Source organism: Rhodococcus sp. ACPA1, from assembly GCF_002300195.1.
Classification (GTDB): Bacteria; Actinomycetota; Actinomycetes; order Mycobacteriales; family Mycobacteriaceae; genus Rhodococcus_F; species Rhodococcus_F opacus.
Genome location: NZ_NSDX01000002.1, coordinates 341,475 through 572,160 on the forward strand (window position 1 = coordinate 341,475; position 230,686 = coordinate 572,160).

198 protein-coding genes and 8 pseudogenes (2 of these 206 only partly in view) are annotated in these 230,686 nt (G+C 64.5%); 120 read left to right on the forward strand and 86 right to left on the reverse strand.

The features are described 5' to 3' along the window. The 5 genes from CJ177_RS08120 to CJ177_RS08140 form a co-directional block, all read left to right on the forward strand. On the forward strand, positions 1-449 hold the 3' portion of the coding sequence (locus CJ177_RS08120) for an SRPBCC family protein (RefSeq protein ID WP_061701416.1). 79 nt of this gene lie to the left of the window's left edge; 449 of the gene's 528 nt are visible here — the last part of the coding sequence; the start codon falls outside the window, past its left edge; its stop codon occupies positions 447-449. Then, a complete protein-coding gene (locus CJ177_RS08125; RefSeq protein ID WP_095867542.1) occupies positions 446-1,930 on the forward strand; it encodes an aldehyde dehydrogenase family protein in 1,485 nt (494 codons plus the stop codon). The genes CJ177_RS08120 and CJ177_RS08125 overlap by 4 nt, the downstream gene beginning before the upstream one ends. After that, positions 1,930-2,901: an SDR family oxidoreductase gene (locus tag CJ177_RS08130; RefSeq protein ID WP_025432469.1), complete on the forward strand. Its 972-nt coding sequence runs from the start codon at positions 1,930-1,932 to the stop codon at positions 2,899-2,901. The genes CJ177_RS08125 and CJ177_RS08130 overlap by 1 nt, the downstream gene beginning before the upstream one ends. Further along, positions 2,898-4,742: a fatty acid--CoA ligase FadD11 gene (gene fadD11 / locus CJ177_RS08135; protein ID WP_095867543.1), complete on the forward strand. Its 1,845-nt coding sequence runs from the start codon at positions 2,898-2,900 to the stop codon at positions 4,740-4,742. The genes CJ177_RS08130 and fadD11 overlap by 4 nt, the downstream gene beginning before the upstream one ends. Before the next feature lie 90 nt (positions 4,743-4,832). Further along, a complete protein-coding gene (locus tag CJ177_RS08140) occupies positions 4,833-5,960 on the forward strand; it encodes an acyl-CoA dehydrogenase family protein (RefSeq protein ID WP_095867544.1) in 1,128 nt (375 codons plus the stop codon). A 79-nt stretch (positions 5,961-6,039) separates the two neighbouring features. On the opposite strand, the gene CJ177_RS08145 is transcribed toward CJ177_RS08140, so the two are convergent. The 5 genes from CJ177_RS08145 to CJ177_RS08165 all read right to left on the reverse strand — a co-directional run bounded on the left by CJ177_RS08145 (position 6,040) and on the right by CJ177_RS08165 (position 10,941). Further along, the gene (locus CJ177_RS08145; protein ID WP_306453382.1) at positions 6,040-6,597 is read right to left on the reverse strand and encodes a MaoC/PaaZ C-terminal domain-containing protein; all 558 of its coding nucleotides are present in this window, start codon (positions 6,595-6,597) and stop codon (positions 6,040-6,042) included. Then, positions 6,482-7,714 (reverse strand): ATP-grasp domain-containing protein, encoded by a 1,233-nt coding sequence (locus tag CJ177_RS08150; RefSeq protein WP_231914452.1) that lies wholly within the window; start codon positions 7,712-7,714, stop codon positions 6,482-6,484. Before CJ177_RS08150 ends, CJ177_RS08145 begins: the two co-directional genes overlap by 116 nt. A 41-nt stretch (positions 7,715-7,755) precedes the next feature. Further along, positions 7,756-8,925: an MFS transporter gene (locus CJ177_RS08155; protein WP_257014428.1), complete on the reverse strand. Its 1,170-nt coding sequence runs from the start codon at positions 8,923-8,925 to the stop codon at positions 7,756-7,758. Positions 8,926-9,008: 83 nt separating this feature from the next. Beyond that, positions 9,009-10,190 (reverse strand): AMP-binding protein, encoded by a 1,182-nt coding sequence (locus CJ177_RS08160; protein ID WP_226955749.1) that lies wholly within the window; start codon positions 10,188-10,190, stop codon positions 9,009-9,011. A gap of 220 nt (positions 10,191-10,410) precedes the next feature. Further along, positions 10,411-10,941, reverse strand: a complete 531-nt coding sequence (locus tag CJ177_RS08165; RefSeq protein WP_005241350.1) for a phosphopantetheine-binding protein — start codon at positions 10,939-10,941, stop codon at positions 10,411-10,413. A gap of 515 nt (positions 10,942-11,456) precedes the next feature. Between CJ177_RS08165 and CJ177_RS08170 the strand changes: the two genes are divergently transcribed. From CJ177_RS08170 to CJ177_RS08195, 6 genes are read left to right on the forward strand one after another with little or no spacing between them, the layout of a single operon-like run. After that, positions 11,457-12,773, forward strand: coding sequence for a KamA family radical SAM protein (locus CJ177_RS08170; protein ID WP_257014429.1), 1,317 nt, complete (start codon positions 11,457-11,459; stop codon positions 12,771-12,773). After that, positions 12,770-13,138: a cupin domain-containing protein gene (locus CJ177_RS08175; RefSeq protein WP_095867546.1), complete on the forward strand. Its 369-nt coding sequence runs from the start codon at positions 12,770-12,772 to the stop codon at positions 13,136-13,138. Before CJ177_RS08170 ends, CJ177_RS08175 begins: the two co-directional genes overlap by 4 nt. Then, positions 13,135-14,235 (forward strand): MupA/Atu3671 family FMN-dependent luciferase-like monooxygenase, encoded by a 1,101-nt coding sequence (locus tag CJ177_RS08180; protein WP_257014430.1) that lies wholly within the window; start codon positions 13,135-13,137, stop codon positions 14,233-14,235. Before CJ177_RS08175 ends, CJ177_RS08180 begins: the two co-directional genes overlap by 4 nt. After that, positions 14,219-15,562 carry a lysine N(6)-hydroxylase/L-ornithine N(5)-oxygenase family protein gene (locus CJ177_RS08185; RefSeq protein ID WP_082833658.1) on the forward strand — a complete coding sequence of 448 codons (1,344 nt, stop codon included), beginning with the start codon at positions 14,219-14,221 and terminating at the stop codon, positions 15,560-15,562. The genes CJ177_RS08180 and CJ177_RS08185 overlap by 17 nt, the downstream gene beginning before the upstream one ends. After that, a complete protein-coding gene (locus CJ177_RS08190; RefSeq protein ID WP_095867547.1) occupies positions 15,559-17,034 on the forward strand; it encodes a class I tRNA ligase family protein in 1,476 nt (491 codons plus the stop codon). The genes CJ177_RS08185 and CJ177_RS08190 overlap by 4 nt, the downstream gene beginning before the upstream one ends. Then, positions 17,031-18,251, forward strand: a complete 1,221-nt coding sequence (locus CJ177_RS08195) for a saccharopine dehydrogenase family protein (protein WP_095867548.1) — start codon at positions 17,031-17,033, stop codon at positions 18,249-18,251. Before CJ177_RS08190 ends, CJ177_RS08195 begins: the two co-directional genes overlap by 4 nt. Here the strand turns inward: CJ177_RS08195 and CJ177_RS08200 are convergent. Then, positions 18,189-18,941, reverse strand: coding sequence for a thioesterase II family protein (locus CJ177_RS08200; RefSeq protein ID WP_306453383.1), 753 nt, complete (start codon positions 18,939-18,941; stop codon positions 18,189-18,191). The genes CJ177_RS08195 and CJ177_RS08200 overlap by 63 nt on opposite strands. Here CJ177_RS08200 and CJ177_RS08205 point away from each other — a divergent pair. Together CJ177_RS08205 and CJ177_RS08210 are read left to right on the forward strand one after the other, a co-directional pair. Continuing rightward, positions 18,940-20,163 (forward strand): ATP-grasp domain-containing protein, encoded by a 1,224-nt coding sequence (locus CJ177_RS08205; protein WP_257014431.1) that lies wholly within the window; start codon positions 18,940-18,942, stop codon positions 20,161-20,163. The genes CJ177_RS08200 and CJ177_RS08205 overlap by 2 nt on opposite strands. 108 nt (positions 20,164-20,271) lie before the next feature. Continuing rightward, positions 20,272-21,444 (forward strand): GNAT family N-acetyltransferase, encoded by a 1,173-nt coding sequence (locus CJ177_RS08210; protein WP_257014432.1) that lies wholly within the window; start codon positions 20,272-20,274, stop codon positions 21,442-21,444. A 262-nt stretch (positions 21,445-21,706) separates the two neighbouring features. On the opposite strand, the gene CJ177_RS08215 is transcribed toward CJ177_RS08210, so the two are convergent. From CJ177_RS08215 to CJ177_RS08230, 4 genes and pseudogenes are all read right to left on the reverse strand, one after another. After that, positions 21,707-25,210, reverse strand: a complete 3,504-nt coding sequence (locus CJ177_RS08215; protein ID WP_095867550.1) for a serine/threonine-protein kinase — start codon at positions 25,208-25,210, stop codon at positions 21,707-21,709. Between the two features lie 609 nt (positions 25,211-25,819). Continuing rightward, a pseudogene (locus CJ177_RS08220) lies at positions 25,820-26,957 on the reverse strand (IS30 family transposase). Between the two features lie 252 nt (positions 26,958-27,209). Then, entirely contained in the window at positions 27,210-27,773 is a 564-nt protein-coding gene (locus CJ177_RS08225; protein WP_061043437.1) for a dihydrofolate reductase family protein, read from the reverse strand. A gap of 345 nt (positions 27,774-28,118) precedes the next feature. Beyond that, positions 28,119-29,072 carry a LysR family transcriptional regulator gene (locus tag CJ177_RS08230; protein WP_082833199.1) on the reverse strand — a complete coding sequence of 318 codons (954 nt, stop codon included), beginning with the start codon at positions 29,070-29,072 and terminating at the stop codon, positions 28,119-28,121. Between the two features lie 134 nt (positions 29,073-29,206). Between CJ177_RS08230 and CJ177_RS48130 the strand changes: the two are divergent. Next, positions 29,207-29,368 (forward strand): annotated as a pseudogene (locus CJ177_RS48130) (IS110 family transposase); the annotation flags it as partial. A gap of 404 nt (positions 29,369-29,772) precedes the next feature. Here CJ177_RS48130 and CJ177_RS08240 read toward each other — a convergent pair. Continuing rightward, entirely contained in the window at positions 29,773-30,468 is a 696-nt protein-coding gene (locus CJ177_RS08240; RefSeq protein ID WP_061043436.1) for a type 1 glutamine amidotransferase domain-containing protein, read from the reverse strand. Positions 30,469-30,631: 163 nt separating this feature from the next. Here CJ177_RS08240 and CJ177_RS49320 point away from each other — a divergent pair, with 163 nt between their 5' ends. Next, entirely contained in the window at positions 30,632-31,405 is a 774-nt protein-coding gene (locus CJ177_RS49320; protein WP_156517408.1) for an enoyl-CoA hydratase-related protein, read from the forward strand. Positions 31,406-31,443: 38 nt separating this feature from the next. Here CJ177_RS49320 and CJ177_RS08250 read toward each other — a convergent pair whose 3' ends face one another. After that, positions 31,444-31,674 (reverse strand): hypothetical protein, encoded by a 231-nt coding sequence (locus CJ177_RS08250; protein ID WP_061696887.1) that lies wholly within the window; start codon positions 31,672-31,674, stop codon positions 31,444-31,446. A gap of 507 nt (positions 31,675-32,181) precedes the next feature. Here CJ177_RS08250 and hadA point away from each other — a divergent pair. After that, entirely contained in the window at positions 32,182-32,658 is a 477-nt protein-coding gene (hadA, locus tag CJ177_RS08255; RefSeq protein WP_061696886.1) for a (3R)-hydroxyacyl-ACP dehydratase subunit HadA, read from the forward strand. Between the two features lie 42 nt (positions 32,659-32,700). Here hadA and CJ177_RS48135 read toward each other — a convergent pair whose 3' ends face one another. The 7 genes from CJ177_RS48135 to CJ177_RS08290 all read right to left on the reverse strand — a co-directional run bounded on the left by CJ177_RS48135 (position 32,701) and on the right by CJ177_RS08290 (position 38,997). Next, complete coding sequence (locus CJ177_RS48135) at positions 32,701-32,868, reverse strand: hypothetical protein (RefSeq protein WP_179443164.1); 168 nt, start codon at positions 32,866-32,868, stop codon at positions 32,701-32,703. 224 nt (positions 32,869-33,092) lie between these two features. Then, a complete protein-coding gene (locus tag CJ177_RS49165; protein ID WP_306453386.1) occupies positions 33,093-33,539 on the reverse strand; it encodes an ATP-binding protein in 447 nt (148 codons plus the stop codon). A gap of 63 nt (positions 33,540-33,602) precedes the next feature. After that, positions 33,603-34,016, reverse strand: coding sequence for a hypothetical protein (locus CJ177_RS08265; RefSeq protein ID WP_095867551.1), 414 nt, complete (start codon positions 34,014-34,016; stop codon positions 33,603-33,605). A 410-nt stretch (positions 34,017-34,426) separates the two neighbouring features. After that, positions 34,427-35,836: an amino acid permease gene (locus CJ177_RS08270; protein ID WP_095867552.1), complete on the reverse strand. Its 1,410-nt coding sequence runs from the start codon at positions 35,834-35,836 to the stop codon at positions 34,427-34,429. Positions 35,837-36,235: 399 nt separating this feature from the next. Next, complete coding sequence (locus CJ177_RS08275) at positions 36,236-37,036, reverse strand: ABC transporter permease (RefSeq protein ID WP_257014433.1); 801 nt, start codon at positions 37,034-37,036, stop codon at positions 36,236-36,238. Next, positions 37,033-37,971: an ABC transporter ATP-binding protein gene (locus CJ177_RS08280; RefSeq protein ID WP_231913777.1), complete on the reverse strand. Its 939-nt coding sequence runs from the start codon at positions 37,969-37,971 to the stop codon at positions 37,033-37,035. Before CJ177_RS08280 ends, CJ177_RS08275 begins: the two co-directional genes overlap by 4 nt. Before the next feature lie 591 nt (positions 37,972-38,562). After that, positions 38,563-38,997 carry a pyridoxamine 5'-phosphate oxidase family protein gene (locus tag CJ177_RS08290; RefSeq protein ID WP_061043997.1) on the reverse strand — a complete coding sequence of 145 codons (435 nt, stop codon included), beginning with the start codon at positions 38,995-38,997 and terminating at the stop codon, positions 38,563-38,565. A gap of 1,828 nt (positions 38,998-40,825) precedes the next feature. Here CJ177_RS08290 and CJ177_RS08295 point away from each other — a divergent pair. Next, positions 40,826-41,290, forward strand: coding sequence for a pyridoxamine 5'-phosphate oxidase family protein (locus tag CJ177_RS08295; protein WP_061043996.1), 465 nt, complete (start codon positions 40,826-40,828; stop codon positions 41,288-41,290). A gap of 471 nt (positions 41,291-41,761) precedes the next feature. On the opposite strand, the gene CJ177_RS08300 is transcribed toward CJ177_RS08295, so the two are convergent. Beyond that, positions 41,762-42,817, reverse strand: coding sequence for an alcohol dehydrogenase catalytic domain-containing protein (locus CJ177_RS08300; protein ID WP_095867554.1), 1,056 nt, complete (start codon positions 42,815-42,817; stop codon positions 41,762-41,764). 416 nt (positions 42,818-43,233) lie between these two features. On the opposite strand from CJ177_RS08300, the gene CJ177_RS08305 reads away from it, so the two are divergent. Together CJ177_RS08305 and CJ177_RS48145 are read left to right on the forward strand one after the other, a co-directional pair. Further along, entirely contained in the window at positions 43,234-43,398 is a 165-nt protein-coding gene (locus CJ177_RS08305) for a hypothetical protein (RefSeq protein WP_373560039.1), read from the forward strand. 448 nt (positions 43,399-43,846) lie between these two features. Further along, on the forward strand, positions 43,847-44,227 hold the full coding sequence (locus tag CJ177_RS48145) for a hypothetical protein (RefSeq protein ID WP_231913782.1): 381 nt from the start codon (positions 43,847-43,849) through the stop codon (positions 44,225-44,227). 120 nt (positions 44,228-44,347) lie between these two features. Here CJ177_RS48145 and CJ177_RS08315 read toward each other — a convergent pair whose 3' ends face one another. After that, positions 44,348-44,809, reverse strand: coding sequence for a ubiquinol-cytochrome c reductase iron-sulfur subunit (locus tag CJ177_RS08315; RefSeq protein WP_061696881.1), 462 nt, complete (start codon positions 44,807-44,809; stop codon positions 44,348-44,350). A gap of 960 nt (positions 44,810-45,769) precedes the next feature. Here CJ177_RS08315 and CJ177_RS08325 point away from each other — a divergent pair. Then, positions 45,770-46,126, forward strand: a complete 357-nt coding sequence (locus CJ177_RS08325) for a response regulator transcription factor (RefSeq protein WP_197487761.1) — start codon at positions 45,770-45,772, stop codon at positions 46,124-46,126. A gap of 506 nt (positions 46,127-46,632) precedes the next feature. Continuing rightward, positions 46,633-47,136, forward strand: coding sequence for a DinB family protein (locus tag CJ177_RS08330; RefSeq protein WP_061696879.1), 504 nt, complete (start codon positions 46,633-46,635; stop codon positions 47,134-47,136). A 496-nt stretch (positions 47,137-47,632) separates the two neighbouring features. Here CJ177_RS08330 and CJ177_RS46680 read toward each other — a convergent pair whose 3' ends face one another. Continuing rightward, the gene (locus CJ177_RS46680; RefSeq protein ID WP_143548650.1) at positions 47,633-47,824 is read right to left on the reverse strand and encodes a hypothetical protein; all 192 of its coding nucleotides are present in this window, start codon (positions 47,822-47,824) and stop codon (positions 47,633-47,635) included. A 106-nt stretch (positions 47,825-47,930) separates the two neighbouring features. Here CJ177_RS46680 and CJ177_RS08335 point away from each other — a divergent pair, with 106 nt between their 5' ends. Beyond that, the gene (locus CJ177_RS08335) at positions 47,931-49,301 is read left to right on the forward strand and encodes an MFS transporter (RefSeq protein ID WP_061696878.1); all 1,371 of its coding nucleotides are present in this window, start codon (positions 47,931-47,933) and stop codon (positions 49,299-49,301) included. A gap of 487 nt (positions 49,302-49,788) precedes the next feature. Beyond that, positions 49,789-50,451, forward strand: coding sequence for a transcriptional repressor LexA (lexA, locus tag CJ177_RS08340; protein WP_037179205.1), 663 nt, complete (start codon positions 49,789-49,791; stop codon positions 50,449-50,451). Positions 50,452-50,543: 92 nt separating this feature from the next. Here lexA and CJ177_RS48150 read toward each other — a convergent pair whose 3' ends face one another. Further along, complete coding sequence (locus CJ177_RS48150) at positions 50,544-50,672, reverse strand: hypothetical protein (protein ID WP_257014434.1); 129 nt, start codon at positions 50,670-50,672, stop codon at positions 50,544-50,546. Positions 50,673-51,119: 447 nt separating this feature from the next. Between CJ177_RS48150 and CJ177_RS08345 the strand changes: the two genes are divergently transcribed. Continuing rightward, positions 51,120-52,007, forward strand: coding sequence for a diiron oxygenase (locus tag CJ177_RS08345; RefSeq protein ID WP_005241415.1), 888 nt, complete (start codon positions 51,120-51,122; stop codon positions 52,005-52,007). A gap of 16 nt (positions 52,008-52,023) precedes the next feature. Further along, positions 52,024-53,427, forward strand: coding sequence for a 4Fe-4S binding protein (locus CJ177_RS08350; RefSeq protein WP_095867555.1), 1,404 nt, complete (start codon positions 52,024-52,026; stop codon positions 53,425-53,427). A 325-nt stretch (positions 53,428-53,752) separates the two neighbouring features. On the opposite strand, the gene CJ177_RS08360 is transcribed toward CJ177_RS08350, so the two are convergent. Continuing rightward, entirely contained in the window at positions 53,753-54,163 is a 411-nt protein-coding gene (locus tag CJ177_RS08360; protein WP_231913776.1) for a hypothetical protein, read from the reverse strand. A 441-nt stretch (positions 54,164-54,604) separates the two neighbouring features. Beyond that, positions 54,605-55,528, reverse strand: coding sequence for a LysR family transcriptional regulator (locus CJ177_RS08365; protein ID WP_005241421.1), 924 nt, complete (start codon positions 55,526-55,528; stop codon positions 54,605-54,607). Positions 55,529-55,714: 186 nt separating this feature from the next. Between CJ177_RS08365 and CJ177_RS08370 the strand changes: the two genes are divergently transcribed. Then, positions 55,715-57,004 carry a glutamate dehydrogenase gene (locus CJ177_RS08370; protein ID WP_095867556.1) on the forward strand — a complete coding sequence of 430 codons (1,290 nt, stop codon included), beginning with the start codon at positions 55,715-55,717 and terminating at the stop codon, positions 57,002-57,004. Positions 57,005-57,128: 124 nt separating this feature from the next. On the opposite strand, the gene CJ177_RS08375 is transcribed toward CJ177_RS08370, so the two are convergent. Genes CJ177_RS08375 through CJ177_RS08385 form a run of 3 tightly spaced genes read right to left on the reverse strand, consistent with a single transcriptional unit; the run spans position 57,129 to position 60,476 of the window. After that, positions 57,129-58,355: an NAD(P)/FAD-dependent oxidoreductase gene (locus CJ177_RS08375; RefSeq protein WP_061044028.1), complete on the reverse strand. Its 1,227-nt coding sequence runs from the start codon at positions 58,353-58,355 to the stop codon at positions 57,129-57,131. A gap of 58 nt (positions 58,356-58,413) precedes the next feature. Beyond that, positions 58,414-59,205: a CoA ester lyase gene (locus CJ177_RS08380; RefSeq protein WP_061043985.1), complete on the reverse strand. Its 792-nt coding sequence runs from the start codon at positions 59,203-59,205 to the stop codon at positions 58,414-58,416. Further along, the gene (locus tag CJ177_RS08385; protein ID WP_095867557.1) at positions 59,205-60,476 is read right to left on the reverse strand and encodes a CaiB/BaiF CoA-transferase family protein; all 1,272 of its coding nucleotides are present in this window, start codon (positions 60,474-60,476) and stop codon (positions 59,205-59,207) included. Before CJ177_RS08385 ends, CJ177_RS08380 begins: the two co-directional genes overlap by 1 nt. Before the next feature lie 223 nt (positions 60,477-60,699). Between CJ177_RS08385 and CJ177_RS08390 the strand changes: the two genes are divergently transcribed. Then, on the forward strand, positions 60,700-61,620 hold the full coding sequence (locus tag CJ177_RS08390; RefSeq protein ID WP_005241429.1) for a LysR family transcriptional regulator: 921 nt from the start codon (positions 60,700-60,702) through the stop codon (positions 61,618-61,620). Between the two features lie 6 nt (positions 61,621-61,626). Here CJ177_RS08390 and CJ177_RS08395 read toward each other — a convergent pair whose 3' ends face one another. The 3 genes from CJ177_RS08395 to CJ177_RS08405 form a co-directional block, all read right to left on the reverse strand. Then, the gene (locus CJ177_RS08395) at positions 61,627-62,472 is read right to left on the reverse strand and encodes a CoA ester lyase (RefSeq protein ID WP_061696877.1); all 846 of its coding nucleotides are present in this window, start codon (positions 62,470-62,472) and stop codon (positions 61,627-61,629) included. 43 nt (positions 62,473-62,515) lie between these two features. Next, on the reverse strand, positions 62,516-63,634 hold the full coding sequence (locus CJ177_RS08400) for a PrpF domain-containing protein (protein ID WP_005241431.1): 1,119 nt from the start codon (positions 63,632-63,634) through the stop codon (positions 62,516-62,518). A gap of 208 nt (positions 63,635-63,842) precedes the next feature. Continuing rightward, the gene (locus tag CJ177_RS08405; protein ID WP_095867558.1) at positions 63,843-65,237 is read right to left on the reverse strand and encodes an SLC13 family permease; all 1,395 of its coding nucleotides are present in this window, start codon (positions 65,235-65,237) and stop codon (positions 63,843-63,845) included. A gap of 351 nt (positions 65,238-65,588) precedes the next feature. Between CJ177_RS08405 and CJ177_RS08415 the strand changes: the two genes are divergently transcribed. The 5 genes from CJ177_RS08415 to CJ177_RS08435 all read left to right on the forward strand — a co-directional run bounded on the left by CJ177_RS08415 (position 65,589) and on the right by CJ177_RS08435 (position 72,986). Beyond that, positions 65,589-66,509, forward strand: coding sequence for a LysR family transcriptional regulator (locus CJ177_RS08415; protein ID WP_005241437.1), 921 nt, complete (start codon positions 65,589-65,591; stop codon positions 66,507-66,509). Positions 66,510-66,788: 279 nt separating this feature from the next. Continuing rightward, complete coding sequence (locus tag CJ177_RS08420) at positions 66,789-68,393, forward strand: NAD(P)/FAD-dependent oxidoreductase (protein ID WP_095867559.1); 1,605 nt, start codon at positions 66,789-66,791, stop codon at positions 68,391-68,393. Then, the gene (locus CJ177_RS08425; protein ID WP_061043979.1) at positions 68,384-69,157 is read left to right on the forward strand and encodes a cyclase family protein; all 774 of its coding nucleotides are present in this window, start codon (positions 68,384-68,386) and stop codon (positions 69,155-69,157) included. The genes CJ177_RS08420 and CJ177_RS08425 overlap by 10 nt, the downstream gene beginning before the upstream one ends. A gap of 11 nt (positions 69,158-69,168) precedes the next feature. Further along, on the forward strand, positions 69,169-71,331 hold the full coding sequence (locus CJ177_RS08430) for an indolepyruvate ferredoxin oxidoreductase subunit alpha (protein ID WP_095867560.1): 2,163 nt from the start codon (positions 69,169-69,171) through the stop codon (positions 71,329-71,331). Beyond that, positions 71,328-72,986, forward strand: coding sequence for an indolepyruvate oxidoreductase subunit beta family protein (locus tag CJ177_RS08435; RefSeq protein ID WP_037179210.1), 1,659 nt, complete (start codon positions 71,328-71,330; stop codon positions 72,984-72,986). The genes CJ177_RS08430 and CJ177_RS08435 overlap by 4 nt, the downstream gene beginning before the upstream one ends. A 704-nt stretch (positions 72,987-73,690) precedes the next feature. On the opposite strand, the gene CJ177_RS08440 is transcribed toward CJ177_RS08435, so the two are convergent. Continuing rightward, positions 73,691-74,029: a WhiB family transcriptional regulator gene (locus CJ177_RS08440; RefSeq protein WP_257014468.1), complete on the reverse strand. Its 339-nt coding sequence runs from the start codon at positions 74,027-74,029 to the stop codon at positions 73,691-73,693. A gap of 184 nt (positions 74,030-74,213) precedes the next feature. On the opposite strand from CJ177_RS08440, the gene CJ177_RS08445 reads away from it, so the two are divergent. From CJ177_RS08445 to CJ177_RS08460, 4 genes are read left to right on the forward strand one after another with little or no spacing between them, the layout of a single operon-like run. Further along, the gene (locus CJ177_RS08445) at positions 74,214-75,008 is read left to right on the forward strand and encodes an SDR family oxidoreductase (RefSeq protein ID WP_061043976.1); all 795 of its coding nucleotides are present in this window, start codon (positions 74,214-74,216) and stop codon (positions 75,006-75,008) included. A 25-nt stretch (positions 75,009-75,033) separates the two neighbouring features. Further along, positions 75,034-76,254: a styrene monooxygenase/indole monooxygenase family protein gene (locus tag CJ177_RS08450; RefSeq protein ID WP_061043975.1), complete on the forward strand. Its 1,221-nt coding sequence runs from the start codon at positions 75,034-75,036 to the stop codon at positions 76,252-76,254. A 34-nt stretch (positions 76,255-76,288) separates the two neighbouring features. Then, positions 76,289-78,010 (forward strand): styrene monooxygenase/indole monooxygenase family protein, encoded by a 1,722-nt coding sequence (locus tag CJ177_RS08455; RefSeq protein WP_061043974.1) that lies wholly within the window; start codon positions 76,289-76,291, stop codon positions 78,008-78,010. Positions 78,011-78,055: 45 nt separating this feature from the next. Next, on the forward strand, positions 78,056-79,324 hold the full coding sequence (locus tag CJ177_RS08460) for a dienelactone hydrolase family protein (protein ID WP_095867561.1): 1,269 nt from the start codon (positions 78,056-78,058) through the stop codon (positions 79,322-79,324). A 128-nt stretch (positions 79,325-79,452) separates the two neighbouring features. Here CJ177_RS08460 and CJ177_RS08465 read toward each other — a convergent pair whose 3' ends face one another. The 4 genes from CJ177_RS08465 to CJ177_RS08480 form a co-directional block, all read right to left on the reverse strand. Continuing rightward, positions 79,453-82,968, reverse strand: a complete 3,516-nt coding sequence (locus CJ177_RS08465; RefSeq protein ID WP_095867562.1) for a serine/threonine-protein kinase — start codon at positions 82,966-82,968, stop codon at positions 79,453-79,455. Positions 82,969-83,377: 409 nt separating this feature from the next. Beyond that, positions 83,378-84,175 carry an Asp/Glu racemase gene (locus CJ177_RS08470; protein ID WP_025432490.1) on the reverse strand — a complete coding sequence of 266 codons (798 nt, stop codon included), beginning with the start codon at positions 84,173-84,175 and terminating at the stop codon, positions 83,378-83,380. A gap of 27 nt (positions 84,176-84,202) precedes the next feature. Beyond that, positions 84,203-85,099, reverse strand: a complete 897-nt coding sequence (locus tag CJ177_RS08475) for a fumarylacetoacetate hydrolase family protein (RefSeq protein WP_005241487.1) — start codon at positions 85,097-85,099, stop codon at positions 84,203-84,205. 48 nt (positions 85,100-85,147) lie between these two features. Continuing rightward, positions 85,148-86,260: a cupin domain-containing protein gene (locus CJ177_RS08480; protein ID WP_025432491.1), complete on the reverse strand. Its 1,113-nt coding sequence runs from the start codon at positions 86,258-86,260 to the stop codon at positions 85,148-85,150. A gap of 199 nt (positions 86,261-86,459) precedes the next feature. Here CJ177_RS08480 and CJ177_RS08485 point away from each other — a divergent pair, with 199 nt between their 5' ends. From CJ177_RS08485 to CJ177_RS08500, 4 genes are all read left to right on the forward strand, one after another. Further along, positions 86,460-86,870 carry a thioesterase family protein gene (locus CJ177_RS08485; RefSeq protein WP_095867563.1) on the forward strand — a complete coding sequence of 137 codons (411 nt, stop codon included), beginning with the start codon at positions 86,460-86,462 and terminating at the stop codon, positions 86,868-86,870. Beyond that, the gene (locus CJ177_RS08490; RefSeq protein ID WP_257014435.1) at positions 86,867-89,299 is read left to right on the forward strand and encodes an FAD-dependent monooxygenase; all 2,433 of its coding nucleotides are present in this window, start codon (positions 86,867-86,869) and stop codon (positions 89,297-89,299) included. The genes CJ177_RS08485 and CJ177_RS08490 overlap by 4 nt, the downstream gene beginning before the upstream one ends. Beyond that, entirely contained in the window at positions 89,299-90,333 is a 1,035-nt protein-coding gene (locus CJ177_RS08495) for a carbon-nitrogen hydrolase family protein (protein ID WP_095867564.1), read from the forward strand. The genes CJ177_RS08490 and CJ177_RS08495 overlap by 1 nt, the downstream gene beginning before the upstream one ends. Before the next feature lie 292 nt (positions 90,334-90,625). Continuing rightward, positions 90,626-91,624: an AraC family transcriptional regulator gene (locus CJ177_RS08500; RefSeq protein ID WP_257014436.1), complete on the forward strand. Its 999-nt coding sequence runs from the start codon at positions 90,626-90,628 to the stop codon at positions 91,622-91,624. A gap of 505 nt (positions 91,625-92,129) precedes the next feature. On the opposite strand, the gene CJ177_RS08505 is transcribed toward CJ177_RS08500, so the two are convergent. Further along, positions 92,130-92,390: an acyl-CoA-binding protein gene (locus CJ177_RS08505; RefSeq protein ID WP_061696868.1), complete on the reverse strand. Its 261-nt coding sequence runs from the start codon at positions 92,388-92,390 to the stop codon at positions 92,130-92,132. Positions 92,391-92,666: 276 nt separating this feature from the next. Here CJ177_RS08505 and CJ177_RS08510 point away from each other — a divergent pair, with 276 nt between their 5' ends. Together CJ177_RS08510 and CJ177_RS08515 are read left to right on the forward strand one after the other, a co-directional pair. Next, a complete protein-coding gene (locus CJ177_RS08510) occupies positions 92,667-93,989 on the forward strand; it encodes a cyclopropane-fatty-acyl-phospholipid synthase family protein (protein WP_025432493.1) in 1,323 nt (440 codons plus the stop codon). A 340-nt stretch (positions 93,990-94,329) separates the two neighbouring features. Then, positions 94,330-95,247: an alpha/beta hydrolase gene (locus tag CJ177_RS08515; RefSeq protein ID WP_095867566.1), complete on the forward strand. Its 918-nt coding sequence runs from the start codon at positions 94,330-94,332 to the stop codon at positions 95,245-95,247. A 60-nt stretch (positions 95,248-95,307) separates the two neighbouring features. Here the strand turns inward: CJ177_RS08515 and CJ177_RS08520 are convergent, their stop codons facing one another. Beyond that, positions 95,308-95,808, reverse strand: a complete 501-nt coding sequence (locus tag CJ177_RS08520; protein ID WP_197436269.1) for a polyketide cyclase — start codon at positions 95,806-95,808, stop codon at positions 95,308-95,310. 352 nt (positions 95,809-96,160) lie between these two features. On the opposite strand from CJ177_RS08520, the gene CJ177_RS48155 reads away from it, so the two are divergent. The 3 genes and pseudogenes from CJ177_RS48155 (at position 96,161) to CJ177_RS08540 (ending at position 97,783) form a co-directional block, all read left to right on the forward strand. After that, positions 96,161-96,283, forward strand: a complete 123-nt coding sequence (locus tag CJ177_RS48155) for a hypothetical protein (RefSeq protein WP_257014437.1) — start codon at positions 96,161-96,163, stop codon at positions 96,281-96,283. 449 nt (positions 96,284-96,732) lie between these two features. Next, a pseudogene (locus CJ177_RS49170) lies at positions 96,733-96,843 on the forward strand (LuxR family transcriptional regulator); the annotation flags it as partial. A gap of 85 nt (positions 96,844-96,928) precedes the next feature. Next, positions 96,929-97,783, forward strand: coding sequence for a barstar family protein (locus tag CJ177_RS08540; protein WP_257014438.1), 855 nt, complete (start codon positions 96,929-96,931; stop codon positions 97,781-97,783). Between the two features lie 196 nt (positions 97,784-97,979). Here CJ177_RS08540 and CJ177_RS08545 read toward each other — a convergent pair. After that, positions 97,980-98,651, reverse strand: a pseudogene (locus CJ177_RS08545) (RNB domain-containing ribonuclease); the annotation flags it as partial. Between the two features lie 261 nt (positions 98,652-98,912). Between CJ177_RS08545 and CJ177_RS08550 the strand changes: the two are divergent. After that, on the forward strand, positions 98,913-99,188 hold the full coding sequence (locus CJ177_RS08550; RefSeq protein ID WP_025432496.1) for a response regulator transcription factor: 276 nt from the start codon (positions 98,913-98,915) through the stop codon (positions 99,186-99,188). 176 nt (positions 99,189-99,364) lie between these two features. Here CJ177_RS08550 and CJ177_RS08555 read toward each other — a convergent pair whose 3' ends face one another. Continuing rightward, positions 99,365-99,643, reverse strand: a complete 279-nt coding sequence (locus CJ177_RS08555; protein ID WP_005241514.1) for a hypothetical protein — start codon at positions 99,641-99,643, stop codon at positions 99,365-99,367. A 345-nt stretch (positions 99,644-99,988) separates the two neighbouring features. Here CJ177_RS08555 and CJ177_RS08560 point away from each other — a divergent pair, with 345 nt between their 5' ends. The 3 genes and pseudogenes from CJ177_RS08560 to CJ177_RS08570 all read left to right on the forward strand — a co-directional run. Next, positions 99,989-100,276 carry a hypothetical protein gene (locus CJ177_RS08560; protein WP_095867567.1) on the forward strand — a complete coding sequence of 96 codons (288 nt, stop codon included), beginning with the start codon at positions 99,989-99,991 and terminating at the stop codon, positions 100,274-100,276. Between the two features lie 185 nt (positions 100,277-100,461). Further along, positions 100,462-100,899 (forward strand): hypothetical protein, encoded by a 438-nt coding sequence (locus tag CJ177_RS08565; protein WP_179443171.1) that lies wholly within the window; start codon positions 100,462-100,464, stop codon positions 100,897-100,899. Next, positions 100,833-101,511: pseudogene (locus tag CJ177_RS08570) on the forward strand (site-specific integrase); the annotation flags it as partial. The gene CJ177_RS08565 and the pseudogene CJ177_RS08570, both read left to right, overlap by 67 nt. Before the next feature lie 253 nt (positions 101,512-101,764). Here CJ177_RS08570 and CJ177_RS08575 read toward each other — a convergent pair. Beyond that, a protein-coding gene (locus CJ177_RS08575) for an IS3 family transposase (RefSeq protein WP_257014439.1) occupies positions 101,765-102,999 on the reverse strand; the annotation gives its coding sequence in 2 pieces (ribosomal slippage) (positions 101,765-102,678 and positions 102,678-102,999; 1,236 coding nt in all). Between the two features lie 54 nt (positions 103,000-103,053). Continuing rightward, positions 103,054-103,206 carry a hypothetical protein gene (locus CJ177_RS48160; RefSeq protein ID WP_257014440.1) on the reverse strand — a complete coding sequence of 51 codons (153 nt, stop codon included), beginning with the start codon at positions 103,204-103,206 and terminating at the stop codon, positions 103,054-103,056. Between the two features lie 88 nt (positions 103,207-103,294). On the opposite strand from CJ177_RS48160, the gene CJ177_RS08580 reads away from it, so the two are divergent. From CJ177_RS08580 to CJ177_RS08600, 5 genes are all read left to right on the forward strand, one after another. Continuing rightward, positions 103,295-103,873, forward strand: a complete 579-nt coding sequence (locus CJ177_RS08580) for a hypothetical protein (protein ID WP_257014441.1) — start codon at positions 103,295-103,297, stop codon at positions 103,871-103,873. A 219-nt stretch (positions 103,874-104,092) separates the two neighbouring features. Next, on the forward strand, positions 104,093-105,475 hold the full coding sequence (locus CJ177_RS08585; protein WP_257014442.1) for an MFS transporter: 1,383 nt from the start codon (positions 104,093-104,095) through the stop codon (positions 105,473-105,475). 567 nt (positions 105,476-106,042) lie between these two features. Next, complete coding sequence (locus CJ177_RS08590) at positions 106,043-107,668, forward strand: NAD(P)/FAD-dependent oxidoreductase (RefSeq protein WP_095867568.1); 1,626 nt, start codon at positions 106,043-106,045, stop codon at positions 107,666-107,668. Between the two features lie 83 nt (positions 107,669-107,751). Then, a complete protein-coding gene (locus CJ177_RS08595; protein WP_061699808.1) occupies positions 107,752-109,134 on the forward strand; it encodes an NAD-dependent succinate-semialdehyde dehydrogenase in 1,383 nt (460 codons plus the stop codon). Further along, positions 109,131-109,886 (forward strand): glucose 1-dehydrogenase, encoded by a 756-nt coding sequence (locus tag CJ177_RS08600; protein ID WP_061043210.1) that lies wholly within the window; start codon positions 109,131-109,133, stop codon positions 109,884-109,886. The genes CJ177_RS08595 and CJ177_RS08600 overlap by 4 nt, the downstream gene beginning before the upstream one ends. Before the next feature lie 86 nt (positions 109,887-109,972). Here CJ177_RS08600 and CJ177_RS08605 read toward each other — a convergent pair whose 3' ends face one another. Continuing rightward, on the reverse strand, positions 109,973-110,590 hold the full coding sequence (locus tag CJ177_RS08605) for a TetR/AcrR family transcriptional regulator (RefSeq protein ID WP_061043211.1): 618 nt from the start codon (positions 110,588-110,590) through the stop codon (positions 109,973-109,975). Between the two features lie 110 nt (positions 110,591-110,700). Here CJ177_RS08605 and CJ177_RS08610 point away from each other — a divergent pair, with 110 nt between their 5' ends. From CJ177_RS08610 to CJ177_RS08620, 3 genes are all read left to right on the forward strand, one after another. Further along, positions 110,701-111,114, forward strand: a complete 414-nt coding sequence (locus CJ177_RS08610; protein ID WP_061043212.1) for a carboxymuconolactone decarboxylase family protein — start codon at positions 110,701-110,703, stop codon at positions 111,112-111,114. A 123-nt stretch (positions 111,115-111,237) separates the two neighbouring features. Then, positions 111,238-112,026 (forward strand): NAD(P)-dependent oxidoreductase, encoded by a 789-nt coding sequence (locus CJ177_RS08615; protein WP_095867569.1) that lies wholly within the window; start codon positions 111,238-111,240, stop codon positions 112,024-112,026. 243 nt (positions 112,027-112,269) lie between these two features. Then, complete coding sequence (locus CJ177_RS08620) at positions 112,270-113,817, forward strand: FUSC family protein (protein WP_218835081.1); 1,548 nt, start codon at positions 112,270-112,272, stop codon at positions 113,815-113,817. Between the two features lie 152 nt (positions 113,818-113,969). On the opposite strand, the gene CJ177_RS08625 is transcribed toward CJ177_RS08620, so the two are convergent. Then, complete coding sequence (locus CJ177_RS08625) at positions 113,970-115,103, reverse strand: acyl-CoA dehydrogenase family protein (protein WP_231914234.1); 1,134 nt, start codon at positions 115,101-115,103, stop codon at positions 113,970-113,972. A gap of 48 nt (positions 115,104-115,151) precedes the next feature. After that, on the reverse strand, positions 115,152-116,396 hold the full coding sequence (locus CJ177_RS08630; protein ID WP_095867571.1) for a CaiB/BaiF CoA-transferase family protein: 1,245 nt from the start codon (positions 116,394-116,396) through the stop codon (positions 115,152-115,154). Positions 116,397-116,502: 106 nt separating this feature from the next. Here CJ177_RS08630 and CJ177_RS08635 point away from each other — a divergent pair, with 106 nt between their 5' ends. Continuing rightward, positions 116,503-117,441 (forward strand): LysR substrate-binding domain-containing protein, encoded by a 939-nt coding sequence (locus CJ177_RS08635; protein ID WP_095867572.1) that lies wholly within the window; start codon positions 116,503-116,505, stop codon positions 117,439-117,441. Positions 117,442-117,693: 252 nt separating this feature from the next. Here the strand turns inward: CJ177_RS08635 and CJ177_RS08640 are convergent, their stop codons facing one another. Then, positions 117,694-119,049 (reverse strand): recombinase XerD, encoded by a 1,356-nt coding sequence (locus CJ177_RS08640; protein ID WP_095867690.1) that lies wholly within the window; start codon positions 119,047-119,049, stop codon positions 117,694-117,696. A gap of 143 nt (positions 119,050-119,192) precedes the next feature. Then, positions 119,193-119,654 carry an alpha/beta fold hydrolase gene (locus CJ177_RS08645; RefSeq protein WP_218835083.1) on the reverse strand — a complete coding sequence of 154 codons (462 nt, stop codon included), beginning with the start codon at positions 119,652-119,654 and terminating at the stop codon, positions 119,193-119,195. Positions 119,655-120,213: 559 nt separating this feature from the next. Here CJ177_RS08645 and CJ177_RS08650 point away from each other — a divergent pair. Further along, positions 120,214-123,507, forward strand: a complete 3,294-nt coding sequence (locus CJ177_RS08650) for a protein kinase (protein WP_061698479.1) — start codon at positions 120,214-120,216, stop codon at positions 123,505-123,507. An 850-nt stretch (positions 123,508-124,357) separates the two neighbouring features. Here CJ177_RS08650 and CJ177_RS08655 read toward each other — a convergent pair. The 5 genes from CJ177_RS08655 to CJ177_RS08670 all read right to left on the reverse strand — a co-directional run bounded on the left by CJ177_RS08655 (position 124,358) and on the right by CJ177_RS08670 (position 128,131). Then, positions 124,358-125,782, reverse strand: coding sequence for an NAD(P)(+) transhydrogenase (Re/Si-specific) subunit beta (locus CJ177_RS08655; RefSeq protein ID WP_095867573.1), 1,425 nt, complete (start codon positions 125,780-125,782; stop codon positions 124,358-124,360). Then, positions 125,782-126,108, reverse strand: coding sequence for an NAD(P) transhydrogenase subunit alpha (locus tag CJ177_RS08660; RefSeq protein ID WP_095867574.1), 327 nt, complete (start codon positions 126,106-126,108; stop codon positions 125,782-125,784). The genes CJ177_RS08655 and CJ177_RS08660 overlap by 1 nt, the downstream gene beginning before the upstream one ends. After that, positions 126,108-126,260 (reverse strand): hypothetical protein, encoded by a 153-nt coding sequence (locus CJ177_RS47310; RefSeq protein WP_179443173.1) that lies wholly within the window; start codon positions 126,258-126,260, stop codon positions 126,108-126,110. Before CJ177_RS47310 ends, CJ177_RS08660 begins: the two co-directional genes overlap by 1 nt. Further along, a complete protein-coding gene (locus CJ177_RS08665) occupies positions 126,257-127,378 on the reverse strand; it encodes an NAD(P) transhydrogenase subunit alpha (RefSeq protein WP_257014443.1) in 1,122 nt (373 codons plus the stop codon). The genes CJ177_RS47310 and CJ177_RS08665 overlap by 4 nt, the downstream gene beginning before the upstream one ends. Before the next feature lie 255 nt (positions 127,379-127,633). Next, the gene (locus CJ177_RS08670; RefSeq protein ID WP_061042609.1) at positions 127,634-128,131 is read right to left on the reverse strand and encodes a flavin reductase family protein; all 498 of its coding nucleotides are present in this window, start codon (positions 128,129-128,131) and stop codon (positions 127,634-127,636) included. Between the two features lie 792 nt (positions 128,132-128,923). Between CJ177_RS08670 and CJ177_RS08675 the strand changes: the two genes are divergently transcribed. The 5 genes from CJ177_RS08675 (at position 128,924) to CJ177_RS08695 (ending at position 133,734) form a co-directional block, all read left to right on the forward strand. After that, positions 128,924-129,535 (forward strand): hypothetical protein, encoded by a 612-nt coding sequence (locus tag CJ177_RS08675; RefSeq protein WP_218835084.1) that lies wholly within the window; start codon positions 128,924-128,926, stop codon positions 129,533-129,535. A 424-nt stretch (positions 129,536-129,959) separates the two neighbouring features. Beyond that, positions 129,960-130,331, forward strand: coding sequence for a hypothetical protein (locus CJ177_RS08680; protein WP_061042607.1), 372 nt, complete (start codon positions 129,960-129,962; stop codon positions 130,329-130,331). 299 nt (positions 130,332-130,630) lie between these two features. Further along, the gene (locus CJ177_RS08685; protein WP_143548653.1) at positions 130,631-131,755 is read left to right on the forward strand and encodes an LLM class flavin-dependent oxidoreductase; all 1,125 of its coding nucleotides are present in this window, start codon (positions 130,631-130,633) and stop codon (positions 131,753-131,755) included. Between the two features lie 24 nt (positions 131,756-131,779). Then, the gene (locus CJ177_RS08690) at positions 131,780-132,946 is read left to right on the forward strand and encodes a thiolase family protein (RefSeq protein WP_061042605.1); all 1,167 of its coding nucleotides are present in this window, start codon (positions 131,780-131,782) and stop codon (positions 132,944-132,946) included. Continuing rightward, positions 132,943-133,734 carry an SDR family NAD(P)-dependent oxidoreductase gene (locus tag CJ177_RS08695; protein WP_061700124.1) on the forward strand — a complete coding sequence of 264 codons (792 nt, stop codon included), beginning with the start codon at positions 132,943-132,945 and terminating at the stop codon, positions 133,732-133,734. Before CJ177_RS08690 ends, CJ177_RS08695 begins: the two co-directional genes overlap by 4 nt. Before the next feature lie 137 nt (positions 133,735-133,871). On the opposite strand, the gene CJ177_RS47940 is transcribed toward CJ177_RS08695, so the two are convergent. Beyond that, positions 133,872-134,183, reverse strand: a complete 312-nt coding sequence (locus CJ177_RS47940; protein ID WP_218835085.1) for a hypothetical protein — start codon at positions 134,181-134,183, stop codon at positions 133,872-133,874. Between CJ177_RS47940 and CJ177_RS08700 the strand changes: the two genes are divergently transcribed. Continuing rightward, positions 134,167-134,853: an IclR family transcriptional regulator C-terminal domain-containing protein gene (locus CJ177_RS08700; RefSeq protein WP_061700122.1), complete on the forward strand. Its 687-nt coding sequence runs from the start codon at positions 134,167-134,169 to the stop codon at positions 134,851-134,853. The genes CJ177_RS47940 and CJ177_RS08700 overlap by 17 nt on opposite strands. 431 nt (positions 134,854-135,284) lie before the next feature. Here the strand turns inward: CJ177_RS08700 and CJ177_RS08705 are convergent, their stop codons facing one another. Next, complete coding sequence (locus tag CJ177_RS08705; RefSeq protein WP_061700121.1) at positions 135,285-136,175, reverse strand: MaoC/PaaZ C-terminal domain-containing protein; 891 nt, start codon at positions 136,173-136,175, stop codon at positions 135,285-135,287. Positions 136,176-136,194: 19 nt separating this feature from the next. Then, complete coding sequence (locus CJ177_RS08710) at positions 136,195-136,998, reverse strand: SDR family NAD(P)-dependent oxidoreductase (protein ID WP_061700120.1); 804 nt, start codon at positions 136,996-136,998, stop codon at positions 136,195-136,197. Positions 136,999-137,126: 128 nt separating this feature from the next. On the opposite strand from CJ177_RS08710, the gene CJ177_RS08715 reads away from it, so the two are divergent. From CJ177_RS08715 to CJ177_RS49325, 7 genes are read left to right on the forward strand one after another with little or no spacing between them, the layout of a single operon-like run. Then, positions 137,127-138,779, forward strand: a complete 1,653-nt coding sequence (locus CJ177_RS08715; protein ID WP_179443174.1) for an AMP-binding protein — start codon at positions 137,127-137,129, stop codon at positions 138,777-138,779. Next, positions 138,776-139,999, forward strand: coding sequence for an acyl-CoA dehydrogenase family protein (locus CJ177_RS08720; protein ID WP_082833530.1), 1,224 nt, complete (start codon positions 138,776-138,778; stop codon positions 139,997-139,999). Before CJ177_RS08715 ends, CJ177_RS08720 begins: the two co-directional genes overlap by 4 nt. Beyond that, complete coding sequence (locus tag CJ177_RS08725; protein WP_061700118.1) at positions 139,999-140,859, forward strand: enoyl-CoA hydratase/isomerase family protein; 861 nt, start codon at positions 139,999-140,001, stop codon at positions 140,857-140,859. Before CJ177_RS08720 ends, CJ177_RS08725 begins: the two co-directional genes overlap by 1 nt. A gap of 3 nt (positions 140,860-140,862) precedes the next feature. Beyond that, positions 140,863-141,600, forward strand: coding sequence for a 3-oxoacyl-ACP reductase FabG (gene fabG / locus CJ177_RS08730; protein ID WP_061700129.1), 738 nt, complete (start codon positions 140,863-140,865; stop codon positions 141,598-141,600). Continuing rightward, positions 141,597-142,784, forward strand: coding sequence for an acetyl-CoA acetyltransferase (locus CJ177_RS08735; RefSeq protein ID WP_061700117.1), 1,188 nt, complete (start codon positions 141,597-141,599; stop codon positions 142,782-142,784). Before fabG ends, CJ177_RS08735 begins: the two co-directional genes overlap by 4 nt. A gap of 52 nt (positions 142,785-142,836) precedes the next feature. Next, on the forward strand, positions 142,837-143,235 hold the full coding sequence (locus CJ177_RS08740; RefSeq protein ID WP_197487972.1) for a TetR/AcrR family transcriptional regulator: 399 nt from the start codon (positions 142,837-142,839) through the stop codon (positions 143,233-143,235). Further along, complete coding sequence (locus tag CJ177_RS49325) at positions 143,175-143,399, forward strand: TetR family transcriptional regulator C-terminal domain-containing protein (protein WP_373560040.1); 225 nt, start codon at positions 143,175-143,177, stop codon at positions 143,397-143,399. The genes CJ177_RS08740 and CJ177_RS49325 overlap by 61 nt, the downstream gene beginning before the upstream one ends. 55 nt (positions 143,400-143,454) lie before the next feature. On the opposite strand, the gene CJ177_RS08745 is transcribed toward CJ177_RS49325, so the two are convergent. Then, entirely contained in the window at positions 143,455-143,874 is a 420-nt protein-coding gene (locus tag CJ177_RS08745; RefSeq protein WP_082833529.1) for a nuclear transport factor 2 family protein, read from the reverse strand. Between the two features lie 59 nt (positions 143,875-143,933). Continuing rightward, positions 143,934-145,391: an MFS transporter gene (locus CJ177_RS08750; RefSeq protein ID WP_061700115.1), complete on the reverse strand. Its 1,458-nt coding sequence runs from the start codon at positions 145,389-145,391 to the stop codon at positions 143,934-143,936. A 282-nt stretch (positions 145,392-145,673) separates the two neighbouring features. Here CJ177_RS08750 and CJ177_RS08755 point away from each other — a divergent pair, with 282 nt between their 5' ends. Next, complete coding sequence (locus CJ177_RS08755) at positions 145,674-146,048, forward strand: DUF427 domain-containing protein (protein ID WP_061700114.1); 375 nt, start codon at positions 145,674-145,676, stop codon at positions 146,046-146,048. Positions 146,049-146,078: 30 nt separating this feature from the next. Here the strand turns inward: CJ177_RS08755 and CJ177_RS08760 are convergent, their stop codons facing one another. Both CJ177_RS08760 and CJ177_RS08765 read right to left on the reverse strand, forming a co-directional pair. Then, positions 146,079-146,843 (reverse strand): SDR family NAD(P)-dependent oxidoreductase, encoded by a 765-nt coding sequence (locus CJ177_RS08760; RefSeq protein WP_061700113.1) that lies wholly within the window; start codon positions 146,841-146,843, stop codon positions 146,079-146,081. A gap of 56 nt (positions 146,844-146,899) precedes the next feature. After that, positions 146,900-148,030 carry an epoxide hydrolase family protein gene (locus CJ177_RS08765; protein ID WP_061700112.1) on the reverse strand — a complete coding sequence of 377 codons (1,131 nt, stop codon included), beginning with the start codon at positions 148,028-148,030 and terminating at the stop codon, positions 146,900-146,902. A 607-nt stretch (positions 148,031-148,637) separates the two neighbouring features. Here CJ177_RS08765 and CJ177_RS08770 point away from each other — a divergent pair. From CJ177_RS08770 to CJ177_RS08780, 3 genes are all read left to right on the forward strand, one after another. Next, complete coding sequence (locus tag CJ177_RS08770; protein ID WP_082764555.1) at positions 148,638-150,404, forward strand: FAD-dependent oxidoreductase; 1,767 nt, start codon at positions 148,638-148,640, stop codon at positions 150,402-150,404. Between the two features lie 380 nt (positions 150,405-150,784). Continuing rightward, positions 150,785-151,183, forward strand: coding sequence for a nuclear transport factor 2 family protein (locus tag CJ177_RS08775; protein ID WP_061700110.1), 399 nt, complete (start codon positions 150,785-150,787; stop codon positions 151,181-151,183). A gap of 283 nt (positions 151,184-151,466) precedes the next feature. Beyond that, positions 151,467-153,092, forward strand: a complete 1,626-nt coding sequence (locus tag CJ177_RS08780) for an NAD(P)/FAD-dependent oxidoreductase (RefSeq protein ID WP_061042589.1) — start codon at positions 151,467-151,469, stop codon at positions 153,090-153,092. Between the two features lie 209 nt (positions 153,093-153,301). Here CJ177_RS08780 and CJ177_RS08785 read toward each other — a convergent pair whose 3' ends face one another. Further along, positions 153,302-154,507 (reverse strand): IS4 family transposase, encoded by a 1,206-nt coding sequence (locus CJ177_RS08785; protein ID WP_061042523.1) that lies wholly within the window; start codon positions 154,505-154,507, stop codon positions 153,302-153,304. Between the two features lie 316 nt (positions 154,508-154,823). Here CJ177_RS08785 and CJ177_RS08790 point away from each other — a divergent pair, with 316 nt between their 5' ends. Beyond that, the gene (locus CJ177_RS08790) at positions 154,824-155,309 is read left to right on the forward strand and encodes a VOC family protein (RefSeq protein ID WP_061700109.1); all 486 of its coding nucleotides are present in this window, start codon (positions 154,824-154,826) and stop codon (positions 155,307-155,309) included. 1,383 nt (positions 155,310-156,692) lie between these two features. Here CJ177_RS08790 and CJ177_RS08800 read toward each other — a convergent pair. Then, complete coding sequence (locus CJ177_RS08800; protein ID WP_061042586.1) at positions 156,693-157,466, reverse strand: enoyl-CoA hydratase-related protein; 774 nt, start codon at positions 157,464-157,466, stop codon at positions 156,693-156,695. Between the two features lie 564 nt (positions 157,467-158,030). Between CJ177_RS08800 and CJ177_RS47315 the strand changes: the two genes are divergently transcribed. The 15 genes from CJ177_RS47315 (at position 158,031) to CJ177_RS08870 (ending at position 171,339) form a co-directional block, all read left to right on the forward strand. Beyond that, complete coding sequence (locus CJ177_RS47315; RefSeq protein WP_156517667.1) at positions 158,031-158,204, forward strand: hypothetical protein; 174 nt, start codon at positions 158,031-158,033, stop codon at positions 158,202-158,204. Continuing rightward, positions 158,201-159,073, forward strand: a complete 873-nt coding sequence (locus CJ177_RS08805; protein ID WP_095867577.1) for a sugar phosphate isomerase/epimerase — start codon at positions 158,201-158,203, stop codon at positions 159,071-159,073. The genes CJ177_RS47315 and CJ177_RS08805 overlap by 4 nt, the downstream gene beginning before the upstream one ends. An 11-nt stretch (positions 159,074-159,084) precedes the next feature. Next, on the forward strand, positions 159,085-160,083 hold the full coding sequence (locus CJ177_RS08810) for a fumarylacetoacetate hydrolase family protein (protein WP_179443175.1): 999 nt from the start codon (positions 159,085-159,087) through the stop codon (positions 160,081-160,083). Further along, positions 160,073-160,888, forward strand: a complete 816-nt coding sequence (locus tag CJ177_RS08815) for an SDR family NAD(P)-dependent oxidoreductase (protein WP_063886915.1) — start codon at positions 160,073-160,075, stop codon at positions 160,886-160,888. Before CJ177_RS08810 ends, CJ177_RS08815 begins: the two co-directional genes overlap by 11 nt. Before the next feature lie 266 nt (positions 160,889-161,154). Continuing rightward, positions 161,155-162,339, forward strand: coding sequence for a hypothetical protein (locus CJ177_RS08820; RefSeq protein ID WP_061042582.1), 1,185 nt, complete (start codon positions 161,155-161,157; stop codon positions 162,337-162,339). A gap of 109 nt (positions 162,340-162,448) precedes the next feature. Next, positions 162,449-163,027 carry a TRAP transporter small permease subunit gene (locus tag CJ177_RS08825; protein ID WP_061042581.1) on the forward strand — a complete coding sequence of 193 codons (579 nt, stop codon included), beginning with the start codon at positions 162,449-162,451 and terminating at the stop codon, positions 163,025-163,027. A 2-nt stretch (positions 163,028-163,029) separates the two neighbouring features. Beyond that, the gene (locus CJ177_RS08830) at positions 163,030-164,544 is read left to right on the forward strand and encodes a TRAP transporter large permease (protein ID WP_061042580.1); all 1,515 of its coding nucleotides are present in this window, start codon (positions 163,030-163,032) and stop codon (positions 164,542-164,544) included. A 77-nt stretch (positions 164,545-164,621) separates the two neighbouring features. Continuing rightward, the gene (locus tag CJ177_RS08835) at positions 164,622-165,821 is read left to right on the forward strand and encodes a cytochrome P450 (RefSeq protein ID WP_061700107.1); all 1,200 of its coding nucleotides are present in this window, start codon (positions 164,622-164,624) and stop codon (positions 165,819-165,821) included. 39 nt (positions 165,822-165,860) lie between these two features. Further along, positions 165,861-166,067, forward strand: coding sequence for a ferredoxin (locus tag CJ177_RS08840; protein WP_061042617.1), 207 nt, complete (start codon positions 165,861-165,863; stop codon positions 166,065-166,067). Next, the gene (locus CJ177_RS08845) at positions 166,064-167,257 is read left to right on the forward strand and encodes an NAD(P)/FAD-dependent oxidoreductase (RefSeq protein WP_061700106.1); all 1,194 of its coding nucleotides are present in this window, start codon (positions 166,064-166,066) and stop codon (positions 167,255-167,257) included. Before CJ177_RS08840 ends, CJ177_RS08845 begins: the two co-directional genes overlap by 4 nt. Continuing rightward, a complete protein-coding gene (locus CJ177_RS08850) occupies positions 167,254-167,760 on the forward strand; it encodes an HtaA domain-containing protein (RefSeq protein WP_061042577.1) in 507 nt (168 codons plus the stop codon). Before CJ177_RS08845 ends, CJ177_RS08850 begins: the two co-directional genes overlap by 4 nt. A gap of 219 nt (positions 167,761-167,979) precedes the next feature. Then, positions 167,980-169,242: an FAD-dependent oxidoreductase gene (locus CJ177_RS08855; protein ID WP_061700105.1), complete on the forward strand. Its 1,263-nt coding sequence runs from the start codon at positions 167,980-167,982 to the stop codon at positions 169,240-169,242. 90 nt (positions 169,243-169,332) lie between these two features. After that, positions 169,333-169,845, forward strand: a complete 513-nt coding sequence (locus CJ177_RS08860; protein ID WP_061700104.1) for a carboxymuconolactone decarboxylase family protein — start codon at positions 169,333-169,335, stop codon at positions 169,843-169,845. Further along, complete coding sequence (locus tag CJ177_RS08865) at positions 169,838-170,389, forward strand: nuclear transport factor 2 family protein (protein WP_061042574.1); 552 nt, start codon at positions 169,838-169,840, stop codon at positions 170,387-170,389. Before CJ177_RS08860 ends, CJ177_RS08865 begins: the two co-directional genes overlap by 8 nt. Before the next feature lie 68 nt (positions 170,390-170,457). Continuing rightward, positions 170,458-171,339, forward strand: coding sequence for a TIGR03619 family F420-dependent LLM class oxidoreductase (locus tag CJ177_RS08870; protein WP_061042573.1), 882 nt, complete (start codon positions 170,458-170,460; stop codon positions 171,337-171,339). 59 nt (positions 171,340-171,398) lie between these two features. Here the strand turns inward: CJ177_RS08870 and CJ177_RS08875 are convergent, their stop codons facing one another. The 3 genes from CJ177_RS08875 to CJ177_RS08885 all read right to left on the reverse strand — a co-directional run bounded on the left by CJ177_RS08875 (position 171,399) and on the right by CJ177_RS08885 (position 174,953). Continuing rightward, positions 171,399-172,232 (reverse strand): mycofactocin-coupled SDR family oxidoreductase, encoded by an 834-nt coding sequence (locus CJ177_RS08875; RefSeq protein ID WP_061042572.1) that lies wholly within the window; start codon positions 172,230-172,232, stop codon positions 171,399-171,401. Between the two features lie 194 nt (positions 172,233-172,426). After that, positions 172,427-173,236: a mycofactocin-coupled SDR family oxidoreductase gene (locus CJ177_RS08880; protein ID WP_061042571.1), complete on the reverse strand. Its 810-nt coding sequence runs from the start codon at positions 173,234-173,236 to the stop codon at positions 172,427-172,429. A gap of 226 nt (positions 173,237-173,462) precedes the next feature. Continuing rightward, positions 173,463-174,953 carry an aldehyde dehydrogenase gene (locus CJ177_RS08885; protein WP_061042570.1) on the reverse strand — a complete coding sequence of 497 codons (1,491 nt, stop codon included), beginning with the start codon at positions 174,951-174,953 and terminating at the stop codon, positions 173,463-173,465. A 385-nt stretch (positions 174,954-175,338) separates the two neighbouring features. Here CJ177_RS08885 and CJ177_RS08890 point away from each other — a divergent pair, with 385 nt between their 5' ends. Then, a complete protein-coding gene (locus CJ177_RS08890; RefSeq protein WP_061042569.1) occupies positions 175,339-176,163 on the forward strand; it encodes a nitroreductase family protein in 825 nt (274 codons plus the stop codon). A 35-nt stretch (positions 176,164-176,198) separates the two neighbouring features. On the opposite strand, the gene CJ177_RS08895 is transcribed toward CJ177_RS08890, so the two are convergent. From CJ177_RS08895 to CJ177_RS08915, 5 genes are read right to left on the reverse strand one after another with little or no spacing between them, the layout of a single operon-like run. Next, on the reverse strand, positions 176,199-177,305 hold the full coding sequence (locus tag CJ177_RS08895) for an acyl-CoA dehydrogenase family protein (RefSeq protein ID WP_061042568.1): 1,107 nt from the start codon (positions 177,303-177,305) through the stop codon (positions 176,199-176,201). A 12-nt stretch (positions 177,306-177,317) separates the two neighbouring features. Continuing rightward, positions 177,318-178,496 (reverse strand): acyl-CoA dehydrogenase family protein, encoded by a 1,179-nt coding sequence (locus tag CJ177_RS08900; RefSeq protein ID WP_061042567.1) that lies wholly within the window; start codon positions 178,494-178,496, stop codon positions 177,318-177,320. After that, positions 178,493-178,915 (reverse strand): Zn-ribbon domain-containing OB-fold protein, encoded by a 423-nt coding sequence (locus CJ177_RS08905; protein WP_061042566.1) that lies wholly within the window; start codon positions 178,913-178,915, stop codon positions 178,493-178,495. Before CJ177_RS08905 ends, CJ177_RS08900 begins: the two co-directional genes overlap by 4 nt. Continuing rightward, positions 178,915-180,105 (reverse strand): hypothetical protein, encoded by a 1,191-nt coding sequence (locus tag CJ177_RS08910; protein ID WP_061042565.1) that lies wholly within the window; start codon positions 180,103-180,105, stop codon positions 178,915-178,917. Before CJ177_RS08910 ends, CJ177_RS08905 begins: the two co-directional genes overlap by 1 nt. A 38-nt stretch (positions 180,106-180,143) precedes the next feature. Beyond that, the gene (locus CJ177_RS08915) at positions 180,144-181,223 is read right to left on the reverse strand and encodes a phosphotransferase family protein (RefSeq protein ID WP_061042564.1); all 1,080 of its coding nucleotides are present in this window, start codon (positions 181,221-181,223) and stop codon (positions 180,144-180,146) included. 168 nt (positions 181,224-181,391) lie between these two features. On the opposite strand from CJ177_RS08915, the pseudogene CJ177_RS08920 reads away from it, so the two are divergent. The 5 genes and pseudogenes from CJ177_RS08920 (at position 181,392) to CJ177_RS08940 (ending at position 186,485) form a co-directional block, all read left to right on the forward strand. Next, a pseudogene (locus tag CJ177_RS08920) lies at positions 181,392-182,226 on the forward strand (mycofactocin-coupled SDR family oxidoreductase). A gap of 210 nt (positions 182,227-182,436) precedes the next feature. Beyond that, positions 182,437-184,080 (forward strand): NAD(P)/FAD-dependent oxidoreductase, encoded by a 1,644-nt coding sequence (locus CJ177_RS08925; RefSeq protein ID WP_061042563.1) that lies wholly within the window; start codon positions 182,437-182,439, stop codon positions 184,078-184,080. Continuing rightward, positions 184,077-185,000, forward strand: coding sequence for an alpha/beta hydrolase (locus tag CJ177_RS08930; protein ID WP_061042562.1), 924 nt, complete (start codon positions 184,077-184,079; stop codon positions 184,998-185,000). Before CJ177_RS08925 ends, CJ177_RS08930 begins: the two co-directional genes overlap by 4 nt. Positions 185,001-185,221: 221 nt before the next feature. After that, entirely contained in the window at positions 185,222-185,431 is a 210-nt protein-coding gene (locus tag CJ177_RS08935; RefSeq protein WP_197487970.1) for a hypothetical protein, read from the forward strand. A gap of 232 nt (positions 185,432-185,663) precedes the next feature. Continuing rightward, on the forward strand, positions 185,664-186,485 hold the full coding sequence (locus CJ177_RS08940; RefSeq protein WP_061042560.1) for an SDR family NAD(P)-dependent oxidoreductase: 822 nt from the start codon (positions 185,664-185,666) through the stop codon (positions 186,483-186,485). Positions 186,486-187,876: 1,391 nt separating this feature from the next. Here the strand turns inward: CJ177_RS08940 and CJ177_RS08950 are convergent. Both CJ177_RS08950 and CJ177_RS08955 read right to left on the reverse strand, forming a co-directional pair. After that, the gene (locus CJ177_RS08950) at positions 187,877-188,626 is read right to left on the reverse strand and encodes an ABC transporter ATP-binding protein (protein WP_095867578.1); all 750 of its coding nucleotides are present in this window, start codon (positions 188,624-188,626) and stop codon (positions 187,877-187,879) included. After that, positions 188,623-191,343: a branched-chain amino acid ABC transporter permease/ATP-binding protein gene (locus CJ177_RS08955; RefSeq protein WP_061042556.1), complete on the reverse strand. Its 2,721-nt coding sequence runs from the start codon at positions 191,341-191,343 to the stop codon at positions 188,623-188,625. The genes CJ177_RS08950 and CJ177_RS08955 overlap by 4 nt, the downstream gene beginning before the upstream one ends. 355 nt (positions 191,344-191,698) lie before the next feature. On the opposite strand from CJ177_RS08955, the gene CJ177_RS08960 reads away from it, so the two are divergent. From CJ177_RS08960 to CJ177_RS08975, 4 genes are all read left to right on the forward strand, one after another. Continuing rightward, positions 191,699-192,964 carry an ABC transporter substrate-binding protein gene (locus CJ177_RS08960; RefSeq protein WP_179443176.1) on the forward strand — a complete coding sequence of 422 codons (1,266 nt, stop codon included), beginning with the start codon at positions 191,699-191,701 and terminating at the stop codon, positions 192,962-192,964. A gap of 297 nt (positions 192,965-193,261) precedes the next feature. Then, on the forward strand, positions 193,262-194,401 hold the full coding sequence (locus tag CJ177_RS08965; protein WP_095867579.1) for an NDMA-dependent alcohol dehydrogenase: 1,140 nt from the start codon (positions 193,262-193,264) through the stop codon (positions 194,399-194,401). After that, positions 194,398-195,900, forward strand: a complete 1,503-nt coding sequence (locus tag CJ177_RS08970) for an aldehyde dehydrogenase family protein (RefSeq protein ID WP_231914271.1) — start codon at positions 194,398-194,400, stop codon at positions 195,898-195,900. Before CJ177_RS08965 ends, CJ177_RS08970 begins: the two co-directional genes overlap by 4 nt. Positions 195,901-196,919: 1,019 nt before the next feature. Next, on the forward strand, positions 196,920-198,107 hold the full coding sequence (locus CJ177_RS08975) for an epoxide hydrolase family protein (RefSeq protein ID WP_179443177.1): 1,188 nt from the start codon (positions 196,920-196,922) through the stop codon (positions 198,105-198,107). Between the two features lie 93 nt (positions 198,108-198,200). Here the strand turns inward: CJ177_RS08975 and CJ177_RS08980 are convergent, their stop codons facing one another. Continuing rightward, a complete protein-coding gene (locus CJ177_RS08980) occupies positions 198,201-198,590 on the reverse strand; it encodes a hypothetical protein (RefSeq protein ID WP_095867581.1) in 390 nt (129 codons plus the stop codon). Positions 198,591-199,461: 871 nt separating this feature from the next. On the opposite strand from CJ177_RS08980, the gene CJ177_RS49330 reads away from it, so the two are divergent. The 5 genes from CJ177_RS49330 to CJ177_RS09005 all read left to right on the forward strand — a co-directional run bounded on the left by CJ177_RS49330 (position 199,462) and on the right by CJ177_RS09005 (position 201,780). Further along, positions 199,462-199,611, forward strand: coding sequence for a hypothetical protein (locus CJ177_RS49330; protein ID WP_257014444.1), 150 nt, complete (start codon positions 199,462-199,464; stop codon positions 199,609-199,611). Then, complete coding sequence (locus CJ177_RS08990; RefSeq protein WP_095867582.1) at positions 199,608-199,919, forward strand: helix-turn-helix transcriptional regulator; 312 nt, start codon at positions 199,608-199,610, stop codon at positions 199,917-199,919. Before CJ177_RS49330 ends, CJ177_RS08990 begins: the two co-directional genes overlap by 4 nt. Positions 199,920-200,018: 99 nt before the next feature. Further along, positions 200,019-200,540: a hypothetical protein gene (locus CJ177_RS08995; protein WP_095867583.1), complete on the forward strand. Its 522-nt coding sequence runs from the start codon at positions 200,019-200,021 to the stop codon at positions 200,538-200,540. Then, the gene (locus tag CJ177_RS09000; protein WP_095867584.1) at positions 200,462-201,205 is read left to right on the forward strand and encodes a hypothetical protein; all 744 of its coding nucleotides are present in this window, start codon (positions 200,462-200,464) and stop codon (positions 201,203-201,205) included. The genes CJ177_RS08995 and CJ177_RS09000 overlap by 79 nt, the downstream gene beginning before the upstream one ends. Positions 201,206-201,249: 44 nt before the next feature. Then, positions 201,250-201,780 carry a hypothetical protein gene (locus CJ177_RS09005; protein WP_179443178.1) on the forward strand — a complete coding sequence of 177 codons (531 nt, stop codon included), beginning with the start codon at positions 201,250-201,252 and terminating at the stop codon, positions 201,778-201,780. 532 nt (positions 201,781-202,312) lie between these two features. On the opposite strand, the gene CJ177_RS09010 is transcribed toward CJ177_RS09005, so the two are convergent. Together CJ177_RS09010 and CJ177_RS09015 are read right to left on the reverse strand one after the other, a co-directional pair. After that, positions 202,313-203,365 carry an MsnO8 family LLM class oxidoreductase gene (locus tag CJ177_RS09010; protein ID WP_061700096.1) on the reverse strand — a complete coding sequence of 351 codons (1,053 nt, stop codon included), beginning with the start codon at positions 203,363-203,365 and terminating at the stop codon, positions 202,313-202,315. Between the two features lie 73 nt (positions 203,366-203,438). After that, a complete protein-coding gene (locus CJ177_RS09015; RefSeq protein ID WP_179443179.1) occupies positions 203,439-204,080 on the reverse strand; it encodes a TetR/AcrR family transcriptional regulator in 642 nt (213 codons plus the stop codon). Positions 204,081-204,733: 653 nt separating this feature from the next. Between CJ177_RS09015 and CJ177_RS49335 the strand changes: the two are divergent. After that, positions 204,734-205,276, forward strand: a pseudogene (locus CJ177_RS49335) (L-histidine N(alpha)-methyltransferase); the annotation flags it as partial. Here the strand turns inward: CJ177_RS49335 and CJ177_RS09025 are convergent. Continuing rightward, a complete protein-coding gene (locus CJ177_RS09025; RefSeq protein ID WP_257014445.1) occupies positions 205,158-205,613 on the reverse strand; it encodes a helix-turn-helix domain-containing protein in 456 nt (151 codons plus the stop codon). The pseudogene CJ177_RS49335 and the gene CJ177_RS09025 overlap by 119 nt on opposite strands. A gap of 90 nt (positions 205,614-205,703) precedes the next feature. On the opposite strand from CJ177_RS09025, the gene CJ177_RS09030 reads away from it, so the two are divergent. Beyond that, on the forward strand, positions 205,704-206,666 hold the full coding sequence (locus CJ177_RS09030; RefSeq protein WP_095867587.1) for an NADP-dependent oxidoreductase: 963 nt from the start codon (positions 205,704-205,706) through the stop codon (positions 206,664-206,666). A 370-nt stretch (positions 206,667-207,036) separates the two neighbouring features. Then, entirely contained in the window at positions 207,037-207,351 is a 315-nt protein-coding gene (locus CJ177_RS09035; RefSeq protein WP_095867588.1) for a WhiB family transcriptional regulator, read from the forward strand. A 67-nt stretch (positions 207,352-207,418) separates the two neighbouring features. On the opposite strand, the gene CJ177_RS47320 is transcribed toward CJ177_RS09035, so the two are convergent. Continuing rightward, positions 207,419-207,598: a hypothetical protein gene (locus CJ177_RS47320; RefSeq protein WP_179443180.1), complete on the reverse strand. Its 180-nt coding sequence runs from the start codon at positions 207,596-207,598 to the stop codon at positions 207,419-207,421. Between the two features lie 433 nt (positions 207,599-208,031). On the opposite strand from CJ177_RS47320, the gene CJ177_RS09045 reads away from it, so the two are divergent. Both CJ177_RS09045 and CJ177_RS09050 read left to right on the forward strand, forming a co-directional pair. Continuing rightward, a complete protein-coding gene (locus CJ177_RS09045) occupies positions 208,032-209,393 on the forward strand; it encodes an SLC13 family permease (protein WP_095867590.1) in 1,362 nt (453 codons plus the stop codon). Positions 209,394-210,130: 737 nt separating this feature from the next. Then, positions 210,131-210,773 (forward strand): annotated as a pseudogene (locus CJ177_RS09050) (GntR family transcriptional regulator). A 510-nt stretch (positions 210,774-211,283) separates the two neighbouring features. On the opposite strand, the gene CJ177_RS09055 reads toward CJ177_RS09050, so the two are convergent. Both CJ177_RS09055 and CJ177_RS09060 read right to left on the reverse strand, forming a co-directional pair. Further along, positions 211,284-212,081, reverse strand: coding sequence for a class I SAM-dependent methyltransferase (locus CJ177_RS09055; protein WP_095867591.1), 798 nt, complete (start codon positions 212,079-212,081; stop codon positions 211,284-211,286). Positions 212,082-212,164: 83 nt separating this feature from the next. Next, a complete protein-coding gene (locus CJ177_RS09060; protein WP_095867592.1) occupies positions 212,165-212,860 on the reverse strand; it encodes a FadR/GntR family transcriptional regulator in 696 nt (231 codons plus the stop codon). A 197-nt stretch (positions 212,861-213,057) separates the two neighbouring features. Here CJ177_RS09060 and CJ177_RS09065 point away from each other — a divergent pair, with 197 nt between their 5' ends. The 6 genes from CJ177_RS09065 to CJ177_RS47945 all read left to right on the forward strand — a co-directional run bounded on the left by CJ177_RS09065 (position 213,058) and on the right by CJ177_RS47945 (position 219,620). Next, positions 213,058-214,269, forward strand: coding sequence for a CaiB/BaiF CoA-transferase family protein (locus tag CJ177_RS09065; RefSeq protein WP_095867593.1), 1,212 nt, complete (start codon positions 213,058-213,060; stop codon positions 214,267-214,269). Continuing rightward, complete coding sequence (locus tag CJ177_RS09070) at positions 214,266-215,771, forward strand: carboxyl transferase domain-containing protein (protein ID WP_095867594.1); 1,506 nt, start codon at positions 214,266-214,268, stop codon at positions 215,769-215,771. The genes CJ177_RS09065 and CJ177_RS09070 overlap by 4 nt, the downstream gene beginning before the upstream one ends. Before the next feature lie 130 nt (positions 215,772-215,901). Further along, positions 215,902-217,041 (forward strand): DUF475 domain-containing protein, encoded by a 1,140-nt coding sequence (locus CJ177_RS09075; protein WP_095867595.1) that lies wholly within the window; start codon positions 215,902-215,904, stop codon positions 217,039-217,041. A 459-nt stretch (positions 217,042-217,500) separates the two neighbouring features. Beyond that, a complete protein-coding gene (locus tag CJ177_RS09080) occupies positions 217,501-218,655 on the forward strand; it encodes a citrate synthase 2 (RefSeq protein ID WP_095867596.1) in 1,155 nt (384 codons plus the stop codon). Positions 218,656-218,852: 197 nt separating this feature from the next. After that, complete coding sequence (locus CJ177_RS09085) at positions 218,853-219,176, forward strand: hypothetical protein (protein WP_257014446.1); 324 nt, start codon at positions 218,853-218,855, stop codon at positions 219,174-219,176. Positions 219,177-219,482: 306 nt separating this feature from the next. Further along, positions 219,483-219,620 (forward strand): hypothetical protein, encoded by a 138-nt coding sequence (locus CJ177_RS47945; RefSeq protein ID WP_218835086.1) that lies wholly within the window; start codon positions 219,483-219,485, stop codon positions 219,618-219,620. Between the two features lie 1,124 nt (positions 219,621-220,744). Here CJ177_RS47945 and CJ177_RS09095 read toward each other — a convergent pair. Next, a complete protein-coding gene (locus tag CJ177_RS09095) occupies positions 220,745-222,922 on the reverse strand; it encodes a glutamine synthetase III (protein ID WP_095867693.1) in 2,178 nt (725 codons plus the stop codon). Between the two features lie 557 nt (positions 222,923-223,479). Here CJ177_RS09095 and CJ177_RS47950 point away from each other — a divergent pair. Next, positions 223,480-223,878 (forward strand): hypothetical protein, encoded by a 399-nt coding sequence (locus CJ177_RS47950; protein WP_218835087.1) that lies wholly within the window; start codon positions 223,480-223,482, stop codon positions 223,876-223,878. Between the two features lie 368 nt (positions 223,879-224,246). Here the strand turns inward: CJ177_RS47950 and CJ177_RS09100 are convergent, their stop codons facing one another. The 7 genes from CJ177_RS09100 to CJ177_RS09130 all read right to left on the reverse strand — a co-directional run bounded on the left by CJ177_RS09100 (position 224,247) and on the right by CJ177_RS09130 (position 229,133). Next, complete coding sequence (locus tag CJ177_RS09100; protein ID WP_095867598.1) at positions 224,247-224,444, reverse strand: 4-oxalocrotonate tautomerase family protein; 198 nt, start codon at positions 224,442-224,444, stop codon at positions 224,247-224,249. Between the two features lie 147 nt (positions 224,445-224,591). Next, positions 224,592-225,290 carry an alpha/beta fold hydrolase gene (locus CJ177_RS09105; protein ID WP_218835088.1) on the reverse strand — a complete coding sequence of 233 codons (699 nt, stop codon included), beginning with the start codon at positions 225,288-225,290 and terminating at the stop codon, positions 224,592-224,594. A 35-nt stretch (positions 225,291-225,325) separates the two neighbouring features. Continuing rightward, positions 225,326-226,324, reverse strand: a complete 999-nt coding sequence (locus tag CJ177_RS09110) for a fumarylacetoacetate hydrolase family protein (protein WP_218835089.1) — start codon at positions 226,322-226,324, stop codon at positions 225,326-225,328. A 30-nt stretch (positions 226,325-226,354) separates the two neighbouring features. Beyond that, a complete protein-coding gene (locus CJ177_RS09115; protein WP_257014447.1) occupies positions 226,355-227,104 on the reverse strand; it encodes an SDR family oxidoreductase in 750 nt (249 codons plus the stop codon). Between the two features lie 61 nt (positions 227,105-227,165). After that, positions 227,166-227,843 carry a GntR family transcriptional regulator gene (locus CJ177_RS09120; protein ID WP_095867602.1) on the reverse strand — a complete coding sequence of 226 codons (678 nt, stop codon included), beginning with the start codon at positions 227,841-227,843 and terminating at the stop codon, positions 227,166-227,168. Continuing rightward, entirely contained in the window at positions 227,843-228,517 is a 675-nt protein-coding gene (locus CJ177_RS09125) for a polysaccharide deacetylase family protein (protein WP_095867603.1), read from the reverse strand. Before CJ177_RS09125 ends, CJ177_RS09120 begins: the two co-directional genes overlap by 1 nt. Next, positions 228,510-229,133, reverse strand: coding sequence for a VOC family protein (locus CJ177_RS09130; RefSeq protein ID WP_143548657.1), 624 nt, complete (start codon positions 229,131-229,133; stop codon positions 228,510-228,512). Before CJ177_RS09130 ends, CJ177_RS09125 begins: the two co-directional genes overlap by 8 nt. Before the next feature lie 286 nt (positions 229,134-229,419). Between CJ177_RS09130 and CJ177_RS09135 the strand changes: the two genes are divergently transcribed. Continuing rightward, positions 229,420-230,686 carry the 5' portion of an aldehyde dehydrogenase gene (locus CJ177_RS09135; RefSeq protein WP_095867605.1) on the forward strand. It continues 281 nt past the right edge of the window, so only the first 1,267 of its 1,548 coding nucleotides appear in the window; the start codon lies at positions 229,420-229,422; the stop codon falls past the right edge of the window.

Consider the following 230,686-nt stretch of genomic DNA (forward strand, 5'->3'; position numbering starts at 1 on the left):
ACGCGCCGACGGACACCGACCACGTGTGGAGTGTGTTGACCGCAGACGACGCACTGGTGTCGTGGGCGCGGCTGATCACGGCAAGCGAGTGGACATCGTCCCGGCCCTTCGGCGTCGGTACCACCAGAACCGTGACGCTCGGTCACGGCGCCGCGGCTCTGAGGGAACGCTTCTACCGCTGGGACGAGGGCAGACGGATGACCTTCACCGCCGAGTCCGCCCGCAGACCGGGATTCCGCCGGTTCGCCGAGGACATCACCCTGGAACCGTCGCTTGACGGAACCCGGCTCACCTGGACCTTTGCGATGGACACCACGCCCGGGTTTGCCCCATTCCTCGCACTGACCCTGCCAATCCTCCGTCGGGTGACACGGGGATGGGCGAATGCGCTCGCCGACAAGGCGCTCAACGACACGGCGCTCGACGAACCGAGGGGCACCACCCGATGATCACCACCTCGGCTGCGGCCGACATGTTCGATGTGATCAGTCCGGCGACCGGGCAAGTGGTCGGTACTCACCCACGCGGGTCGGCCGACGACATCGACGACGCGGTGCGCCGCGCGCGTGAGATCGCCGGATGGTGGGCGGCAATGGGATTCGAGGCACGGGCCCGGCGACTCGATGCGTGGCGGGGCATCATCGCCCGCCGGGCACCCGAACTCGCGGAGCTCACCCACCTCGAGATGGGCAAGCCGCAAGCGGACGCGATGCTCGAAATTGCGATGGCCTTGGAACACCTCGCGTGGGCGGCGAAGAACGCCGCCCGCGTACTGGGTCGGCGCACGGTCCGCCCCAGCCTCCTCACCGTCAACCAATCGGCCGGCGTCGAATATCTCCCCGTCGGAGTCGTCGGGGTGATCGGACCGTGGAACTACCCGATTTTCACCCCGCTCGGTTCTCTGTCCTTCGCGCTCGCAGCCGGGAACACCGTCGTCTACAAGCCCAGCGAGTACACCCCGGGCGTCGGTGTGTGGTTGGCCCAGACATTGTCCGAAGTCGTGCCGGAACACCCGGTTCTGCAGGTGGTCACGGGTGACGGCTCCACGGGAGCCGCGCTGTGCCGATCGGGCGTGGACAAGATCGGGTTCACCGGTTCCACCGCCACGGGTAAGAAAGTGATGTCCGCGTGCGCGGAGACACTCACTCCGGTCCTGATGGAGTGCGGCGGAAAGGACGCCTTGATCGTCGATGCTGACGGCGACCTCGACGCGGCGGCCGACGCTGCCGTGTGGGGTGGGCTCTCCAACGCCGGTCAGACCTGCCTCGGGGTGGAGCGGGTGTACGTGCACGAAGAGGTATTCGACGCGTTCGTCGATCGGGTGGTCACTCTTGCAAGCACGATCCGGGCCGGTTCCGGCGGGAACGCCCAGATCGGTCCCATCACGATGCCCACGCAGATCGACGTCATCCGTCGCCACATCGACGACGCGATCGGAAAGGGTGGCCGCGCCGTACTCGGAGGGCCGGACGCCATCGAGGGCAACCTCGTGCAGCCGACCATTCTGGTGGACGTGCCGGAGGACAGTGCCGCGGTCACCGAGGAGACATTCGGGCCGACACTGACCGTCACCAGGGTGCGGGATATGGACGACGCGGTCGAACGGACCAACGCGAGCCGATACGGATTGGGGCTGAGCGTCTTTTCCCGCCGACGCGGCGAGGAGATCGCGAGGAGAATCCGCACCGGCGCAGTGTCGGTCAATTCGTACGTCATGTACGCCGCCGTCCCCAGCCTGCCGCTGGGTGGTGTCGGTGATTCCGGATTCGGCCGGGTCCACGGTGCTGACGGGTTGAGGGAGTTCACCTTTCCCCGTGCGATGACGAGGCAGCGATTCCCGTCGATTCTGCCGCTCACCACGTTTCGGCGCACACCACGGACCGACGCTCTGGTCCGAGTTCTCGTCAGACTGCTCCACGGAAGGCATTGATGATGGCCACGTTCAGGACCCGATCGACAATCGCTCGCACCCTGAGAGACCTGGGACTCCCACTTCCCGGTCGAGGCGCAGAGTACAACGTTGCCGGCAAGGTGGTCCTGATTACCGGCGGAGGCGACGGGATCGGACTGGCAGCGGCACGAGCGCTGCATGCCCGCGGCGCCACCGTCGCGCTGATCGATGTCAATCAATCCGCGCTGACGGCAGCCGAATTCGCGCTCGGCAGACGGCGCGTCCTCGCCCTGGTCGCCGATGTCCGCGACCGTCCCGGCATGGATGCGGCCGTACACGGGGTGATCGAGCGGTATGGGCGGCTCGATGTGGTGATCGCGAACGCCGGAGTGACCCCGCCCCCGTCCACCCTCCGCCAGATCGATCCGGCGGGCTTCGACCGCGTGATCGACATCAACCTCACGGGCGTCTTCAATACCGTCCATCCTGCGATCGACGAAGTGATTACGCGACGCGGCCACATCGTGGTGGTGTCGTCTGCGGCGGCGTTCGCACCCGGTCTCGGTGGCGCGTCCTACATGATCAGCAAGGCCGCCGTCGAACAACTCGGCCGGGCACTCCGTCTCGAACTCGCCGGCTACGGCGCCTCCGCGGGTGTGGCGTACTTCGGGATGGTCGACACCCAACTGGCGCGGGCAACGCTCGACGACGACGAGATCGGCAGAAGGCTCGATGCGCGTCTTCCTCGTCCGCTGCGCCGCCGCATAAGTCCGGAGGATGCCGCGACTGTGATCGCGGACGCCATCGCTCGCCGCGCCGGACGCACCCTCGCTCCAGCGGCATGGCAACCGTGGGCACTGGGACGAGGACTGGTGAACGTGCTCGCCGACGGCTACCTGGCGGCCGACGCCGAATGCCACCAACTGATCCGCGAGCTCGAAGAACGCCCCGTCACCGCATATCCGAGTGGATCCACAACAGCCGGTCCTGAACCGAGGAGAACGCCATGACCATCGACGAAGCGCCCCACACCCTGTGCGCAGCATTTCAACGCACCGCCGCCATCGACCCGGACGCCATCGCAATACGGACGGTCGGCAACTCACAGACGTTGACCTGGCGGCACTACTCGAGTCAGGTCCGCGAAGTGGCGGCCGGATTCGCCGCACTCGGAGTCCGCCGCGGCGACACCGTCGCCTTGATGATGGCCAATCGTGTGGACTTCTACCCCGTCGATGTCGGAGCGCTACATGTCGGGGCGACGTCGTTCTCGATCTACAACACGCTTCCCCCATCTGCCATCGCATTCGTTCTCGGCAACGCCGAAGCCAAGGTCGTGGTGTGCGAGGCCCAGTACGTGGAGCGAATCAGGGAATCGGGCGCACTGCTGGAGCAGATCGTCGTCATCGATGCGGAGGCAGGAATTGCCCCGGCCGGGACGCTCACCTTGGACCAGATGAAGGCTCTCGGCTCACCGGAGTTCGACTTCGACGCCGCGTGGCGCTCGGTGCGGCCTGACGATGTTGCAACCCTGATCTACACCTCGGGCACTACCGGCAACCCGAAAGGGGTGGAGTCGACTCATGCCGCATTGCTGTTCGAGGCGGGCGCGGTGTGCTGGATCCTCCCGATCGAGTTCGGAGACCGCATCACCTCCTTCATGCCGTCGGCACACATCGCCGATCGGATGACGGCTCTGTACTTCCAGATGGTGTTCGGAACGCAAGTCACCGTGGTCGCGGACGTACGGCAGATCGCTGCCGCACTTCCCGACTGCCGGCCGACCATCTGGGGCGCGGTACCGCGGGTCTGGGAGAAGCTGAAAATCGCGGTCGAACGGGCAGTGGCGAACGAGCCGGACGATGCACGACGGCACGCGTTGCAGTGGGGCCTCGACGTCGGCGCGCGCCGGATCGAGATGCTCCGCGCAGGGCTCCCCGTACCGAAAGAACTGGAACACGAGTTCGTCGACGCAGAATCGATGGTGTTGGCGCCGATGCGCGCCGAACTCGGATTCGACGAGCTCAGATGGGCCGTGTCAGGGGCGGCACCGATACCCGCCGACACGTTGGCGTTCTTCGCGGGGCTCGGGCTGCAGATCTCCGAGATCTGGGGGATGTCGGAACTGACCTGCATCGCCAGCGCGGCCCCGGCCGATCCCACCAAACTCGGAACCGTCGGCAAGATCGTGCCCGGCATGGAGATGCGGGTCGCGAACGACGGTGAGCTCTTCGTTCGTGGCCCCCTCGTCATGAAGGGTTACCGGGGAGAGCCCGCCAAGACTGGGGACGCCGTCGACGCCGACGGATGGCTGGCCACCGGTGACGTGGTGTCGATCGACCCGGACGGATACCTCACGGTCATCGACCGGAAGAAAGAACTGATCATCAACTCCTCGGGGAAGAATATGTCCCCCGCCACCATCGAGAACGCAATCAAGGCCAGCTCCTCGCTCATCGGCGGCGTGGCCACCATCGGAGATGCGCGGCCATACAACACGGCCCTGATCTCACTCGACCCCGAGGCCGCAGCTAATTTCGCTGCGACGAAGGGCATCCGGGTCGATGCCGCTTCTCTGGCAGCTGACCGCGACATGATCGCGACGATCGCCGCCGCGGTCGGGATGGCCAACACCGGCCTCTCTCGCGTGGAGCAGATCAAACGCTTCCTGATCCTCCCCACCTTCTGGGAGCCGGGCGGCGACGAACTCACCTTGACGATGAAGCTGCGCCGCAAGCCGATCGCCGAGAAGTACACATCCCAGATCGAGCTGCTCTACCGCGACCCCATCGCACTGGGTGTGTATGAGCCTGCCGCCGCCCGGACGGCAGAGGTCCCCGTGGGGAACTGAGACAGCTAACCCATCGTGACTGATTCGCAATAACTTTGGAGACGACCCTTGACTGCTCACACTGCCACCACGAAAAGCGCATCCCCATCGATGGACGACGAACTCGGCGCAGTTGCCGAACTCGCACGCAACTTCTTCGCCAAGGAGGTCACCCCCCACCAACGCCGGTTCGCCGAACAGGGCTTTCCGGACAAGGAGGTCTACGGCACCCTGGGCAGGCTGGGCTTGTCGGGTATGTCGATTCCCACGGAGTTCGGCGGAGGGGGAGGAACTTTCGCTCACGATGCCGTGCTGTTTCACGAACAGGTGATGGCAGGTGACCACTCGCTGCAACTCGGTGTGCACTCGGGAATCGTCCCGCACTACCTGAACGCGTACGGAAGCTACGAGCAGAAATCGCGATGGCTTCCCAAGCTCACAAGCGGTGAATGGGTCGGTGCCATCGCCATGACCGAACCGGGAACCGGCTCAGATCTGCAAAACATCACTACCAAGGCCGTGCGCGACGGGGGTGACTATGTCATCACCGGCGCCAAGACCTTCATCTCCAACGGTCGCAACTGTGACCTCGTCATCATCGCGGCCAAGACCGATGCCACGCTCGGGGCGAAGGGAGTGTCTCTCGTTGTCGCCGAGGTAAACGACGACACTCCCGGATTCTCGCGCGGACAGATCTTCGACAAGCTGGGCCAGAAGGGGCAGGACACCACTGAATTGTTCTTCGACCGTCTTCGCGTCCCCGTGGACAACCTCCTCGGAGAACGCGAGGGTGCCGGCTTCGTCCAGCTGATGCAGCAACTTCCACAGGAAAGATTGATCTGCGGCGTCGCCGCCGTCGCCGCGATCGAACGCGCAGTAGCCCTCACCATCGCGTACACCAAATCGCGGACAATGTTCGGGAATACACTTTTCGATCTCCAGAACACGCGCTTCGAACTTGCCGAATGTGCCTCCCTCGCAAGGGTGTCGCGCACCTTCATCGACGATTGCATCGACAAACACCTTCGCGGCGAACTCGACGTCACCACCGCCGCGATGGCGAAGTACTGGTTGACCGACCAACAGTGCGCCGTGATCGACCGCTGTCTACAACTATTCGGAGGGTACGGCTACATCCTCGAATACCCGATAGCCCAGATGTACGCCGACGCCCGCATCCAGCGCATCTACGCCGGATCCAACGAGGTCATGAAGGAATTGATCTCGAGAGCGCTATAGAAGGCAGACAGTTCAGCATCGGTGCCTCCGTCGGCATCCGGAATCCGGACACCCTCCCGAGGGTGCCCGGTGACGACGACTACCTTGTCGTCGAAGCGGGATTGCTCCAAGATCGACATTGACGAATTCCATTTGTAGCGGTTGCGGGTGGAAGCGCGTCCAATATCGAAAGCTCGCGTTCAGCTGGCCTTCGACAGGCAGCCGATACCGGTGACCACCGCCCCTCTGTGCGAGCGCCGGCACGAGAAATGGCCGGGACCGCCCGCGCGAGTGTCTCGGCACCGTGCAGAACGGTGCCAGGGAGTCCCGCGGCGTGCGCCACGCGGATGTCGACGTGGATGGGATTCCAAATCCTCGCACACTCGGTGTAGAAGACCGCGTTCGCCGCGTCGACTGTGACTTCGTGATGGGCGAGGTTGGTGCCGGATCGTCGGGTGACTTCACCAGCCGCGAACTGCAGCCGAGGAGTGGCGCGACCTCCATGTCTCGCGCGACATCCGCTCTCACCAAACCGCTCCCAGTCAAATAGGCGATGTTGAGCGGAGGGGAGGGAGGAGCACCCGGATCTCGGTCGCGTCCAAGGCTCCTCGGGCTCGCGAAACCGCCGCTCGGGGGTTATCCGCATATGCACGAGCATGTCCGAACCGTGAATCAGAAGTGCGCAGTGGCTCCAACCTGGCACCAGCAGCGCGGTACAGCTCCACTTCGCGCACACCCTCGCCGAGTCGAGCCGACTCGAGGCCGCTTATCGACTGGAGCGTGCAGTCCATCTCGCTTGACGCGAACCAGATTGCCTCGTACCGGGGTGGTCGCGTCGCCGCGTGGGCGAGCTCGGCGCGGAGCCCGTTGAGGAGGTTCCGTTCGCCGAGGGCCTGGCGGACGGTGTACTCGGTCAGGTTCACCGCAAGAGCGTCCTGGACCAGCTGGGGGATGCAATCGCCGGCGAGCCGGGTGTGTGTCTCGATGATCCGAGGCCCGCCCTCGGTCAGCACCAACTCGGTGTGGGTCGGGCCGAAGCCGATCTCCAAAGCCGACAGCACCGAGCGGACGTAGGCGCCGATCGCTGCCAGTTGGTCGGCGCTCACCTGGGCCGGCAGCACGTGGCCTACCTCGACGTGGGCAAACGGGTCGGAGTACTTCTGGGTGACGCAGACGATTTCGTGAACGCCTCCCTCGGAAAATGCCTCCACGCTGACTTGCGACCCGATGTGCAGCCGTTCGACCAGCACGCCTCCGCTGGTCCACTCGCCGGTGACGCCGGCTGCATCGAAGGCCGTCGCCAGATCGGCCTCGGTTTCGATCCGGCGGATTCCTATGCTCCCTGCACCGACGGCGGGCTTGGCGATGCACGGGAATCCGTGGATCCGTGCAAATTCGCGCAGCTCGGCGACGGACCGGACGATGGCGTGGGGTGTGTCGTCTATGCCGAGCGCGGACAGCCGCTCCCGCATGCTCGGCTTGTGGTGCACCCAGTGAATGGTTTGCCTGGTGTGCATAGGAAGGCCGAGTTCCTCTGCGATCACGGCTGCCCGATCCTGATCCCGTTCGGCGAACGACGCGATCTTGGTGAAGGGATCGAGGCGATGGACCGCTGACGCAATCGCCAGCCACTCCTGGTCGCTCGCCTCCGCCCGCAGACCCAATATGCGCTGATGCAAATGTTGCTCACGCAGTTTCGGCACGATGGCGAGCTGGCAGACGACCGACGTCCGCACATCGGTGCCCAGGGACCGCAACAACCCCGGCATGGTCATGCCTCCTCCGACGACAAGCACGTGATCTGACATCGTTCGCCTCATTTCGAAGCCGTTAGGTGAATGTCGTTGCCCCGAGAGGCAGTTGATATCGTCGTGAAGCCAACGGTGGCCGCGCCAAAGACGATGGCCAGAACAAGCCAACCGGTTGTGGGCAGCGCGAGTACCACACCGGTCATGAGCACCGGCCCGACGATCCGCTGGAGGCCGGAACCGCTGTTGAATGCGCTGAGGTACTCGCTACGGCGGCCATCCGGAGCCAATTCGAAAGATACCTGCCACGCCGCGATGCTATGGAGGTTCTCACCCAGAGTGAGTAACGCAACTGCCACCGCGCAGAGGGCAATTGCCGTTGATCCGGTGATTCGTTCGGCGGTGAGACAGCAGAGACAGGCGGCGACGAGGGCGCCGGCGGCGACGAACAATGTCGAGTTCGTCGCGGTCGTCAACCGCCGAATGCGGCCGAACCCCAGTTGCATCGCCACCGTGAGCCCGGTGTTCAACGCGAGCATCAGTGAGACCCACAGTGGCGAGGCCCCCAGTCGCAACACCATCCACAGTGGCAGCAGGACAAACAAGACGGAGTCGTGTAGAAGCAACAGACCGTTGAGCCCGGCCAGGCCGAGAAACGCCGGGTTGCGCAATGCCGGTCTCGAACTTCCGCAATTCTTCTCCTGCTGTTGGGCCGGTGGTGTTGCACTGCGACGAAGCGAGTACACGACCCACGCAAGTATGAGAAACGAGGTCCCGTTTATCGCGAGGAGGCCCGCCACCAGCGGCTGCGAGTGCGTCGTCAATGCGGCGCCCGCGACAAGGGTTCCGGCGCCGAGTGCGACGTTGCGCGCGGCCCTGATCGAGGACATCACCCGGATTCGGGCATCACCGGCGAACAACTGCGCTACCAGCGACTGTTGTAGTGGCGGCGTCGCCGCCTCCAATGCCATCAACGGAAGCGTCAACAACAGGAAGGTGACGTACTGGGTGGCCAGGGCATAGGCGACGAATCCGACTCCGCGCAACGCGAGGGCTGTGCAGTAAATCCTGATCAGCCCGAATCGGTCCGCCAGTCGTCCCACGAGGATGGGACTGAGGACACCGAAGATCGCGCCGGCCGACATTGCGGCGACGACCGAGTTGGCGGTGAAACCGACGATCGTGACGAAGTAGAGGATCGTGGCAGCCGCGCTGATTCCGGTGCCGAATGAGTCCACGGCAGCGCCTGCGACCAAGCGCTGCATGCTTCTCGGCTGTGAACGCGCCGGCGTTATCGGCTCACTTGCGACGTCAGGAACGCTCATGAGTTGCCCGTTGTGCCGTTGCGAAGCGCCGCACGATCGACCTTGGCCCGCCTGTCCAACGGGAGTCGCGTGACTACGAGGATCTTGTCCGGCAACTGGGCTGGGGCGAGCGTGTCGAGCAGCGCCATCCGAATAGCGCGAAGTGACAGCGCGTCCGAACCTGCGGATACACCGCAGTACAACACGATCCGGTCGCCCTGCTGCACCACCGCGGCTGCGGCGTCGACGGCCGGGACAGCGACCGCCGCTGCCTCGATGGCCGGCAACGAGACCTTGACGCCGCGGCGCTTGACGACGTGGTCCAGTCGGCCTTCCACAACGACGCTGCCATCGGGCGCGAGTGAGGCGAGATCTCCGGTGCGCAGTCGACGTCGGCCCGCCGCATCACGCTCGAATCGGGTCGACCCGGTGACGGGCGTGAGGTAACCCAGCGCGAGGTCCTCACTGACTATACAAAGCTCCTGGGCATCGTCGAGGTCATCGACCGGCACGAATTCGATTGCGGTACCCGGTATCGGTGTGCCGACCGGCACGATCGCGGTGTGCACCTCGGCGCCCACCGGCAGCACATGGCGAAGTTTGATCACGGTGGACTCGGTGGGCCCATACAGGTTGATGACGACGGGGTAAGGGGCGTGTGTTCGCCAACGTCTCAGCAGCGGTTGCGGAAAAGGTTCGCCGGACACCAGGATTCGCCGCAGACGCTCGGTCGCCGAGCGGACCGTTGTCGGGTCGGCTCGGTCCATCGCCGTAACCAACCGGGCCAGCATCGACGGAAGGAGGCACACCATTGTGGGCTGATGCTCGGCGAGCCACGTCAGCAATGTCGTCCCGCCTGCGAGCGCAGCAGGGGGTGTCACTGTGATCGTCGCACCGGCGACCAGAGCGCCGAGCGTTTCCTTGAACGAGAAATCGAACCACGGATCCGCAGTGTTGGACACCACATCGCTCGGGTCGAGAGCCAGCTCTGCCTGCTGCCACTGTAGGTAGCGAGCCAGCCCGCTACGCGAGCCGACGACGACTTTCGGTTCACCCGACGTGCCCGAGGTGGTCAGCAGGTATCCGCAGCCTTCGGGCGTGACCGGGAGGGTGGCCGGATCGATCGTGGAATCTGGAGTGACCGGTAGGAACGGGCGTTCGGCCAGAATGCATCCCACCATCTCGGTGAGAGACTCCACGCCCCGTGGTTTTCTGATCAGAACTGGGCCCGTGCCAGAGGTGAGTTTCCCGGCGAGTTCCCGAGATTTCGTGAGCAACTCACCATAGGTCAGCACGGCATCGCCTTGCACGACTGCTGGGTGCATTGGGTTGGTCCCGCACAATCCGGACTCGATCACCCGACGTAGTGGGACGTCGATCGAGCCGGTGGCGGCGTATGTGACCTTTGATCGCATCGCTCTACCCGGTGGGATGGTCGGTGACGAGGATGCGCACACCGGCAGAATCAGGGTCGCAATCAAACCGCAGCAACGTCCCTCCTCGTCGTATCAGCACGTCGCCTCCCTGCATCGGAAGGCGTGTGCAGGCACCGTTTCCGCGAGCCTGACGCAACAATGCAACCCGGGATCCGTCGCCATCGCGGTAAGCGAGCGTCACCTCGTCGGGCAGCAGGGCGTCCGCCGCGGAGGCACCGAGTTCGGCCAGGGCGTCTGCGATGACGCCGAGGTCCAATCCGGCGGCCAAGGTTGTGCGGTATTCGCCGAGGCGTCGATTCAGTTGGTCGAGATAGCTGGCGAACTCACGCGGAGTTGGGGCGAGATAGAGATCTCTGAGTTCGACCGGCAATCCCGTGGATACCGAGAGTTCCGAAACGATCGAGGCGGCGAGCAACGAGTTCCCGTCGAGGTCGAAGAAGAAATCGTCATCGGGTCGGACAGGAGCCCCGTCGAGTAGCCGACTCCATAATGCTGCGATTGAAACGGCTTCCATAAGTATTTCCCTTCCAGCGGAACGCCCAGGATGAATTGCTCGATGAGGCAATCGTTTCGGAGGGGTGATCACCCCCGATGGACAGGAACATCATGGGGGCCGGACACACTTGGAGTAAATCCACCCTTGGTGTGGAGTATCGGACCCCTTGCCCGGCTGTGGCTTCGCGTCGCACACCTCGCACGTCAGTCGCGTTCGGGAAGTGCGCTCGGTACCCCGGTGCACGCGTCGATCGGCCGCGGTGGGGCATGAAGCTTCCGCGCTCGAACGGGACGCCTGTGGATGGGTCACTTTGCACCCAAGGGTGTCTATCGGTGACGGGGAGAGCCACCCATGATTCATCCCAGGCCGCCGAGGAGTCGGTCTCGAGATGAGGACGAACGACCTGCCACAATCGAACTCGCCGACGGTGTTTCCGTCGAAGCCGGGCTCGAGCTGTTGGTCGGTCGATCTTTGTCGGCAATATTTCCAGCAGGCGCGTCGAATGGATCGGGGCAAGCTACATGAAGAACCCAATGCGAACCTTCCGCGGCGTGCAGCTGGCCGACCTTCCGCAGCTTGAACAGTTCACGGAGCAAGAACGGCACGAAATGCGCGTCGTCGCAAACCTATTGCCGTTCAGAGTCAACAACTATGTTCTCGATGAGTTGATCGATTGGTCGTCGGCTCCCGACGACCCAATCTTTCGGATGACCTTTCCGGCCCGCGAGATGGTGCCACCACGTATATACGACCTGGTGTCGGACGCGCTCTCGAACGGCGTCGACCGCAAGCAGCTGCACGCAATCGCCCAGAAGTGCCGCCAAGACCTCAACCCGCATCCCTCCGGTCAGCGTGAGCACAATGTGCCACTGCTCGACGGCGAGCCGGTTGCTGGGCTCCAGCACAAGTACCGACACACGCTTCTGGTATTTCCATCCCAGGGTCAGACGTGTCACTCATACTGCTCGTACTGCTTTCGTTGGGCGCAATTCGTCGGTGATGCGGACCTGAAGTTCGCCGCACCCGGTCCAGGTCGGAGTATCGATTACCTCCGTGGCCACCGGGAGGTCACGGACGTGCTGCTCACCGGCGGCGATCCACTGATCATGTCCACTCCGGTCCTGACCCGGTGGGTCACGCCGCTTCTCGCGCCCGATCTGGAGCACGTGACGAACATCCGCATCGGCACCAAGGCGGTGGTGCAGTGGCCGTACCGCGTCACGTCCGGGCCTGACGCCGACGAGCTGCTGCGGCTGATCGAGGCGTGCGCTGCCGCGGGAAAGAGCGTCGCGATCATGCTGCACGTCTCGCACCCCCGCGAGCTCGAGAACGAGGCGGCAGCGGCCGCCGTGGCGAGGTTGCGTTCCGCGGGGGCCGCAGTCCGAGCGCAGGCGCCGATTATTCGCCACGTGAACGACTCACCTCAGGCGTGGGCAACCATGTGGCGGCACATGGTGCGGCTCGGTATCCAGCCCTACTACACCTTCGTCGAGCGCGACACCGGTGCGAGCTCGTTCTTCGAGGTTCCGCTGGCCCGTGCGCTGACCATTTACCAGCAGGCGCAGCGTGCGGTATCCGGGCTGGCGCGCACTGCTCGCGGCCCCGTCATGTCGGCGACCCCCGGCAAAATTGCTATCGATGGCGAAACGGTCGTGAACGGCGAACGGTTGTTCGTGCTGCGCCTGCTGCAGGCCCGTGACGACGCTCTTGCCGGCACGCTGTTCTTCGCCAGGCACAGCGAGAGCGCAGTCTGGATCGACCATTTGACCCCTGCTCTGTCCACGTCATGGCCGTGGGAATCATCTCGCGATCGCATCCAATTCGAACCCATTGAAGGAGTTAGCCGATGACCACAGACTCGGTCACCCAAGGCGTCGCCCACAGTGCCAACGGAAAACTGCCGGAACTGGACTTCGAGAACAGGCCCTCGGGCGCGAAACTCGGAATCGTCGATCTGCCGAACGTCGAGGTTTCCGTGGCGCCATTCACGCTGGCACACATCCGTGTGCCCGCGGGCGTCACCACCGCCGAGGATCACCATGAGGTGCGCGAGATCTGGTTCGTCCAGTCCGGATCGGGGGTTCTGACCCTGGACGGCCTCCAGTCGAGGGTGCGGGCCGGTGACACGCTGTACTACGAGAGCTATCGACGCCACCAACTGCACAACGACGGCGACACTCCGGTCGAGATCGTGTCGATCTGGTGGCGTCCGTGAACGCCAGGCCGAGCTTGAGCGTGATGTTCTTCTCCGGTTCGGTGCCGGCGGACCGCACAGACCGCTACCGCCTGGTTCACGACGCGGCGGCGGCCGCCGACCGTCTCGGCTACGAGGCGATCTGGTTGCCCGAACGTCATTTCGACATCTTCGGTGGGCTGTTCCCGAATCCGTCCGTTCTGGCCGCCGCACTTGCTGGCACAACGAAGCGGTGTCACCTGCGCGCCGGGAGCGTCGTTGCGCCGTTGCATGATCCGATAAGGATCGCCGAGGAATGGTCGGTGGTGGACAATCTGTCCGGTGGTGGCCGCATCGGGCTGTCGATCGGTTCCGGATGGAATACGAACGACTTCGTGTTGGCGCCCGACCGGTACGAGACCCGGGTGGCCGATTCGCGGGACTCGGTAGCAGAGCTTCGCGCGCTGTGGGCCGGAAGGCGGGTCACACGACGCAACGGCTCGGGCCGAACGGTCGAGGTGGCTATCCAACCGGCACCTCTTTCCGGCGAGTTGCCCCTGTGGATGACCGCGTCCGGAAATCCCGACACATTCACTGCGGCAGGACGATTGGGAACCAATCTACTGACGCACCTTTTGGGCCAGGACCTGGGCGAGCTGGCGGGCAAGATCAAACTCTACCGTGACGCGCGAGCGACCGCGGGCCACGACCCCGACTCCGGCCGGGTCACCCTGATGCTGCATACGCTGGCAACGGCCGACGACGCGCAGGCGTGGACGGCAGCTCGCGCACCGTTGCGGTCGTACTTGCGATCGGCGTTGGAGCTGGAGCTGCGGGCGTCGGCTGGTGGTGGCCGGGTGAGCGGCGGCAGACGAATTGCGGTGCCCGCGTTGTCCGATGCGGTTGTGGAGGAATTGCTCGACGAACGCACGCGCCGCTTCTTCGACGACGCCAGCTTGCTCGGCGCCGTGCCCAAGTGCCTGGCAATGCTCGAGGCGGTCGCCGCCGCCGGAGTGGACGAGGTCGCCTGCCTGATCGACTTCGGTCCTTCGAGGCAGCTCGTACTGGACAGCCTGAATCGTCTCGCACCGCTTGCCCGTCCCGACGTCGAGGGAGCAGTCAATGTTGGAACACCTTGATCTGGTTGGTATCGGTGCAGGTCCGTCCAATCTCAGCGTCGCAGCACTTTCCAAGCCGATCGGTCGGCTGCGGTGCAAGTTCTTGGACCGGCAACCGACACAACGTTGGTACCCCGGGCTGATGCTGTCCGCCGCGGTGCTGCAGGTTTCGCACCTGAAAGACCTCGTAACCTTGGTCGATCCGACGAGCCGCTACACCTTCCTGAACTTCCTCGCGCGCACGGGTCGGCTCCACCGCTTCGCCAGTTTGCATACCCCGCTGATCGCTCGCCGAGAGTACGAGAGCTATCTGCGCTGGGTCAGCGACCAATTGGATGAGGTGCAGTTCGGGTGTGCGGTCGAGGAAGTGACATTCGACGGGCAGGCTTTCAGGGTGGAATCCACCCGAGGCGCGTATGCGGCACAACACCTGTCGATCGGGGTCGGCCCGCGGCCGTACGTGCCGGAGGTCGCCACAGGCAAGCTCGGTGAGGATGTGTTCCACTCATCTGACTTCGGCTACCACACCGATTCGCTCGCTGGCCGCGATGTCGTGGTAGTCGGTGGTGGGCAGAGCGGTGCCGAGGTGGTGGACCACCTTCTGCAGCTCTCTGGCCGGGATGCAGTCGGCTCGCTCACCTGGGCGAGCAGGCGGATCGGGTTCCAGCCGCTCGACGAGTCGCCGTTCACCAACGAGTGGTTCCACCCGGACTATGTTCGGTATTTCCACGGCCTATCGCAGAGCCGGCGTAGCCAGTTGCTCGACGCCCAGCAGCTCGCCAGCGACGGCATTTCGAAGGGGCTGCTGGAATCGATCTACCGCAGGCTGTATCACAACGATTTCGTCGATTCGGACCGCATTCGGACCACCCTGCTGCCTGGCCGTGAAGTGACCGGACTCTGCCGTGGGCCGGGTGGCAGGGGCTGGCGGATGAGCCTGACGCACATCGATACCGGCGAAATCGATTCGGTCGGTGCCGACATCGTGGTCCTCGCCACCGGGTACCACTTCCCCCTTCCCGAGTTCCTCCATCCCCTCGGGGGTCGTATCGCGCGTACCACCTGCGGCCTGCCACAGCTTGCAGCCGACTACTCGGTTTCATGGGCAGGCCCAGCCGGAAACAAGATGTTCTTCCTCAACGCAGGAAAGCTCAGTCACGGTATCGCGGATCCCAATCTCAGCCTCGCCTCGTGGCGTGCGGCCACTGTCTTGAACACGATCACCGAGATCCCGTTATATCCCGACCTGCGTAGCTCGACGTGTTCGTGGGACGTCGCGGATCGGCCTACCGCCCATCCGCCGGTGGATGCCGGCGTCGACCTGCTCACGGAAAGTAGCCGACAATGACCCAGCACCTCATCGTGCCGAGCAATCCCACGCCGAACGGTGACCTGCACATCGGGCACATCGCTGGGCCGTACATCGGTGCGGACGCACTACGGCGTGCTGCCATCGCGCGAGGTGAAGACGCCGCTGTCCTGCTCGGCACCGCCTGGCAGCAAACGCACGTGCTGTTGGCCGCCCGCCGGCAGGGCCGTGACGTCCTTGCCGTCGCGAGCGAGTTCGCCGCCCAAATCGAGGAGTCTTTCGCCGCAGCCGATATCGGGTACGACGTGATGCTTCGACATGAGGACATGCCGTCGATCGAGCAGATGACCCGGCGAGCATGGTCGACGCTGCGTGAGCTCGGCATGATCGTAGTGCGGGATTCCGTCGCACATTACTGCTCGCCATGCCGAGCGTGGCGCTTCCAGGGACTCGTTGCCGGTCGCTGCCCGCGTTGCGGGTCGCCTGACGCGTACGGCATCGACTGTGAACAGTGCGGTCTGTACCACGACGACGCCGAACTGCTCGACGCCGTGTGCACCGTGTGCGACGAGCCGACAGAACTTCGGCCCCTCCGCCGTGCGTTCCTCGAGCTGGAACCACAGCGTGCCTGGTTCGAGCAATACCTGGGCAGCATCACACTCGGCGACCCGGTCCGCGAATACGCGGAGTCCGTGCTGTCGGAGGCGCTGCCGTCCGTTGCCGTCACGGTCCTCGGCGGACCGGGCATCCCGGCATTGGACGAGGAGTTGCCAGGTCAGACCATCTACCCGGCATTCGAGTTGGCACCCCGCTATGTCGTCATGACTGCGCGACACCGCGCTGATAGTGCCTACGAACCCGCACGCACCAGGACCAGCATGGTGTTCGGAGTCGACAACGCGTTCGAGCGAGTATTCCTTTTCCCCGCAGTGCTGCGCGGGCTGACCGAAACGCACGCTCCCTTTCCGGACGTCATGCACTTGACCTACTTCTACATGCTCGACGGGGCCAAATTCTCCACGTCCCGCCGCCACATCGTCGGCGTCGCAGAATTTGTCGGAGTGGCGGGCGCCGATGCGGCCCGCCTGTACCTCGCTGCGAACCGGCCCGAGCGTTCGCCGACCAACTTCACCCGATCGGCATTCGAGGAGTCGGCAGAGGTCTCCGCGGTACGTCGGCTGCGAGCGTGGGCGGATACCGGCGAGGTTCCACCCCGTGACGAGGACTCTTCCAGAGATCCCTGCAGCGAGCTCGAGCATGCCGCCTCCGACATGGCCGATGCGCTGCGGCCCGAGCGCTTGTCCTGCCAGAACGCGGCGCGGGCGGTGCTCACCCTGACCGGGTTGGCCGGAGCATCCCACGGTGACAGGTTTCGGGACGCGGTCCTGTACGTGCTGGTCAATGGGGCAGTGCTTGTCCCGGACACCGCGGCCCGGTTGGCCAGCGCCTTCGCGGTGCCGCGAAGGCGCTTCGATGGTGCCGCACAGCGCACGAGTGGAGGCCGAGGATGAGCGATCCCGTCAGGTTCGCGCTGATCGGCTGTGGTCCGATGGGCGCCGCCACTGCCCGCGAGTTGGTGCTTTCCTGGCCCCGCCATGCGGCGCCGCTGCAGCTGACTCTGGTCGACCGCGACGCGAGACGGCTGCATGCGCTCGCAGCGGGCCTACCGGCATCCGCCGACGTTGCGGTAGAAGCGCACCACGGCGACGCGGCACACCATCGCACCCGGCAACTACTCGCGGAGCAAACGGTATTGGCCACTGCCCTGTCGTGGGTCGATGCCGCACCGGCGCTCGATCTCACGCTGGAGCACGGCCTCCGGCTGGTCGGTATCGGTCGCCCACCAGCAGATCCCCGAACAGAACTGGATGGACGCGCTTCGGCATCCGGTGCTTCGATCGTTGTCGGCGCCGGTCTCGAGCCCGGTTTGACCGAAATCCTCGCGCGGCGATTGGCACAAGACCTCGATGTGGGCGGAACCGTTCACTCATACTGTGGCGGGGTCCCACGGTCACCGCGACCGCCGTTGCATCACGTCTCCTGGTATGGCACGCGAATGACGATCGACGCACGACCGACCTACCAGTTTCGCGGCGGCGTGCTTCGCCAGGTCGAGCGATTCAGTGGGGTCGAATTGGTCGACGTCCCCGGCCTCGGCTCGCTGGAAGCTTTCCACGATGGTCTGTCGCCGTACGTCGGCGCCGATGCCGTGCTCGGCTCGCTGGCCGATTACACGGCCAAAACGCTGCGGTGGCGGGGCTATGCGGATCGTGTCCGGTTACTCGCAGAGATTGGCCTGCTAGGGGAGCTGCCGGTCCAGACCATCGACGGCCCGGTCCGCCCCCGCGCCCTGCTCGACGCCATACTCGCTCCGCACATTTCCGCTCGGTACGGGGACACCGACGTCACCGTGTTGGCCGTCCAGTCGAGCGGTAGTTCGGGTGGAACGCCCACGAACAGGTCGACCGTGATTGTCGCCGAGACCGACCCCGTCACCGGTGTCACCGGTATGGGACGACTGACCGGGGCGGTGCACGCGGCTGCGATTCGGGCAGCATGCGGCCGGGGAGCCGGTGTTCACTACGCCCACGAAGTCCTGGTCGACGGGAAGGTGGATGCACTTCTCGAGCGATTCCTCGCGACGGGGATATCGGTGACAGAACACTCAGACGCGTGGCTGACCCGATCGCAGGCGGGACACGGCGTCACGGAGTACAGCGATGAGTGAATCCGTCGGATCGCTTGCCGCGAAGTGGCCGCCCGGCAGCATGAGATGGGTATGAGAGGCCGAGGTGGCCGCCGACCACCGACGGACTTCGGCGGCGTCGACCACCACATCGTCGATGTAGCTCAGTGCTGTGACCGGCACAGACACACGAACACCATCCCACGAATAGCTTGCGCTGAGCTCGAAATCGGCGCGCAGCAACGGAATCAGCATGTCCTGAACCGATTGGTCGAGCGCATGCGCGCCCCACGACTGGACCGTGGCCAGCAATTCGGCATCGGTCTGGTGGGCGAGTTCTCCTGCAATTCCAGCGCACTGCGGAGCCTGCCGCGCGGACACCACCAACTCGACGTCGGCCGCGTCGTCGGCGAGCAGTCGGGCGGCCTCGAACGCCACCGTCGCCCCGATGCTGTGACCGAAAAGGACAACCTGGGGTTGTTCGAGGGTGAGAACCCTGCCTGCCACGTCCGCCGCGGCCGCGGTGAGCGACGTCGCAAGCGGTTCGTTCATGCGCTCCTCATGACCAGGCCGCGACAACGGCACCACGCGAGCCCCGTCCACAGTGCGCGGCCACCGGCGAAAGAACGACCGGCCGGCACCGGACGGCGGCACGCACACCACCACTGCCATGCACACTCCGAACAACGACAAGGGGACTAGCAATATGGTACGTCGAACAATCGTCTTCATGGGCACTCGGCGAGTCCCTCTGGAAGTGCAGGCAGCATTGCTCTCCGCACACGCTGCCGGGTATCGAGTTGCCCTGGTCACGGGGTCGGTTCCGCCGATATCTGAGAACCTGGTCGACGATGTCGAAATCGTCGACATCTTCGACCGCCCAGCAGCCCTGCAGGCAGCCATGGCACTCGCGACCCGCAGCGGGGCAGAGGGCGTCGTGTCCTGGACGGACATCGGTGTCGAGTTGGCCGCCGCGTTGGCAGAGCGATGCGGCTGGCCGGGGCCTGGCACCGAGGCAGCGCACCGGGCTCGCAACAAACACTCGATGAGGGCCGCGATGGCCGATCAGCCGCAGTTCATTCCACGGTTTCGACATGTTCGTTCCCTGTCGGACCTGCAGTCGGCCTACGAGGAGATCGGCACACCTGCGGTGCTCAAGCCCGCGGGTGGCAGTGGCAGCAGGTCCATACTGCAGGTCGAGGACGGCGCCGATCTCGCTGCGTTGTACGCGCACGCGTCCCGGCTGACCGCCACGGGCATTTCTCGGTTGTTTGCCGACTACGACGGCGAATTCGTATACGAGGAGCGTTTGGGGGGCACCGAGCACAGTGTCGAGGGCCTGGTCAGTGACGGGAAAGTGCACATCGCGGGGATCACGGACAAATGGGTGACCGAGCCGTACTACGTCGAGTACGAACAGGTGCACCCCACCGCTCTGCCGGCAGCCGCGCAGCGTAGCGTGTACGACCTCACCGAAGCCGTGGTCAAGGCGATCGGCCTGAACTGGTGTGCGTTCCATCTCGAATGTCGCGTCCTTCCCGACGGGAGTGCCAAGCTGCTCGAGATCGCCGCCCGGCCGGCCGGTGGTTACATCACCTCCCACCTGATTCCGTTCGCCACCGGAATTCCCTTCCACGAAAACCTCGTTCGAGTGGCAACCGGGCAGCAGCCCGACATGATTCCGACGCGGAATCGGTACGCGGGCAGCCGCGGCGTACTCAGCCCGGCACGGGGCCGATTCGCGGGCTTCGACGGTCTGGCCGAGGTTCTCGACATCTTTGGAATCGAGCACTTCGTCTTCGAGCGTGAAATCGGTGGGAACATCATGCTCCCGCCCGGTGACACATTGAGCGCCGTGCTCGGTTACGCGATCGCCCGATCGGTCAGCTACGACGATGTCCGCGCCGTTCTGCGGCGCGCGGTGGCGCTGTCCCGGCCGCGAGTGGAGACCTAGATGCGCGCCAACGGATTACCACGGGTCGAGCGGATCGAACTCGGTGCCGGCTTGACCGGGCGGGTAGTCGCCACCATCGACCTACTCGTGCAGGAGGGTTTGGCAGCGTTGAACGGGGAGGCGGCGTGGACCTCGACCGAATGGTGGCGCTTTGTGGAGGCCGATCCCGACCACGAATCGCTGTACCTGGTCATCGACGGCGCGGACAGCCGACCGGTCGCCGTAGCACCGGCGTTGATCATTCGGGACACCCGAGGCCTGCTGTTCTACAACGGTCCGCGGATCATCGGTGATCTGTCCGCGATCGGCTCGGTCTCCCATCTCGCGCCGGACGAACAGGCAGCGCTGCCCTCGTTGACTGCGGGGGTCGAGGCGGCGCGGCCGGCGCTTTACCCGTCGCTGACGGTTGGCACATTCGGATCGAACCTCGGACTGCGGGCCTTTGCACACGGTCGCACGACGCTCCCCGTTTCAACTGTCGTCCCGGCGCTGGCCAGACTGGCAGAGGTGGTCGCCGATCTCCTAGGCTGCCGAAGCCATGCACTGCTGTACCTCGATCCGGAGGAGGACGCCGTTCTGGAGTCGGACGCCGTCGCCGCCGGACTCTGTCGTTCGGTGTTCGGCGGTGAAGGCGTCCTCGACGTGCCAGACGGCGACTTCGACGACTACCTTTCGATATTGCCCAGTTCGCGGCGGAGGACCATCCGACGCGAAATCCGAGCATACGCCGAGTTCGGTGCTCGAACCGAAGTTGACTACGGCCCAGGGGCGCTCAGCGACGACCATGTCCGATTGCGGTCGGCATTGCGGGAAAAATATGGTCACACGGCCGGACAAACATGGGCGCGTAGGGAGTTCGACACCCTCCGCGAGACTGTAGGCGAGCGGCTCGTCGTGTTCAGCGCACGCGGGACCGAACAGATCCTCGGATACTTGATGGCCTTCCGGTTCGGCGATGTGCTGTATACGCGTGCTGCCGGCTTCGATTACGAGGCATCTTCAGGTGCATACTGTTACTTCAACGTCGTCTACTACGACGTCATCAAATGGGCCCAGCGCAACGGCGTGCGTCGAATCCACTACGGACTCGGAACCACGGCTGCGAAGGTCTGGCGAGGATGTACGCTGCGGCCGCGCTGGGCTTACTTCGGCCTCGGGCCCGGCGCTACGCCAGACACGGGCGAAATGATCGCAATCCAGAACGCAACAGCATCACGGTTGCTTGCCGGTCTCGGGGCCGAGTTGGAGTACGGGAGCAGGGCAGGGGCGAAGGCGGAATGAGACTCTCCCCGCCGATGCCGCAAGTTCCGCGACGATGTCGTCAACCGTGTGCCTTTCCGCGGAAGCCACCAGGCGTGGATCAGCAGCACGATCGCGGCCGGCACGCCGAGCAGCACGAAGAACCGGAATCGCCCGGCCGTGCCGGAAAGGAGGACCGACAGCCCGCAAATCACCGCGATCTCAAACCAGTAGTTGCCCTTCCCATGCTTCTGCCGATGCCGCGCTGTCCGCCGATCGCCACTTCGGCGATCCCCTCGACCATTTAGAGTGTGTGCGGCACCGCGGCAGCCGTTGCCGCCTGCAGGAAGGCCGCCGGTACCGCCGCCCATTCCGGCCGCCAGTGCCCCTCGCGCTGATCGGCGTGTAATGCCGCCAACAGCGTGGCGAGGCGCGGACCTCCGTCTGGCAGGAAACGCGGGAGCCGCAGCGCGGCGCAGCGCGCGGCGATCTCGGCGAGCAGCGCCTTCGCGTCGTCGACGTGCTCCGCCGCGGCCAGACACCCCACCGACAATCGCTGGGCCAGCAGCAGTGAATACCTCCGTTCGGTGCCAGCGTGGCGATCCACCCATTCCTGGGCCCAGAGGCAGGCGAGCTCGGGATCGCGCCCGTGCAGCAGCCGGATCCCGGTGTCCTCCTCGATCTGCGCGATGATCGCATCGATGCCGGCGACCGGCCGTCGGCGCTGCGCATACTGCACCGGCGGCGGCCCCGTCAGATCCGCCTCGAGGTCGAGCCCTAACCGAATTCGCTCGTTTTCGACCGTAGCCCGCAGCCGTGACAGCGACATGGCCTCGGCAACCCGCATGCCCTCGTTGAGCCGGATCGACGCCTCGGCCGGGTCGCCTCGCAGCACCTTGATGCGGGCGCCGAGCGCATAGCGCGCGAGTTTGAAATCGACCGGCCCGGGCCCGCCGCCGAGCGTGTAGCCCTCGTCGAGAAGCCGCTCGGCCTCGTCGAGTTCGCCTCGTTGGTAGGATAATTCGCCGAGTACTGACCCGGTCAGCCGGGCCGCGAGCGAGTGCCGACCGGCGGTCCGACGCGCCGTGCGGACCGCCTTGCGCACTCGATCCTCGGCCGCGTCGAGTTCGAGCTGTTCCATCTCGGCGAGACCCAACCAGCACTGCCCGTGGACGAGGATGTACGGCCCGGTGTTGCGCTCATGGTAAGGCAACGCCCACTCCTGAAGGCGGTGGGCCTCGGCGAAGTCGCCGCGGGTGCTCGCGGTGAAGGTCGCAATGTTCGCGGCGGTCGAAACCACCCACGGCGGCAATGCATCAGGTCGCGCCAGGGCGGGCGTGACCAACTCGTCGATCAGGTCGGTGTGATCCGCGCGCGACTCGACCACCGCCTCCACCACGGCGGCATCGACCCGAAGTTCGGCGATCTCCGATTCTCCGAGCTCGCTGCGTTCGAGCGCTGCGTCCAGCAGGGTGAGGGCCTGCCGCGCGGCGTCGGTGTGGTGCAGCAGAATGTTTGCCCAGGCGAGGGACAACTGCAACCGCGGTCGCCCCACAACCAACCTCGGCGGCAGTTTCCCGACCAGCCCGATCAGGGTAGTGACCTGCGAGTGGTCGATCAGGTAGATGCCGCCGTCCTCGACCAGTTCGACGGCGCGCCGTTGATCGTCGGCGGCCAGTGCGTGATCTACCGCGTCGCTGAGCATGTGATGCGCGGCGAACCATTCGCACGCAGTGCGGTGTAGCTCCGGAATCTCCTCCGGTCGATCGCGCTGCAGCCGTTGCCGGAGGAAGTCTGCGAACAGCGGTTGGTAGGCGAACCACTGGCCCTCGTCGTCGACGCGGCGCAGAAACAGATCACGCTCCTCGACCTCGGCCAGCATCTCCTGACCGCGCGATACGCCGGAAAGTGCGGAGGCCAGCTCGCCGCAGATCCGCTGGGTGACTGACGTCGCCAGCAGGAAGTCGAGCATTGCGGAATCGAGGGAGGCGAGCACATTCTCGGTCAGGAATTCACCGATGGCATGGTGTCGGCCGGACAGATGCGCGATCAACAGGGTGGGATCGTCGCAGTCACGCAGCGACAGCGACGCCAGCTGCAGCGCCGCTGCCCACCCGCCGGTCGATTCGGTGAGCTCGTCCACGTCGCTGCGATCAAGGTCCAGCCCCGCCAGGTCGACGAGGAAGCGTCTGGACTCGCCTCGGTCGAATCGCAATGCGGTGGAGTCGATCTCGACCAGCTCGTCGTGCACCCGCATCCGGCTCAGAGGAAGACCGGACTGGGTTCGGCTGGCGACCACGATGTGCACATGGTGGCAGCCATTTTCGAGTAGGAACGCCAACGCCGATCGGGTGTCGGCGCTGCTGACCTTGTTCCAGTCGTCGATGACCACGGCGACCTGCTCGCCTCGCTCGTGGATCTCGTTGATCAGCGACGTGAGCACGTAGCGCTCCGCATCGTCGCCGTGCTCCTCCAGTGCCGCACCGAGCTCACGGGCCAGATCGGGACGCACCACCCGGATCGCCTCGATCAGGTGCGCCAGAAACCACACGACGGTGTTGTCGTCGTGATCGACGGTGAGCCACGCGACCGCAACGCCCTCGGCGGCGAGGGCGTCCGCCCACTGGGCGGCCAGCGCACTCTTGCCGAATCCGGTCGGCGCGTGGATCACGACGAGCCGCCGCCGCTGCCCGGCTCGCAACTGGTCCAGCAGGCGTAGGCGCGGTACCAGCTGCCCGGACCGCTCAGGTGGACTGAATCTGGTCGCTGCGGCGGGCGGAGTGATCGCCGCCGTGGACGACCGCCACGCGGCGGTCCGTACATAGGTTGGGGTGAGGCGTGGTCGCGGCACACCCTGCTGGGGTCCGCTGTGCTGTGCGGTTCCCGGTACCGGCGGCATCGTCCCTGCCGAGATCGGGACCGGCATCTCGTCGACCGCCAACCCGTGGTCGCCCTGCAGGTCGCGGAGCAGTTCGCCCAGGTCGGCCGCGGTCGGCGGCCGGTTGGCCGGATCCCGAGACATTGCGTGCTCGAGCACCTCGCACACATCCGCCGGGATGCCCTCGGCACGAAGATCGGGGATGGGATGCCGCGCGATTCGCAGGAACTGTGCGACCACCTCCTCCCCGCTGTGACGCTCGAAGACTGCGTGACCGGTGATGGCACAGAACAGGGTGGCGCCGAGGCCGTAGACGTCCGCGGCTGGGTTCGGCGCGTCACCCTGCAGCACCTCCGGCGCGGTGAAGGCCGGCGAGCCGGTCACTGCGCCGGTGGTCGTTTCGAATCCGCCGGCGATGCGTGCAATGCCGAAGTCGGTCAGCTGCGGTTCGCCGTAGTCGGTGAGCAGAATGTTTCCTGGCTTCACGTCGCGGTGCAGCATGCCGTGACGGTGCGCGGTCTCGAGCGCGCCGGCGACCATGACGCCGACGTGCGTCGCGGACTCCCAGTCGACAGGGCCGGACTGGTGGATGTGCGCGTCGAGCGATCCACGGGGGTGGTATTGCATCACCAGGTATGGTCGGCCGGAGTCGGTGGCGCCGACGTCGAAGATGCTGACGATGTGCGGGTGTCCGGACAGCTTGCCCATCGCGCGTTGCTCCCGCAGGAACCGTTCGAGGTTGTCCGTCTCCAGGTCCGCGGTGAGCACCTTGATCGCGACCATCCGATCGAGGGAAGGCTGTCGGCAGCGGTAGACGACGCCGAAGCCGCCATGCCCGATTTCGTGCATTGCTTCGAATCCGGCGTCGGCGAGCTCCGCTGCTATCCGCGTTGTCAGGTCACGTTGCGTGGCCAGTGGATCAACGGCCATGGTTGGCCCCTGCATCGCCCCTCGGTGCCCGTCATCGGGCAGGTCGTGGGTGTTCCCGAACCAACCTCGAGCATAGCCCGATCGGCGGTCCTGGTTCGCTGGGCGCGCGAAGCTCGGTGTCCTTGCCGCCGGGTGAGGTTCGACATGGAGAAGAGTCCACGAAGATCATCGAACAGTTCGGTAGTGAAACCAGCCGGCTCGGCGACGTCGTCCGGTCCAAGACCGGGGCTTTCCGGTCGGGATCTGACGACGGTCCCGAGGCGGGGAACCCGGCAACAACACTCACCCGTGCGCTGATTGCCGTCGATGGCCGTGTCCGTTGGCAGCCCGGGGGACCGGCGCGAGGGGAGGGGGCGACGTCGAGCTGCAGCATTGGTCGCCGGGGTGCTCCTTGTGGTGCTGTTCATCAGCGCACTCGGTGGAGGGAACCTCGGTTTCTGTCAAGAGCTCGGGCGTTCGAACACATCGACTTGGTGCGGGTTGGCGAGGGAAGCGCCGGCACGCACCTTTTGTCCGGGTAACTGCGCAACTTTCGGCATGAAATCACGCGGCATCTGGGACGATGACGTCGTCCGGCCGTCCCGCTGGGCGATCGGCGGATTCTGGCGGTCATCGCAACAGCAGTCGTTCCATTTCTTCGATGGGTGTGCGAAATTCTAGCCGTTTCCGGGGGCGCTCATTGAGTTGCCGTGAGACCCACTCCAGGTCTGCTTTCGAGTGCACACTCAGGTCCGAACCTTTGGGGAAGTTCTGACGGAGAATGCCGTTCGAATTCTCGTTGGTCCCGCGCTGCCAGGGTGCGTGTGGATCACAGAAGTAGATGTCGATGCCGGTGGCCGCGCTGACGCTCTTCCAGTCCCGCATCTCCGAACCCTGGTCCCACGTCAGGGTCCGGCGCAGGATCGCGGGCAGCGTCTCGAGCTGTTCGGTCAACGCGGGCGCGGTCTCCTCGGGCTTGTATCCGTCGGGCAGATGAACGAGCATGACGGTGCCGGTCGAACGTTCGACGAGCGTGCCGATCGCGCTCAGATTCCGTTTGCCGACAATGAGGTCACCCTCCCAATGCCCCGCTACTGCACGGTCTTTCACGTCTTTGGGGCGGTCGGCGATGTTGGCCATGTCGGGGATCCGATTCTTGCGCTGGCCGGCCTTGCGGCTGGGTCGGCGCAGCCCACGTCCGGTCCGCAGCGATCGGGTGAGGGTGTGTTCGAGTCCGCCGCGGGAGGGTTGGTAGAGCGATTGGTAGATGGTCTCGGTGCTCACCCGCATCCGTGGATCGTCGGGGAAATCGAGCCGGAGGCGGCCCGCGATCTGCTCGGGTGAATGGCGCTCCGGTCAGGGATTTCTCCACCGTCTCGCGCAGCGACGGATTGGTGGCGAGCTTGGACGGCTTGGGCCGGGACGCCCGGTGGTAGGCCGCTGCGTGCGCCGATCTGGCTCGGTACCGCCCGGACGGCTCACGGTTCCGGGCGATCTCGCGTGAGATCGTCGACGGACTCCGGTTCAGGGCTTTCGCGATGTCACGAAGCGTGTGACCTGCGGCGATGCCGATGGCGATCTCTTCCCGTTCCGCGAACGTCAAACAACGGCCCTTGAGGTTGCGGCCACGCCGGGGACGCACCCCACCGCATGCCGCAAGCCACCGAGCGCCCTGTTTGCGATATGAGCCGGCCGCCTCGGCCGCGTCCGTGATGAACTCACCCGCAGCCATCCCCGCCCAGAACGTTTGAAAGATCTCCGGAACCATCCGATGAGAATATTTCGCCATGTGCAACACCCTTTGATCAGTGGTGTTGCGATCACCGCACGAACCCAAGGAACCTACACCGGGACGAGATCGGCGCCCAGCGCACACCCGGGAGGGTCGGCGCTCGTCCCGAAAGCGGATCCTCTACATACACGGTCTGTGATCCGGGACGGGTATCACGATCGCCTCGAAACACAGCGCCACGAGATCCTCGGATCGGCCCGAAGCCCGGGCCGATCCGAGGTTGGGTACTCAGCGCCTGGTCTCGTACCTGGTCAGGACCACGCCGTCAGGGAACGTCCCGGTCTCCACCAGGGTCAGGTTCACCCAGTTGTCCAGGGCCGCAAAGAACGGCGTGCCGCCCCCTACCAGGACCGGATGGGTGACGATCGCGTACTCGTCGATCAGCCCATCCCGCATGACCACTGCGGCGAGTGTGGCGCCGCCGATATCCATGGGGCCGCCGTCCTCGGCCTTGAGCCGGGTGATCTCGGTGACCGCGTCGCCGGTGACCAGGCGGGTGTTCCAGTCGACCGTGCTGGTCGTCGAGGAGAAGACCACTTTCGGCATGTCCCGCCAGCGACGGGCGAACTCGATCTCCGCCGGTGTGGCACCCGGCTGCTGGTCGGCGGTCGGCCAGTGGGAGCTCATCGTCTCCCACAGTTTGCGCCCGTACAGCGCCGTGCCTGTCGCCCTCACCCGGTCGGACCACCACTGGAACAGTTCGTCGCTCGGCACACTCCAGCCGAGGTCGTCGCCGGGCGCGGCGATGTAACCGTCCAGGCTCACGTTCATGGCGAAGGTCAGTTTCCGCATGGTGTCAGCCTCCCGCGAGTCGGTACTCGGTGTACAGACCGGCACGGCGCGGAAAAATCATCGGTCACGCCACCGAGGGTCGGTCCACCACGCCAAGCGGATGTGCGTACGGAAGGGAAACCTTACCGGCACGTCCCGAAAGCCGGCCGTTGACCGGAACTCACTGACCAGCGCAGTCCCGGCAGCCCCGTCCGGTGACGAATCGTCATCGCGGGGAGCTAATCGGGACACCCGCAGGGGAGCTACCACACCAGCAGGGAGAGAGAGTCGTTCGCGAGCCATGGCGCTGATTTCGCCGGAGTGTGTCGCCGCTCCCGGCCCCGGCGTCGCGAGGCCTCGGTAGTATCACCACGTAGGTCCCAGCCGGAGCAGGTGATCGCGTATGAGGGCGACGTTGGGGTTGTCCGACGTTCCCGGCCGCTGAACGAGGTAGGCGGTATTGATAGGTGGATCGTCGGTCTCGTGGAGGGTGACGAGCGCGCCAGAGGCGAGTTCAGTGTGGCAGAGGTAGCGGGGCAGCACGGCGAATCCTGCACCGGCGGTGACCGCTGCGAGTACGCCGCGGAGGTCGGGCACTGTGATCGCGGGCGGGCAATTCAGGCGGGTGCTGAAAACATGGCGCCAATAGCGGCGAGCGATCGGCAGATCTTCCGCGTAGGTGACCAGGGGGACAGTGTGCAGCGCGGCGGGGCCGTCGGTGGCAAGTCGGTCCCGGATTCGGTAATCCCATTCCGGAGCTGCGACGAGGATGAATTCCTCGTCCAGCAGAGGTACGGCGGCAAGGGTACGGCCTCGCGGGCGGGTGGTAGCGATAACCAGGTCGTGGTGGCCCGACCGTAGTTCGTTGAGCAGGGTGTCCGTCAAGCCCATGGTCGCCCGGAGTTGGATACCGTCGGCGACCAGTGGAGCCAGGGCTGGTAGGACACGGACACACAGAAGTTCCGCGGGGCCCGCGAGGTGCACAGGTGGGCCGTGCCCAGCGTCTGGCCGCTCCTGGCTAGCGGCGGCAGCGAGTGCATCCAGGGGCGTGGCGATGCGGGAGGCGAGGTCGTGAGCCGCCGGTGTCGGCGCCACACCACGTGCCAACCGGTCAAACAGCGAGCGCCCCATCTGGCGTTCCAACCCGCGGATCTGGGTAGTCACTGTGGGCTGCGACAACCCGAGCAGGTGTGCTGCCGCCGTGAAGGAACCGGTCCGAAATACGGCGAGGAAGGTGCGCAGCAGGTTGAGGTCCGGTCGTGGGCTCGTCGCCGGCGCAGCTGGACGCCCGTCCGGGTCATTGGAATCTGCATGTCCCATGAGGAAAATCTATCTGTATTGACATGACTCAGGGCCGACGTGAACAGGAGAGACCCGTCCTTTCGAACCGGATTAGACGATATGAGGGCTGGGCTGGGCCCCAGTAATGTCAGCGTACGAGCGTCGGATTGGATGTGCATGCACGATCGGTCGTCGCATGCGGCCTCGACGGGCGGACCGGTGAGCTGTTCGATCGAAGACTGACGCCCGATCATGGTGAGATCTTCGAGTGGATCCGGTCCTTGCCGGCTCCGGTGAGGGTGACGTGCGAGGCCGGGCTGACTGGCTTCGGGCTGACTTAGATCACTGACGACGACCGGTGAGGCAAGGGCGGGGAACGGGAACCCCGCACCGTCCGGACGAATCATGCGGGTGGTGACGGCAGCGCCTGGGAGTGACCCGCGAGCGACATATTGAGCAATCCTCTACTGTACGTTCGGATCACGCTCGACATTAGATGAGCGATCCACTCCAGCCGAATAACCGTCCTGCGGTACCCAACCCACAAATATCGGAGTTGACCGCGCTTCGAAAACAGACACGCTCGCCACCACCCAGATCGACCGGGCCCAAAGAGGCGGCGCCCACGACGACGGTCCTGGACGCCGCCTCGCCTTGGCGTGAATATGCTGGTGCGCGGACCGGCCACGCCCGTGGGTGGCGGCGAGGCACCCCCTGAACCGCCGGTCGGTTCTCATGATCAGGCCAGTTTCTCGAGGACCTCGACCGCGAGGGGAGCGGACGACGCCGGGTTCTGGCCTGTGATTAGATTTCGGTCGGTGACCACGTTCGGGGCCCACGGCTCTCCTTCCTGGACATTCACCCCCGCCTCGAGTAGTCGGTCCTGGAGCAGCCATTTCGCCTTTTCGGCCAAGCCTGCTTGGCTCTCCTCGGCGTTGGTGAATGCGGCGACTGTATAGCCGGCGAAAGCGTTGCTGTCGTCCGGCTGAGTGGCAGCGAGCATGGCGGCTGGGGCGTGGCAGACGATTGCGAGCGGTTTGCCGGAGTCCAGCGCGTTGATCAGGAGCTTGCCGGAGGTCTCGTCGACTGCGAGATCCTCCATGGGTCCGTGGCCGCCAGGGTAGAAGACAGCGGCGTAGTCGCCGAGATTGACGTCCTCCAAGGTGATCGGGTGTTCGAGCTCGGTGATCGAGGCGAGAGCTGCGCTGATCTTGTCGGCCCCTTGTTGGCCGCCGTTGACCTCGGGGGCCAGGCTGCCCTTGTCGACCGTGGGCACGACGCCGCCGGGGGTAGCCACGACGATTTCGTGCCCGGCGGCTGTGAAGGCCTCGTACGGGGCGACGGCTTCCTCGGCCCAGAATCCGGTTGGGTGCTTGGTGCCGTCGGCGAGCGTCCAGTAGTCGACGCCGGTCATCACGAAAAGGATCTTCGACATGGTGAGTCACTCCAAAAGGTCTGGGCCATGGGCCAGTGTGGTGCATTGACGTTCAAGTAGCGCTGACATTTTGCCTGTAGACCGTCAGCATCCCGATGTCCAAGGTAGAACCGCCAGTAATAGTTTTCCAATTAGGATTTGAATGTGAGGTATCAACCTTCCGATGGGAGGGTCGATTTGGCGTCGAGACCGCTCTCGGCGTGCGCGCGAGGGTCAGCAAGGTGAAGGAGGACTGCGGGACACGCCAGACGCTGCTGACCTCGCGCAGCAAATTATCGATCAAAAGAGCACAGTGTTGCCCATTGCGAATATTCCGAAGCCAACAATCGCCGCCCTCTCTGGGGCAGTGGCTGGGGCTGGACCGGGGGTTGATCTCGCTGCAGATATTCGTGTCGCAAGCGAGAATCTTGTGATGAGGATTGCGTTCACCGCGATCAGGCTATCCGGCGACCGCCAGGACTCCACCGTCGACGAGGAACTGGACCACGGAAAAGACGAGGACGGACAATTCGACGCCCCGACGAGCGTCGAACCCGCCCACCGAGGCGGCGGGCGACCCGGGGACGCTCGAGCACGGGAACAACTCCGTCTCACTCGGTCCAAGAAGAACAACAGCCGAAGCCGCGCAGACGGCGCAAACCACGGATCACGACGCCCATCGACTCGGCGGGGGAGTCCCCGGACGAGCCCGCGCCGGAAGCACGACCGGACACAGCCGCACGCAGGTAGGGAACGGTCAAGGCGCACAAGCCTCCAACGGACGTACGAGGAGAAACCGCACAACGCGACCAAGGGCAATGACGAAAATCAACCACAGCCGTCCAGGGGCCGGGCACATCTGCGGCGGATCACGCCCACCCGCTCGACGATTCGTAAGCAGTCGCCGCCGACCGCAACCACGCAGAAGGTGATCGGTAGCGAAAACGGGTTGGCGTAGCTCTGCGGAAACAACCTCCTAGGGCGGCCCGTCAACGCTCACTTCCGCCCGTCGTCTGCGACGGTCGAGCTGGCGCTGCGTACCTCGGCGAGGTCGGCGCGCAGTTCGTCGGCTGGTTCCCGGGCCGCCTTTGCCTGCGTTTGGGCGATAGCGAGATCCGTCTCGGTAGTGGCGAGTTCGTCGCGGGCTGCGTCCGCACGGGTGCGTTCGGACTGAACTGAGGTCCGGGCCTCGATGAGATCGGCTTCAAGACGGGCAATGGTGGCCATCGACGCTGCCAGTGCGCGTTCGGATGCAGTGACCTGTCGATCTCGCTGCCGAACTCGGTGTTGCGGGCATGGAGCGACTCGACGATTGCCTCCGCGGTATCTATCTGCTGCTGCCACCGGTTGAGGACTGCGGCGTGCTCACGTCGGGCTTCGGCCAGCGCAGCCGCCGATTCCGCGGCTTGGGCGGCAGCATTGGCATCGGCCCGATCGTCGAGCGCGGCTTCGAGCCGGTCGCGGAGTTGGTCGATATCCGCCGCGGCATCGCCTGCACCTTGTCAGCGGACACCTGCCAGATCGCTCGAGAACCGACAGCCGGTGCTGGATCGACGGGTCCAGGGGCGAGGCGCCGGGTGGATCGGCCTGGCCGGGCGCCATTACCTGCTGTTCGACGAGTGTGCGCCGAGCACGACATCCGTTGTCGCCCCGCCCCGTCGAACACGCGCGCCGTGCCGGGGACCGGTCCCCGGTGCCGAGCGGTGCGGCGTCGGGTCGGGTAGATTTTCCTTCGTGACCACGACCCGCGCCGCCAGGACTGTTCGGGCGCAGCGGACGGCGGGTCTGGTCGGTCACCATTACCGGGTCACCGACTTCTACGGGGTCGGCCGCGAGAAGATCCGAGAATTCGCCAAATCCCTGCAGGACCCGCACCCCGCGCACCGCAGCGAGGATGCCGCCCGGGGCCTCGGCTACGACGGGCTGATCGCCCCGCTCACCTTCGGGTCTGTCGTCGCGATGATTGCCCAGCAGCACCTGTTCGACGAGATCGTCACCGGCTACGACCCCAGCGAGGTCCTGCACACCGATCAACGCCTGCAATTCCACCGGCCCATCGCAGTCGGCGACCGCCTGATCTGCGACGTCGTCCTGGACTCCTTCCGCCAGGCCGCCGGCAGCGACATCCTGGTGACGAAGACGATCATGCTCGACAAGCATGAGACTCCGGTGCAGACGATGTGGACCACCCTGGTGGCCTACGGCCGGTGACCCCGGGACCCCCGGTCCGGGTGACACCGCAGGCTGCGCCCGCTATTCGAGCCTGATGATGACCCGGGAGCCGGCGGCCAGCTCCGTGGCGTACATCGTCAACTCGGGATCGGTGATCGCCGCATCCGTGGCATCCTCCCACGCCTGGGCCACACGACGTTTCGTCTCCTCGACCGACATGCCCTTGCATTCGCGCTGTAACCGATCCATCACTCGTTGCAGCGATTGTTCCACTGTGGCTTTCGCGACCCGCACTCGCGCTCGTCGAAGTCTGACACCTGCGGTCTCCTTGGATCGAGGCCGAGTGCGCACTCCCGTCTCGGTACCTCGCGGCCATGATCGCAGACCCCGCACGGGTGGCTATAGAGGCGATTGTCCTCACGATGCGATAGAACGCCTCGGCGGCGTCCTGGCCGGCGGGCAGAACGCCGATGTCATCGACCACCACGAGATCGCAGGAGCAGACCTTCGCCACCGTCCGGGCAACCGACCCGTCGGCCTTCGCATTGTTCACTGTCTGGGTGAGGGTTTCCAGGGTGAACCACCACCCGCAGGTCGGCCTCGATCGCCGCGTGCGCGAGCGCTTCGACGAAATGACTCTTACCCGTCCCGGACGCTCCGGACACGGCCAGATTCTCCCGGCGATGCACCCATTCGAGCGTGGTGAGCGCGTTCTGGATGGCCTCGGGAATCGAGGACTCCTCCGGGCGCCACGACGAGAACGTCTTGCCGGTTGAGATTCGCGTTCTTGCGGCGCATCCGCGAAGGTGGCGGCGTCCCGGCCGACGACTTCCTCCTGCAGCAGCACCCGCACCACCTCGGCCGGGTCCCAGCGTTGGGCCCTGGCGGTCGCGAGCGATGTCGAAGGCGGCCTTGCGCAGTTACGGCAGCCGCATACGGGTGCAGATCTTGGCCAGCTCGTCGGGGGGGCGCCGAATTGCTGTTCATGCGCCCATCCGGCCCCATCCGGCGGTGCCGGGCTCGAGAGGAGTGGGTTCGTCGACCACCACCACAGGTCCGGGCTGTGCGGCGGCGGCCAGGTGGTCGAGGATCGAGGCGAGATCCCCGTCGCCGAACCGGCCCGCCGCGGCCACGGCCAATGCCTGATCGACCGGTCCGGCGCCTGGGAACGTGGGCGAATTCGACTGCCCTGGCCATCTTGCGGCGGATTCTGGGACTCCTCCGGCGGCGGCGTCGGTCAGCCAGCGGTGTGCGCCCTCACCGAGGGCGAGGAAGTGCGGGCGGGGTTTGGGCAGGCGCAGTACCGATCCGTCGCTTCCGGTGATGCGGGTAGTGTGCGGCGACGATTCTTGGGTTCCCCAGGGCGGACAGTCGGTGGCGGGCGATCTGCGCGACACCGCTTTCGGTGCGGGCGACGATCACCAATTCCCCAGGTCGTGGCTCGTCATCGGGATGGGTCTGTTCTCTGCGGACTGAGTGGGCTGCCCCGTCCGGACTGTAGTCAGAGTCATTGTTGGCGCCGTCGGTAGTCCTTCTCCGTGGACGGTGAGGTTTGGGCTGGATCTGCTCGATGATCTTCCCGGCGGGAGCTATGTCGAGGGCCATGACTATCGGCCCTGGTTGACCTCGTACCGACGGACTGCTGGTAACCCTGCATATTCGATTCGGCACTATTGGTCGGCGTGCACTGTGGTGGCGTATCGGGCGTAGGGAGTTGCCCTTGCGGTGGCCTGTCACGTGGGTGGCGGAGTGGCTGTAGCCGAGTAGTTCGGCGACGAGTGGGGGTGGTGCGTCGGTGGCCCGCGTCCTATGAAGCTGGGGGTGGGGTGAGGGTGAGGGCGGCGTGGATGCCACGGGGACGGCCGGCGCGGACCCACAGACGGTGAAGCACGCCGGCGATGAGTACGGCGGCGAGGAGACTGAACACCGGTTCCCCGCGAGCGAGATTGATCAGCAACGTGAAGCCGACCACGACGGCGCCGGCGACATTGAGGAGCAGACGGCCGGGTCTGCGCTCACGGTGGGAAAACACGGCCATGGCCACCAGGCCGGCGAGGAAGCTCAAGAATACCGACACGGCGTAGAAGAGGACCAGCGTTTGATCTTCGCCGCGAGCGGCGGCGGTGACGGCCGCGGCGACGACGGTGAACAGTGCGACTCCGGTGTACGGGGTGTATCGGAGGTTGGTTCGCCCGAGCAGTGGTGGCAGGATGCCGGTGCTGCGGCCCTCGGGGTCGGTATGGCGGGCAAGGGCTTTGAGTAGTCCCGGGCCCGCCTGGAAGGAGGAGCTGGCCGCCGAGAGCAGCAGTAACGCCGTCACGAGCTGAAACGCTGCGAATACCGGGGCAGGTGCGGCTATCCGGGCGAGTTCTGCGATCTGGGTGGTGTCGGTTGTGGGGATCCCGATCTGTAGATGGTGCGCCTCGAGAGTCAGTCCCATCGTGATGGTTCCGACGATGCCGAGCATCATCCACAATGTGATCTTCCCGAACCTGCGGCGGCCGGCGTCATCGAGTTGGCCGAGTTGCGCGATTGCGGACGAGGGTGCCTCCACGCCGGTTGCCAGGGCCATCGCTACGGGGAACGCCAATGCCATTGCGAGGAGGGGCTGGTTGCTCGGGGTGGCAGCGATTGTGCCCACCGGCTGCGGCGGCGCACCCCACCCGTACAGCAACACGGTGATCGTCACGGCGATGAAGGCGATGGTCATCACCGCGAATACCAGCCGGCCCAGGTGTCCGAACCAGGTCATTGCTGCGACGACCAGGATCAAAGCCAGGGCCAGGATCAGCCGCTCGGCTCTGAGCGACGGGAAGTATGCAATCATCGCGGAGGCCCCGGCCGACACACTGATGGCAATCGTCAGGACGAAATCGACGACGAGGGCTGCGATAGGGACGAACGCCCAGCCTTCGCCGAAGGCCTCGCCGATGGCCGCCGCCGCGCCGCCTCCCTGCGGGTAACGGGCAATCAGCTGCTGGTAGTTCACGCTCACCACCGCGATGATGGCAACGACTGCTCCCATGGTCGGGATCAGCAGAGCGAGATCACCGCCCAGGGCTCGCAGGGCAGCCTCGATGGCGTAGGCCACGGAGGAGACGGGGTCCGCCATGACCGCGAACGCGAACGCGAGGAGCAGCAACGGGCGGGCGCTGAGCATGTGGGTGATCCGACCACGCGGGGCGGGAGTGAGTTCCGGATCTGTGTCACCGGACACGGGACTCCTTCAGCGGTCGACGACGGCACCGCCGACCATTTCCCGGCGGCCTCAATTCAGGGTAGGACGGGAGCATCGACGACGCTCATGGTAACCACCACCGGAGGGGTGGCTGGATTCGTGGCTGGAGGGAATCCGCCGCCAGACCACGGCCAGCGTCCTCGCTGCCGCCACCGCCGTCCTCGCCACTGCACGGCTGCGCCCAGATATCGCGAATGGACTTCGGCAAGTAGATGATCGCGTTGTGCACATGACTATTGCCGCCTCCCATTCGGATGAAGTCTGCACCAACGACTGCTCCTCTGGAGTCCGTGCAGGGAACTGCTGAAACTGCCACGCTGCTCGCCGGTACGAAATGAATCCGGTACACCGGTTCGACGTCACCCCACGTGCGGGCGGTCAATGCAGGTCCCGCCGTCGAAAGCTCCACAGGGCCACCGCCGCGCAGACCACGAAAACGGCAATCGGAGCGAGGAACGGCTCGAGCGCGATTCCCTGCGAGAGCATGTTGCGGCCCCCGTACCAGTGCCAGGGCGAGGCGAAGCGCAAGATGTGCAAGCTCTCGCTCGATGCCGCGACGGCGTTGAGGAGATTTCCCATCACCGCCACGGTTGCGGCCGTGGCGATCGCCACCGACCGTCGGCCCGTCCAGGCGCCCGCAGCAAACGCGATCGCACCGTGCATCAGCCCGAATACGGTCGCCGCGAACACCGCCGCGACGAGCCCGGGGATCGATACGCCCTCGAGCAAGCCGAACGGCGGGGAGAACGCGAGGAGGCTCGCGGTGGTGACGATCCCAAGGCCGAGCGACAGAGCGACCACTGCGACGAATCGCTCGATCAGGACACGTCCGCGGGTCACCGGGTTGGACAAGAGCAGTTCGAGGGTGCCGTCCTCCTCACTGCCGCCGATTGCGTACGCGCCCGCTCCCACGGCGAAGATCAACAGCAGGATGGGCAGGATGAGGCCGAACAAACGTCCCTGCAGGTACCCCGCGGGCGAGGTGATGAGGATCTGGTCGCTCGAGCCGATCAGGGTCTTGAACGTATCCGGAAGGTCCTTGACGAGGTTCTCGATGCCCGTCACGTTCTTGATCGTCGGGTAGAACGCGTTGTTGACCGCCACGTAGGCAGCCACGCCGCCCGACCACCACACCATTGAGCGGCGCCGGTCCTCGAGGTAACGCCCAAGGACCCTCACGGGCTCGGCTCGTCCCGGTACAAGCTGAGGAAGGCGTCCTCGAGATCGGTCTCGTGGGTGACGATCCGCCGCACCGGCAGTGTCGCGGCCTGCTTGAGGACGGCGTCGACGTTCCCCTCGATGACGAGCCTGATCAACGCACCGGACGATGTAGCGCTGAGGACGCCCGGAAGGCTCTCGAACGGCTCGGCGCTTGCTTCGCGGGCAACGTACAGGTCGACGTGCTGGCGGGCTTGGCGCTGGAGCTGGTCGATGGCCGCCACCGTGACGAGCTGGCCCTTCCTCAAGATCCCGACGCGGTCGGCGAGCGCTTCCACCTCGGGCAGGACGTGGGAGGACAGGAACACCGTCGCGCCGTCGCGTTTGACGTCGCCGATCAGCTGGTGGAACTCGTGTTGCAGCAATGGGTCGAGACCCGCCGTGGGTTCGTCCAGGATCAACAGCTCCGGACGATGCATGAACGCCTGCACGATTGCGGTCTTGCGGCGGTTGCCCGTGGAGAGTTGTCCGATCGGGCGCACTGGATCGAGGTCGAAGCGTTCGAGAAGCTCGTCGACGTAGGTCGTGTCGACTCCACCGCGTAGGCGGCCGTAGAACGCGATCAGGTCTGCCGTCGTGTATCTGGGGTCGAACTGGAGCTCGCCGGGGATGTAGCCGAGCCGGCGGCGGATCGCCGGGTCGGCGCCGCTGCCACCGAGGACGGTGTAAGTTCCGGCGGACGGTCGGATGAAGTCGAACAGCATGCGGATCGTCGTGCTTTTCCCCGACCCGTTGGGGCCGAGATACCCGAAGACCTCACCCCGATGGACGTCGAGGTCGAGCGCGTCGACGGCGATGAGACCACCGAAGCGTTTCGACAATCCGCGCATTTCGATGACGCTGTCGACCGCGGCCTGCTGATGAGGGTGCCGAACGTGCGGCTTCGCAGTTTTCACGGTCTGGGCGCCATCACCAGACACCGACAATCGGCATCGAGCGTGGTAGGGAGCCCGTTCACGAGAAAATACGTTACCGGCCCGAGCTTGCACTCGTACAACAGCGAATACATCGGCCCGTCAGAGAACCCGAGCAAACTGTTCACCACCGGGTGCCGGAGTTTCCGCAACCGTGCCTCAGTTTGGCGGCAGGGGGTGGGGCTGGGTGCGGTGCCGTCTGGGCGGTGGCCGAATGGGTGCCGCCAGTCACGTCTGTCGATGGGGTTGGGATCGGCGTTGAGGTTGCCGCGTTGTTGTCCGGCGCGATGGTCGCGGTCCTGGCTTACGACGTCGGTTTCGTGGCGGGCGAGGCGGCCGCGTCGGGAGGTGCGGCGGCGATGTGGTCCATGGCGTCTTGCCTCACCGAGTACGTACTTCTCCAACAGGGAACGCGGTCCGATCCCATCCAACTCTCCGGCGCCTCATACAGAAGTGCCTGGCGCCCTATCCCATCCCTCTTCGCGCTCGCGGCCGCGTACTTGGCACCGTGGTCGTCACTGCAGGGTTGTTTGGGGGGGGCGGCCCGGAGGAGAGCAGAGGCAGCTTGGGGGTTCAGCGTTCCGGTTCGTCGCTGAAGATGAGGCGGCGACCGGTGATTTCGGTGGGTGTGATCTCGACGTAATTGAACTTGGGGGTGGCCAGCCATGACCGCAAAGGCAACTCGTCGGCTGCGGCGACCTCGCTGAGCTTTTGCAGGCGCCGCGCGGTGCCGTGGACGATAACGCTCCAGCCCGATTTCTCGGCTATTTCGTCCACCTCGAAGGCGACGTCCCGGTGGATGGTGAGCTCGACGAGCTTGGATCCCTCCGCAGTTCGGAAGTACACCTTGCCTTCGTGGACGACGTAGTTGACGGGAAAGATGTCGACCCGCCCGGACACGCTCGAGGCGAGCCGCCCCAAGGCGCCCGAGCTGAGCAACTGCCAGCTCGTCTCCGAGTCCAGTTCGGTGATCGGTTGCTCGGCTGCTTCATCCGTGCCGTATCCCATGTCTGATTATGGCACCTGGTGACCGTCGTTGTCTGAACGTTGGGCAGTGATGCCTCTCCCTGCGGCCGGGACAGGGCGCTCAGTGTCGCTCCACGCGTGCGGAGGCCCTATATCGGTTGCCGGGGCCCTGGAGCAGCAAGTAATTACGGTCATCGGCGGCGACTGCTTCACTGCGACCGACCACGAAGGAATACCTCGGCATTCGAGTTGGGCCCCGGCTCGACGAACGCGAAGGTGTGCGAGGCGCAGATGCGTGACGTGTGCATCCGACGACGAGGAACTGATGCGCATGCTCGCTGGCGCGCTCGGTTCGTTGTTCGCAAGGGCATGAGTCGGCATGCTTCCGTGCGATGGAGCCAGAACGGGAACAACCCGCCCACAATGCGTTGACCGACGTCCACTTCGGCCGGATCGGATTGGTCAAGTAATACGGAGATGGACGTGGCCGCGCGGGGGTCGCAGCCAGAGAAGTGAGTTCAGTCGCTCTCGTCTTCCGTGTGGCGCTGCGCACCCGTACTGCAGGTCTTCGACGATCCGATCGGCGAGTATCACCCGCGTGGAGCACATCCAGGACGGGGTGGCGACCATGCCGATGAGGTTGTTCCGCGAGCATGCCGCGCCGGATCTGCTCTTCGGTGAGTAGCGTCCGCTGCCCGGCCAGTCTGAGAGCGTGATCGAACAGCCCCGTGAATCGGTCCGGCGGTTGATCCGTCGCGGCGTCCGACTTCATCTGTGGAACAAGTGATTCGAGATCTTCTTCACGCTCGGTGATCATTCGGGCGAGGGCATCGGACCGGAGATCTTCGACCCAGTCGAACGACCAGGGAGGAGCGGAGTCGCGCCTGCTGAGGCGTGTTATCTGTCGTAGTTCCGCAAACGTGCACATATCGTGCGTCCTTTCACGAGACCGACGAAACCGACCACGCAGCATTCGTCCTGCGGCCAGGCTCCTACCTCACGTCCTGGAAGGGCTAACCGCCTTCGAGGGTGGCACATGCGACAGCGTGACTGGCTTCATGATGCGCCGGTGATGGAGGCGCATTGCTGCCGCGGATCGCGGACTCGGGGTGCGGTTGGTTCAGGTCGTCCGGGCCAGGCGGTATATCACCGAGGCTGGGGACGGGCGGTGGTTCTCGATGACTTCCGTACGCCGAGCCGCCAGTACCTCGAGGGTGCGATCCGCGCTCTGAAGAATGATCGAAGCGGGAGTGATCTTCCAATTGGATTGCGCCAGAAAGTATTCTGTTCATTCGAAAGGGGGGATTTCCTGGGCGCGGGCATTGCGGTGTCTCGCGCGGGGCAGCCGTACCAGCATGTGATGGGATTGGGACCCGAGGATCGTCGGCATGCGGAGAAGGACGCCGGTACAACACACCGACCTGCGCACGGGGTATCGCTGATCGAGCGGGGTTGGTACCGCGACGACGCGGTGCCCACCTCGAGTCCGCGATCGGTCGAGGTGGGCAAATTCGCGTGGACGTCGTGCTTTGTGTGCAATGTGAGCTTGCAGGGTGGCCCGCCCGTGATCACTGCGTTGGCGCCATTGGCAATAGCGCGGCGCTACCGATCAGACTCGGCCGCGTTCGATTCTGGGAGGCACACGTCGGGCGCCGCCGAGTTGCACGAGTTGGGCGCCGAATCGGGTTTCGGTCCGGTCGGGCACGCACCACGCGCTGGTCGAGGCCACGACACCCGCTATTTGTCCGACAGTGGATTGGGGCAGATACGTCGCGTAGAGCCGAGACAACGACGATGATCCGTGGAGGTGGATCGTTGCGCGGAACGTGAACGAGCACCGGACCTGATGCGACGACAGGAGGCAAAGACAATGGGAAGCAATGAGCCAAGTCTCAGGGAACTCGCTGTCAACGAATGTTGGGCGCTGCTTCGTACCGAGAGTGTTGGCCGTCTCGCTGTGTGGGTGGACGACCACCCGGATATCTTTCCCCTCAATTATGCGGTCGATCATGGAACCCTCGTGTTTCGATCCGGAAGAGGCACCAAGGTGTCCGCTGCGCTGTCAGATGCGCCGGTTGCGCTGGAAGTCGACGGCTACGAGGCTCCGTCGCGCGAAGCGTGGAGCGTGGTGATCAAGGGCCGTGCGGAGGGGATCCGTGAAGTCGACGAGTTGATGGACACCGTGGATTTGCCGCTCTTTCCGTGGCAGGCCGGGGCGAAGAACCTTTTCATCCGACTCGTTCCCACCCACGTGACCGGCCGCCGGTTTCCGGTTGTCGACCCGGCCATGTGGCAAACTCCCTTCTCGAACGTGCGGCGTTCGCCTTCGGAGTAGCTGTGTGGACGGCACACCTACCCCGCGCCGGCCTCGACGTGAACGTGGTGATGGACTACGGCTCCACGAACAAGACGCCGGTGGTCGAGCGGTTGGATGAGGTTGCCGCTGAAGTGTGGATGCCGGCGATGTCGCTAACGCATTGTCATGTTCCGGCGGTTCCGCGCGAACGGAGCGCACCCAACTCCCGGTACACGTGGGCGGACTCCTTCGACGCGTACGGTGTCCCGTTGTCGCTGGGAAAGATTGGGCCTTCCTGCCCGGCGACGGCGCTCTCTGCGCTCGTCGCGCGCGGGGGGGTGCGCGCCACCACCTGTCCAACTGAGCCAGCGTCTCGTCGCTCAACGGGGTCACATCGGCGGAACGCCAGGTGGTCTTCGCGGCGGTCGTCGTCACTGCAGTCACCCAGTCCTATCGGGATACTCCGAGTGTCGGACTGCGGCGGATCTGGCGTGTGGCGCCGACTCGGTGTCAGGCGTTGAGCACGACCTTGAGCGCCTGCGTTTCGGCGGCCCGGCCGAACACGTCGTAGGCCTTCTGGATGTCGCCGAGGTCGAAGGTGTGGCTCACGAACAGGTCGGCGGGCAGGGTGTGTTCGGCGACCATCTTCAGCAGCGTCGCGGTGGTGTCGGTGTTCACCAGGCCCATCGCGATGTTGATGTTCGAGATCCACAGCGTGTCGAGCGGCAGTTGCACGCCGGTGCCGTGCACGCCGATGTTGGCGACGTGCCCGGCGGGGCGGACGACATCCAGACACATCTGGAAGGTCGCCGGTATCCCCACCGCCTCGATGGCGACGTCGACGCCGAGCCCGTCGGTCAACGCCATCACCTGGTCCTTCCAGTCCTCGTCACTGGACAGCACACCGTGTGTGGCGCCGAATCGCTTCGCCTGTTCCACCCGGTTCGCGTCGAGGTCGACGGCGATCACCTTCGACGGGCCGTAGAGGCGCGAGGTCATGATCGCGGCCAGCCTCACCGGCCCCGCGCCGACGACCACCACGACGTCACCGACCTTGACGTGCCCGTACTGCACGCCGATCTCGTGACCGGTCGGCAGAATGTCGGACAGCATCGCACCCTCCTGCGGTGTCACCCCGGCAGGCAGCGGATACACCGACGTCTCGGCGAAGGGCACTCGGACGTATTCGGCCTGCGTGCCGTTGATCAGGTGCCCGAAGATCCAGCCGATGCCGGACGCGCCCTCGTCGGCCAGGCAGTGCGAGAACACCCGCTGCTTGCACATGTCGCAGTGCCCGCACGCGGAAATGCAGGAGATAATGACCCGGTCGCCTACCTGTAACGAGGTGACCGCCGAGCCGACCTCGGTGATCGTCCCGACGCCCTCGTGGCCGAGGATGCGCCCGTCCTGCACCGCGGGCACGTCGCCGTTGAGGATGTGCAGGTCGGTGCCGCAGATGGTGGTGGTCTCGATCTTGACCACCACGTCCGTCGGCTTCTCAATGGTGGCGTCGGGGACATCCTCCCACGCCTTCCGGCCGGGACCGTGGTAGATCAGTGCCTTCATCAGCTGGCCTTTCGACTGTGGCCATCATCGGCGGGCCCTCGACGGTGACCGCCTCTACCGCCTCCCATCAGCGAACGAGGCGGGGGGCTCGGCCGGGTCGCCGGAACGGCCCACTCGCGCTCGCCGCTGCGGGAATTGGCGCGACGGCGCCGAAATCGCCCGGCTTGCGCCTTAATCTTATTCCGACGTACTCGCGCCGCACACGGGATCCAACCTGAACGAAGAGTGCATGCTGGATGGTTGACACACCAACTTCGGATCGCCTTTTCGATTGTCTACGGGGCTCTGCTAACGCCCGAGGTCGAAAAGGGCTACAGGATCGTTGGATGTCGAGGCCGTCGAGTGGGAGCAGATCGTCAAGCACGTGCCCGTTGACGAGTCGTATACGGACAGCGTTTCACGAACGGCTCGATACCTTGACCGACCGGTTGGCGTTGATGTGTCACCACGCGGGTGAGGTCATCGACGTGGCTACCGGCGCCCTGGTTCATGCGGACCTGGCCCAGGCCGAGAGGGTCTTCGACCTCAACGAGCAGGCCCGGCATCATCCGGATGTCACCCACGGTGGGTGTGGGGGATAGTGCAATGGTCGTCACGCTCGCGAGTTTCATCTGCCTGGTCCCGTAGCCGGGCGCTGCGCCGAGAACGACGGATCGGCTTCAGGTGGTGCCCCAACGTGTGCTCCGATGAAGAGTCCTTTGGCCAAGATCACCATCAAGCAATGCTCGGTGACCTCGTCGGAACACCGGCATACGCACGCCGCACGCTGCACGGCTCTGGGGGTGGTCGACTGGTCGAACCTCTTCGGTGTTCACTCGAATCATTACAAGCACTGCGAAGGCTCGACCTGAGCTGGTCGACACCATGGCGGCGCCCTTCATCGACGCAGGGGAAGGATGACCGGGAGGAAACCGGATGCAACGGAAGCCCGCATGCTGCTGTCGGTGATCGAGTACGCCCAGAACCCGGTCGCAATCGCCGACTACGACACCGGTCGCCTGCTCTCTCAACCCCGCCGGAATGCACCTGATGGGACTGACCGACGAGGCCTCCGTCGCGGCTCGCTGGGCGCCGGAATTCTTCACCGACGTCGGATTCGTGCAGGCCCCCGACATGGAATCGACCCTGCTCGATCAGGGCAAGGGGGAGGGTCGGTCGGAATTTTGGCACTTCCTCACCGGTGAACCGATCCCGGTGACCCTGCCCGGGCCCCCTCGTCGTCCCCTCCACAGTGGCGAGGTCGGCAGGCGACGGCCCCCCGGTGAGCCACCAGGAGCTGACACCCCACGGGTCGTGCTTCGCATCGTGGAGGTGGTTGATTTCCGCGACGAGCGGTCGGACCTTCGCGGTCGCCGCGTCGAATTGGAAACTTGGGTAGAGGTGGCGCGTAGCTCCGCGCCGAGATACTGATCGCCGCTCATGACAGCTCCTCCGTGGCGACAGCAATGACAGGTACGCGCTCGTCGTTTCTGTCGCACGACGAGTCAGTCGCCCGCATCAGCGTGGCCACCGACGGCGCTGTCACATACCTCAGCCGACCACGACCGAGTCACCCTGAACGGAGACGTTTCGTGGTGCGAGCGGAGCGGACGCCGGACCGGTGCGCACAGTCCCGTCGAGATTGAACTTGCTGCCATGGCACGGGCAATTGATGGTGCCGCCGGAGACGTCGGAGACGGTGCATCCCGCGTGTGTGCATGTCGACGAGAACCCGCGGAAGTCACCACCGGTGGGCTGTGTGACGACAACATCGCCGAGCACCGCGCCGCCACCGACGGGAACCTCGCCGGTCGGCACGGCTGCACTCGCGGGATTCGTGGCTGGCCTGGCGCTGGCGCCGGGCGCAGCCGAGGCGCGGGTTCTGCGGAACAGCGCGCTGCCGGCGGCCAAGGCGGCTGCCGCAGCCCCGATACCGACGAGAACTGTACGGCGCGGAAGTGTTGGCTGGGCGCTCCGCAGGCTCTGCTGCTGGTTACGGTCGTCGGACGGCATGTCAGGTCGCTCCCTTGTCTGGGGGTGGGGTCGATGCGGACCCCTCATTGGTTATAACGAGGGACGGGGACGACTGGTTCACAATCGCCACACCGGGCAGTCTGTGCCCGACTCGGCGGATGGCTGAGAACCGTTCACCGTGGCGGTCGGTTCGCTCTATGGGTCCGTGACGGGTTGGCGGCGCTCGCTGTCCGGTACGGGGTTGCCGACGTGCAGGTGACGAGTGTGGATGTGGCGCCGGGCGAGATGCTGGATGTGGCGGTTCGGAATCCGGCCAAGCCCGATCAGGTTGACAGGTGCACGTGTGACGGCGAGTGGCTGAGCGAGCCGAGTCCGGTGATGGTCTCTGCCCTGGAGGATCTGGATGCGCGGGCGTTCACGATCAGCGACGTTCCCGCCCTGAGTCGTGTCGAGTCCCGGATAGACGATGGCTTCGCGCAGAACTGTTTCGAGGAGGGCCGAGTGGCTGGGATATCGGTGAACAGGGTCTGGCCGACGGTGTTTGTCGTGTGCCGGGGCTCTCGACGCGCCATTGGTCCTCGACAATCGCTTGCGTCGAGTGCCTGCGTCGTGGCGGCGAGAACAGCGTCGCGGGCAGCTTGGTCGTGTGAGGGGCGGTTGGGTTGTTTTTGAATAGTATCGCGGTGCAGTGGATTTGGGTGTTCACGCCCATCGTGAACCACTGAAGAGGCCGAAGCGGAAGAGTTTGCGCGGCTGCGGGCGGAGAACACCCGATTGCGGCGAGATACCGCAGTCTGACGCACTTCGCAGAGCCGTGCATTCCTGCTGCTTGAAATGTTTGGGGCGCAGGGGAACGCTTCTCCCGTCTGGCCGCGGTCCGGCCCTCGATCCACGTGCGATGGCAGCGCGCGGTGAGGGCGGCGGTGGCGCTTGAGATGTGGTAACTCGTTTCATCCGGTAGGCAGTTCCTGGTCGCGTGAGTGCTCCGCGACCGCGCGCTTGCGCTTTCCTCGCGAAGAGCGCGGCGCCGGATCTGCTGCTGGAGTCGATTCGCCGCGCCGCGACGGCGACAGCCCGTTCAGCCCCCATCTTCTCCTCCGCGTCGTAACTGCTGCCGTCACCGCGCGTCGTGTGGCCGACCCTGCGTCCGAACCAGATTCGCTGGTCGGACTGACTCCGTGTGAGCGCGAAACCGCGATCTTGGTCGGGGAAGGCCTGTCCAACGCGGAAATCTCCGGCCGCCTGCGGATGGGTATCACCACCGTGAAGACGCACGTGGCCAGCGCGATGGCCAAGACCGGAAGCGACAACCGCGTCCAACTTGCGGTCACGGTCGTGCGGGCCCGTCTGAGGTAACCCGAGCCCGCTCGCCCATGGCGGCCGACCTGCGATGAGGGTGTCGTCCGTGATGTGGCGCGGCGGTGAATCTTCGCTGCGATGGGAGGTTGTGGACGCGGGATACCGAGATCCTGGTTGTCCTCGTACCGGACCTGAAACCGGTGCTGTGGATCCGATGCCGAGGATGCCCAGGACTTCTGATCACGGGCATCGGAAACCCGTGCACCCGACTTCTGAATCCGACAGTTTCCATCAGTTTCAGAAGACGACTGCTTCAACTGTGCGATAGTCTGTGCAGGGCAGTCCCCCGAACGCCCGGGCTGCGGTGTTGACGCCGGCCCGTTCTTGCGGCACTCCGGAGGCCGCAGTCCCTGACGGCAAGCGCATCAAATGCTCGTTCCCCTTCTCGGCGCCGGACGTTTCGCTCCTCTCCCGAAATGGATCGCCGTCTTGCGTAACCCGGCCCGACCGTTACATTGCGGACGGTCCTTGACCAACTACACGACAGGATGGTGTGAAAGCGTATGGCCACCAATGCAATTGCTACCGGCACGGAGCGATCGATCATCGAGGACATGCTCGACCGTAACCGTGAGGCATTGATCGAGACTGCCCGCGGCCTCTCTGATACCGACGCTCGCCGGCGACTCGTCGCATCGCTGACGACACCGATCTCGTTGATCAAGCATGCCGCTGCCGCGGAACGGATCTGGTTCCAACGGTTCTGGGCAGGACTCGACGAATCCGAATGCGATGGATACTCGCGCCGCGACGAGGGCACCTTCGCCGTCGCCGACGACGAGTCGCTGGCAGATGTGATCGCTGAGTTCGAGCGAGCAAGCCAACGATCACGTGCGATCGCGTCCCGCTTCGATCTCGATGATCACAAGGACAATCCCCGCGAGGGAAACGTCAGCATGCGATGGACACTGCTTCTGATGATCCAAGAGTTCGCCAGGCACGCAGGTCATGGCGACATCCTTCGCGAACAGATCGACAAGCCTGTACTGCGACAGCCGAACTCGTGAAAATTCTGGTGACCTGACGCATGTCACCCGCAATGGTGTGTTCTACCGATCGGTCGCGTGCGAGGAGCTACCGTCGCCGATTGCCGCAGCAACCACGACTGGTGCGGCACGCCACGTGCACCGGAGGTCGCTCCCCGCGGATACCCCTCACCTGGACGATGGACTGCAGGATCCGCGTCGAAAAACCATCTGAACTGGTCTGGTGACACGCGTCCCGCGGGCCTCGGGAACGGTCCATCAGCCCGACACGGACAGGCGTCTGGGTGTGCCCGCAACAGCGAGTGCATGTGCGAGGACCTGGGGGCCCGTGCGACGGGGTGCGGGATCGCAATAGGGCCGGTTCGGGTGTGATGGTGCTGTGACCTGGTGTGATGGCATGTCCCCGGTTTGTGATGTGGGGTGTCGGCGCCGTGGCGCGGTATCACCTTGTTCTGTAGGTAGTTTCAGCATTTGGGCACAATAAAGCTCATCTATGTTCGAATAGTGCTTGCGGTTATCACATTTCGTGTTTTGGTGTTTGATTTCGCGTGGAGGGGCGCAGTTCTTCGGCGACCGGTGTCCCGGCGGGTATGCGGGCGCGGACGCCGTCGTCTCGGGCTTGGCGATGTCGAGGTGAAATCGTCGAGCCGACCTCGGCCGATTCTGCGGCGCGCGGGTTCTGGTCGAAGACTTTCCAGTTGGAAGCCATGATCCTTCCGGTGTGCTGATTGCGTGGTGACGACCCGGGCAGCGAATTGACACCGCCCCTGGGTGACTCGCCCAGGTGTGGGAGGGCGATCCGCTATCGTCGACGGATGAGCGATGACGCGACTCCGTCCGGTCCAACCCGCGCTCCGACGAGCACCCGGCGGGCGGTGCTCAACACGATGAAGGGTTCGGCAGGAAACCTCGTCGAGTGGTATGACGTGTACATCTACACGGTCTTCGCCACGTATTTCGAGGCGCAATTCTTCGACGAGAACGACGCCAACTCCACGCTGTACATCTATGCGATCTTCGCGGTCACTTTCGTCATGCGACCGGTGGGGTCCTGGTTCTTCGGCCGGTTCGCCGACCGTCGTGGCCGCAAGGCGGCCCTGATGCTCAGCATCACCATCATGTCATCGTGCTCCTTCGTGGTGGCGGTCATGCCGACACGCGAAGTCATCGGGTATTGGGCGGCGGTGATTTTGGTCCTCGCTCGGCTTGTCCAGGGATTCGCCACGGGTGGGGAGTACGGCACCTCGGCGACGTACATGTCCGAAGCGGCGACCGCGAATCGGCGCGGCTTCTTGTCGTCTTTCCAGTACGTCACCCTCGTGGGCGGTCACGTACTCGCGCAGTTCACGCTCCTGATCGCGCTCAGCGTTCTCGATGTCGAGGCGTTGAACGATTGGGGATGGCGGATCGGCTTCTTCATCGGCGGCATCGCCGCCCTGGTCGTGCTGTGGATTCGGCGTTCGATGGACGAGTCGCTCAGCGAGTCGCATCTGAAGGCCATCCGTGCGGGTGAGGACCGAACGGCGGGGTCCTTGACGGCGTTGTTCACCAAACACTGGCGTCCGCTGCTGCTGGTGTTCCTCATTACCGCGGGTGGCACGGTCGCGTTCTACACCTACAGTGTCAACGCGCCGGCGATTGTGAAGTCCACCTTCGGGGCCGACCGGGCGCTGACGGCGACGTGGATCAACCTGCTGTCACTGATCTTCCTGCTGCTGCTCCAGCCGGTCGGCGGCATCATCAGCGACCGCGTCGGTCGCAAGCCCCTCCTGATCTTCTTCGGCGTTGGTGGCGTTGTCTACACCTACGTCCTGCTCACCTACCTCCCGCAAACCACCTCGCCGCTGATGGCGTTCGCGTTGCTCGCCGTCGGCTACGTCATCCTCACCGGGTACACCTCGATCAACGCGATCGTGAAGGCGGAGCTGTTCCCGGCCGACATCCGCGCCTTGGGCGTGGGTCTGGGCTATGCGCTCGCGAACTCCGTCTTCGGCGGTACGGCGCCGGTGCTTTTCCAGGCGTCCAAGTCGGCCGGTCACGTGGGCTGGTTCATCTTCTACGTGACGGTCGTGATCGGGGTCAGCTTGCTGGTCTACATCTTCGGGCTGAAGAACAAGGCGGTCACGGTACTCGATCGCGAGCAGGGGAGCGCCTGGGACGTGCGGGTGTCTTCGGGGCTCCGCTGAGTTGATCCCCGCGGTCCGGGTTCCGGGGATCGGTGCCGGCAGCGTTTGGCCCGTGAGAGCAAGGTGACTGCCTGGACGGACCACCCGGCAAAGCGGATCCCGGCGGACCCATACCCGCAGAAGCTCGAGGTACGCGCCAGCCGCCGCAAGCGTTGAGCAGGACGACGCGAACTCGCGGCACGCGAGTGCCGTCACGCGGCGTGTTCTGGTCAACCCGTGAATGGCTGCGGATACCGCGTTGATACCTTCCGCCGCGATCTGCGACACGACTGCGCGACCGTCGCCTGCGGGAGGTCGAAATCGGCAAGTCCGCCGTCCCCGTCTGAGATGTCGAGCCACTAACGGCCTGGAGTGCCTCGACCGAGTCCGCATTTCAGCGAGGTGGGACGGGCGGGGCCATCTTGCGCCACAGCCGGGAGACCCCGCTCCTGGTCCGCACGCCTACACCGTGCTCGAGGGGGCTGTCGTCACCCCCTACCATTCTTCGGTGACCGATTACGACGATCTCGACATGTTCGGTGGCCTCGACGCCTCCACTCTGCCATCGCGCCAGCAGCGGATTCTGGCAACGATCCGGGACTGGGTGGCTGCACACGGATGCACGCCGAGCACCCGACAGATCGGGGACGCGGTGGGCCTGCGGTCGACGTCGTCGGTGTCCAAGCATCTGAAGAGCCTCGAGGAAAAGGGCTTTCTCCGAAGGGGCACGGCAATGGCTCGGCAATTGGACGTGCGCCCGTTCCTCTCCGAGGCGAAGCAAGGCCGCTCGTCCGAAAACAATGTGACGGTCCCGGTAGTCGGCGACATCGCAGCCGGCGCACCGATCCTGGCGGAGGAGCACGCCGATGAGATGCTGACGCTCCCTCGCGAGCTCGTCGGCTCCGGCACCGTCTTCGGGCTGCGGGTGCGCGGCGAGTCGATGATTGACGCCGCGATCTGCGATGGCGATGTCGTCGTGGTGCGCCGCCAGGACGAAGCCCATTCCGGCGAGATCGTCGCCGCGATGATTGATGGCGAGGCCACGGTGAAGGTGCTCCGGCGCCGCGATGGCCACGTCTTCCTCGAGCCCCGTAATTCTGCCTACGCCGTGATTGACGGTGACGACGCAGTCGTGCTGGGCAAGGTGGTATCGGTGATGCGCCGGATCTGAGGATTGGGCAACCTGAACGGTGCAACGCGCCTCGAGGCTGTTGCCCGGCTCCACGAGGATGGCCGGGCAGCGAGATCACCGGCTGACCGCAGTCACCACGCGTCGTCGTCCCACTCGTCCTGATCGGCCGCCAGCGCAGCGCCAACCGAGGCGGGCGCGGGGGCAACCGGAGCCTCCTCCGCCGGCTTGTCCACCATCACCGACTTTGCCTGCGCCTCCATCGGGGCTCGCGGGCTCGTCGTCAGGACCCCCCGCGGCTCCCGCCCACCATCGGAGTTCGGGACCTGCTGGTAGCCCTGCGCAGCGAGTTGCGGCGGAGACGGTCGTCAGACCCGGGTTCTGCGTGACGCCGAGTGGCTCGAGGAAATCCTTGCGCAGGGTTTCGCCTCGTGATCGGCCACGGTTCCCCACAACAACTGCGTGTTACTTGAATTCTCATGAAAACGCCGAGACATTCAAGATCAATTCAGTGGATGCGGCGACCTGATCGTCGAGTCGTTGACGAGGTACGCTGCAAGTTCTGCGATTGCTTCCGTAACCGACTAATGTGCCGGGCGGAACACAGGTGAGGCAGAGCGCAAGGGTGAGTTTTGGCACCCGGGATAAACACAATTGCTCTCTAATCGATTCGAGATTCGAGTGAAACAGGATATAGGAGTAGAGAAAGGATGACGACATCCGGAAGCGATGCGATATTCGATACTCTCTTGGAATCGGCTAAGCGCCTCTCATTCGATCCCCGGGACCCCCTGGTTTGCCAACCCGATTCAGATGGCGCCGAATTTCACGGGATGACACCCGAGTGGTCGCCTCTCTTCGGCACCGCTACGTGGGACTCCATGACCGAGTCGGAGCGCGTCCGGCTCACCAGAAGCGAGGTCGCGCAGTTCCTGGGTGTCGGAATCTGGCTGGAGGTGGGATTGCAGGTGGCATTGCTGCGGGCCAGCCACAGTGCGGACCCCGCTCGCTCGGACGTCAAGTTTCTGTTCAACGAATGCGCCGACGAGAACCTGCACTCGTTGATGTTCGTCAACGTCATCGACAGCATCGGATCGCACTTCTATCGACGTGACCGCTCACTGGACTTTTTCGGATGGCTGTTCAGGACCATCGCGTGGGACGAGGTGGCGTACGGAATCGTACTGGCCGGCGAAGAGATCTTCGATGTCATGCAACGTGACTGGATGGCGAGCGAAGACGTCGCCGCGCCCGTCCGCAGGGCTTGCTATATCCATGTTGTCGAGGAATCCCGGCACATGGCGTACGCGCGTCAGAAAATCCGGACTCGGTTGACCACGATTTCGCGCGTCCGACGGTTTATCAGCACCCTGATCATTGCGATGGGAACGCACCTCGTCGCGAAGAGCCTGATCAATCGTCGAATGTACGAGGATCTCGGCCTGGATTGGAAGGTCGTAGGGCCGGAAATAGATGAAAACGAACACCACCGGATAATGTTCCGCAGGGCCGCAGAACCGTTTATCGAATTCCTGAGCAGAGAAGGGCTGCTGAATTTCGGCGCGCGATGGATCTACCGAAAATCGAATCTTCTCTGAGCGAGCAGGAGTCGTTGTGACCCACGTTGTCCTGGGGCATTGTTGTAAGGATGCCTCGTGCGTGCGGGTGTGCCCGCAGAATTGCATTCACCCTGCCCCCGGCGAAGCGGGTTTCGAGTCGGCCGAGACGCTGTACATCGACCCGCGCTCGTGTATCGATTGCACCGCCTGCGTCGAGGCCTGCCCGGCGTCTGCCATCAAACCCGAGTGGATGTTGACCGTCACCGAACGGCCCTACGCGGCCCGCAATGCGGAGTTCTTCGAGCAGGCTCCCGCCAAGTCCCGGCCCCGGTCGCGACGGATCCGCTTCGAGCAACCGCTGGGCAAACCCAGCGACAGGCTGAAGATTGCCGTCGTTGGATCCGGGCCGGCGGCGATGTACACCATTCGTGAACTCCTTCGACGATCGACCTCGGTACGCGTCACCGTCTTCGAGCAACACGGCGAGATCGGGGGCCTACTGCGCCGGGGCGTCTCCCGGGACCACGTCGGCGTTCGCGACATGATGCGGCTCTTCGACGTGCCCTTCAACGACGATCGCGTCACAATCATCCACAACACGGAAGTCGGTGTGGATGTCTCGGTCGAAGACCTCCGGACCAGATTCGACGCCATAGTGCTCGCGTGTGGCGCTTCGCAGCCGACGCGACTCGGACCCGCGACTGCGGATCGCGGCGAGTGTGTCTATGAGGCCATCGACCTTCTGGTGGCCGAGAACTCTGGGGCGTCCGGCTTTCGCCCGCGCGGGCCGCTGGGACCGCGATCCCTCGTGATCGGGGCGGGAAACGTCGCCTTCGATGTCATCCGATGGATGGCCAGGACACGCGACCGAGGTGCCGCCGCTCGAGCGGTGACGGAGGTGGTGGTGTTGTCGCGATCGGCCCCGGATCGCGCCTCCTTCACACCGTCGGCGTTCTACGAGCTTCTGGACCTCGAGAACGCCGAGGTGCTGATCGACCGTTCCGGCCGTCCCCCGAGCGCCGGTGCCGATGCCCCGCTTCTACGTGACATTTCCGCCCTGCCCGCTGCCGACATTTGCGCGGGAGACGGCCCGACCCCCACCGACGCTGGCAGGCTGCGCGTTGTGTTGTCCTTCGGACAGGAAGTGACCGGTCTCGGAAAGGCAGTGGCCGGCGGCGTCGCCGTCAGCACGACGACCGGTCGGACCTTTCTCGCGGACTCCGCGATATGCGCCACCGGATTCACGACGAAGCAGATCGACGGCATCCCCGTGGACGAGCGGGGGGTCGTGCCTAACCGCCGAGGACGAGTGATCTCTCTCGAGACGGGCGAGCCGCTCGACGGACTGTATGTCGTCGGATGGGCGAAACGAGGCGCCGTCGGCGGCGTCGGCGACAACCGCAGTTGCGCCACGGGAACCGTGACGCAACTCGCCGCAGACCTGCACTCGCGGGTGTAACCGGCCGCCCGATTCGACTTCGATGGCGCAGCCGCCGCAATGAGTCTGCTGGTCGAGGACGGCCGGATCACCCGCACTACGCGATCAGCAACCCCGCACAAACTGGGGCGGCTGGGAAGGGTGGCGGAACTGCGGCGGTGACGGTCCTTCGGTGGGTGTTCGACGGGGAGTGCACGGCTCGTCTACGGCAACGAGCTGGACTGCGCGGGTCGGGTCACGTCACGGTCGCGCTCCCGGTGACGAAGAACGGTGCCGTGTTGCCGAAGCAGAAGGACGGTCACGTTGGACCTCTTCGTGGGGCCGCCCGGTGCGCCGACGCCGGCGGTCACGGAGTGTCCGTGTGTGGCGTCCGAAGGGCACCGAGATGTCGGATTGTCTTGTTCCTGAGCTGTCGGTTGTTCTTTGGTTCCCGTGCCGACTTCTGGTCTTCGATCTGCCGGATCAGCTCATGCTTCGCTGCGCCGAGAGCCTGAACCAGGTGGGGATCGGTGGCGGCCGCCACTAGCGGCGGAAGGCCGGGGAGCGTCGTGCGTAACGTGACTCGCTGTTCTTTGCCGCCCCGGTCTTTCACCGAGATTTCCACGTCCACATCGCTGGGGTCCCAACGCCCGAGGTGCGGTGCGAGCGCCGACAACACCTCTCGCACGTGCGCGCGGTCCTTCTCTTTGAAGCCCGCGCCCATGCGTAGCGTGTGCTCGTCGAGGACGTCTCGTCTCTTGTCATCGGTTGTACTCACCGTGGCCTCATCTCTGGACTCTCACCTCGACGGTATACCCTTTCCGCGGATAGTCGTTCGAGGTCGTGCGAGGTGTGAGTGCGACGTGCGACCGGAGCAACCGCAAATCGGTTTCGCCAGTGGCTGCTCCGAGCGATCCGGGCACATCCTCACCCACGCACTTCCCCACAAAGTCAGCCACCGCATGGTTATGCACTGATTCGGCTCATCTCTCGTTCGGTCGATTCCGGGACACTTATCCGCGAGAGGCCTCGTGCAGGAGTTGACTTGCACTGCATCGCAATCCGGCGGCGGTGCGAGTGCGGATAGGGATCATTCATCCGACGGTTGTCCCCGGCGCTGTCCGGGGGGACCTGGACGTCTCCAGTTCAGTGTGATCCTGCCGGAAGTGCCTCTACTGGTGTAACCGTTCATGTCCGGTAAAACGTGTGTCGCCTACGGCTACGGGTACGGCGACCGCGCGGCGAGCCCCTGTGCGGCCGCCGCGGCGCGCACGGCGTCGATCACCAGTTGCAGCGGCGGTCGGTGCGCTGCTGTCCCCCGATGGGCGATGGAGATCGTCCGAGTGAGCGGTTCGGTCAGCGCGACGACGTCCATTCCTGGCGGGCGCAGCGTCAGTCCGAGATCGGAGACAAGGGTGACTCCCAGGCCCGCGGCAACCATCGCGAGTGCCGTCGCCTGCTCGCCGACCTCATGGTTGATCCTGGGTTCGAAGCCGCAACGCTGACAGGCCATGCGTACCGCGCGGCCGAAATGCGACTTGGGTCCCGCAAGGATCCAGGGATGCTCAGCGAGATCCGCCAGCGCTATGGTTCTGGCGGAAACCGTTCCCGGAGGCAGTGCTGCGTGCAGTCGTTCCACCGCGATCACCACTCTGGTCAACTCCGGGTCCCACTGCATCGGGTAGTCGGAATAGTCGATCACGAACGAGAAGTCCAGCGAGCCGTCCTGCACTGCGACTGCGGTATCTTCCGGCGCAAGCTCCCTCGTTCGCACCTCGATGCCGGGATGCTCGGCGGCCAGCAACGTCAGCGCACTCGGCACCAGGCTCGACGCGACGGACGCCCACACTCCAACGGTCAATCGGGCGGTGACCCCTTCCTGCGTTTGCTCGAGGGCAGTCGTCGCGCGGTCCACCGATCGCATGATCTCCTCAGCGTGCTCGGCGAGGAGCAGGCCGATCTCGGTGAGCTGTACCCGCCGACCGCGCCGCTCGAATAGCTTTGCGCCGACGTCGCGTTCGAGCTGGGTGAGCTGTTGCGATACCGCGGATGTGGTGTAGTGCAAGGCCAGTGCCGCGGCTGTCACGGTGCCTCGGCGGTGCAACTCCCGAAGCATCCGCAACCGGCGCAATGACAGCTCCATGCCGCCAGCCTAGGCATCCATTCCGAACCGTCCAACCGGACCACGCGTTGCGCTGTGTAGAAAGCGTGAACGCAATCATCCAAGATTCGTAACTGGACGCCTGGTCACCAGCGCGCGCACTCTGGCGTCATCGGCTGAGTGGTCGTGGCGACGAGGATTTTCTGAGGACGATTGGGGTAAATCGAGGTGACTACGACGACGGAATGCGGGTTCGGGCGCACCACCGAGCACCGAGAGTATGACCACCGTGCGAACACTGCGACGCAGCGCCACGTCGATGTGGCGACCGTGCACAGCGATGAGCCCCTGTTACGTGTGACGTGGTCTGATCCGGTCACCGGAGCTCATGGTTACCTCGTCGTACACACGTTGGTGTCCGACCTGGCAACCGGGGGCACTCGGATGCGGGCAGGCTGCACGATGTCGGAGGTCGAGGATCTGGCCAGAGGCATGGCTGCCAAGACCGCGGTTTTCGACTTGCCTGTCGGCGGCGCGAAGGGTGGCATCGACTTCGACCGGAAGGACCCCCGCGCCGTCGGTGTTCTGGAGCGGTTCTGTCAGGCGATGCGCCCGTGGCTGGCCGCGCACTGGGTGACCGCGGAGGATCTGGGGGTGCCGCAGCATCTGCTCGACGACGTCTTCGCGCGACTCGGCCTTCAACAGTCCTACCATGCGGCGATCAGCCGTGCGGAGGATCCGCAGGGGACTCTGCGCCGGGTACGGGCCGCGTTGAACGCCCCGGTGCCCAGTGGTTTTCTGCTGGGCGATGTGATCGGCGGTTACGGAGTCGCGCAGGCCTGCATCGGCACCGTGCAAGCGTGTGGATGGACTCAGGCCGAAACGACGGTGGCCATCCAGGGCATCGGAACCATGGGGGGCGGCGCGGCCTGGTATCTGTACGAGGCCGGTATGCGCGTGATTGCTGTCGCCGACGCCCTCGGCACGCTGTACTGCCCCGACGGCCTGGACGTTCCCGCGCTGCTCGACCTGCGGGACGGCTACGGCGAGATTGACCGCTCCCGCGTCCCCTCGTATGTTCAGAGGCTGCCGAGCGCGGCTGTGATCGCCACTGAGGCAGACATCCTCGTCCCGGCCGCGATCTCCTATGCGATCACGACGGATAACGTCGACCAGGTCGCTGCGAAAGTCGTGATCGAAGCTGCGAATGCCGCGACGACCCCGCGCGCCGAGGCGGTGCTCACCGGCCGGGGCATTCCGGTGGTCCCCGACTTCGTTGCCAATGCCGGAGCAGTCGCCTGGGCCTGGTGGGTACTACTCAGTCAGGTCGGCACCGACCCCGAGGACTCGTTCCTGCGGTTGCGTACCGAGATGCTGTCCAAGGTCGCGTTGCTGCTCGGGAAATGGATCCTGGACGGCGTGGCGCCACGGCAGACTGCATGGGACCTCATCGCGGCCAACCGCAGTGCGCCGGCTCCCGCCGATCCTCCGGCAGTGCCGGCGCTCACCATCCCGTGAACGGTGGACGGTGCGGTCCCGTTGGCTTCCCGGACCATCCTCCCGGTGGGCTCGCCGCGTGTGACGAATTGCTTCCTGCGGCGGTGGCGCAGTAGGCCGCGACGAGTCCTCGATTTCCCGAAAGTCATTGTCCAGGATCGGGTCGTGCCTGCAGCGCCGGCGCGGCGGCGGCCAGCAGCGCGCCGCGGTCTCGGTTCAACGGGGGATAGATGCGCTGGGTGTTGATGGTGACCTTGGTGGCTTTGGCTTGCGCGCCGCGCGACACCACCTGGCGGTCCCACCCCTCGGTGTACACCGCGCCGGCCGGTCCCAGGTCGAGAATGGTGGCGTACCAGGGGATCCGGAGCGGGAGCATCGGCTCCCCGAGCAGGTCGCCGATGACGTTGTAGCCCGCGTAACGGCCCATCGGGCGCCCGTGCTGGCACGACATCACCGACAGGTGGTCGACGTCCACCTGCGCCGCGGCGACGTCACCGGCGGCGAATACTCCGGGGGAACCGATCACCCGCAGGTAGTCGTCGACCGGCACGCGACCGAGCCGGTCGCGCTCGCCACCGAGCTGTGCGGTCAGCGGATTCGCCCGCATGCCCGCACACCAGACGACGGTGCCTGCGGCCAGCACCTCTCCGGAGGAGAGCGTCACGCCGTGCTCGTCGACAGATGCGACGCCGACACCGGTCAACGTCTCGACGCCGTTGTCGGACAGCGCCGCTTGGATCACCGGTCGCGCGGATGAGCCCATGTCGGAACCGACGTAGGGGTTGTGGTCGATCAGCACCACCCGCGGCTCGACGTTGCGTCCCGCGCACACCTTTGCCAGCCTTCCGGGCAACTCGGACGCAGTTTCGATGCCCGTGAGGCCGGCGCCGACCACCACCGCGGTCGCCGCGTTCACGTCCGCTCGGCGGTCGGACAGCGCGGCCAGGTGGCGCTGTAGCTTCATCGCGCCGTCGTACGTGTCCACGTCGAAGCCGAATTCCCGCAGACCGGGGATATCGGGCGTCGACACCCGACTGCCCAGAGCCATGACCAGACGGTCGTACCTCTGCGTGCGCTGTGCCCCGCGGCCCGAGACGGTGACGGTGCGCGCGGCGGTGTCGATCGCAGTCACCTCGGCGGCGATGTGCCCGACGTCGACCGGGTCCAGCACATCGCTCAGCGGGATACGGCACGCGCTCAGGTCTGCCTCGTAGTTGCGGACCCGGATGTCGTGGAACGGCTGCGCACTGATCACCGTGACATCGACGGTGCCCGCCGCGTGGAGTTCGTCGAGTCGCCGCGCCGCCCCCAGCGCGGCCCATAATCCGGCGAATCCCGAGCCGAGGACGAGGACGCGGTTGGGTTCAGTCACCCTGCCATCGTGCCAGGTCCAGGGCGGGTGGAGGGTCGGCTCGAATCGGTGGGGTTTGTCAGGCGTGCGCACAGTCCAGGATCTTCCTTGCCCGTTCCGCGACGGGGAGATCGACGAACTCGCCACTGGGCAGTCGCACCGCGGCTCCGCCGGCGTTCTCGAATGCCTCGATGACTTGTCGAGCCCAGTCGATGTCGTGCTGTCGCGGACTGAAGGTGGTGTGGATGGCCGGAAGCTGAGCGGGGTGGATGGCGGACTTGCCGAACAGGCCGAGGTCACGGCTGTGGGTGGCCTGGCGGACGAGTCCGTCGGTGTCGTCGATGTGCGGGTAGACGCTGTCGATCGGTGGGGCGATGCCGGCGGCGCGTGCGGCGACGACGAGGTGGGAGCGCACGTACTGCATAGGTGCGTCCCCTTTCCCGGTGCCGAGGTCTTTCTGCAGGTCGATACCGCCGAGCGCGATATGCGTGACCGCGGGGTGCTCGGCGATCGCAAAGGCGTTGGCGACGCCTTTCGCGGTTTCGATAGCGCAGATCAGGGGTCTTCCGGGGGCGCGGTCCGCGACCCAGTGGATGTCGTCGAGTGTTTCGACCTTGGGGATGCGGATGCCGTGAGCCGATGAAGCGACAGCATCGAGGTCGGCTCCGGCGAGTTCGGTGCCGGGCGCGTTGATCCGCACCCATGCGGTGTGGGTGGTGAGGACGAATGCGACATTGTCCCGCGCCGTCGACTTCTCGGCGGGCGGCACCGCGTCTTCGAGGTCGAGGATGACGGCGTCTGCGCCGGCGTCGAACACCTTGCCGAGGAGTTTTCGGTTGTGGCCCGGGGCGAACAGGTAGCTGCGGTCCATCAGAGGACCCCCTTCTCGGCGAGTTCGGTCAGTCGGTACGGGTCGATGTCGAGGGATTCCTTGTAGAACTGTTGGTTGTCCTGGCCGAGTCGGCGGCCGGCGAAGTTGATCGCACCGGGTGTTCCGAGCATGCGGACCATGAGGTTCTGCATCTTGATCGGGCCGAGGTCGTCGTCGTCGACGGTGGTGATGCAGTCGCGGTCGAGGACGTGCGGATCGTGCATCAATTGCGCGACGTCGTAGATCGGTGCCAGTGCGGCGCCCACGCGTTCGAATTCGGCCGTGACTTCGTCCAGCGGCCTGTCTGCGATCCATTTCGCGACGGCCTCGTCGAGAAGGTCGCCGTTTCGGCTGCGTTCGCCGGCGGAGCCGAACCAGGGTAGTTCGACGACGTCAGGGCGGCCGACCAGGCGCATGACGCGCGCGGCGACGGAGGTGGCGCTCGCGGAGATGGCGACCCACCGCCCATCCTTGGTGAGATAGGTGTTGCGCGGGGCGTTGTTGGGGGAGCGGTTGCCATTACGACCGGCGATGGTGCCGAGCTGGTCGTACGCGGTGGGGCCGGGGCCAAGGATCCCCAGCAGCGGTTCGAGCAGAGACAGGTCGATGACCTGCCCCCTTCCGTCGCTGTCCGGGCCGTTGCGGTGCAGCAGCGCGGTCACCACACCGAATGCGCCGGCGAGTCCGGCGACACCGTCGGCGAGACCGAAGGGCGGCAACGTCGGCGGACCGTCCTCGCCACCCGTTTGGTGCGCGAATCCACTCATCGCCTCGGCGAGGGTCCCGAACGCGCGGCGCTCGGCGTAGGGACCGGATTGGCCGAAGCCGGTGACCCGCAGCATGATCAACCCGGGGTTGAGGTCGTGGAGCCGGTCCGGTCCCAACCCCCACTTCTCGAGGACCCCGGGGCGGAAGTTTTCCACCAGAACATCGGCATCGACGACGAGGTCGCGGAGCATCTGCTGACCCTCGGCGGTGCCGAGATTGAGGGTGATGCATCTCTTGTTGCGCGAGATCACCTTCCACCACAGACCGTGGCCGTCCTTGCGTGCTCCGTGTGAGCGGGCGGGATCGCCTGCGGGGTGCTCGATCTTGATGACGTCGGCGCCGTAGTCGCCGAGCATCATGGCAGTGATCGGTGCGGCGTAGACGGTACTGATGTCGAGGACGCGAATGCCGTGCAGGGGGCAGCGCGTCGGAGAAGGGCGGTTGCCTGTGCTCGCGTCCGCCTGGTCATCAGGCGAATGGACGTCACTCGGGTATGCAGTCATAGGGGTGTCCTCACGCGTGGGGGAGTAGATACGGTGGCGGCACTCGACATCCGTCGCCGTGGACGAGCGCCGTCCGACGGGGCGGGTGCGAGCCGCTGTCACGGTGCGGCCGAGAGTGTTGAGCTGTCACTGCCGCCATCTCAGACTGACACTCGCACGGTTCAACTACAATCACGGGTGTATCGACAGGTGTTAACTTTCTCTAAAGTCAGGAGGTGGGTGGGTGCTGGACACGACCAGGATGTTCACGCTGCGCGAGGTCGCCGAGCACGGGTCGATCACCGCGGCAGCGTCGGCGCTCGGGTACACCACTTCGGCTGTCTCCCAACAAATCGCCAAGCTGGAGAAGGAGGCCGGGCAACCGCTCCTCGAGCGGCACGCGCGCGGCATCGTGTTGACCGACGCCGGGCGGTCAGTGGTCAAGCACACCGAACGCATCCTGATCGAACTCGAGGCCGCCGATGCCGAACTCGCGGAGATCAAAGGGCTGCGTGCAGGTGTGCTGGCGCTCGGCACCTTCCCCACGGCCGGGTCGTCGCTGCTGCCACTGGTGGTCAAGGAGTTCAAGACCCGGCACCCGGGGGTCGAGCTGAAGGTGCTCAGTGGCCGGTTTGCGTATTTGGTCGATGCGCTTCGCCGCCGGGAGACCGAACTGTCGCTGCTGTGGGACTACGAGTGGAACCGGGTGGATGACCCCACGTTGACGTACCACCACGTGATGAATGATCCGACCGTGCTACTGGTGTCGGAACGGCACCGCCTGGCCGACCGCGACTCGATCCGGATCGCCGAATTGCGCGACGAGTCGTGGGTGGTCCGCGCCGACGATCATCCGGTCGCACAGACCCTCGAAAAACTCTGTCAGCAAGGTGGTTTCACGCCACGCACGAGTGTCTTCGCGCACGACTACGGTGAGGTGCAGGCGATGGTGGCTGTCGAGCTCGGCGTGGCTATTGCTCCGCGACTGGCCGTACTCAACCTTCGGCCCGACGTCCGGTCGATTCCCCTCGCGACCCGTCCGCCGCAGCGCCGGATCCTGGTCGCGCATCTGACCGAGCGGCGGCTGAGCCCGGCCGCGCAGGAAGGGATCGCGGTGTGCACCGCCGCCGCCCACCAGTTGCAAGAGGGATTCGAAACCGGATAGGACCGGTCAGCTCCGGCAGATTCCGAAACAGTCGGCGAGGCGGGTGATCTTCTCGGCCCGCCCGAGCCGGGGCGGGTCGCTGCCGTCGCGGACAACGCGGCCGCGGGCTTCGAAATCGGCGAGAAACTCCCGCGCCCAGGTCACGTCCGAGGGCGTGGGGCTGATCGACTCGTTGATTACCGGCAGTTGTTCGGTGTCCAGGCACAGCTTCCCGGTCAACCCGAGGGACACGGACACGGCCGACTGCTCGCGCAGCACGGTGTGACCGTTGCTGACGGTGGGACCGTCGATCGGTCCGGGCAGGTCGCCGATTCTGCTCGCGACCACCAGCCTGGAGCGGGGGTAGGCCATGGCGAGGTCGTCCGCGCTGGTGCCGGTGTCGCGGCGATAGTCGCCGCTGCCGAAGGCGAGTCGGAAGACGCCGCGGGCGCGGGCGATATCACCGGCCTGCTCGATTCCGAGCGCGGATTCGACCAATGCGAGCACTGGGGTGGCTCCGCCGAGTCGGTCGAAGGTTTCGGTGATATGTTCTGCAGCTTCGGTTTTCGCAAGCATCACGCCCGCCAGTCCGGGAAGTCCGGCGAGGCGATCGACGTCATCGCTCCAGTACGACGAGGACCGGTCGTTGATCCGCACCCAGGCCGAGGTGTTCTCGAGCCAGGCGGCGACCTCCTCCCGCGCGGCAGATTTGAGTTGGGGGTCGACGGCGTCCTCGATGTCGAGGACGATCTGATCCGCGCAGGAGCGGTCGGCCTGGTCGAACAGGTCGGTTCGGGTGCCGTTGACCAGAAGCCAGGATCGGGCGATCCGCGTGTCGATCGGTCTGGGCGCGATCGCGATCTTCTCGGGCATCAGGATTCCTGTCGCATCGCGGGGGCGGGGCTGTGCGGAGTCCTCACCGCGCGGAGCCGACCAGTGCCGGAGCCGGCGCCGGGGCAGTGACGAACAGTTCCGCTGATGCGATCCGGCGGGCCGCCCGGTGCAGGGTGACCGATTCGAGTACCCCGTCGAGGGAAACGGAGAGGTCGACATCGAGTACCCCGGCGGGTGTTCCCACCCGAAGCGATCCCGGCCACCGGACCTGCGTGTTGTCGGTGACGACACCTCCGGTCACGGTGGAAGCCGCGGCGACGGCGACCGCGGATGTGAGCCCGATCGCCGGGTGCGGGGCGAGCATCGACAGCATCCGGACCGAGATGTCGTAATCGTCAGCGCTGATGTCGACGCCGGCGCTGGTGCGGTAGTCCGCCGGCGGACCCACGACACCGATTTTCGGAATCGCATGGGAGACGGGATCTCCCGGCTTGCTCAGTCCCATCCGCAACGACGACTCCTGTCGCAGCCGGAGAAGCAACGGCAGGAGTTCGGCGATCGTCTGGTTGTCCTCCGCACCGGTCAGCCCGAGGTCGGCAGCGTTGAACAACGCAGCCGGGGCTCCGGCGACGACCATCGTCGCGCGGTACGTGTGGTCGGCAATCGAGATCTGATCGGCGGCGACGCCGGTGGGCAGCAGTGTGGCCGCACCGGCGGCGAGACCGGTGAAGGTGAGCCCCACCGGGACACCCAACGCGCTGGTACCGGGCACGGCTGCGTCGCCTTCGGTGGGGATCATCCCGCCCGGGGTGGCGATCTGGGCGTCCAGGATCGCGCCGGTGTTCTGGTTCCGCATCCGTACGGTCGTCGTCGTGGAGTCCACCGGAACGAACCCGGACTGCAGCGCGTACAACCCGATCGCCGTGGCGCAGTTTCCGCAGTTGCTGCCCCATTCGACCTGGCGGTCACCAATCGCGACCTGCGCGAACAGGTAGTCGACATCGATTCCGGGCTCGCTGGAGCGGCGCACGATCGCCGCCTTCGATGTGGTCGAGCTGCCGCCGCCGACACCGTCGAGCTGACGCGGATCACCCGAGCCGAATGCCGACGTCAAGATGGCATCCAGGCCGCCGGCCTGAGCAATGAGCGGATCGACGTCGAATGCGTTGAACAGCCAGCACTTGCTGGTTCCTCCCCGCATCCAGGTTCCATGAAGTGTGAACACGGTCCGGCCCACCTTTCGGGTTCGAAGAGTTTGTGAGGCACCGCTGGAGGCTCTGATCGGATGGGGAGCGTGCTTCCCAGCGGTGTCCCACTGCCCACCCTGACCTACATCAGGGTGGAGAACAATGGCGAATAAATCGATGAGGGTTAACTTCAGTTAAACCCTCGCGGGTGCTGTCTGCGCGTCAGACCAGAGTCGGGACGGCCACCAGCACCAGCCAGCACAGGGCCGGCGCGATCGCGACCACGATGCCCGCGTTGAGGAGCAGTTGTCGGTAGAACCGGGGACGCTCGATGTTCTGGGCGTTGGCGAGGACGAGTGCGCCGTTGGTCGAGAACGGGGAGACGTCGACCACGGTGGCGGAGATGGCGAGTGCTGCCACGACTCCGACGACCGGCAGCGCCCCGGTCTGCAGCAGAGGAAGCGCGAGCGGGATGACGGCGGTGAGAAGCGCCGTCGACGATGCGAACGCCGAGGTGACGCCGATGACGTAGCAGAGGACGACGGCGACCAGCAGCGGTGCGCCGATGGTGATCGCCATCTCGGCGAGATGGTCGATCGTGCCGATCTCTTGCATGAGCGAGATGTAGGTGACCATGCCGGCGACGAGCAGGACCGTGGACCAGCTGATACCGGCGATGGCCTCACTCTGCTTGGACAGGTCGGTGAAGGCGAGGATCGCACCGGCCGCGATGGCGACGAAGCTGATCGGCATATGCAGGACCAGGACCAGCACCAACACCGCGGCGATCAGGACGAGGGTGAGCTTCTGGACCCCGGTGACCGGCTGCACGTCGTGGTCGGTGCCGACCTCGGTGCGCGGCGTCCGGATGAGTACCTGGGTACCGCCCCCACCGGACGATCCGCCGGCCGGGCTTCCACCGGGTCCCGCAGTGGGGGTGCGCAGTGCGCTCCCGACGCCGTCGGAGTCGATGCCGGCGCTGGAGCCGGTAGCGGTGAACTCGAGGTTCCGTACCCGGGCGAGGACGGCGTAGCCGACCACGGTCAGGACCGAGAGCAGCAGATTGATGCCGTAGCTGGCGAAGAACAGGGTCCAGGGGGCGATCGTCAGGCCGCTCGACTCGACGATGTCACGGACCAGCACACCCGAGACCGAGATGGGCGAGAACGCGCCGGCGTGCGCACCGTTGATCGTCATGATGCCCATCACCAGCGGACTCATCCGAGTCCGAGCGGCGAAGGACATCGCCGCCGGCGAGATCAGGGCAACGGCAGCCGGGCTGAACGTGCCCAGGGCTGTGAGCACCGAGGCGCAGAAGAAGAACACCCACGGGACGATCGTCACTCGTCCACGAACACCACGTATACAGGCATTGACGAGGAGGTCGATTGTCCCGTTCTTCTTCGCCATACCGAAGAAGTAGGTGACGCCGATGATCGTCAGCACGATCGAACTGGGGAACTCGGCGAGGATTTCCTTGTCGTCGTAGCCGAGGATGAAGGCGCCCACGACGAATGCGCCGATGAACCCCAAGATGCCGATGTTGATGGGAAAGAAGGTGGCTATCACGAACATTGCCACCAACGCGATCAGTGGCAGTATCTCGATGGAAGTCATGGGCGTACTTTCGGTTCGCTGCGGGGCGGATCGAACGGCTCCTGGGCGGCAGCCGGTCGCGACGGACAGACGTGAATAGTGTTGGGAAGCAATAGGTGTGGAGTGCGAGTTGTCACTTCCGCCACCTCGCCGATGCCGACTGGCGCGACGAGCAGTGAGCGCACTGGGTGATCGACCGGGTCGTCGGGGCGATTCCGTGCCGTGATCCCGCGCGGGGGAGTAGTGATCGTCTGCATGTCACATCCTTCGCTTGATCATTACCCAGATCACACTATGAGGGGGTTATGTTTATGACAATGTCGTATTTCTACGGTGGGGTTTAGCAGGATTAAAGGCTTGTCGGAGGTATCGATGCGCAACTCGTTCGATGTGGTGACCCTGTTCCTGCTCCTCGACATCGCCGAGGCCGGATCGCTCACCGGCGGCGCCGAACGCGCCAACGTCACGCCATCCGCCGCGTCACAGCGCATCGCCAAACTGGAACAGGAGATCCGGCAGCCGGTACTGACCCGCCTGCCTCGTGGCGTCCGGTTGACGGAAGCCGGCGAAATTCTCGTCACGCGTGCGCGGCTGTTCCGTCAGGAAATGCGTGGCGCCCACGGTGACCTGGAAGCTCTGCTGGGACTCGAGCGCGGCACCGTCCGACTCGGCTCCTTCCCCACCGTCAGCGCCTCACTGCTCTCGGACGCGCTGAAGAACTATCACGCCCACTGGCCGGGCATCGACGTGCGCGTCCAATCCGCGGTCCGCCCGCGACTGCTGGAAATGCTCCATTCGAGCGAGGTCGAAATGGCGTTGCTCTGGAGTTACGCCTGGACCGAGGAGACCGAGAAATCCCTGGCCCTCGTGCCGCTGATGGAGGACGAAACGGTCCTGCTCGTCCCGCTCGACGCGCCGCACGCCGACGATGTCACGGTGGCATCGCTGCGATCGGCGAAGTGGATCATCCGCAACGCCGACCACCCGGCGGCCGAAGTGCTGTACCGCAGCTGCGACACGGCCGGATTCACCCCGAACGTCGTCTACGAGGCCCATGACTACCAAGAGATCGAAGCGATGGTCGCAGCGGGAGTCGGCATCGCCATGGTCCCGCGTCTGGCCGTCGCACATCATCGCCCCGACGTCTACGCGGTCCGATTTCGTCCCACTGACCGGGTCCCGACACGCTCGATCTACATCGCCTCGCTCGCCCGCCGGCAGTACACCCCCGGCATGCACGCCGTCTCCCGGGCGCTACACGACGCCGCGGACGCCATCGCCACACAGGCGTAGAACCGGCCTACAGCTGATCGACAGGCGTTCGCACATCTTCTCGCAGCCGTCCTCGCGAGTCCGGTCGAGAAGGGCTCTGTCGATACTTGCCGCTCTTCGCGCGGGGACGATGCGATCGCGCGGGCAGGGTTCGAGGAACGCCCTGTCGGGGGCGGCGTCACGCCGGTCAGCGGCGGGTCCCTCGCAACTGAGCGGCATACGGATAAGGCGCGCGCAATCAGGATAGCCGCCGCCTCCTTGGGTCACTAATGTCGTCGCTCACACTCGAAGGGAGATGTGATGCACAACGAAGTCGATGCCGTCATCGTCGGGTCCGGAATCAACGGACTCGTCGCCGCAGCCACGCTGGCTCGATCAGGCTGGAAAGTGTTGCTGCTGGAGAGCAATCCGGAGATCGGCGGCTTTGTCGGGAGCGGTGAGCGTACGGTGCCCGGCTACGTGCACGACACGTTTTCATCGTGGTATCCGCTGTTCGTGTCGGGCCCGGCGCACACGGCGCTCGGCGACGACCTGGCCCGTCACGGGCTGCGGTTCTGCAACACCGACGAGGCCGTGACCGCGAGCGTTGCCGACAACGGCCGTGTCACCCTGGCGTACCGCGATCCGGAGCTGACGGCAGCGGGCTTCGGCAACGAAGAAGACGGGAATACGTATCTGGAGGCGTTGGAACGGTTCGGCCGGAACGCACCGGTGATCGGCGGAATGATGGGCAGCGAAATCCGCAGCGCCGGAGTCGTTCCATTGCTGGCGCGTTTCTTCAAAACCAACGGGCGGCGCGGCTCCGAGCAGTGGCTCCGAGACCTCGCTGCGTCGGGCCGCGCCTACTGTTCTCGGGAGTATGTCGGTCCCGAAGTGGATCACCTGTGGGTGCCGTGGCTGCTGCACGCAGGTCTGTCGCCGGACAATGCCTCCGGCGGCTTCATGATTCCGGTGCTGGCGGCAACGGTCCACGGTTTCGGTCTGCCTGTGGTTGAGGGAGGCTCTGCACGACTGCTCGAGGCCTTTCGAGGACTACTCGACGAATTGGGTGTCGAGGTGCATACCGGATCCCGCGTCGACCGCATCATTGTCGAGCGGGGCCGTGCGATCGGTGTGGAGGCAGCAGGGCGGCGTTACCGAGCCCGGCGCGCCGTGCTGGCGTCGGTGACACCGACTGCCTTGTACGGGTCGCTGCTGCCTCCGGACGCAAGTCCTGCCCCGCTGCGTGCCCAGGCACGGCGGTACCGGTACGGGCGCGGTGAGATGCAGATCCACATCGCCTTGTCCGAACGGCCCCAGTGGCGCGACGCCCGCCTCAACGAGGTTCCGCTGGTGCATATCTCGGATGGATCGGCGAGCACCGGCATTGCCCGTGCGGAAGCGGAAGCCGGCCTACTCCCCAGGAAGCCGACAGTAGTGGTCGGGCAACAGTCCCTCCTGGATCCCTCGCGCGTTCCGGCCGGTGCCGCTTCGCTCTGGTTGCAACTGCAGGAAGTTCCGTACGAACCGCTCGGCGATGCCGCCGGCGAGCTGAACACCGCGGACGGTTGGACCCCGGAACTGGCCAAGGCCTACGCCCAGCGTGTCATCGATCGCTTGGACGCGCACACCCATGGTTTGAAGATCCTCGGAACGGATATGATCTCGCCCGCCGATCTCGCGGCATACAACGAGAATGCCGTCGGCGGCGACCCGTACGGCGGCAGTTCGGAGCTGGATCAGAGCTTTCTGTGGCGCCCACTGCCCGAGGCGGGGCGGCATCGCACCTGTGTGGACGGTCTCTGGCATATCGGTGCATCCACTCATCCCGGGGCTGGACTCGGCGCCGGTTCCGGCCACCTCGTTGCCACCGAACTTGCCGCGAAGCGGCACCGTAAATCCAATGAGGAGTTGACATGTCAGTAATCACCGACCTGCTCGCGTCCATCGCCGGCGAACGCATCGAGTTGATCGACCTCACCGCACCACTGACCGACAAGACCCCGGTGCTGGCGTTGCCGGAACCGTTCAAGAACACCCTGCCCTTCCAGCTCGAGTTGATCAGCCGATTCGACGAGGACGGGCCGGGCTGGTACTGGAACAACATTCATACCGGCGAACACACCGGCACCCACCTCGATGCACCGAACCACTGGATCACCGGCAAGGACGGACTCGACGTGTCACAGGTGCCGTTGCGTTCACTGCTCGCCCCCGCGGTCGTCCTCGATGTCACCGACCGGGTGGCCGACAACCCGGACTACCTCCTCGATGTCGCCGACATCGAAGAATGGCAACGCACGCACGGTGCACTCCCTGCCGGTGGGTGGCTCCTCTACCGCACCGGGTGGTCGAGCCGGTCTGAGAACAGCGACGACTTCCTCAACGCCGACGAGTCCGGACCGCACACGCCAGGATTCACCGCCGAGTGCGCACGCTGGCTCGCCGAAGAGACCGAGCTGGTCGGTGTGGGAGTGGAAACGGTCGGCACCGACGCCGGCCAGGCCACGGCACTGGACCCGGCGTTCCCGTGCCATCACCACCTGCTCGGCGCGGGCAAGTTGGGACTGACGCAGCTGCAGAACCTGGATCAGTTGCCGGCGACCGGGTTCGCGATCACGGTCCTGCCGCTGCCCATTGTCGGGGGATCGGGTAGTCCGGCCCGCGTGGTCGCCCTGGTCGAGAAGTAAGGAAAGAGAAAATGGCTGAACGTTCGTTCGCCGCCGAGGTCGAACAACTCCGCAACGGCGCCGGCACCACGTTGCACGTCGAGGGCATCCTCGCCGTCACCAAGGCGCTGCTGCAATCCGGTGTCGCCTATGTCGGCGGCTACCAGGGCGCACCGATCTCGCATCTGATGGATGTCCTCGGTGACGCGCACGAGATCCTCGATGAACTCGGCGTCTATTTCGAAAACAGCGCGTCGGAGGCCACCGCGGCCGCGATGCTCGCAGCCTCGGTGCACTATCCGCTGCGCGGCGCGGTGACTTTCAAGTCCACCGTCGGCTTGAATGTCGCCTCGGACGCCCTGGCGAACCTGGCCAGTGGCGGCGTCACCGGCGGCGCGCTCGTCATCCTCGGCGAGGATTACGGTGAAGGCTCGAGCATCATGCAGGAGCGCTCCCACGCGTTCGCGATGAAGTCGCAGATGTGGCTGCTCGATCCCCGGCCCAACGTCTCGGCGATCGTCGACGCGGTCGAGGTCGGCTTCGAGCTGTCCGAGGCGAGCAACACCCCGGTGATGCTCGATCTGCGGCTCCGCTCCTGCCACCTGCACGGCGCATTCGACGCCAAGGACAACAAGCGCCCGCCCATGACGGTCACCGACGCCCTCGAGAATCCGCTGCGGGATGTCGACAGGATCGTGCTCCCGCCGGCCAGCTTCCTGCACGAGAAGGAGAAGATCCACGACCGGTGGCCGGCGGCGGTCAAGTTCATCAAGGACCGCGGCCTCAACGAGGTCTTCGGCAACGACAAAGCCGACATCGGCATCATCGTGCAGGGCGGTCTGTACAACACGCTGAACCGGTCGCTGGAGCTGCTCGGCTGCTCCGACGCATTTGGACGCACCCAGATACCGACCTACGTCATGAACGTCACCTACCCGGTCATCGACGACGAGATCATCCAGTTCTGCCAGGGCAAACGCGCCGTCCTCCTTCTGGAGGAGGGCCAGCCCGACTACATCGAGCAGAACCTCAACGCGATCCTGCGCCGAGCGGACATCCCCGCCGCCCTACACGGCAAGGACATGCTGACACTCGCCGGCGAGTACACCTCGACGGTCGTCACCCGCGGCGTCAACGAGTTCCTCAAGCAGTACCTACCCGATGCCGTCCAGCACCGGCCGGCACTGCTGCGCGATCCTGATGACCCGACGAGCCCCACAGCCCCCAGGGTTTCATCCGAGGTCATCTCGCCGCGGCCGCCGGGCCTGTGCACCGGCTGCCCTGAGCGCCCCATCTTCAGCGGCCTGAAGCTCGCCGAACGGGAGACCGGCAAACACCACGTCAGCGCCGATATCGGCTGCCACCTCTTCGCAGTGAACGCACCGTTCGACCTCGGTGCTACGACGATGGGATACGGCCTCGGATCGGCCGGCGCCTCCGCACTGAACTCCAAGGACACCGACCGGCGCAGCATCGCGGTGATGGGTGACGGCGGATTCTGGCACAACGGCCTGACCAGCGGCGTCGGCAATGCAGTGTTCAACAAGAGCGACCAGGTCCACCTGATCGTCGACAACGCTTACGCCGCCGCGACCGGCGGCCAGGACGTGCTCTCCTCCCAAGCCGACCTCCCCACCCGGTCAACCCAGCACCCGATCGAAAAGGCTGTCCGCGGTATCGGCGTCAAATGGGCGCGCACAATCAAGAACACCTACGACGTCGGCAAGGTACGCGACACGTTCGTCGAGGCCCTCACTACCGACGAGGCCGGGCCCAAGGTGCTCGTCATGCAAAGCGAGTGCCAGCTCAATGCCCAGCGTCGCGTCAAACGCGACCGGACCAAAGCGCTCGCGGCCGGCAAGCGGGTAGTGCGCGAGCGGTTCGGGGTGGATCCCGAAACCTGCACCGGCGACCACGCCTGCATCCGGATCTCCGGCTGCCCGTCCTTGACGATCGCACCCAACCCGGATCCGATGCGAACCGACCCGATCGCCGAGGTCCTCGACAGCTGCGTCGGCTGCGGAGTGTGCGGGGCGAACGCACACGCCGCGGTTCTCTGCCCGTCGTTCTATCGCACCGACGTCGTCGACAACCCCACTCGTCGCGAACAGCTCCTCGCCGGCGTCCGCTCGTGGTGGATCAAGATCGCATCCCGCGGCCTCGAGCGCCGCGCCGCACAATTCGAGGCTGCATGATGTCCAACTGGTACAACGGTCAACGTCCGATCACTCTGGCGATTGTCGCCCTCGGCGGCGAAGGCGGCGGAGTGCTTGCCGACTGGATCGTCGCTGTCGCCGAGAACGCCGGCCACTACGCGCAGAACACCTCCGTCGCCGGTGTCGCTCAGCGCACCGGGGCGACGGTCTACTACGTCGAGATCTTCCCACCCGGCGACGAGCCGGATCCGTCATCGGCAGCCGAGGCCCGAATCGAACCGGTGCTCAGCGTGTTCCCGAGCCCCGGCGAGGTCGACGTCCTCATCGCCTCGGAACTGATGGAATGCGGCCGAGCCGTCCAGCGAGGGTTCGTCACACCCGACCGGACGACCTTGATCACCTCCACCAATCGCGTGTACTCCATCGACGAGAAGATGGCCCTCGGCGACGGCCGCGCCGACAGCTCCGAACTCGTCGCGGGAGCGCAACGCGCCTCGAAGCGGTTGATCGCCGCAGACTTCATGGAAATGGCCGAACAGAGTCGCAGCGTCATCAGTGCCGCGTTGTTCGGTGCCCTTGCCGGATCCGGGACCCTTCCGTTCAGCAGGGAACAGTTCGAGGCCCCGATTCACGCGTTCGGAAAGGGTGTCGAATCCTCACTGAAGGCCTTCTCCGCGGGTTTTGACGCTGCCGCACAGCAGAAACCACGCCCCGCGCGGAAGTCGAATCCGATTCCGATCTCCATCGGACCGCGCCCGGTGACGCCGGAGGACCGAAAAGCCGAGGAAGAAGCTCGACGCACGACGGTCGCAGCGACCGACCCCTCCACCCTGGTCGGGCCAGCTCTGCGGGCGCTCGCCGACCGCGTCCTCGACCTCCCGCCAGCGGCGCGGTCGATGATCCTCCACGGTCTCGTGCGCACCGCGGTGTACCAGAACCTGGACTACGCCGAACGGTACCTGTCCCGGGTCATCCGCTTCGCCGAGCTGGATCCGGACGCCACGGGAGCGGCCCGGTTGACCATCGAGGCGGCCCGCCACATCGGGCTGTGGATGTGCTACCAGGACACAATCCAGGTGGCAATGCAGAAGACCCGTCAGGCGCGAATGGACCGAATCCGCAAGGAAGCGCGCGCGGAACGGCACCAACTGATGCAGGTTCGTGAGTATCTCCATCCACAGATCGACGAGATCACCGACACGATGCCCTCCCGACTGGGGGCCCGCATGCACCGTTCGAAGTGGTTCCAGCGTCTGGTCGGCGCGATCACCCACAAGGGGATGATACTGAACACGAGTTCGGTGACCGGTTACACGATGTTGAGCACGATGGCGCGAATGCGTCCCCTCCGCCCGCGTTCACTGCGGTTCGTCCGGGAGCAGGCGGCGATCGAGGAATGGATCGACCAAGCTCTCCAGGCTGCAGCAATCGATGCCGACCTCGGACGTGAGATCGTCGAGTGCCAGCGTGTCCTCAAGGGCTACGGTGCCACCTACGAGCACGGAGGCGACAGTTTCACCAAGTTGATGTCCGCGGCCCATGCATTGGTGGGCTCACCCGACGCGGTCACTTCGCTGGCAGGGCTCCGTGATGCCGCGCTCGCCGACGAAGATGGAGCCCGACTGGACGCCAAGCTAGCCACAATGAAGCTGGGAGACAGTCTTGTCGAGGCTCTGGAGGCTACCTCGAACTGATAAGCGGGTCGCATGGCCAGCCGTTGCTTCGAAGACGCTGATCGGCGGGCACCCCAGCGGCGGCCTGGAATATTCCAGGTGTGACGGCACTCGTGCCATTCGCACAGGTTGGTGAAAAGGTCGATCACGCATCGTGCGGGGCCGGTACGGCGCACGCGCATGCTGTGGGCAAATACCCGATACCTGATATGTCGACTCGAAGCGGACTGCGGTTCAATCGCGAGCGCGGTTGTTCAGCAGTCTGAGTCGTCGATGATGCCGACCGGCGTATCGGCAGGGTATTCCGGGCGGGCGTTGCCCAGCCGCATCACTGCATCCAGGATCGAAAAGCGTAGAGACCCATTCGAGGCGTTTCGCTATGCAAGTCAACCCGGTCGATCTAGCGATAACGGACTGACCTTCGGAATCGACGCATGCTCGTCTCGAAGAATCGCCGGTTCGGCCGTCGATCGCTGTGAAAGATCGCGACAGCAACTTCAGCACATGGCGTGCCTGGCTCTTCGGCTTGGGATCCGATTCCCAGCCGGGCACCTCTTCCAGCTCTCCTCCCAGGGAACCTGGGTCAGTGCAATAAGCTCAGCCGCCGACGCCGCCGACGCCGCCGACGCCGCCGTGCAGCGTTGGCGTACGTGCTTCGTGCAGTAGCTGTTCGTCCGTGTCTGCCGGCCACTCGGTGGTGCCGCCGACGCGGGACCATTGCGCGATCAGGCATGAGAAGGTGCTCTGCCGCAGGCAGTTTGGCGATTCTCACTCGAAGGTTCGATGCCCAGGAGGGCGATGCCACGGCAGTATTCGAAGCGGAGTTCGCTCCCGGCGCGTCGCGGGCGGCGCGAGTTGAACGTATCGCCGTTCGGACTCGGACGTGCCGCCCCACACCCCGTACGCCTCGCGGTTGGAGGTGCATAACGTCTGCATTCGACCTGGTCGGGGCAGTGCAGGCACAGCCGCTTGGCGGCGTGTTCACGATCTCGGCGGATAGGTCTGTTCTCGTCCTCGCAGGCGAAAAAGACTCGAGGATTCGCAGTTCGGCAGCTGGCGTCAATCTGCCAGTTCCAGTCGCCTGCAAGTCGCCGAGGGGGTAGTTGCGGGGGGTCGGGGGTTCACCAGACCCCACGCGATCAAAGTGAGCGCAATCTGCACAGTCGACGCGTCCAGCGGATAGATCATCACCCGGAATGTTCCTAGTGTTGCGGATCACATCGTGATCGAAGTCAGGAGATCTAGACCATGAGCGACTATCTCGGCATCGGTGGCAAGACCGCCATCATCACCGGCGGTGCGACCAAGATCGGGCACGGCGTCGTCGACCGCCTCCACGAGAACGGGGTCAATGTCGTCGTCGCCGACATCGACCGGGACGGGGGCAAGACGGCAGTCGACGGCAAAGCCAACGCGCTGTTCAGCGAGACCGACATCACCGACGACCGCGCGATCGACGCCTGCGTGGCTACCACCCTCGACACCTTCGGCTCCATCGACTTCCTCGTGAACCTCGCGTGCACCTACATCGACGACGGCGCCGAGTCCAGCCGGGCACAATGGGCCACCGCTCTCGATGTGAATGTCGTGAGCGCAGCCATGTTCGCCAAGGCGGTGCGCCCGCACATGGTCGCGCAGGGCGGCGGAGCCATCGTGAACTTCGGTTCGATCTCCTCGAAGGTCGCCCAGACCGGGCGATGGCTGTACCCCGTCTCCAAGGCCGCAGTCGTGCAGATGACACGAAACATGGCGATGGACCTCGCCGGGGACAACATCCGCGTCAACTCGGTGAGCCCGGGCTGGATCTGGTCGAAGGTGATGGATGAGCTTTCGGGATCGGACCGAGCAAAAACAGACCGGGTAGCCGGGAAATTCCACCTCGCTGGCCGAGTCGGCGACCCCACCGAGGTCGGCGACGTGATCGCTTACCTGTGTTCGCCCCGCGCCGCATTCGTCACCGGAGCCGACTGGGCCATCGACGGAGGCTACTCCGCAATGGGTCCTGAACAGTCGTCCCCGGCAATCCCGCTTCTCGCCCGATAACATTCGACCGAAGGAATCCCCTCCCATGCGCAAAATCACCATCGTCGGAGCCGGACAAGCCGGACTCCAGCTCGCCATAGGCCTGGTCGACGCCGGATACGACGTGACCGTTGTATCCAATCGAACCCCGGAACAGATCCGTGAGGGCAAGGTCATGTCCAGTCAGTGTATGTTCGGCGGGGCCCTCGCCCGCGAACGCGCCGTCGGACTGGACCTCTGGAGCGAGGAATGCCCCTCCGTCGAGGGCATCTCATTCACTGTCGCCGACAACGGAAACCAGGCCTTCTCCTGGGCATCGCGCCTCGACATCCCCGCCCAATCGGTCGATCAGCGCGTGAAAATGCCCGCGTGGCTGAAGGAATTCGAATCACGGGGCGGCAAGCTGATCCACCTCGATGCCGGGATCGACGACCTCGAAGAGTTCGCTGCCGACTCCGATCTGGTCATCCTCGCCGCCGGCAAGGGCGAGATCGCGAAGATGTTCGAGCGCGACGCCACGCGGTCGGTCTTCGACCGCCCACAGCGTGCCCTCGCGCTGACCTACGTCAACGGCATGGTGCCGCGCGAGGAACACTCCGCCGTCGCGTTCAACATGATCCCCGGCGTCGGCGAGTACTTCGCGTTCCCCGCCCTCACCACCAGCGGGCCCTGCGAGATCATGGTGATGGAGGGCATCCCCGGCGGACCGATGGACTGCTGGGCGGACGTGACGACTCCCGAAGAGCACCTGGAGAAGTCCAAGTGGATCGTCGAGACGTTCGTCCCCTGGGAGGCCGAGCGCTGCGCCGACATCACCCTCACCGACGACAACGGACTCCTCGCGGGACGGTTCCCGCCCACGGTCCGCAAGCCGATCGGAGTACTGCCCTCCGGTGCGAACATTCTCGGACTCGCCGACGTGGTCGTCCTCAACGATCCGATCACCGGCCAGGGCTCGAACAATGCCAGCAAGTGCGCTGCTTCATACCTCGCCAGCATCCTCGAACACGGCGACCGGCCCTTCGACGCCGAATTCATGACCAACACCTTCGAACGGTACTGGGACTACGCACAATACGTCGCGGCGTGGACGAACGCGCTGCTCAGCCCGCCGCCGGAGCATGTGCTGAACCTCCTCCGCGCAGCCGCCACCGAACCACGCATTGCACGCCGGTTCGCCAACGGGTTCGACGATCCGCGTGACTTCTTCCACTGGTTCATGACGCCGGAAGCCGCCGCCGAGTACCTCACCGACGTCGCGAACTGATATTCGCCCGAACCATCGATTGGAAACCGTCGCCATGCGCAGCATCGCTATCGTGGGAGCAGGACAATCGGGGGCACTTCTTGCCCTTGCCTTACTCAAACGTGACTATCAGGTCACCCTGGTAACCGACCGAACGCCCGACCAGGTCCGGATCGGACCCGTCATGTCGAGCCAGTGCATGTTCGACTCGGCACTGCAGATCGAACGGGATCTCGGGCTCGACCACTGGGAAGAGCGGTGCCCACGCATCGACACGATGGCGGTCAATGTGGCGAAAACGCACGGCAGCAACGAAATTGCCGTGACCACCCCGCTGGTCGGCTTCGCCCAGTCGGTCGATCAGCGCGTCAAGTGCGCGGACTGGGTCGACGAGTTTGCAGAACTTGGTGGCAATCTGGTCATCAAGTCGGCAAGCCCCGCGGACATCGAAATCCTCGCCCAGAGCCACGACCTGGTCATCATCTCCAGCGGCAAGGGCGACCTCGGACGGCTCTTCCCTCCGGATCCGGTGAAATCGCCCTACAACCGGCCGCAGCGAGCCTTGGCTCTGGCCTACGTGAACGGCCTCACCGAGCACTCCGACGGCGCGGACCTCGCGCTGAATATCGTCCCCGGGGTCGGCGAGTACTTCGTCCTCCCGGCGCTGACCACCACCGGACCCTGCCATGTGATGGTGTTCGAAGGCGTCCCCGGTGGACCGATGGACTGCTGGGACGATGTCCACACTCCCCAAGCGCACCTCGAGCGTGCCAAAGAGATTCTGGCCGAACACTTCCCGTCGGAGTTCGCCAGGACCGGCGACATCTCCCTGACCGACGAAGCCGGGGTACTGCGCGGCCGCCTGACGCCAACGGTCCGCCGCCCGGTGGCCGAACTCGCATCGGGCAGCGTCGTGCTGGGCATGGCTGACGCGGTGGTCCTCAACGATCCGCTCACCGGTCAGGGCAGCAACAACGCTGCTCAAGCCGTCGCCGTCTACCTCGATGCGATCGTGGGCCGGGGAGAACAGCCCTTCGACACACAGTGGATGCAACGCACCTTCGACAAGTTCTGGCGCGGATGGGCTCAGTGGGCCGTGTCGTGGACCAACGACCTACTCCGTGGACCTTCAGACCCGGTCCTCGGACTGTTCGCCGCCGCGCAGGACTCGCCGACCCTGGCGTCGGCAATTGCCACCGGGTTCGATGATCCCCGCACCGTGCACAACTGGTGGTTCGACGACACCGAAGCGAGGCGCTTGATCGAGACCGCGAAGGCCGCCGAGCAGGCCCAGTTCGATCCCCGCGATCTACGGCGAGCCCTAGGCCAGTACGCCACGGGCGTCACGGTGATCACTACGAGGGGCCCGGACGGACGGAAAATCGGTGTCACGGCGAACTCGTTCACCTCCGTTTCCATGGATCCACCTCTGGTCTCCTGGTGCCCCGCGAGTAAGGCACCCAGCCTCCCCGACCTCACCGGTGCGACACATTTCGCCGTCAATGTCCTGGCAGCCAACCAGCATGATCTGTCCCGGCAATTCTCGACACCGGCCGAGGACAAGTTCGCCGGCGTGGCGACCACCGAAGGAATTGCGGGCGTTCCCTTGATCGATGACGCCATCGCGCACTTCCAATGCCGGACAGTGCAGCGAATCGTGGCCGGTGATCACATCATCTTCCTCGGTGAGATTGAACAATACGATGCCGACCCCGGCGAACCGCTGGTCTTCCACTCGGGGTCCTACCGCCTGGTGACCAAGCATCCCGACTTCTGAAAAGCAGCCGCGCAGCTGCATCCCCACCGAAAGCGACACGAACCAATGGGTAGATACATCGATATCAGCACGAGCTCCGGTGAGACTTTCGCCGCGTATCTTGCCGAGCCCGCGCAGGGCTCCGGCCCCGGCCTGGTACTTCTGCAGGAAATCTTCGGGATCAACGACTACATGCGGGACATGGCCGACCGGTATGCGGAGGAAGGCTACGTAGTCCTGGTCCCCGACCTGTTCTGGCGTTCGGGAGCTCGGCAGGAACTCGGCTACGACCAAGCCGGATTCACTCGCGGACTCGAACTGCGGGACGAACTCGACGAGGACCTGTCCATCACGGACATCGGCGACACCGTCACAGCCCTTCGTGGTCTGACCAATCACGTCGGGGGTGTCGGACTCATCGGATACTGCCTCGGCGGACTGCTGGCGTACCTGTCCGCGGTCCGGCTCGACGTCGACTGCGCCATCAGCTACTACGGTGTCGGTGTCCACGATCACCTCGATGAAGCGACTCAGCTGGCAGTTCCTGTGGTCTTCCACCTGGCCGAACTCGACTCCTACTGCCCCGAGGATGCCCGAAACTCCATCCGCAAGGCGTTCGACGGCAACGATGGGGTCCGGATCTACGACTACGCCGGCGTCGATCATGCCTTCGCCACCCACGGCAGGGATGTCTACGAGCCGCTTTCCGCAGGTCTGGCCTACTCGCGCACCCTCGAGGTGCTGCGCGCCACCATCGGCCCCCGATACGACCTGTCTGCACTCTGGGACCGGCATATCTTCTACGAGTTCGAGGCCCGGGACGTACCCGCCACCATGGCCACTATGGTCGACGAACCTTACGTCAACCACATCCCGACGCTGACCGGCGGCGTCGGGCAGAAGGACCTCTCACGGTTCTACGCCCACCACTTCGTGCACAACAATCCTGAAGATACGAAGACGATCCCGATTTCTCGGACCGTCGGAGCCGATCGGATCGTGGAAGAACAGCTGTTTTGCTTTACGCACGACCGCGAGATCGACTGGATGCTTCCCGGTGTGGAGCCGACCGGACGATACGTCGAGATCCCGCTCGTTGCTGTTGTCACTCTGCGCGGCGACAAGCTGTACAACGAGCACATCTACTGGGATCAGGCCGGGGTGCTGGTGCAGATCGGGCTGCTCGATCCGGACGGGCTCCCCGTTGCCGGCGTCGCACAGGGCAGAAAACTTCTCGACAAGACGCTTCCCTCGAACGAACTCATGCCCAGCTGGGCGAGCAGCGAGGGCAAGCCGATCGATCAGCGACCTGCCGACGGTAGGTTCGCGCAGTAGGTCGATGCAGCCGGCGTCCGGCGCCCGCCGAGCGAGGGCGCGACCGTACGCCGGTTGCTGCCTGCACCTGACGTCCTATGGTGCAGTCACACCCAACCACGGCGAACCGATGCGGCCCGTGCCGCGACCTATCGTGTGGACACCGGCGGATGACCAGCGTCGCTGGACCCGGAGTCGTCCACCAATTGCGTGAGAAATGAACTCGGCACACGTTCCCATCCTCGTTGCCATCTGCCGAGCCGCAGATCGGTCTCGAGCGAGTCGACCACCTCGGCCACCGCCGACCCTGCGTCGAGCACGACGCGGGGGAGTTCGCGGTCGGCGCAGAGCGCCAAAGCCGGTACCACGAACTCTTTCGCCTCCGACGTACGGCCGGCTGCGAACAAACACGTGGTGTGCAGAAGCCTCGCCCGGAGCAGCGCTTTCGGCCGCGCCTGCCGGGAGATTCGCTCCACCAGCGCCTGCGATCGACGACACGCCGCCTCCGACGATTCCCGATCCGTCGGCGAGGCGGTGTGGAGCAGGAGTCGAATGTCGGAGTCTTCGTGCAGCTCCCACGTGAGCAGGTCGATCCCGCTCATGCGGGATGCCGGGGCGGCGCTGTCCCGTGGGACTGTCTGTGCCCACCGCGGATGCTCATCGAGAACCGCAGGAATGGCGAGCGCCAACTGTATCCTCTCGTTCCGGATTCGGGCGGACAGGCGCGGCAGCGTCAACATGTCGGCGATCTCAGCCCCTTCGTCGAGGAGTCGGTACGCGGCTCCGAGATCTCCGCGCAGCGCCTTGATACGAGATCCGGTGCCGTAGGTCGCGAGCATGAAATCGACGATGCCGCCCTCGGATCGAAGGGTATGACTGGCGTCGAGAAGTTCTTCCGCGTCGGGCACATGACCTTGCTCGTACAGCAAGTCTCCCAAGATCGCGCCGGCCACGCGGGTTGCATACGATTGCCCGCCGCCGGATTGTTTCGCCAGCCGTAGCGCCATCCGGAAGTATCTCTCGGCCGCGGTGATGTCGAGCTGCTCGTGTGCGGCGATCCCGGCGAAACAGTATCCGTACAGGACGCTGAACGGTCCCGAAGTCTGCTGGTTGTAGGGCGTCGCCCACTCCTGCCATCGGCGGGCCGCGGCGAAGTCGAACCGGTAGATCGCCTCGAAGGACGCGACGTTCGCCGCCCCCGACACGACGAACGGCCGCACGGTCTCGGGGCGCTCGAGGCAGTCCGAGATCCGCTCGCTGAGGGTGTCGGAACGATCGGCGAAGAGCTCGACAACGCCCCTGATCAACGAGGCCTCGATCAACAGGGCGGTCGTGGATTCGTCTGCGCGGGCGGGCTGGGTCAGCGACGCTTCGGCGCGGTCCAGTGCTCGAAGCGCCGAGGGCGCCGGGTGATGCAGCAGTACATGCGACCAGGCCAATGCGATCTGTAACACCGGGTGTGCGATCAGCTGTTGGGGTGGGAGCTTGTCGATCAGTCCGATCAGCGTCGCCATCTGGGACTGTTCGATCAAGCGCATTCCTTCGCGTTCGACCCACTTCACCGCCAGGTCGGGATCACCCGATGTCAGGGCGTGATCGACGGCCTCACTGAGCAGGTGGTGTTCACCGAACCAGTGGGAGGCACGGCGGTGGAGTTCGCCGACCATGTCCGGTTGGTCTCGTTCGAGCCGGCGGCGCAAGAACTCTGCGAACAAGTGGTGATAGCGGAACCACTCGCCGTCCTCGTCGAGTCGTCGCAGGAACAGGTCCCGATTCTCGATCTCCTCGAGTCGGGCCTGACCGTGACTGCTACCCGTCAGCGCCGACGCGAGTCCGCCACTGAGGCGTTCAGTCACCGATGTCGTGAGCAGAAAGTTGAGAAGCTCGGGTTCGAGTGAGGCCAGGACGTTCTCGGCGAGATACTCGCCGATCGCGTGGTGGCGGCCGGAGAGTTGACCGATCAGCGTGCTCGGGTCGGTGTGTCCCCGTAGTGAGAGTGAGACCAGTTGCAGCGCGGCCACCCATCCGTCCGTGGATTCGCGAAGATCGGCTATGTCGGCGGCGGTGAGAGTTAGCCCACGTTGGTCGGCTAGGAACGATTTTGCCTCGGGAAGGTCGAAACGTAGCGCAGTGGAGTCGATTTCGACCAACTCGTCGCGTACCCGCAGCCGGCTGAGCGGAAGCCCGGCCTGGGTTCTGCTGGTGACGGTAAATCGCAGGTGGTGACAGTCGCTGTCGAGTAGTGCCGCCATCGCGGAGATCGTCGCCGTATCGGAAACTCGGTGCCAGTCGTCGATGACGACCGTGATCACCTCTCCCGTGTCGTGGATCTCGTCGATCAGTGTGGAAAGGACGTACCGTGTGGCTTGCTCACCCTGCTCTTGCAGCACCTGTGGAAGGTCGCGTGCGAGTGACGGTCGTATCCGCGCGATCGCTTCGAGGAGGTGAGCCAGAAACCAGGTGACATTGTTGTCGTCGTTGTCGACACTGAGCCAGGCGACGGGCGCCCCCGAGTTGGTCAACAGGTCGCGCCATTGGGCGGCGAGGGTGCTCTTGCCGAATCCTGCCGGTGCATGAATCAGCGCGAGACGCCGATCCCCGCCGGCGTGCAGGGCCTCGATCAGGCGGCGACGCTGCACCGGGGTGCGGGGTTGGGTACGTGGCCGGTACTTCGTCGAGATACTGGGTGGGGACACCGAGGGCGGCCCCGCGTGTTCGTCGGAACCCGGTGTCAGGTCTGTGTGCTCGCGTTGCGTGATGTCCGCGTCTGTCGGGGGTACCAGATCCGGGGATCCGGCGCTGGTGCGTCGTAGGGCTGTGCGGAGGTCCTGCTCGAATACCTCTGCGGTCTCTTGGCGGCGCGCGGGGTCGTCCGACATTGCGCGCTCGATGACGCTGCACACCTGCGCGGGGATGCCGCTCTGGCGGAGATCGGGCACCGGTTCCGAGGTTATTCGAAGAAATTGCGCGACCAGTTGTTCACCGTCGCGGCGCTGGAAGGCGGCGTGGCCGGTGATGAGACAGAAGAGAGTCGCGGCCAAGCTGTAAAGATCGGATTGTACGGTCGGTGCCCGTCCGGTGAACACTTCCGGTGCGGTGAAGGCAGGCGAACCCAGCACCACGCCGGTGCCGGTCTGGTAACCACCGTGGATGCGGGCGATGCCGAAGTCGGTGAGCTGGGGTTCGCCGTATTCGGTGAGCAAGATGTTGGAGGGTTTGACATCTCGATGAAGGATCCCGGCCTGGTGCGCTCTGCCCAGGGCTCGGGCGATGTTGATGCCGACACCGAGTGCCTTCTCCCAGCCGAGCGGTCCGTCGCGGCGGATGATCGCTTCCAGAGATCCGAGGTGGTGGTACTCCATCACGATGTACGGCTGACCATGGGGCGTGCTACTGGCGTGGTAGATGGTCACGATGTTCGGATGTCCGGAGAGCCGGCCCATGGCCTGTTGTTCGCGGAGGAAGCGATTCCGGTTTTCTTCGTCCACCCCGGAGAGCACCTTGATCGCGACCGTCCGATCGAGTGCAGTTTCCATGCACCGGTAGACGACTCCGAATCCGCCTCGTCCGATCTCTACGGGGTCGTCGAAGCCGTCCAGGATCAGGTCGCCGACGACAGTGGGGTGGACGTCGGCTTGTGTTGCAAAGGGATCGAGGTCATCCACCAGTTCGCGCCTTCAACGAACTCGGTCGGGGCAATCCAACTCAGACCATGACGTCCGCCACCGGTGCGGCCCGGTGCCGTCAGGTCTCGAACGCCGATCTATCGTGGGCTCGCACATGTCACCACCTCTGCCTCAGTATCACACCAGCGTGGCGGCGGTGGCACCCCGTTGATCGCGGCGACTCGAGCCTGGTGTCAGCGGAGACCGGAGCGACCTACAGCGACAGGTCCGATGACAGGTGTGATCGGGCCTGGTCGACTCGGTTCGCACCCGTCAGGGCGCCGCTTCGAAAAGTCTGGGCGAGCGGTGGGGGTCGGCATGCGACCAATGAGCGGTCCACGGTTCCGTGTGGGCCCCGGCGGATTGCGCCGAGGCCCACACGGTCACTCTGTGCCCGAGGCCGGAAGGATCACTTCGCGGCGATCGGCAGGCTCGGGATGTAGGGAGCGTCGGCGTATTTTCCGGACAGCAGAGCTCCGGCGCCGGGGGCGATCGCGGGCAGATCCAGTGCCCGCATCATCTGATGCGCGGTGGAGATCGCCGCCGAGACCACCGGCTTGCCGAGTTCGTTTTCCACGATCTCGATCGATTGCAGCGAGGGCATCTGAACGCAGGCCGAGAGCACAATGACGTCGGCGTCCTGGTGGTCGAGTTGTCTGGCGATACCCACCAGGTTGCGCGGATCGTGCGCGGCTACGTCGAGATTGTTGGGAATCTCGAGCGCTCGGTAGTCGCCGACGTCGATACCCTGATCCTTGATGTACTCGACCACGAGTGTGGTGAGTGGCTTCATGTAGGGCGCCACCAGGGCGATCTTCTTCGCTCCCAGCACCTCGAGCGCGGAGACCAGCGCGCCGGCGCTGGTGACCACGGGAGCCGGGGCAGCGTTGTCGAGGGTGATCTGCGCCAGTTTCTGTTCGGAGACGCAGTGGTACCCCTTGCCCATGCTCATGATGGCCACCAAGCACGCGTATCCGAGGACATCGACTCGCGCGTCGGAGAGTTCGGCGGCGCATCGGGTCGAGTCGGCGTCCATCGCCTCGAGTTCCTCCTTGGTCACCTCCTTCATCCGCATGCGGCTGGAGTGGAAGGTGAATCGCTCGGGGGCGACGGTTTCCCGCGCGCGAAAAAGGGCGGGGATCTCCGTTTCCATCGTCACGTTGGAGCTCGGCACGATCTGGCCGATGCGGTAAGGGCGGTTGTTCACCGGGTTTCCTTTCTGATCGAGCAGGTGTCAGCGAGCATCGATGACTGGATTGCTCAGCGTCCCGATGGATTCCACGGTGCATTCGACGATGTCACCGGGGGAGAGGAACTGCTGGGGAACGAAGCTGGCGCCGACGCCGGCGGGGGATCCGGTGGCGATCACGTCTCCGGGCTCGAGGGTCATTCCGGAGGTGATGTCCTCGATCAGTTCGGGGATCTTGAACAGCATGTAGCGGCTGTTCGACTTCTGCTTGACTTCGCCGTTGACGCGCAGGGACAGGTCCAGGTCGTGCGGGTCGGTGAGGTCGTCCGCGGTGCGGACGACCGGCCCGAAGGGTGCGTAGGAGTCCTGGCCCTTGGAGAAGAACCACTGGCCGCCGCGGCGCTGGTCGCGGGCGCTGATGTCGTTGATGATGCTGTATCCGAAGACGTAGTCGAGGGCGTCGGCCGCCGAGACGTTCTTTGCGGTGCGACCAATGACCACGGCCACCTCGCATTCCCAGTCGAGCTGATTGGTGAGGTTCGCGTTGTGGCGGATCGGCTCGCCGGGGCCGACGACGGCCGTCGCCGGCTTGCTGAACAGCACCGGGCGCTGGGGCAGTTCCTTGTCGGTGTCGAGGGTCCGCGCCGACTCGGCCACGTGTTCGGTGTAGTTGAGGCCGACCCCGATGATCTTGCCCGGGCGCAGCGGGGCGTGCACGGTGACCTCCGAGATCGGGAGGCTGAACTGCTGCGCCTCGTCCCCGCCGACCAGCGTGGTCAGCGTGGCAAGTCCTGCACTGCCCTGGCTGATCAGGGTCGCCAGGTCGGCCGGCGCCTCGGCGCCGGTGCTCCGTGCCAGGGCGGAGACGTCGATGACCGTGTCGTCGCGCTGGACGCCGAGCCGGGGGGTGTTGTCACGAGTGGAGAAGGTCAGGAGAATCATGAACGGTCCCTATTCTGGGGGTTGGTGAGACTTGGTGTACGGGGCGGGTTACCGGATCGGCTGGTGACCGTCGTTCTCCAGGTATGCCTCCTCGCGCCAGAAGGCCAGCGAGCGCATCACTGGGAAGTCGTTGAACGAGAACAGGACCGCGTCGTCGCTGGTGCCGAGGTTGGCGTGTTCGTGCCACGCCCAGGAGGGCACGACGAAGATGTCACCCTGCTTCCAGTCGAATCGCCGGCCCGCGATGACCGAATAGCCCTCTCCCTTGGCCACGTTGTAGACGACCGATCCGGTATGCCGGTGGGCGCGGGTGTGCTGGTCGGCCCGGAGCAACTGGATATGAGCGCTCAACGTCGGCATCACCGACCCGCCGGTACGCGGGTTCGAGTATTCGAGCAGGATGCCGTCGAAGGGGGATCCTTCCGACGCTTTCGCCGCGTTCTGCAGGGCCGCGTAGGTGGGTTCCCAGGGGTAGGCGAAGAGCGGGGAGTACGGTTTGGTCCAGCCGTCCTCGAAGCCCACGGGACGCAGTTGGCCCGCGCCGTAGGTGAGCAGCGAGGAGTTGATCACCGCCCCCTGCTCTTGACAGTGATTGGGGTGAACCTCGTAGAACCCGGCGTCGAGGGCATTGACCAGGGGGATGTCGAGTCCGTCCTGCCAGACGACCGGTTCGTCGGAGCCCTCGTTGCCGTGTTCGTGCCAGGTGAAGCTGGGGGTGATGGCGAAGTCGCGGGGGCCGACCTTCAGTTTCTGTCCGTCCACCACCGTCCAGGCGCCCTGGCCTTCTACGACGAAGCGCAGGGCGGCCGCCATGTGGCGATGTGCGGTCATCGACTCTCCGGGTCCCATTCCCTGTAGGCCGGTGTACAGCAGGCCGACAGCCGCGGTGACGTCCTTGCGCTCGGGGTTGACCAGGGCCACCACCCGTCGCCCGGCGTCTTCCGGTTTGACCAGGTCGAGCGAGTCGATGACGAACGGGCGGATGTCCTCATAGCGCCAGAGGATGGGCACGGACGCCGGTTGCGGGAACCACGGCTCGATCTTGTTGGCCACGGTCCATAGCGCCACCGTGTCGCGCTTGCCGAGTTCGTCATAGAACGCTTCCAAGGCTTCGGTGTCCTTGACCCGAGCCCGACCGAGAACGTCGTCACTGAGTGACATGTGGGTTCCTCCCTTTCGTCGGCGACGCATGTGTATGGCAATGGGCGCGTGCGGCCGACCTGAACCTGCGTGGATTTCGATCGAACTGTGCAAGCTGTCACCGCCCGCCGCAAAACCGAATATACACCGCGCTTGACGATAGTCACAAGAGCGCTATAAAGTTCGGTCATCGGCTTCGATGAAAGGTGGTTAGTGACAGATGGCGAAAGTGACGATCGAGCGGACGGTGGAGTGGTATGACACCGATGCTGCTGGCCACCAACATCATTCGTGCATCGTGCGATTCGTGGAAGCCGCCGAGGCGGCACTGCTCCGCGAGCGCGATCTGGCGTGGCTGTTCGGGGAGACTCCCCGGGTCCGCCACGAGATCAACTACCGATCACGGCTGTGGTTCGGCGAAACGGTGACAGTGACCCTCGAGGTTGTTCGCCTGGGTAACACCTCACTCCAGTACGCCTTCGAGGTGCGCGGCATGGAGGGCGTGGCGGCGGACGGAACCCTCGTCGTCGCCCACGCCACCCCGCAGTCGCCGACATCGACGCCCTGGCCGCAACCCGTAATTGACGCATTCGGCACGATTCGTGCCCAGGAAGCAGTGGTGACCCAGTGACCAGTCGAGAAGCAACAGCGCGTTCTGCGCGAGTCGACGCCGGCCTGCCGTCGTTGAAGATCGCCGTCATCGGGGGCGGCCCGGGCGGCCTGTACTTCGCCGCTTTGGCCAAGCAACTCGACCCGCGACGGGAGATCACGGTATTCGAGCGTAACGCCGCCGACACCACTTTCGGCTTCGGCGTCGTCTTCTCGGATGAGACCCTCGACGGAATCACTGCGGCGGATCCGGCGATCTTCGCGGAGATGGAAGCGCAGTTCGCGCGGTGGTCCGATATCGACATCCACTACCGTGGTGAGGTGCTGACCTCGGGAGGACACGGGTTCGCGGCCATCGAGCGACGGACCCTGCTCAACATCCTGCAGACGCGGTGCGCACAACGCGGTGTCGACGTGCGATACGAAACCATCGCCCCCTCCGCGGAAGATCTCGCCCGTACGCACGACCTGGTGGTGGCGGCCGACGGGGTAAATTCGGTCACTCGCAAGGCGCGTCCCGAAGCATATGGACCCGACCTCGACGTTCGGAACTGCCGCTACATGTGGCTGGCGACCGACAAGATCTTCGACGCGTTCACCTTTATCGTCGCGGAGACAGAATTCGGGCCGATCCAGGTGCATGCCTATCCGTTCAGCAGTGAACGCAGCACCTTCATCGTAGAAATGAGCGAGAAGACCTGGCGTAACGCGGGATTCGACACCCTCGCCGCCGAAGATCTCGCCGTCGGGCAGAGCGATACGAAAAGCGTCGAGTTGTGCGCCGGCCTGCTCGGCGAGCATCTCGATGGGCACCAGCTACTGACCAACAATTCCCGCTGGATCCAGTTCTCGACGGTCCGCAACACGTCGTGGCGCGACGGCAACATCGTCCTCCTCGGCGATGCCGCGCACACCGCGCACTTCTCCATCGGCTCGGGGACCAAGCTCGCCATGGAGGACTCCCTCGCTCTCGCAGCGAGCCTGACAGTCGACGACCGGGACGTCGCACAGGCCCTGCTCCGCTACGAGCAGGAACGGCGACCCGTCGTCGAATCCACGCAACGTGCGGCACAGGCGAGCCTGGAGTGGTTCGAGTCGATCGAGCACTCCGTCGGGCAGGAACCGCCACAGTTCGGCTTCAACCTGCTCACCCGCAGCCGCCGCGTCACCTACAACAACCTGCGCGACCGCGATCCGGAATACATCGACACCCTCAACGACTGGTACCACCGTGCCCAGCCGGCGGACTCCACCGAACAGCCGCCCCGTCCGATGTTCGAGCCCTATCGGATCGCGAACACGCGGCTGAAGAACCGCATCGTCGCCGCACCCGTGGCCACCTACTCCGCCACGGACGGGATAGTCGGCGACGCGGAACTCGCACGCCTGGCCGGCGCGGCACTCGGCGGCGCCGGCCTGGTGATGACCGGCATGACCGCCGTCAGCGCTGCCGGACGCGTGACACCCGCGTGCGCCGGCCTGTACGCCCCCGAACAAATCTTCGCCTACCGTCGGATCACCAATCTGGTCCACAACAACACCACCGCGGCCATCGGCGTCCAGCTCAACCATTCCGGACGCAAGGGTGCGACCACCGTTCCCGCCGCCGGAACCCTCGGTACGTCCCTCGGTGACAAGGGCTGGGAGACCGTCGGCCCGTCCACGATCGCGTTCGGTGACCTCCCCGCGCCCCGCGAACTCGACGCTTCCGAGCTGGAGGGCATCGCCGAGGATTTCGCCCGGGCCGCCCGGGCTGCCGACACCGCCGGATTCGATGTCCTCGAAATCCAGGCCGGTCACGGATTCTTGCTCTCGACCTTCCTGTCGCCGCTGACGAACCAGCGCACCGACGACTTCGGCGGAAGCCTGCGGAACCGCCTCCGATTCCCGCTGCAGGTCATTGATGCGGTCCGGGCGGCCTGGCCGAAAGGCAAGGCCCTGCTGGTGCGTATCTCGGCCGTCGACTGGCACCCAGGCGGCACCACCATCGACGACGCCGTCGCCATCGCGCGGGCGTTCGCCGAACACGGAGTCGACGCCATCGACGTCTCCAGTGGTGAGGTCGTGGCCGAGGAGCGCCCCGAGTACGGCCGTGGCTTCCAGACCCCCTTCGCCGAGCGAATCCGCGCCGACGTGGGCATCACCACCATCGCCGTCGGTGCCATTTCCTCCGACGACGACGCCAACTCGATCCTGCTGGCCGGGCGCGCCGACCTCATCGCGATCGGCCGCGCGCACCTGCACAACCCCTCCTGGACCCTGCACGCCGCCGCCGAGATCGGATACCGCGGAGCTGGTGGCCAATGGCCGACTCTCTACGCTGCCGGATCGGCGAAGCCGCCCACAGCCGGACGGGCGCGGCCCCAGCTGGCCCTGTTCGGGGCGACCGAGCACAACATCCACCAACGCTGGCGCCCAGGCGCCGGCGCCATAACCGAGGCGGCACACTGATGGACACCTTCCCGCGTTTCACCGCGGCGGCCGTGCAGGCCTCCCCGGTGTATCTCGACCCCGACGCCACCGTGGAGAAAGCGGTCGGACTCATCCACGAGGCCGCCGCCGCCGGCGCCACGCTGATCGCCTTCCCCGAGGTGTTCGTCCCCGGCTATCCGTATTGGAACTGGACGATGAACCCGGTCAAGGGAGGGGAGTGGTTCGAACGGCTGTACCGCGCCGCCATCGACATTCCCGGCCCCCATCTGGACACCCTCCGTGCCGCTGCGGCAGCCACCAAGACCACGGTCGTGATCGGCGTCAACGAACGCGGCCGACACAGCCTCGGAGTGCTGTACAACAGCGTCCTCACGATCGGACCGGACGGCTCCCTGATCGCTGTTCACCGGAAACTGGTACCGACCTGGGCTGAGAAGCTGACCTGGACGAACGGCGACGGGTCGACGCTCCGGGTGCATCAAACCGACGTCGGTCCGCTCGGTGTCCTCGCCTGCGGGGAGAACACCAACACCCTCGCCCGCTTCGCGCTGCTGGCGCAGGGAGAGCTCGTGCACGTCGCCAACTACATCTCCCTCCCGGTGGCGCCCAAGGACTACGACATGGCCGACGCCATCGCCATCCGCACCGCGGCGCACGCCTTCGAAGGCAAACTGTTCTCCGTCGTCTCATGCTCGACTGTGTCCGAGGAAATTATCGACATCGTCGCCGGGGACGATGAGGAAGCGGCGCATATGCTACGGCGCGAACGCAGCGCCCTGTCAGGGATTTTCGGACCCGACGGGCGCCCAGTGTCCGAACCTCTGGTCGACAAGGAAGGGATCGTCTACGGCGAGATCGACCTGGCACGATGCATCGCACCGAAACAGATGCACGACATCATCGGCCACTACAACCGCTTCGACATCTTCTCTCTCAACGTCAACACCGCCCCGATGCAGCCACTCACCTTCAACGGGGCGGGAGGACCACCGCCGGAGCCGGAAGGCGTACTGATCGGCCCCTGGGGTGAGGACGAGATCCCGGCGAGATAGACACCCGGCGGCACCCGCCCGGATGGCTCGGATCTGCGGAAGCCGTGTTTCCCAGGGCAGGGCTATCCCAAGAAATCACGTCAGGCCGACGGGTGCCGCACTGGGGAGGTACCCCACCACCACCTGCTTCCCTCCCTGCCCTGCCGTGAGCCGGGTCGGCTGTCGTCGGAGTAGTGCAGCTGGGGAAATCGCGCTTCGTGAGAAATCCCAGGCAGGTACGATGGCGTACGTAGAGATTGTGACGGTCGTTCTGATGTCGCTATTTCACGCGCGCTGGAAGGCTAGGATGGCGATGGAGCCGAGATCAACTGCGGACGGGGCGACTGCGTTGCCCATTGCGCGGTTCGAACAGGTTCACACAATCGATCTGGACCAGGTCAGGTCGGCGGTGGGGTCCGCCTTCTGCCCACATACGCTCGAACCCATCGGGACCGATGGCGCCTCGCCCGTCAGGTTTCACTCGGCCACCGCCGGAACTGTCGGCCTGCACTACCTGGATTACGGCACCGGGATGTGCATTCGCCCGAGTGATCTCGACGATTTCTATCTCATACAGATTCCCCTCTCCGGAGTGGCGGAAATAACCTGGGGTTCAGAAACGTTCGAGTCGACGCCCGCCGTCGCATCGATCCTGCAACCGGGCGGGTCGGTGACCATGCAGTGGCACCCAGGGAACCGGCAGCTGATCGTTCGCCTCGATCGCCAGAGCATGGAGAGGCAGTTGCAAGAGGCACTCGGAGCGCCGCTCCGCAAGCCCCTGCGGTTCGACCCCCACATGGAGCTGGACCGACCGGGTATCCAATCGTGGCGCGGCATGCTCACGCTCTTGCGTGCCGAGATGGAGAACGGTGGATCTCTCCCCACCGAGCCGATCGTCATGAAAGAGTTCGAACGACTGCTGCTGAGTCAGCTCATCGTGGCCCAACCCCACAACTACACCGAAGTGTTGCAGCGGCCAGTGCCGGTGGCGCCTCGAACTATTCGCCGCGCAGTCGAAATCCTCGAGCACCACGCTGACGAACTGCTTACCGTCGAGGATGTCGCATCGGCCACGGGAATCAGTGTGCGGGCACTTCAAGACGGTTTCAAGAAGTATTACGGCACCACCCCGATGGGATACCTGCGCGAGGTCCGAATGAAGGCGGTCCGCACGTGGCTCCTCGACGCCGATCCGTCGACGACGACGGTGTCCGATGCGGCTACCAGGTGTGGATTCCTCCATCTCGGACGATTCTCGGTGCAGTACCGCGAAAAGTTCGGCGAGTCGCCCTCGGAAACCCTCCGCCGATGACGGTCGGCCTGTCCTGGACCGCCGACCCGTCTTCGCCCACTGTGCCTCGAGGTCCCGCCTTGCCACAGTGGAGTTCCGAACCCATCACAACCGACCGGCGCGGGCGTACAAATGCCGGCGACAGTGCACAGCACTTGATCGCAGGTATCGGAAGACCCTTTGCGCCCGCTCAAAACACCACAGGACGCCGTGCAGGCGACTAGTGAAACTGACAGGTTCGCCGTGGAGCGCCGTTCTCCGCGTGTGCCGGTTTTGTCCAAGGCCAAAGGGAGCTGATTTCGAGGAACGATGTACTTCTCCGGCTTCGACCCGCACAGAGCCAGCGGCCTGCCCGCTGTGAAAGCCGGGTTCGCTGCCCGAACACTCCCATCTCGATGCGCGCGCCGCACATCCCGCCGACGACGTCCTGCACACCGGGCACGCCTGCGCGTGCGGGCGCACGTCGGCTTGCGGCGACACAATTCGGCTCTCGATGGGCGATCGGGCAGGGACGGAATCTCCGAACTCAGCCCTGCGTCAGCTTGGCTACCAGGTCGACGTAGCCTTGCTTGGCATCGGCGCTGCTCGTACCCGCCAACTTAGCCCAGGCGTCGTATTTGGCGCGGTTGACCATGTCCAACCTACCGGGCCGCTTGCCCTCGACATCACCCTTCGACCCCTGCTTGAACAGCGCGTACAGCCGTAGTAGCTCATCGTTGGCCGGCCGCGAGGTGAGCTTCTTGACGTTCTCCTGTGCATCGGTAAACGCCTGATCCAGATCCGACATCGGCACCCCTGGCTCTCGGACGGACTCGTCGACGCAATCATAACGCCGGAGCCGATGGCGCCTGATCCGTTCGCTCGGAGTTGCAGTGCGCCATCGCGGTCGGCGCGTGAAGCCGAGCGGCGTTCAGGGGCAGGGTTGTGCCGAGCGGGAATTGGTGTGAAGGTGTGCGGCGACGGGGGTTCCATCGATATGGTCGACGAGGTGGGTTTGCGGGACGGTGATGCGGATTGACACGCCTGTGGGCTGGTCGGACCCCAAACTTCGACGGAGGTAGGTATGACGGTCGCTGACACGGTGGCGCCGCTGGTCCGAGCGGTGGTGGGTGCACAGGTCCCGGTGGGGATCAGGTGTTGGGACGGTAGTCGCAGCGGGCCTTCGGACGCGCCGTGGCAGGTGCACATCGTCAATCGGCGTGGTCTGCGGCGGTTGCTGTGGGCGCCCAACGATCTCGGTTTCGCCCGGGCCTACGTGTCCGGCGACATCGACATCGAGGGAGACCTGCTCGCCGGGCTGGACGTGTTGGAGCAGGTGTCGGACCCGAGCAGGGGCCCCGGTGTGCGGATCGACAAGCAAACGAAGAAGGCACTGGCGACAGCGGCGCTGCGTCTCGGGATCATCGGCCTGCCACCGAAGCCGCCGGCGGAGGAGATGAAGCCGGCGCGCGGGCACCGGCACGACAAGGATCGTGACGCCGCCGCGATCAGCCACCACTACGACGTCGGCAACGACTTCTATCGACTCGTGCTCGGTGAGTCGATGACCTACTCGTGCGCGTACTGGTCGCAGCCGAGCGAGGATCTTGACGCGGCCCAGTACGCCAAATGCGATCTGGTGGCCCGCAAGCTCGGCCTGACCGCGGGGATGCGGGTCCTCGACGTCGGCTGCGGGTGGGGGACCTTCGCACTGCACGCGGCACGTCACTACGGCGTGCACGTCGTCGGTGTCACCCTGTCCCACGAGCAGGCGGACTACGCCGGCAAACGGATGGTCGACGCGGGCGTGGGGGAGTTGGTGCAGATCCGAGTCCAGGACTACCGCGACGTCACAGACGGTCCCTACGACGCGATCTCGAGCATCGGCATGGCCGAGCACGTCGGCGCCGCGATGCTGGCGACCTACGCCGCGGACCTGTTCGCGCTGCTGCGCCCGCGGGGGCGGTTGCTCAACCACGCGATTTCGCGACGACCAGGCAAACCCGCTGCCAAGTTCTCCAAAACGTCCTTCATCGATCGCTATGTGTTCCCCGACGGAGAAATCGAACCGATCGCGCCGATGATCGAGGCACTCGAAGGGGCCGGGTTCGAGGTGCGCGACGTCGAGTCGCTGCGCGAGCACTACGCGCTGACCCTGCGGGCCTGGGTGGGGAACCTGGAGGCGAACTGGGACGAAGCGGTGGCGTGCAGCAGCGCCGGGCGGGCTCGGGTATGGCGGCTCTACATGGCCGGCGCCGCGTTGGCGTTTTCGGCGAATAGGCTCGGGATCAACCAGGTTCTGGCAGTCAAATCCTCCGAACGCGGTGACAGCGGCATGCCCGGCACCCGTGCCGAACTCTTGCAGCCATCCGCACCGATAGCATCTCGGCCGGGTCGCGAACAGTGAAAACTGTTGGGAAGTATATAATTCGACCGACGCTGGCCGACATTCGGATTGTTCGGTATCAGACGCGCCTCACCGGATCCTTCGACTTCTCGATACACGGCCTGCCACGCGATCGAGTGAACGATTCGCGGCCGAGGTCGACGATCAACAACGACAGACGGATCACGGACACCAGACGCCGGCGCGGCAAGGCGGTCTGTCCGCAAGCCGAACGCCTATCGGCATACCGATTGCCGATTGCTGACCGGCGACCTGTTGCGAGCAAGTAGGACATGATGTGTCCGCGTCGCTCGGTGCGGTACCAGCGTCGTGATGAGACCCCCGAGTGTGAGGAGGGCGCGTGCGGTTCGCGCTGGGCGATTTGTCGGCTGAGGTGCCGGAGGAGCAGGTCGAAGAAGCTCGGAGCTTCTACAACTCGCGGCCAGCTGGACGTGGCCCCAGCACTCTCGAGGAGTTGAGGGAAATGCGGGCGAGGCGGTCCGCTCCTTCTCCCGTCGATCCACCGGCGATCGAAGAGACGGTCGAAGCCGCGGGAGCACGTGTCCCGGTGAGGATCTTCACTCCCACCGACGGCCGAGCGCGGGGCGTCTATCTGGACATACACGGTGGCGGCTTCTACATGGATTCCGCAGCGCGAGATGACGCGCGTAACCGTGAGCTCGCAGACGCTCTCCACATCGCCGTCGTCAGCGTCGACTACCGGCTGGCACCCGAGCACCCGTGGCCGGCCGCACCCGATGACTGTGAAGCGGCGGCGCTCTGGCTCGTCGGCCACGCTGATGCCCGCTTCGGATCATCTCGACTGGCGATCGGGGGGCGGTCGGCGGGAGCAACACTCGCTCTGGCAACCCTGCTCCGACTGAGGGACAGAGGGGCCGTCGGTGGGTTCACCGGCGCCGCACTCCAATTCGGCACATATGACTCGAGCGCGCAGACTCCGGCCGGACGTCGGATCGCAGACGAGTATTTCATCCAGGCCTACGTCGGCCACGTGGAAGATCGCACCACTCCGGACATCTCTCCCGTCTACGGCGACCTCCGCGGCCTTCCCCCGGCGCTGCTGGTCGTCGGGTGCAATGACGTGCTGTTGGAAGACAACCTCGCGATGGCAGGTCGGCTCTCCGCCGCCGGCAATGACGTCGAGCTCCGGATCTATCCCGAGTCGCCCCACGGGTTCACCGCCCACCCCACGGCAATGGCCAGGACGGCGCTCACCGGCATCGATTCATGGCTCCTCGAGCGGCTCGCCCAACCGTAGGACTACTCGACGGCCTTCTGTGCACGGACGGACCGTGACGGCGGGCCGACAGGCAGATGTCTAGCGGTCGGGCGTCCGAGCCCGGGACGTCGGTGCGGCAAGCTCGGCCAGGTGGTGCAGCGAGTTGGTGAGATGCTCAGGACCGAACGGCGGGAACTGAAGGTACTCCCGGATGGACTGCGGCACCGCCGACCAGTCGTAGGTGAGCGTGACCGCAGTCTCGGACGGACCAAGTCGCACCAGGTCGTAACGCCAGAACCAGCCGCCGAACTCCAGGTGACCGTCGTCCTTCTCCTGCCCCGTCAGCCAGGCAATGGCGCGCGGCGGGTCGAGCACCCGGACCTGGTTGGCCACCTGGTAGTCACCGTTTGGGTGGTTGGGGTGATACATGTCCATCCGGAAGATCTGCCCCACCTCGGTCAGCGGCGCCTGATCGGCGGCTTCCTGCACCCAGCCGGTGCCGTCGATCGCAGAATGGGTCGTCGGGTCGGCGAGCAGTGCGAACACCCTGGCGGCGGGCACGGCGACAGTCAGCGTGGCGCTCACGTTCTCTCGGTCCACGGTGTGCACGCTCCTTGTCACCTCATCTCGGGCCTCCCGCTGGAGCGGAAGGAGCATTCATTACATACAGACTGCGTGGCGACGCGGAACTCATCGGCCGCGGGGATAGCAGAGTTTCCCGTGCCACCAGCTCAGAGAGTTCAGCTCGAGGCCGGCTGTCGGGACGTGCGGGTCAGCGTTCGGCATATGGGGGTGTTCACCTATGGCGAGCGACGATGTGGGCCTTGGTAGCTCCGTGAACTGACTCGCCGGTAATCACGCGTATGAGGGTCTCCGATCACACCTGATTCCGCGTGCTGCGGGCACGTCCGCGCACTACCGCGAACGGTGGTGATCGCTGCAGATCATTCTGGTGGGCTCGACCGACCCCGACGAGGCCTTCCCGATCCTGGCCACGCGGTCCCAGCTTGTCAATATTCCGGTCAACGAGGTCGCCGTGAATGTGATCGAGCACAGACCCGACCATCCGGATTGACCTCTGCGTCCTGAACTCGACCGCGCCAGGCATCGCCGGGCCGATCGTATTGACCCATCCGGCCGGTGTGCTGCCTCGAAACACACATTGTCCTGCAGCAACCCTTGCGGCTGGAGAAGGTGAGCCCGCTATGACTTCTGTCCCTGGCCTCACGCCCGGCTATGTCGGGGAATCACAACGGCGGCCTCGCTGACACCGCGCGAGCTGGAGATCCTTCGCTTGTGGCAGCGCAGTGAATCGAAGACTGTTGCCGCATCGACCTGGGAATTAGCCTGAGCACGAGTACCTCCCACGCACCAGCTCGCGAGCGACCGAGGGCAGAAGAATCGCACGCTGCGGAATCCCACCATGGGCGGACTCAACGTCGTGCGGCGTCAGTGTGGGCACCGACATCACCGAAGTCCGTCGTCATCGCCGCGCAGCTGGCGGCGAATAAGCTTCAACACCTACTGATCTGGGTCCGAGCGAAGTACGCTGCCGCAGGGCGCCCCGTTGCCGATAAGTCTGGATCATTGAGCCGGGCGCTGCAGGACCGGCTGGTGTCTCTCGCTGAGTTTTGACGCGCCTGGCCCACCTACATGCCCCAACGGGGCAGAGCCTCGCAGAGTGCCGACATGTCGACCTTGCTCAGTGTGGAGTGGGGCGGTGACCGGGACTCTCCGCAGGGCCCGCGGAGCTTGCGCCCGCCTCACCGATCTCGGCTACATCGTGCACCGCATCGACGCCCATCCATGGACCACCGTCGCGAACATGCACACCGCATTCGCGAAGGCGATGTCCTTTCCCTCCTACTTCGGCCGCAACCTCGACGCGTTCAACGACGTGCACTCCGACGTCGCCAGGTTCGACTACGGCAGCGATCCCGCCAGCTCTGGGACCGTCCTCGCCATCGCCGGATACGACACTCTCGCCCGAATGGACCGGCGCACCGCCGGCATAGTTCTCGACATCTTCGCGGTCCATGCGCGTTTAGCCGCTCTCTACGCGCACCGGATGCTATGTCTGGTCGAATCCACGGTCACCGACTATCCCGCGGTCGGTGGCCGCCCGGTCTACTTCGGCAGCGTCTGGGATCTCGGGCCGGATCCGCCGGCACCCTTCCACGACGAAGATGGTGTCGAAAACGTGTTGCAGATCTACGCGGACGAAGCCACCGCCTCCAAGTACGTCGCCGCACTGCACCCAGTCCTTCCCGACACCCTCGCAGCCTTCGGACGCTGGCAGATCCTCAATCTTGTGCTGGCCTCCGAGTGCACCGCAGCGTTGTACGCCAAGCATCGACCGAAATCACCTCCACCGGGAACTCGACTGTGGGAGATCTTCATTGGCCTCCAAGGCTCCGGGGACCGCACCGTCCTCGGCGACCAACTCGTGCACGTCCTCTCAGACGCCGCAATGCATTTCGATCAACTAATAACCAGGTTCTACACGGCCGGAACCGAGGAACGAACGCAAGCTTTGAGTCACTATCCCAACCTCCGCAATCCAGACGACCGATAGATGAACCTGCACCGGGACGAAGTGGTGTCCCAGCGCATGCCGGCGGCAGTCGGCCTTCGTTCCGTAAGCGGATCCACTACCGGTGACCCCAGCTCGCAGGATTCGACTGCGTGATTCCCAGTGCAATGGAGCAATGACCAGTGAAGAAGCGGCGGGTCACCTCCACCCGTCCTCACCCGCAGTGGTCACCCAATTTTCGTAAGAGGATCGGCAGTCCGTGCTCGACGCACCAGAGCGCGACCGCCTCGTTGGTGGCGATCATCAGCTCCTGCACGATGACGTAGGCGACGGTCCGCAGTTCGGCGGCGATCGCCACGATGGCACCGTCCTCATTGGCTGCCCATCCTCGGGTGAGGTCGTAGAACGCGAGGGCACCGCCGTCACGGCGGGCGGTCAGCAGGACATGTGCGGCCGCATCCGCCGCGGCGAGCTGGGGGTGCAGCGGATGTGTTGGGTCGGTGAGAATTCCGGGCACTTCGGCGTGATCGACCGCCGCGCACCGGCCCGACGGAATCTCTCCGCGGCCGACGGTGACATCGACCAGCCGGCCGTCGGTGGTGAGGGTGCCGGTGACCCGCAGACTGGTGCGCCGGGCATCAGCGGTCAGGGTGGCAGCCTGCTCGGCTGTCTCACCGAGCATCCGAATGGTGCGGTTGCGCAGATACTTGGTCTCCGCCCGCAGGAACGCCTGCTCGTCGGCGACCGACCCCAGTTCCACGACGTCGGCCACGCCGGCGATATGAACTTCGATCGCCCATCCGCGGCCACCGGCCAGCGGGATGACGGAGAAGGCGTCGTCTCGGTCCCGCGCAGACGCGGAGTCGATCATCAGCAGCGTCGACACGTCGGTGACTGTCGAAGATCTCATGGTCGCCGGACCCCCTTGGTTCTACAGGCCTCCGACGATAACCAATCTTCACCGGGCACCGTCAGCGACGCGCCCCTGGAACATCGCTCATGCATCCTCGAAACCGGCTTCGGGTACGGTTTGTTCACCGCGGTGAACAACGGACAAAACGGACATACCTTGGTGGCGCGGGCCTGCTTATCGACCCATCCGGCTGGTGTGCCGCCTCGAATCACCCAGTGTCCTGTGGCAAGCGCTGCGGCTCGAGAAGGTGAGATCGCTATGACTTCTGTTCCTGACCCCACGCCCGACGCTGTCGGGGAACCGCAGCGACGGCCCGTTCTGACGCCACGCGAGCTGGAGATCCTCCGCCTGTGGCTGCGTAGTGAATCGAAGAATGTTGCCGCAGCCGACCTGGGAATCAGCCTGGGCACGATCAACACCCACCTGATCCGGATCCGGGCGAAGTACGCTGCCGCAGGCCGCCCCGTTGCCGACAAGTCCGGCCTGTTGATCCGGGCGCTACAGGATGGGCTGGTGTCTCTCACTGAGCTCTGACGCGACGATCCACTGCATGCCCTAGCGGGTCAGAGCGTTGCGGAGGGGTTGGCCCGTCGGCCTTGTTCGGTGCGGAGGATCCGGCGGCCGTGGCCGGTAATTCTCGGCGGGCTCTGGGGCCCTGCGACGACGGTGGCGGACGGCGACGGGCCGTATCCGTGGCTAGTTTCCAAATGTTAGTCGCGCGGCAGGCGTGCGGTCTCGGGTGTCTCGGATCGCCGGGGCAGGGCTTGGTCTTTGAGCCGTGCTGCCCGGGCATTCTCATGGGCAACTATCGCTTCTTGCCAGTCATGATCGGTCAGAGCGGCATGGTCGCGGGCGACTGGAGATGGGACGCCGAGCTGCGAGGCGATCTGAGCCCACGACATGCCCGCCGTAAGGGCCTCGGACACCGCCCTGGCGAGGAGATCGTCGGTCCGATCGCCGCTGGCGGCAGCCTGGCTGTCAAAGTCCATCGGAAGGTCCAGCCTGGGCCGCTGGATGGGCGCGCATTGTTTGATCCATCCCTGTGACTGTATCGGGCGCTTCGGGGGCGCCGACCGGTCAACGTCGATGACCGGCTATCGCTTCCCGGGCCTTTCCGACCGGTGATAGCAACTCTCTGTGGAGGCAGAAGCAGATCAGATCGGCACAATCGCTTGGTCGAGGACTTGAGGCGGTGGGATCTCCAAGACGACGCATTTTCGGTCGAGGCCGGCCGTCGACCATGTGAGATCGTTGATCGTCGATCACCCGCGAATCGCAGGCCGAGAGCGCGGACACTGAAGGAGTTGCTCGATGACGTCCGATGACCGACCCTCATGACCAGCGGATACCCGCCGCAGTGCCCGACCGTCCGCCGCGGCGACCAGGCAATAGGGTTCTGCCCATCGCCCAACGGCTGCTACGTCCGCGCATGGTGGGCGCACAATGGCAACCCGCTCGGCGCCTATCCCACCGTCGAACTGGCCGTCGCCGCCGCGCTCGCCGCCCTCGGGAGCGACGATCCCACCCGGGATGACGGCGACGACCCCGCCGAGATCGCTCGGGAAGCCACCCGCATCGAGACAGCCCTGCGCGAAGTCGACTGGTTCGCACTCGGCTGGTAGTACCGCCGGTTCCGCGACAGAAACCAGAAGCCCGATACGCTCACGCCCCGAAAGGTCGGCGGCGCTCGTGTGGATCCTCTCCCCAGAGGCCGCACACGACGCCGAGACCCAGGAGCGCGCAGGGGCACAGCACTGCCCGCACCCGACCTTTCCAGTGGTTGTGCCAAGAGAGGACCACCCTTCGCATGGAGGAAAACACGAGCCGCAAACCTGACCAATCTGTCGACCTCACGAAAGCGGTGATCGAATCACTCAAAGCCCAGGGCTTCAACCAGTCCGAGATCGCTGAGCTGTACAACGTCTCGCGCCAGGCCGTGTCCTGGCACATGCGCACCTACGGTGGCGAGAAAAGTCCTCGGCAGATCGTCAACGAGGCGTGGCCGTGGAAGACCGTTGCAGGTCATGACAAAGCCACCGCCTACCGCCGCCTGCGCGATCACGGGGAGTTCATGCAGACAGGTGGCGGCGGGATGAGTGAGGACAAGCTCGACCGCCTCAAGAAGTGGTGGAAGAAGCTCCGCAAGGAGAATCTCGTCGTCGAGTTCGACCCCAGCCCGCCCGGCAGGCTGTTACCGGCTGGGCCACCGAGGTCCACGAACGCCGCGACAGCGCGCTGCTATTGATGGGATTCGCCGGGGCGTTCCGGCGCAGCGACCTCGTCGCCCTGCACTGCGGGGACGTGACCGTGCACCGCCTGGACGGGGTACATGTGCGGTTGCGGCGGTCGAAGACCGACCAAGAGGGCACCGGCACGGTGCGGGCGTTGCCGTTCACCACCAACCACCACACATGCCCACCGTGCGCGTATGTTCGGTGGGCGCAGGTCGTCGCCGCATTCGACCTGGCCGGCCGACCAGGGCTGATCCGGTTGCTGCGCACCGCCCAGCCGTTCGAGCACCATGTCTGCCGATCGGCGTTGCCGCGCATGCGAGCTCGGGCCCCGTTGTTCCGGGCGATCGCCAAGAACGGCAACCTCTCCGACACCGCGTTATCGGGTGCGGCGGTGCATGCGTCGATCCGACGCCGCGCCCAGGCCGCCGGCTACGACGGCAGCATTGTTGCCCAACTCGGCGGACACTCGCTGCGGGCCGGGTTCGTCACCCAGGCCTTCCGCAACGGCGCCGACGCGCACGCGATCATGCGCCAGACCGGCCACACCAACCCCGCGACCGTGGAGCTTTACGCCCGCGAACACGCCCCACTGGTGGAACGCCGTCACCGAGATCGGGCTCTGAGCGTGTACGTCGACCTCGGCAGCACCCCACCAGGACTGAGTGAGTGCCCACCGCCGGTGGTGCCCAGGCGTTACAGGCACGACTGGGCGTTGTTCGTCGACTGGTGCCAGGCCTGCGATCACCGAGTACTGCCGACACAGCCGAGTGTGCTGGCGGAGTTCCTCGCCGACCATCCGGCGGCCGACGGAACGCAGCGTCGCCGGGTCACCGCGATCAACACCGGGCGTTCCCCCCGAGATGTGGACACCTATTCCTATGCGGCGGTGGCCAGCGTAGCCGATCGCTGCTCGAACTCGACCGGACAGATTTGGCCGAGAGTGGAATGCCTCCTTCTGGTGTTGTATCGCGTGATCCAGCGGAACACGGCAGCGCGCGCCTCGCCCGCACTGTTCCAGCGTTTCCGCCCCTTCAGCGTCTCCCGTTTCAACGTCGCATTCAGCGACTCGGCGGCCGCGTTGTCCGCCGACGTTCCGACCGCACCCCGCGATCTGGTCACCCCCAACTCGCAGCAGAGTTCGGCGAATTCCGCCGATGCATATTGAGCTCCGTTGTCGGAGTGGAATATTGATCCATCGAGCCCGGCGGCGCCACGACAGGCGGCCGCCGCCCGCAGCGCATCGGTGACCAACTCGGTGCGCATATGGTCGGCGATCGACCACCCCGCCAACCGTCTCGAACCCAGGTCCAACACCGTCGCCAGATACATAAATTCACCGTCACCCACCGGCAGGTAGGTGATGTCCCCGACGTACCTGGTGTTCGGTGCGCTCGCCGTGAAATCCCGCCGGACCAGGTCCGGCACCGGGGCCGCGTCCGGGGCGGGAATCGTGGTGCGCACCGGTTTGCGCAGATGCAGCCCGACGATCCCCTTCACGCGCATGACCCGTTCGACCCGCTTGTGATTGACCTCGATCCCGGCATCGCGCAGTTCGGCGGTCACCCGTGGGGCCCCGTAGGTGCCGTCGGAGTCGTCGTGGATGGCGCGGATCCGGGCGGCCAACTCCTCGTCGGCGGAGGTGCGGGCGTCCCGGGCCGGCGCGGCGGCCCGCCACCGGTAGAACCCCGAGCGGGAGACCTCGAGGATCTGGCACAGCCACTTCACCGGAAAGGTGTCGCAGTGGTCGTCAACGAATTGGAAGTGGCTGCTCACCAATTCGTCTCCCCGGCGAAATATTTCGCGGCCCTCCGCAGGATCTCCCGTTCGGTTTCGAGCTTGCGGATCTGGGCCTTGAGCTGCCTGTTCTCTTCCTCCAACACGGACTCGGACGATACCCCGCCGGCCCGCGATGCCGGCCGCGCCGCCCCACTGGCCCGGAGCTCGGCCGCGGGAGCGCCGGTGCGTTTGCGTTCGGCCCGCACCCAGGTGCGCAGCGTCTCGCGGCTGACTCCCAGATCCTTGCCGATGCCCTCGAACGTGTGGCTCGGATCGGACAGGTACAGCGCGACTGCATCGGCCTTGAACTCCGCCGAGTACGCCTTCATCGCCATCAGTGACATCTCTTCCTCTGGGTCTTCACGACCCAGTGTTCATGATGTCCTCACTCAGGGGGGAAGCCCCACCGTCCACACCACCGCCGGCTTGCCGGCGCCGGGCCGCGCGGAGACGATCCGGCAGCTGGTCAACAACGCGCGCGCCGACCGGCTGGCCCAGGTCGGGAAGCGGGTGGCGCAGGTGCTGCCACGAATTCCGGTCACCGGGTGGCCTGGCGGGTTGTTCGGCCGACGCGACGCTCTCCTGCTATCCCTGGCGGCAGCGGGGTTGAGTTTCTAGGAGATCGCCCGAATGCGGCGCAGCGACATCACCGCCGAGCGCGACACGCTCGTTCTCAGGGCAGGGGAGGAGGGCTGGGTTCGCGTCACCACAGAATCCGGCGTCGACCCCACCGCCGTGTATTGGAATTGGGTGGAGGTGCTCGGCTTTCTGGACCGGTACCCGAGCACCCAACTCCTCGCTGGCCGCCTCGACAAAGGTGCGGAGCTAGCGGCGTTCGCAGCCAACGCGCGTCGCGACGAACGGCCGCTGCTCACACCCATCGACAGGTGGGGCCACACCCCCTTCGCCCCGACTCCGCTGACCGGACACTCCGTCGCCGGCCTGGTTCGGGCGCACCTGACTGGGCAAGCACCCGTACACAAGCGGCCTCCGGCCAGGACGCCCACGCTGTTACACGAGAACGCGGTGGCCCCGGTCGCGGTCGATGTCGACCTCGACCAGGACTACTACGACCGCGGCATCGTCGCCCGCCGCAACGCCCACACCCGCCTCGAGACCGTCACCGACATCCTCGACGGCATCGACGACGAAGCCGACAAACTTCTCGCCGACCTGCTCGCCATCCTCGACCGCACCGAAATCGACTGACGGAGTACTGGTCCCGACGCAGGGGATCTTCGTGAGGCGGGGCGGACGCCGATCGATGAACTGCAGGGTTGTTCCACATTGGAACACAGGCGGGCTGGAACCTGCCTCTACCTTTGATTCACGCACCGTGGCGGCCATCACATTGGCGCTCCACCGCTGCCGAGGGTCACAACGCCCGCGGACCCTTTGCTCTGCTACCACCCTTTCCAGGAGAATCAAATGACAAGTACAGCATCGTCGCCGCCTGCGATGACTCCCCGCCGTGCGGCAACAGCGGCGCTCCTCGGCAGTGCGCTGGAGTACTACGACTTCTTCGTGTACGGCGCCGCGGCCGCTCTGGTCTTCAACGTGCTGTTCTTTCCGGCTGGCAACCCTACGGTTGCGCTCATCGCATCATTCGCCACCTTCGCCGTGGGGTACGTGGCACGTCCTGTCGGCGCGGTGGTGATGGGCCACTTCGGCGACCGGCTCGGCCGTAAACGCGTCATGCTGGCCACGGTCGTGATGATGGGCGTCGCGTCCTTTGCCATCGGGTGCCTTCCGACATATGAGCAGGTGGGCCTTCTCGCACCGGTACTCCTCGTCGCTCTCCGCGTCGTTCAAGGGTTCTCCGCCGGAGCTGAATCGGCGGGAGCGTCGACGTTGACCGTGGAGCATTCCCCGGTCGGACGCCGGGGATTCTTCACCAGTTTCGTGATGGTCGGCTACGCGGTCGGCTGCTCACTGGCCACCGTCGTGTTTCTCCCGGTCGCGATGCTGCCCCACGACCTGCTGTACACCTGGGGCTGGCGAATTCCCTTCTGGCTCAGCGCCGTAGTCGTCGTCATCACCTATTACGTGCGGAGCCATTTGGACGAAACTCCGGCGTTCACCGAAGCGAAAGAGGGAAGCGAAGTCCGGAAGCGGCCGCTGAACGACGTGATCAAGTATCACTGGCGCGACGTGATCCGTGTCGCCGGAGCATCGCTGATGGCGTCGATGCAAACCTTGTTCGCAGTGTTCAGCCTGTCGTATGCCACCTCGGTCGGGGTGGATCGTGGCGCGATGCTCGCCATCATCTCCGGGGCAATAGCGTTGTCGATTATCACCATCCCTGCAGCCGGCTACCTCTCCGACGTGATCGGCCGGAAGCGAACGATGCTGATCGGTGCCGTCGGCGGTGCGCTCAGTATCTTCGCGTACCTGTGGGCGATCTCTACAACGAATATCCTGCTGATCGCGATCTTCGCGTTCGTCAACATGTCAGTGTTCTTCAGCTGCTACAACGGCGTGTGGACGTCGTTCTTCGCCGAGCAATTCCCCGCACCCGTCCGATTCACGGGAATGGCCGTCAGCAACCAGCTCGGTAACCTCCTTGCAGGATTCGCTCCGCTGATCGCCGCCCTGCTCCTGAGCACGGGCCCGTCGGGCTGGCTTCCGGTGGCGTTCTTCGGTGCGATTGCCACCGGAATCGGTGCGATCGCGGTTGTCGGTATGCGCGAGACGTCGAAGACTCCCGCAGAATTGCTCGGCGGTCCGAGAACTGCAGAGCTGACCGGTCAATTGAGCTCGCCTGAACATTCTGACCTTTCCAAACGGCCTGCAGACGCAACGATGAGTTAGTCCGTCACGGCTCCCTGATGAACAGCCCCCGCGGTGGACCGCGGGGGCTGTTCGCGGATCGAGGCTCGGACGGCGGGGCCGTCTCACACAGGGATGGCCGGATTGCCCGAGGTCACGGACCGGCAGCGATCATTCGTTCCGCGGCATCAATTTTCAGGACCGGCAGTCTCGCGGACAGGGTGGTGCGGCCGATACCAGGATTGAGGTCTCGCGCTCGGTTGCTTGGTGCGGGTCAGCGAGGACCAGGAAATAGACCGGGGAGGCCTTGGTCAACGCCAGGCCAACAGGCCTTGGAGCGCCCTTCTCGGTCCCAAAGTTGGCGAAAGGTGTTTCACATTGGAACGCAGGGGTGTTGGAACCTTCTTCTATCTTTGATCTAGACGCCGTGGCGGCCATCACATCGAGGCGGCCGCGGAAGATAGGACACAGGACACGGATGAGGCATCAACCGACCTGGTCCGAAACCACCAAGTAAGACCCGTGGTGGTGCCGCTCGCGTGGTGCCGCCACATCCCTCTCTTTCCCCGCATCTTCTTCCTCTGCATCTGAACGACACAGGAGTTCGCCATGTCTGCCCAGACCTCTTTGCGCACCGTTGACGCCGTTGTCATCGGCGCCGGCTTCGGCGGCATCTACGCCGTCCACAAGCTGCACCACGAACTCGGCCTCACCACGGTCGGTTTCGACAAGGCGGACGGTCCCGGCGGCACCTGGTACTGGAACCGCTACCCGGGCGCCCTCTCCGACACCGAGAGCCACGTCTACCGCTTCTCCTTTGACCGCGACCTGCTGCAGGACGGCACCTGGAAGAGCACCTACATCACCCAGCCCGAGATCCTCGAATACCTCGAAGACGTCGTCGACCGTTTCGACCTGCGCCGCCACTTCCGGTTCGGCACCGAGGTCACCTCTGCGATCTACCTGGACGACGAGGGAGTGTGGGAGGTCACCACCGGCGCCGGTGACGTGTACCGGGCCACCTATGTGATCAACGCCGTCGGACTGCTCTCCGCCATCAACTTCCCCAACCTGCCCGGCCTGGACACCTTCGAGGGCGAGACCATCCACACCGCCGCCTGGCCGGAGGGCAAGAGCCTCGCGGGCCGACGCGTCGGGGTGATCGGCACCGGTTCCACCGGCCAGCAGGTCATCACCGCCCTGGCACCGGAGGTCGAACACCTCACCGTATTCGTCCGCACCCCGCAGTACTCCGTCCCGGTCGGCAAGCGTCCCGTGACCGCGGAGCAGATCGATGCGGTCAAGGCGGAGTACGAGGGGATCTGGACGCAGGTCAAGGGTTCGTCGGTGGCCTTCGGCTTCGAGGAGAGCACCGTGCCGGCGATGAGTGTTTCGGAGGAGGAGCGCCGCCGCGTCTACGAGGAGGCCTGGCAGCACGGCGGCGGTTTCCGGTTCATGTTCGCCACCTTCGGTGACATTGCCACGGACGAGGAGGCCAACGAGACCGCCGCGTCCTTCATCCGTTCCAAGATCGCCGAGACGATCGAGGACCCGGAGACGGCCCGCAAGCTGATGCCGACGGGCCTGTTCGCCCGGCGCCCACTGTGCGACGACGGCTATTACCAGGTCTTCAACCAGCCGAACGTCGAGGCCGTTGCCATCAAGGAGAATCCGATCCGCGAGGTCACCGCCAAGGGTGTGGTGACCGAGGACGGGGTCCTGCACGAGGTGGACGTGCTCGTCTTCGCGACCGGCTTCGATGCCGTGGATGGCAACTACCGGCGGATGGAGATCCGCGGCCGCGACGGCCTGCACATCAACGACCACTGGAACGGACAGCCGACCAGCTACCTGGGCATCTCCACCGCGAACTTCCCCAACTGGTTCATGGTCCTTGGCCCCAACGGCCCGTTCACGAACCTGCCACCGAGCATCGAGACCCAGGTCGAGTGGATCAGCGACACCATCGACTACGCCGAACGCACCGGACTGCGTGCGATCGAGCCCACGCCGGAGGCCGAGGCCGCATGGACCGCGACTTGCACGGACATCGCGAACGCCACCCTGTTCACGAAGGGGAATTCGTGGATCTTCGGCGCGAACGTCCCGGGCAAGGAGCCCAGCGTCCTGTTCTACCTGGGCGGGCTCGGCAACTACCGCGGCGTCCTGACCGACGTCACCGCCAACGACTACCGCGGCTTCGAGCTGACATCGGCCGACACCGTCCCGGCCTGAGTCCGCATCCGTAGCCCAGAACTGCCTGGTGCCATCGAACCCGATGGCACCCGGCCCCGTCTCAACCACGCAGGAGAACACCCATGGGTGTCTACACCACCATCGACCCGGCAACCGGAGACCAGATCGCCCAGTACCCGGAGATCTCGGATGCGGAGCTGGACGCTCTCATCGGCCGCAGCACGGCGGCCTACCGCTCCTGGCGCACCACGCCGCTGGAGCAGCGCCGCGCCGTCCTCACCCGGGCCGCCGAGATCCACCGCGAGCAGGCCGAAGAGCTGGCCAAGCTCCTGACCTCGGAAATGGGCAAGCCCCTCGCGCAGGCCAAGGGCGAGGTGGAGCTGGTCGCGTCGATCTACCAGTTCTACGCCGACCATGTCGAGGAGTACACGGCGGACGAACCCCTCGACATCACGGGGCCCGGCACGGCCGTCGTCCGCACCGAGCCGATCGGCCCGCTCGTCGGGGTCATGCCGTGGAACTACCCCTACTACCAGGTGGCACGTTTCGCCGCCCCGAACATCGCCCTGGGCAACACGATCATCCTCAAGCACGCGCGGAACTGCCCGCAGTCCGCCCTCGCCATCGAACGGGTACTCGCCGAGGCCGGGTTGCCCGCGGGCGTGTACCTCAACGCCTTCATCTCCTCCGCGCAAGTCGCGAATACCGTTGCGGATCCCCGTGTCCAGGGTGTGTCGCTGACCGGATCCGAGAAGGCCGGGTCCGCCGTCGGCGAGGTCGCCGGACGGCACATGAAGAAATGCGTGCTCGAACTCGGCGGCTCCGACCCGTTCATCGTCCTCGACGACGCCGACGTCGAGGCGGCGGCGAGCGCCGCGGTCGTCGGGCGGCTCGGTAACGGCGGGCAGGCGTGCACCGCGTCGAAGCGGTTCCTCGTCGAGGAACGTGTGTACGAGGAGTTCGTGCAGAAATTCGTCGACGGGATGGCCGGCTGGCAGCCCGGCGACCCGACCAGCCCCGACACGAAGCTCGGACCGATGGCGTCGAACGCGGGGGTCGAGGAACTGGACGAGCTTGTCCAGGACGCGATCTCACACGGTGCCGACGTCCTGCTGGGCGGTAGCCGGCCGGCCGGACCCGGGGCCTACTACCCGCCTACCGTCCTGGCGGGCGTCACGCGTGAGATGCGTGCGTTCCGTGAGGAGTTGTTCGGTCCGGTGGCGGTCGTGTACCGCGTCGGGTCGATGGACGAGGCGATCGACCTGGCCAACGACTCCCCGTTCGGCCTCTCGTCCAGCGTGTTCACGTCGGACCCGGACAAGGCCGACCGCGTGGCCGCGGTGCTCGAGACCGGCATGGTCTGGATCAACGGCACCAGCAAGAGTTCGCCCGATCTGCCGTTCGGCGGTGTCAAGGGATCGGGGTTCGGCCGCGAACTCGCCAAGTTCGGCTTCAACGAATTCGCCAACAAGAAGCTGGTTCGAAATCCGAAGGGAACGAAATGACCAAGCGTGTTGAAGGCAAAATCGCCGTCGTGACCGGTGGCGCCACGGGTATGGGGCGCACGCACGCCCAGCTGTTGGCGGAAGAGGGTGCGGCCGTCGTAGTCACCGACATCGACGTCGAGGGTGGCAGGGAGACCGTCAAGCTGATCGAGAAGGACGGCGGGACTGCGTCTTTCGTGCAGCATGACGTCTCGAGTTCGGCCGACTGGAAGGTTGTCGTCGACCATGCCGTCGAGTCCCACGGACGCGTCGACATCCTGGTGAACAATGCGGGCATCCTCGCCTTCAAGTCACTGCAGGACACCGAGGAAGACGTGTGGGACCGCATCTTCGCGGTCAACGCCAAGGGCACGTACCTGGGTTGCAAGACGATCATCCCGGCGATGAAAGAGTCGAAGGCGCCGTCGATCGTCAACATCTCGTCGATGTACGGGATCATCGGCGCGCCCAATGCGGCCGCCTACGAGGCATCGAAGGGTGCCGTGCGGACTCTGACGAAGGCCGCTGCGGTGGACCTGCAAGAGTTCGGGATTCGCGTGAACTCTGTGCACCCGGGGGTGATTGCGACGGCGATGACAAACGACATCCTGGCCGACCCCGAAGGGGAGAAGGCTCTCCTGGGCACCACTATCCTGGGCCGCGCGGCCCAGCCGGGGGAGGTGTCCACCGTGGTGCTGTTCCTGGCCTCGGAGGAATCGTCGTTCATGACCGGGTCCGAAGTCGTCGTCGACGGCGGCTACATCGCTCAATAGGAGCGGCTTTGCTTGATCAGTGCACCGCTCCTCGGGTGGCATCAGCCGAGGAGCGGTGCACTGCGGTCGTTCTGGGCTGCTCCAGATCAGGCCGCGAAAGAAGGGAGCAGTGTGGTGACCAGCCGCCTTCCGAACCCGTCGTCCATGGGCGCGCCACTGAGGAAGAACCGGTAATAGATGGGGCCGAGCAACAGATCGGTGACCATTTCGGGGTCGAGGTCAGCCCTCAGCTCTCCTCTGGAGATGCCGCGTTCCACCAGTGCGCTCACGTCCGCCAACCGGTGGCTCACCACCTGGTCCCGGTAGACATGTGCGAGTTCGGGATCCGCAGCGACCTCCGACACCAGGCCCTTCATGACCAGGCCCATCAGAGAAGTGCACATGAGCTCCACGGTCCGGTCGACCAGGATCACCAGTTCGGACCACGTGTCCGCACGATACGGCTGGGTGCTCACCTCATCGACCATGTCCAGCAGGACAGCCAGTGCCAGATCGTTCTTGGACCGGTACCGCCGGTAGATCGTGGTCTTCGCTACTCCCGACCGGGCCGCCACGCCTTCGACTGTCAGGTTGCCGAATCCGTTCTCCGCGAGCAATTCCCGTGTGGCGTCGAGGACCGCTCGTTGCGTCCGGGCGCGCCGCTTGTCGTGCCCGGATCCTGCACTCCGGGGTGTTCCGTCGTCGCCCGCCTTCGAGATGTTCACTTCGGCCGCCCTTTCAATTGTCCGCCGGCAAATGCTACCATCGATACGCAACGTAGCGTTTTATAGGCTACCGCTCGTCGCCTACCGGCAAATCGAAGAGGAATATCCCCATGACCACAGATCGCTACCAGCGCGGCCTCGACCGCATGATGGAGCTCGTCTCCCCCGAGCACACCAACACCTTTGACCACGTCAAGCTCGTGGAGTCCTACAAGAGCCTGGACGCCGACCTGTCCGACTACATCGTCTCCTTCGCCTTCGGGGACATCTACTCCCGAACCAGCCTGACCCAGCAGGAGCAGACGATGGTGACCATCTCCACGCTGGTCGCCCTGGGCACCGAACCCCAGTTGAAGTTGCACATCAACACCGGGTTCAACGTGGGCCTGACCAAAGAGAAGATCGTCGGTGCCCTGATCCAGTGCATCCCCTACGTCGGGTTCCCGCGCGTGCTCAACGGCCTGACCCTCGTCAAGCAGGTCATGGCAGAGCGGGGTCTCGACGCGGAGTCCCCCACGGACTGAGCCGATTTCGTCTCGTCCCGGCGTCCTCGTGACGCCCGCCGAACCCGCCGACAGCTCGATGACTCGCCATGCCGGTCCGGCATCTTCTCTCACAACCTTCTCTCTCACACTCGAGGAACGCTCATGCACTTGGTAATCGGACTCGGACCCATCGGCGGAAACATCGGCGCACATCTCGCCCAGCTGGGGCAGGAGGTGTACGGCTACGACTTCAACACCGAACGCGTGCGCGAGTGGTCGGAAGAGGCCGCGTCGCCGGCCGGCAGCGACCTGGCGGCACTCGACTGGCCGTCCATTGACAGCGTCCACGTCGCGGTGCGGCTGGCGGACCAAGTCTCGTCCGTGTTCACCGCGCTCCAGGAACACACTGCGCGGCCGCTGACCGTCTTCGTCCACACCACGCTCGCGCCCGCGGACGCCCGGAGGATCATGTCTTCGGCCCCGGACAACTGGCGCGTCTTCGAGGCCCCCGTCTCGGGTGGCCCCCAGGGTGCCCGCCAAGGCTCGATGACCATCTTCCTCGCCGGACCTGACACCGTCCCAGCGGAGGACCGGCTGTTGGCCGACATCTCCGGCCGCGTCTTTTCGATGGAGTCCTACGGGCAACCGGCCCTGGTGAAACTCCTCAACAATGCGCTGGCCACCTACAACCTGGCCGCCACCGCACGGATGCTCAACCTCGCAGCCGAACACGGGGTGCCGGCCAAGGGCCTTTTCGAGGTGATCGGCGTGTCGACCGGCCAGAGCTGGATGAGTGACAACCTCGTCGACGTCCAGTACGACCTGCTACTCAAGGACGTCGGACTGCTCCGCGGCGAACTCGGGTCACTGCCCTCCGCAGATCTCGACGACGACGTCGAACAGGCGATCCTTCAGGCGAGAGCGCTGCTCGGCGCCGATCCCCAGGTATGAGCCGTGTGCGGGGCGGTGGAACTGTACCCGCGTCACCACTGCTCGGCCCGGCGTCGATGACATTCCTCTAAAGGCCCAACGTCCTCGCCTTGCGAGCACGCACCAGGCGACGGGCCGGGTCGCCGTGGGTGCGCGAGGCCGGGCCGGACTGCTCGCGGAGGACGTCGGCTCGTCCAACTCGAAAGGATTCCCGGGTGCTCTTGCCCCTGCGCGCAACCCGTCACCGCATGCGCCCCTGGTTCGTTGATTTCTTCGCCTTGCGCGGCGCGCGGGGAACCATCGCCGTCCCTGCAAGCGGGCATCATCTCCTCCGTGACGGTGGTGGTCTCCTGCCTGCTGTTCGGACCACAGCTGGGTGCGATCTCCCTGTTCGGCTCGATGCTCGCTCTGTGGGAGGCCGAGCGGCCGCTGTGGGCGCGGGTGCGCAATGGGCTGCTGATCGCCTCGACGATGAGCGTCGCGATGGGCCTCGGCGTCATCGTCGCCCCCTATCGGTGGGCGACCATCCCGGCGATCGTGCTGCTCATCCTGACCGCCGCCGTTGCCTACCACGCATTCCTGCTGACCCGGGGGCCCGGTCCCCTTCTTCTGTTCTACGGTGCCGTCCTCGGCACCTATTTCGGCATGGACCCGCATCTCGGATGGAAAATCGTCGGAATCACGGCCTTTGCCGCCCTGTTCGCCGGCTGCCTGACGCTGCTCGCCCTGGTCACCGACCCGCACCGCCCGGAGCGCCGTGCGATTGCCGACGCCCGGCGCGCCGTCGAGCGCTACCGCGCCACCGCCTCGAGCGCATCCGAAATCGCTCCTGCTGCCGAGCGGTCACGCAGACTCCTAGCAGATGCATATGCCGCCGTGAACCGTGCCTGGCTGACACTGAACTCCGCCCACCCAGCCACCGCTGGCCGCGGCCATCACCACCGCGAAGGCGAACTCCTCACCGTCAACCGGGACCTGGCTGCCGGCGTCCTGGACAGTTCCCACGTTTCCGGCCAGGTGCGCACGCTCTCTCCCGACACCCCGCTGCTGCTCGGCCGACCCAGCCTCTCCTTCCTGCTGGCCCATGCCCTGCGCCGGGACTCGGTCGCCTGGTTCACGGCGTGGAGAATCGGCCTTGCCGCAGGGGTCGCCGGCGTCGCCAGCGAACTGGCGGGCATCGGACACCCCTACTGGGCGATCCTCACGGCCGCACTCGTGCTGCATCAATGGACCGGTCGCCGTGCCACCACGCGGCGGGCTGCCCACCGCGCGGTCGGCACGATCGTCGGACTCTTCGTCGTCGCGCTCGTCGTGGTCCTCGACCCCGGCCCCTGGTGGGTCGTGGCGATCATCGTCGTCTGCTTGATCGGACAAGACCTTCTCGTCCCGTTCAACTACTTCCTCGCCCTCATCCTCGTGACCCCTATGTCGCTGCTCGCCATCGAAGCCACCGGCCAGGGCGGTACCCCCTCGGGGCTGCTCATGGATCGGCTGCTCGGCACCCTCCTCGGAGTTGCCATCGCCGTGGCCATCACCTGGGCCACCAGCTACCGGTTCCCCGAACGTCTCCTCCGCGCCCAAAACGTCCGGGTGGGAACCGCTATCGCCGCCGTCGAGGGCCACAATGCGGACGGCACAGCATTCACTCCGGCCGGACGCAGGGCGCGCGTCGAACTCAGCTACGAACTCACCCACCACCTCAGCGTCCTCGACCGCGCTGCCGCCGAGGACCCGCGACCGACGTCCCTGAAGGACACCGACGACGTACTGATTGTCGACGGCTACACGGCGCTGGCGAAAGCCTGGGTTTGATGGAGGTTTGCTGCTGTCCTGGAGAAGGCAGTGCCGTCACTTGTCATCCGGCCGAGCTCACCCAGGGGCGGGCGCGGAGACGATCAGTGGAAGGCTGAGATGCCGGTGATGTCGCGACCCACGAGAAGTGCCTGAATCGAGTCCGTCCCCTCCTAGGTGGACACGACCTCCATATCGGTCAGGTGCCGCGCGACGTGGTTCTCGAGCAGCAGGCCGTTGCCGGCGAGTAGGTCACGCGCCTCGCTACAAATCCACTTGCCCTTCTGCGCGGTGGCCATTTTGACCATGGATGCCATGGCGTTGGTCAGCGCACCCTTGTCGGCCAGTTCCGCCATGCGGTTACACATCAGCTGCATCGCGGTCAGCTCGCTGAGCATGTTGGCGAGACGGGACTGGACCAGCTGGTAGCCGGCGATCGGATTGCCGAACTGCACCCGCTCGGCGGCGTAGTCGGCGGCGATCTCGAAGCAGGCCATGGCGTGGCCGACGGCCTCCCACGCAGCGCCGCCGCGGGTGGCCTGCAGGACACGGGAAACGTCCGCGAAGGACCTGCAGTTCTCCAGCCGGTCGGCCTCGGGAATACGCATGTTCTCGATAACGATGTCAGCCTGCAGAATTGCGCGTTTGCCGATCTTGCCGGTGATGACGGTCGGGTTGTAGCCGGCCGGGTGGTTGCCGTTCCCGTCCTTCTCGACGACGAACGCGCTGACCTCGCCGTCCTCGGTGTTGCGGGCGAACAATACGACCACATCCGCCGCGTGTCCGTTGCCGATCCAGCGCTTGTGGCCGTCGATCACCCACGTGTCACCGTCGCGGCGGGCGCTGGTTTCCAGTGCGACCGAATCGGATCCGTGGTCCGGTTCAGTCAACGCGAACGCACCCGTCGTTTCGAGCCCGGCCAGGGCAGGCAGCCAGCGCTGCCGCTGTTCGGCGCTGCCGAGCAGGTTCAACGCTCCCATGCACAGGTTGGAGTGCACACCAAGGAAGGTGTTGATGCTCCCGTCGGCCCTGGCCATCTCCCGGGCGACCATGCCCGCGGCCTTCCGGCTCATCCCCGGGCACCTGTAGCCCTGGATGGTCGTTCCGATGATGCCGAGCTCGGCCAGCGGAGGCAGCAATTCGTAGGGGAACTCGGCCTTCTCCCAATAGCCATTGATGATGGGAAGGACCCGCTGTTCGGCGAACTCGCGAACCTTGTCGCGGATCGCCAGCTCCTGCTGTGTCAGCTCGTCGTCGAGATGGAAGTAGTCGGAGATCGCGGCGGCGCGGTTCGGTGTGGTGGTCACGGATGAGTCCTCTCTCGCCGCTCCCATGGATGGGGTTGCTGTTCGGGGCTAGCTTCGTGAAGCGGCCGCGTGCAGCCACTCGAGGATGTCACCCCGGTCGGCGTCGATGCCGGGCGGCACGAGGTCGTAGCTGGCCGGCGTCGCCGAGAATGTGATCGGGTTGCGCACCCCGGGAAGTGATCCTTCGCCGTTGCCCACCGCCACGACGGGTTCCAGCCCGAGGCGCTGCGCGAATTCGATTCCGCCGCGGACATCGTTGATCGGGGCACACGGCAACCGTGCCTCGGTGAAGATGTCGAACCATTCGGACGCGGGCTTGGCGGCCAACAGTTCCTGCAGGATGGGGCGCAGCGCCGAACGGTTGTGGCTGCGGTCTGGTGGTGTCGCAAACCTGGGGTCCGTTGCCAGCTCGGGCACACCGATGACGTCGCACAGAGTCCGGAATTGCCGGTCGTTGCCGATGGCCAGGACGATGTCGCCGTCCGCGGTGGGCAGCGGCTCGTAAGGATAGATGCTGGGATGCTCGTTACCCATTCGGGTGGGCACATTCCCGCTGAGCAGGAACCCGGCGGTCTGATTGACCATGCCTGACAGTGCCGAGGACATGAGGTTCACTTCGATGCGCTGGCCCCGGCCACTGCGGCCGCGTTCGTGCAGCGCGGAGAGGACTCCGATGGCGGCATGGAGTCCGGTGATGACGTCGAAGACCGCGACGCCGGAGCGGTAGGCGGGGAGATCCGGATCCCCGGTGAGGCTCATCATCCCGGACATCGCCTGGACGAGCAGGTCGTATCCGGGCAGGGCGGCCCCTCCGGCCGAGCCGAATCCGGTAATCGACGCATACACGACAGCGGGATTGCGTTCCGCAATGGACGCGTAGTCCAGACCGAAGCGGTCCAGTCCGCCAGGCTTGAAGTTCTCGACGACGACGTCGGCACTCTCGGCAATGCCACGGGCCGTCGCGAGATCGTCAGGGTCGCCGAAGTCCAACGCGATCGACCTCTTGTTCCGGTTGATCGACAGGTAGTACGTGGACTGACCGTCGAAGACCGGCGGCTTCCACGCACGGGTTTCATCACCGGACGGGCCCTCCACCTTGATGACGGTCGCGCCCATGTCCGCCAGAAGCATGGTGCAGTAGGGCCCGGCCAGGACCCGGCTGAAGTCGGCGACAACGATTCCGGCCAACGGACCGCTTGCGGTGCGGCCGAAAGCATCCTGGTGCGGTCGTCCCGGTTGCCGATCGTCGGCCGCCTCCGGGGCGAAGGCGGTGGGAGTGCTCTGCAGTGTCATGAGTCTTCTTCCGTGGGGGAAATCCCCTCAACCATCCCACCGCCATTACGCCGCGTCCAATACTTACTGATGGCACTACTATTTCATTTCATGAAATAATAGCGGCGTGGATTTCCAACAACTTCGGGTGTTCCTCGCAGTGGCGGAGGAACTACATTTCGGGCGGGCGGCCGAGCGACTACACCTGGCGCAGCCACCGGTCAGCCGGATAGTGCGACAACTCGAGCGCGACCTCGGAACCGACCTGTTCATCCGGAGCACACGCAGTGTCCGGTTGACCGTGGCCGGAGCGGCGCTGGTGGCACCCGCCCAGGAGATGCTCGCCGCCGAGCAGCGGGCCCGCGCCACCGTGCTGGCCGCCGATCGCGGGGAGGCAGGCACTGTCACGTTCGCCTACGCCGGTGCATCGACCCATGTACTCGTGGGAGTGCTGGCCCGGGAGGTCAGGAAGGCCCACCCCGGCATCGAATTTCGGCTCTACAGCCAGGATTTCGCGCTCCCCGCGCTCGCCCGGGTTCTCCGGGGCGAGGTCGACGTCAGCCTCGGCCGGTGGGATTTCGTGCCCGCCGGTGTCCGGTCCCGCATCATCGTCGACGAACACCTCGTCGTGGCCGTCCCGGCATCCCACCCGCTCGCCTCGAAAAAGGAAGTGCACATGGCGGAGCTTGCCGGAGAGCCGTTCGTGGCCCTGCCTCCGCACGAAGGCTCGGTACTGGGCGACCGGTTGCGCAGGCTGAGCCTGGGGGCGGGGTTCGATCCCGACATCGTGCAAAGGGCACCCGATTCGTGGACCGCCATGGCGCTGGTGGGCGCCGAAGTCGGATGCTCCCTGACGGTGTCGTCAGTCGCGGAGAACGTGACGGACCCGCATGTGCACTTCCTGCGGGTGCTCGACGAGACCCTGCCGATCCATCTGCGCATGGCGTGGCGCCCGACCTCGGACAACCCGGCCCTGCCTCCGGTCCTCTCCCTTGCGGAACGCGTCTGGCCCGGCCGTCCCGACGACGCAGACTCGCCAACAGCTCTCGGTGCACAGCACTCCTGACCAGAAGAATCAGAGTACTCACGCCAGTCACGCACGGTGGGGCCATTCGCCATAGAGGACGTCGCGGTCCCGGTCTAAAAGGGGTAGTCGTGGCCGCAATCTACAAGGCGGTGTTCGGATGACCGGATCCGTCATCTGATGCGATACCGGGTATCCCTACTGGTAACCCTGCATATTCGGTCGGTGCGTATGTGGACTCCGACTGATGACGGAGTCAGCTCCAGCCGTTCCAGGTGCCCTGGTGTGCGTCAGTCATTGTGTTCCTTTTGTCTGTGGTCCTGCGGCGTATCCGGCCCAAGGTTGCGCCACTTCGGCGGCGTGGCGATGTGCGTTCTGCTGGCTGTAGCCGAGCATGTCCGCCACGATCGGAGCTGGCACCTCAGTGACCAATGTTCGGATTGCGGTGGTGCGAGCACCGAGGAGGTCGATACCGAGGGTGCGAAGTCGGTTCATGATCGTGTTGGGGTGTAGGTGACTGCCGGGTGTGCGGCCGGGAAAGAGCCACTCCGAGTCACCATCTCGGACGGCATGCAGGTTGGGTCGTTGTGCGAGGTGTTCGGTGAGCATGTCCGCGAACGGCGTCGGAATGGGGGCAGGGTGGGTACCGAGGGCAAGATATGGACCGTCTGGCGCCAGGAGGATGTCGGTGGTGCGATGGGATGCGATCCTCGCGATGGGTTGAGCGTAGAGGAGCAGCAGCGTGCCGGCGATCCGATATGGCAGGGATTCGCTGTTACCGGTCAGCAGTTCACGCAGCCAGGCGATCCGTTGGTCCTGGGTGATGGTGGGGGAGGAGCGGGCGCTGCGGGTATTGATCAGGATGGTGGTGTTGACCCGCGCCCGAAGAGCCCAGACGAAGAACGTCCGGATGCTATGGCGGGTGGTTGGTCCACCGATCAGCCATTCATCGACGTCGTGTTGGTTGCATGTCGAGGCGACGCGGCCGTGTGCTTGGAGGAGCCAGTCCAAGAACTTGATTGTCTCGGTAATCTCCTGTTTCGCCGCGTGGACCGGACCGCGCGTCGAGGATCCGGTGGCCGAGATGGCGCGGATCCGCCGAAGGTGGTGCCACGTCGCGAACTGCTCGACGGGTTGCCGCACGGCGGCCGCGCCGATGGCATCGAACTTGACCCGCAGCCAGTGCTCGAAGCGGGCGAGATAGGCGTCGCGTTCGGGTAGGAGACCATGATGCTCGAGCAAACCCCGGAGATGGGTAACTCGATGGCCGTGCCCGAGCCCGTCGATCCCTTCATGACTCATCGAGATCTCACCAACCGCTAACCTGCGCAGAATCTCTCGCATCTGCGCCGGCCGCATCCAGGTGATAACGCTCTCGGGTCGCTCGTCACGGCACAGCCCCTCCACAAGAGCGGTCATGGTGCCGGGATCCGCCGCATCGATGATCAGCAGTTCTGTGAGGTCGTCCCGAAGAGCGCAGCGAGCGCAGATGCTCCGGCGGTAGTGCTCGGCCTCGACACCACATCGGGAACAGGCGAGGTCGTCGGTGATGCCGGCGCACGGTCCGCAGATCGGGCCGTCGTGGGAATCGAGGCGGCCGGGTAGCAGCCGCTCCAACCCGCAGATCGTGCAGGAGCCGTGGGTGCGCATCGCAGCGTAGAAGCAGATGCCGCAGATTGCACCGTCGGGCCAGCGGGCGCGGATCCGGCCCACCTGTCGACCGCATCGATCACAATTGGCATCTCCGGTGGTGCGAGGGCGGCCTCGGCGTGTTGACTGGGGCGTCACCTCAATCATCGGAAATCACGCGGGCTCGTCTCGGGCGGGCACCACGTGGGGCGCCGGCCAGGAGTCGTAGGTGACCGAGTTGACCAACGCCAGCCGGGCACTTCCAGCCCATCGTGAATGAGGAGATGCTGGGCGACGGCGCCGCCGATGTCATGACCCGCCACGGCGATCGGCCCGGAGATATTCAGTGCCGACGCGAATCGCACCACCCAATCCGCAAGGGCCGGGACCGTGGCTGTTTCCAGGGTGAGCTCGCCTTCCGAACGTCCCAGTCCGGGGAGATCGACCGCGATCGGCCGCAGTCCCGCCTCGGCGAGGCCGCCCAGGACCGGAAGCCAGACCCGGCTCCAATACGTTCCGTGCAGCAGCAACACCGCCGGACCGTCCCGCTCGACGGTCAGGTAGCCGGCCGTTTCGCCGTCACCTGAACTGCGGTCCTCAACAGCCCCTTCCGTGATTTCGCTCATGGGACCACTGTGACCGAGGACGGCCTCCCGACCCAGTATCGGAAACGACATTCATGAGCACATTCCTGCCACGAGGTTCATCATCATCGGGTGGTGGCCCCTGTCCGACCCGCCCGAGCCGCCCTTCGAACACGACTGTGCCGCCGAGGTCTTCGCACGTCCTGCAGTACGTCCCAGCCCGCTCTCGGACCTTCACCGAGCACCTCAGCCCTCTGCAGATCAGCGTCGGATCCGCAATGCTCTTCGGCACCGGGCAGGCAATTCGTCGATCATTTTGATGGCCATTCCCACTTCGGACAGTGGCGCCCGGAGGCTGGAACCGCGGACCGCTAAATGGCCTGCGGGCGCTCGCCGCCGTGATGTCGGGGTTGTCATCGGTCGCTTCTGGACTGATCGTCCCAGTTCTCTGGGTACAGCCGAGCGCGTCGGTCGCCTGTTATGCCTCGCTGGTGCCCGCGCCGCGAACTGGATAAGCGGTGAGGGGTTGGTGATAACTTCGCCACAGCTTCCTCCGCGATATCCTGAGGACACATCATCGAAAGGTAAGTGTGCATCGCCGATGGCCGATAGCGATCCTCCCGACACTCAGCGTGGCGTGGCGACGAATGTCATAGCGGAGCTGGCTGCGGCCGGATTCGAGGACGCGCACGAGATCGGGTGCGGCGGCTTCGGCGTTGTCTACCGGTGCACGCAGACCGAGTTGGAGCGCACCGTGGCGGTGAAGGTCCTCACCGCCGAACTCGACGAGGAGAACAGGGCGCGTTTCTTCCGTGAACAGCGCGCCATGGGCAGGCTCACCGGGCATCCGAACGTCGTCAACGTTCTTCAGGTCGGGGCCACGGGCAGCGGTTGCCCCTTCATTGTGATGCCGTACTACCCGCTCGGCTCGCTGGAAGCTCGCGTTTCTCGGGCAGGCCCGCTCGCACTGGACGAGACCCTTCGACTGGGCGTTAAGATCGCAGGTGCTCTGGAGACCGCGCACCGCCTCGGCATCCTGCATCGTGACGTGAAGCCGGCCAACATCCTCCTCACGGCCTATGGCGAACCGGAGTTGACCGACTTCGGTATCGCGCACATCTCCGGAGGGTTCGAGACGGCTACCGGCACGGTCACCGGATCGCCGGCATTCACTGCTCCCGAGATTCTGCGGGGCGATCCGCCGAGTTCGGCCTCCGACATCTACAGTCTCGGAGCGACCTTGTTCTGCGCGGTCACCGGTCACGCGGCGTTCGAACGTCACAGGGGGGAGCAGGTGGTCGCACAGTTCCTGCGGATTGCCTCGGAACCTGTTCCCGACTTGCGCGAACACGGTATTCCCGAGGACGTCTGCGCGGTCGTCGAACATGCGATGGCGGCGAACCCGGATGACCGCCCCGCGTCGGTCGCTGCACTCGGCGATGCACTACGTCAGGTTCAGGCAGGTAAGGGACTGCCAGTCGACGAAATGGCCCTGCACGACGAACCCGCCGAAGACCGGCGGACTTCGGAATGGCTACTCCTCGCTCCCGCACCGCGGGCGCGGCCCCCTCTGCCGGAGCAGCCGGTGGCACATTCCCTTCGCGGCGCCGAGGGTAATCTTCCGCTGGAACTGACCAGTTTCGTGGGACGCAGACGCCAACTGACGGAGGCAAAGTCGAAGCTGGCGGACGCGCGACTGGTCACGCTGACGGGTCTAGGTGGCGTGGGGAAAACCCGTCTCGCTCTCCGTGTCGCCGCCGATGTCCGTCGAGGATTCACCGACGGTGCGTGGATGGTGGAGCTAGGCGAATTGCGCGACGAGTCGCTTCTCGTCGACGTGGTCGCGGCCGCACTGGGGTTGCGGAATCAATCGGCGAAACCGTTGAAAGACATTGTGGTCGACTTCCTGGCCGCACGGCAGATCCTGCTCGTACTGGACAACTGTGAGCAGATGATCGACTCCGTCGCAGAACTGTCCGAGTCGCTGCTCCGCAGCTGCCCGAAGCTACAAATCCTGGCCACGAGTCGGGAGCGGCTCGGAATCGGGGGAGAAGTCGTGCTGCGGGTTCCTCCGCTGATGGTCCCCGACCCCAAACGGAACCTCTCGCTGCGGGGAATGCCGCGCTACGACGCCGTGACGTTGTTCGTCGAGCGCGCTGCTGCGGCGGTGCCGGGCTTCAAGCTCTCCGAGGAGAACGCAAGCACGGTGGCGCAGATTTGTCACCGACTGGACGGGTTACCCCTTCCCATCGAGTTGGCGGCGGCTCGGTTGCGGGCCATGTCGGCCGAGCAGATTCTGCGTCGCCTGACAGACCGTTTCGCACTGCTGACCCTCGGAAGCAGGGGCGCGCCGACGCGCCAGCAGACGTTGCGGCTGTCCATCGACTGGAGTTATGAGCTCTGTACCGCACAGGAACAGCAGCTGTGGTCCCGCTTGTCGGTGTTCGCAGGCAGCTTCGAACTCGACGCGGTCGAGGCCGTGTGCGCCTGGAATTCGGACGGCAACGTCCTATTAGACGCGGTAGCGTCGCTGGTGGACAAGTCGATCCTCATCCGGGAGGAGTTCGGGGCGGTGGTGCGCTTCCGGATGCTCGAGACTCTCCGCGACTACGGTAGCGAGAAGCTGACCGAAGCAGGCGAATTCGAGACTCTGCGTCGACGACACCGTGACTGGTACCTGCAGTTGGTCGCGGACGCGAAGGCCGAGTGGATCAGCCGCGAGCAGGTCAGGTGGATGAGGCGGATCGCCCGTGAGCAGTCAAATTTGCGAGAGGCGCTGGAATTCTGTGTGAGCGAGGCGAACTGGGTGGCGGGACTCGGGATCGCGAACGCTCTTTTTCCATTCTGGCTCGCCCGGGCCATGTTCAGTGAGGGACGGTACTGGCTCGACCGCCTGCTGAAGGATGCGCCGGTCGACGTGAGCGAAGAACGTGTCATAGCCCTGTGCGTAAACAGTGTACTGGCCGATATCCAGGGAGACGCGGCGGCTGCGACCTCCCTGGTGGCCGAAGAGACAACGCTCGCGGCACAGACAGACAACGCGGTGATCCGCGCGCACATGGCCTTTGCCGAAGGTCTGCTGGCGCTGTTCGCGAGTGATCTTCCCCGAGCGAGGTCATGCTTCGAGACCGCCCTCGAGGTGTCCGGATCCTGCGGTCAGCCCACCCTGCACATCGAGGTCCTGAACTCGCTCGGGACGGTGAACGAACTACTCGGAGACCCAGCCCGAGCACTCGGCTACTACGAGCAGGTCCTCGAGATCACCGAATCAACCGGCGAGTCAATGTACCGGGCACATACGCTATGGGCCATGGGTGTTGCGGTGTGGCGTAGAGGTGAAGTCGAGAGGGCGTCCCGGCACCTCAAGGACGGGCTGGCATTGGCTCGGCTGGTGGACAATTCGCTCACCGCTGCCACCTGCCTGGAATCGTTGGCATGGATCGCCAGCGATAACAGTCCGCACCGCGCGGGCGTACTGATGGGTGCGGCGGAGGCAATGGTGAAGTCTGCGGGAAGCTCCACCGCGCTGTTCCCTGGCCTGCTTGTCGATCACGAGGAGAGCGAACAGCGCGTGCAGGCTGCTCTCGGCGGAAAAGGCTTCGACGCGGCGCGCGACGAGGGCAGGATGCTCGCCACCGAGGACGCGGTCGCTTTCGCCCTCGGCAATCAGTCTCCACAGTCTTCGCCCCCCGCGCGTGCGGCCACCGACCTGACGAAACGGGAGAGGGAGGTCGCCGCGTTGGTCGCCAGGGGGCTGACCAACAAGGCGATCGCCGCCGAACTCGTGATCGCCCAACGGACGGCGCAGGGGCACGTGGAGCACGTTCTCGCCAAGCTCGGGTTCACGTCCCGCGCGCAGATCGCGGCCTGGGTCGTGGATCAGGCCCGAGACTGAAGCGGCTGACGTTCGACCTACCCAATCGGACGTCAGAACGCAATCACACCGAATGGGAAGTGGCAGGGTGCAACCACAATCCTGCGTGATGTGGACCAAGGAAATAGCTCGTCGAATCGACGCAAGCAACCGCCACCGCGATCCTCTTGCCGAGGTCGGATCGGATTTCCAGCCCCCGAACTGCAGCTGGGTCATCGTACCCACTGTCGGACTGCATGATTCGCGCATGTATCTGTCACATGGAATCACGTCGGGGGCGGGTTGTTCGTCCTTCGGTGTCACCACGAGCTGACGGGGCCTGTCGATTGTGTCGGTGATCTTGGCGGTGAAGTCGCCGGTCCTGGGCCGGCGAGCGGTCGGCGGAGTGTTGTGGATCTGGGTGGCGCCTCGCACGATCGAAGCGTGTGCGCGGCCCGGGCGAGTATTCTGCTGGTCTGCGAGCGCGACGGTATCGATCCGGTTTCCGCCATCCGGACCCAAATTGCCTTTATTGTAAGCGAGTTGGGACTCGGCGCGACACTTCGGTGGGCAGTCCCGGGCCGCTGGTTCATGCACTGGAATCACAGCGCTCTGCCTGCCGGTTCAGCAACTGGAGCCGTGTGAAGGGGACACTCGCGCACCGTTCCGAGGGCGGCGGCGGGCGCAATTCCTGCTGCCGACTCACCTCAAACCGATCGCCGACGCTACCTATCGAAGCTACAATCCCCTTTCTGCACCCATGATATTTGCAAATGCCACAGCGCTCCCTCGATCCAATACGAAAACTGCTGGAGCCGAACTGTCTGCTCTTCGTGGGAGCGACCCAAGCTAATACTTGATGTCCACCAGGACGACCCGGACTGCGGGCGAGCTACAGTGCCTTGAGTTCCTCGGTGACCTCGGCGACCGACTTCTTCGCGTCCCCGAACAGCATCGAGGTGGTGTCGGCGAAGAACAACGGGTTGTCGATGCCGGCGAACCCGGAGTTCATCGACCGCTTGAGCACGATCACCGACTTCGACTGATCCACATTCAGGATGGGCATCCCGTGGATCGGCGACGACGGATCGTTGCGGGCCGCCGGGTTGGTGACATCGTTCGCCCCGATCACCAGGGTGACATCGGTGCGCGCGAACTCGTCGTTGATGTCGTCCATTTCCTTCATCGCGTCGTACTCGACATCGGCCTCCGCGAGGAGCACGTTCATGTGCCCGGGCATCCGGCCCGCGACCGGGTGGATGGCGTACTTGACCTCCACCCCCTTCGACTCGAGCATCTTCGCCATGTCCTTGACCGCATGCTGGGCCTGCGCCACCGCCAACCCGTACCCGGGCACCACGATCACCTGATTCGCGTACGCCATCTGGATCGCCGCATCCGCCGCCGAGGTGGACTTCGCCGTCTTCACGGCCGTGTCCCCGACCGCCGCCGCGACACCGCCGCCACCGAACCCGCCGGCCACGATCGCCGGGATGGACCGGTTCATCGCCTTCGCCATCAGGTTGGTCAGGATCGAACCCGACGCCCCGACGATCATCCCGGCCACGATCATCGCCTGATTATTGAGTGCCAGACCCGCGGCCGCCGCGGACAACCCGGTCAGCGCGTTCAGCAGCGAAATCACCACGGGCATGTCGGCGCCGCCGATCGGCAGCACCACCATCAACCCGAGCACCGCCGCCAGCACCAGCACACCCACGATCCACCACTGGCTGGTGGGTCCGGCCGGGTCGATGGCCTTGACCCCGATGGCCACCGCCAATGCGACGGCCCCGATCAGCAGCACCGCATTGAGCGGCTGCTGCAGTTTCCCGATGCCGATCGGGCGGCCGGGCAGGGTTTCCTGCAGCTTCAGGAACGCGATCACCGAACCCCAGAACGAGATCGACCCGATGATCGCCGCGAACAGCGACGCGATGACGATGTGCACCGTCGGCGACTCACCATGCGCGAAGGCGGTGAACCCGTCCGAGTCCAGGAACTCCGCGTACGCGATCAACGCGACCGTGCCGCCACCGACACCGTTGAACAACGCCACCAGCTGCGGCATCGCGGTCATCTTCGTCCGCAACGCCGGCGGCACCCCCAACACCACACCGATCACCAGACCGGCGACGATCAGCACCCAGTTGGAGGTGCCCCTGATCGCGATCAAAGTGGCGACGACGGCGACGACCATGCCGGCGGCGGCGATCTGGTTACCGCGGACCGCGGTCTTCGGGCCGGTCAGACCCATCAGACCGTAGATGAACATCGAGAACGCCACGATGTACAGCACGTTGACGAGGTATTCCATTACCGGTCCCCACCCTTCTCAGCAGCAACAGGGGCGGCGGGCTTGGACTTGAACATCGCCAGCATCCGGTCGGTGACCACGAAACCACCGACCACGTTGATCGTTCCGAACACCAGGGCCACGAACAGGATCACCTGCAGCCCCCACGGCGGGTTCTCGACCTTGCCCAACACCACCAGCGCACCCAACACGACGATGCCGTGGATGGCGTTCGTGCCCGACATCAACGGGGTGTGCAACGTGTTCGGGACCTTCGAGATCACCGCGAACCCCACGAACCCCGACAACACCAGGATCGCGATGTTCGCCAACGATTCGGTATACATCAGATGGCCACCTCGATCCCATGATCGGAGTTCAAATCGCAGCTGAGTTCCTCGGACAGGTCGAAGAACTCGAAGGTGCGGCGGGGCACCATCACGTGGTCGAGGAACACCGCCAGCGGTGTCGCGGCGGTTCTGAAAAGTGTTGTGATCATGAGGGTTCCTTGGTGTCGCGGGTGACGCAGGACGCGGCGAGGACCTCGTCCGAGAAATCGGGGGCCAGCTTCCCGTCGACGAGCATCAACTCGAGCAGCGCGGAGATGTTCTTCGAGTACAGCTCCGAGGCGTGCTCGGGCATGCTGGCGGGCAGGTTCAGCGGCGAGCAGATCGTCACCCCGTGCTTGACCACGGTCTGACCGGGCTCGGTGAGCTCGCAGTTACCGCCGGTCTCCCCGGCCAGGTCGACCACCACGGATCCGGGCTTCATGCCCTCCACCGCGGCCGCGGTCACCAGGCGGGGCGCCTGACGGCCCGGCACCAGCGCGGTGGTAATGACCACGTCGAAGCCCTTGATCGCGTCCTCGAGCGCCTGCTGCTGCTGCGCCCGCTCCGCCTCGGTCAGCTCGCGGGCGTAGCCGCCCTCACCGGCGGCGTCGATCCCCAGATCGAGCCACTGCGCACCGACCGAGCGGACCTGGTCGGCGACCTCGGGGCGTACGTCGTAACCGGTGGCCCGGCCACCGAGCCGCTTCGCCGTGGCCAACGCCTGCAGGCCGGCGACACCGACACCGAGCACCAGCACCGTCGCGGGCTTGACGGTGCCGGCGGCGGTGGTGAGCATCGGGAAGAACCGGGTCGACTCCGACGCCGCGAGCAGCACCGACTTGTATCCGGACACGTTTGCCTGCGACGACAGCGCGTCCATCACCTGGGCGCGGGAGATCCGCGGGATCGCCTCGACCGCGAACGCCTGCACCCCGGCGGTCTTCAACGCCCCGATGCTGTTCTCGGCGTTGCGCGGTGCGAGGAACCCGATCAGCGTCGAACCCGACGACAGCTTCGAAATCTCTGCCTCGGTGGGAGGTGCGACCTTCACTATGACGTCCGCCGCCCACGGGTCACCGATCGATGCGCCGGCAGCGACGTACAGCTCGTCCGGGATCAACGCGCCCAATCCGGCGCCTGACTCCACCACGACCTCGACGCCCTTGGCGATCAACGACGACACGATCGTCGGAACCAGTGCGACGCGACGTTCGTCCTCCCCGGACTCACGTGTAACTCCGACTCGCGTCGATCCCCCACTGCTCGTGGAGCTATCAGACCTGTTCACAGGTTTCATCGATGGTGCTCATTTCTGAATCGTGTACATGTGTGCGATCAGTCTTCTCAGCGGGGGCAGGTTCAGCGCCTCGGCGCGGACAGGAGTTACGGCGGAGGCAGCAGGCTTTAGGTGTTCCGCATCGTCGGTGCCGCCCATTCGGGCGTCACCCGGTCGACGGTGAAAATCATGTTCCCTCGGTTGCGCGTCGGGCATTGTCGGAGACCGGGACCGGATTGCCATGGCGCAGCGCCTCGAGCGCGATCACTACCCGACCTCGATAGCGAGTCTGCGGAACTTACTGCCGTGGAACACGATCGGTGCGACATGCTTAATCTCTAGTTCGTTGATGCGCATCAGTACGATGGCGTGATCGCCGGCCGGAACTTCTTCGGTGACGGTGGCGTCGAGCCACATGCTCGCGCCTCCGATGAAGACCGCCCCGTCCTCGGTTGTCGTCATGTCGAGACCCTCGAATCGGTTACCGGTTTTGGCTGCCAAGGTTCGTGCTGCGACGTCGTGTTCTTCGCCGAGGACGCTGATTCCGATTCGTCCTGCTGCGGCGACTTTCGGCCACGTCGTCGACGTGTTCTGGACGCAGAATGCGACAAGCGGAGGATCAATCGACACTGCGACGAAGGTGCTGGCTGCCATACCGACCGGGATCCCGTCGATCTCGGCGCACAGTGCGACGACGCCACTCGGGAACTGTCCAAATGCAGAGCGCAGGATTCCGGAATCGAGTTCGGCATTCGCGAGCGTCATGAGATGTCCCTTCTGGTGGTTGCCGCCACAGTCAGGAAACTGCTCCAGGCTGCGAAATGGCCGGCTACTGCGAGTGTCGGCGGTGGAGGTGCTGAGATGCGGACCCCGTCACACGGTGTGACGGCCGAGAGCGACAAGTATGCGCGAGAGGTAGAGGCCTCAAGCGCGCGGCGAATGCAGGTCGGCATCGAGTATCCAGGGGACCGCAGCGAGGTGTTCATCCTGTCACCGCCAGCGAACTGGTCGAGAAGGAGCTCAGGATGCCGGTTCGTCGACCACAGTGAGCACACTTGCACATAGGTCGCAATGTTAACCCAATTCGATTATTTAGGGTAGAGCATCGAAAAAACGATGAACTGTTTCCGTAAAACCTAATCCTGGTCTATGCTTCAAGGACAAGCGCCCCACTGTGACGCGCGAGCTGCTCCTTGCCAACTGGTGCGAAGTAGCACATACGCCCACTACGCACGAGTGTCGACAAACTGAAATGGAACCGCACACATGCCGAACCACTATTCGACTGGCGCCGACAGAGGTGTCGCGCCGTATCCGAACCTGGACCTTTCGTCGAACGACTGGACCTTCGAGGAGAGGGCTGAGGCCGTTCGCTGGTACGAGCTTTCGCACGGCACAGGCGACACCCGGTTCGCCCAGTTCGCGCCGTGGATGATCGACAACAATCCCGGTGGATTCAAGAGGTACCGTGGTCTCGTCCCGGCGCTGACGAGCGAAGTACCGCGCGGCATCTTCTTCGTCCACTCCTACGCTGTCACCGCGAACGCAGACGGCTGCATGTACGAGATGATCGTCGCCCGACAGCATGGATTCTCCAAGCGACAGATCCTCGATACGCTGAACTTTGCCTTTCTGTCAGGTGGGCCGCGAGCGATCAACGCGGTCTCTGACGTCGCAGGGCCGTGGCTGGACTCTTGGGAGGACAAGGACGACGCCGGCCGCATTGTCTTTCCCGCAGACTGGAGCATCGATCCGTCCGAGTTCGTCAGCGGGCTCGATACGACTCAAATCCCCGTCTCCGACGCCGACGAAGCAGCGCTGCGTGCGTGGCATGAGCGTGTGAACTCGGAGGTTCCGCGATTCGTGGACCTCTGGCTGAAACTTCGTGGGCCTGGGTACAAAGCCAACCGGCTTCGGTACGAGCAGGCGACCTCGAGTGCCGTGTTGCCCAAGCAGATCTATCCGCTGCTGACGATGCATCTAGGCGCCTTCGAGGCCAACCCCGCTGTCGTCCGGTATGCGCTCCGGCAGGCGAAGTCGATCGGAGGGATTTCGCGCAATCACATCGTGGAGATCATCGACACGGCGTTTGTACAGGGTAACGAGTGGAAGATGGCCGTGATCCTCGACGGCGACATAGCGGACACAATCGAGCACTGGGACGACTGACTTTCCGCCGGCGGTTCGCCTCCGGAATGGATAGCGCAGCAGAGCGATTGGACTGCGGGCAACGATCGATCCAAGCGGTACTGCGAGGGTGGTTCTCCATCCTGCATCCGATGCCGCGGTACGTGACCCGGCCCAGCCGCTGAAATTCGATGCATGTGCGGCTTTCAGCAAACCACCTCGGGCGCCCCGCTGGCTTGATCGGCGGTCACCGAAAACTGTCGCAGAAGGCGATCGACGTCGAATTCGGAAATGGGTAGGAGAAGTCATGACAGCCGGTGTCACCCCACGGCCGGTTAGGCCGGAACTGCGCGTCGCCATGGCGGACGGAGTCGACACTGTCGCGTGGAGGGATCTCCGCCCTACGGGGAATGGCTCATTTTTCAGTCCGCAGGCTCCGCGCTCGGCCGCCACGATGGTGCACAGAATGCGGCAAGCCGAGTTGCGCGGCGCCATCAGGGAACGGGCGGCAGTGCGCGAACAGTGGATCGGCGCGGGCGAAGATCCCGCAGATCTCATCGTGGCACTCGAAATCGACGTGTTGATCGCCGCCGATGCCCGAACCGCGCGCAGGGAATTACTGCAGTATGGGGAAGCGCAGTTCGGAGACACAGTTCGCTATGTCGGCACTCCTCAGGGATTGGCGACTCTGATTCTCGATGTGTACGTGGCAGACGTGGCCGACGCAGCGATCCTGTGTCCGATCATCTCCAGCGCCGGGAGTAAGCAAGGGACTGCGGCACTGATTATCGACGACGTGTTGCCGCTACTCGGTGACAAGTACCCCTGGCGCTCGTGACAAGCCGGGGAGAGACATCGCAGTCGGCAGACGGAGGAGCAATGTCAGGCCAAGTTCATCGTGGCATCGCCGGCCTGCAAGCGGCACGTGGTTGTGACACGCGGCCAACCGCGTGGGTCACGCTGCCGCTAAGCCGGATCCCCGCCTCACACGCGGAGGTTTGCACGCTCCGTGCAAGCGCAAGAGTGAGCGCACTGCAACGCCAGCCGGCAGCGGACTCCCGCGGGCTATCGCTTCAGCGCAGACAAGGTTGTGCGTATCCGCCGCGACCGATCTTCATATTCAGTTAGGAGAACTCCGTGACCACCTACACCCCGCCCCTCGAGCATTCCCGTCCGCGAACATTGCCCCGCGTGAATAACGGGGTCCGCCTCGGACTCTTCCTCGCGAACATGCGCAACGCGCACTACATCACAAGCGCCGAGGGATCCACCGAGCCGATCTACGACAACGTCCGCGAAATAGCGATCGCGGGTGACGAGATGGGGCTCTCGTTCTTGCTGCCGGTGGCGCGGTGGAGGGGGCTGAAGGGAGACCAGGCCGACTTCTGTCCCTACGGCCTGGAGACCATCACGCTCACCTCGGCGCTGCTTGCGGTGACCACGCGCACAACAATCCTTACGACGATCCACACTGAAGTATTCGGTCCCGCTGTCGTTGCCAAGATGGGGGCCACCATGGACCACATCGGAGACGGTCGCTGGGGCCTCAACGTCGTAGCAGGCTGGTCCCAGGCCGACTTCGAGTCGATCGGCCTCGAGCTGCGCGGGCATCACGACCGGTACGACCACGCGGAGCACTGGCTGAAGGCCATCCGCGAATTGTGGCGCGACGGGCACTCCTCGTACTCGTGCGAGCACTTCCAACTCAAGGATGCCGAGTGCCTGCCACGCCCACGACAAAAGGGGGGGCCCCTCGTGGTGAACGCGGGACAATCCGAACGGGGAATGCGGTTCGCGCTCGACAACGCCGATTATCTGTTCAGCACCGCGGCCGACGCCAGCCAGTTCCAAAAAGCCAAGGAGGTCAGCGGCGGCACTGACGCCGGGATGATCGGGCGCAAGCATGTGATTATCCGCAAGACGCGCGCGGAGGCGGAAGAGGTCGCCCACCGCATCGTCGCAGGCGGCGACAAGAAAGCTATCGCCCAGCTGGTGGCACATGGACGCGGACCCGTCGAGGAGGCGGAGCGACGGCTCGGCGAGCCCGGCGCGATGGGCAGGTTCCTCCTGCAGGATCCGATCCTCGGCAGCCCTGATGAGGTCGCGGTCGGCCTCGCCAAGTGGGCGTCGGAAGCCTCGGTAGACGGGGTTTGTCTCAGTCTGTTCGAACAGCGCCAGAGCCTGGAGCTGATGGACGACACGTTCATGGAGCGGCTCGGCAATGAGCTGGCAGATCACGGAAAGACTCTCGTCCTTTCCTGACAAGTACGAGCACCAAGGAGAATCATGCGTGATGCAGTAGTGGTGGCCGCAGTCCGGAGCCCTGTGGGGAAGCGGAACGGCTCTCTGTCAACAGTTCACCCGGCGGACCTGTCGGCACACGTGCTACAGGAGCTTGCCCGGCGCAGCGACCTCGACCCCTCCGTCGTAGACGACGTCGTGTGGGGATGTGTGAGCCAGGCCGGCGAGCAGACCTTCGACATCGCACGCACGGCGGTGCTCTCGGCGGGATGGCCGGAATCGGTTCCCGGCACGACCATTGACCGCCAGTGCGGCTCCTCGCAACAGGCGATCCACTTCGCTGCCGCCGGCATCGTCTCGGGACAATATGACGTCGCGGTGGCGGGCGGCGTCGAGTCGATGTCACGTGTGCCGATGGGATCTGCGGCCGGGACACAATCACCGTTAGGTGAGCTGTACGCCAAGCGATACAGCCCGGAGTTCCCCAGCCAGGGCCTCGGCGCCGAGACGATCGCGCGCAGGTGGTCCCTATCCCGCACCCAGCTGGACGACTATGCCCTCCAATCGCACGCCCGCGCCGACAACGCATCACGCGGGGGAGCGTTCAGCGGGCAGATGGTGCCGATCGAAACGGCCGCAGGCGCATTCGTGGTGGACGAGGGAATCCGACCCGGATCGACTCTCGACATCCTCGGCACACTGAAGACCCCATTCCTCCCGGATGGGCGAATCTCGGCGGGCAACAGTTCGCAGATCAGCGACGGCTCCGCGGCACTCCTGCTCACCACCTCCGAGTACGCCGCCTCCCACGGGTGGAAGCCCCTGGTGAGGGTGCACACGGCAGTCGTTGCGGGGAGCGAGCCAAATGTCATGCTGACTGGGCCGATCCCAGCGACCGAGAAGCTCCTGGCCAAGTCGGGCATCTCACTGTCGGACATTGGCGCCTTCGAAGTCAACGAGGCATTCGCCTCCGTCGTCCTCGCCTGGCAATCCGAGTTCAAGGTCGCCGACGAGCTGCTGAATCCCCTCGGCGGTGCCATTGCCCTCGGACACCCGCTAGGCGGCTCGGGTGCGCGGATCGCCACGACGCTCATCTCGCATATGGTGGACAACGACATTCGTTACGGCATGCAGACCATGTGCGAAGGTGGCGGACAGGCGAACGCGACGCTGTTCGAACTTGTTGGAGCGGGCACTCGGGGTCGTGGATGACCGAAAGGCGCTTATCGAGCGACACGCGACGTTGTGCGCTCAGCGGCCAGGTCGCCATGGTTACAGGAGGAAGCCAGGGGATCGGTCGGGTCATCTCGGAGGCGTTGGCAGAGGCCGGCGCCACCGTGGTGGCAGCCTCCCGGCGCGCCGAGGATTTCCTCTCGCCGGCAGGCCAGCGGATCCACGGTCGGCGTCTTGACGTCGAGAACGCGGACGCCTGCCACACGGTCGTTGCCTCGGTTCAGGAGGAGTTCGGGTCTCTCGACGTCCTCGTCAACAATGCGGGCATCGCCGAATCGGTCAAGTTTCTAGAAATGGATATGGAGCACTGGCGACGACACCATTGCATCGACGTCGAAGCCCCGCTGCGGCTCGTCCGGGCCGCATTGCCGATGATGCTGGAACGCAATCAGGGGCGGGTGATCTCGATCGCCTCAATCGCCGCCGAGGTGGGCTTCTCGTATGTCACAGCCTATGTCGCCGCCAAACATGCGCTCCTGGGCATGACACGCTCGCTGGCAGCTGAGTTTGCCGGGACCAGCCTCACGTTCAACTGCGTGAGCCCGTACTACACCAACACGCCGATGGCAGCAGCAGCGATTCGGAAGATCGTAGCCAAAACGGGCAAAAGCGTTGACCAGGCCAGTGCTCACCTGCTGAGCCCGCAGGGGCGCATGATCGAGCCCGATGAGGTTGCGGCAATGTGTGTTTACCTCGCGTCGCCGTCCGCGCGGTCGATCACCGGACAATCGATCGCCATCGATGGGGGTCTCTCCGCGACACGGTGAGTAACGACCTATTGGCGGCAGACTCAGTGACGTCTGGCTACTTCCTCGCGTGACCTTTCCTGAGAATTCGACGGGATAAGTTCATAGATCGAAACTTTACGCTGTGTAGCCCACATTTTACGGGCACGACATGCCAGTTATATGAAGTGTCTTCGGCTATGATGAAATAGCTGCTCGATAGTTTCGAGCCACAGAGTCAAGACAGGGGAGGCAGCGGTGCCAAAGTCCTCAGCGGCGTCAAAGCCCGCGGCGGCGTCGAAGCCCGCGGCGGCGTCGAAGCCCGCGGCGGCGTCGAAGCCCGCGGCGGCGTCGAAGCCCGTAGCGGCGTCGAAGCCCGCGGCGGCGTCGAAGCCCGTAGCGGCGGCGAAGTCCTCATCTGCGATCGAGAAGGCATTCGGCGTCTTGTCGTTGCTCCGTGACTCGCCGGTACCGTTGACGCTGTCGGCCATCGCCGAGGCAACAGGAGTCGCCGCGAGTTCAGCACATGCCACTCTCAACCATCTTCTCAGCCTCGACGCGGTGGTCCTGACCGAGCACAAGCGGTACGCGTTGGGGCCCGTCTTGCACTATCTCGGGGCTGCCTACGCGCGCGGCACTCCGATGTACCGCGCTGCCTGGATCGAGGCGGTCAACGTCGCGAACGAGCTCGGCGTGACCGCGGTCTCGGCGACCGCCTGGGACGGACGCCACCTCATTCTCAACGCGCATCGCGGCCCTGGCTCTGATGTCGCGGTTCCGTTTGGCGGCGGCGTTCCATTAGCAGCTGCGTCATGGGGGAAGACGTACTATGCAACGACGGGGGAACCGCTGCCTGAGAAGCTGGAGGCGTATACGGCACACAGCATCGTTGACCTCGGAGAGTTCCGCGATGCGGTCGAGACGACCAGAACTCGTGGGTATGCGGTCGACGACGAGGAGTACTACCCCGGGGTAAAGGGCGTCAGCGCGTCGGTCACCAGTTCGCACGGCTACGAGGGCCTCATCGCGTTCTTGGGGGCAAAGGTTGTGTTCGAGGAGCTCGGTTTCTCGAGGATCGGCGAACGACTCGCGCGCATCGCCGACCGAGCATCGCACACGCTCGGCGACACAGAGCGCTTGCGATTGTTCGGCCAGGTTTGAGTGCTCGCCTCGTCGTCGGGGCCAGCACCTTCGCCGGCGTGCGCTTGATCTCGTCGGCGAGCACGAAGACTGGCCGAACGACTTCTACGTAAGGCGGATCCGCGTCCGTCGGCTCGCCGACGTCGAACCGCCCGGTCCTTGCGACAGCGCGGTCGGGCAGCGTCATCGGCTCGGACAGGATTCGAACCTCGTTGTCCACCAATCGGTGTCGCCGGCCCGCGTCCTTCCTGCCGCGGCGGCGTCACCGTCACCGACGTTTCGATGCCCTCGCTGCCGGTCAGGTCCTCGCCGCTGCCAAGGGCATCTTCCGGTAGGCGCGAGATGATGTCGCGGAGTCCGAAAACACTCACGGGCCGACGAAGGATGCACTTCGCCCACGTTTGCGGCAGCCACACCTTCCTCGATTCGGCGACACCGACATGCAGTGGTGGTCAGGTCAGCGGGCCGAACGTTGCTGCACCTCGGGACAGGACGGCAACGCCACCGGGACCGAGGGTGTCGAAGGCCACGCTGCGGGAGCCGGCGGTGCCGGGCGGAGCCGCCTCCGGCGCGGCCGTGGACCCGTTTGGGGACCACGTTCGCGTGGTCAGGGCATCGCCGGGATAGCACGAGTTGGCAAACCGTGCCGAAAACCGCTGCAGTTGCATACCGGGAATGTGATTAATGCGGGCGACCGAGAGGACCGCGATCCCGAGGGTGCAGAGGCCATGCAGGATCGGGCGGTCGAAGTTGGCCCTGCGTGCGAAAGCTGGATCGGAGTGCAGTGGATTCCGGTCCGCATTCAAGCGGTAGAGCAGCGCCTGCGTGGGGGCGGTCACGACGGTGGCCTCCCGATCCGCTGGGCCCTCCGGGGGCGGTGGGGTCACAGTTGAGCCACGACCTCCGCCCCATCCCCCCGCCCCGCGGATGAACACGGTCGAGTCGCCCGTCGCGAGCGACGTCCCGTCAGTATCGCGGAGTTCGGTACGGGCGGTGACCACAGCAGCCGTGCCTTTGTCGCTCATCTCTGTGATCGTGGTCGTGATCGATCCTGCCCCGACGGGGGGCATCGGCGCGTGTAGTTCGAGTGACTGAGCCGCGTGAACGAGGCACGACCAGTCGAACTCGCCGAGCCGGTCCCATACATCGGATGACGGCTGGCAGTACACCACGGGCATGGACGGCGTCGCGGTCAGCCGAACGCCGGCGGTGTTCTCGGTCGTGTACTCGAGATCGTCGGTGCCCGCCCCGATGCTCAATGCGTAGAGCATCGTGTCGCGCTCGTCCCAGGAGACGGGGATCGTGGGTGAGATATAGCCGAGGGCTGTCGGATCCAGCGGCACGTTTTCTCCTCTTTAGTGGCTAGAAGCGGGTGTAGGCGCCGTCCACGACGAGCCGGTCGCCCGTGTGGAACCGCAGCGTCGGGTCGGCCAGGAAGACCGCGATCCGGGCGAAGTCGGCAGGCTGACCCCAACGACGCACCGGCGTGCGGCCGATGGTTTGCTTACGAATCAGGGCGTGGTGCTCATCGGCGATGAAGCCGGCACCAGGCTCGAGCAGTGCGGTGTCCGTCCAGCCCGGCAGTAGCGCGTTTGCTCGTATCTGATTCGGGGCGAGTTCCACGGCGAGGGAACGCATGAGCGCCTCGATCCCCGCCTTGCTGACCGCGTACGGCTGTTTTTGAGCGCCGCCATAGAAGGACATGATCGATGACACGCCGACGAGCGATCCGCCCTCGCCGCGTTCGACCATGTGGCGGGCCGCCGCCCGTAGGGAAAGGAATGCGCCTTCCAGGTTGATCGCAAGCGTGCGTCGCCAGTCGTCTAATGAGAGGTCGACGAACGGGGTCATGTCACCGGGTACGCCCGCATTCGCAAAGAGCGAGTCGACACGCCCGAACGCCGCAAGCGTTTCAGCCATGGCGCGGTCGACGTCTGCCTCGTCGCTGACATCGCAGGAGATCGCGTGCGCCTTGCCGGCGGCGTCGTGCAGTTGCTCCAACGCCGAGCCGTTCTTCTCCTCGCTCCGGCCCCAGATGCAGACGTTTGCGCCGGCGTGCGCGAGTCCGCTCGCCAGTCCGAGCCCGATTCCGCCGTTTCCGCCGGTGACAACAGCTGTGAGACCAGTCAGGTCGGTGGTGGGATCTGTAGGAAAGGGTGGTTCCACGGTGAGCTCCTTCGGTGAATTTCAAGTCACGGTACGCGATGTTTGGAGTTCTTTCCATATTTTGACTTGCGAAATGCAAGATATCGAATACGCTTTCAGTCATGGAAGTCGACTTAGTGAGGACGAGGGTGGGTTCAGAGAAGCAAACGGGGCGAGCACTCCTGACGGATGTGGTTACGGCCGCGGACCGGAGAAACTCCTATCTGTCGAGCGGAGCGTGGGATGAACAGACGCTCGTTGGGGCGTTGAGCCGCTGGGCGTTCGAGCGGGGCGACAGAGTCGCCGTCGTCGACGATGTGGAGTCGGAGGGTCACACCTATGCGCAGCTTGCGGCGCACTCGAATTCCGTCGCCGCGCGGCTGCAGTCGATGGGCATCGGTCGTGGTGACGTGGTGACTGTGCAGATGCCGAATTGGTACGAGACGGTGGTCCTGGACTTGGCCGTGCATCTGCTCGGCGCCGTGCTCAACCCCGTGCTGCCCATCTATCGTGCGCACGAGCTGTCAAACATCGTTCGCACAGCGGGGAGCCGCTTGATCGTCTCTCCCGCGGAGTACCGAAACTTCGACCACCGCGCGATGGTTGCGGAAGTCTGCGCGGCCAATCCCGGCACCGCGCAGTTCGTCGTCGAGCGCGGCGACGCGGACACCGTGTTCGTGCACTGGCCGGCGCTCGACAACCTGCCAGACCCCGATGCCTCCGCCGTGTGCGAGCTGATCTTCTCCTCCGGCACCGAGTCCGCGCCGAAAGCGATCATGCATACGGAGCAGACCCTCTGCGCGGGCACCCGCATGCTGACGTCCGGTATCGGTCTGAGCGAGACCGACGGGGTGTGGATGCCGTCGCCGATCGGGCATTCCACGGGCCTGAACTACGGGGTGCGCGTCGCGCTCCTCAACGGACTCACTCTCACGCTGCAGGATCGATGGGATCCGGCCGACGCGGTCCGGCTGATCGAGCGTGCAAAGCCCTCCTACACAGTGGCGGCGACCACCTTTCTTACGGACCTGTTGGACGCAGGGGAGTCGATGGGTGCAGATCTGACCTCATTGCGAATGTTCTCGTGCGGTGGTGCGCCCGTGCCGAGCGTCGTAGTGGGGCGAGCCGCCGATGCGGGGATCACGGTGCTCCGGATCTACGGATCGACGGAGGTGCTGAGCGCGACGTGGAACCGCCCGGACAGCCCGCTGGAGAAGAGGCTCGAGACCGAGGGACCGCCGCTCGACGGAGTGGAGCTCGAGGTGCGGGACGACGACGGCGCGATTCTCGTCGGAGAGCCGGGTGAGCTCTTCGTGCGTAGCCCGTCGTGCTGTGTCGGCTTCTTCTCTGACGAGGAGAGGACCCGGGCGACGTTCTCGGTCGACGGCTGGGTGAGGTCGGGAGACCTCGGGGTGGTCGATTCGGATGGCTACTTCACGATGGTCGGACGCAAGAAGGAAATCATCATCCGGGGCGGGTTGAACATCACACCGAGGGAGGTCGAGGACCTCATCGTTGGTATGGCGCACGTTCGCGAGGCCGTCGTTGTGGGCATTCCCGATGAGCGGTTGGGCGAGATCGGGTGCGCGTGCGTCGTCGCCGAAGAGGGCCATGAGGTCACGCTCGCCGACGTTGTGTCGTACCTGCGTGAGCTGGGGCTCGCGCCCTTCAAGCTGCCTGAGCGAGTGCTCCTGGTGGACGCCTTGCCGCGGACGGCGACGGGCAAGGTTCAGAAATTTCAGTTGGTCGAACGAGTGCTCGCGAAGGGTCGCGGGCACATGCAGACAGGAGGGCGAGCGTGAGCGCATTCAATCTCGCGATCAGTCCAGAGGCGGACCAGCTTCGCAAGAAGTTGACCCAGTTCATGGACGACCGGATATTGCCTGCCGAGGCGGTGTATCGGCAGCAAATGGCCGACCTGGGCGAGCCGCACGGGCATCCCCAGATCCTGCTGGACCTGAAGCGCGAGGCGCGTGAGCTGGGCCTGTGGAACCTGTTTCTTCCCCACAAGACCAGGTGGACGGAGGGAATGACCAACCTGGACTACGCGTACATCGCCGAGATTCTCGGCCGTTCGCCTATCGCATCCGAGGTCTGTAACTGTTCCGCGCCCGATACCGGAAACATGGAGATCCTCACCATGTTCGGCACGCCGGAACAGCAAGAGCAGTGGTTGGCACCGCTGCTGGAGGGGGAGATCCGGTCCGCGTTCGCGATGACCGAACCGGCGGTGGCGTCGTCTGATGCATCCAACGTCGAGTGCAGCATCGTCGAGGACGGCGACGACTACGTCATCAACGGGCGTAAGTGGTGGATCTCAGGTTCAGCTGACCCGCGCTGCAAGATCCTCATCGTCATGGGTAAGACCGACCCCCGCGCGGCGCGACACCAGCAGCAATCCATGGTGCTGGTGCCGGTTGATACGCCCGGCGTGACCATCGTCCGGAACCTCCGCGTCTACGGCTACGTGGACCGGGAAGGGCACTGCGAGATCACCTTCGAGGACGTGAGAGTGCCCAAAGCCAACATCCTGGGCGGCCCGGGGCAGGGCTTCGCGATCGCCCAGGCACGCCTGGGACCGGGCAGGATCCACCACTGCATGCGCACGATCGGCGTCGCCGAGCGCGCACTGGAGATGATGTGCCGGCGCGCCGAGGAGCGCGTGACTTTTGGTGAGTCCCTCGCGTCACGCAGCTCCGTCCAAGACTGGATCGCCGACGCCAGGATCCGCATCGACCAAGCCCGGCTCTACACCCTCTTCACCGCCTCTTTGATGGATAAGGAGGGCAACCGCGCAGCGGCTGTGCAGATCGCCGGGATCAAGGTGGGCATCCCGGAAATGGCGCTCGAGATCCTGGACAACGCCGTGCAGCTGCACGGCGGTGGCGGCGTCGGAGACGACTTCGGCCTCGCCGAAATGTGGGCGCACACACGCATACTCAGCATCGCCGACGGCCCCGACGCGGTCCACCGGCGCACGATCGCCCGGCACGAGCTCAAACGCCACCGGAAGGAGCACTGATGACCATTCACACTTCCACACTGGGTGCGGTCGCCGGGAGGCCGACGGCGTACCCCGACGAGCACAGCAGCCTGCTCACGCTGGAATGGCTCGATGAGGACGGCGCAGACGTGGTGATCATCACGTTCAACCGTCCTGAGCAGCGTAACCCGATCGACAAGCACACGATCCGCGCGCTGCGAGAGCTACTCGGAGACTTCGCAGCGAACGGCTCCCCACGCGCGATCGTCCTTACCGGCGCCGGGCAAGCATTCTCGGCGGGAGGAGACCTGAGAGGCTACCAGCAGCTGTACCGGGACCCCGTGGAATTCCGGCAGTTCATGGACGACTTCGACGCCGTGTGCGACGCGCTCGAGGCCTCGTCGTCGGTAGTCATCGCAATGATAAACGGAGTCTGCGTGGCAGGTGGACTGGAGATCGCACTCGCCTGTGACATCATCACCATCGCGGATGAGGCGCGGATCGGTGACGGCCACCTAGGGTTCGCCCAGCTACCGGGCGCGGGCGGGAGCCAACGCCTGATCCGCGCCATCGGCGTGCAGCATGCGCGGCGCTGGCTCCTCACCGGTGACCTCTTCGAGGCGTCGGTTGCTGTGAAGGTCGGTCTCGCCGCCTTCCAGGCGCCTCTGGTGAGCTTGCGCGAGGAGACGGTTGCGCTGGCACGCAGGATGGCCACCCGGACGCCGCTGGGGCAGCGGAAGATGAAGGAACTCATCCGAATCGGCCAGCGGACGCACCTGGACGAGGGGCTCCGGCAGGAGACCGACCTCGTGCACGAATATGCGACGCAGTCATATGACGCAACGGAGGGACTGCTCGCTTTCGCGGATCGACGCCCACCGGCCTACGAAGGCAGGTAAATGATGGGAAATCTGAGTTTCGACTACACCGGCAGGGTCGTCGCAGTAACGGGCGCGGCCGCCGGAATCGGACGTGAACTGGCGCAGGCGTTCCATGCCGCCGGGGCGAGGGTGGCGGTAATCGACCGTGACCAGACCGCACTCGAGGCCGCATGGACCGGGCAGGAGCGCACCCGCACCTTCGCAGGTGATGTGGCGGATGAGGCGCTCTCCGAATCGGTGTTGGCCGGTGTTGCGGAGTGGGGCGGCCTCGATATCCTCGTGAACAACGCGGGAATCACGCGTGACAGCGTGATCTGGAAGATGTCGACAGAGAACTGGCGTCAAGTTCTCGACGTGCACCTCACGGGAGCATTTCTGCTCACCCGGGCGGCGATCCCGGGTATGCGCGAGCGGGGCTTCGGCCGGATCGTCAACGTGACGTCGTACAGCGGTCTACACGGAAACGTGGGGCAGGCGAATTACGCCGCAGCCAAGGCAGGGATAGTCGGGTTTACGAAGACGGTCGCCAAAGAGGTTGCCCGCTTCGGCATCACAGTCAACGCGATCTCGCCGAACGCAGCGACTGCGATGGTGGCGGCGATACCCGAGGACAAGTTGCGCGCCCTGACCGATATGGTCCCGCAGGGGCGCTTCGCGGAACCGTCCGAGATGGCCGCCGCTGTGTGCTTCCTCGCCTCCGACGAGGCGGCCTACATCACGGGGACCGTGCTCGCGGTTGACGGCGGTGTTTCGATGTGACCGTGCTCTCCCAGTTTGGTCAGGACGTGCGCATCACGGGGTGGGGCCACACGGTCTTCGGCAAGCTCACCGACCGCGACTTGGAATCACTCATAGTCGAGGCGGCCACGGAGGCCATCCTCAGCGCGGGAATCGAGCCTGGTGACGTAGACGAGATCTATCTCGGCCAGTTCAACTCGAGCCTGTTGCCCTTGGCGTTCTCTTCTTCGTTGGTCCTACAGGTTGACGAGGCGCTGCGGAACGTGCCGGCCACACGCGTCGAAAATGCGTGCGCATCGGGATCCGGCGCGGTCCACGCCGGCATCCGCTCCCTGCTCGCCGGTACTGCGCGGAACGTGCTTGTGATTGGTGCGGAAAAGATGACGCACGCGACGCCCGAGCATGTGGGCTCGGCGTTGCTCGGAGCCGACTATGAGTCAGCAGGGAACCCCTCGTCCGTTGGATTCACCGGGTTGTTCGCGACGGTGGCGCAGCGGTATGCCGAGAGATACGGCGACATCGGAGATCTGCTCGGCGCGATCGCAGCGAAGAACCACCGCAACGGCGTCGCCAACCCGTACGCACACTTGCGGAAGGATCTCGGCGAGGAGTTCTGCCGTACGGTCTCGGATCGCAATCCGATCGTCGCCGCACCGCTGCGCCGCACCGACTGCTCGCCGGTTTCGGACGGAGCCGCGGCTCTGGTGCTGTCCATATCGCCGAGCGCGGCCGCGAAGAATCAGCCGGTTCGGGTGACCGGATTCGGCCAGGCGAACGACTTCCACCCGGCCGCCCGCCGCGACCCCACCGCCTTCGAGGCCACGCGCGCATCGGTGGAACGCGCATATGCGATGGCCGGCATCGGTGTCAACGAGTTGTCGCTCGCCGAGGTGCATGATTGCTTCACGATCGCGGAGCTGATCATGTACGAGGTCATCGGCCTGGCCGAGCCGGGCAAGGGCGGTGAAGCCCTGACCTCCGGTGCGGTCCATCGAGACGGGCGCCTCCCGGTGAATCTGTCCGGCGGCTTGAAGGCCAAGGGGCATCCGGTGGGGGCCACCGGAGTGTCCCAACATGTGGTTTCGGCTATGCAGCTCTCTGGTGCTGCAGGGGCGATGCAGTTCGACGGCGCCGATCGCGTGCTGGTGCAAAATATGGGTGGGGTTGGTGTGGCGAATTACGCTACGATCCTCGAAGCCGTCTAACGCCGAGCGGCGGTTCGGGAACTCAGACATCGAGAACTGTAGGGGTGTGTCGATGGGAAGGTCCAAGCAGTTCGATCCAGTTGTCGCCGTCGAGCAGGCCATGCAGGTGTTCTGGCAGCAGGGATTCCGCGCCACCAGCCCGCAGAATCTGGTCGATGCGCTCGGCATCGGCAGGGGCAGTCTTTACAACACCTTCGGGAGCAAACACGGTCTCTTCGAGCTGGCGCTGAGTCGCTATGTCGACGCCCGGCTTCGTTTGCTGACGGCGCTGACGGAGCACCCCGACTCGGTCAAAGAGCGCCTCTGCGGGACGTTGAAGTTCATGGCCGACGAGGGCACCCGCGGTTGCATGATTGCCAACGCGGAGGCAGATCTCGCGGGAACCGACGGGTGGCGGTTTTCGAGGCCCGTCGATACTTCGAGTTCGCCGCGGGCGTCTTCCGGGCGCTGATCGAGGAAGGGCAGCGGTCGGGAGAGATAGCTCCCGACCGCGATCCGGCCGCGATGGGGAGCCTGCTCCTGAACACAATGATGGGGATGCAGCTCCTGGCACGGGTGGAAGAAGGCCCGGACCGCCTTCACCGCGTGATCGACGCAGCGATTGATTCTCTCTGACCAATCCTTGACAGTGGCAAGATCCGCACGCCGTCACCGGGGTTGGTCAGGTACTTCAGAGCACCAATTTTTCAGGGTCACGACCAACACCTAAATCGCCTGTGTCATAAAGATAAACGCGGAAGTTAATGACCTTGCCATTCTCGAAAATGCTGCGTTCGGCGAACGAAACTAGGTCGTCGCCTCCCAATATCGGAACCCGACCGAACGCGCAGACGTAATCCCCGTCCACTACAAGACGGTCCACCGTCATGCCGGCGAGGTCGAATTTGGACGCGAGTGTTGCGAACAACTCCTGAAATCCAGCGAAGCCCTGATACTTGCCCCCATAGCTCAAGAACTCCGGTTCCTCCACCACTACCTCGGGTGAAACGAAGGCGAGAAACCGTTCTGTATCGCCTCCTAAGACTGCCTGGTACATGCCTTGTGCGAGGGCGCGATTGGTTTCAGTCTCCGTGGGGCCATTACTTGTCATTTCGAACTTCTTTCCGCTCGTCTTTGTGGGCTGTCTTTGTGCCTTGGCCTCAGTGGGATCTACCGCCCGCCCGCAGTTCTTCCGGCAGCCGGTGCGAGCGGCAGGTCTTCCGACTTCTCGCGATCGATCGTTCTATCTCGTCTGATTGCAGGTATGAACAATGCCGCGACGGCGCCGAGGCCGACTGCGACCGCCAGCATGACGAAGCCATGGGTGTAGCCGGCTTCCGTGGGCAACCCCGACGCGGACTCGCTGGCTGTGACAGTGCTTGCCATGAAGGCGGCGCCGAGCGACCCGCCGATCGTGCGAATGTTTGTGTTCATACCGTTGGCAGCACCGGTCTGCTCCGCGGCAACTGCGGCCACAACAACGTTCGACACGGCAGAGAACGCCATGCCGAAACCGATTCCCACCACGGCCATCGCCAGGTAGATGACGGCCTCGGCCGAGTGGAGGAAGGCCACCATGAAGTAACCGATCGCGGTCAAGACAGATCCGACCACAAGCAGATTCTTCGACTCGAAACGAAGTGAGAGTCGGCCCGCCGCAAGTCCCGCGAGGAACATCCCGATCGTGTTCGGCAACATCATCAAACCCGATTGGGTGACCGAGGCGCCGAAACCGTAGCCGGCCTCGGGCGGTGTCTGCAGGAACTGCGGTATGAATCCGAGTGCGGCGTACATACCGATTCCCATAAGCAGCGCCACCAAATTTGCCGCCCAAATCGTGCGGACCCGCATCATCTTCATGTCAATGAGCGGGTTCGACGAACGTGACTCGGCAAGGATCCACGCTGCTGCAACAACCGCCGCCAGGACGAGCATGCTGATTACCTTGAACGAACCCCAGCCCCACGTCGGACTTTGGCTGACGGCGAGCAGGAGCGCCACGAGCCAGCCGGACAGCAGAAACGCCGTGAACCAGTTGATTTTTCCTGCGGTGCGTACTGGTGATTCGGGAATCAGGAGATGTGCGGCCAGACCTGCGACGCTAATCATCATCAGCGGAATCCAGAACAACCAGTGGTAACTAAATGCGTCGACGATGGGGCCCGCGAGAACGATACCGAGGCCGGCGCCCACAGAGGCGAGTGCCGCGACCATGCCTACCGCCCCGGGCACCTTCTCCTTCGGGAACTCGTCCCGGATGATTCCGAATGTGAGGGGCAATACTCCGCCACCCACGCCCTGGATCACCCTAGCGATCACCATAACCACCAATGAACTGGCGAGGGCGGCGAGCAGCGAGCCGATCGCGAGCGCGGCCAGTGCAACGACGAACAAGCGCTTCTTGCCGTAGATGTCACCGAGGCGACCGACGACCGGAGTAAATACCGATGCCGATAACAGGTAGGCCGTCAGCACCCAGGTGACATTGGTCTGAGACGTGCCGAGAGCCTTCTCGATTGTCGGCAGAACGGGAGTGACCAAAGACTGCAGCAAGGCATAGGCTGCTACGCCGACGGTAAGGACAGCGAACGTGAGTCGGTAGTCCCCTCTCTGGGCCGTGAGGTTCAATGAGTGCCGTCCTGCGCTGCGATCGGATGGAACTGGGAATTATTGGAATTGAGATTCCGAATTATGCCATCATGTTTCTAGGAACTTACCACCGGAATTGGGACTTGTGATCCAGATGGAGGCTGGGATCACACTGAACCTGCCGAGCAGACCCTTCACGTGCGGGCTCCGGCCCGGATCTGTTGCTCAATCGGTATTGAGTGCGTATGCGTATGCGTATGCGGATCGGCGCGGCTTCGCTCGGGTTGGAATGTGCAGTCGCACAAAGAAGTTGAGAGAACCATGACGGACAAACCGGTTCTCGTTCCGGGACTCGACCACCCGATTGCGATCGCGAAGGCCAGGGGCCGCGTCGTGGCCACCGTGGGTGGCCGCACGATTGCTGACTCCGCTCACGCGCTCACAATGGAGGAGAAGGACTATCCGGTTGTTCACTACATCCCACGCGCAGACGTGAACCTGTCCGCCCTCGAGGGCACCGACCACGAGACGTACTGTCCTTACGAGGGGGTGGCCCGGTACTTCAGCATCCGCACCGACGGCATTGTTCTCGACAACGTTGTGTGGACCTACGAGGATCCCCACCCGGCCGTCGCCCAAATCAAGGACCACGTCGCCTTCTACACCACTGTATCGGCTGTATCGGCCGCTGACTGATCACTTGGGGGCTGATCACTTGGGGGCTGATCACTTGGGGGCCATCCTGATGGCACCGTCCAGGCGGATCGTTTCGCCATTGATGTAGTCATTGTCGATGATGTGGCCGACGAGCGACGCGTACTCGTCGGCCCTGCCCAGACGGGCGGGATATGGCACCTGCTCGGCGAGCGATTTCTGCGCTGCCAGTGGCAGACCGGCCACCATCGGTGTCTCCATCAGTCCAGGCGCGATCGTCAGCATTCGGATCGAGTGCCTGGCCAACTCTCGCGCGATGGGAATGGTCATCGCGTGCACTCCGCCCTTGGAAGCCGAGTAAGCGGGCTGGCCGATCTGCCCCTCGAACGCTGCCACGGACGCGGTGTTCACGATCACCCCGCGTGCTCCCGAGGAGGGATCCGGGTCGTTTCGAGCCATTCTCGCTGCAGCTTGGCTCAGTACGTTGTACGTGCCGACCAGATTTACGCGCACCACCTGCTCGAACTGCGCCAGTGGTACGGGGTTTGCCGATCTGTCGAGCACCTTGTTCGGCGTGGCGATCCCAGCGCAGTTCACCACCACACGGAGTGGCGCCATGCGCTCGGCGAGAGTGATCGCCGCCCGAACTTCCTCGACGTTGATTACGTCCGCTGGAGCGAAGGTCCAGTCGGCCTCATCGGCGATTGCGCGTCCGGCCGAACCCGCCAAGTCGGCGATGACGACGCGCGCCCCCTTGCGGGCAAGCATTTTCGCGGTCGCCAATCCCAGGCCGCTTGCGCCCCCAGTGATCAGCGCACTCGCACCCGTCACGTCCATTACCACTCCTAACGATTGATCGAATGTGCAGGCCCGGCAGCTACGAGTCCACGCAGTCAGCGAAGTGATCGGAAGAACGTCCGCACGTCGTCGAGCAGCAGCTGGGGCTCTTCGAGTGCTGCGAAATGCCCGCCGCTGGGCATCGTGGTCCAGCGGGCGATGTCGTATTGAGTGTCGACCCAGGTCCGCGGCGGGACGAAGTTCTCGTGAGGGAATTCTGCGTAGGCGACCGGAAGCTCGACACGAGCCTTGAGGTACCAGTCCTCGGCTCGGCTGGTCTCGTAGTAAAGCCGAGCCGCGCTCGCGGCACTGTTCGAGGCCCAGTAGAACATCAGGTTGGTGAGCAGCAGGTCCTTGTCGAACGAGCTCTCGATGTCTCCGCCACAGTCGCTCCAACTGCGGAACTTCTCGATGATCCATGAGGCGAGTCCCGCTGGCGAGTCACTCTGCGCGATCATCAAGGAGTCAGGAGTGGTGTTCTGCACCTGCAAGTAACCCAGGGCCCTTTCGCTGAACCGGCTGTAGCGCTCGAGATGTTCGAGATCCTCCGGTCCAGGCTCCGCGGGGGGCGTCCCCATGATCAAGTTCAGGTGGATGCCGAGCACCGACTCGGAGTGGTAGGCGCCCATCCGCGAGGCGATCAGACCTCCGAAGTCGCCGCCCTGGACCGCATAGCGGTCGTATCCCAGCTGGTCGACCATCAGCGAATTGAACACGGAAGCGATGTGCGACAAGCTCCATCCCGCGGTGCGCGGAGCGCCGCTGAAGCCGAAGCCCGGCAGTTCGGGCACGACGACATCGAACGAGTCAGCGGGATCCCCACCGTGTGCCGCGGGATCAGTCAACGGGCCGATCAGCTCCAGGAACTCGACGATCGAGCCGGGCCAGCCGTGCAAGAGCAGTAGCGGCGTCGGGTTCGGTCCGGTACCGCGCACATGCCAGAAGTGCAGGTCGACGCCGTCGACCTCGCAAACGTAGCCCGGGATGCTGTTCAGGCGTCGTTCCCAGTCCCGCCAGTCGTAGCGGTGCGCCCAGTGGTCGCATAGCTCGCGAAGGTACGCAACGTCGGTGCCGTAATCCCAGCCAGCGCCTTCGATCTTTTCCGGCCAGCGCGTGCGTGCGAGCCGCTCTTTGAGATCGACGAGGACCTCTTCGGGGACGGCGATTGTGTATGGGCGTACAGCCACAGTGAACTCCTTAAGGGCCTGAGCTATCACGAGTCTTGCGAGGGCTCATCGCCGTGCCGGGCTTCGGGAAAGCTGTAGAAAAGTGGGGGTGATGTTCTGCGGAAAGAGTAGTCGACATGGTCAAATTTCGAAACAGCTTCCCGATTTTTATGGTTCTGCCCATCAAAACTAGAGACTTCGGCTGTGTATAGCGGCGCGCATCGACTGGCTGACCGAGGTTTCGAGCTCCAGTGGCGAGGTTGGGGTCGAGCTATTTGCGCACCAGTGTGACCCTGCCGCTCCTTGCGTCCGCACGAGTCGGAGCTCCTTGTCGAGGGTCGACGTACCCATGCTGACTCTCACACGCCTTGTCACGTTCGCTCTGCTTGGGCGCTACGTGATCACCGCAGCTTTTCCAGGCTCTCGCCGCCTCGCGCGTAGTCGGTGGCCGGGCGGGGGTTCAGTCGTCGCACGGGAGTGGCCGAGAGTGTGTGGTGCGCGATGGCAATTCAGCAACTTTCGAATGGTTGTTCGAATGGATTGGGTCTAGATAATCGGGATCTACTTCGATATGTTCGATTTTAATTTCGAATACTGTCAGCAGCGTCGCGACTTGATCGGAGTCAGTATGTCTAAAACGGTAGATGCATCCCGTAATAGTGGAACGCCAATCTCGGATGGTGGTGGGACCACGGGCTTCGCAGCGGGCGACTTCTACACGCCACCGCCCGACGACTTCGCGAGGAGGGAAAGCGCTCGGCCGGTACAGGCTGCAGATTTGGGCTCGTTTGCGGCTGAGGTGGATGTGATCGTGGTCGGCGGGGGTGGTAGTGGCTTTGCGACCGCGCTGTTCTCGGCCTGGCGAGGAAACGAGGTGCTCCTGCTGGAGAAGGCTGCGGATGTCGGCGGTACGACGCGCAAGTCCGCGTTTGGATTCTGGGTGGCCAACAACAAGGCGTTGCAGCGCGCGGGGCTCGAGGATCGACGCGACGAATGCTTGCAGTTCATGGCAAAGATGTCGCGTCCCCAGCGGTTCGACCCCAACAGTCCCACCTATGGGCTGAGCGAGTGGGACTTCGATCTAATTCAGGCGATCTATGACAGCGGTGCCGAAGCAGTCGAATTGCTTCATGAAAAGGGAGCGTTGCGACATCGCCCTGCGGAGGGCATGGTCGAGTACTTCACAGAGGTCCCGGAGAACAAACTGCCCGCGGGCCGGGTTCTGTTTCCCGACGTCGATGATTTCGCGCAGGGTGGGGAGGCGGGATTTTCGATGCTGGTGCCCGCGGCCGACGAGGCGGGCGTACAAATCGTTCGCGGCTGTCGCGTGCAGCGGCTCGTGCTCGATGGCGAAGAGGTAGTCGGAGTGCAGGGCACGGGGTCGGATGGATCGGCGCCGACCTACTTCGCGCGTCGTGGTGTCGTGTTTGCCAGCGGCGGCTTCGTGCACGACGACGAGCTGCGCGAGAACAGCCTGCACGTTCCGGCGTTCGCAGGTTGCGGAGTTCACTCGAACGAGGGTGATCTCGTCCGCATCGCTGGTGCCCTCGGAGTGCCGATGCGCAACATGAGCAACGCGTGGATGGCACCGATACCGTTTGAGCCCGTTGCCAAGCGCGATCCGCGGGTGATGGCGATGGCCGGGATCCAGGGCGATTCGATGGTGCTCGTCAATCGCGAGGGTCAGCGAGTGGTCAACGAAAAGTTGCCGTACAACGAGCTCTCGCGGGCATTCTTCTACCGAGATCCAATCACGGCAGAGTACCCGAACCTGGTGATGTTCCAGATCTGGGACTCGCGCGCGCAGGAGCACAGCGCGGGCAACTATCTCACCACGATCGTGTCGAACGATGACGGTGTCATCAGGGGTCAGACGCTCGCGGAATTGGGCGGCGCGATCGACGCGCGGCTGGCCCAATACGAGAGCGTTACCGGTTGCCTGCGGTTGGCCGATGGTTTCACCGCAGGGCTGCGCGAAACAATCGAGCGATTCAACCGCGGTGCTTCCGAAGGGGTGGATCCCGATTTCCATCGCGGCGAGACGCCGATCCAGCTGGTGTTCAACGGCAATGTAAAGGACGAGGGCGAGCGGCGTAACCCGACGGTATGGCCGATCTCGGAGACCGGCCCCTATTACGCGGTGATGATCTGCGCCTGCGCGATGGACACCAAGGGTGGTCCGAAGGTCAACGCCGACTCGCAGATGGTCGACGATCTCGATCAGCCGATTCCAGGCTTATACGGCGTCGGCAACTGCGTAGCCTCGGTCTCCGGGAACACGTACTGGGGGCCGGGAGCGACGATTGGGCCGATGATGGCCTTTGCTTATCGCGCGGCCGCAGCGATCGATCGAGAGCCGCGCCGCAGCGGCGCACGGGCCGCGGTCGCCACCTGACATGAAGTGGCGCTTGTGTCTGGACTTCTCGCGGGTGTGTCGGTGTCGTCGTCGCGGACGGGACCGGCCGCCGAGCGAAGCGCAGCTCGCCTCGACCATGCTGCCGCCGGCGACAGACTCACTCCCGCGTCGGAGCCCCTCGGCGACGAGCGGCAGCGTCGCTCGCAGTTTGGCGAACGGGAAGGCCAGGGGTCGGCGCGATCACCTCGACATCCAGCTCCTCGAAAACGAGTTGTTCGAGGCGCTTGCAGATACGACTCGAGTCGACGAATTGCGTTCAGAGAAGGCCGCTATCGCGAACAACCGTCGCCTGGTCCGGATAGTCGTGCGAATCGACGACCTCGTCAAACCCAGGAAAATGAATCGAAGGAGAGCCTTGAATGTCCGTAACCGAGACCAACCGCAGAATCGTCACTGAGATGTACGAGGCCGGACAGCGTGGTGAACTCGAGACGTTCTTCGGCCACGTTGCCGATGACGTGGTGCTCACCGAGCCTGCCTATCTGCCTTACGGCGGGACATACCGGGGCGCCGGGGCCGTGAGAGAGGTCTTCGGGGTCATAGCCGGTTACCTCGACATGAACTCCCTGACGATCGATCGCCTCGTCGCCGACGAGGACCACGTCTTTGCAATTCTGAGCTCGAATCAGATCGCGACCGGGGAGCGGATCATGCTGACCGAGCTCTCGATTCTTCGTGAGGGCAAAGTCGCCGAGTTCCGGGTCTTCTTCCACGAGGCCGGCTCGTTGCTCGAACTCGCGTCAACAGATTCGCGATAGGACCCGGCCCAGCCGGCGAATTTCGATCGTTTACGCAGTGTGACCCTGTGGCGCTGTGCCGGAGCGAGTCGGGGCTCCTTGTCGAGCGTGCCATCTGGGATGAGCAGACCATAAATCAGCATTGACATTCGGAATATCAAGCCTATGCTTCGAAGAAGCCGTGATGCGGTTCACTTAATCTGGACCTGTGTGGTCCCAGCCACAGGGCACGAGCACGTCTACCTGAAGTAGCGATCGTCCGATCAGAGAACCGGGCGATACCGAACACGAGGAGCAATAAGAGATGGCCGATGATTTTGATGCGATTGTCGTTGGGGCTGGTATCGCTGGCTTGTACTCGTTACACACACTGCGTGAGCGCGGGTTCTCGGCACAGGTGTTCGAAGCGGGTGAAGGAGTCGGGGGCACCTGGTACTGGAACACGTATCCGGGTTGTCGCGTCGACGTCGAGAGCCTCGAGTACTCGTATGGCTTCTCCGACGAGCTGCAACAGGAGTGGGAATGGACCGAGCGGTGGCCGGGCCAGCCGGAGGTCGAGCGGTACCTCAACCACGTCGCCGACCGGTTTGACATGCGCCGGGATATCAAGTTCTCGACCCGCGTTGTGGCAGCGCACTTCGATGAAGAGCGGGCACGCTGGAACGTAACGACGGACGACGGGCAGGTACACACCGCCCAGCATCTTGTGATGGCGTCGGGCACGATTTCGGCGACGAAGGATCCGCGCCAGGACTTCAAGGGCTTGGACGAGTTCAAAGGCGAGTGGTACATGACCTCCGGTTTCCCGACCGAAGGCGTCGATTTCTCCGGCAAGCGGGTTGCGGTAGTCGGCACCGGCTCGACGGGTGTGCAGCTGATCCCAATCGCGGCCGAGCAGGCCGGGCATCTGACGGTCCTTCAGCGGACGCCGGCGTTTACGCTCCCGGCCAAGAACCGACCGATGGACCCCGAATTCCAGACAGCAATGAAGGCGCGTTATCCGGAGCATCGCGCGTTAGCGAAGACTATGCCGTTCGGCGTACCCATCGAGTTGCCGACCATAAGCCTGCTTGCTGACGAGCCGGAGAACGTCCAGCGTCGGCTGGAAGCGTGCTGGCAGGAAGGCGGGGTCGCACCTCTCATGAACCTGTACACCGACGTCCTCGTCGATGAGAAGGCGAACGAGGTCGTGGCGGAATTCGTGCGCGAGAAGATCCGCTCTATCGTGGACGACCCGCAAGTGGCGGACCTGCTGTGCCCCACCACTTATCCGTTCGGTGCCAAGCGTCCGTGCCTCGGCACGGACTACTACGAGACGTTCAACCGGGACAACGTCTCGCTGGTATCGGTCCGCGAGAATCCGATCGATACTTTCACCGAGAAGGGTGTCCGGCTCCGTGACGGGCAGGAACTCGAGTTCGACATGATCGTCTTCGCCATCGGTTTCGATGCGATCACTGGTGCGCTGAACAACATCGACTTGCGCGGGCGCGCAGGCGTGACGATCAAGGAAGCATGGGCCAATGGCCCGAATGCGTACCTGGGCTTACTCGCGGCCGACTTCCCGAATATGTACATCCTCACTGGTCCCGGCTCCGTTTCGGTGCTTGCGAACATGTACACCTCGATCGAGCAGCACGTCGACTGGGTCGCAGACCTGCTCGTCGACATGCGTGAGCGTGGTCGCGCGACGGTGGAGGCCAGCCACGAAGCGCAGGAGAAGTGGATGGCGCATGTGGCCGAGGTCGGTGACGCGACACTCTTTCCGCGTGCCGACTCATGGTACGTCGGCGCGAATGTCGAAGGTAAACCACGCGGCCTGATGCTGTACGTCGCCGGGCTCGGTGTGTACCGAGGCATCTGCGACGAGGTCGCTGCCAAGGGCTACGAGGGCATCGAGTTCCAAAGCGACCCTGTGGGCGCGGTCTAGGACCAATACCGTTCAGTTAGTGAACAAGGACGGTGCATTTCGGCGGTTGGGTGGGTTGTGGATGGTGTTGGTGGTGTGCGCGTTTGGCGGCCCATTTGAGGACTTTGCGTTTGACGACGCGGGGGTTTGATCGGGGTCGGCGTGCCGGGTTGATGCGGCGCAGGAGTTTGGCGATGCCCTGATTCCACAATCGGGTGGCGGCGTGGTGGTTATGAGGGGGAAAAAGAGCTGTGGGACAGGGATCGTCGGGTGATCCGCAGGGCGGCGACGAAGGAGATCCGGTCCGGGTCGTGACTGCCGGCGGTCGCGGCATCGCGCATCAGGGTGCGGATGGCGTAGTGGCAGCACAGGTGCCCCCAGATTTCCTGCTCGACCAGCGGTGGGGATTTCGACCGCAGGACCGCTCGCGGCCCGCGTTGGTGGGTTTTGAGTTCGTCGAAGGTGTTCTCGATCTCCCAGCGTTGGGCGTAGGCGAGGGCGAGTTCTTCCGCGGATGCGTCGGCGGGGTCGACGATGGTGGTCAGCAGCCGGTACTGCTCGGGGTTTCCCCGCCCGTCGTCGAGGGTGTAGTCGATCACGCGCACCGTCAGTGGTGTGCGCTGCTGCCGATTCTTCCCGGAGGTGGGGACGATCTGCGCCAGCCAGGATCCGTCGTCGAGGGTCTCGAGGTGGCGAGGTGAGAGCGTCGAGCTCACCCGCCACAGCAGGTCGGCGCCGGTGGCGGCGGCCCGGGTCCACATGTCGAATCCGTACAGGCCGCGGTCGGCGAGCAGCAGCATTCCCGGTTCGAGGGTGTCGAACAGATCGTGCGCCAGCTCCCGCTCGGAGGTGCGGCACGGTCCGATCGCGGCGTCGAAGACCGCGTGGGTGCCGCATTCGGCGAGGGCCACCAACCGTGCCTGCGGGAACGCGGACTTCTCGCCGCGACTCGATCCGGGCCGCCCGAAATGCTCGGCGTTGGCCGGGGTGTCGGGCAGGTCGAGGCAGGTCCCGTCGAGGGCCACCAACCGGCGCCCGGCGAGCCAGGATCCGGGTGTATCCGCGTCGGCGAGCGGTCGTGCGACACGGCGGAACAGCTCCCGCACCGGTTCGTGCCCCAGCCGGGACCGGGCCTGGAAGATCGCCGATTTCGTCGGCGGCGACCAGGACTGCGACCATCCCGACGACCACGACAAACCGTCGGTGAGCTGCTCGAAGACCTCCTCGTAGGAGCCTTGCGAATTCAATGCCATCCCGATCGAGAAATACGCCGTCACGCGAGCGGTCAACGACCTACTGCGCTGCTCGGTCCGCCCGCATTCCGCGATCACCTCATCGACCAGGGACGCGGGAAACACCCTGGTCAACAACCCCACCGACACCACATCCGACAACCGCCGATCCGAGACCGGCTTCACCCATCCACTCCGAGGCACACCTCATCGTAACGCAACCCGCACTAACTGAACGGTATTGGGTCTAGGACGGATTCAAGAAATACTTGTTCACTAGAACCGATGCCGATGAATCTCGTTCTCGGCTGGTCGTTAACGAAATGCGGCAGGGTGTGCGCCGACGGCCACGACTTCTCCGGTGTCTGGGACATTAGGTTCATCGAATGAAGTGTCCGACACCCGCTGCCACGCGGCCCCGATCGCCGATCGCCGACGCGCGCGTCGGAGGTCTGGGGCCGCACCCCGGACAAACCGCGGGGGACCAACGACCGCGAACCAACCTCCAGAAGGGGACACCATGGGAAAGCGCACGAACGTTATCGATCACGTCACGTTCATCTACCGGAAAGAGAATCTCGACGCCGCACAGGCGGAGCTCAGCGCGGCGTTGGGGATCACTGATTGGGACGGTCCGACGGAATTCGAGCGCTTCGGCATCATCCAGGTACAGTCTGTCTCGGCTGGTGTCGAATTGCTGGCTCCTACGGGCGACCATGGATTTATCGCTGACTATCTGAAGGAGCACGGTGAAGGATTCTTCGCGCTGATCTACGGCGTCGAGAATCTTGACAAGGCGGTCCGGGAGACGCGAGCCAGAGGGATCGAGCCGGTGCTGGACGGTGACGGGAGCCCCCTCGTCATCGACTCCATGGTCGGCGGTGCGGATGGCGGTCTCGCACACCCGACGTGGGCAGGAAAGGTAACGGTCTACAAAGAGGTCCCGTTGCAACCGGTCGCGGGTCTCAACCTCTACCTGGGCGAGATCGAGGCGGTCGGGAACTGACAGTAAGGCCGGTGCGTCGCTCCGTACGACGGTGCCGTTGATCGCGGCGCCGTCGGTAGATACTCGACCCGCTCCGGGAGCTCACTACTTTCGGCCACCACTTTGATGCCGGCAAGCAGGCGCCGAGCGAAGGTCGCGGCTCGGGACCTTGCCGACGGAACGACGACGGTACTCCGTGATCAAAATGACCGTCGAGCTCTCGAGCTGCTCCACGATCTCTTCCACCGCGGCGACCTCCTCGGGTTTTGCCTGATTCGCCTCCATATCTGGATGGTCGGCGCATAAGCGAACTACCGATAGGGGTAGGCAAAAGCTAACGCCCAGGACACCCGTCGCCGTGCCGCCCGCGGTCACCTGACGTCAGCGCACTTCAGCGCGGTCCTGCCCGCGATCAGCAAGGACGTTGTGCCGAAGATCGGTGCGGCGGTGCGGTCCTGGCGACGGCACACCCGTACCGGTCGCGCCTTCGCACGCGCTACCGTGAACAGCCTCACCGTCGCCTCGGTCCCCGAGGCGGCCTGAACGAAGTCTCCACCTCGTCCAGGATGCTTCTCCATCCGTCAAGTCATGCCGGGGTCCGGGCGTGCAGCGGTCAGTGGTCGGAACATCTGCCGGGTGATACCTCGTCAGGCAACGCACTCCTTGGTCTTCGACCCTCGCAGCGGCGGGCAACATACCCGCGGGTGTCGCGGTGGGGGCGGATCCGGGCGAGGACGAGAGTGGTCAGCGCCGGTTCAACCTTAGACAGTTCCGGTTCGATCGCGTTTACGGCAGAATCGAGTGCCTTCTGTTGTCGATCAACTCGGTATCGAGGGCGCGGACTCGTCTTTGTCCAGTCGTACCGCCACCCGTCGACACATCAATCTGTCTGCGCGTCAGCGCTTTGCGCGCATCGATTCCAAGGTCGGTGATCCGGAGCAGGGCGGCGAGCGCATTACTGCTCGGGTCCGCTCGCCGGCCATTTGTTCTCTGGCCACGACGAGGACGCGAAGCGCGGCGCGGGGTTCCTCGGCGCGCTTCGCCTACCTCAGAACTGGCTGTGGAAAGGTGTGGCACAACCAGTTCGACAGAACCTTCGGCCGCACTCAGCCGATCATCGCGTAACGCCCGCGCCACCTGCCCGGCTCGACGGGGAAAAGCTAGTGGAACCAACCGTCTCGAGAGGTCGGACGATCACCCACGCCCGTCACCTAATCGCTACCGCACAACGAAACTCAGCACACGCACATCAGTTGATCGGTGAAGGACGGCGCCCTGGTGGACGTGGGGCCGGTGCCGCCGGACCGAGCCGCAGCGGGGCCATTCTTTCGGCGAGGGCGATCGCCAGGCCGAACGTCCCGCCATCACTACCATCACCTCGGCCGGACGGCGCCGGTTGTCGGGTCAGGTGAGGTGGGCATACCTTGGTTCCCGCCTCTCGACGACTGCGTTGATCGCTTCTCTCGAATCGGCATGCGCGCAGAACTCCACGGTCAGCCCCTGCTCGTACACGTAGCCCTCCTCGAGAGTCATCGGCTCAATCATGTTGAGCGCCTGCTTGGCGTACCGCAGACTCGAGGCGCTATGGCGTGCCACATGGGTGGCGAGTTTCAACACTTCCTCGAGCAGTCGACTCCGATCGACAACTGTGATGAGGGCCCCGTATGACACCAGACGAGTGACCGGTACCGGGTCGCTCGTGAAGTACATCCACCGCAGCACCGGCTCGGGCACGAGGCGGGACAGATGGCGGGCGCCTCCTAGTACACCTACGTTCAATTCTGGCACGCCGAAGCGCGCATCGTCGGAGGCAATCACAAAGTCGCAGGAGGCTGCAAGCGCGAGTCCGGAGCCGAGCGCGGCACCCTGCACAGCGCCGATGACGGGTAGCGGACAACGCGAGATCGCAAAGAAGGCCTCGCGCACCTCGAGCATCCGCTCAGCGGCGTTGTCCGGTGCAAGCTCTGTGAACTCTTGCAGGTCGTTTCCGGCGCAGAAGTGATCGCCCTGGCTTGACAAGACGACGACGCGGGCACCGGGGGCGACATCATCGATGTGCTGGAACACATGCGCGAGTTCGCGGTACGCGGCTTGGCCAAGTGCGTTGACCGGGGAGCGGCGCAGTTCGACACGAGCGACCGCGCCCGTGACCTCGCAGCTGATGTTGGTGTACTCCATCGTCGATATCTCCTTGCACTCGGCGGACTTGTTCAATCAGGCAGCCGGAATCATCCGGGAAGCATGGGAACATGCTTCGAATGGGTTTCAGTTTTTACGTACGCAGATTCAATGTAGGGCATGGGATCCAGATCCGGCTACGCTGAGTCTCCTAAGGTGACGCGGCCCAGCGGCCCAGTCGTAGACTGCCTCCGGCACGTCCGCCCGGGAAGGTGAGGACTGTCATCGGCCTCGAGGGCTGTCATATCCGTATTTGAGCGCCGACCTGGGCTTGCCCAGCATCGCGATGACATTACCGGCGAAGTCTCAAGTTTGGGCTCGGACGCGACGCGCCGAGATCTACCTGCAGTGCGCGCACAGGCCGATCTGCACCTCGATGCCGGCCTATGAAACGGATGTCATAGGGCAGGCGAGGGAAGTGCGGTATCCAGAGCAATGCGAGTGTCGTCAGGCGCTGCGTGGCGGTCCTTGTCCTTGCTGTAGAAATGCGAAAACCTATTCGTATTTACAGAATCTATATTTCGTAATAGCCTGGCTTCATACGACATGGCGAAGGAGTTTGCGTTGTCCACAACCTTTGTGTTCGTCCGGATCGCCGACCCCGATCTGGAGCATTCACTTGCCTCCTCGACCGAGGCCGTGGTGTCCGAATCGACGAGCGTGTCATTCCCCGACGAGCTGACCGTCGCCGCGAAGCTGCCGAATGCAGATCTGCAGACCGGGGTGCGCCGCCGATGAGCTGCGGTTCCGGAACGTCCGTCCTGTCCTATCTGACGGTTGCTGGCGCATCCCCTTCGGAGTCGATTGCGGCGGCGGCGGAGGCGGGCTTTGAGGCCGTGACGCTGCGAGCGGTGCCGGTGGGGACCCGCCCCGACGCCGTCGGTCGGATCCCGTTGGACATGGGCGGTGCTATCAACTCAGCACGCGTAGGGGTGGCGGACATCGAGTTCGTGGATATCCATTCAGATCTCGAGGTGGCCCGCTTGGAGCCCGTCCTGGAGTTCGGCGCGCGGGTCGGCGCGAGATTCGTCAATACAATGTGCAGCGACCGGGACGAAGAGCGCGCCACCGATCATCTGGCCGCACTCTGTCGGCTGGCTGCACCCCACGGTCTCACCGTCGCCCTGGAGTTCACTTCGTACACTGCCGTGAACTCGCTGCACAAAGCTCACCGAATGGTGGAGCGGCTCCAGGACCCGGCGGCAGTCGTTGTGGTCGACGCGTTGCATCTCGCGCGCACGGGCGGCACGCCGAACGACGTCGCAGAGTTAGTGCGACTGCGCCCCGATCTCTATCCGATCGTGCATCTCTGTGATGCGCCGCGGACTCTCGCCGAACCGACGGCGGAGGCACTGGCATACGAGGCCCGGAGCGCTCGGCTCCTCCCGGGGGAGGGCGGGCTGCCGTTGGTCGATCTGGTGCGAGCCATGCCTGCTGCGACGCAGTACGTCGAAGTGCCCTCACCAGCGTTCGCCGGGATGTCGTACGTCGATCGTGCTCGGGCGGCCGCCGACGCGCTTGCCCGGATCAGGGATCAAGCGGGGCGATCATCGTCTCATGTTGTCGGCCAGAAACAGTCAGCACGATCAGGAGAGGTGAAGGGTTGAGGTTCGCACGATTGCAATCCGGCAAAACCGCCGTAGCGCAGGAGGATCGGTTCATCGACCTCCATGGTGCGGTGACCGCGTTCAGTGCGCACGATCCAAGCGCGTCGAGCATCCTCACAGGGCTGTTGCCTACGGCGGACGCTGACTGGACGTCACTCATCGACGGATGGGACAAGGCGAGGGCGGCAGTCGAGTCTCTGCTCGTGTGGGCGGCGAAGGAAGGTGGCTATGACGTCGTTCTGGACGGTGCGCCCCCGCTCGCCGCGCCATCGATTGCGGTGCTCGCCATCGGCGCGAACTTCGCCACGCATGCGGCGCGATCCGAATTCGCAATCGAGGGAGGCGGCGCGGCGACCGCGGATCGTGTTGCGAAGCTCCTCGAGGCCAGGCGCTCGGGCGTTCCTCCGTGGGGGTTCCAGATTCTGCCGCGCACGGTCGTCGGCGACGGCGGACGGCTCGGTCGGCCATCCGGTTTCTCGTACCTCGACTACGAGGGAGAGGTCGGGGTCGTGCTTCGCGGCGGCGAGACGCCGCGCGTCTGGGGTGTCGTCGCTGTCGACGACGTCAGTGTGCGTGACCCGTACTTCTCATCGGGCGCACCGAGGATCGACGAGGGTCCCCTCACCTGGGTGTTGCAGAAGAACTTCCGAGGCGGAACCGCGTGCGGACCGTGGGTCGTGGTGGACGAGGACCTCGACGAGAACGACCTCGACATCCAGACGCGCGTCAACGGAAAGCTCCGCCAGAGTGGCAGCACGAGCGAAATGGTCTACTCCTTCGCTGATGTCGTCGACCACCTGCACGGGTTCATCCCGTTGCGCGCCGGCGACATCATCGCGTCCGGCACACCAGCGGGCACGGCGTTCGAGGAAGGCGCGGACGGACCATTCCTCGTCGACGGGGACGAAGTCGTCGTCGAGGTCGAGGGTGTCGGAAGCCTACGCAATGTAGTCGGCAAGACGCCGACCGGATCGGGAACAGCAGAGAAGGGAACTGCAGATGATAAATGAGGAATTGACCGAGGGTCGTCGCTTTTCGGGCAAGACCGTCATTGTGACCGGCGGTGCTTCCGGCATCGGTCTCGCCATGACCGAGAGGTTCGCTCGCGAGGGTGCCGCAGTGTTCGTTGCAGACGTCGGCAAGTCCGATGAGTGGTCGGACATGCTCGAGCGTGGCGGTGACATCACGTTCGTCGACACCGATGTGACCAAGCCTGCCGACTGGGCGTCGCTCGTCGGGGCAGCGTCTGAGCGAAACGGCGGAGTCGATGTGTTGCTCAACAACGCCGGCCTCACCCGAGCTGGGCTGCTCCACGAGATGAGCCGGGAAAACTGGGACCTCGTGCTCAACGTCGACCTGAACGCGGTGTTTCACGGGGCGCAGGCGGTGCTTCCCGGGATGGTCGAGCGTGGGAGCGGTACGGTCGTCAACACGGCATCGACGCTGGGCTTCATGGCCAATCACCACCTCGGTGCTTACACCGCTGCGAAGCATGGTGTGGTGGGCCTCACGAAGCAGATAGCCCTCGACTACGGGCCGCTGGGGGTTCGGTGCAACGCAATCGCACCTGGTCCCACCGAGACGCCGAATGTTGTCCGTAGCTACGGCAGCGCCGACGCGATGGCTCCTCGCGGCAAGTACCTGCTCGACAGTGTCCCGATAGGCCGGCTCGGACGACCATCCGAGATCGCCTCAGTAGCGGCATTCCTGGCGTCGGAAGAGGCATCGTTCGTCAATGGTGCGATCCTGCCGGTGGACGGAGGACACTCGGTGCACACGGGGCCGATCTGGAGCGACCGTGAGTATCAGAACTGAGCCGTCTTTACCACTGCGGCGCAGGCAGGACCAGGCGACGTAAAAAACAGAAATTGAATACGAAATACCACCCACCAGAAGCGGCTTAATGCTAAGCTGATTCAGCATTCGCGAATCCATCTCGATGAAAGCCGATTCGGCGACGCTAAGCGAAATCGCGTCCAGTGCTGGCCGGCACCGACTGTTGGGCTGTGGCGCAGTGAGCAGTCGCCCGCCAACGCCCCGCCACGAGGCATACCCTTTCCGCTTCTACGAAGAAGTGAGTTATGAATCGAATTCACACCGGACTTACGGCCTTCACGGCGACGGTCGTCGCGTCGCTCCTCCTCACGGGATGCAGTTCCGGCACTGACACTGGAGGTGCCGATGCCGGGGGGACACTCGAAAGTTTTGACCCGACTGTCATCAGGGCTGCGTTGATCACCCCGCAGGCGGGCACGAACGGGGTGGTCGCGGATTCGCTGTTCGAATACGTGACGGAAGCGACAGCAGGGAAGATCACCTTCGAGCCCTACTGGTCGAACTCCCTTGTCCCCGCTAACGAGGTACTGCCCTCGGTGCAAGCCGACACCGTGGGATTCGGGGGCTTCTCGACCAGCCTCAACCCTGACGAGCTTCCCGTGTCGCAGTGGCTGCGGGACCTCGGTTCCGAGACGTCGTACGACATCGCGACTCCCGAGGGGCACCTGCAGCAGCTCCTGGCGACCTGGGACCTGTTCCAAAGCAGTGACATACTCGACGCCGAGTTCGCAGCTCAGAATGCGAAGGTGCTCACCGGCTTCGCGAGCGCGCCGTACAACCTCGCTTGCGTGGACCCGGTCGAGACCCTGGACGAGGCAGACGGCAAACGGGTGCATGTCGGCGGAGGATCATGGATCCCGGAAGCGGAATCGCTTGGGATGTCGACGCAGTTCATCAACGGACCTGAAATGTATGAGGCGCTTCAACGCGGCGTGATCGACTGCGTGGTGTGGCCGGCAACGATCCAGAACGACTTCTCGATCCAAGACGTCGCGCCGAACTTCACTCCGGCGCAGTTCAGTACCTTCCTCGGGTACGTGCAGGTCCTGAACCTGGACACGTGGGAGTCGTTTCCTCAGGAGGTGAAGCAGATCTTCGAAGAAGCGGCGATTCGATCGACCATCCGGTCGGCAGAGGTCAACCTCGAAGACACGGCCGAATACCTCGCCGACGACCGGGTCACCACGCACGACGCGTCCGAGCTGGACGAAGCGCTCGCAGCGACTCAGAAGGAGGCACTGTCGACGCTCGCGGACCGAGCCCCGTCAGCGGTGACCGACCCGGAAGCGTTCATCGAGGGCTACATGCAGAATCTCGAGTTCTGGAAGGGCGTGATCGACGAGATCAAGGCTCAATCGCCCGATCTCGACGGCTGGCAGGAACGTGTGAGCGAGGTCATGCACGAACGCAGCCGAGCACTCAACCCCTGACCGCCGCTGCCTCGCAGACGCTGGTCGGGCGACTCCGAGGACGCAGGTTCCAGATGTCACGTACCAGATCCGTGCGTTACGGGTCAGACATACCGGATTGGACCTCACCATGACCGAAGCCGAAACCTCAACGGTCCTCGTTTCACCGTCACGTCGCGCCCCGAAGCTCGTGGCAGGGATCGAGTGGGCGGGTAAAACAGCAGCGTGTGTCGGCGGCATCGCGCTCCTCATGCTCATTCTGCAGCTCGCCGTGGACGTACTGGCGCGCAACTTCTTCAACCAGTCGGTGCCGGGCACGACGGATTTTGTGACGTATTGGTGGATGCCCCTCGTGGCGATCCTCCCGTTGGCTTTCGCCGAGATACGGCGTGGACATATCGACGTGACACTGATTACAGATGCACTCTCACCCAAGATGAAGTGGGTGGCCGACCTCGTCGCCATTGTCCTTGCGCTCATCACCTTCTCGGGCCTCGCCTGGTACACGTTCGTGAGCGCGGTGATGAAGATGGAACTGAACGAGGCCGCCCTGAGCGCCCGGTGGCTGGTGATCTGGCCGATTCGCTTCGTCATCGCGGCGGGCCTGATCTTGGCAGTGCTTCAGCTCGGCGTCGAGCTGTACAGGCAACTCTCGGGGCGTCAGGCCCCCGGGTCCGCGGAACCGGTCCTACTCACAGAAGGCGTCTGAGGATGTCGTCACCCACGCGTACTGTCAATGCACCCCGGCACGAGGAGGCACCTCAGAGCCGGCTGCCGCACCGCCGTCTCGTGTTGCGACCCGGCAACATCTCGTATGTCGTCACCGCTGGGCTACTCGGCGTCGGCCTCGTCTCGCTCCTGATGTTCGACCTTCCGCGGGAAGCGGTGGGCTACCTCGTTATCGGTCTCGTGCTCTGCGCATTACTGCTCGGCGTCCATATCGGCGTCTCGATGATACTGATCCCCACATTCGGGCTGTTCGTGCTGGGCAAGCTACCGACGGTGGTCGGCACCTTCGAGGGTGTTGTGTTCAACACGGTCGCGAGCTGGCAACTCAGCGTCATCCCGATGTTTGTGTTGATGGGCATCGCCATGTGGAAGGGGGGCCTCACCAGTAGGGCCTTCGACGTGGCTCTCCTCTGGCTGGGTCGGTCCCCTGGCGGAGTTGCCGTCGGCACCAACCTTGCCGGCGCAGGTTTGTCGGCCGCGAGCGGCAGCTCAATAGCTATCACCGTCGCCCTGGGCCGCATCGCCATCCCGGAGATGCTCAAGTTGAAGTACAGTCCGGCACTCGCGACGGGTACGGTCGCGATGGCGGGCACGTTGGGCCAGGTGATCCCGCCCAGCGTGATGCTCGTCATCTACTCCGGCCTCGTGCAGACGGCGACAGGTCCACAGCTCATCGCGGGCGTTGTTCCGGGAATCATCCTTGCTGTCGCGTTCGGCGGGGTCATCGTCGTCTGGACTCTCATCAAGCCGTCGTCCGCACCGCGCGTCGTCACGCGGGCACCGCTCGGGCAGAAGCTGCGCTCCCTCGTCGGGATCGTCCCGATCGCGGTCGTCGTGCTCGTAGTGATCGGCGGAATGCTTGCGGGCCTTTACACCCCGACCGAGGCCGGCGCCTTCGGCGCGCTCGCTTCCATCGTCGTCAGCGTCCTGTCGTTTCCACGAAAAGAGCGCACGTTCAGGCGGATCCGCTCATTCGTCGGCGAGAGCCTGATGGAGACCGTAGTATCGTCGGCCGCCCTGTTCCTGCTCGTCATCGGGGTCACGGTCATGACCCGGCTGATGGCCCTGAGCGGCGTCGCCCAGTCTGCCACCAACTTCCTGGTCGGGCTGGGTATGCCGACAGTGGTGTTCCTGCTCGTCCTGATCGTGCTGTTCGTCCTGCTGGGGATGTTCCTCGATGAGTTGTCGATGATCCTCCTCACCCTGCCTGTGCTCATCGGGCCGCTCACTGCGCTCGGCGTAGACATGATTTGGTTCGGGATCTTCCTCATGATGCTCGTCCAGATCGGCATGGTCGCGCCGCCGATCGGCATTCTGTCGTTCATCGTGCACGGTCTGACGAAGGATCCTGCGGTGAATCAGGGGTACAGCATCAAGCTCACCGACGTGTTCAAGGGTGTGGCCCCGTTCGTCGTCGTCACGCTCGTGATCCTGGTCGTCTTCGTGTTCTTCCCGAATATCGTGACCTGGCTGCCGTCGATCATGGCGCCGGAATGAGCCGACATGATGCCCTGCCGGACAACACTATTGCGGACGCGCACCGCAGCGCGGAACCGAAGAAACGGAGAACCCTTATGTCCACTGAATTGAGTCCCCTTCTGACCGTGCGGCGGGAGATCGGCCACGGCTTCGCGCCCGATAGCGAACTCGTCAGGGTGCGTGATGCGGGAGAGCTACCGCAGCTAGGCCTCGACCTCCCTCAATACGGACACTTCGACGTGACGGCAATCACACGCTACGACGACGTCCGCGAGCTCCTGGGCAGCGGCGACGTCGTGATGGGACCAAGTTCGGAGGCGCAGACCTCTGGAACGTTGGCGAACATTCCGGGGTACTTCATCTACTACGACGGTCCTGAACACGCGCGGATCCGCCGCATGGTGAGTCGGTGGTTCACCGTGAAGAACATCCAGCGCCTGCGGCCCCGCATCGAAGAGATCGTCAATGAGAGCCTGGACAGCTTCGAGGCGCTCGGGGGGGCGGGAGACTTCTTCTCGCAGTTCGCCTTGCACGTGCCCACTCGGGTCATCTGCGAAATCCTTGGTATCCCCTTCGAAGACAGCGGCGATTTCCAGCAGTGGACTCTCGACATCCTGAGCCTCTCGTCCGCCACCGAGACCGCGATCTCAGCTGTCGCGGCGCTGCGTGCATACCTGCGCGAACGGGTTGTCGTGGCGAAGGCAACAGCCGCTGCCCGCGACGACCTCATCAGTGCCCTGATCACCGAGAACGAGGGCGAGATCACCGACGAGGAGATTGTCGGCATAGCGATGTTTGTGCTCATCGCGGGTCACGAGACGACGGCGAATGCGATCACGGTAGGGACGCTCGCTCTGCTGGAGCACCCAGATCAGGCCGCGGCTGTCAGGGATGACGACTCTGTGGTCCGCACTGCGATCGAGGAGCTGCTCCGCTATCTGTCCTTGGCAGTAGGAGTACATCGCCTCGTTGCTCGCGATACGACGATCGCGGGGCGCGATTTCTCGGTAGGCGAGCGGATCACATTCTCGTTGCTGGCTGCGAACAACGACCCAGCGTTGGTCGGGGACTTGCCGGAGCTGGATATCTCCAGAAAGCCTGTGCCGCACGTCGGCTTCGGCTTCGGCATCCATCAATGCCTCGGACAGCATCTGGCTCGCCTCGAGCTGACGGTCGCGATTCCTGCCGTGCTCCGGCGGTTTCCGAACCTGCGCGTCACGGTCCCGGCAGCCGAGATCGAATTCCGTCGCGACGCGCCCATCTACGGTGTTGCGTCGCTTCCGGTGGCGTGGTGACCCCGTCGCGCCAATAGGAGAGAAGAAATGATGAAAGAAATGCATATCGTCGTCGACGAAGACAAATGTGTCGCAGGTGGCCAGTGCGTCTTCGCGGCACCGGAAGTATTCGACCAGCGTGATGAGGACGGCATCGTGGTGTTGCTCGACGAGCATGTCCCCGTCTCCAGTGAAGAGGACGTGCTCACGGCGATCAGCCTGTGCCCGGCTGCCGCGATTCGGCTTGCGGAGCAAGAGGCACGATGAGAAGCGATGTCCTCATCGTAGGAGCTGCGGCAGCGGGCCTCACGGTTGCTGAGACCCTCCGCCGCAAGGGCTTCGCAGGCAGTATCCGCATGGTCGGTGACGAGCCGCATCCTCCCTACGATCGCCCGCCGCTGTCCAAGCAGGTACTCGCGGGTGAATGGGAGCCGGCTCGCGCAGCCCTTCGCTCGAGCGAGGTCATCGACGCCCTCGACATGCGATTGGATCTCGGAGTCGAGGCGACCGCGCTGAACGTACTCGACCACACCGTGGCCTTCGACGACGGGACCGTGGGTGAATACGGCTCGTTGGTGATCGCGACGGGGCTGCGTCCCCGGCAGTTGCCCGGTTGGCAGGACATTCACGGAGTGCAGAGCCTGCACAGCCTCTCTGACAGCCTCCGGCTGCGAGAGCAGCTCACGGGTGCGCGCGATGTCGTCATCGCCGGTGCCGGCGTATTGGGTTGCGAGATGGCCGCGACCGCACGTAAATTCGGCGCGAAGGTGACGATCGTTGATCCGGTGCCGTCGCCGATGTTACGCGTCGTCGGCGAGGCGCTCGGTGCCCGTATCCGGTCACTGCATGAGGCTCATGGGGTCGAGTTCCGACTCGAGACGATGGTTCGGGACATCGTCGCCGACGGTGGACGAGTCGTCGGCGTGGACGTCGGCGACGAGGTAATCCCCGCCGACATCGTGGTGGTCTCTATCGGCTCGTCGCCGGCGACAGGGTGGCTCGATTCGAGCGGTCTCGAACTTGCTGACGGCGTCGTCTGCGATGCGTATTGCCGCGCAGCTGAGGACGTCTACGCGGCGGGCGATGTCGCGCGCTGGTATGACAAGCGCCGTGACGCCCATGTGCGATTCGAGAACCGGACGAACGCATCCGAGCAGGGCATGCTGGTCGCACGGAACATTCTGGGTGAAGAACTCGAGTACACCCCGATCGCCTATTTTTGGACCGACCAGTATGACGTCAAGATCCAGGTGTACGGCACCGTCCCCGACGGAGCCACCGTCGAGACGATAGAGGATGAGCCGGAACGCAATCGGTTCCTCGTCAGGGCGATCTCCGACGGACGAGTCACCGGCGTGGTGGGCTGGAACAACCCACGGGGCGTGCGAATGGCGCGCCAGCGGATCGTGGATGCCGAGCTCGCCATACAGAAAAGCCTCGAGACCCGCGTTCGATGACGGGCGAGCCGACGCAGCTGCTAGGGCTGCTGTGGGGGGTGAGGAGCAGCTTCCGGGGGTACGTCGCGCGGTCGCCTGGATCTCGAATCGCGGTCGGGAACGGTGCGGGAGTCTCCGCCTCCGACGAGTTTTTCTTCGCGCCCGCTGTCGAGCAGGAGAACGCAGTGCCCTTCGCTCACGGCACGGGCACACTGCGATTCACCGGTTCGGTGCATTTCGTCGCGCACCACGGTTTTCTCTCGGTGCCGATCGTGGATCCTTGGGTGCAGTTCGACGGTGCGGACATCGTGTTGAGCATCGCGGGTACGGGCTCGAGCGACGCGCGGGTGCGGATCGCGCGGGTGGGGCCAGGCGCATCGGTGTCGGACGCGGGGACCTCGTACTGGCCCGAGCTCCCAGCACGGCTTCATGAGGACGGTGTCGAGGTATTTGGCGGGACCTATCCGGCCGACACGCCACTCGATCCCGTGCGAATCCGCGTCAACATGGCCCGTTTGACATAGGGGATTGCCGAAAAACAGTATCGATAGCTATATTTATGGTTAGAATTTCGATAGAATAGAAGTTAGTTTCGCAAATTTGCTCGAACGACAGCGCTCCGCCGATCCTGGCGGCCCCATGATTTCGATGAACAGCGACTTGCACCCGTAATCGGTTGGCACTCGCGCATCGTCGCCACCGGACGTGACTGTCATTGAGCGTGACGCCGAGGAGAGTGCGCAGTGTCCGAACGGGAATTGTTGGAAGTGGACGTGTTGGTGCTTGGTGCCGGGATGGCCGGGCTCACCGCAGCATCGGTCGCAGCCAAGGGAGGGGCCAGCGTCCTTGTCGTCGAGCGTGCTGCAACCAGTGGCGGCACCTCGATGCTTTCGTCAGGTTTCGTTTGGCGATTCGGCTCGATGGAGGAGTATGCGGCCGAGGACCCCAAGGGAAACCGGGAGCTTCAGTCCATCATCTATGACGAGTTCGAGAACCTCATCTCGCATCTCGAGGACGTGAGCGGAGTTACGACGCCTCTCATCCCTGTGCTCGACGGTTGGGGGCACGAGGCCGATCTGGGCACCTACTTCGCGCGCGCTATCCGCGAGGTCGAGAAGGCCGGGGGACAGATCGTCTACGGCGCCGTCACCGACCGGCTGATCGTGGAGTCGGGTCGAGTGGTGGGCGCGGTCATTCTCGACGACTCCCTCGAGGTCGAGGTGCGAGCCTCCGCGACGGTGCTCTCTACCGGTGGATTCGCGCAGTCGCAGAAACACCTCGAGGAGTTCTTCGGCCCGGCCGGTGCGACGCTGCGTGCGCGCGCTGCAGAGACGGTCCGTGGCGACGGACTGGACCTCGCCAGGGCGGCCGGCGCGCGCATTGTGCGGGAGGGTGGCTTCTACGGACACCTCGTGGGCAAGAACGTCGAACTCGCCGAGCACAGCGACGCATGGCACACCTACAGCAACCTACGTAGCTGGGCCTGCTGGCTCTACAACCGCGACGGAGAACGATTCACCGACGAGAAACGCGGCGACCACATCAACTCGCTGGCGCTGCTGAGCCAGCCGGATTCCACCGGCCTGCTCGTCTGGGACGAAGACATCAACACCCGTGTGCCGGCCTCGAAGCCTGTCCAGCCGATCGACTCATTCGAAAAGTCGCTCATGCTCGGAGCGCTCGGGAAGCTGTGCGAGACACCCGAGGCGGTCGCCGAGTTTGCCAAGGAGAACGGTTTCGCGCCTCCGGTCCTGCCTGCCGACCACGGCAGTGCGCCCTTCCGTGCGCTCTTCGTCGAGCCATCCATCACGGTCCCGTACCCAGGCATCGCCATAGATACGAACGCGCAGGTGCTTTCGGAGGTCGGTGAGCCCATCGAAGGGCTCTACGCCACGGGCGCAGACTGCGGTGGCGTCAACTTCGAGGGCTACGGTGGATCACTCTCGCTGGCAGGCACGACGGCCCTGCGCGCCGTCCGGAAAATCCTGGCGGGCGTGAAGGTGTGAGACGTGACGTCAACGCAGAGCTCGCGTTGACGTATGTGGGCGCGCGCCACCGTCGCTGAGGATCACGGTCGCAGTTGAGAAGGAGTAAGTATGTTGAGACTCGATCTGCCGGACACCGACAACCTCGCGGCGGCGGCGGGAGCTCTATCCCCACGGATATGGGATGACCTCGTCGCATTTAACGGGGCTGCACGCACACACGCGCGGCTCTCCGGTCGTGAGTTCGAAGCCGCTCGTTACCGCATCGCGCTGATCAACGACTGCAACTTGTGTCAGTCTCGGCGAGGTGCCCCTGGTGAAGAGGAGGGCGGCGCAGGAATTCCGGAGTCCTTCTACGAGGCAGTCACAACCTGGCGTGAGGATCAGTCTCCGTTCAGCGAACGGGAGTCGCTCGCAATCGAATTCGCTGAACGATTCGCTCTCGACCACATCGCGCTCCATGACGATGAGGTGTTCTGGGACCGGCTGCATGCGAGCTTCTCCGATCCCGAACTCGTCGACCTGGGTCTGGTGATTGCCGGATTCATCGGGGGCGGGCGTTTCCACCGTGTATTCGGGACCGACTCCGTTTGTATGGTCGATCTCTCCGCGCGAAATGCCTGAGGCCGCGGTAGGGGAGCTCGAACATCTTCGCGCCGAGCTCAGCCAACTGCTCGCGCGACAGCAGATCCTCGATTGCATTCACCGCGCAGCGCGGGGCCTCGACCGCCATGATGTGGAACTGCTGGCTAGCGCCTTCCATCCGGACGCCGTCGTTCGATACGGCAAGATTATCGATGGTGTTCCCGGAATTGCGCGCAAGTTGAACGAGGGCCACGCCTCGTCGTCGCGGGCGCACACGCACAACATCACGACACACAATTGCCGCATCGACGGGGACAGTGCCGAGGCGGAGTCCTACGTTCTTGCCGGACTGGCCTCCGGCGACCGGACCACGGTACGGCTACTCGGTGCTCGGTACCTCGACGTGCTCGACAAGCGCAACGACCGCTGGCTGATCAGCGCACGCGAGGTCGTCATCGAATGGTCGATGAGCGGGGACGCGAGCGCATTCTACTCGGAGACGTTCAATGCACGCGGCTATCCGACCGGAAGCTGGGATGGGTCGGATCCCTCGTATCGCATCGGCGGATTCCCGCGTACCTGACGAGTGGCGCAGGTCGTGTGGTTTCCATGCCGCCGAGGCTCAAATCCAGCAGCAACGAAGGGCATTACATGACTACAACGGCCAAACCACTCAAAGTCGGGCTCAGCCTGCGGCACACGCTGCAGGCGAACCCTCTCGCTCTCGCGGAGCTCGCGCGAGTCTGCGATGCCGTCGGACTCGACTCGCTCTGGTTGCCTCATCACACGATCATTCCCACTGATTACGCCAGCCGATACCCCTATCAGAAGGACAGCAAGCTGCCCTTTCCTGCCGACACGCTGTATTCGGACTCGCTGACCCTCCTGTCCTACGTGGCCGCCGTCACCACTCACGTTCGTCTTGGTACAAATGTCATCCCGCTCATCACGCAGCATCCACTCGCCCTCGCCAAGCAGGCTGCAACGGTGGATCACCTCTCCGGCGGCCGTCTGGAATTGGGTCTGGGCTCTGGCTGGTTGACTGAGGAAGGAACCGTGCTCGGTCAGCCGACGAACAAGCGAGCTCGCCGGCTGAGCGAGACGATCGACATCCTCCGCAAAGCTTGGACCGGTCAGCCCTTCACCCACGAGGGCGAGTTCTGGCAGTTCCCCGAGCTTGTCTGCAGCCCCGCCGCGGCCCAAGGATCGGATATCCCGATTTGGCTCGGAGGATCCTCACCCGCGGTCGTCGAAATTATTCGGACCCGCGGATCGGGTGCAATTCTGCCCCCGGGCGATGCGGGCGAGGAGATCCTCGCGCAGCTTCGGCCGTTGCTCCCGGCCGATCGGGACATCATCTCGCCGATGGTCGTCTCACCCGATTCGAGCGATGACGACATCCTCCGGTCTCTGGAATCCTGGCATCGGCGCGGAGTGGCCGGTGTCATCCTGCTCTCCCCGCCTGACACGGACATCGCGATCCCCTTGATGCGTCGGATCGGCGAGCATGTGTTGCCTCGGCTTGCCCGCTAAGAAACGACAATGCAGGTCCAGTCGACACAGCCGACTGGACCTGCCGTACTGCTGGTGGATCACCCGATTGCGTTGCCACCGTCGATGGGCAATGCGACTCCCGTGATGTAGCGCGCTTCTTCCGATGCCAAGAACAAAAGCGCATTGCTTAGGTCGACAGGCTCGATGAGGTCCACCGGGTATGGGTTCAACACGTGGGTTGCCGCGATGAAATCAGCCTTTGTCGGGTTCTCCATGTGGGGGAGGAAGACCCGGTAGGTTGCATCGTTGAAAGTCATGTCGGTTCCGACAGTCGTCGGGTGAATGGTGTTGACGCGAATGCGGTCTTCAGCGAGTTCGAGGGCAAGGGTTTTCATAAGCCCAATGAGACCAGATTTAGCCGCTGTGTAGTGCGCGGCATTTCGTACCGCGCGCAATCCAGTGACCGAACTCGTGATGACAATGGATCCGCCGCCGCTGGCACGAAGGTGGGGGGTTGCAGCCTTGACCGTGTGCCATACGCCAGTGAGGTTGATATCGATCATGTCTTGCCATGTTGTCTCGTCGAGAGTCTCGGCTGGCACGAAGCCGCTGACAACTCCGGCGTTTGCGGAGACGATGTCGAGTCGTCCGAACTGGTTGACACCGTCGTCGACCGCCTTCTTCAGAGCGTCATAGTCGCGGACGTCAGCGCGGGTGGCGACGATTTTCCGGCCGAGTGACTCGACCTGCCTGACCGTCTCTTGGAGGTCGTCCGCGGTACCCAATGCGTATGGAACTGAGGCGACGTCAGCCAGGATGTCGACGGTAATGATGTCGGCGCCTTCTTCGGCTAGCCGCACCGCATGGCTTCGGCCTTGGCCCTTTGCCCCGCCGGTAATGAACGCAACCTTGCCTTCTAATCGACCTGCCATTGTGCGTTACCTGCCCTTCTGCGCTTCCTGTCTCGATTTGCTCGGGTTCGTGCGCAAAGGCCGGCCGGCGCTTGCCCGGATTGGATCGATGCGGGCAAGCGAACCGGCTGCACTACTCAAATAGCTCGGTGCGGAAAGCCTTTGAACGCCACATCGCCATTCGCTACCAACGCGAGAGTTGACTGTTCGCGCACTCAGTAGTTGGCGAGGCCACCGTCCACCGACAGGGCGGTGCCGGTAACCCACGTTGACTCGTCGGACGCCAGATAGAGGACGGCGTTCGAAATTTCTGCCGGAGGCATGCGACCGGGAATCCACTGGGAGAACATGCCCACAAGGTCGGGGTTTACCTCGTTGAACCGCTCGAACATTTCCGCGGCCTGCGAAACCATCATGGTCTGTACTGCGCCGGGGTGGACGCTGTTCACGCGCACTTTCTGCTTCGCGAGCTCCATGGCGAAGGATCGCATCAATCCGGTGACGCCGAACTTGGAGGCGTTGTACGGGAGATTGAAGGGACCTGCTTTCAAACCGTTGGACGAGCTTGTCAGAATCACCGAACCGCCACCGCCGCTGATGAGATGCTCTACCCCCGCCATCACGCTGTTCCATGCGCCGATCAGGTTCACGTCGATGACAGTGCGCAGAATCTCGGGTGTCACCTCGTTCCAGGGCTTCATGATGGCCACGCCGGCGTTGGCGACAATGATGTCGAGGTGTCCCAACTCGCTGACCCCTCGATCGACAATCGTCTTCAGGCTGTCGAGGTCCCGCACGTCTGCGACGTCGCTGACAATTCGCCGACCAAGGGCCTCGACCTGACGCACGGTCTCTTTCAAGTCCTCGTTGGTCGAGGCTGGGTACATCACACCCTCGACGGGTGCAGCGATATCGATCGCAATGATGTCAGCGCCTTCTTCGGCGAGTCGGAGAGCGTGCGTCCGTCCCTGGCCTCTCGCCGCGCCGGTTATGAAAGCGACCTTTCCTTGCACGCGTCCGGTCATCTGTTGTGTCCTTCCGTAGTTCGCTCGCGAAGATCGTTGTCTAGCAATGCATGAGCCTTCGATTGGTCTTAAAAGCTGCGGTGGCGTCAGGTGGCTACGCACACGGTCCCGGTTCGTCGAGTCGCCCTTCGCCTCACTCCCGAACCGCGACGCAACACGAAATGTCCTCAGGTAGTTGAGAACTAGCGCTCGCCCGCCCGGCCGAGACGGCTCTGCCGGCGCTTACTCAGCGTTCGAGGACCGTCTTGATGTTCGTGAACTCCTCGACGCCGAGTCGGCCGCCCTCGCGTCCGAAGCCGCTGCGTCCGACTCCGCCGTACGGTGCGGTGGGGCTGTACGCCACGCCTGTATTGACACCGACGGTGCCGGATTTGAGCTGCGGAATGATTCGGCGGATTCGTCGAGCGTCCGGCGTCTGCAGGTAATTCGACAGTCCGTACGGCGTCGAATTCGCGATCTGCACAGCGTCGGCTTCAGTATCGAACGGTGTAACCGCCATGACCGGACCGAATATTTCCTTCATAGCAAGGTCACTCGTTGGATCAACATCGACAAACACGGTGTTCGATACGAAGTAACCGTCGGCTAGTTCGCCACCCAGACGTTCGCCACCGACTAGGAGTCGACCGGCTCCGCTCGCCTTTGCAGACACGATTGTGCCGAGAATGCGGGCCAGTGCCGCCTCATTGATTACTGGACCACCGATGTGTCCAGGTTCGAGAGGGTCACCGATGCTCAGTCCACCGACAAACGCTTCGATCCTGGAAACCACTTCGTCGTAAACTCCGCGTTGGACCAGTAGCCGTGTCGGCAAGGAGCAGCCCTGGCCCGTATTGACCAACGAGAAATTGCACTGGAAGCCGACGGCTTCGTCCAGGTTGGCATCATCAAAGATGATATTGGCTCCCTTGCCGCCCAACTCGAGCACCAGCGGCGTGAGGGAATGTGAGGCGCCACGCATGATGGCGCTGGCCGTGGGAGGTCCACCCGTGAACGAGATTTTGTTGACGTCAGGGTGGGCGACCAGCGCCTCACCGGCCTCGATCCCGCCAGGTACTAGGTTGAGGACGCCGTCGGGGAGGCCCGCCTGACGGCCGAGCTCTATCCACGGCACCGCACTGAAGGACGTCTGAACATCCGGCTTCAACACCACTGTATTGCCGGACGCGAGCGCGGCAGGGATCTTCATCGCCAGTGAGATCAACGGGGCATTCCATGTGATGATCGCAGCGACGACGCCAACCGGCTCGTGTATGGTGTAAACAAATCCCTGCTCAGCGTCGTGCGTGGTCACCTGACCGTCGAGCCGATCGGCCCACCCGGCCGCATATGAGCCCCAGTCGTAGGCGGCCGCAGCTCCGGAATCGGCGACCCCTAGCGGCATGCCGCTCTCCAGTCCCTGAAGCGGCGACCAGTGCGGATAGTCTCGAACCAGCTCGGCGAACCGCTGCAGCACTTCGCGCCGTCGTGCGGGGTTCCAAGCACGCCACGCGGGGAAAGCCGCTCGGGCGGCGCGGACGGCTTCGTCCACTTCTTTGGCGCTCGCAAGTGGGATCTCGGCCTGAACCTGGCCCGTAGAGGGGTTGACGTGTTGATGAACGCCGCCGCTGCCGGTGGTGCGCCTTTCGTCACCGATGATGATTTCCACTTTTGGAAGAGACGAACGAGCCGCCTCATGCCTCTCGGCGAGGGTGCTCTTGGTAACGACGTTGTTCACGGCTTCCCCATCTATGCATGCGGCGACTTTCGATACCTGCTTTCCACGAGGCTAGACGAAATGTCACAAGGCGTCCAGGATTTGATCAGTCAACAACTGATTTTCAGAAGTCATATCAATAAAAGCCGAATGCCAGTGGTGAGGGTCATCTAGGCGGTATGGGGTTGTCGCGGCGTTGACATCGGTCTCCCGGCGCCCTCGGGAGCGCAACTGGCGGTGGGCTGTTCGCAACGATCCCGTAGAATCGACTGTGCGGTGCCGCCACTGGGTCGGTGGTGGAACACGGCCCCATCCTGTACGGCGACTGTGACGCATGTATTCGAGGAATTGATTCGGAAGGGTAGAAATCTGGAACTAGGTGTTGCTTGTAGTAAAATCGTTTCATATGGCAACTGGCACAGTTCAACCTCAGTCTGCCCTCCAACAACGCTACGGCGACGCGACGATTCCCGAGCCTGCGCGGTGGAATAACGTGCTCGACACGGTGCACAACCACCGGTCCTACCGGCGGTATCTCCCAGACCCAGTGACTGACGAAGAGATAAGTCTGCTGGTATCGGCGGCACAATCTGCAGCGACGTCGTCAAACCTGCAGACCTGGACGGTCGTCGCGGTTCGCGATAAAGCGCGCAAGGCTCGCCTCGCCGCATTGGCTGGTCGCCAGACGCACTTCGTCGAAGCGCCGCTGCTGTTGGTGTGGACGGCGGACTTCGCGCGCCTTCGCCAGCTCGCCCAAGATCGCGGGGTAGCGCTGGACGGTGCGGACTATCTCGAGAGCAGCTACGTCGGATTCATCGATGCGGCGCTGGCGGCCCAGAACGCAGTGACCGCAGCTGAATCATTGGGCTTGGGAACGGTATTCGTCGGCGCCATCCGCAACAATCCGGAAGAGGTGGCTGCAGAACTAGGGCTGCCGAAGCACGTGTTCGCCGTGTTCGGACTCGTCGGACATCCCGTCCAGTCCGAACAAGCCCGAATCAAGCCGCGCCTCCCGCAGGCCGCGGTGCTGCATCACGAGACTTACGCGCTCGAATCTCAGCGCGGACAGGTCGATGTATACGAGGAGCGGATCGGTGCCTTCTACGCGGAGCAGGAGATGAGTCACTCGTGGACTGAACGGGTACTTGCTCGGCTGGCGTCGGCAGACAGTCTCAGTGGCCGGCACCGGCTGCGTGAGTCCCTCCGAATCCTTGGCTTCCCGCTCCGCTGACCCCGCGCAACCCGAATGCATTTCAAGCCGCTGAGTCAGCCCGCGGGTGTGAGGACGTCGCGTGCGATCTGACGCAACAGCGCGCTCGAGCCCTGGTGGCTCGCCCGTAGGAAGAGTGCGCGCTTGTAGTACCGATGCAAGGGCGCGTCCCACGTCATCCCGATACCACCGTGCAGTTGGATTGCCGTCTCGGCGGCTGCAACGGCTGCAGGCAAGGCGTGCGCTGCCGCCGCGGCGATCTCGAGCGACGCGGGTGCTTTGAGGCGGTCCGTCTCGAACGCAGCCCAGAGCACCAGCGAGCGCGCCAGTTCGCCGTCCACGTAGAGATCCGCGAGCTGATGGCTGACTCCTTGGAACGTCGCGACCGGACGGTCGAACTGCTCGCGCAGGGAGGTGTACTCCGCGGTGATGGTCAGCAGCCTGGAGATGATGCCGACTGCCTCCGCGGAGGCGAAGAGTCCGGACAGGTCCTCGACCCGCCGAGCCGTGTCCGTAGCCTCCTGACCGCTCAGCAGGATTCGTGCCGGTGCGGAGTCGAAGACGACCTCGCTGACCGACTGGCTGGCGTCCAGGCTCTCCGTGGGCCTGACCGAGGCATGCGCTGCGTCGACGAGGAGGATCGCCGGCGCGTCGCCCCATACGGGAACGAGGAACGCGTCTGCGGCATCGGCACCGATGACCCAGGTTCGAGTTCCGGACAGGAGCGGCTGCGTCGAGGTCCCTCCCACGGTCAGCGGCACGAACGCATCGAACAGTGTGCGTCCGCCCGCTGAGGCTCCCGCGAACGCGACGCGTCGCTCGCCGCCGACGACTGCGGGGATAAGCTCCTCCGAGTCAGGGGAGGCGATCAGCCACGGCAGCACGTGTGCGACGGTGGCGAGCAGCGGGACAGGCAGAAGTCCGGCGCCGACCTCCTCGAAGAGCACCGCGGTGTCGCTGTGGGTGGCCCCTGCGCCACCGAGGTCTTCTGGCACGGTGAGTCCGAGCCACCCCAGCTCTGCGAGTTTTCGCCAGACGCGCGACGTGAGGCCGGTCGCATCGTCGACGTTCCTGTTCAGCTGCTCCAGCGGATTGATCGTGCCGATGAAGTCACGGCCGACCTTGCGAAGAGCATCCTGTTCCGGCGTGGGTCGAAGGTCCATTGATCTGATCTCCTATCGTGCACGCGGCAGTCGCAGGACGCGCTCCGCGATGATGTTGCGTAGGACCTCACTTGTGCCCGCTTCGATCGAGTTGCCTCTGGTGCGGAGCACCGTATATGCCCAGTGGCCGCCGTCGAGGCCGTCTGCGCCGGGCACCAGGCCGTCCAATCCCACGGCGTCCTGGGCGAGAGCCGCGAGTGCTTGGTTGAGCAGACTCCACTCCAGCTTCGAGATCGTGCCGGCGGAACTCGGCTTGCCGGTCTGGTCGAGCTCTGACAATGAGCGGAGATTGGTGACGCGCAGCCCCTGGGCACGCACCCAGATACGGGCGTACCGTTCCGCCAGGATCGGATCATCGGCTGGGACGTTGCCGTCCGCTCCCGGCCGTGTCATAAGCCCGCCGACCCTGTCGAGTTCGGCGATGAGCTGCGATGACAGGGCCACCCCGTGCGTAGACCGCTCGTAGTCGAGTGTGGTCAGGGCCACCTTCCATCCGTCACCAGGCTCGCCGAGCATGGAGCTTCGCGGTATCCGCACGTTGTCGAAGTAGATCTCGTTGAACTCGGGGTCTCCCGTGAGCTGGGGGAGTGGCCGCACGTCGACGCCTGGCAGCGACATGTCCACCAAGAAGAAGGAGAGGCCCTTATGCTTCGGCGCGGTCGGGTCGGTGCGCGCGAGGAGGATGCACCATCTCGCGTACTGCGCGAATGATGACCACACCTTCTGCCCGGTGATCACCCATTCGTCGCCGTCGAGTACTGCACAAGTGCGAGCCGCGGCGAGGTCGGATCCGCTGCCGGGTTCAGAGAACCCCTGACACCAGATTTCGTCCGCGGTCAACAGCGGTGGAAGAAGTCTCCGTTGCTGCTCATCGTTACCCCACGCGATGATTGTAGGACCCGCCATGTCCACACCAATCACGCCGAAGTGCTCGGGCACGCCGGCTCGCGCAGCCTCGGAGAGCCAGATCTCCAGGTAGGAATATGGCAGGCTCCGTCCACCTGCCTCGATCGGCCACGTGATGCCCGCATAGCCGCCTTCGGCCATCGTGCGACTCCAGGCCCGCCACTGGTCGACTTCCGCCTCGGTCGGGATACCGGAGATCACGGGGGCCAGGTGCGCGTGGTCCCCGAGCCACGCTCTGGCCTCGGCACGGAACGCGGCCTGACTCGCGTCGTCGTCGGGTGTCACGGTGTGACCCGCTCGAATCCGAGGAGTGTCGTTTCGTCGACTATGTAGGCGACCGGACGGACCACCATGTTGTCCTCGAGCGGTCCGTTCGCAATGCGGCCGAAGATCCGTCCGCCTCCGTCGAAAAGGACTGCTGCGATCGTGTACGGAGTCTCCGACGCAAAGGTCTCGTCCGCAGTCCGATGGACGACGATCCACGACTCCACCTTGCCCTGCTCAGGGAGAGGACGATCATCGACCGATTCGCTGCCACACTGCGAGCAGGTCGGCGTGGGTGGGAAGAAGGTGCGGTCACATGACTGGCAATGCGGAATAAGCAGTTCGCCGCGACCGAGTGCGTCCCACCACCAGCGGGTGTCCGGATCGATGTCGGGAGCGACGGTTGCGCGCTGGTCGATGACCTCGAATGAGTTGGACATCAGTTCCCCTTCCTGAACACGATCGCCGATCCGTCCACCAGAACACCAGAGGTGGCGACGCTGACCTCGGCATCCTTTACCTGTCGGCGCTCCCCGCGTCCTTGGACCTGGAGGACCGCCTCGGTCACGGTGTTCATTCCGTGCACGTAGCCCTCGTTAAGCAGCCCGCCGTGCGTGTTGGTCGGGATCCTGCCGGTCAGTCCCGTCTCGCCGGAGCGGATCAAGTCGCCGGCTTCGCCTCGTTCGGCGAAGCCGAGCGCCTCGAGTCCGTAAAGCACCGCAGGACTGAAGCAGTCGTAGATTTCAGCGACGTCCACGTCGGTCGGTCCAAGACCGGCGGACTTCCAGAGTCGCGGCGCGAGCAGGTGCTGGCAGTTGCGGCTGAAGTCGGGCCATGAGTGCAGGTCCGCGATGTCGAGACCCGAACCGCGCCCGGTCACCCAGGCACCTCCTTCGATGATCGCCGGAGTGACCGGGGCATCGGCGGCGCGGTCGACGGAGGTGACGACCAGTGCGACCGCGCCGTCCACCTCGACGGTGCAGTCCACCGTTCTGAAAGGCTCCACGACGTAGGAGCGGGAGAAGTACTCGTCGAGGCTGAGCGGGTCGCGGCGGACAGCGCGGTCGTTCAGCGCCGAGTACTCCCTCTGCTTCATCACGACCGCGGCGAGATCTTCACTGGTCGCGCCTGTTTCGATCATGAAGCGACGCGACCACATGGCGATGTACTGAGGGTACGAGTTCAAGCCGATCGGATATCGGAACTGACCCGACGGGGAGTCGAAGTGCGTCGAGCCCACCTTCTTACCGCTGCGCCCGTTCAGCGCGCGGTACACGATGACGGTGGACGCGACGCCCGACGCGACAGCCATCGCGGCGTTCAATACGGCGAACGCAGGCTGCGATCCTCCGTTGTTCAGGTCCAGGACGAAGCTCAGGTCGTTGCAAGCCAGACCGGTTCCGACAGCCTGGCTTGTCACCGAGTCGTTGAACAAACCATAGCTGCACACCCCGTCTACATCGGCTGCGGTCAGGCCCGCATCGGCGAGCGCCGCGCGAGCGGCCTCGAGGGCGAGGTCGAGGACGCTTCGCGGCTCCCCTGAGACCGCAAGCTTGGTGTAACCCACGCCGGTGACGGCGGCCTTTCCGGCGTACGCGGGCCGCGCGGACCCGGGCGCTCTCTGTGACATGTGGATGAACCTCTTTCGTTTCTGAATTGACGGGGTGTCTATGCCTGCGGTGCGTGGGCGTCGGGCCAGAACGCGGTCAGGCCGTGGTCGAGTACGGCTCGGCCATCCTCGAGTAAGCCGGCCATCGTGCCCTGCAGCTCCTCGTATATGGGGTCTCGGAGCCGACCGCGCCGGCTGAGCTGCAGGTTGTATGCCAGGATCGCGGCGTACTTGAAGCATGAGGCCGCGACGTGCCAAGACAGTACGTCGGGGTCGGCTCCATACAGCTCGGCGAGTCGCGCGCCGGTAACCTCCACTGATCCGGTCGGATTCGGCTCGGGCTCGTACCGGCGCCGTAGCGCGGCAACCGTCAGGCACGCGAGGTCGGTGAGCGGATGCCCAAGCCCGGCAATCTCCCAATCGAACACAGCATTCACTGTCCGGGGGCCGAACAGCAGATTGCCGAAGTGGTAGTCGCCGTGAACGAGCACGGGCTCCGCTGACGGATCACTGCGGTTGAGTTCGCGGAGGAGCTGCACGCGCAGTTCGTCAGCCGCATCTTGGACATGATCCGGTCCTCGCTCGACCAGCGGCACCCAACGTGCGATCTCGCCCTCCGGTGGCATACGAGGGTCGCCTGCGATACCCGACTCTTCGACGGAGAGCGTTTGGATCGCTTTCAGTGCCGACACTGCTGCGTTCGCCGTCTCGTCGTGGGAGTGGCGCTCGGCGAACTCGTGCCACTCGGCGCCGGAAACCAGTGACATCACCGCGATGGACCGCCCATCGACCGCTCCGGTGCTATCGCTCGCGAGTACCGCAGGAGCCGGAAGGTCATTTTGGTGCAGGGTGCCCATGATCCGGCCCTGCCGCCCGACGTCCGCGGGACCTGCAATTCGCACTCCCGTGGGTGAGAGCCGCACCACGATGTCGTCATCAGGCCTGGTAGACCGATGGAGCACTGCTCGGTAGGTGTCGCCGGAGTGTCCGGTGCCGAACCGCTGGAACTGCGTAAGGGCGACCGAAGGATCGTCGAGGGCGCGCTTGAGGAAGATCTCGACGCTGAGCGACGGATCGATGTGACCGGCGCCTTCGAGGTCCTGTCGGGTCCGCTTATCGGATCGTGCTCGTTCAGTCATACCGAAACTACTTTCGTTTATTTACATTGTGCTTCCCACTATATATAGGATCTGTCATGATTTGTCTAAGCGAATTCCACACAGGTGAGGCCAGGTGGGTCTCAATGTGACGTCGGTGTCCCGCACGGCGGGCGGGACACCGAGGTCGTCGAACGAATGGAGGATCAGATGGGGCGGGTAGCGGGAAAGGTGGCGTTCATCACGGGAGCGGCGCGGGGGCAGGGGCGCAGCCATGCGATTCGGTTGGCCGAGGAGGGGGCCGACATCATCGCCATGGATATCGCACGCGACATCGGGTCGGTGCCGTACGGGCTCGGGACTGCGGCTGACCTCGCGGAGACCGCACGCCAAGTCGAGGCTCTCGGTCGACGCGTCGTCATCTATGAGGTCGACGTGCGCGACTACGACCGGCTCGAGTCGGGGCTCGATGACGCGGTCGCTCAACTCGGCAGACTCGACATCGTGTCCGCGAACGCCGGAATCCTGAGCTTCGCCCCGATGGATCAGCTCACAGAAGAGCAGTTCGACGATCTGCTCGATGTGAATCTGAAGGGGGCATGGCACACGGCGAAGGCGGCCATTCCGCATCTTCGGGGCAACAAGGGCGGATCGATCATTCTCACCAGCTCCGCCTCCGGGATCAGCGGGGCGGGCAACATCGGGCACTACTCGGCGTCGAAGCACGGCATGGTCGGGCTGACCAAAAGTCTTGCGCTCGAGCTGGGCGTTGACAGGATCCGAGTCAACAGCGTGCACCCGACGAGTGTGGACACGAAGATGATTCAAAACGACGCGATCTACGAGCTGTTCATGCCGGATGTCACCCCTGCGGAGCGGACAAGGGAATCGGTGACACCACGATTTCTGAATCTCAACGGTCATCCCGATCCCCTGGGTGGAGGCGATCGATGTCTCCAACGCCGTCCTCTGGCTTGCTTCCGACGAGTCGCGCTACGTGACCGGGCACCAACTCACCGTCGACGCGGGTCAGCTCGCCCGATAGCGCGCGAGACGCGCAGGCGGTGCCGGCTGCAGGTTCGAGCTGAACCCGATCGAAATCAGTCGGGGTTTTCTGGACAGTATCGAACCGCATGTGTAATCTCGAATACATATTCTGAATTACTCGGTGCATTTTCAGAATGCATCGCGTCCTGGGCGGCACGGGGCGTGCCTCTGTCCGCGATCCACTGTTCGACTCAAGGGAGGCTGTGCTATGACCGATGTGACGGATGTCGAGTTCGACGCCATCGTGGTGGGGGCTGGTGCCTCCGGGCTCTATGCGCTCTATCGACTCCGCCAGGCGGGGCTGCGCGTTCGTATTCTCGAGGCCGCAAGCAGCGTTGGCGGTGTGTGGTTCTGGAATCGATATCCAGGCGCTCGATGCGATGTCGAGAGTGCTGACTACTCGTACTCCTTCTCCGCCGAGCTCGATCAGGAGTGGACCTGGAAGGACCGCTTCGCGACGCAGCCGGAGATCGAGGAGTATCTGAACTTCGTCGCCGACAAGTTCGACCTTCGTCAGGACATCCAGTTCAATACGCGTGTCGAAGCCGCTGTTTTCGATGACCAGACGGGCATGTGGACGGTCTCGACGTCAGAGGGCGAGACGTTCGTCGTGCGGTACTGCGTGATGGCGACCGGCCAGCTCTCCTCATTCAACCGTCCGGTATTCAAGGGTGCTGAGCGATACCGGGGCCGAACGATAGACGCCGGCACCTGGCCAGACGAGCAGATCTCGTTCGAAGGACTTCGGGTGGGTGTTATCGGCACGGGATCGACGGGGATCCAGCTCATCCCCGAACTCGCCAAGGAAGCGAAGGAGGTCGTCGTGTTCCAGCGCACGCCGAACTTCAGCGTGCCTGCGGGGCACAAGAGGTACTCCGACAATGATGTTGCTGAGCTGAAGGCGACCTATCCCGAGCGTCGGATCGAGGTCCTCGATTCCCCGACGGGCAATGTGTACGACCCCAACCCGATGTCGGCCCTGGACGACACGCCAGAGAATCGGAAGCGCAACTTCGCTCGGCGGCAGAGCAACGGCGCGTTCGCCATCATGTTCTCGTACAGCGATCTGTTGACCAGCATGGAGGCAAACGCCTTCTTCACCGAGTTCCTGCAGAACGAGATCCGCAACAAGGTGAACGACCCGGCCGTCGCGGAGGACCTGGTGCCCACCGGCTATCCCGCGGGCAGCAAGCGACTCTGTGTCGATGGCGGCTATTACGAGACCTTCAACCGCAGCAACGTGCGCCTGGTGAACGTGAAGAAGACGCCCATCGAGGAGTTCACCGAGACCGGCATCCTGGTAGGCGACGAGAACATCGAACTCGACGTCGTGATCTACGCCACTGGATTCGACGCAATGACTGGTGCCATGACCAAGATCGACATCCGCGGACGCAACGGTCTCACGCTGCGCGAGAAGTGGGAGGATGGCCCTCGGGCCTACATCGGCCTGATGATCACCGACTTCCCGAACCTATTCATGATCGCCGGACCAGGCAGCCCCTCGGTTCTCGGCAATGTGATTCACTCGGCGGAACAGCACGTCAACTGGTTCGCAACGGCGATCGAGCGGATGCACGCGGACGGGCTCGACACCATGGAGCCGACCGAGCAGGCGGAGAACGATTGGCTCGAGCACGTTGCTCAGGTCGCGGATTCCACGGTCTACACGAAGACGACCTCTTGGTACCTGGGCTCGAACATCCCAGGCAAGCCGCGGGTATTCATGGCATACCTGGCCGGCACCAACACCTTCCGGAACATTTGCAACGAGATCGCGGCGGACAGCTACCGCGGGTTCGAGTTCAAGGCGCTCGAGAGCGCCGACCGCCTCGTAGGGACCGGCCAATGACACTGCACCGACAAGCCCAGGAACTGCTGGAGTCGTTCGCATCAGCCACCGGCGACGGCCCACCACCGGAGCGTTCGGTCGAAGAAATGCGGGCGCTATCCGGAGGCTTCCGCCAGATGCAGGGAGACGCGGCCGTCATCGGCAGCACCCGAGTCGAGAAGATCCCCGTGTCAGGTGGATTCGTAGAGGCCACCGTGTACGAGCCGGTGCGCGATGCGAAGGGACTCGTCGTGTACTTCCATGGAGGCGGCTTCGTCCTCGGCGCGCCTCGCGATTTCGAAGTGCTGTACCACGCGCTGGTGGCACAGTCGCAGGTGCGGCTCGTCGCCATCGACTATCGGCTGGCACCGGAGCACCCGTTCCCGACAGGGGTCGACGACTCGTATGCTGGGCTGCTCTGGTCTGCAGAGCATTTGGCGAACGGGTTACCGATCATCGTGGCCGGGGACAGCTCGGGTGGGACCTTCGCGGCGGTGGCTGCACGACGCGCGCGCGATCATGACGGTCCCGCCCTTGCAGCTCAGGTGTTGGTCTATCCGGTCACGGATCACGATTTCTCGCGGACCTCGTACGACGAGCATGGTGACAGCGGGCTGCTGGTCGGCAAGTCCGACATGGAGTGGTATTGGGCGCAGTATGCGAGTGATCCGGCTGTGCGAGACGGTGAGGACGCGTCGCCGCTGCGGGCAGCGTCGTTCGAGGGGCTGCCTCCGGCCTTCGTGTTGGTCGACGAGTACGACCCGGTACGCGATGAGGCGAAGGCCTTCGCAGACAGGCTTATCGATGCCAAGGTTCCCACGGTCGTCGACTACGTCGCCGACCAGATGCACGGATACTTCACGATGGCGAACATGATGGCGAGCGCCGACGAGTCGATCGCACGAGTGGCCGCGTACATCAGGTCAGTCGTTCATCACTGATGTAATCAAAGCAGTGATGTTGTCTGGCAGTGGCAACCGCCGCCGAGGGTGGATGAATGCGGATCGTGGGGCTGGTGAAGGAGGCACCGGACGCCTGCGGTGTGCGGAAGATGGAATCGACAACCTCTGCGTGACCGGCACTCTCGTGTCGCGGCGTCACCACACCGAGCTTGGTCACGGAGGTGGCAGCCTCCGGCTAAAGGAAGGTGCTGGTCGCCGCGGTGGACGATTCCGCGGCCACGGTGCGGCCGGATGCGGCGCTGAACTCGATCGAGGGCGGCGCCGCTGGCCGTACCGTGGCCGCGCTCGTGGTGGGCGCGGGCGACGCCCTGGAAACCGTCACCAGTCCGGGTGGAACCGTGTCGCAACGCCACGAATTATCTACCGCAACAGAGGTTCTATGGTCCCTGCGTTTGCCGGCTCGAAGGTGAGCGTCGATCGTGGGGCGGCCGTCGGAGGATCCGAGCGGTGGAGGGTGCCGGAAACATCGCATACGTGCAGCGGGTGTGGCGGACAGGAATCAGGCGGCGAAGAAGATCGTCGCAATCAATGAGGACGCCGACGCCCCGATCTTCGGCATCGCCGATTTCGACGTGGGGGATCCTTTCATGTCGCGCCAAAGGCGGCGTCGGCGATCAAGGCGCAGCAGGGCAGGGAGAAGGAATGAAGGTGTGGTTCATTACAGGGACGTCTCGGGGGTTCGGCCGAGAATGGGCTGAGGCGGCGTTGAACCGTGGCGACGCAGTCGTGGCGACGGCGCGGGATGCGAGCTCGCTCGAGCCGCTCGTTGCCGACTACGGCGACAGGGTGCTGACTTTGCCGCTGGACGTCACCGACCGCAGCGCAGCTTTCGAGGCGGTACGCCGAGGGCACGAGCGTTTTGGTCGGTTGGATGTGATCGTCAACAACGCCGGCTACCCCCAGCAGGGCATGGTGGAAGAGCTGTCGGAAGCCGACGTGCGCGACCAGATCGAGACCAATCTTTTCGGTGCAATCTGGGTCACGCAGGCGTCGCTCCCGTACCTGCGTGCGCAGCGGTCCGGGCACATCCTGCAGGTGAGCTCCGTCGGCGGCGTCACCGCCTGGCCGAACATCGGCATGTACAACGCATCCAAGTGGGCGCTCGAGGGCATTAGTCAGGCGCTTGCGGACGAGGTGGCCGCGTTTGGTATTCGCGTCACGCTCCTCGAGCCCGGCGGCTTCGCTACCGACCCGGACCGGGTGTCCATCCGTTTGCCCACCCCGATCCCGGACTACGACGTCGTCCGCGAATCGCCAGCGTTCGGTCAGCGCCGCCTCCCCAGGACGGGATCTCCGACCGCGGCAGCCACTGCGGTGCTGGAGCTCGTCGATCTCGAGGAGCCCCCGCTGCGGATCTTGCTCGGCGAGGATCCACTCAGGCTCGTCGAGGACGACTACAAGCTCCGACTCGCCCTGTGGAGGCAGTGGGATTGGCTATCCCGCGAAGCGGGCGGCACGCGGTGATGATCCGGACAGTTGTCGGCTCGCGGCGGTCTTTCGCTCGTCGACCGGCGGGTGGAAGAACTGAACGATATATTCCCCTATCCTCAGCCTGCCCATAGAGCGCCGCGAGGCATCACTCGCGGTCGAGGCCGTGAATACTGCGGCCGTGGCACTGTCAATCGCACCTGGCTCTGGCCCACTTTCCGTGATGATTCCTGAGTGTGTCAGTGGTTGAGGACTATTCGCTTGCGGAGGAGGAAGATCCGGCTCGTCCGCACATCTGTCTTTTGAGCATTTGATCCGATTTACGTTTCCCTCGACAGCGCCGGAGTTGTAGGGCAAGGTCAGCCCGTTGAGGACGGAGGTGTGGTCGAGCTCAAGTCCTCGGACGAATCGATGCAGTTGCGACAGATCGTCGGACGGGGGCGGCCGCAATGCACGAATTGAGACGGTCGCCGTGACGGCCGGTCAGCATGCCGGCGAACGAGGGGCGTGGGCGGGGTGGCCTCGAGGTGCCGGAATCTGGCGAGAACCTGTTTGAGTCCGAGCTGCATGTCGTCGGTGAGGTCGTCGGGATGGCACAGCATCCACAAGTAATTCGCCGAACCTTCGCGATTGTCGGTGTGGACGGCGGTGCGGCACCGACGTCGCGGAACGGGCAGAGGTAGTCACGAACGGCGGCGTAGCTGCCGCGATAGCCCCCGAATCTCGTCGAAGAGGGTGAGGGCGGTGTCGAAGAGCGTGAGGGCGGTCGTGAATCCGTCGTTCCATCTTCCGTGCCGCCCCGTAGCGGCGCTGTGTGCGGGCGACGAGGACGGATTGTTCGCGGTGCGCTGTGTGCGCCTGCTCGGTGGCCCACCGGAGATCCTCCGCGGCGGTGTGTTCGATGCTGGGCTGGAGGTCGACTGCGGCGTTGACGCGGAGGCAATCATGTTGGGCGGGAACGGTGCTCTCCACGGCATCGGCCATAGGTGCCACAGGTGCGAGCGGTCGGCAACTCAATCACGCTGGGGGCTCCGGTGCGCGCCCCTTCGGCGTACGCGCGAGTGTTCGGTCAGCCAGCACCTGCAGGATGAGGCGACTCGGTCGGTTCCCGATCGCGATGTCGGTCACCGTGCGTTCGTATCGGCTGTGCACTTGCTCGCAGGTATCACTGGCGGCGGGACGCCGACACCGGCTGTGGGGAAGCGCGAGTGCTTACCCCGCCCCAGAGACGTCACTCGAATCGATCGCGACACCCACCAGGTGGGGAAGCAAAACGCAAATGGCGCAACGGCTTCCGAAACGGCAGCAAGATCATCCCTCACAATCTGCGCCCCATCGGGGGCGACACGCGGAGAACACGGCCATCACGGAAACCGGGCCAGAACCATCTAACCCTGACAGAACCAGCGGCAAACCATACCGGTCCCTCAGGCCGTGCCCAGGTACTGCTCGAACAGATCACTTTCGAGCAGAGCGTTGGGTGCCCCGTCGAAGACGATGCTGCCACGGCGTAGGACGTAGGCGTGGTCGGCCATCCCCAAAGCCTTCGTCACGTATTGGTCGACGATCAGCAGCGCTGCGCCGCGGCTGGCTAGCTCGAGGAGGAAGTCGAAGATCCTGTCGACGATGATCGGTGCCAGCCCCAGCGATACCTCGTCGACAAGGATCAGCGAAGGGTTACGCACGTATGCTGCGGTGAGCGCCAGCATTTGCTGCTCTCCACCGCTGAGGGTGCCCGCCTTCTGGTGCAACCGTTTTCCGAGTACTGGAAAGGACGAGGAGGCCGCCTCGATCGCTAGGTCCACGCCCCCGCGCGGCGCCTGCATTAGCAGATTTTCGCGCACCGTCAGCGACTTGTACACTGCCCGACCCTCCGGGATCAGACTGAGTCCGCTGCGCGCCCGCCGATGAGGCGCCTCCCTCGTCACGTCTCGCCCCGCCATCTGAACCGAACCGGACATCGGCGGAAGCAGACCGGAGGCGACCCGCATGAGGGTGGTTTTGCCCGCGGCATTGGGTCCTACGAGGGCCGCGACCGTCCCTCGAGGGACTCGGAGTGAGACGCCCCTCAGTACGGTTGTTCGTCCGTAACCCGCGGTCAGATCGATGATATTCAGGGCGGCCGGTCCGCCTTCCACGCCGGAGTCGCCCACCCTTTGCTCGACGATGTTCGTCATGACACTGCCCCTCCGATCTTCATTTCCGGTTCGAGCTCCTCGGAGCCGAGGTATGCGGCGCGGACCTTCGGGCTCGCGGCGATCTCGACGGGCTTGCCGTCTTCGAGGAGACGTCCGAAGTCAAGCACGTAGATGTGGTCGCAGATCCCCATCACCAGCGACATGTCATGCTCGACCAGCACGATGCCGCATCCGCGCTCCTGAACCACACGCTGCAGGATCCGGCCGAACTCCGCCGTCTCCTCGTGATCGAGACCCGATGACGGCTCGTCCAGCAGGAGTATGTCGAAAGGTCCGCTCAACGCACGGGCTAACTCGACGAGGCGGCGCTGACCTGTGGACAGACTGCCGGCCTGTAGGTCGGCGAGGTCGGTAATGCCGCAGAGTTCCATCGACTCGAAAGCCGCTTGACGGGTTGTGGCGCGCTCGGCACGCGTCGCGACGATCTGGGAGAACGGGTTGCTGCCGGCCTGACCAGCTTCCCTGCCCAGCGCTACATTCGTTGCCACGGACAGCGTTTCGCATAGCTGCGGAATCTGGAACGTCCGACCCAGCCCTAGTCGTCCGCGTGCGGCCGGTCCATAGCGGCTGGCATCGACACCGTGCAGGCTGATCTGCCCGCTGATGTTTCGGTTCAACCCACTGACTGCATTGAACGTCGTGGTCTTGCCTGCACCATTTGGCCCGATGAGGCCCGTGATCCGGCCACGCGGCGCTTCGAATGCAACGTCGTCGACCGCGAGCATGCCGCCGAACCGCACCCTGAGGCCAGCGACGCGTAGCCCCGACCCGTCGCCGACGGAGACCTGCCCTGCTAGCTTCGCCGGCGTGAACGAGGGCCCAGCTTGCGGTGGGGCCGTGGCACGACCGCCGAAGACCCGCTCGAACCATCTCCGTGCGGCCTCCGGCATCGTGGGCGTCCCACCCACTGCCGCGGTGAGCACTGCGAATACGCCGAAGACGACGTTGAGCCAGTAGGTGGTGTACACGTTCTGGGCGTACGCCTGGACGATCAGGGGGATTACGCCGAACAGGGCGTACCACGGCGAGGCGAAGGGGGCGATAGCCAGGATCGCAAGGAATACCAGCGAATTGAATGAGCTGAAGAAGGAGTCGCCACTGACCGCGAAGTTCACCGAGACCCCGTAGACGATTCCCGCGATCGCAGCGAAGAACGCCGAGATGCAGAAGACAATGACTCGAGTCATGTACGTGTTCAGGCCCATCACGGATACCGCAGTGGGCGAGTCCGACATGGCCTGCAGTACCCGGCCCAGGCGGGTCGAGTGGATCAACAGCATTACTAGAGCGCTGACCACCAGGAACGCTAATGCTACGTAGTAGAAGTTCAAGTCCGACTCGAATCCCGGCGGTCGCGGCATGATCCGGCCCTGGGCGAGCGTGGTGAACCCGATCTCGGTGGGGTAGAACAGCTGCTCGACGAGCAGCCCGAAGCCGAAGGTGGCCAACGCGAGGAACAGGGTGGACAGCCGGATCGCGGGGAGCGCGATCAGAGCTCCGACCGGCATCACGATGATGCCGGAGAGGACTACCGCGACCAGCCATGGCAGCCCGAAGTCGGTCATCAACTGCGAGAACACGACCGCCCCGATGCCCGCAAACGCCCCAGACGCGAGAGAGATCTGCCCGGACGTGCGCACCAGAAGGCCAAGTGAGAGCAGCATGATCCCTTGTGCGAGGCCGACGGTGAAGAAGGATATCCGCAAGGAGTCGAAGATCGGAAGTAGCACCAGCGCACCGACGACGATTACACCGCTGAGGAGCTTGAGTCGCCAGGGACCACGCCATTGCAGCGGCGGTCGTCGGCTAGCGGCCGTGGGCATCGCGAGCTTCCGCTTCGGAGTCACAAGCAGAACGATGAACAGGACGATGAACGGAAGGCTCGCCGGTAGCCCGGACAACCACGGGACCTGCAGGACGTACGTCTTCGAGACGTCAGCGATGATGCCCAAGCCGATCCCCGCGACGAACGTGATCGGGATGCTGGAGAACGCACCTACCGCCGCGGCTCCGAACGCCTGGACGGCGAGGTAGGTCAGCACCACGGCATCGATCCCGACCAGCGGTGCCAAGAGAACCCCGGACAGTGCCGCGAACGTCACGCCGATGACCCACGCGAACCGCCGGACCCCGCGGGCGTTGACGCCGTGCAGGCCGACCAGGTCGGAGTCGTCCACCACCGCGCGCATGGCTACACCCATCCGGGTAAACCTGAACAAGGCGTAGAGCAGTGCCGAGGCAGCCACAGCGACCGCGGTGACGGTCAGCTGTCCAACCGTGACGACCACCCCGAACATCCGAAACGTGTGGGATCCGTTCGGCAGGAACTGCGGGATCCGCAACGGATCAGGGCCGAAGAGCACCCGCGCCAACCCCTGCACGATCAGGATGACCCCGATCGTGCCGACCACCTTCATGGCGACCGATTGGGGTGCCAGGAAGCGGGCCAGAACCTCGAAAAGCAACCCGAGCGCGGGGCCCAGGATCAGGACGCTGATCACGAACGCCGCAAGCCACGGCAGCTGCAGCTCGTGAGTGAGGAAGTAGAAGAGGTATGCGGCCGCAGCAGCGACCGCGCCATGGGCGAAGTTGAAGATTCCTGACGTCTTATAGGTGAGCACGAGTCCGCTGGCGGCCATGCCATAAATGGCACCAGCGGCGATCCCGCTCACAATGAACGGAAGAACGGCGTTCATCGCAGAGCTCCTTCGTGTGTGCGCCGTCGGTGCTGAGCCGGCAGAAAGCTGCGCGACTCCGCAACGAGATCGATGTCACGACAGCGTTCGAACGGCCTCGCCACAATGACTCCTCGGCTTCGTCTGCTCACATTGCACTCCCTCGTGCATCCACACTTCGCCAACCCACTTCCGGACGGCACGCCCGGGTGCACCTAAGGATGCACGCCGAGTATTCCGACGAAGGATGGCCAAGTCAAGCAATCGTTGCGATAATTCCTTCATCAATTTCCATTTTCTGATAGTCAGTTTCGGTGTAACGTGAGCGACGCGCGACACAATGAAGGTTGCGCCCATGCACAGAGAGGTGCATTTCATGAAAATGTCACGACTTCGGGCCGCGGCCACGCTGGCGGCTGGCGCGTTGCTGTTGACCGCATGTGGTTCCGGTGGATCGTCTGGAGCCGCATCGTCTCGAGAGGCACCGACTGGCGGACCCGAGGGCGATACGATCAAAATCGGATACGCGGTCGCCCAGACCGGATTTGCCTCCGGGGTGGTGGGGCCGACGGCAGAGGTCGCCCAGGCGTGGGCGAAAGGGGTCAACGCCGAGGGCGGGATCGGTGGCCGACCCGTCGAGATCGTCGTCCGCGACACCGCCGCGACACCGGCAACCGCACTGACCGCCGTCAAGGAGCTCGTCGAGCAGGAGGGCGTGATCGCCCTCATGTTCGCCGACGGCGCGAGCGAGAGTGGTCTCAGGGACTACCTGGCGGGCAGCGACGTCGCGGTCCTGGAGGCTCAGAGCTTCGATCCGAAGATGTTCAGCGCTCTCCCGAATTTCTTCGCGACGAGCACCACCGACAAGTACATGCACTCCGGCTATACCGAGGCCGCCGCGGCGGCCGGGGGCAAGTCACTTGCGTTCGCCGTGTGCGCCGAGGTCGCGGCTTGCGCTCAGGCCGGGGAGGTATCCGAGGAGCTCGCCCCGGGACTCGACATGAAGTACACAGGGACAGTCAAGGTGACCGGGTCGCAGCCCAGCTTCACCGCGGAGTGCCTGAAGTTGAACCAGAGTGACACCGAGTGGATCGGGATGGCGCTCGATTTCGCGGCCACTGGCACCCGGATGGCCAGTGACTGCCTGCAGCAGGGCTACACCGGCGGATTCGTTGTGGGATCCGGTTCGGTGAACGGGGGCCTGGACGAAGTCCCGGACGCGAAGTTCACGGGGCCGATGAACGGGTTCCCCTGGTGGGTCGACGACGCGCCGGTCGCGCAATACCGCGACGTGATGGCGGAGTTCGCCCCGGACGTGCCGATCACAGGCACATGGCAGACCAGCACATGGACGGGTCTGGAAATGTTCCGCAAGGCCCTCGCCGGGCACACTGCCGAAGGTCTGACCCGTCAGCAAGTGATCGATGCCTACGGAACGATCAAGGACGAGACCCTAGGCGGGCTACTACCTCAGCCGGTGACCTACACGCCGGGTGAGCCGGCTCCGCCGGTCTCCTGCTACTGGATCTACAGCTATACGGGCGGATCCGGAGAGTTCGAGAACATCCAGAAAGGGACAAGCGGCAATGGTTTGACGACCGATCTTGCTTCATCGTGTTACGACGGACCGCCCTTCTCCTAGAGCGATCCGGCCGGAAGGCATCAGCGCAAAGCCTCGACCGAAGCCGGTGGGGTGCAGCACGCTCTGCGTCCAAACCAACAGGGCCGACGCCGCAACACATGCGCCCGACTGCACGCGCAGCCACCAAACCTGAAGCAGGAGAAGTCAACCGAAGCAACCGTTTGGAGAGGAAGCAATGACCTTATCTCCGTTCATCGCCGTATCACGTGTGGCCTTCGGGCCACGCAGATATTGCACGTTTGGATATGACAACCACGCCGGATACATCCCGGCCGTACTGACGAAGGAACCGGTTCGATGAAGACACGCGCAGCAGTACTCTGGCAGCAGCCGGGCAAGTGGGAGGTCGACGACTTCGACCTGGCGGGACCGGGTACGGGCGAGGTGCTCGTCGAGATGGTGGCGACAGGTTTGTGCCACTCGGACGACCACATCGCGACCGGCGACACTCCATTGCCGAACCTGCCGCTCTGTGGTGGTCACGAGGGCAGTGGAATCGTCCGTGAAGTCGGGCCGGGTGTGACCACCCTGAACGTGGGTGACCACGTAGTGACTTCATTCATCCCCGCGTGTGGGAAGTGCCTCTGGTGTGCGCGGGGACTGCAGAACCTGTGCGACAACGGTGCGCTCATCCTGACCGGCGCGCAGTTCGACGGTGGCTACCGGCTGCGCGGCCGCGGGCACGACATCGGCACGATGGCGATGCTCGGCACGTTCTCTCAGTGGCAGGTCATGGACGAGTCTTCACTCATCAAGGTGCGTGACGACGTGCCGCTGGGAGTCGCGTGCCTCGTCGCCTGCGGTGTGCCGACCGGGTGGGGCTCAGCAGTCAACGGCGCACAGGTTTCTCCCGGCGATGTCGTGATAGTGATGGGTGCCGGTGGTGTCGGGATGAACGCCGTGCAGGGCGCGTCGCACGCCGGAGCAGGGCACGTGATCGTCGTAGACCCGCAGCCGTTCAAGCGGCAGATCGCGGGTGAGTTCGGCGCGACGCACACGTTCGCGGATATCGCGGAGGCGACCGATTTCGCCCGCAGTATCACCAACGGCCAGGGTGCCGACTCCGCGATCGTGACAGTGGGCGTGATCGAGGGGCAACAGATCGCCGACGCGTTCAATGCGATTCGGAAGGCGGGAACCGTCGTGGTGACCTCGCAGGGGGCAGTGGCGGCGGTGGGAGCGCCCATCAACCTATTCGAGATCTCGATGTACCAGAAGCGGATCCAGGGAGTGCTGTACGGCATGACGTCACCTCGCGCCGCGGTGCCGCATCTGCTCAACATGTATGCCGACGGGCAGCTCAAGCTGGACGAGCTCGTGACGAAACGATACGCCATCGACGACATCAACCTCGCGTTCGACGACATGCACAACGGCGAGGTGATCCGCGGCGTGATCGACTTCACGACACCCGGGGCGCAAGGAAGAGCACAGTGACCGACATCCTGAACCGCACACCGTCGGAGACGATTCCGCATCGGCGGGAACTGTTCATCCGCGGCGACTGGGTCGTCAGCGAGAGCGAGCTGGACGCCATCCCGGTAGTGAACCCCTCCACCGAGGAGGTGATCGCCACGGTCGTCGACGGCGACGCGCGTGACACCGCCCGCGCGATAGCAGCGGCGCGCACCGCGTTCGACGAGGGGCCATGGCCACGGCTGCGTCCGAAGGAACGCGCCAAAGCGCTGCTGAGACTCGCCGAGTCGATCGAGGGGCGCAAGGACGAGATCGTCGACCTGCTCGTCCGTGAGGCCGGGTCACCGGTCGCGTTCGCAGAGGCTATGCAGTTCCGCCTGGGCCTGACGCACTTCGTCGACATGGCCGAACGGGTAGTCGCCGGACACGAACCGGTGCGCGGCACCCCGCCGGTGTTGGGCAGCCGGGTGGGTCAAGGCGTTGTGATAGAGGAGCCTGCAGGAGTGGCCGCCCTCATCACGGCCTTCAATTACCCGTTTCACTTGGCGCTGATGAAAATCGGCCCGGCGCTGGGTGCCGGCTGTACGGCCGTGCTCAAGCCATCGGAGCTCACCCCGCTGGTGGGTCTCATCTTCGGAGAGTTGGCGGCCGAGGTGGATCTGCCCCCTGGCGTGCTCAACGTCGTCTCCGGAGGCGTGGCGTCTGGAGTCGAGCTGACGTCGAGTCCACACGTCGACGTCGTGAGTTTCACCGGTTCCGACGATGTGGGACGACGCGTGATGCAGCAAGCCGCGGGCACGATCAAGAAAGTCGTCCTCGAACTCGGCGGCAAGTCCGCCGGCATCGTGTTCGCCGACGCCGATCTCGACGCGGCGGCACAGTCGGTGGTCCTCCATATGACCCTCCACGCTGGTCAGGGATGCAGCCTGCAGACCCGGACGCTGGTGGAGCGCAGCGTCCACGACGAGCTTGTCGAGCGTGTGCGCGCCATCCTCGGAGGAATGAAGATCGGCGACACGGCCGATCCGACCTCGGTGCTAGGGCCCCTGATCAGCGCACGGCAGCGCGATCGCGTCGAACGATGCGTGCAGTCGGGCATCGACGAGGGCGGTACGGTCGCCTTCGGCGGTGGCCGCCCGAGCGATCTCGCGCGTGGCTACTTCGTGGAGCCGACGCTCTTCGTCGACTGCCGGAACGACATGACGATCGCTCAGGAAGAGATCTTCGGTCCAGTCGGAACGGTCATCCCGTTCGACACAGTCGATGACGCGATCGCAATCGCGAACGACTCCCGCTTCGGCCTCAGCGCAGGGATCTGGACCCGCGACTCGCTCAAGGGCTACCAGGTGGCAGAGCGGCTGCGCACCGGTGAAGTACTCATCAACGGCGGAACCGGCGGCGTCGACACCTTCGGCCCCTCGGGCGGTTACAAGCAGAGCGGACTCGGCCGCGAATTCGGCGAGTACGGTTTTGCAGAGTACCTCGAACTGAAGAAGGTCGCCTGGCCGGTCATCTCCTGACCACTTGATCTTCCTTCGACGACGTCGAAACATGCACTTACCAGACGACAGTAGGTTGGTCGCAGTTCCTGGCGTCGGACGAGGCGGGCTACTTTACCGGCGTGATGCTGCCCATCGACGGGCCAACACGAGCGGTTGATTGCGATTGGCGTGGACGCAGGAGGCTCCGGTCATCCGGGGCTTGCCTGCACCATCCACCGATCAAAGAGTCAGAAGCTCAAATCATTTGAGTGGCGGATGCGCGGAGTGGTCCGATGCGTGCTCCGACGGACGACATCATTGGTATTGCGATTGTCTCGAGGAAGTCCAGTCCGTGTCGTTTGGATAGCGGTCCCCCTCGAGCGTTGCTCTGGAATCTCCGACAGGTATGTCCGACACCTTCGTCGGTACGGCAAACGTCGCATAGGTGGGGGAGTTGGGAGCGCTTGGCGCGGATGTTGATCGATTCGACGTAGCAGTCCTCGTCGTAGCAGTTCTCCACGCGTGCGTGACGCCCGCCGATCACCACGGCCAGGGTTCGCATCTTGCCGCCGGGGAAGATCGAAGTCCACTGTGCCGGAGAACATTATCGCGTAGTCGATCATGTATGTCGCGTGATGGCCGGATCGACTCGTAGAATCCGTCCTCTGCTGAGCCAGTCGACGATGATCAGTGGCCGCCACCCGTTCGGCGACCGCACCTGGGGCATTCGTGAAGTGACCGCCCTTCACCTCCCAAAATCACGCGACGTCGACGGCTCCAGGGCCGTTCTTGGTCGCTGGTGGGTCGACCTCGAGGAAAGTTCGCCTCGCCCCCAACAGCGACAACAAGATCGAATTGTGCAGCACTCCGGAACGACGTTGTCCGTAACTCCTGATCTATGCAGGAAGTTCGGTTTCAGCGCCACCCGTTGCGGCGATCTTGTTTCCGAAAATGCGTTACCTATTTCGCTATTCCTGACTGGGAAGTATGCTAGTACGAAGACAATTCTCGCTTCTCCGATTACTTCGGAGTACTACTGGCTGGCATTACGGAGGGTGATGGAACCGGAAAAGTTCAGCATTCACATCCCGGACGAACGGATCGACGATCTGCGCCAAAGGCTGCGGGCGACCAACTGGCCTGGAGACTTCGGAAATTCCGACTGGGACTACGGCGTCGAACAGGGCTGGCTCCGCGACATGGTGAGCTACTGGGCGGACGACTTCGACTGGAGGGCGGCGGAGGCGCGCATGAACGCCTACGACCAGTTCCGTGTGGAGATCGATGGCGTGCTGATCCATTTCATGCACATTCGAAGTGGCCGGCCCAATGCTATCCCGCTGATACTCACGCACGGCTGGCCATGGACCTTCTGGGACTGGCGTGGTGTAGTCGAAGAACTCACGCGAGACAATGACGACGTGGCCTTCGACATCGTTGTCCCGTCGCTCCCCGGGTATGGTTTCTCGTCACCGCTCCGAACCCCAGGCCTCGACATCCGGGGAATTGGGCGCCTTTGGGTGAAGCTGATGACCGAGGTCCTGGGTTACGAGCGGTTCGCGGCAGCCGGCGGAGACCTGGGCTCCGCTATCACCGCCGAACTCGGTCATGCGTACCCCGAGCGCGTGTTCGCTGTGCACTTTTGCATCCTGCTGTTGCCAGAGTTTCACTACAAGGACGTGCGACAGGAGGACTACGCCCCCGACGAGAAGTGGATGATCGCGCGCAATCGGGAGGCAGTACCGCTGATCACCGCGCATCGAGTGCTGCACAGCACCGAACCACAGACGATCAGCTACGCGCTCGCAGACTCACCCGTCGGGACAGCGGCGTGGATATGGGCTCGGCGTCGGGCTTGGAGCGACAGCAATAGCGATGTGATGTCCTACCGCGGCCGCGACTTCCTGTGCAGCCTGGCATCGGTGTACTGGCTGACCAATACGATCGGTTCGTCGCTCCGGCTCTACAAGGAGCAGTATGGCGGGGGCGTGCGCGCGACAGGTATGCCGGCGCCGACCGAATGGTCGCTGCTACGTCAAGACACGCCTTCGATACCGGTCCCGACGGGCGTGGCGGTGGCACCGAAGGAGGTTGCGCTCATGCCGCGGGCCGCCGTTGAGCGGCGCGTGAACCTTGCGCGGTGGACCGTGCTCCCGCGAGGAGGCCACTTTCTCCCATCGGAGGCGCCCGACCTCCTCGCCCAGGAGTATCGCGCCTTCTTCGGCGAGCATCGATTGTCTATCTGACAGCTGGGTGTAGGCCAGTGGAAGCTGGGTGGAACCGGGTCTCAAGGTCCGTGAACCGTCTCGGGCCTTATGCACGCAGGGCAATTTGTGCGATCAATTGATCGGCACATCGTGTGGCGTCGTACGTGGCCGACTACATCTAATGATGTTCTTGCGCAGAAGGTTCCCCTGCATCAACCGAAACGAGCACGCCTGATTCACCGACCGCTGCACGAATGCGGTCTCCTTGGAAGCCGAACCTTCCCAGCCGAGGATGGTGCTGGCGAACGCATCGATCGCCAACCCCGTGTGCGCGAAGCCAGGCACGGTTCGCACGTACGTGAAGTCGGCGACAGAGAGCGCGTCCGGCCGATCGATCCGGAAGTTCCGATCGACAGACCCAGCGCCCGCGGCGCCGATGCGTCCGGGGTGGTGGTGCGGACCTTCGTCGCCCTGGCGGCGCCGCGCCAGCGGTTGACCCGTATGAGCCGTTGTACGGTGCACCGGGCGACCGCGATGCCCTCCCGTCGTATGAGGCGGACTTCTTCACTGATCCGTACAGCGACTCCGGCCGACGCCAACCGTGCCCGTCACGCTCGACGTGGTAGGACGTCAGAACCGCGGTGATGGTGGCGTGCCACACTGCCCGGTTCGATAACCGGCGCGTCCGCCAGGAATAGCGACGACATCGACCGGGTCGTCGGCGAGCAGGCGACGGTCGGGATGGCGACATCGACACGACGGGGCTATCTTTCGACATTCAGGGGTTCTTCACGTTCCTCTGCGCGCGTAAGGCCGGCGAGATCGAAGCGATGTACGGGGTGCGGGTGGCAGATCCGGTCGACGAGTTCAACGCCGCCCGCCATGTCGGCACCGATTCCCCACATGTGCTTCCACCGCCGACCCCGCAGCGGTTGGACACGTTCTTCGCGTTCCTGCGTGACCGGATAGCCACGGCACGAGTGTTCGGCAGCGCGGGCCGCGACTACGCCTTGTTCCGCACGCTCTACCACGCCGGGTTGAGATCGGAGGAGGCGGTGATGCTCGATGTCGCCGACCTCTACTTCGACCGAGGACCGTTCGGCAAGATCCATGTGCGATTCGGTAAGGCCGCCAAAGGATCCGGTCCCCGCCCTCGCTGGGTGCCGATGCTCGACGGGCTGGACCTGATCCTGAGGTGGTATCTGGCCGATGTGCGAGGCAAACTCGCCGACGGAGCGGTGTTGTTCCCGGACCAGTCCGGGGATCGGTTGCATCGCGGTAGTGTGCGCAACCGGCTGGCTCGACTTCTCGATCTCGAGGACGCTGCCCTACCGAGCGTTTCAGCCCACATGCGATGCGCCGGGCGTGCGCCACGCACAACTACGAGCGAGGCATGGACCTCGTTGCGATACAACAGCTTTTGGGTCACTGGCAGGTGGGTACCACAATGGGTTACGTCCGGCCGTCGGCGACTTTCATAGAGGACGCCTACCGACGTGCCGTGTCGGCCACACTGACCGCACTCGAGGACGGGCAGCAATGAAGGCGACCTGGCGGCTGCGGATGGCGGCAGCGCAACGCGAAGTGTGGACCGGCGCCCAGCTGCGCCGGCTGCTCGCCGAGAAAGCTGGCCTGAAGATGTCATCGGCGTCGGTGTCCGCGCTGCTGACCAAACAACCCGCGCAGCTCAAACTCGGCACTCTCGCCGCGTTGTGCACGGCACTGGACTGCACACCCAACGACCTGCTCGACATCGACACCACACCTGTCGCTGCCACGCCCACCCCACCGGCTCCGGTGGCGCGGGCCGCGGGCCCTGCGAAGCCGGGACGATCCATGCCACCGCTGTGACCCGTCCACGCCGGATCGTCTGCTGCCGCACGTGCGGGGCAGCAGCGACCGCACCAATCCCTCGGCCAATGCGCCCGCTGCTACCAGACGGACCCGGCGATGGTGTATCGGTGCACCGAAAAGCTGGCGACACAACTCGATCCGACACCCGAATGGTTCCCCGGATTCGGCGAATTCCTCGCAACGCGGGCGGCGCCCACCCGCGCCATCTCCCTGCTTCACCAGCTGGCGGCGATACTCACCGCGAGTCCGGGCGCCGGACCCACCGCCATCCTGCGCGCCGCGCGACTTCCCGGCCCGGCCGTGGGCGCGCTGGCGCGAGCGTTGGAAACGTACTTCGTCGATTCCCGGCTCACCCTCACCCTCGACGTCGCCGGCCAAGCCGCAGCCGAACGACGCGCCAGACGAGTCGCCGAGGTGCCCTACGGATTCCGGCCTATCGCGGCAGCATTCGACCGTAATCAGCTCCAATCGCGTGAGCGGGCCCGCCGCGCCGGTACCAACCCCGCTCCGACCGCACACTCGAGATCAACCTGGCCGCCGTGCGCGATCTGGCGCGCTACCTGGTCGAGAACCGCCCCGGGGTCACCGATCCGACGCTGGTCGGTATCGGCGATGTAGAGGCGTTCCTGGCTACCATCACCAACCCGAGCAACCGTGCCAGATACCTCCACGCCCTGCGGGTGTTCTTCCGATTCGCCCGCCACGCCCGTCACATCCTCGCCGACCCCACATGCGGACTGAACGCCAACTCCAACATCGCCTTCCACGGACAGGTACTCGACCATGCGCGCCAACGCGACCTGTTCCGGCGATGGACCCGCGGCGCGACCGAACTGCACCCACACGAACCAACGATAGGGTTGCTCGGCCTGCTGCACGGTGCGTCGGTCACCGAGTTGCGTTCGCTGCGGGTCGACGACATCGACCTCACCGCAGCAACCGTCGACCTCGGCCGCCGCCCCCAGCCGACCCCGCTCGACCCGGCCACCACCACAGCACTGCGCCGGTGCCTCCACTATCGCGACACGCACCACCACACAAGCCCATATCTGCTGGTCAACCAGAAAAGCAAGACCACCGGTGGCCCTGTCTCCATCGACCACCTCGCCCGCACTCTCGTCCCCGCCCAGGTCACCGTGGCGACCCGGCGCGCCACCCGCCTCGCTCAACTGGTCGCCGTCATGGATCCCGTCCTCGTCGCCGCAGCGTTCGGCATCCGTCGCGGCGCGGTCCTGCACTACCTCGGCGACACCGTCGGTACCACACGTCTGCCCAGCCCGTGAACATCAGGCGCCACCTCGCACACGTTGGCCCGAACCTGTGCGCTTTGGACAACGGCAGCGAGTTCATCAATCACCATCTGCTCGACTGGTGCGACAAACGACAGATCACCTTCACCCGCTCGCGTCCCGGAAACTCCAACGACGGCGCTCATGTCGAGCAGAAGAACTGGGCGGTGGTGCGCACCATCGTCGGCTACCTGCGGTACGACACACCAGCAGAGCTGGTGTTACTCAACACGATCTGGGTGTCGCAGTCGCAGTTGACGAACTACTTCCGCCCGCAGCAGAAATCGACGTCCAAGGTGCGGGACGGCGCGAAGGTGATCAAGAAATACGACACAGCGACCACCCCGTATCACCGTGCCCTCGCTCACGAGCGGGTCTGCGCCGAGGATCGAGCAATCCTCGGCGACACCCATGCCAGCATCAACCCCGCCGCCGTCCAACGCCAAATCCAGGCACTGTCCACCGAGCTGATCACCCTCGCCACCGCCAAGATGACACCGCCCGCGAAGACCGCCGTCACGCGGGCAATCCTTGATGAGTCAACGAATCAGGCTTCGCGGGCATCTTGACATGAGGCAACAGGGGGTTGAGGCGCTCTTGTCGCATCTGCATGCAGTCGAGCGCGTTCAGGGGTGTGGATTGGTCGAACGATATGAATGCCACTGTCGCGAAGTGGCATTCGGCGCAGATAACTTCTACTACCCAGACAGCCAATCGACGCCACGGAACATCGCCAATGGATTCTGCCTTCTTCCATTCGAGTTGATGTGGGCTCTGCAGCCCTGACGGGCGCGCGGCGTGCTAACAGCAAGGCTCGTTGGCCTACACTCTGATTGAGCCGTCGCAGTCTCACCGACCAGCGCGAAATCCGTCTATGTCCAGAGCTTGAGGCTCGTGTCGGCGACACTGGGTAGTGCAATCGAGTAAGGCCCATGAATATTTCGTGAACGGCTGACCAAACTCCTGCTCGCTCCGGTTCCAGTTGTGGTGGTGTTCGTCGACCGCGTGGCCATCTCGCTGGGCCCGATGAGTCGAATGCGGGCAGTGTGCAGCGATCAATCAGGTGGCGGGTGAGTTGGACCTGGGTATGCCGTATTCGCCTCAGACTGCGCCCATCGCCGCCTTGTGCCCGTTGGTTCGCAGGCCGAAGGCTTCGGCGATCAGGGCGTGGGAGTAGCGTCGGGCTTCTTGATCGGGGTTGATGCTTTGCACCATGATTTCCGTAGCACCGGTTTGTTCGATCATCTGTGTTAGTTGGCTGCGGATGGTTTCCGGGCGCCCGGCCAGTTGCTGAGGCCAGATTCCGTCGACGATCCGGGATGGCGCATCCTTTTGACTGGTGGTGAGGGTGCGGGAGGCCTCGTCGATCGAGGGGACGACGATCTGTCCGGGGCTGGTGCGGCCCAGGCTGGCGTAGACGGCGCGGGTGGGCCAGGTCATCTTGTGGGCTTCCGCATCGGTGTCGGCGGCGAACACGCTCACGCCGAGCATTGCCTGCGGGACCTGTTCGCCGTACTGGGTCGGAGTGAACGCCCGGCGATAGGACTGCAACGCGCGGACCGCCCCGGGTGGGTTGATGAATCCGGCGAAGGAGTATCCAATTCCCAGCGCGGCGGCCAGGTTCGCGCTGCTGCCGGACGAACCGAGGATCCATGGGTCGGGACGGGGGGTGACGGTGGGCATCAGTTGGATCTGGTTGAATGGATGATCGGCTGGGAAGTCTCTGCGTAGGAACGCGAGCGCTTCTTGAACTTGCTGGTAGAAGTCATCAGTGAGCCGGGATTCGCGGTCGCGTTTGAGCGCCGCGTCCACGAGTGGGCCGGCGGTGGCTCGGCCCAGGCCTATGTCGAACCGTCCGGGCGCTACGACCTCCAACTGGTAGAACAGTTCGGCAACTTTAAGGGGGCTGTAGTGGTTCAGTAGGATCGCTCCGGACCCGATGCGGATGCGCTCGGTCTCGCGTGCGATGACGGCCATGAGTATTTCCGGTGCGTGGGAAGCGACCGAGCCGATAGCGTGGTGTTCGGCGAACCACATGCGGTGGAACCCTTGAGCTTCTGCATGTTTCGTGGTGATCAGGGCTTCATCGAATGCGTCGAACGCGTTGCCGTCTGCGGGGACTGTTACCTGCTCGACGATGGAGAGCTTTACCACTGTTTTCCTCTTCTGCTGGATTCGTGAAAGCGGGTATAGCGCGGGACGAGTCGGTTGGTGTGACGTATGGGGCTCACGGAGGTGCGAGGGCACCGTGGACGGGACGAAGCCCGTCGACCCCGATTTGCAGTTGGCGGACCCACGGCGTCGTAGTGCGTTGTCGCAGGTCCGTACCGGGCCTGGTGGCTGGAATGTCGGCTCGAGGTTCTACCCGACCGATCTCGCTGTGATCAGCGAGCGAGGCAAGGCAGATGATGAGTTGAATAATGTCCTCGCCGGTGACCCCTTCGCGCAACACCGCGGCGGCATGGCAACGGGCCACGAGTTGTTCGGCAACGGCGGCAACGCGAGTGGCGCATTCATCGAGCTGACGTTCGCTGAAGGGTCGGGCCAGCCGCTCGGTCAAGGCCACATGGGTGGCCTGGCGGCGCACGGCGTCGTCGATGAACCCGGTCATGGCCGTCCACGGGTCCGCATGATTCACCCAACTCGACAAGCCGGCGTTCTGCCATGCAGAGAACAGGTCCTGCATGACCATCTCGAGAAGGTCATCCTTGGTTGGGAAATGGCGGTACAGGGTGCCAATCGCCACACCGGCGCGTGCCGCGATGTCGCGCACGTCCGCACTGCGCCCCCGCGTGGTGAACTCGGCCGCGGCTGCCTCGATGATCGCCGATCGGTTCCGCACCGCATCCGAGCGCGCCTGCCGCTTCACAGCTCGACTCTTTGACATGGGCACATCTCGACCGTACGACAACCCGGGTAATATGAACATGCGCTCCGCTTAACTTCAGAGTGACTTTCAACACTCACCCCCCGCTACGCAGCCCAACGCTGGATGAGTGGACCTCAGGTGGGCAGATCGGTGCCACAGTCATGTTCAGTGCGGCGACACCGCAGGAATTTTCGGACACAAAGACCTCCAACGACCCAGTCGGCTTGGCATCGCGCAAGTTCGAGCCACCCGAGACCGTTCGGTCCGGCCAAACGGCGTGTCCGGAGCTCGAGAATCTGCGCGAGCGGGTTCGAACAGACCTCGCCCCCCGACAGTGGTCGGTCGCCCGCGTCTTGAATGCTCACCCGCACCTGGAACATCGGCCGACATCGACCAGCCGGACAGCCCAGCGACCTGGCGTCGCCGAGCTCGGCGATCACCTCGGGTGCCACGGCGTAGGACGTTGTTCCCGGATCCCCACTCGGCGAACTGACGCGCGGCCGAGGGCCCGAATCTTCCTGGCCACCCTCGCCGAAGGCCTCGCGCCGGGCGATGTAGTGTTGATCGGAGTCGACCTGGCCAAGGACCCCACAGGACTCGTATGTGCCCCCTACGTCGCCGCCGCAGGGGGCACGGCGTAGTTCAACTTCAATGTCCCGCGCGTCCTGAATCGCGAGCTCAAGGCCGGGTGGTTTCGCCTGTCTCGCTTCGCGCCCGTCGCGGTCTGGGATGCCGAAATCCACTGGATTAAAATGCGGCTGCGAGCATTTGAGGGCCACAGCGTTCTCCTGAAGGCGCTCGATCTCGAGATCGCCTCGAAGGATGCGGACCTCCGGACCGAGATCTCCGCAAGGTCTGCCGCCAGGACGTCGGGAGAGATCTCGCTCGCACAGACCCTTTCCCCTGAGGATTGGTGGACCGATTCGGACTACGCCCTCGTAGCGCAAGACCTCGTGATCCGGGCCCCGCATGCTCCGATCTGCGGCCAGTTCGGTGACGGTCACCTGATCGGTGTAGAAGGCGACCGACAAGGATGTGACGGCGGGCGTGTGGCATGGGGCGACGTGGGCTGTGGTGTCAGGTGTCGGCCTGGCTGTCGTATTGAACGCGGGCCGTTCGGATGGTGTCGGCATGGTCGTCGGCCCATGCGGCGAGGGTGTACACGACGCGCTCGAGGTCCTGGCCGACATCGGTGAGTGCGTACTCGACGGCCGGGGGCGTTGAGGGGAGGACCGTGCGGGAGACGATGCCGTCGCGTTCCAACGCCCTGAGGGTGGAAGTCAGCTGCCGCTGCGTGATTCCGGCGACGTCGCGTCGCAGCTCGTTGAACCGGCGAGGTCGCTGCCCGAGCGAGCAGATGATTGTCACGCTCCACTTGTCGCCGATCCGGGCCAGGATGCCGCGCACGAGCGCCATCCGCCCCTCGTCATTCCAGTGCGCGGGCACCGCCTGCTTTGAGGAGCTCTCCGGGAGGGGGGCGGGCGCGGCCTTCTTGCTGCTCTCGTGCCGGTGCACGCCGGGTTCACTAGTCACCGGAGTAGTATCCATCATATACCAACAGGCTGAAAAGGTACCACGGCGCGCGGAAGTGCATTCCCGCGCTCACAACGTGATGGGAGCGGTATGAAGGCAGTCGTGGTGACGGAATTCGGCGGTCCCGAGGTTCTGCGGTGGATGGACGTCCCCGACCCGCACGCGGGCCCCGGCCAGATTCGGGTGCGCGTACACGCCGCAACGGTGAACCCGTCCGACGCAGTGGTCCGCAAGGGGGCGGCGGCGGCGCTGTTCGCGGGCCGTCTCGTCCCGCCGTTCAGCCCGGGCAACGAGGCCGCGGGCGTCGTCGACGAGATCGGGCCGAAGACCGAGACTGCTCTGAGGATCGGGGACCGGGTGATGGCATTCGTCGTGCCCTACATGGCGTCCGGGGGCGCGTACGCGCAGCACCTGGTCTTGGACCCGCGGCAGGTGGCGCTCGCGCCGGCCGGAAGCAGCCACGCCGAAGCCGCCACCATCCCCTGCAACGGGTTGACCGTGCAGCAGGCCATGGATCTCCTCTCGCCGGCCGCCGGGGACTGGATGGCCGTCACCGGTGCCGCCGGCGCGGTGGGCGGCTACACCATTCAGCTGGCCAAGGCTGCCGGCCTGCACGTGGTGGCCGACGCGGCTCCCGCCGACGAGGAGCTGGTGCGGTCCCTGGGCGCCGATCGCATCGTTGCGCGCGGTGCGGGCGTGGCCGGACGCATCCTCGACGCCGTCCCCGGAGGCGTCTCCAGCCTCATGGACGGGGCGCTCCTGGGGCGGGAAATCCTTCCGGCGATCCGCCCGGGCGGACAGCTCGTCATGGGCCGCGGGTCCGACATGCCCGGTGTCGGCCCCCTGGGCGAGCATCCGGGCATCACCATTCACGAGGTCTTTGTACCGGAATACGTCTACGAGCAAGACAAGCTCGACGGCCTCCGTGTGCACGCCGAGAGAGGAGAACTCACGATGCGGGTCGCCGCCGAGTACCCCGCCGCCGCGGCCCCTGAAGCGCACCGCCGCATGGAAGCCGGCGGTGTCCGCGGCCGTCTGGTCCTCATCCTCTGACCGGAACGGGAGGCGCGCCGAAGCCTTGCCGCATTCTCCGAAACGGTCATCTGTGAGAGTTCTGCGACAGGCCCGGAGTGATCGCATTCCCGCAGATCGCCGTTCCGGAACGGCAATCGCGCTCACCACGAACTCGAACCGGCCCAAGCCCGACCCCATAGCGTCTGTGATCAGCGCACCACATCGTGAACGACATCCCTGAACTCCTGGGTGGAGACCGTCCTCGAACCCGGCCTCCACCCAGGTCTCCAAACACCTGGGTGGAGGTCTGTGTACCTCTCGGTCGGACCTTCACCCAGGCACTGTGCTTCGACGGGATCTCGAGCCGGCCACCACCGATAACAGTCGACACGCCCGAAAAGAACGGACCATGCTCTCCGAACAGATCCTCTCGGCTCCTGCCCGCTCACTGGACGAGTGGGAGTGGCGGCAGCACGCCCGCTGCCGCTACTTCGACGCGAATCTCTTCTTCGACACCCCGGAGAACTCATCCGATGAGCAGGCAGCGAAGGCGATCTGCCACGACTGTCCGGTTCTGAGTCAGTGTCGCGACTACGCGGTCGGAACAGAAGAGCCTCACGGCATCTGGGGAGGACTCTCGCCGACAGAACGCAAGCGGCAGAAGTGGCTCAACAGATTCAAGATCGCGTCCCCGGAAGCTGTTCGGGTGCAACGCTGCTCCTGACCCGACGATGCCGGCGCGTGGATGCCTGCCCCACCCGCCGGCATCACCACACCGGAAATGCAACCCGTTACGACACCCGCGGATCGGGAAGATGTGCAGTCGATTCGAGCGCCACCAAGACCAGCGCGGTCAACGCAGCCACCGACCCGGGTGCGGTCACCACCCTCGGGAACCGTTTGGCTACCACCGCGAGTTCCTCCGGTCCGGCAATCCGTCGGATCTCCTGCAGGACCGCGACCATCGCCATGCCGCAGCCGCAGCCGCAGCCGAACACCACCGCACGCCCGCCACCCCGCCGCCGAGCCCGAAGCCGGCGGTCAAACTCATCGCCGCACGCCGAGCCCCCACCGCGGGACCCGCGATACCTTGAGTGCGGCTACGTCGCGCCCACACGCGGCAGGGTCGGTCTACGGCGCCCAGGGTTTGGACTCTGGCCGACGCCCGCCACCACATGGCCATCAGTACGCGACACCAGTCACACCCTCGGGGTTCGCGATCAATCCGACGCGCAGTAGCAGGTATGCGCTCACGCACAACAACCCTTGACAGTGATGCCACTCACTGCTTTGATCGACTTACTGGCTAGGCCACTACGCCACCGAGTCACTGGGAAGGGTCCTCGCGGCATCGCTACCCCGCTACCCGCTATCCCATCAATCAAAGCGAAACCGGAGACCCCGATGTCGACCGAACTAATCCCGATCCTGGCGCTCGCCGTCATGTTCGTGGCAGCGACATTGCTGCCCGTAAACATGGGCGCGCTGGGGTTCGTGGCAGCCTTTTTCGTCGGAACGCTCGCCGTCGGTATGAGCAGTGACGACATCATCGGGGGATTTCCCGCCGAGTTGTTCCTGACTCTTGTAGGCATCACCTACCTGTTCGCGATCGCGCAGAACAACGGCACCGTGGATCTACTGGTACGTGGTGCCGTCCGGTTGGTCGGTGGCCGGGTCGCTCTGATTCCGTGGGTGATGTTCGGGATCACCGGGGTGCTCACCTCAATCGGGGCGCTCGGGCCCGCCGCGGTCGCGATCATCGCGCCGATCGCGCTGGGCTTCGCCGCGCGGTACAAGATCAACGCTCTTCTGATGGGCATGATGGTCATTCACGGGGCGCAGGCCGGCGGCTTCTCTCCGATCAGCATCTATGGCGTCACCGTCAACAACATCGCGTCGAAAGCCGGCCTCGTCAGTAGCCCGCTGGCCTTGTTCCTCGGCAGCTTGTTCTTCAATGCAGCGATCGGAGTGTTGCTGTTCGTCTTCCTCGGCGGCCGTAATCTTCTCGGACGAAGCGTGCACGACGAAGACCGCAACGACGACGGCGCTGTCGGCGGAGCGAGCGCCGCACCGACCCCCATGCGGGGACATGGAGCGACCACAACAAAGGCGCCTGTCCAGACGGTCACCGCGGAGAGCAGCCCGCCCTTGGCCACCGCAGTCCGCGCCGTCACCTTCGAACAGATCCTCACGCTCATCGGCCTCGGCGCCCTGGCACTCTTCTCGCTCGTCCTCGACCTCGATGTCGGGTTCATCTCGATGACCGTCGCGGTAGTGCTCGCCCTCGCATCCCCGAAGGCACAGAAGGGTGCGATTGCACAGATCAGTTGGTCGACGGTGCTGCTGATCGGCGGCGTGCTCACGTTCGTCGGCGTATTGCAGGAGGCCGGAACCGTTGAGTACGTCGGCGACGCAGTCGCAAGCCTCGGACTGCCGCTGCTCGTTGCGTTGCTGCTCTGCTACATCGGCGCCATCGTCTCCGCGTTCGCTTCCTCCACGGCGATCCTTGGTGCGACGATTCCACTCGCGGTCCCATTCCTGCTGTCAGGCAACATCGGCGCGGTCGGGGTGATCGTGGCACTGAGTGTCTCCTCTACCATCGTCGACGTCAGTCCGTTCTCGACCAACGGCGCCCTCGTGCTGGCCAATGCCCAGGACGTTGACCGCGACCGCTTCTACAAGCAGATCCTGAAATACAGCGCTCTCGTCACACTTGTCGGGCCGCTCGTGGCCTGGGCCATATTCGTGCTGCCGGGATGGCTCTGACGCCGTTGAACGCGTTCGTTGAGGCGATCCTCGACGCCTCCGATCCAGTGCCCAGGTCGCTCAATCGGCGGCACAGTCGCTCACGCGGCCGAGCCAATCGGTCAGGACTGCCGAGGGGTCTGACCCCGCAAAGAGAAACAAGCCGCCGCGCACCTGCCAATCCGCCGACGACCGTGTCAACGGACATGAGGAAGCCCGGGCCGGCGGACCTTTTACCGCGGACCACCCCCGTCAACGGCCCACCACCAGACTCGAGGGTTGGCCAGGAACCGGGGCAGATCGGCACCGATCGCAAATCGGTGCCGGCAATCAGTCGCGCCCGAGCGTCCGTGCCGGACCACCTCAGTCCGCTCCACGAAACCTCACCATGTCCGGGGTGCGGCGCCCCGACCATGTACCGAGGGGTCGGCGCACCACACGACTCGTCGCTGGAGCGCCGGTTCCGGTCTCGTTTCGGCCTGGAGGGTTGACCGTGAACGTGCCCTTGTTGTGTGAGCTGCTCACCGTCGCTGTTGTGGGACCACGTGGGTTGACGGCGGGCCGAATGGAGAGCGCGTCCATGACATCCGCCTCGTCAACCATCAGCAGAGTCCCCACCTTCTGCCGGACTGTTGCCCACCCCAAATAGAACGGCACGGAACTCCACCAGAATGTTGAGTGCGACAGCGGCCTGTTCCTGTCTGCACGCAGCACGGCCAGCCTGGAACACGACTTGTATCTATGCCACGATACTAGTCGTGGCTAAGCAGAAGTCGGCGGCAGGAGTGGCCTACGCAACGGTCAAGGAGCTCATCGTCACCGGAGAACTTCCCGGCGGTGACCTGATCAGTAAAGGGGAGGTTGCATCCCGTATCGGAACCAGCCGCACTCCGGTGCGTGAAGCGTTCCTGCGGCTCGAGGCGGAGGGGTGGATGAGGCTGTATCCCAAGCGCGGTGCGCTGGTCGTCCCCGTCGTGGCAGGTGAAGCCGAACACCTGTTGCTGGCGCGCCAACTCCGTCGAGACCGGCAGCCTGCGAGCCTTTTGCTCGAACGCTCCGCAGTGCGCCGAGGCTGCGGCCGAGATGGCCGAGAGCCTCGAGCGGCAACGCACGCTCGCCGCGACAGGTGATCACGTGGCGTTCAGCGCCGAGGACGCCGATTTCCACGGCGTCGTCGTCCGCTACGGCGCCAACCCTCTGCTGTCCGCGTTCTATGCGGGCTTGCGCGACCGGCAACGTCGCATGACAGCGACCTCGGTCGAACGCGATCCTGCTCAGCTCGAGCGGATTCTCACCGATCACACGGCCTTGCTGGCGTTGGTCGAGCAGGGCCGCGCCAACGAGTTCGATCAGCTGCTGGGGGTCCATATGCGTGAAGTTCATCATTTGGCAGGGGGATGATTATGACCGTACGCGAGTGTGTATCGGTCCGCGCCGGCGTTCGGTCGGCCCTACGCCGATAGTGCAGTCGCCGCGGCTCCATTGTGGGGCGGTGCCGACGTGTCGGCACGGTGGTGGCGCGTGGCGATCGGCATGTTTGCGGTGGGGCGCAATGCGTTCACAAACTTCTGGTGGAATATCATCTTGTAGAGGGTGTTTCGTTGATCGCGGGCAATGGATTGCTGTTCTCGTAGGTGGTCGGATTGGTTCCGATCACGTTGATCGGCGGCCCGTTGTCGGACCGTCTCGGTCGCCGACCGATTATGACGCCGGCACCGGCCGCAGTGGCGTCGGCGGTGCTGGCAGTCGGAATGCAGTCGCCTGTACTGCTGGCTGCCAGCCGCGCCCTTAGAGGCCGCTGGGCCTGGGCATGGTGGTCGTCGGAGGCAGTTGGCTCAAAGAATTCTCGGATGGCCCGGATGAGGAATCGCAGCACTCGCGCTGGACAGCCGCGCTCGCTGTTAGTCGTGTTCAGCCGACGGCAGGGCATGTGCGTGCCACCGTGATTTCCCACAGCTGGTGGAACCACAGCGACACACCATCTGTGCCGCGGTGCGGGCGCATCCCGGTTTCCGCGCCACCGTCAAGCTCTGCCTCGAATCTCTCGCGAATTCGGGCCGCCGCCGATTCCTCCGTTACTGCCTGCTCTAGCCACGTTTGCACCGGGCGATCGATCTCTCGCTCGGCAACGCGGTCGACGATGAGGCCCTGCTCGCATAGCCATCCCGGGACTACGCCTCGTTGCAGCATGCGCACGTGCGAGGGATCACGCAGTCTTTCCAATCGATCCTGCCGTTCGGCAGTGCTCGGGTCGGCCGAGGCTGCCAGGTCCATCACCGCAACCCGCCCGCTCGGACGACACACGCGTGCCATCTCGACCACCGCCCGTTTCGGTTCGGTCAGATGGTGCAGCGCGAACCGCGCGAAAACTAGGGTGAATGTGGCGGGCGCGAACGGCAGTGCCTCCGCCGTCCCGCGCACGAAGTCGAGGTTCGTCAGCTCCTCGATGGCGGCGCGGCGTCGGCCTTCGGCGATCATCGCCGGCGTGCTGTCGACCGCGACGATCCGGGTGACACGCGGCGCCAGGGCCCGGCTGACGATGCCGGTCCCTCCGGCCACGTCCAGAACGACGTCGTCCGCTTCGGGTGTCAGGTGGTCCAGTAACCAGGGAACGCTCGCGGTGAAGGCGGTGTTGAGCCGCGAATCTTCGATTGTCGGTGCCTGCTGGGTGAAGGAGGTGCGGATTCGTTCCTCGTGCGAGTTCGGCATGGCACCATCCTCTCCGGCGTATCCGCTCCCGGGCTCGCCGTGCGCCGATCGGGCCGAGCTCGACGAACGAGTATCGAACCGGCTCAGCTGATCTCGCGTAGTAGCGCGACGTCGGAAACCATCCGGATGTGCGCGGCCATGGCTCGCGCGGCGGCGACGGAATCCTGCCGGCGGACCGCGTCGGCGATCTTCTTGTGACCCTCGAGCGACGCCCGCGGCCGTTCGGTCTGCGACAGCGACTCGATCCGGGTCTCGCGGACGAGCTCGGAGATCTCGTGCATGAGCTTCGCGAGCAGAGACGAGTGCGCGGCGGTCGTGATGGCCTCGTGGAACATCTCGTCACCGACCACGCCCCGATCGCCGACGGCGATCTCCGACTCCATCGTCGAGATCGCGGAATCGATCGCCGCCATCTCCGTGTCGGTGCGACGCTCGGCGGCCAGGCCGGCGAGTTTCACCTCGAGTGCCTCGCGGGCCTCGATGATGTCGGGGAGGCGGTCCGCGTGTTCCCTCAGGGCCTTGATAACGCGTTCCTCGGTTGGTCTGCGGACGAGCACGGCGCCGTCGCCGTGCCGGACCGACAGCACGCCCTGGACTTCCAGGGCGACGAGGGCCTGGCTCAGCGATGCCCGGCTGACGCCGAGTTTCGCGGCCAGTTCGCGCTCGGCGGGGAGGCGGTCGCCGGGCACCATCGCGTTGTCGGCGATGTGTGAGCAGAGTTGTTCGACGATGACCTCGTACAGGCGGGGTCGTGTCACGGGGCGCAGTTGCTCAGTCACTAGGCCACCCACTCTCCATTCCAGTGCTGTGCTGCCCTCAGAGTAGCCCTCCCCTTATTCGGGCAACGGCGTCGATCCGTAATAGCGATCACAGCATTGCTTGACAGTGGCGGCGACCACTGCTCTACTAGTGGCTAGTCCAATCAGCCACTGATCCAAATCGGTCGGCGGCGCATCGCCAGGAAGCCAGGCTCTTCATGATTTCCACTGCACAGCCCACGACCACACAGGCCGACGGGGCCCTCGACGGGATCGTCGTCGTCGATCTGACCCGCGCACTCGCCGGCCCGCACGCGGCGATGATGCTCGGCGATCTCGGCGCCGTCGTCATCAAGATCGAGACCCCGCACGGCGGCGACGACACCCGCGGATGGGGGCCGCCCTTCGTGAACCCTGCTGACGCCGAGCGGGAATCGACGTACTTCCTGTCCGCGAATCGGAACAAGAAGTCGATCACCCTCGACCTCAAGGCCGACGACGGCCGGGCCACCCTCGAAGCCCTCGTCCGGCGCGCCGACGTCCTCATGGAGAACTTCCGCACCGGCGTCCTCGACCGCCTGGGATTCACCACCGAACGGCTCGCGGAGCTGAACCCGCGCCTGGTCGTCCTGTCCATCAGCGGATTCGGTCACGACGGACCCGAAGGCGGACGCGCGGGGTACGACCAGATCGCGCAGGGCGAGGCCGGACTGATGTCGCTGACCGGCCCCAATCCCGACGACGTCCAGCGCGTCGGCGTGCCCATCGCGGACCTGCTCGCCGGCATGTACGGGGCGTTCGGCGTCGTCGCCGCCCTGCAGGAACGTGAGCGCACCGGACGGGGCCGCGTCGTGCGAACGTCGTTGCTGGCCAGCGTCGTCGGCGTGCACGCCTTCCAGGGGACGAAGTGGACCGTCGCCGGCGAGGTCGGCGAGGCGCAGGGCAACCACCATCCCTCGATCTCGCCCTACGGGCTGTTCCGCACCGCCGACGGCGCCGTCCAGATCTCCGTCGGCAGCGAAGGACTGTGGAAGCGGTTCTGCGCGGGCTTCCACCTCGATCCGGACACCCCCGGAATGGCCACGAATCCCGAACGCGTCGAGAACCACAAGCAGGTCCTGGAACTGGTCGAGGACGTATTCGGCGCGTACACCAGCGACGAACTTCTCATCGAACTCGACCGCATCGGGGTGCCCGCCGGACGCGTCCGGACGATCTCCGAAGTCTACGAATGGGAGCAGACCAAGTCGCAGGGACTGCTGATCGACGTCGACCACCGCACACTCGGCAACATCACGCTGCCGGGCCCGCCCCTGCGGTTCTTCGAACCGGACGGCACCGAGGTCACCCGCACCCGGCACACCGCACCGCCGGTCCTCGGCGCCGACAACGACACCGTGTCCGAGTGGTTGCAGGAGGCGGTCCGATGACCCGCCTGACCGCGCATGAACTGATCGACCTGGTTTTCGATCGTGACTCGTGGAAATCGTGGGATACCGACATTACCGAGCCCGCCAGGAACGACGCGTACGCCGACGAACTTGCGGCAGCACGTAAGAAGACCGGGTTGGACGAATCCGTCGTGACCGGAGCGGCTCTGCTGCGGGGTCGCCGGGTCGCGGTCCTAGTTTGCGATTTCGGATTTCTCGCGGGATCGATTGGGGTGGCCGCCGGCCGCCGACTCGTCACCGCGATCGAGTGGGCCACCGCAGCGAAGCTGCCACTGATCGCCTTACCGGTCTCGGGCGGAACACGTATGCAGGAAGGAACCACCGCATTCCTGCAGATGGTCAAGATCACCGCCGCCGTGACCGCCCACAAAGCGGCCCATCTTCCGTACCTGGTGTATCTCCGAAACCCCACCACTGGAGGGGTGTTCGCGTCATGGGGGTCACTCGGACATGTCACGGTCGCCGAGCCGGGTGCGCTCGTCGGCTTCCTCGGCCCCCGGGTTTACGAAGCGTTGTACGGTGCCCCATTCCCACCTGGCGTGCAGACGGCGGAGAACCTCCAAGCACACGGACTGGTCGACGCCGTCCGCCCGCCGGAGCAACTCGCCGAAATCCTTGACCGTGCCTTACGAATCACGACCTCACGTCCGACCGACGACGAACGCACATCCGACGCCGCGCCCATCACGCTGCCCGAGACCCCCGCGTGGGAATCAGTGCTCGCCTCTCGGCGCACCGGCCGCCCCGGAGTCCGCGAACTACTGTTCAACGCCGCCGCCGACGTACTGCCCCTGAACGGCACCGGACAGGGAGAGAAGGATCCCGGCCTGACCCTCGCGCTGGTCCGCTTCGGTGATGTCCCCTGCGTTCTACTCGGCCAGGACCGAAACGGGCAGACCGCACAACGCCCCCTCGGTCCGGCGGCACTGCGTGAGGCACGCCGCGGCATCCGCCTGGCGCAAGAGCTCGACCTCCCGCTGGTCACAGTCATCGACACCGCCGGCGCGGCCCTGTCGAAGGAAGCGGAGGAAGGCGGACTCGCCGGCGAGATCGCCCGATGCCTGGCCGAACTCGTAGCGTTGAGAACACCCACGGTGTCGTTGCTGCTCGGCCAGGGCACCGGGGGAGGGGCGCTTGCTCTGCTCCCGGCGGACCGAGTTCTCGCCGCCCAACACGGGTGGCTCTCGCCGCTGCCACCGGAAGGGGCGAGCGCGATCATCCATCGCGACGTCGACCATGCGCCCGAAATGGCTGCCGCACAGCATATTCGGGCGGAAGATCTACTCGCCGGCGGTGTCGTGCACACGGTGATACCCGAGTTCCCCGATGCCACGGACGAACCGGTGCAATTCTGTGAACGCGTCGGTACGGCCCTCCACACGGCACTGCTCGCTCTCATCAGACAGGACCCCCAACAGCGTCTGGCCGATCGATTCGAACACTTCAGTCGGATCGGCGAACCCCTGACGGTGGCGGTGTAACACCGTCAGGCGGAGGTCTCTTGCCGCATGCCTCCACGGGCCTGGCAATGAGACCAGCGGTGTGACAGGGAGAGTCCCTACCTCCCCGCGGAGCTCACCCTGCATGCCCACTAGAGAAAGGCCACGCTTCGTGGTTCTGCGCATATTCGGTCTCTCCTTCGCCGTGACGGTGATCTCCCTCATCATCGCGGCGATCTACGGAGGCCCCCAGGCCGTCCTCCTCGTGGTGATCCTGTCGATCCTCGAGATCTCGCTGTCGTTCGACAACGCCGTCATCAACGCCACCGTGCTGCGCCGGATGAGCGAGTTCTGGCAGAAGATCTTCCTCACCGTCGGCATCGTCATCGCGGTGTTCGGCATGCGCCTGGTCTTCCCCCTCGTCATCGTGTGGCTCGCGTCCGGTCTCGGCCCCGTCGCCGCCCTCGACCTGGCCCTCAACCCGCCTGCCGACGGCGCCGCGTACTTCCCCGACGGGAGCGCCAGCTACGAAACCCTGCTCACCGACGCGCACCCGCAGATCGCGGCGTTCGGCGGCATGTTCCTGCTGATGCTGTTCCTCGGCTTCATCCTGGAAGAGCGGGAGATCACCTGGCTGTCCTGGCTGGAGAAGCCCCTCGCCCGCGCGGGCAAGCTCGACCAGCTGGCCGTCATCATCGCCGGCGCCCTGCTGCTGATCACCGCCGCGTACATCGCCCCCGCGGACACGGTCTCCACGGTGATGATCGCCGGCGTCCTCGGCATGGTGACCTACATCGCCGTCAACGGTCTCGGTGAGCTGTTCAACACGCCCGAGGAAGACGAGAACGGCGAACTGGTCGAAGGGTCCAAGGGCGGACCGACCGAGCTGGCCAAGGCCACCGGTAAGGCCGGGTTCTTCCTGTTCCTCTACCTCGAGGTCCTCGACGCGTCGTTCTCCTTCGACGGTGTGATCGGCGCGTTCGCGATCACGTCCGACCCGATCATCATCGCCCTCGGCCTCGGTTTCGTCGGCGCGATGTTCGTCCGTTCCATCACGGTGTTCCTGGTCCGCAAGGGCACCCTGTCGGACTACGTGTACCTCGAGCACGGCGCCCACTGGGCCATCGGCGCACTGGCCGTGATCCTGCTGGTGTCGATCGGCTACCACGTCAACGAGAACGTCACCGGACTCGTGGGCGTCGCCCTCATCGGTGCCGCCTTCATCTCCAGCATCGTCCGCAACCGCCGCAACCCTGAATCGGTGTTCACCAAAGACCGTGGCGACGAGCAAATGCCGGTCACCGTCGGCTAATCATCACGACAGGAGCCGGAATCAACCATGCATATCATGCCGAACGCCTATCGGTCGAATCCTCACGGGCACTCCCGATTACAGAACTCGGCATGTTTTCCGCGGAACACGAGATAGGTTCCCGAGTCGCCTTCCGGCTGAAAGCATCCAGCCCTGAGTTTCCCAGATGCGCGGATGAACCCGTGCAATCTGCGAAGCGTCGGCACGACGCTCGACGCAGCATCGCTCCCTACGAAGGAGACGCTGACGAGCGTTGACCGACCGGTTCGAGTGTTGCACCCCCATCGGCTGCCCGACGCCGATCCGGGTGAACCGCACGAACCAGCCTCGAAGCGTTGCGACCTATAGGCCGCAACGCTTCGAGGCCCTCACGGAATTGACACAGTTCGCCGCCAGCCGCTCTCGACACCCTCAATTACTCACGCGTGGCATCAGCCACACCGGAAGCCAAGGAGAACAATGTCCGTTCAGACAGCTGTGTCCGGCCTTATCCCCACGCCCGGACCCGAGACGCCGGATGATTTCGTGACCGGTTTGGAAGGTGTGGTCGCGTTCACCAGCGACATCGCCGAACCCGACAAGGACGGCGGCGCCCTGCGCTACCGCGGCGTCGACATCGAAGAACTCGTCGAGGGGCACGTCACCTTCGGCAACGTGTGGGCCCTGCTCGTCGACGGTCGGTTCGGCCCCGGACTGCCCCCGGCCGAACCGTTCCCGCTGCCCGTGCACACCGGCGACGTCCGCGTCGACGTCCAGGCCGGCCTCGCCATGCTCGCCCCCATCTGGGGATACCAGCCCCTCCTCGACATCGACGACGACACCGCCCGCGAACAACTCGCCCGCGCCTCCGTGATGGCCCTGTCCTACGTCGCCCAGTCCGCCCGCGGTATCTACCAGCCCGCCGTCCCGCAGAGACGGATCGACGAGGCCACAACCGTCACCGAACGGTTCATGGTCCGCTGGAAGGGCGACCCCGACCCCGCCCACGTCGCCGCCATCGACGCCTACTGGGTCTCCGCCGCCGAACACGGCATGAACGCCTCCACCTTCACCGCCCGCGTCATCGCCTCCACCGGCGCCGACGTCGCCGCGTCCCTGTCCGGGGCGATCGGCGCGATGTCCGGCCCCCTGCACGGCGGCGCCCCCGCCCGCGTCCTGCCGATGATCGAGGACACCGAGAAGTCCGGCGACGCCCGCGCCCTGGTCAAGGGTATCCTCGACCGCAAGGAAAAGCTGATGGGCTTCGGGCACCGCGTCTACCGCGCCGAAGACCCCCGCGCCCGGGTGCTGCGCGCCACCGCGAAACGGCTGAACGCCCCCCGCTACGAGGCGGCCGCCGCCCTCGAGCAGGCCGCCCTCGCCGAACTGCGCGAACGCCGCCCCGACCGGGCCATCGAAACCAACGTCGAATTCTGGGCCGCGGTCATCCTCGACTTCGCCGAGGTCCCCGCGCACATGATGCCCGCGATGTTCACCTGCGGCCGCACCGCCGGCTGGTGCGCCCACATCCTCGAACAGAAGCGTCTCGGCAAGCTCGTCCGCCCCGCCGCCATCTACACCGGACCCGCACCCCGCACCCCCGAGTCCGTCGACGGCTGGGTCCAACGAGCATGAATCTCTGCGGGAGCGCCGGGAGTAAGACAACCGAACCCGGCCCGACGCACGTCTCCGCGTCCGGGGCGGCGGGGAACTGTCCTCTTCCGCCTCTGAGGTCCGGTGGCCGGTTGCACATCGGCGAAGGCCGGCCCTGGCGTCGAGCGCTCGACTGTGTGGCGGTAGGCGGCAGCGAGGGTCGGCGGCCGTGGCATGGGGTGACGAACGTCCACGATCTGGATTTGCTCCTTGTTGTGCTCTCGACAGATCCCCGCATGGTGTTGTGCCTGGAGGTTGCGGACGGACTTGTGGCCGACCACGGCGGCAACATCGTAGTTCGCTCTCCCGAGACGGTGATGTTCCGTCACGGCATCCTGTTCGATGCAGTGAAAAAGCGTTCAGGGCTTAATGTTCGGATGTACGAGAGCTACCACGGGGCGGATGCGCGTGCGATCTGGGTCGCCCTCGACGAGGAGTATCACCTCGATACCCCATGGTTCACACCCGCGCGGTGGCTCGAAGGCCACGGGGTCGACTTCTAGCTGTGTCCGAACCGGGAACAAGGCCCCCGGCATGATGCTCTCTCGGCCAATACAGCTTGTTGCTGACACGCGATACAGCCCCGTAGATATTCGGCGTACCCATGTCGGGGAGCCGCGAATGGGACGACACCTCAGCCGATAGCTGGGAAGACGGCAACGATACGAGCCGCCGACAAAGGTACCCACCCACCGCTTCTCTTTGCCGAGTGTGACGAAACATGAAGTATTCCAAGGGTGCTTCGAAAAAGTGAGGCCACAGCGATGGTAGGCCTTCGGGACGCCACGGTCACATCAAGGGAGGTGATGGTGGGAACGTCGACGGAGCAAGTAGTCAGTGGGACCGCGGACGAGATGATGCAGGAGCACATCCTCAGCGACGTCTTCGACACACCTGTTCGTGTCCACACCATCGACGGACAGCGCACCGCGATCTACGTACGCTGAGCAGTCCTCGATCAGCACGCGCCAGGTGATGTCGTAGCCGCCGACGAACAATGACGCCACCGCCAGCGCGATCACGGACACCACGATCGAGGGGAGCAGTATCGCTCTGACTGTCATCTCAGCTGTGTTTCTCTCGGGCTCGGCCCGCGACCGTGGCCGGCATCCGGCGCAGGTGGGTCGCGGCAGGGCCTGTCCGCGCCGTACACGGTCGAGCAGGTCGAGTCGTACGCTGCGTTGAACCTGCTGATCCTGCACGACGCAAACCCGAGCGCACACCGCGACGGCGGCCTCGCATCAATCGAGCCAACAAGGGCCACACAGAATCGTCGTCTGCCACCCGTCCCGGCAGATAGCTACCCTGCCCCGGCAACGGAATCTCCGGATCCCGGTGGCCGACCTCGCCTACCCGCCGAAAATGACCCATTATCGAGCACGGGTTCGCAGATTTGCTGCTCCCACCGCGTCGAACGTCTCGCGGAGTGACCGAAGATCCGCTCGAAACGGGCGTCACAGCGTCGAATGCGCAGAAATAGGGGTCCGAATCCGATCGCGGACCCAATAGGTGAACACAACACGGTCTAAGGGGTGCACACCCTTGCCGGGGTGTTCACCTATGGCGAGCAACGATGCAGGCCTTGGTAGTTCCCCGAAATTACGGGCCGGTAATCACACGAAAGCCAGGCCTCTAATCACACCTGATTCCCCGCGCTGCGGGCACATTCGCGCCCTACCGGCGAATCGGTGGTGATGGCTGCAGCTCGTGCTGGTGGGCGGGCGCTGGAGGATCGGCCGACCTCCGCCGGCGAGGAGTCCGTGGGTCGCTGCCAGTCTGTGGGATGACTGCTGTAAACGAATATTTACGCAGTGTCTCCGGTGAAACAGCAGGGCAGTGCACCTTTGCCCTGCAGAGCGTAGATTGACGCCGTCGATCAGGGATTTCGTGGGTTTGGCGACAGAAATCGCCGTGGCACGCCCGGACCTCGCACAACTTGTCTGTGATGACTCGTATCACGTGGATCTCTCCGGATACCAGCGACTTCGCAAGTTCCGTGGCGATTTGTTCTGCGATCTCCGGGGGACGAACAGCAGAATCCGATCCGATTGCGATTGGCGCGCGTAGTCGGTTACAGAATGTAGAGCATTTCCTGGTAGGTGGGCAGAGGCCAAAGATCATCGGCAACGACGTCCTCGAGCGTGTCGGCGGCGGTCCGGACCGCGGTCATCGCGGGCAGGAGAACCTTCTGCGCGTACTGTGCTTCTTCGAGGGTCAACTCGCGTGGTTGTTCGGCCAATGCGTCGCTGAGGGTGGTCAGCGCTGTGCGTAGATCGCTGAGTGGACCGGAGACCGCGTTCAGCAGGGTGAGGTCTACTTCCGCGCCCACTGCCTTTAGCGCTGCCAGGTTCTGCGCTACCTCGGTCTGATGACGCACGGCGGCGGGCAAGACGATGGTGGTGCCCATCTCGAGGGTGAGACGGGCTTCCACTCCGATGGTCAGGGTGTATTGCTCAAGACCGATCTCGTACCGGCTGTGCATCTCTCGGTTATTGAACACCTGGTACTTGTCGAACAGCTCCAGTGCCGACTCGCTGATGAGCTCCGGTAGTGCGTCCAGGGTGGTGCGAAGGTTGGGTAGGCCGCGCGATTCGGCTTCGAGTTGCCAGTTGTCGGAGTATCCGTCACCGTTGAACACCACCGAGCCGTGATCTGTGATGATCTCGGTCAGCAGATTCTGGACAGCAGTATCGAATTCAGCTCCGTCTGCGACTGCTGTCTCGAGTTCGGTTGCGATGAAGTCCAAGGCTTCGGCCATGATCGTGTTGATCGTGACGATCGGTCCATTGACGGTCTGCATCGAACCGGGCGCTCGGAATTCGAACCTATTGCCGGTGAAGGCGAAGGGGCTGGTGCGGTTGCGGTCCCCAGGATCGGTCGGGAGTGCCGGCAGTGTGTCGGCGCCGATCAGCATGGTGCCCTTTCCTTTCGAGGACGTGGCCGCACCCTTGGCGATTTGGTCGAAGACATCGGCAAGCTGATCGCCGAGGAAGACGGAGATGATGGCCGGCGGGGCCTCGTTGGCGCCGAGGCGGTGGTCATTGGTTGCCGACGCGACCGACGCTCGGAGCAGTCCGCCGTATTTGTGCACTGCGCGAATGACCGCGGCGCAGAAGACGAGGAACTGGGCGTTGTCGTGCGGGTTGTCGCCGGGTACGAGGAGGCTGCCAAGTTCAGAATTACCAAGCGAGAAGTTGACGTGCTTGCCTGAGCCGTTGACCCCCTCGAACGGCTTTTCGTGGAACAAGCACTCCATTCCGTGCTTCTTGGCCGTCGTCTTGAACGTGGTCATCAACAGTTGCTGATGATCCGCGGCGATGTTGCCACGTTCGAACATTGGGGCGATTTCGAACTGGCCTGGTGCGACTTCGTTGTGGCGGGTCTTGGCAGGAATGCCCAGTTTGAAAAGTTCACGTTCGGTGTCCATCATAAAGCCGAGCACCCGCTCCGGAATCGCCCCGAAGTAGTGGTCGTCAAATTCTTGACCCTTGGGCGGCTTCGAACCGAAGAGGGTGCGGCCCGCGTTGAGCAAATCGGGCCGGGCCAGGAAAAAGTGCCGGTCTACCAGGAAGTACTCCTGCTCCGGGCCGCAGAACGAGACGACGTGCTCGGCGTCTTCGTGCCCGAACAGTGCCAGGATCCGTTCGGCATGCTTGCCCATCGCCTGCTGAGAGCGCAGTAACGGTGTCTTATGGTCCAACGCTTCACCGGTCATGGACACGAAAACTGTGGGGATACACAGGGTGTTGCCGTTAGGGTTTTCGAGCACGTACGCCGGACTTGTCACATCCCACCCGGTGTATCCGCGGGCCTCGAACGTGTTACGCAGACCACCATTTGGAAAGCTTGAGGCATCCGGTTCACCCTGGATGAGAGTCTTTCCAGCAAACTCGGCAAGCGCCGAACCATCACCGACTGGGTCGAAGAAGCTGTCGTGCTTCTCGGCCGTCAGGCCCGTCAAGGGATAGAACACATGGGCGTAATGCGTCGCTCCCTTCTCGAGTGCCCAGTCCTTCATGGCCGCCGCAACAGCGTCGGCCACCATGGGGTCGAGGGGCATTCCCTGGTCGATCGTCGCCATCACCGACTTGAACACCGATTTCGGCAAACGCTTTTGCATGACCATCTTGCTGAAGACGTTGGCTCCGAAGTTTCCGCCCGGCGTTTCCGAGTCCAGGAACGTCACGGCCGGCGGCACGTACGCTTCGACATCCTTGATCGCTCGGAGGCGAACGCCATTTCCCGTCATGAGGTACCCTTCGGATTTGGTTCGCATGGTCTGCGGAACCGACTCGGCCGACTGTACGAACCCGAGATCACGCCCATGTTTCCGCGCTGTGTCGGCTGTGTGGCGTGACCGTGCGGCCCGCTAGAGATCGGATCCCGAACCGGCGGCCCGACCGCCCAGCCGACATTGAGTGTTATGGCGGTGCTGAGCGGGTGATTTCGTTGCTGGGTGTCGGTCGTCGGGGAGGCTGACGATCGCCGGGGTTTGAACGTTCGAGGAAGTGCCGGATCTCGTTCGGTGGCTACATGGTTCGCGTCACCGGTTGCGCCTCGGGGTCGTTCCGCTTCATGGGTGATGTTGGATCCCCCGGGCTGTGGTTCGCAGAAGCCTTCTTCACCCGGCGCAACGGAGCGACATGGGTAGAGTTCGCCCTACCGCGTGGCGGCGACGGCGGCTACCAGTGGGGCGCGCCTTCTGTGGCCACCGCAGTGCAGGACTGTCGTCAATTACACGACGCAATGTGATGATTGGCCGGCCGGCACGCGGCGAGTCACATTGTCGAAGCGCTCGCGCACGCCGTGATCGACGTCGAACTGCCGGTCCTGCGGGACTATAGGTTACCGGTGCAGATCGAAACGCCCCAGGCGTTATTGGCTGTGTTTGGCCTCTTGGCTAGGAAGCACGCGCTGACCGGTGAGTGCTTCGACGACGCCGGCGAGATCGGTGGGGGAGAGGTGTTCGGACGTATATGTGCGTGGCCGTTCTTCCCGGTGTGGTCTCTGGGGTGTCTTGTTGTCGTCCATGGCGCGGTTACCCATCGTGTTGGGGTTGATGAACTTCGAGAGCCGGTGTCGTGTAGATCGCTGCTGGTGCGGGAAGAGGGGGTCCGCGTGACGTCTGACTATCCGAAGGAGAACCGTCGGCGGCGATGGCGGCGATGGCGGCGTTGGATGCGGTTGCCGCGCCGTCCACACTGAGCGGCACGCGCACTCCACACGTAGCGTCGACCGCATGCCAGCGCCACGAAACGCTTCTGCGCCATCCGACGGTCCCGCGTCCCGCCACCTGGGTGCTCGGTGCATAGAGACCTAACCGGGGCTGGAGCAGGGCGGCGGGGCGGCCGTCGTCCTGCCGGGTCTGCGCCCGGCATCGCGGTCGCGTAGGGCACTTCGGGTGGCGGATAGAGCCGGAATTGCATCCGGCTTCCAATCGAGTCTATTTCGTACGGGCGACCATCTGATCGACCTCGGTCGCGTGGACTACCGAAAGGCTGGGTCTCCTCGTCTGCGACAACTGTTTCGCCCGACGGGCGAACGAGGTTACGACTGCCCGCACTTCCCGATACTCAGCTGACAGACCGCCGCTCCGCAATCGTCACATCGCCGGCAGCCCAGTGTGTGAGCGGAACCTCTCGGATAACGACCCGCACGTTGGTCTGCGGAGAGCCGAGTGCGCGGGAGGCGGCGTCGGTCAGCTCGCGGATAAGTGCCCGTAGCTGTGCGGGTGCGCACCCCTCTGCGACGGTCACGTCGATGAATGGCATGTCAATGGCTCCAGGGTTTGTTAGTGAACACAGGGGAGGCTCCTGACGGTTGCCTCCATGTCGTGCGCGCCTACTGCATGGCTGTCTTTTGCGCCTCTGTACGTGACGGTCCTGTCGGTGGTTGTCGAAGACCAGCGCGTGGTCGATTTAGGCGAGCGATTCGAGTAGATTCGCGACTGCTCGTGGGTTCGACACCATGGCATCGTGGCCGCCGGTGATCGTCAGATAGCTCCAGTCCTGACGCTGTTGTGCATAGTGGGCTGCCGTTCCCACGCCGTCGAACTCGGGCTCGATGCAACGTACGTAGGTACACGGCAGACCGTTCCCGATTTCGTGCGACAACTTCTGAGGAGAGGTGTCGGCACCGAAGGGCTGGGGGGTCAGTCGCCGCTGCACCCAGGCGATGTCATCGGGAGCGCTCAGCCCGAAGGCCTCCGGAGCCGGCGGTGGGATACTGATCCCTCCGCTCGATTCCTGAGCCGATTTGATCCGAGCCTCCCTCTGGGCGGGTGTCATGACTTCGAGACGGCTCTGGCCGGGTGTCGGGAAGCCGCCGTCCAGAAACACCAAGTGCGAGAGCTGGTTCGGGATCCGATCGGCAACTCCTACGACCGTTCGGGTACCGAAACTGTGTCCGACCAGGACGACATGGTGTAGCTCCTCCGCGAGGATCAGCGCGGTGATGTCCTCGACGAAGGTGTCGATTGTGATCCGTTCGTCGAGGAGATGAGCGCGGTCGCCGCACCCGGTCTGGGAGGGCGTATAGACACGGTGGCCGCGGTCCTGGAGAAGGTCCCGCACCCTGCTCCAGCACCACCCTCCGTGGTAGGCGCCATGCACGAGCACGAAGGACGTCGGGCCCCCGGCAGGTTTCGTCGGCGTCAACGTTCGGCCCCAGTTCCAGCCACGAAGTGCTCGGCAGACGAGTCCTGCCGCTGGCCGACGACACCACGCACCGGGTTCCTCATCGTGCCTACTTCGGCCACATACGTTTCCAGCACCATCCCGTCGACCAAGTACAGGGGCGGTTCGCGGCGGGTCCCGACGCCTTCCGGGGTACCGGTGAAGATCAGGTCGCCGGGCTCGAGGGTGACGTAGCGGCACGTCCACTCGACGAGCTCGGGTATCGAGTAGATGAGTTGTTCGGTAGTCCCATGCTGGACCTGTTGCCCGGACAGGCGCCCTGAGAGAGCGATGTTGTTCAGATCGGAGACTTCGTCCAGTGTCGCCATCACAGGCCCGATTGGAGAGAAGGTGTCGTACGACTTCGCGAGCGAGAACTGTCCGAGCGGAGGTCGCCGCTGCTCGAAGCGATCGGAGATGTCCTGTCCGGCCGTGACACCGACCAAGTGGTCCCAGACGTCGGCGGCCGCGACGCCACGCATCTGCTTGCCGACTACTACTACGACTTCTGCCTCGTAGTCGATCATAGTGCAGGTGTCGGGCACCTCGATGGGGTCGAACGGCCCGCAGATAGAGCTGGTGAGCTTAGGAAAAACAGCGGGTTCGTTTGGAACCTCGCGCTTGGACTCGACCGCGTGGTCGTAGAAGTTCAACGCCACTGCAAGAATTTTGCCAGGCCGGGGCACTGGGGGACCGTAGTCGCTCAACTCGGCGGTGAAGGTCTCGACGTTCGGATCTTTGGCGAGCACCAGCCGCGCGCGTTCGATCAGTGACGGCTGGACATACGCCATCGGATCGTCGGGGAGCTCACCGCCGCTGACTCGGTTGAGGTCCACGAGCCGTTCACCGTCAACGGCGCAAGCCCGGCCGCGGATATTCGCAAGTTTCATAAACTGATGTCCTTCGCTGTCACGCTCGCAGACTGGCTGCAACAGACGTGGTGAGTGGTCGGTACCGCTGCTGCCCTCGATATCCAAGGCGACAGAATTTCTTTGACTGAGCTGCACTCAAACCAAGGCGGGGTAGCTACCGCCGTCGAGGTGAAGGTTCTGCCCGGAAATGTATCCGGCTTGGGTGCCACACAGGAATGCGCACGCCGCACCAAACTCGTCGGGGTCGCCCAAGCGGCCGGCTGCAATCGAACGCACTTGCCGGGCTCGGGCCTCCTCGTAGGTGATGCCATCTCGCGTTGTCGCGACTTTCGCCATGTAGCGCTGTCGCTCGGTGTCGAAGCGTTCCGGCAGTAGATTGTTGATTGTCACGTTGTGCTTGACGACGTCGAGGGAAAGGCCCTTGACCGCGGCAGTGAGCGCAGCTCGCGCGGCAGACGATGTGGCCATCGTGGGTCGCGGCGTCGTGACCATGGCCGAAGTGATGTTCACGATGCGCCCGAATTGCCGCTCACACATTCCGTCGATTACGGCATTGATCATCGCTGTGTGGGCCAGGAGATTCCCGTCGAGCGCGTGCATCCACTCGGTTCGACCGGACTTTTGAAAGGAGCCGGGTGGCGGACCACCGTTGTTCGTTACAAGAATGTCGGGCTCCGAGCACGCGCGAAGCAACTCGGTTCTCGTCGATTCCAGCGTGATATCACCTTGGACCGCCACCACCGTTCCACTGCCCCCATTCTCGCGAAGCGCGGCGGCTGCCTTCTCGAGCGCGTCGAGGCGACGACCATTGATCACGACATGGACGCCTTCGGCGTGGAGCGCCTTTGCGCACGCGAAGCCGAGTCCTTCCGAGGACGCGGCCACGATGGCCCATCGGCCGTTCAGTTGTAGATCCATTGCGCTGCTTTCATCCTGCTGTGGTTAATCATTGGCTCTTGGCGAGCGAGTGCAGGCACGCTTGTCTGGTGGCGTCGATGTGGTGGTGAAGAAGGCGTGCGGCCTCGTCTGCGTTGCGGGAAATGACCGCCTTGGCGATCGCGGCGTGCTCGGCTGCGACATTGCGAGTCTTTCCCTGCCGTAGCTTCGCCATCTGTCGAATGATCTCGGACTGGTCGTAGAGCTGGGCGCGGAACGCCAGCAGCCGCGGTGATTCGCATGCCTCCGCGCAGACCGCGTGGAAGGTGCGATGCGCGTCTGTCCAGAGTTCGTTGGCCTCCGGATCGTCCTCGAGTGACGCGTTCGGCGTCTCCGCAAGTTCGTGATGTGCGGCGAGCACGCGCGCTTCCCAGCTGAGGTCGCCGAGTTCGATTGACCTGCGCACCGCCAAGGATTCAATCTCCGAGCGGATGAATGCCACGTCGTTGATCTCGGCGTCGGTCAGGGACGGGACCGAGAAGCCCTTGTTCGGTTCCAGGGCCACCAGGCCCTGGCTGGACAGATGGGTCAGCGCTTCGCGCACGACGCTGACACTTGCTCCGTACTCTTCGCACAGCTGCGTCAGCCTGAATCGGTGGCCAGGTGGAAAGTGTCCTCGCAGGAGGTTCTTTCGGATCTGCAGATATATCATGTGGTTCCGGGTCTCTGCACCGCTAGTTCGAGCCATCACTTTGCTCCTGTCACAGTGGAGGTGGACGGGTCCGTTACATAGTCTTTGCGGAACGACGGGGAGGGGGTTCCCTCCTTGACGGGAGTGCAGTCGTCCGGGAAGTCCTGAACGAACGTCACGCCTCGTGCTGCGGCCGTGTCGAGAAACCGGGGCAGGTCATCCATGGCTCCGGTGGGCAAGTCGTGAACGACCAGAACGTGGTGGTCACGTTCTGGTAGCAGCTCCAATGCCCTGTCGACCCATCCCGTCGGGAACTTGGTGTCCCTGACGAAGATGGTCCACAGCGCGACGGTGAATGCGTTCGCGGTCAGATAGTCCGCGGTGATCGGTGTCAGCAGATGCGGTCCGATCGAACCATGTCCCGTCGGGCGGAACAGACGGTGAGGTTCGCCGAGCGGACCCAGCAATTCCTGGGCTCCAGTGATCTCGGCGAGTTCACGCTCAGGATCGTTGAGCGTGCCCAGCGGTTCGCCGTGGGTCATCGTGTGGTTGCCGATCCAATGCCCTTGCACGCGAGCGCGTTCGACCAACGACCGGCCCTCTGCGGTCTGCAGCTTGCGCCCGATAACGAAGAACGTGGCCTTGAGGTTCCGTTCCTCTAGGACATCGAGAACGTGGTCGGTGACCCCAGGGGTGGGACCGTTGTCGAAGGTAAGTGTCAGTTCAGGCATTGGGCTCCGCCGGGCGTTTCGGATAGTGCGCTACGGAGTGCGACTGTGGACGCCAGTCGTTGTTCGTGGCGTGATCGCCGGCAAGCCAGCGGGACAGCTCCGTACGAGCGTCGGACAACCGCTTCGCGCGGATCTCCTCGACGAACGGCGGGTCGACCGCAATCTCGACTTCGAGCCCGTCCGGCGAGGTCACGTACAGCGACTTCACGTAACCGTGATCCTGGATCATGTGCGGATAGTCCTCGGCCAGAAGTCGCTCGTGAATCGCCTGCATCGATTCCTCGGTAGAGTTGAGCGCGACGTGGTTGTACCTGTTCGTCTTGCCGACGAGGTACTCGCGATCGTGAGGCCTCCCCATCTGGAAGAAGGCCAACGCGCTGCAGTCATCGAGTTGATAGAAGGTGTGACAGAACGTCATGCCCGGCGTGGTCGCCGATTCCTCACACCACGTCGCAACCAGCGGCAGCCCAATCAGGTCCTCAATGAAATGCCGATTCACCTCTTGGTCGAGGACCGAAGTCGCTGCATGGTGCAACCGACTCAGCCCAGCCTTCGGTCGAGCGTCCTCGGTGGTTCCCTGGGTCATTTTGTTTGTTCCTCCTCGGGTATGGATCACAGCGTCGGGGGTGCAACGGGCACTCGATGGCGGACTACGAGCAGGGCCGGGAACCGGACCCATATTATCGTTTATATGGATAATACTCGACTGTTGGTAGGGCGGCAAGCGGTCGACTGAACGCCACCGTTGTGTAGGCATCCGTGCCGCCACCTCAGTGACATTATCGACTAACCTGTCAATAGTCGATTATCTTGGGTAGAGTGCGACGGGCACGACTGCCCACTCAGTGGTCCGTCGGTTTCAACCGAACGCGAGCGGTTCGTCGCGGCCCTTTGCCGCGTGAATGCTCGATCGGACATCCCGAGACCTGGAAGGTCATCTTTTGGTTCACATCACAGAAGCTCCGACAGATCGGCAGTTCGCATACATTGACGGGGCGCCCGACCAATCCGCGACCGGATTCTTCGATGCGATCAACCCGGCGAACGGTGAAGTTATCGCCCAGGTGGCCAAAAGCGACGCCGCCGATGTCGACCGTGCCGTGCAGGCAGCCACCCGGGCGCAGCACGAGTGGTTCGGCTGGGAGCCGGGCCGCCGTGTCAAAGTATTGCTCGCGTGGGCAGACCTCGTTGAGAGTCATCATGCGAAGCTGGCAGAAATCGACACACGGAACATGGGGCGCACAATCCGGGACTCTCTCGGTGACGGCGCGGCGAGCGCACGCCTGATTCGCTACTGGTCCGGTCAGGTGGATCGCATGACTGGCACCCAGGTCCCGGGGAACGCGGGCCACCTGTCATACACCACCCGGGAACCGCTTGGGGTCATCGGGGTGATCATGCCGTGGAATGGACCAGTGGGTAGCTTCTGCAGCCGTGTGGCCCCTGCACTCGCATGTGGAAATGCCGTAGTGGTCAAGCCGAGTGAGATGTCCCCCTTGTCCGCGCTCGTGCTTGCCCGGCTCGGTGCCGAGGCCGGATTCCCGGCCGGGCTCGTCAACGTCGTCACCGGTGGTGGTGAGGTCGGTGCCGCAGTAGCGGAACATCCAGGTATCGGCGGGATCACCTTCACCGGCAGTGTGCCGACTGGCCGAAGCATTGCGCGGGCTGCCGCAGACACTTTCAAGAAGAGCGTGCTCGAACTCGGTGGCAAGTCGCCGAATATCGTGTTTGAGGACGCGGACCTCGAGACAGCCGGCCGCGCTGCGGTGTGGGGGATATTCAACAATGCCGGCCAAGTCTGTGTCGCGGGAACACGTCTGCTCGTTCAGCGTTCGATCGCGTCCGACTTCGTCGAGGCGCTCCGCCAAAGAGCTGCACGTGTGCGCGTCGGAGACCCCATGGACCCGAATAATCATGTCGGGCCGTTGGCCTCGCAGCAGCAGTTCGATCGGGTGCAGAGTTACCTGAAGATTGCACGCGATGAAGGAGCGCAGATACTGCACGGAGGGGGAACGCCCCCTGGAACCGACCCTAATGGCTTGTTCGTGGAGCCCACCGTGCTCACCGACGTCGATCCGTCCATGCGTGTTGCCCAGGAGGAGATTTTCGGTCCAGTCCTCTCGATCCTCGTCTTCGACGACGAGGATCAAGCGGTGGAGCTTGCCAACA

What these genes read in the sequence shown, in the direction of transcription:
- CJ177_RS08125 (WP_095867542.1), top strand. Translation starts at nt 446, where the DNA reads ATGATCACCACCTCGGCTGCGGCCGACATGTTCGATGTGATCAGTCCG.
- CJ177_RS08130 (WP_025432469.1), top strand. Translation starts at nt 1,930, where the DNA reads ATGATGGCCACGTTCAGGACCCGATCGACAATCGCTCGCACCCTGAGA.
- fadD11 (WP_095867543.1), top strand. Translation starts at nt 2,898, where the DNA reads ATGACCATCGACGAAGCGCCCCACACCCTGTGCGCAGCATTTCAACGC.
- CJ177_RS08140 (WP_095867544.1), top strand. Translation starts at nt 4,833, where the DNA reads ATGGACGACGAACTCGGCGCAGTTGCCGAACTCGCACGCAACTTCTTC.
- CJ177_RS08145 (WP_306453382.1), bottom strand. Translation starts at nt 6,597, where the DNA reads ATGCTCGTGCATATGCGGATAACCCCCGAGCGGCGGTTTCGCGAGCCC.
- CJ177_RS08150 (WP_231914452.1), bottom strand. Translation starts at nt 7,714, where the DNA reads ATGACCATGCCGGGGTTGTTGCGGTCCCTGGGCACCGATGTGCGGACG.
- CJ177_RS08165 (WP_005241350.1), bottom strand. Translation starts at nt 10,941, where the DNA reads ATGGAAGCCGTTTCAATCGCAGCATTATGGAGTCGGCTACTCGACGGG.
- CJ177_RS08170 (WP_257014429.1), top strand. Translation starts at nt 11,457, where the DNA reads ATGCGAACCTTCCGCGGCGTGCAGCTGGCCGACCTTCCGCAGCTTGAA.
- CJ177_RS08175 (WP_095867546.1), top strand. Translation starts at nt 12,770, where the DNA reads ATGACCACAGACTCGGTCACCCAAGGCGTCGCCCACAGTGCCAACGGA.
- CJ177_RS08185 (WP_082833658.1), top strand. Translation starts at nt 14,219, where the DNA reads ATGTTGGAACACCTTGATCTGGTTGGTATCGGTGCAGGTCCGTCCAAT.
- CJ177_RS08190 (WP_095867547.1), top strand. Translation starts at nt 15,559, where the DNA reads ATGACCCAGCACCTCATCGTGCCGAGCAATCCCACGCCGAACGGTGAC.
- CJ177_RS08195 (WP_095867548.1), top strand. Translation starts at nt 17,031, where the DNA reads ATGAGCGATCCCGTCAGGTTCGCGCTGATCGGCTGTGGTCCGATGGGC.
- CJ177_RS08205 (WP_257014431.1), top strand. Translation starts at nt 18,940, where the DNA reads ATGGGCACTCGGCGAGTCCCTCTGGAAGTGCAGGCAGCATTGCTCTCC.
- CJ177_RS08200 (WP_306453383.1), bottom strand. Translation starts at nt 18,941, where the DNA reads ATGAAGACGATTGTTCGACGTACCATATTGCTAGTCCCCTTGTCGTTG.
- CJ177_RS08215 (WP_095867550.1), bottom strand. Translation starts at nt 25,210, where the DNA reads ATGGCCGTTGATCCACTGGCCACGCAACGTGACCTGACAACGCGGATA.
- CJ177_RS08225 (WP_061043437.1), bottom strand. Translation starts at nt 27,773, where the DNA reads ATGCGGAAACTGACCTTCGCCATGAACGTGAGCCTGGACGGTTACATC.
- CJ177_RS08230 (WP_082833199.1), bottom strand. Translation starts at nt 29,072, where the DNA reads ATGGGACATGCAGATTCCAATGACCCGGACGGGCGTCCAGCTGCGCCG.
- CJ177_RS08240 (WP_061043436.1), bottom strand. Translation starts at nt 30,468, where the DNA reads ATGTCGAAGATCCTTTTCGTGATGACCGGCGTCGACTACTGGACGCTC.
- CJ177_RS49320 (WP_156517408.1), top strand. Translation starts at nt 30,632, where the DNA reads ATGGGAGGGTCGATTTGGCGTCGAGACCGCTCTCGGCGTGCGCGCGAG.
- CJ177_RS08250 (WP_061696887.1), bottom strand. Translation starts at nt 31,674, where the DNA reads ATGGCCACCATTGCCCGTCTTGAAGCCGATCTCATCGAGGCCCGGACC.
- CJ177_RS48135 (WP_179443164.1), bottom strand. Translation starts at nt 32,868, where the DNA reads ATGGATCGGTTACAGCGCGAATGCAAGGGCATGTCGGTCGAGGAGACG.
- CJ177_RS08290 (WP_061043997.1), bottom strand. Translation starts at nt 38,997, where the DNA reads ATGGGATACGGCACGGATGAAGCAGCCGAGCAACCGATCACCGAACTG.
- CJ177_RS08295 (WP_061043996.1), top strand. Translation starts at nt 40,826, where the DNA reads ATGGGAAGCAATGAGCCAAGTCTCAGGGAACTCGCTGTCAACGAATGT.
- CJ177_RS08300 (WP_095867554.1), bottom strand. Translation starts at nt 42,817, where the DNA reads ATGAAGGCACTGATCTACCACGGTCCCGGCCGGAAGGCGTGGGAGGAT.
- CJ177_RS48145 (WP_231913782.1), top strand. Translation starts at nt 43,847, where the DNA reads ATGGGACTGACCGACGAGGCCTCCGTCGCGGCTCGCTGGGCGCCGGAA.
- CJ177_RS08315 (WP_061696881.1), bottom strand. Translation starts at nt 44,809, where the DNA reads ATGCCGTCCGACGACCGTAACCAGCAGCAGAGCCTGCGGAGCGCCCAG.
- CJ177_RS08330 (WP_061696879.1), top strand. Translation starts at nt 46,633, where the DNA reads ATGGCCACCAATGCAATTGCTACCGGCACGGAGCGATCGATCATCGAG.
- CJ177_RS46680 (WP_143548650.1), bottom strand. Translation starts at nt 47,824, where the DNA reads ATGGCTTCCAACTGGAAAGTCTTCGACCAGAACCCGCGCGCCGCAGAA.
- CJ177_RS08335 (WP_061696878.1), top strand. Translation starts at nt 47,931, where the DNA reads ATGAGCGATGACGCGACTCCGTCCGGTCCAACCCGCGCTCCGACGAGC.
- CJ177_RS48150 (WP_257014434.1), bottom strand. Translation starts at nt 50,672, where the DNA reads ATGGAGGCGCAGGCAAAGTCGGTGATGGTGGACAAGCCGGCGGAGGAG.
- CJ177_RS08345 (WP_005241415.1), top strand. Translation starts at nt 51,120, where the DNA reads ATGACGACATCCGGAAGCGATGCGATATTCGATACTCTCTTGGAATCG.
- CJ177_RS08365 (WP_005241421.1), bottom strand. Translation starts at nt 55,528, where the DNA reads ATGGAGCTGTCATTGCGCCGGTTGCGGATGCTTCGGGAGTTGCACCGC.
- CJ177_RS08380 (WP_061043985.1), bottom strand. Translation starts at nt 59,205, where the DNA reads ATGGACCGCAGCTACCTGTTCGCCCCGGGCCACAACCGAAAACTCCTC.
- CJ177_RS08385 (WP_095867557.1), bottom strand. Translation starts at nt 60,476, where the DNA reads ATGACTGCATACCCGAGTGACGTCCATTCGCCTGATGACCAGGCGGAC.
- CJ177_RS08395 (WP_061696877.1), bottom strand. Translation starts at nt 62,472, where the DNA reads ATGCCCGAGAAGATCGCGATCGCGCCCAGACCGATCGACACGCGGATC.
- CJ177_RS08400 (WP_005241431.1), bottom strand. Translation starts at nt 63,634, where the DNA reads ATGCGGGGAGGAACCAGCAAGTGCTGGCTGTTCAACGCATTCGACGTC.
- CJ177_RS08405 (WP_095867558.1), bottom strand. Translation starts at nt 65,237, where the DNA reads ATGACTTCCATCGAGATACTGCCACTGATCGCGTTGGTGGCAATGTTC.
- CJ177_RS08415 (WP_005241437.1), top strand. Translation starts at nt 65,589, where the DNA reads ATGCGCAACTCGTTCGATGTGGTGACCCTGTTCCTGCTCCTCGACATC.
- CJ177_RS08420 (WP_095867559.1), top strand. Translation starts at nt 66,789, where the DNA reads ATGCACAACGAAGTCGATGCCGTCATCGTCGGGTCCGGAATCAACGGA.
- CJ177_RS08425 (WP_061043979.1), top strand. Translation starts at nt 68,384, where the DNA reads ATGTCAGTAATCACCGACCTGCTCGCGTCCATCGCCGGCGAACGCATC.
- CJ177_RS08430 (WP_095867560.1), top strand. Translation starts at nt 69,169, where the DNA reads ATGGCTGAACGTTCGTTCGCCGCCGAGGTCGAACAACTCCGCAACGGC.
- CJ177_RS08435 (WP_037179210.1), top strand. Translation starts at nt 71,328, where the DNA reads ATGATGTCCAACTGGTACAACGGTCAACGTCCGATCACTCTGGCGATT.
- CJ177_RS08445 (WP_061043976.1), top strand. Translation starts at nt 74,214, where the DNA reads ATGAGCGACTATCTCGGCATCGGTGGCAAGACCGCCATCATCACCGGC.
- CJ177_RS08450 (WP_061043975.1), top strand. Translation starts at nt 75,034, where the DNA reads ATGCGCAAAATCACCATCGTCGGAGCCGGACAAGCCGGACTCCAGCTC.
- CJ177_RS08455 (WP_061043974.1), top strand. Translation starts at nt 76,289, where the DNA reads ATGCGCAGCATCGCTATCGTGGGAGCAGGACAATCGGGGGCACTTCTT.
- CJ177_RS08460 (WP_095867561.1), top strand. Translation starts at nt 78,056, where the DNA reads ATGGGTAGATACATCGATATCAGCACGAGCTCCGGTGAGACTTTCGCC.
- CJ177_RS08475 (WP_005241487.1), bottom strand. Translation starts at nt 85,099, where the DNA reads ATGATTCTCCTGACCTTCTCCACTCGTGACAACACCCCCCGGCTCGGC.
- CJ177_RS08480 (WP_025432491.1), bottom strand. Translation starts at nt 86,260, where the DNA reads ATGTCACTCAGTGACGACGTTCTCGGTCGGGCTCGGGTCAAGGACACC.
- CJ177_RS08485 (WP_095867563.1), top strand. Translation starts at nt 86,460, where the DNA reads ATGGCGAAAGTGACGATCGAGCGGACGGTGGAGTGGTATGACACCGAT.
- CJ177_RS08495 (WP_095867564.1), top strand. Translation starts at nt 89,299, where the DNA reads ATGGACACCTTCCCGCGTTTCACCGCGGCGGCCGTGCAGGCCTCCCCG.
- CJ177_RS08500 (WP_257014436.1), top strand. Translation starts at nt 90,626, where the DNA reads ATGGAGCCGAGATCAACTGCGGACGGGGCGACTGCGTTGCCCATTGCG.
- CJ177_RS08505 (WP_061696868.1), bottom strand. Translation starts at nt 92,390, where the DNA reads ATGTCGGATCTGGATCAGGCGTTTACCGATGCACAGGAGAACGTCAAG.
- CJ177_RS08510 (WP_025432493.1), top strand. Translation starts at nt 92,667, where the DNA reads ATGACGGTCGCTGACACGGTGGCGCCGCTGGTCCGAGCGGTGGTGGGT.
- CJ177_RS08550 (WP_025432496.1), top strand. Translation starts at nt 98,913, where the DNA reads ATGACTTCTGTTCCTGACCCCACGCCCGACGCTGTCGGGGAACCGCAG.
- CJ177_RS08555 (WP_005241514.1), bottom strand. Translation starts at nt 99,643, where the DNA reads ATGGACTTTGACAGCCAGGCTGCCGCCAGCGGCGATCGGACCGACGAT.
- CJ177_RS08560 (WP_095867567.1), top strand. Translation starts at nt 99,989, where the DNA reads ATGACCAGCGGATACCCGCCGCAGTGCCCGACCGTCCGCCGCGGCGAC.
- CJ177_RS08565 (WP_179443171.1), top strand. Translation starts at nt 100,462, where the DNA reads ATGGAGGAAAACACGAGCCGCAAACCTGACCAATCTGTCGACCTCACG.
- CJ177_RS08580 (WP_257014441.1), top strand. Translation starts at nt 103,295, where the DNA reads ATGCGGCGCAGCGACATCACCGCCGAGCGCGACACGCTCGTTCTCAGG.
- CJ177_RS08585 (WP_257014442.1), top strand. Translation starts at nt 104,093, where the DNA reads ATGACAAGTACAGCATCGTCGCCGCCTGCGATGACTCCCCGCCGTGCG.
- CJ177_RS08590 (WP_095867568.1), top strand. Translation starts at nt 106,043, where the DNA reads ATGTCTGCCCAGACCTCTTTGCGCACCGTTGACGCCGTTGTCATCGGC.
- CJ177_RS08595 (WP_061699808.1), top strand. Translation starts at nt 107,752, where the DNA reads ATGGGTGTCTACACCACCATCGACCCGGCAACCGGAGACCAGATCGCC.
- CJ177_RS08600 (WP_061043210.1), top strand. Translation starts at nt 109,131, where the DNA reads ATGACCAAGCGTGTTGAAGGCAAAATCGCCGTCGTGACCGGTGGCGCC.
- CJ177_RS08610 (WP_061043212.1), top strand. Translation starts at nt 110,701, where the DNA reads ATGACCACAGATCGCTACCAGCGCGGCCTCGACCGCATGATGGAGCTC.
- CJ177_RS08615 (WP_095867569.1), top strand. Translation starts at nt 111,238, where the DNA reads ATGCACTTGGTAATCGGACTCGGACCCATCGGCGGAAACATCGGCGCA.
- CJ177_RS08630 (WP_095867571.1), bottom strand. Translation starts at nt 116,396, where the DNA reads ATGACACTGCAGAGCACTCCCACCGCCTTCGCCCCGGAGGCGGCCGAC.
- CJ177_RS08640 (WP_095867690.1), bottom strand. Translation starts at nt 119,049, where the DNA reads ATGCGCACCCACGGCTCCTGCACGATCTGCGGGTTGGAGCGGCTGCTA.
- CJ177_RS08645 (WP_218835083.1), bottom strand. Translation starts at nt 119,654, where the DNA reads ATGAGCGAAATCACGGAAGGGGCTGTTGAGGACCGCAGTTCAGGTGAC.
- CJ177_RS08650 (WP_061698479.1), top strand. Translation starts at nt 120,214, where the DNA reads ATGGCCGATAGCGATCCTCCCGACACTCAGCGTGGCGTGGCGACGAAT.
- CJ177_RS08655 (WP_095867573.1), bottom strand. Translation starts at nt 125,782, where the DNA reads ATGGAATACCTCGTCAACGTGCTGTACATCGTGGCGTTCTCGATGTTC.
- CJ177_RS08660 (WP_095867574.1), bottom strand. Translation starts at nt 126,108, where the DNA reads ATGTATACCGAATCGTTGGCGAACATCGCGATCCTGGTGTTGTCGGGG.
- CJ177_RS47310 (WP_179443173.1), bottom strand. Translation starts at nt 126,260, where the DNA reads ATGATCACAACACTTTTCAGAACCGCCGCGACACCGCTGGCGGTGTTC.
- CJ177_RS08670 (WP_061042609.1), bottom strand. Translation starts at nt 128,131, where the DNA reads ATGACGCTCGCGAATGCCGAACTCGATTCCGGAATCCTGCGCTCTGCA.
- CJ177_RS08675 (WP_218835084.1), top strand. Translation starts at nt 128,924, where the DNA reads ATGTACGAGATGATCGTCGCCCGACAGCATGGATTCTCCAAGCGACAG.
- CJ177_RS08680 (WP_061042607.1), top strand. Translation starts at nt 129,960, where the DNA reads ATGCGGCAAGCCGAGTTGCGCGGCGCCATCAGGGAACGGGCGGCAGTG.
- CJ177_RS08690 (WP_061042605.1), top strand. Translation starts at nt 131,780, where the DNA reads ATGCGTGATGCAGTAGTGGTGGCCGCAGTCCGGAGCCCTGTGGGGAAG.
- CJ177_RS08695 (WP_061700124.1), top strand. Translation starts at nt 132,943, where the DNA reads ATGACCGAAAGGCGCTTATCGAGCGACACGCGACGTTGTGCGCTCAGC.
- CJ177_RS47940 (WP_218835085.1), bottom strand. Translation starts at nt 134,183, where the DNA reads ATGGCCGACAGCGTCAACGGTACCGGCGAGTCACGGAGCAACGACAAG.
- CJ177_RS08725 (WP_061700118.1), top strand. Translation starts at nt 139,999, where the DNA reads ATGACCATTCACACTTCCACACTGGGTGCGGTCGCCGGGAGGCCGACG.
- fabG (WP_061700129.1), top strand. Translation starts at nt 140,863, where the DNA reads ATGGGAAATCTGAGTTTCGACTACACCGGCAGGGTCGTCGCAGTAACG.
- CJ177_RS08740 (WP_197487972.1), top strand. Translation starts at nt 142,837, where the DNA reads ATGGGAAGGTCCAAGCAGTTCGATCCAGTTGTCGCCGTCGAGCAGGCC.
- CJ177_RS08745 (WP_082833529.1), bottom strand. Translation starts at nt 143,874, where the DNA reads ATGACAAGTAATGGCCCCACGGAGACTGAAACCAATCGCGCCCTCGCA.
- CJ177_RS08755 (WP_061700114.1), top strand. Translation starts at nt 145,674, where the DNA reads ATGACGGACAAACCGGTTCTCGTTCCGGGACTCGACCACCCGATTGCG.
- CJ177_RS08760 (WP_061700113.1), bottom strand. Translation starts at nt 146,843, where the DNA reads ATGGACGTGACGGGTGCGAGTGCGCTGATCACTGGGGGCGCAAGCGGC.
- CJ177_RS08770 (WP_082764555.1), top strand. Translation starts at nt 148,638, where the DNA reads ATGTCTAAAACGGTAGATGCATCCCGTAATAGTGGAACGCCAATCTCG.
- CJ177_RS08775 (WP_061700110.1), top strand. Translation starts at nt 150,785, where the DNA reads ATGTCCGTAACCGAGACCAACCGCAGAATCGTCACTGAGATGTACGAG.
- CJ177_RS08780 (WP_061042589.1), top strand. Translation starts at nt 151,467, where the DNA reads ATGGCCGATGATTTTGATGCGATTGTCGTTGGGGCTGGTATCGCTGGC.
- CJ177_RS08790 (WP_061700109.1), top strand. Translation starts at nt 154,824, where the DNA reads ATGGGAAAGCGCACGAACGTTATCGATCACGTCACGTTCATCTACCGG.
- CJ177_RS08800 (WP_061042586.1), bottom strand. Translation starts at nt 157,466, where the DNA reads ATGGAGTACACCAACATCAGCTGCGAGGTCACGGGCGCGGTCGCTCGT.
- CJ177_RS08805 (WP_095867577.1), top strand. Translation starts at nt 158,201, where the DNA reads ATGAGCTGCGGTTCCGGAACGTCCGTCCTGTCCTATCTGACGGTTGCT.
- CJ177_RS08815 (WP_063886915.1), top strand. Translation starts at nt 160,073, where the DNA reads ATGATAAATGAGGAATTGACCGAGGGTCGTCGCTTTTCGGGCAAGACC.
- CJ177_RS08820 (WP_061042582.1), top strand. Translation starts at nt 161,155, where the DNA reads ATGAATCGAATTCACACCGGACTTACGGCCTTCACGGCGACGGTCGTC.
- CJ177_RS08825 (WP_061042581.1), top strand. Translation starts at nt 162,449, where the DNA reads ATGACCGAAGCCGAAACCTCAACGGTCCTCGTTTCACCGTCACGTCGC.
- CJ177_RS08830 (WP_061042580.1), top strand. Translation starts at nt 163,030, where the DNA reads ATGTCGTCACCCACGCGTACTGTCAATGCACCCCGGCACGAGGAGGCA.
- CJ177_RS08835 (WP_061700107.1), top strand. Translation starts at nt 164,622, where the DNA reads ATGTCCACTGAATTGAGTCCCCTTCTGACCGTGCGGCGGGAGATCGGC.
- CJ177_RS08840 (WP_061042617.1), top strand. Translation starts at nt 165,861, where the DNA reads ATGCATATCGTCGTCGACGAAGACAAATGTGTCGCAGGTGGCCAGTGC.
- CJ177_RS08845 (WP_061700106.1), top strand. Translation starts at nt 166,064, where the DNA reads ATGAGAAGCGATGTCCTCATCGTAGGAGCTGCGGCAGCGGGCCTCACG.
- CJ177_RS08850 (WP_061042577.1), top strand. Translation starts at nt 167,254, where the DNA reads ATGACGGGCGAGCCGACGCAGCTGCTAGGGCTGCTGTGGGGGGTGAGG.
- CJ177_RS08860 (WP_061700104.1), top strand. Translation starts at nt 169,333, where the DNA reads ATGTTGAGACTCGATCTGCCGGACACCGACAACCTCGCGGCGGCGGCG.
- CJ177_RS08865 (WP_061042574.1), top strand. Translation starts at nt 169,838, where the DNA reads ATGCCTGAGGCCGCGGTAGGGGAGCTCGAACATCTTCGCGCCGAGCTC.
- CJ177_RS08870 (WP_061042573.1), top strand. Translation starts at nt 170,458, where the DNA reads ATGACTACAACGGCCAAACCACTCAAAGTCGGGCTCAGCCTGCGGCAC.
- CJ177_RS08875 (WP_061042572.1), bottom strand. Translation starts at nt 172,232, where the DNA reads ATGGCAGGTCGATTAGAAGGCAAGGTTGCGTTCATTACCGGCGGGGCA.
- CJ177_RS08880 (WP_061042571.1), bottom strand. Translation starts at nt 173,236, where the DNA reads ATGACCGGACGCGTGCAAGGAAAGGTCGCTTTCATAACCGGCGCGGCG.
- CJ177_RS08890 (WP_061042569.1), top strand. Translation starts at nt 175,339, where the DNA reads ATGGCAACTGGCACAGTTCAACCTCAGTCTGCCCTCCAACAACGCTAC.
- CJ177_RS08895 (WP_061042568.1), bottom strand. Translation starts at nt 177,305, where the DNA reads ATGGACCTTCGACCCACGCCGGAACAGGATGCTCTTCGCAAGGTCGGC.
- CJ177_RS08905 (WP_061042566.1), bottom strand. Translation starts at nt 178,915, where the DNA reads ATGTCCAACTCATTCGAGGTCATCGACCAGCGCGCAACCGTCGCTCCC.
- CJ177_RS08910 (WP_061042565.1), bottom strand. Translation starts at nt 180,105, where the DNA reads ATGTCACAGAGAGCGCCCGGGTCCGCGCGGCCCGCGTACGCCGGAAAG.
- CJ177_RS08915 (WP_061042564.1), bottom strand. Translation starts at nt 181,223, where the DNA reads ATGACTGAACGAGCACGATCCGATAAGCGGACCCGACAGGACCTCGAA.
- CJ177_RS08925 (WP_061042563.1), top strand. Translation starts at nt 182,437, where the DNA reads ATGACCGATGTGACGGATGTCGAGTTCGACGCCATCGTGGTGGGGGCT.
- CJ177_RS08930 (WP_061042562.1), top strand. Translation starts at nt 184,077, where the DNA reads ATGACACTGCACCGACAAGCCCAGGAACTGCTGGAGTCGTTCGCATCA.
- CJ177_RS08940 (WP_061042560.1), top strand. Translation starts at nt 185,664, where the DNA reads ATGAAGGTGTGGTTCATTACAGGGACGTCTCGGGGGTTCGGCCGAGAA.
- CJ177_RS08950 (WP_095867578.1), bottom strand. Translation starts at nt 188,626, where the DNA reads ATGACGAACATCGTCGAGCAAAGGGTGGGCGACTCCGGCGTGGAAGGC.
- CJ177_RS08955 (WP_061042556.1), bottom strand. Translation starts at nt 191,343, where the DNA reads ATGAACGCCGTTCTTCCGTTCATTGTGAGCGGGATCGCCGCTGGTGCC.
- CJ177_RS08960 (WP_179443176.1), top strand. Translation starts at nt 191,699, where the DNA reads ATGAAAATGTCACGACTTCGGGCCGCGGCCACGCTGGCGGCTGGCGCG.
- CJ177_RS08965 (WP_095867579.1), top strand. Translation starts at nt 193,262, where the DNA reads ATGAAGACACGCGCAGCAGTACTCTGGCAGCAGCCGGGCAAGTGGGAG.
- CJ177_RS08975 (WP_179443177.1), top strand. Translation starts at nt 196,920, where the DNA reads ATGGAACCGGAAAAGTTCAGCATTCACATCCCGGACGAACGGATCGAC.
- CJ177_RS49330 (WP_257014444.1), top strand. Translation starts at nt 199,462, where the DNA reads ATGGACCTCGTTGCGATACAACAGCTTTTGGGTCACTGGCAGGTGGGT.
- CJ177_RS08990 (WP_095867582.1), top strand. Translation starts at nt 199,608, where the DNA reads ATGAAGGCGACCTGGCGGCTGCGGATGGCGGCAGCGCAACGCGAAGTG.
- CJ177_RS08995 (WP_095867583.1), top strand. Translation starts at nt 200,019, where the DNA reads ATGGTGTATCGGTGCACCGAAAAGCTGGCGACACAACTCGATCCGACA.
- CJ177_RS09030 (WP_095867587.1), top strand. Translation starts at nt 205,704, where the DNA reads ATGAAGGCAGTCGTGGTGACGGAATTCGGCGGTCCCGAGGTTCTGCGG.
- CJ177_RS09035 (WP_095867588.1), top strand. Translation starts at nt 207,037, where the DNA reads ATGCTCTCCGAACAGATCCTCTCGGCTCCTGCCCGCTCACTGGACGAG.
- CJ177_RS47320 (WP_179443180.1), bottom strand. Translation starts at nt 207,598, where the DNA reads ATGGCGATGGTCGCGGTCCTGCAGGAGATCCGACGGATTGCCGGACCG.
- CJ177_RS09045 (WP_095867590.1), top strand. Translation starts at nt 208,032, where the DNA reads ATGTCGACCGAACTAATCCCGATCCTGGCGCTCGCCGTCATGTTCGTG.
- CJ177_RS09055 (WP_095867591.1), bottom strand. Translation starts at nt 212,081, where the DNA reads ATGCCGAACTCGCACGAGGAACGAATCCGCACCTCCTTCACCCAGCAG.
- CJ177_RS09065 (WP_095867593.1), top strand. Translation starts at nt 213,058, where the DNA reads ATGATTTCCACTGCACAGCCCACGACCACACAGGCCGACGGGGCCCTC.
- CJ177_RS09070 (WP_095867594.1), top strand. Translation starts at nt 214,266, where the DNA reads ATGACCCGCCTGACCGCGCATGAACTGATCGACCTGGTTTTCGATCGT.
- CJ177_RS09080 (WP_095867596.1), top strand. Translation starts at nt 217,501, where the DNA reads ATGTCCGTTCAGACAGCTGTGTCCGGCCTTATCCCCACGCCCGGACCC.
- CJ177_RS09095 (WP_095867693.1), bottom strand. Translation starts at nt 222,922, where the DNA reads ATGACGGGAAATGGCGTTCGCCTCCGAGCGATCAAGGATGTCGAAGCG.
- CJ177_RS09100 (WP_095867598.1), bottom strand. Translation starts at nt 224,444, where the DNA reads ATGCCATTCATCGACGTGACCGTCGCAGAGGGGTGCGCACCCGCACAG.
- CJ177_RS09120 (WP_095867602.1), bottom strand. Translation starts at nt 227,843, where the DNA reads ATGGCTCGAACTAGCGGTGCAGAGACCCGGAACCACATGATATATCTG.
- CJ177_RS09125 (WP_095867603.1), bottom strand. Translation starts at nt 228,517, where the DNA reads ATGCCTGAACTGACACTTACCTTCGACAACGGTCCCACCCCTGGGGTC.